At 62.1% G+C, this 171,971-nt stretch carries 169 protein-coding genes, 2 tRNA genes, 1 rRNA gene, 3 pseudogenes and 1 riboswitch; of the genes and pseudogenes, 89 read left to right on the forward strand and 86 right to left on the reverse strand.

Annotated elements, in window-relative coordinates:
* Nucleotides 1-63, reverse strand: a 16S ribosomal RNA gene (locus BM160_RS08845); the annotation flags it as partial.
* A gap of 607 nt (nt 64-670) precedes the next feature.
* Here BM160_RS08845 and BM160_RS08850 point away from each other — a divergent pair.
* The 3 genes from BM160_RS08850 to BM160_RS08860 all read left to right on the forward strand — a co-directional run bounded on the left by BM160_RS08850 (nt 671) and on the right by BM160_RS08860 (nt 5,288).
* Nucleotides 671-2,599: an ATP-binding cassette domain-containing protein gene (locus tag BM160_RS08850; protein WP_092003709.1), complete on the forward strand. Its 1,929-nt coding sequence runs from the start codon at nt 671-673 to the stop codon at nt 2,597-2,599.
* Between the two features lie 117 nt (nt 2,600-2,716).
* On the forward strand, nt 2,717-4,393 hold the full coding sequence (locus BM160_RS08855) for a phospholipase D-like domain-containing protein (RefSeq protein ID WP_092003713.1): 1,677 nt from the start codon (nt 2,717-2,719) through the stop codon (nt 4,391-4,393).
* Nucleotides 4,394-4,499: 106 nt separating this feature from the next.
* Nucleotides 4,500-5,288: an alpha/beta hydrolase gene (locus BM160_RS08860; RefSeq protein ID WP_092003716.1), complete on the forward strand. Its 789-nt coding sequence runs from the start codon at nt 4,500-4,502 to the stop codon at nt 5,286-5,288.
* 104 nt (nt 5,289-5,392) lie between these two features.
* Here BM160_RS08860 and BM160_RS08865 read toward each other — a convergent pair whose 3' ends face one another.
* On the reverse strand, nt 5,393-6,808 hold the full coding sequence (locus BM160_RS08865; protein WP_092003719.1) for an aminotransferase-like domain-containing protein: 1,416 nt from the start codon (nt 6,806-6,808) through the stop codon (nt 5,393-5,395).
* Between the two features lie 132 nt (nt 6,809-6,940).
* Between BM160_RS08865 and BM160_RS08870 the strand changes: the two genes are divergently transcribed.
* The 15 genes from BM160_RS08870 to BM160_RS08935 all read left to right on the forward strand — a co-directional run bounded on the left by BM160_RS08870 (nt 6,941) and on the right by BM160_RS08935 (nt 17,456).
* On the forward strand, nt 6,941-7,552 hold the full coding sequence (locus tag BM160_RS08870) for a LysE family translocator (protein ID WP_092003722.1): 612 nt from the start codon (nt 6,941-6,943) through the stop codon (nt 7,550-7,552).
* Nucleotides 7,549-8,481 (forward strand): DMT family transporter, encoded by a 933-nt coding sequence (locus tag BM160_RS08875; protein ID WP_092003725.1) that lies wholly within the window; start codon nt 7,549-7,551, stop codon nt 8,479-8,481. Before BM160_RS08870 ends, BM160_RS08875 begins: the two co-directional genes overlap by 4 nt.
* Nucleotides 8,478-8,627, forward strand: coding sequence for a hypothetical protein (locus BM160_RS22565; RefSeq protein WP_177218959.1), 150 nt, complete (start codon nt 8,478-8,480; stop codon nt 8,625-8,627). The genes BM160_RS08875 and BM160_RS22565 overlap by 4 nt, the downstream gene beginning before the upstream one ends.
* Before the next feature lie 11 nt (nt 8,628-8,638).
* Nucleotides 8,639-9,832 carry an aminotransferase-like domain-containing protein gene (locus BM160_RS08880; RefSeq protein ID WP_092003728.1) on the forward strand — a complete coding sequence of 398 codons (1,194 nt, stop codon included), beginning with the start codon at nt 8,639-8,641 and terminating at the stop codon, nt 9,830-9,832.
* A gap of 26 nt (nt 9,833-9,858) precedes the next feature.
* A complete protein-coding gene (locus BM160_RS08885; protein WP_092003731.1) occupies nt 9,859-10,497 on the forward strand; it encodes a LysE family translocator in 639 nt (212 codons plus the stop codon).
* A gap of 61 nt (nt 10,498-10,558) precedes the next feature.
* The gene (locus BM160_RS08890) at nt 10,559-11,488 is read left to right on the forward strand and encodes a PhzF family phenazine biosynthesis protein (RefSeq protein WP_177218960.1); all 930 of its coding nucleotides are present in this window, start codon (nt 10,559-10,561) and stop codon (nt 11,486-11,488) included.
* 3 nt (nt 11,489-11,491) lie between these two features.
* Entirely contained in the window at nt 11,492-12,208 is a 717-nt protein-coding gene (locus tag BM160_RS08895; RefSeq protein WP_255368777.1) for a VOC family protein, read from the forward strand.
* Nucleotides 12,209-12,841, forward strand: coding sequence for a LysE family translocator (locus BM160_RS08900; RefSeq protein ID WP_092003737.1), 633 nt, complete (start codon nt 12,209-12,211; stop codon nt 12,839-12,841).
* A complete protein-coding gene (locus BM160_RS08905) occupies nt 12,838-13,815 on the forward strand; it encodes a threonine dehydratase (protein ID WP_092003740.1) in 978 nt (325 codons plus the stop codon). The genes BM160_RS08900 and BM160_RS08905 overlap by 4 nt, the downstream gene beginning before the upstream one ends.
* Nucleotides 13,816-14,132: 317 nt before the next feature.
* Complete coding sequence (locus tag BM160_RS08910; protein WP_255368779.1) at nt 14,133-14,840, forward strand: hypothetical protein; 708 nt, start codon at nt 14,133-14,135, stop codon at nt 14,838-14,840.
* Entirely contained in the window at nt 14,837-15,364 is a 528-nt protein-coding gene (locus BM160_RS08915; protein ID WP_092003743.1) for a GTP-binding protein, read from the forward strand. The genes BM160_RS08910 and BM160_RS08915 overlap by 4 nt, the downstream gene beginning before the upstream one ends.
* A 14-nt stretch (nt 15,365-15,378) precedes the next feature.
* Entirely contained in the window at nt 15,379-15,762 is a 384-nt protein-coding gene (locus tag BM160_RS08920) for a roadblock/LC7 domain-containing protein (protein WP_092003746.1), read from the forward strand.
* 2 nt (nt 15,763-15,764) lie between these two features.
* The gene (locus BM160_RS08925) at nt 15,765-16,151 is read left to right on the forward strand and encodes a hypothetical protein (protein WP_092003748.1); all 387 of its coding nucleotides are present in this window, start codon (nt 15,765-15,767) and stop codon (nt 16,149-16,151) included.
* 88 nt (nt 16,152-16,239) lie between these two features.
* The gene (locus tag BM160_RS08930; protein ID WP_092003751.1) at nt 16,240-16,599 is read left to right on the forward strand and encodes a hypothetical protein; all 360 of its coding nucleotides are present in this window, start codon (nt 16,240-16,242) and stop codon (nt 16,597-16,599) included.
* 182 nt (nt 16,600-16,781) lie between these two features.
* On the forward strand, nt 16,782-17,456 hold the full coding sequence (locus BM160_RS08935; protein WP_092003753.1) for a histidine phosphatase family protein: 675 nt from the start codon (nt 16,782-16,784) through the stop codon (nt 17,454-17,456).
* A 30-nt stretch (nt 17,457-17,486) separates the two neighbouring features.
* On the opposite strand, the gene BM160_RS08940 is transcribed toward BM160_RS08935, so the two are convergent.
* Nucleotides 17,487-17,897 carry a DoxX family protein gene (locus BM160_RS08940; protein WP_092003756.1) on the reverse strand — a complete coding sequence of 137 codons (411 nt, stop codon included), beginning with the start codon at nt 17,895-17,897 and terminating at the stop codon, nt 17,487-17,489.
* An 81-nt stretch (nt 17,898-17,978) separates the two neighbouring features.
* Complete coding sequence (locus BM160_RS08945; RefSeq protein ID WP_218156599.1) at nt 17,979-18,821, reverse strand: pirin family protein; 843 nt, start codon at nt 18,819-18,821, stop codon at nt 17,979-17,981.
* Nucleotides 18,822-19,011: 190 nt separating this feature from the next.
* Here BM160_RS08945 and BM160_RS08950 point away from each other — a divergent pair, with 190 nt between their 5' ends.
* From BM160_RS08950 to BM160_RS09055, 22 genes are all read left to right on the forward strand, one after another.
* Nucleotides 19,012-20,160, forward strand: coding sequence for a hypothetical protein (locus tag BM160_RS08950; RefSeq protein ID WP_092003761.1), 1,149 nt, complete (start codon nt 19,012-19,014; stop codon nt 20,158-20,160).
* A 67-nt stretch (nt 20,161-20,227) separates the two neighbouring features.
* Nucleotides 20,228-21,175 carry a LysR substrate-binding domain-containing protein gene (locus BM160_RS08955; protein WP_092003764.1) on the forward strand — a complete coding sequence of 316 codons (948 nt, stop codon included), beginning with the start codon at nt 20,228-20,230 and terminating at the stop codon, nt 21,173-21,175.
* Nucleotides 21,176-21,318: 143 nt separating this feature from the next.
* Complete coding sequence (locus BM160_RS08960) at nt 21,319-22,806, forward strand: 2-hydroxymuconic semialdehyde dehydrogenase (RefSeq protein WP_369821762.1); 1,488 nt, start codon at nt 21,319-21,321, stop codon at nt 22,804-22,806.
* The gene (locus BM160_RS08965) at nt 22,803-23,213 is read left to right on the forward strand and encodes a RidA family protein (protein WP_092003767.1); all 411 of its coding nucleotides are present in this window, start codon (nt 22,803-22,805) and stop codon (nt 23,211-23,213) included. The genes BM160_RS08960 and BM160_RS08965 overlap by 4 nt, the downstream gene beginning before the upstream one ends.
* 3 nt (nt 23,214-23,216) lie before the next feature.
* Complete coding sequence (locus BM160_RS08970) at nt 23,217-24,029, forward strand: 2-keto-4-pentenoate hydratase (RefSeq protein ID WP_092003770.1); 813 nt, start codon at nt 23,217-23,219, stop codon at nt 24,027-24,029.
* 43 nt (nt 24,030-24,072) lie between these two features.
* Nucleotides 24,073-25,032, forward strand: coding sequence for an acetaldehyde dehydrogenase (acetylating) (locus BM160_RS08975; RefSeq protein WP_092003773.1), 960 nt, complete (start codon nt 24,073-24,075; stop codon nt 25,030-25,032).
* 11 nt (nt 25,033-25,043) lie between these two features.
* The gene (dmpG, locus tag BM160_RS08980) at nt 25,044-26,090 is read left to right on the forward strand and encodes a 4-hydroxy-2-oxovalerate aldolase (protein ID WP_092003776.1); all 1,047 of its coding nucleotides are present in this window, start codon (nt 25,044-25,046) and stop codon (nt 26,088-26,090) included.
* Nucleotides 26,087-26,848 carry a 2-keto-4-pentenoate hydratase gene (locus BM160_RS08985; protein ID WP_092003779.1) on the forward strand — a complete coding sequence of 254 codons (762 nt, stop codon included), beginning with the start codon at nt 26,087-26,089 and terminating at the stop codon, nt 26,846-26,848. Before dmpG ends, BM160_RS08985 begins: the two co-directional genes overlap by 4 nt.
* Nucleotides 26,845-27,810, forward strand: coding sequence for an MBL fold metallo-hydrolase (locus BM160_RS08990; protein ID WP_092003782.1), 966 nt, complete (start codon nt 26,845-26,847; stop codon nt 27,808-27,810). The genes BM160_RS08985 and BM160_RS08990 overlap by 4 nt, the downstream gene beginning before the upstream one ends.
* A 175-nt stretch (nt 27,811-27,985) precedes the next feature.
* Nucleotides 27,986-29,296 (forward strand): sulfatase family protein, encoded by a 1,311-nt coding sequence (locus BM160_RS08995; protein WP_092003785.1) that lies wholly within the window; start codon nt 27,986-27,988, stop codon nt 29,294-29,296.
* A gap of 43 nt (nt 29,297-29,339) precedes the next feature.
* Entirely contained in the window at nt 29,340-30,581 is a 1,242-nt protein-coding gene (gene kynU / locus BM160_RS09000) for a kynureninase (RefSeq protein WP_092003788.1), read from the forward strand.
* Between the two features lie 53 nt (nt 30,582-30,634).
* Complete coding sequence (locus tag BM160_RS09005; protein WP_177218962.1) at nt 30,635-31,612, forward strand: Bug family tripartite tricarboxylate transporter substrate binding protein; 978 nt, start codon at nt 30,635-30,637, stop codon at nt 31,610-31,612.
* A gap of 27 nt (nt 31,613-31,639) precedes the next feature.
* On the forward strand, nt 31,640-32,083 hold the full coding sequence (locus tag BM160_RS09010; RefSeq protein WP_092003794.1) for a RidA family protein: 444 nt from the start codon (nt 31,640-31,642) through the stop codon (nt 32,081-32,083).
* Nucleotides 32,080-33,318, forward strand: coding sequence for an alanine racemase (gene alr / locus BM160_RS09015; RefSeq protein ID WP_092003797.1), 1,239 nt, complete (start codon nt 32,080-32,082; stop codon nt 33,316-33,318). Before BM160_RS09010 ends, alr begins: the two co-directional genes overlap by 4 nt.
* 15 nt (nt 33,319-33,333) lie before the next feature.
* Nucleotides 33,334-33,909 (forward strand): 3-hydroxyanthranilate 3,4-dioxygenase, encoded by a 576-nt coding sequence (locus BM160_RS09020; protein WP_092003800.1) that lies wholly within the window; start codon nt 33,334-33,336, stop codon nt 33,907-33,909.
* A 65-nt stretch (nt 33,910-33,974) separates the two neighbouring features.
* On the forward strand, nt 33,975-34,982 hold the full coding sequence (locus BM160_RS09025) for an amidohydrolase family protein (RefSeq protein WP_092003803.1): 1,008 nt from the start codon (nt 33,975-33,977) through the stop codon (nt 34,980-34,982).
* 266 nt (nt 34,983-35,248) lie between these two features.
* Nucleotides 35,249-36,412 carry an ABC transporter substrate-binding protein gene (locus BM160_RS09030; RefSeq protein WP_092003806.1) on the forward strand — a complete coding sequence of 388 codons (1,164 nt, stop codon included), beginning with the start codon at nt 35,249-35,251 and terminating at the stop codon, nt 36,410-36,412.
* Nucleotides 36,413-36,423: 11 nt separating this feature from the next.
* Nucleotides 36,424-37,314, forward strand: a complete 891-nt coding sequence (locus tag BM160_RS09035; RefSeq protein WP_092003809.1) for an alpha/beta hydrolase — start codon at nt 36,424-36,426, stop codon at nt 37,312-37,314.
* A complete protein-coding gene (locus tag BM160_RS09040; protein ID WP_092003810.1) occupies nt 37,311-38,231 on the forward strand; it encodes a branched-chain amino acid ABC transporter permease in 921 nt (306 codons plus the stop codon). The genes BM160_RS09035 and BM160_RS09040 overlap by 4 nt, the downstream gene beginning before the upstream one ends.
* Nucleotides 38,232-38,261: 30 nt before the next feature.
* On the forward strand, nt 38,262-39,215 hold the full coding sequence (locus BM160_RS09045) for a branched-chain amino acid ABC transporter permease (RefSeq protein ID WP_092003813.1): 954 nt from the start codon (nt 38,262-38,264) through the stop codon (nt 39,213-39,215).
* Nucleotides 39,215-39,970 carry an ABC transporter ATP-binding protein gene (locus BM160_RS09050; RefSeq protein ID WP_177218963.1) on the forward strand — a complete coding sequence of 252 codons (756 nt, stop codon included), beginning with the start codon at nt 39,215-39,217 and terminating at the stop codon, nt 39,968-39,970. Before BM160_RS09045 ends, BM160_RS09050 begins: the two co-directional genes overlap by 1 nt.
* Nucleotides 39,967-40,680, forward strand: a complete 714-nt coding sequence (locus tag BM160_RS09055; RefSeq protein WP_092003821.1) for an ABC transporter ATP-binding protein — start codon at nt 39,967-39,969, stop codon at nt 40,678-40,680. Before BM160_RS09050 ends, BM160_RS09055 begins: the two co-directional genes overlap by 4 nt.
* 162 nt (nt 40,681-40,842) lie before the next feature.
* Here BM160_RS09055 and BM160_RS09060 read toward each other — a convergent pair whose 3' ends face one another.
* The 32 genes from BM160_RS09060 to BM160_RS09215 all read right to left on the reverse strand — a co-directional run bounded on the left by BM160_RS09060 (nt 40,843) and on the right by BM160_RS09215 (nt 67,397).
* Nucleotides 40,843-41,580 (reverse strand): RNA polymerase sigma factor FliA, encoded by a 738-nt coding sequence (locus tag BM160_RS09060; RefSeq protein WP_092003824.1) that lies wholly within the window; start codon nt 41,578-41,580, stop codon nt 40,843-40,845.
* Between the two features lie 57 nt (nt 41,581-41,637).
* Complete coding sequence (locus BM160_RS09065) at nt 41,638-42,336, reverse strand: P-loop NTPase family protein (RefSeq protein ID WP_092003827.1); 699 nt, start codon at nt 42,334-42,336, stop codon at nt 41,638-41,640.
* 10 nt (nt 42,337-42,346) lie between these two features.
* The gene (gene flhF / locus BM160_RS09070; RefSeq protein WP_177218964.1) at nt 42,347-44,695 is read right to left on the reverse strand and encodes a flagellar biosynthesis protein FlhF; all 2,349 of its coding nucleotides are present in this window, start codon (nt 44,693-44,695) and stop codon (nt 42,347-42,349) included.
* A 20-nt stretch (nt 44,696-44,715) separates the two neighbouring features.
* Complete coding sequence (gene flhA / locus BM160_RS09075) at nt 44,716-46,806, reverse strand: flagellar biosynthesis protein FlhA (protein WP_092003833.1); 2,091 nt, start codon at nt 46,804-46,806, stop codon at nt 44,716-44,718.
* Nucleotides 46,803-47,945 (reverse strand): flagellar biosynthesis protein FlhB, encoded by a 1,143-nt coding sequence (gene flhB, locus BM160_RS09080; protein WP_092004159.1) that lies wholly within the window; start codon nt 47,943-47,945, stop codon nt 46,803-46,805. The genes flhA and flhB overlap by 4 nt, the downstream gene beginning before the upstream one ends.
* A 130-nt stretch (nt 47,946-48,075) precedes the next feature.
* A complete protein-coding gene (gene cheZ, locus BM160_RS09085) occupies nt 48,076-48,717 on the reverse strand; it encodes a protein phosphatase CheZ (RefSeq protein ID WP_092003836.1) in 642 nt (213 codons plus the stop codon).
* A gap of 1 nt (nt 48,718) precedes the next feature.
* Nucleotides 48,719-49,117, reverse strand: coding sequence for a chemotaxis response regulator CheY (gene cheY / locus BM160_RS09090; protein ID WP_092004162.1), 399 nt, complete (start codon nt 49,115-49,117; stop codon nt 48,719-48,721).
* Nucleotides 49,118-49,163: 46 nt separating this feature from the next.
* Nucleotides 49,164-50,249: a protein-glutamate methylesterase/protein-glutamine glutaminase gene (locus tag BM160_RS09095; RefSeq protein WP_092003838.1), complete on the reverse strand. Its 1,086-nt coding sequence runs from the start codon at nt 50,247-50,249 to the stop codon at nt 49,164-49,166.
* On the reverse strand, nt 50,246-50,905 hold the full coding sequence (gene cheD, locus BM160_RS09100) for a chemoreceptor glutamine deamidase CheD (RefSeq protein WP_092003841.1): 660 nt from the start codon (nt 50,903-50,905) through the stop codon (nt 50,246-50,248). The genes BM160_RS09095 and cheD overlap by 4 nt, the downstream gene beginning before the upstream one ends.
* Entirely contained in the window at nt 50,902-51,771 is an 870-nt protein-coding gene (locus tag BM160_RS09105) for a CheR family methyltransferase (RefSeq protein ID WP_092003844.1), read from the reverse strand. Before BM160_RS09105 ends, cheD begins: the two co-directional genes overlap by 4 nt.
* Before the next feature lie 336 nt (nt 51,772-52,107).
* Nucleotides 52,108-53,307, reverse strand: coding sequence for an EAL and HDOD domain-containing protein (locus tag BM160_RS09110; protein ID WP_092003847.1), 1,200 nt, complete (start codon nt 53,305-53,307; stop codon nt 52,108-52,110).
* Between the two features lie 410 nt (nt 53,308-53,717).
* Nucleotides 53,718-55,277: a methyl-accepting chemotaxis protein gene (locus BM160_RS09115; protein WP_092003850.1), complete on the reverse strand. Its 1,560-nt coding sequence runs from the start codon at nt 55,275-55,277 to the stop codon at nt 53,718-53,720.
* 325 nt (nt 55,278-55,602) lie between these two features.
* On the reverse strand, nt 55,603-56,343 hold the full coding sequence (locus tag BM160_RS09120; RefSeq protein ID WP_092003853.1) for a ParB N-terminal domain-containing protein: 741 nt from the start codon (nt 56,341-56,343) through the stop codon (nt 55,603-55,605).
* Between the two features lie 278 nt (nt 56,344-56,621).
* Nucleotides 56,622-56,698: transfer RNA gene (locus BM160_RS09125), tRNA-Met, on the reverse strand.
* Nucleotides 56,699-56,719: 21 nt separating this feature from the next.
* Complete coding sequence (gene rplQ / locus BM160_RS09130; RefSeq protein ID WP_092003856.1) at nt 56,720-57,115, reverse strand: 50S ribosomal protein L17; 396 nt, start codon at nt 57,113-57,115, stop codon at nt 56,720-56,722.
* 78 nt (nt 57,116-57,193) lie between these two features.
* Nucleotides 57,194-58,180 (reverse strand): DNA-directed RNA polymerase subunit alpha, encoded by a 987-nt coding sequence (gene rpoA, locus BM160_RS09135; protein WP_092003859.1) that lies wholly within the window; start codon nt 58,178-58,180, stop codon nt 57,194-57,196.
* Nucleotides 58,181-58,276: 96 nt separating this feature from the next.
* The gene (gene rpsD, locus BM160_RS09140) at nt 58,277-58,900 is read right to left on the reverse strand and encodes a 30S ribosomal protein S4 (RefSeq protein ID WP_092003862.1); all 624 of its coding nucleotides are present in this window, start codon (nt 58,898-58,900) and stop codon (nt 58,277-58,279) included.
* Between the two features lie 129 nt (nt 58,901-59,029).
* The gene (gene rpsK / locus BM160_RS09145) at nt 59,030-59,434 is read right to left on the reverse strand and encodes a 30S ribosomal protein S11 (protein WP_092003865.1); all 405 of its coding nucleotides are present in this window, start codon (nt 59,432-59,434) and stop codon (nt 59,030-59,032) included.
* Between the two features lie 13 nt (nt 59,435-59,447).
* Nucleotides 59,448-59,813 carry a 30S ribosomal protein S13 gene (gene rpsM, locus BM160_RS09150; protein WP_092003868.1) on the reverse strand — a complete coding sequence of 122 codons (366 nt, stop codon included), beginning with the start codon at nt 59,811-59,813 and terminating at the stop codon, nt 59,448-59,450.
* A gap of 25 nt (nt 59,814-59,838) precedes the next feature.
* Entirely contained in the window at nt 59,839-59,952 is a 114-nt protein-coding gene (gene rpmJ, locus BM160_RS09155; protein ID WP_011481465.1) for a 50S ribosomal protein L36, read from the reverse strand.
* 85 nt (nt 59,953-60,037) lie between these two features.
* Nucleotides 60,038-61,345, reverse strand: coding sequence for a preprotein translocase subunit SecY (gene secY / locus BM160_RS09160; RefSeq protein ID WP_092003871.1), 1,308 nt, complete (start codon nt 61,343-61,345; stop codon nt 60,038-60,040).
* A 19-nt stretch (nt 61,346-61,364) separates the two neighbouring features.
* Nucleotides 61,365-61,796, reverse strand: a complete 432-nt coding sequence (gene rplO / locus BM160_RS09165) for a 50S ribosomal protein L15 (protein WP_092003874.1) — start codon at nt 61,794-61,796, stop codon at nt 61,365-61,367.
* A gap of 13 nt (nt 61,797-61,809) precedes the next feature.
* The gene (gene rpmD, locus BM160_RS09170; protein ID WP_092003877.1) at nt 61,810-61,992 is read right to left on the reverse strand and encodes a 50S ribosomal protein L30; all 183 of its coding nucleotides are present in this window, start codon (nt 61,990-61,992) and stop codon (nt 61,810-61,812) included.
* A gap of 13 nt (nt 61,993-62,005) precedes the next feature.
* Nucleotides 62,006-62,524: a 30S ribosomal protein S5 gene (gene rpsE / locus BM160_RS09175; RefSeq protein ID WP_011799766.1), complete on the reverse strand. Its 519-nt coding sequence runs from the start codon at nt 62,522-62,524 to the stop codon at nt 62,006-62,008.
* A 17-nt stretch (nt 62,525-62,541) separates the two neighbouring features.
* Entirely contained in the window at nt 62,542-62,907 is a 366-nt protein-coding gene (gene rplR, locus BM160_RS09180; protein ID WP_092003880.1) for a 50S ribosomal protein L18, read from the reverse strand.
* An 11-nt stretch (nt 62,908-62,918) separates the two neighbouring features.
* Nucleotides 62,919-63,452, reverse strand: coding sequence for a 50S ribosomal protein L6 (gene rplF, locus BM160_RS09185; protein WP_092003883.1), 534 nt, complete (start codon nt 63,450-63,452; stop codon nt 62,919-62,921).
* A gap of 24 nt (nt 63,453-63,476) precedes the next feature.
* Nucleotides 63,477-63,872 carry a 30S ribosomal protein S8 gene (gene rpsH, locus BM160_RS09190; RefSeq protein WP_092003886.1) on the reverse strand — a complete coding sequence of 132 codons (396 nt, stop codon included), beginning with the start codon at nt 63,870-63,872 and terminating at the stop codon, nt 63,477-63,479.
* 18 nt (nt 63,873-63,890) lie between these two features.
* Nucleotides 63,891-64,196, reverse strand: a complete 306-nt coding sequence (gene rpsN, locus BM160_RS09195) for a 30S ribosomal protein S14 (RefSeq protein ID WP_092003889.1) — start codon at nt 64,194-64,196, stop codon at nt 63,891-63,893.
* A gap of 8 nt (nt 64,197-64,204) precedes the next feature.
* Nucleotides 64,205-64,744: a 50S ribosomal protein L5 gene (gene rplE / locus BM160_RS09200; RefSeq protein ID WP_092003892.1), complete on the reverse strand. Its 540-nt coding sequence runs from the start codon at nt 64,742-64,744 to the stop codon at nt 64,205-64,207.
* A gap of 2 nt (nt 64,745-64,746) precedes the next feature.
* Nucleotides 64,747-65,067, reverse strand: coding sequence for a 50S ribosomal protein L24 (gene rplX, locus BM160_RS09205; protein WP_092003895.1), 321 nt, complete (start codon nt 65,065-65,067; stop codon nt 64,747-64,749).
* 11 nt (nt 65,068-65,078) lie between these two features.
* Nucleotides 65,079-65,447 carry a 50S ribosomal protein L14 gene (gene rplN, locus BM160_RS09210; RefSeq protein WP_007869247.1) on the reverse strand — a complete coding sequence of 123 codons (369 nt, stop codon included), beginning with the start codon at nt 65,445-65,447 and terminating at the stop codon, nt 65,079-65,081.
* A 363-nt stretch (nt 65,448-65,810) separates the two neighbouring features.
* On the reverse strand, nt 65,811-67,397 hold the full coding sequence (locus tag BM160_RS09215) for a glycerol-3-phosphate dehydrogenase/oxidase (RefSeq protein ID WP_092003898.1): 1,587 nt from the start codon (nt 67,395-67,397) through the stop codon (nt 65,811-65,813).
* A 134-nt stretch (nt 67,398-67,531) separates the two neighbouring features.
* On the opposite strand from BM160_RS09215, the gene BM160_RS09220 reads away from it, so the two are divergent.
* The 4 genes from BM160_RS09220 to BM160_RS22570 all read left to right on the forward strand — a co-directional run bounded on the left by BM160_RS09220 (nt 67,532) and on the right by BM160_RS22570 (nt 71,245).
* Nucleotides 67,532-68,293 carry a DeoR/GlpR family DNA-binding transcription regulator gene (locus BM160_RS09220; RefSeq protein WP_092003901.1) on the forward strand — a complete coding sequence of 254 codons (762 nt, stop codon included), beginning with the start codon at nt 67,532-67,534 and terminating at the stop codon, nt 68,291-68,293.
* Nucleotides 68,294-68,327: 34 nt separating this feature from the next.
* Nucleotides 68,328-69,830, forward strand: coding sequence for a glycerol kinase GlpK (glpK, locus tag BM160_RS09225; RefSeq protein ID WP_092003905.1), 1,503 nt, complete (start codon nt 68,328-68,330; stop codon nt 69,828-69,830).
* A gap of 89 nt (nt 69,831-69,919) precedes the next feature.
* A complete protein-coding gene (gene proC, locus BM160_RS09230; RefSeq protein WP_092003908.1) occupies nt 69,920-70,756 on the forward strand; it encodes a pyrroline-5-carboxylate reductase in 837 nt (278 codons plus the stop codon).
* 255 nt (nt 70,757-71,011) lie between these two features.
* Complete coding sequence (locus BM160_RS22570) at nt 71,012-71,245, forward strand: hypothetical protein (RefSeq protein WP_092003911.1); 234 nt, start codon at nt 71,012-71,014, stop codon at nt 71,243-71,245.
* Nucleotides 71,246-71,371: 126 nt separating this feature from the next.
* Here BM160_RS22570 and ubiA read toward each other — a convergent pair whose 3' ends face one another.
* The 3 genes from ubiA to BM160_RS09250 form a co-directional block, all read right to left on the reverse strand.
* A complete protein-coding gene (gene ubiA / locus BM160_RS09240; protein ID WP_092003914.1) occupies nt 71,372-72,241 on the reverse strand; it encodes a 4-hydroxybenzoate octaprenyltransferase in 870 nt (289 codons plus the stop codon).
* Between the two features lie 38 nt (nt 72,242-72,279).
* The gene (locus BM160_RS09245) at nt 72,280-72,792 is read right to left on the reverse strand and encodes a Dps family protein (RefSeq protein WP_092003917.1); all 513 of its coding nucleotides are present in this window, start codon (nt 72,790-72,792) and stop codon (nt 72,280-72,282) included.
* A gap of 73 nt (nt 72,793-72,865) precedes the next feature.
* Entirely contained in the window at nt 72,866-73,843 is a 978-nt protein-coding gene (locus BM160_RS09250) for a hydrogen peroxide-inducible genes activator (RefSeq protein ID WP_092003921.1), read from the reverse strand.
* Between the two features lie 247 nt (nt 73,844-74,090).
* Between BM160_RS09250 and BM160_RS09255 the strand changes: the two genes are divergently transcribed.
* Entirely contained in the window at nt 74,091-75,221 is a 1,131-nt protein-coding gene (locus BM160_RS09255; protein ID WP_092003924.1) for a hypothetical protein, read from the forward strand.
* 57 nt (nt 75,222-75,278) lie between these two features.
* On the opposite strand, the gene recG is transcribed toward BM160_RS09255, so the two are convergent.
* Entirely contained in the window at nt 75,279-77,441 is a 2,163-nt protein-coding gene (gene recG, locus BM160_RS09260; protein ID WP_092003928.1) for an ATP-dependent DNA helicase RecG, read from the reverse strand.
* 17 nt (nt 77,442-77,458) lie between these two features.
* On the opposite strand from recG, the gene queA reads away from it, so the two are divergent.
* From queA to BM160_RS09305, 9 genes are all read left to right on the forward strand, one after another.
* Nucleotides 77,459-78,529 carry a tRNA preQ1(34) S-adenosylmethionine ribosyltransferase-isomerase QueA gene (queA, locus tag BM160_RS09265; protein ID WP_092003931.1) on the forward strand — a complete coding sequence of 357 codons (1,071 nt, stop codon included), beginning with the start codon at nt 77,459-77,461 and terminating at the stop codon, nt 78,527-78,529.
* Between the two features lie 22 nt (nt 78,530-78,551).
* Nucleotides 78,552-79,715, forward strand: a complete 1,164-nt coding sequence (gene tgt / locus BM160_RS09270; protein WP_092003934.1) for a tRNA guanosine(34) transglycosylase Tgt — start codon at nt 78,552-78,554, stop codon at nt 79,713-79,715.
* A 3-nt stretch (nt 79,716-79,718) separates the two neighbouring features.
* A complete protein-coding gene (locus BM160_RS09275; RefSeq protein WP_092003937.1) occupies nt 79,719-80,969 on the forward strand; it encodes a glycosyltransferase family 9 protein in 1,251 nt (416 codons plus the stop codon).
* 13 nt (nt 80,970-80,982) lie between these two features.
* Nucleotides 80,983-81,519 (forward strand): GtrA family protein, encoded by a 537-nt coding sequence (locus tag BM160_RS09280; RefSeq protein ID WP_092004165.1) that lies wholly within the window; start codon nt 80,983-80,985, stop codon nt 81,517-81,519.
* Complete coding sequence (locus BM160_RS09285) at nt 81,506-83,272, forward strand: ArnT family glycosyltransferase (protein WP_092003940.1); 1,767 nt, start codon at nt 81,506-81,508, stop codon at nt 83,270-83,272. The genes BM160_RS09280 and BM160_RS09285 overlap by 14 nt, the downstream gene beginning before the upstream one ends.
* Before the next feature lie 47 nt (nt 83,273-83,319).
* Entirely contained in the window at nt 83,320-84,321 is a 1,002-nt protein-coding gene (locus BM160_RS09290) for an aldo/keto reductase (RefSeq protein ID WP_092003943.1), read from the forward strand.
* Between the two features lie 254 nt (nt 84,322-84,575).
* Nucleotides 84,576-86,018, forward strand: coding sequence for an efflux transporter outer membrane subunit (locus BM160_RS09295; RefSeq protein ID WP_092003946.1), 1,443 nt, complete (start codon nt 84,576-84,578; stop codon nt 86,016-86,018).
* Nucleotides 86,019-86,040: 22 nt separating this feature from the next.
* Nucleotides 86,041-87,195: an efflux RND transporter periplasmic adaptor subunit gene (locus tag BM160_RS09300; RefSeq protein ID WP_092003949.1), complete on the forward strand. Its 1,155-nt coding sequence runs from the start codon at nt 86,041-86,043 to the stop codon at nt 87,193-87,195.
* Nucleotides 87,192-90,332, forward strand: coding sequence for an efflux RND transporter permease subunit (locus BM160_RS09305; protein ID WP_092003952.1), 3,141 nt, complete (start codon nt 87,192-87,194; stop codon nt 90,330-90,332). The genes BM160_RS09300 and BM160_RS09305 overlap by 4 nt, the downstream gene beginning before the upstream one ends.
* 45 nt (nt 90,333-90,377) lie before the next feature.
* Here BM160_RS09305 and BM160_RS09310 read toward each other — a convergent pair whose 3' ends face one another.
* Both BM160_RS09310 and BM160_RS09315 read right to left on the reverse strand, forming a co-directional pair.
* Nucleotides 90,378-91,448 (reverse strand): zinc ribbon domain-containing protein, encoded by a 1,071-nt coding sequence (locus tag BM160_RS09310; protein WP_092003955.1) that lies wholly within the window; start codon nt 91,446-91,448, stop codon nt 90,378-90,380.
* A gap of 50 nt (nt 91,449-91,498) precedes the next feature.
* Nucleotides 91,499-93,469 (reverse strand): MFS transporter, encoded by a 1,971-nt coding sequence (locus BM160_RS09315; protein ID WP_092003958.1) that lies wholly within the window; start codon nt 93,467-93,469, stop codon nt 91,499-91,501.
* Between the two features lie 240 nt (nt 93,470-93,709).
* Here BM160_RS09315 and BM160_RS09320 point away from each other — a divergent pair, with 240 nt between their 5' ends.
* Together BM160_RS09320 and BM160_RS09325 are read left to right on the forward strand one after the other, a co-directional pair.
* The gene (locus tag BM160_RS09320) at nt 93,710-94,441 is read left to right on the forward strand and encodes a helix-turn-helix domain-containing protein (RefSeq protein ID WP_092003961.1); all 732 of its coding nucleotides are present in this window, start codon (nt 93,710-93,712) and stop codon (nt 94,439-94,441) included.
* A gap of 148 nt (nt 94,442-94,589) precedes the next feature.
* Nucleotides 94,590-94,696, forward strand: a riboswitch (glycine riboswitch).
* Between the two features lie 103 nt (nt 94,697-94,799).
* A complete protein-coding gene (locus tag BM160_RS09325; protein WP_092003963.1) occupies nt 94,800-96,140 on the forward strand; it encodes a D-amino acid dehydrogenase in 1,341 nt (446 codons plus the stop codon).
* Here BM160_RS09325 and BM160_RS09330 read toward each other — a convergent pair.
* Complete coding sequence (locus BM160_RS09330; RefSeq protein ID WP_092003966.1) at nt 96,101-97,393, reverse strand: FIST signal transduction protein; 1,293 nt, start codon at nt 97,391-97,393, stop codon at nt 96,101-96,103. The genes BM160_RS09325 and BM160_RS09330 overlap by 40 nt on opposite strands.
* Nucleotides 97,394-97,608: 215 nt before the next feature.
* Nucleotides 97,609-98,433: a PhaM family polyhydroxyalkanoate granule multifunctional regulatory protein gene (locus tag BM160_RS09335; RefSeq protein ID WP_092003969.1), complete on the reverse strand. Its 825-nt coding sequence runs from the start codon at nt 98,431-98,433 to the stop codon at nt 97,609-97,611.
* Nucleotides 98,434-98,603: 170 nt separating this feature from the next.
* Here BM160_RS09335 and BM160_RS09340 point away from each other — a divergent pair, with 170 nt between their 5' ends.
* Entirely contained in the window at nt 98,604-99,017 is a 414-nt protein-coding gene (locus BM160_RS09340; RefSeq protein ID WP_092003973.1) for a VOC family protein, read from the forward strand.
* Between the two features lie 17 nt (nt 99,018-99,034).
* Nucleotides 99,035-99,634, forward strand: coding sequence for a MarC family protein (locus tag BM160_RS09345; protein WP_092003975.1), 600 nt, complete (start codon nt 99,035-99,037; stop codon nt 99,632-99,634).
* Nucleotides 99,635-99,659: 25 nt separating this feature from the next.
* Here BM160_RS09345 and BM160_RS09350 read toward each other — a convergent pair whose 3' ends face one another.
* Nucleotides 99,660-100,646, reverse strand: a complete 987-nt coding sequence (locus tag BM160_RS09350) for a fumarylacetoacetate hydrolase family protein (protein ID WP_092003978.1) — start codon at nt 100,644-100,646, stop codon at nt 99,660-99,662.
* Nucleotides 100,647-100,810: 164 nt separating this feature from the next.
* Between BM160_RS09350 and BM160_RS09355 the strand changes: the two genes are divergently transcribed.
* Both BM160_RS09355 and BM160_RS09360 read left to right on the forward strand, forming a co-directional pair.
* Nucleotides 100,811-101,914, forward strand: coding sequence for a DUF3108 domain-containing protein (locus BM160_RS09355; RefSeq protein WP_092003981.1), 1,104 nt, complete (start codon nt 100,811-100,813; stop codon nt 101,912-101,914).
* Between the two features lie 92 nt (nt 101,915-102,006).
* Nucleotides 102,007-102,288, forward strand: a complete 282-nt coding sequence (locus tag BM160_RS09360; RefSeq protein WP_092004168.1) for a BTH_I0359 family protein — start codon at nt 102,007-102,009, stop codon at nt 102,286-102,288.
* A gap of 18 nt (nt 102,289-102,306) precedes the next feature.
* Here the strand turns inward: BM160_RS09360 and BM160_RS09365 are convergent, their stop codons facing one another.
* Nucleotides 102,307-103,431: an AbrB family transcriptional regulator gene (locus BM160_RS09365; RefSeq protein ID WP_092004170.1), complete on the reverse strand. Its 1,125-nt coding sequence runs from the start codon at nt 103,429-103,431 to the stop codon at nt 102,307-102,309.
* 86 nt (nt 103,432-103,517) lie between these two features.
* Between BM160_RS09365 and BM160_RS09370 the strand changes: the two genes are divergently transcribed.
* Nucleotides 103,518-104,378 carry a ChaN family lipoprotein gene (locus BM160_RS09370; protein WP_369821763.1) on the forward strand — a complete coding sequence of 287 codons (861 nt, stop codon included), beginning with the start codon at nt 103,518-103,520 and terminating at the stop codon, nt 104,376-104,378.
* Between the two features lie 12 nt (nt 104,379-104,390).
* On the opposite strand, the gene BM160_RS09375 is transcribed toward BM160_RS09370, so the two are convergent.
* On the reverse strand, nt 104,391-105,731 hold the full coding sequence (locus BM160_RS09375) for an omega-aminotransferase AptA (RefSeq protein WP_092003986.1): 1,341 nt from the start codon (nt 105,729-105,731) through the stop codon (nt 104,391-104,393).
* 105 nt (nt 105,732-105,836) lie between these two features.
* On the opposite strand from BM160_RS09375, the gene purU reads away from it, so the two are divergent.
* The 3 genes from purU to BM160_RS09390 all read left to right on the forward strand — a co-directional run bounded on the left by purU (nt 105,837) and on the right by BM160_RS09390 (nt 109,350).
* Nucleotides 105,837-106,685 (forward strand): formyltetrahydrofolate deformylase, encoded by an 849-nt coding sequence (gene purU, locus BM160_RS09380; RefSeq protein ID WP_092003988.1) that lies wholly within the window; start codon nt 105,837-105,839, stop codon nt 106,683-106,685.
* Between the two features lie 124 nt (nt 106,686-106,809).
* The gene (locus tag BM160_RS09385; RefSeq protein WP_092003990.1) at nt 106,810-107,694 is read left to right on the forward strand and encodes a LysR substrate-binding domain-containing protein; all 885 of its coding nucleotides are present in this window, start codon (nt 106,810-106,812) and stop codon (nt 107,692-107,694) included.
* A 153-nt stretch (nt 107,695-107,847) separates the two neighbouring features.
* A complete protein-coding gene (locus BM160_RS09390) occupies nt 107,848-109,350 on the forward strand; it encodes an FAD-linked oxidase C-terminal domain-containing protein (RefSeq protein WP_092003992.1) in 1,503 nt (500 codons plus the stop codon).
* Nucleotides 109,351-109,410: 60 nt separating this feature from the next.
* On the opposite strand, the gene BM160_RS09395 is transcribed toward BM160_RS09390, so the two are convergent.
* Complete coding sequence (locus tag BM160_RS09395; RefSeq protein WP_092003995.1) at nt 109,411-109,950, reverse strand: bactofilin family protein; 540 nt, start codon at nt 109,948-109,950, stop codon at nt 109,411-109,413.
* Nucleotides 109,951-110,226: 276 nt separating this feature from the next.
* Here BM160_RS09395 and fusA point away from each other — a divergent pair, with 276 nt between their 5' ends.
* Nucleotides 110,227-112,332, forward strand: coding sequence for an elongation factor G (gene fusA, locus BM160_RS09400; RefSeq protein WP_092003997.1), 2,106 nt, complete (start codon nt 110,227-110,229; stop codon nt 112,330-112,332).
* A gap of 162 nt (nt 112,333-112,494) precedes the next feature.
* Nucleotides 112,495-117,249, forward strand: a complete 4,755-nt coding sequence (locus tag BM160_RS09405) for an NAD-glutamate dehydrogenase (RefSeq protein ID WP_092004000.1) — start codon at nt 112,495-112,497, stop codon at nt 117,247-117,249.
* A gap of 103 nt (nt 117,250-117,352) precedes the next feature.
* Here the strand turns inward: BM160_RS09405 and BM160_RS09410 are convergent, their stop codons facing one another.
* The 3 genes and pseudogenes from BM160_RS09410 to BM160_RS09420 all read right to left on the reverse strand — a co-directional run.
* Nucleotides 117,353-117,838 (reverse strand): adenosine-specific kinase, encoded by a 486-nt coding sequence (locus BM160_RS09410; protein WP_092004002.1) that lies wholly within the window; start codon nt 117,836-117,838, stop codon nt 117,353-117,355.
* Between the two features lie 35 nt (nt 117,839-117,873).
* Nucleotides 117,874-118,299, reverse strand: coding sequence for an ABC transporter permease subunit (locus tag BM160_RS22925; protein WP_255368783.1), 426 nt, complete (start codon nt 118,297-118,299; stop codon nt 117,874-117,876).
* Between the two features lie 198 nt (nt 118,300-118,497).
* Nucleotides 118,498-119,217: pseudogene (locus BM160_RS09420) on the reverse strand (aldehyde dehydrogenase family protein); the annotation flags it as partial.
* On the opposite strand from BM160_RS09420, the pseudogene BM160_RS09425 reads away from it, so the two are divergent.
* Nucleotides 119,201-119,572, forward strand: a pseudogene (locus BM160_RS09425) (Lrp/AsnC ligand binding domain-containing protein); the annotation flags it as partial. The pseudogenes BM160_RS09420 and BM160_RS09425 sit on opposite strands and share 17 nt — an antisense overlap.
* Before the next feature lie 21 nt (nt 119,573-119,593).
* Here BM160_RS09425 and BM160_RS09430 read toward each other — a convergent pair.
* Nucleotides 119,594-120,289: a YggS family pyridoxal phosphate-dependent enzyme gene (locus tag BM160_RS09430; protein ID WP_092004005.1), complete on the reverse strand. Its 696-nt coding sequence runs from the start codon at nt 120,287-120,289 to the stop codon at nt 119,594-119,596.
* Between the two features lie 64 nt (nt 120,290-120,353).
* On the opposite strand from BM160_RS09430, the gene BM160_RS09435 reads away from it, so the two are divergent.
* The 4 genes and pseudogenes from BM160_RS09435 to BM160_RS09450 all read left to right on the forward strand — a co-directional run.
* Nucleotides 120,354-121,397, forward strand: coding sequence for a type IV pilus twitching motility protein PilT (locus BM160_RS09435; protein WP_092004009.1), 1,044 nt, complete (start codon nt 120,354-120,356; stop codon nt 121,395-121,397).
* Between the two features lie 27 nt (nt 121,398-121,424).
* The gene (locus tag BM160_RS09440; protein ID WP_092004012.1) at nt 121,425-122,048 is read left to right on the forward strand and encodes a Crp/Fnr family transcriptional regulator; all 624 of its coding nucleotides are present in this window, start codon (nt 121,425-121,427) and stop codon (nt 122,046-122,048) included.
* Between the two features lie 32 nt (nt 122,049-122,080).
* On the forward strand, nt 122,081-123,217 hold the full coding sequence (locus tag BM160_RS09445; RefSeq protein ID WP_092004014.1) for a PilT/PilU family type 4a pilus ATPase: 1,137 nt from the start codon (nt 122,081-122,083) through the stop codon (nt 123,215-123,217).
* A 20-nt stretch (nt 123,218-123,237) separates the two neighbouring features.
* Nucleotides 123,238-124,182, forward strand: a pseudogene (locus tag BM160_RS09450) (NAD(P)-dependent oxidoreductase); the annotation flags it as partial.
* A gap of 48 nt (nt 124,183-124,230) precedes the next feature.
* Here the strand turns inward: BM160_RS09450 and BM160_RS09455 are convergent.
* The 3 genes from BM160_RS09455 to BM160_RS09465 all read right to left on the reverse strand — a co-directional run bounded on the left by BM160_RS09455 (nt 124,231) and on the right by BM160_RS09465 (nt 126,093).
* Complete coding sequence (locus tag BM160_RS09455) at nt 124,231-124,893, reverse strand: BON domain-containing protein (RefSeq protein ID WP_092004020.1); 663 nt, start codon at nt 124,891-124,893, stop codon at nt 124,231-124,233.
* On the reverse strand, nt 124,890-125,489 hold the full coding sequence (locus tag BM160_RS09460) for a phosphoheptose isomerase (RefSeq protein WP_092004173.1): 600 nt from the start codon (nt 125,487-125,489) through the stop codon (nt 124,890-124,892). Before BM160_RS09460 ends, BM160_RS09455 begins: the two co-directional genes overlap by 4 nt.
* A 121-nt stretch (nt 125,490-125,610) precedes the next feature.
* The gene (locus BM160_RS09465; protein ID WP_092004023.1) at nt 125,611-126,093 is read right to left on the reverse strand and encodes a YraN family protein; all 483 of its coding nucleotides are present in this window, start codon (nt 126,091-126,093) and stop codon (nt 125,611-125,613) included.
* Nucleotides 126,094-126,143: 50 nt separating this feature from the next.
* On the opposite strand from BM160_RS09465, the gene rsmI reads away from it, so the two are divergent.
* Both rsmI and BM160_RS09475 read left to right on the forward strand, forming a co-directional pair.
* Nucleotides 126,144-127,004 carry a 16S rRNA (cytidine(1402)-2'-O)-methyltransferase gene (rsmI, locus tag BM160_RS09470; RefSeq protein ID WP_177218971.1) on the forward strand — a complete coding sequence of 287 codons (861 nt, stop codon included), beginning with the start codon at nt 126,144-126,146 and terminating at the stop codon, nt 127,002-127,004.
* On the forward strand, nt 127,001-128,227 hold the full coding sequence (locus BM160_RS09475) for a multidrug effflux MFS transporter (protein WP_092004028.1): 1,227 nt from the start codon (nt 127,001-127,003) through the stop codon (nt 128,225-128,227). Before rsmI ends, BM160_RS09475 begins: the two co-directional genes overlap by 4 nt.
* 13 nt (nt 128,228-128,240) lie before the next feature.
* Here BM160_RS09475 and BM160_RS09480 read toward each other — a convergent pair whose 3' ends face one another.
* The 10 genes from BM160_RS09480 to BM160_RS09525 all read right to left on the reverse strand — a co-directional run bounded on the left by BM160_RS09480 (nt 128,241) and on the right by BM160_RS09525 (nt 139,474).
* Nucleotides 128,241-128,729 (reverse strand): hypothetical protein, encoded by a 489-nt coding sequence (locus tag BM160_RS09480; protein WP_092004031.1) that lies wholly within the window; start codon nt 128,727-128,729, stop codon nt 128,241-128,243.
* Between the two features lie 385 nt (nt 128,730-129,114).
* Nucleotides 129,115-130,248, reverse strand: coding sequence for a M20 family metallopeptidase (locus tag BM160_RS09485; protein ID WP_092004034.1), 1,134 nt, complete (start codon nt 130,246-130,248; stop codon nt 129,115-129,117).
* Between the two features lie 47 nt (nt 130,249-130,295).
* On the reverse strand, nt 130,296-131,183 hold the full coding sequence (locus tag BM160_RS09490; RefSeq protein ID WP_092004037.1) for an alpha/beta hydrolase family protein: 888 nt from the start codon (nt 131,181-131,183) through the stop codon (nt 130,296-130,298).
* Nucleotides 131,184-131,240: 57 nt separating this feature from the next.
* Nucleotides 131,241-132,284: an ABC transporter ATP-binding protein gene (locus BM160_RS09495; protein ID WP_255368784.1), complete on the reverse strand. Its 1,044-nt coding sequence runs from the start codon at nt 132,282-132,284 to the stop codon at nt 131,241-131,243.
* On the reverse strand, nt 132,281-133,264 hold the full coding sequence (locus BM160_RS09500; protein WP_092004042.1) for an ABC transporter ATP-binding protein: 984 nt from the start codon (nt 133,262-133,264) through the stop codon (nt 132,281-132,283). The genes BM160_RS09495 and BM160_RS09500 overlap by 4 nt, the downstream gene beginning before the upstream one ends.
* Nucleotides 133,261-134,181, reverse strand: a complete 921-nt coding sequence (locus BM160_RS09505) for an ABC transporter permease (RefSeq protein WP_092004045.1) — start codon at nt 134,179-134,181, stop codon at nt 133,261-133,263. Before BM160_RS09505 ends, BM160_RS09500 begins: the two co-directional genes overlap by 4 nt.
* Nucleotides 134,182-134,187: 6 nt before the next feature.
* Complete coding sequence (locus BM160_RS09510) at nt 134,188-135,165, reverse strand: ABC transporter permease (protein ID WP_092004048.1); 978 nt, start codon at nt 135,163-135,165, stop codon at nt 134,188-134,190.
* 18 nt (nt 135,166-135,183) lie between these two features.
* Nucleotides 135,184-136,842 (reverse strand): ABC transporter substrate-binding protein, encoded by a 1,659-nt coding sequence (locus BM160_RS09515; RefSeq protein ID WP_177218965.1) that lies wholly within the window; start codon nt 136,840-136,842, stop codon nt 135,184-135,186.
* Nucleotides 136,843-137,024: 182 nt separating this feature from the next.
* Entirely contained in the window at nt 137,025-139,223 is a 2,199-nt protein-coding gene (dinG, locus tag BM160_RS09520; protein WP_177218966.1) for an ATP-dependent DNA helicase DinG, read from the reverse strand.
* Nucleotides 139,224-139,398: 175 nt separating this feature from the next.
* Nucleotides 139,399-139,474, reverse strand: a tRNA-Arg gene (locus BM160_RS09525).
* A gap of 217 nt (nt 139,475-139,691) precedes the next feature.
* Between BM160_RS09525 and BM160_RS09530 the strand changes: the two genes are divergently transcribed.
* Nucleotides 139,692-140,558 (forward strand): c-type cytochrome, encoded by an 867-nt coding sequence (locus BM160_RS09530; protein WP_092004056.1) that lies wholly within the window; start codon nt 139,692-139,694, stop codon nt 140,556-140,558.
* Nucleotides 140,559-140,662: 104 nt separating this feature from the next.
* Here the strand turns inward: BM160_RS09530 and BM160_RS09535 are convergent, their stop codons facing one another.
* From BM160_RS09535 to BM160_RS09545, 3 genes are read right to left on the reverse strand one after another with little or no spacing between them, the layout of a single operon-like run.
* Nucleotides 140,663-141,220: a DUF2946 family protein gene (locus tag BM160_RS09535; protein WP_092004059.1), complete on the reverse strand. Its 558-nt coding sequence runs from the start codon at nt 141,218-141,220 to the stop codon at nt 140,663-140,665.
* Between the two features lie 4 nt (nt 141,221-141,224).
* On the reverse strand, nt 141,225-142,346 hold the full coding sequence (locus tag BM160_RS09540; RefSeq protein ID WP_092004061.1) for a YheT family hydrolase: 1,122 nt from the start codon (nt 142,344-142,346) through the stop codon (nt 141,225-141,227).
* Between the two features lie 15 nt (nt 142,347-142,361).
* Nucleotides 142,362-142,808: a YybH family protein gene (locus BM160_RS09545; RefSeq protein ID WP_092004064.1), complete on the reverse strand. Its 447-nt coding sequence runs from the start codon at nt 142,806-142,808 to the stop codon at nt 142,362-142,364.
* Nucleotides 142,809-142,939: 131 nt separating this feature from the next.
* On the opposite strand from BM160_RS09545, the gene BM160_RS09550 reads away from it, so the two are divergent.
* The 3 genes from BM160_RS09550 to BM160_RS09560 all read left to right on the forward strand — a co-directional run bounded on the left by BM160_RS09550 (nt 142,940) and on the right by BM160_RS09560 (nt 144,987).
* The gene (locus BM160_RS09550) at nt 142,940-143,539 is read left to right on the forward strand and encodes a LemA family protein (RefSeq protein WP_092004066.1); all 600 of its coding nucleotides are present in this window, start codon (nt 142,940-142,942) and stop codon (nt 143,537-143,539) included.
* A gap of 72 nt (nt 143,540-143,611) precedes the next feature.
* Nucleotides 143,612-144,454, forward strand: a complete 843-nt coding sequence (locus BM160_RS09555; RefSeq protein ID WP_143093210.1) for a TPM domain-containing protein — start codon at nt 143,612-143,614, stop codon at nt 144,452-144,454.
* Nucleotides 144,455-144,456: 2 nt separating this feature from the next.
* Nucleotides 144,457-144,987: a TPM domain-containing protein gene (locus BM160_RS09560; protein WP_092004072.1), complete on the forward strand. Its 531-nt coding sequence runs from the start codon at nt 144,457-144,459 to the stop codon at nt 144,985-144,987.
* Between the two features lie 209 nt (nt 144,988-145,196).
* Here the strand turns inward: BM160_RS09560 and BM160_RS09565 are convergent, their stop codons facing one another.
* The 9 genes from BM160_RS09565 to BM160_RS09605 form a co-directional block, all read right to left on the reverse strand.
* Nucleotides 145,197-145,613, reverse strand: coding sequence for a F0F1 ATP synthase subunit epsilon (locus BM160_RS09565; protein WP_092004075.1), 417 nt, complete (start codon nt 145,611-145,613; stop codon nt 145,197-145,199).
* Between the two features lie 12 nt (nt 145,614-145,625).
* On the reverse strand, nt 145,626-147,029 hold the full coding sequence (atpD, locus tag BM160_RS09570; protein ID WP_092004078.1) for a F0F1 ATP synthase subunit beta: 1,404 nt from the start codon (nt 147,027-147,029) through the stop codon (nt 145,626-145,628).
* A 49-nt stretch (nt 147,030-147,078) separates the two neighbouring features.
* Nucleotides 147,079-147,945, reverse strand: a complete 867-nt coding sequence (gene atpG, locus BM160_RS09575; RefSeq protein ID WP_092004081.1) for a F0F1 ATP synthase subunit gamma — start codon at nt 147,943-147,945, stop codon at nt 147,079-147,081.
* Nucleotides 147,946-148,000: 55 nt separating this feature from the next.
* The gene (gene atpA / locus BM160_RS09580) at nt 148,001-149,554 is read right to left on the reverse strand and encodes a F0F1 ATP synthase subunit alpha (RefSeq protein WP_092004084.1); all 1,554 of its coding nucleotides are present in this window, start codon (nt 149,552-149,554) and stop codon (nt 148,001-148,003) included.
* Nucleotides 149,555-149,615: 61 nt separating this feature from the next.
* Nucleotides 149,616-150,146, reverse strand: coding sequence for a F0F1 ATP synthase subunit delta (locus BM160_RS09585; RefSeq protein ID WP_092004087.1), 531 nt, complete (start codon nt 150,144-150,146; stop codon nt 149,616-149,618).
* Between the two features lie 17 nt (nt 150,147-150,163).
* Nucleotides 150,164-150,634: a F0F1 ATP synthase subunit B gene (locus tag BM160_RS09590; protein ID WP_092004090.1), complete on the reverse strand. Its 471-nt coding sequence runs from the start codon at nt 150,632-150,634 to the stop codon at nt 150,164-150,166.
* Between the two features lie 40 nt (nt 150,635-150,674).
* Nucleotides 150,675-150,923, reverse strand: a complete 249-nt coding sequence (gene atpE / locus BM160_RS09595) for a F0F1 ATP synthase subunit C (RefSeq protein ID WP_092004093.1) — start codon at nt 150,921-150,923, stop codon at nt 150,675-150,677.
* Nucleotides 150,924-150,979: 56 nt separating this feature from the next.
* Entirely contained in the window at nt 150,980-151,867 is an 888-nt protein-coding gene (gene atpB / locus BM160_RS09600; RefSeq protein ID WP_092004095.1) for a F0F1 ATP synthase subunit A, read from the reverse strand.
* 22 nt (nt 151,868-151,889) lie between these two features.
* Nucleotides 151,890-152,366 carry an ATP synthase subunit I gene (locus tag BM160_RS09605; protein WP_092004176.1) on the reverse strand — a complete coding sequence of 159 codons (477 nt, stop codon included), beginning with the start codon at nt 152,364-152,366 and terminating at the stop codon, nt 151,890-151,892.
* Between the two features lie 304 nt (nt 152,367-152,670).
* On the opposite strand from BM160_RS09605, the gene BM160_RS09610 reads away from it, so the two are divergent.
* From BM160_RS09610 to BM160_RS09635, 6 genes are all read left to right on the forward strand, one after another.
* Complete coding sequence (locus BM160_RS09610; RefSeq protein WP_092004097.1) at nt 152,671-153,117, forward strand: DUF4149 domain-containing protein; 447 nt, start codon at nt 152,671-152,673, stop codon at nt 153,115-153,117.
* A 55-nt stretch (nt 153,118-153,172) separates the two neighbouring features.
* Nucleotides 153,173-154,075 (forward strand): D-amino acid aminotransferase, encoded by a 903-nt coding sequence (locus BM160_RS09615; RefSeq protein WP_092004100.1) that lies wholly within the window; start codon nt 153,173-153,175, stop codon nt 154,073-154,075.
* Entirely contained in the window at nt 154,072-154,383 is a 312-nt protein-coding gene (locus BM160_RS09620) for a YbeD family protein (protein ID WP_092004103.1), read from the forward strand. Before BM160_RS09615 ends, BM160_RS09620 begins: the two co-directional genes overlap by 4 nt.
* 97 nt (nt 154,384-154,480) lie before the next feature.
* Nucleotides 154,481-155,149, forward strand: coding sequence for a lipoyl(octanoyl) transferase LipB (lipB, locus tag BM160_RS09625; protein ID WP_092004105.1), 669 nt, complete (start codon nt 154,481-154,483; stop codon nt 155,147-155,149).
* 23 nt (nt 155,150-155,172) lie between these two features.
* A complete protein-coding gene (gene lipA / locus BM160_RS09630; RefSeq protein WP_255368786.1) occupies nt 155,173-156,198 on the forward strand; it encodes a lipoyl synthase in 1,026 nt (341 codons plus the stop codon).
* A 62-nt stretch (nt 156,199-156,260) separates the two neighbouring features.
* Nucleotides 156,261-159,722: a DEAD/DEAH box helicase gene (locus BM160_RS09635; protein ID WP_092004111.1), complete on the forward strand. Its 3,462-nt coding sequence runs from the start codon at nt 156,261-156,263 to the stop codon at nt 159,720-159,722.
* Nucleotides 159,723-159,890: 168 nt separating this feature from the next.
* Here BM160_RS09635 and BM160_RS09640 read toward each other — a convergent pair whose 3' ends face one another.
* Genes BM160_RS09640 through BM160_RS09650 form a run of 3 tightly spaced genes read right to left on the reverse strand, consistent with a single transcriptional unit; the run spans nt 159,891 to nt 162,648 of the window.
* Nucleotides 159,891-160,769 carry an ABC transporter permease gene (locus BM160_RS09640; RefSeq protein WP_092004113.1) on the reverse strand — a complete coding sequence of 293 codons (879 nt, stop codon included), beginning with the start codon at nt 160,767-160,769 and terminating at the stop codon, nt 159,891-159,893.
* Between the two features lie 15 nt (nt 160,770-160,784).
* A complete protein-coding gene (locus BM160_RS09645) occupies nt 160,785-161,609 on the reverse strand; it encodes an ABC transporter ATP-binding protein (RefSeq protein WP_092004116.1) in 825 nt (274 codons plus the stop codon).
* Nucleotides 161,610-161,646: 37 nt separating this feature from the next.
* The gene (locus tag BM160_RS09650) at nt 161,647-162,648 is read right to left on the reverse strand and encodes an ABC transporter substrate-binding protein (RefSeq protein WP_092004119.1); all 1,002 of its coding nucleotides are present in this window, start codon (nt 162,646-162,648) and stop codon (nt 161,647-161,649) included.
* A gap of 227 nt (nt 162,649-162,875) precedes the next feature.
* On the opposite strand from BM160_RS09650, the gene BM160_RS09655 reads away from it, so the two are divergent.
* Nucleotides 162,876-163,541 carry a response regulator gene (locus tag BM160_RS09655; protein ID WP_092004121.1) on the forward strand — a complete coding sequence of 222 codons (666 nt, stop codon included), beginning with the start codon at nt 162,876-162,878 and terminating at the stop codon, nt 163,539-163,541.
* On the forward strand, nt 163,528-164,931 hold the full coding sequence (locus BM160_RS09660; protein ID WP_177218968.1) for a sensor histidine kinase: 1,404 nt from the start codon (nt 163,528-163,530) through the stop codon (nt 164,929-164,931). The genes BM160_RS09655 and BM160_RS09660 overlap by 14 nt, the downstream gene beginning before the upstream one ends.
* A gap of 32 nt (nt 164,932-164,963) precedes the next feature.
* Here the strand turns inward: BM160_RS09660 and BM160_RS22575 are convergent, their stop codons facing one another.
* From BM160_RS22575 to BM160_RS09680, 5 genes are all read right to left on the reverse strand, one after another.
* Nucleotides 164,964-165,122 carry a hypothetical protein gene (locus tag BM160_RS22575; RefSeq protein WP_177218969.1) on the reverse strand — a complete coding sequence of 53 codons (159 nt, stop codon included), beginning with the start codon at nt 165,120-165,122 and terminating at the stop codon, nt 164,964-164,966.
* The gene (gene ptsP / locus BM160_RS09665) at nt 165,119-166,882 is read right to left on the reverse strand and encodes a phosphoenolpyruvate--protein phosphotransferase (protein ID WP_092004179.1); all 1,764 of its coding nucleotides are present in this window, start codon (nt 166,880-166,882) and stop codon (nt 165,119-165,121) included. The genes BM160_RS22575 and ptsP overlap by 4 nt, the downstream gene beginning before the upstream one ends.
* A gap of 185 nt (nt 166,883-167,067) precedes the next feature.
* Nucleotides 167,068-167,337, reverse strand: coding sequence for an HPr family phosphocarrier protein (locus BM160_RS09670; protein ID WP_092004128.1), 270 nt, complete (start codon nt 167,335-167,337; stop codon nt 167,068-167,070).
* Nucleotides 167,306-167,749 (reverse strand): PTS sugar transporter subunit IIA, encoded by a 444-nt coding sequence (locus BM160_RS09675; protein ID WP_092004131.1) that lies wholly within the window; start codon nt 167,747-167,749, stop codon nt 167,306-167,308. The genes BM160_RS09670 and BM160_RS09675 overlap by 32 nt, the downstream gene beginning before the upstream one ends.
* A gap of 157 nt (nt 167,750-167,906) precedes the next feature.
* Nucleotides 167,907-168,443: a hypothetical protein gene (locus BM160_RS09680; protein ID WP_092004135.1), complete on the reverse strand. Its 537-nt coding sequence runs from the start codon at nt 168,441-168,443 to the stop codon at nt 167,907-167,909.
* Nucleotides 168,444-168,642: 199 nt separating this feature from the next.
* On the opposite strand from BM160_RS09680, the gene cynS reads away from it, so the two are divergent.
* Nucleotides 168,643-169,086, forward strand: coding sequence for a cyanase (gene cynS, locus BM160_RS09685; RefSeq protein WP_092004138.1), 444 nt, complete (start codon nt 168,643-168,645; stop codon nt 169,084-169,086).
* A 456-nt stretch (nt 169,087-169,542) separates the two neighbouring features.
* Here the strand turns inward: cynS and BM160_RS09690 are convergent, their stop codons facing one another.
* Entirely contained in the window at nt 169,543-170,049 is a 507-nt protein-coding gene (locus BM160_RS09690; protein WP_369821764.1) for a nuclear transport factor 2 family protein, read from the reverse strand.
* A gap of 283 nt (nt 170,050-170,332) precedes the next feature.
* Between BM160_RS09690 and BM160_RS09695 the strand changes: the two genes are divergently transcribed.
* The 3 genes from BM160_RS09695 to BM160_RS09705 form a co-directional block, all read left to right on the forward strand.
* Nucleotides 170,333-171,070, forward strand: coding sequence for an alpha/beta fold hydrolase (locus tag BM160_RS09695; RefSeq protein ID WP_092004144.1), 738 nt, complete (start codon nt 170,333-170,335; stop codon nt 171,068-171,070).
* Nucleotides 171,067-171,564 (forward strand): thioredoxin domain-containing protein, encoded by a 498-nt coding sequence (locus tag BM160_RS09700; protein ID WP_092004147.1) that lies wholly within the window; start codon nt 171,067-171,069, stop codon nt 171,562-171,564. The genes BM160_RS09695 and BM160_RS09700 overlap by 4 nt, the downstream gene beginning before the upstream one ends.
* 119 nt (nt 171,565-171,683) lie before the next feature.
* Nucleotides 171,684-171,971, forward strand: a 288-nt coding sequence (locus tag BM160_RS09705) for a transposase (RefSeq protein WP_369821765.1), incomplete at its 3' end; no start/stop codon positions are given.

The raw sequence follows: 171,971 nt of genomic DNA on the forward strand, positions 1-171,971 counted from the left end.
GACTTGCATGTGTAAGGCATGCCGCCAGCGTTCAATCTGAGCCAGGATCAAACTCTATAGTTTAATCACTGCAATAATTTTCAACTCCCCGCATCGCTGCGAGAAGAAAACTCATAAAAACGGAATTGATGAGAAATCTTGACGATTTCACATTTTCTATCTCTATGAGCGTTTAAGGTCAGAAGACCTGGCTGATCAGCTTTCGCTGACTTCGCCTGGCAATCGCCTTCAAACGCCCATACTTATCGGCTGTAAATTTTTAATGATCTTGACTTGCCACTTCGCAGCAGTTGCCGCTTCGTTTCAGTCAGTAGCTGTAATCAGCTGAGCCTCAAATTATATACCGGATTTTTAAGCCGAGTCAAATAATTTTTGACTTTTTCTCTACCGGGAGAAGCTTGCCGCCAGCTTCTTGCTGGCAACTGCGTCATCAGCAGAGCCACGAATCATAGCACCGTTTCGAGGCAAGAAAAAGACGTCCTGAAAACAAAATCGTCTTTCCACGACAGCTACTAGCTGGCACGGCAAGTAGCCTTAACCACGCCGCTGCAAAGACCACCCCATGACCCCGGCTAGGCTTGCGCTTACCGCGCCCGGCAAGACTTCCGGGCTCGCCGAATCCCCCAACAAAACCCCCTGCCATGCCGACAGCCGGATAATCCCTCTATATATGGCACTCATTACCCTTCTGGACGCCCAACTCGCTTTTGGGCACGTCGCACTGCTGGACCACGCAGATTTTTCGCTAGAAACCAACCAGCGCATCGGCCTGATCGGTCGCAACGGCACGGGCAAGTCGTCCCTGCTGAAAATCCTCGCCGGCCTGGAAAAGCCCGACGACGGCACTTTGCAGCTGCAGCAGAACCTGCGCATCGCCTATGTGCCGCAAGAGCCCAGCCTGGATCCGCATGCTACGGTCTTCATTGCTGCCAGTGCCGGACTGGCGCGTACCAAGCACGTGGTGGAGCAATACCTGGCGGCCGACGAACACACCGACCTGGACGCCCTGCAATCCGAAATCGAAGCCCTGGACGGCTGGACCTGGGAGCAGCGCGTCGAAGAAACCCTGCACCGCCTGCACCTGGACAAGGACGCCATCGTCGGCTCGCTCTCGGGCGGCACCAAAAAACGCGTGGCACTGGCGCAGGCGCTGGTTGCCAAGCCCGATGTCTTGCTGCTTGACGAGCCGACCAACCACCTGGATCTCGATTCCATCGCCTGGCTGGAAGAGCTGCTGGTCAATTTCAACGGCAGCATCATCACCATCACCCACGACCGGGCCTTTCTGGACAACGTCGCCACCGTCATCGTCGAGCTGGACCGTGGCAAGCTGAGCAGCTATCCCGGCAACTTTGCCCAGTACCTGCTGCAAAAAGAAGAGCAGATGGCACAAGAAGCCGTCATCAACGCCAAGGCCGACAAGCTGCTGGCACAGGAAGAGATCTGGATTCGCAAGGGCGTGGAAGCGCGGCGCACCCGCAGCGTGGCGCGCATAGGCCGGCTCGAAGCCTTGCGCGAAGGCCGCGCGGCGCGGCGCGATGCCGTGGGCCGAGTCAATCTGGACGTCTCCAGCGGTGACAAGAGCGGCAAGATCGTGGCCGAACTCACCGACGTCTCCAAGAGCTTTGGCCATCCGGGCGCCGAGAAGATCATCGTCAACAAATTCAGCGCCACCTTGCTGCGCGGCGACAAGGTCGGCCTGCTGGGCCCCAATGGCGCCGGCAAGAGCACGCTGCTCAAGCTCATCCTGGGTGAAATCCAGCCCGACGTCACCCAGCCACCCGGCAAGGTGCGCCAGGGCGCCAACCTGCAGGTGGCTTACTTTGACCAGATGCGTGACGCACTGGATCTGGACGCCACCCTGGAAGACTTCATCAGCCCGGGCAGTGAGTGGGTCGAGATCAACGGCCAGAAAAAACACGTCAAGAGCTATCTGTCCGACTTCCTGTTCTCCCCGGCGCGTGCCAACTCGCCGGTGCGCACCCTCTCCGGCGGCGAACGCAACCGCCTGCTGCTGGCACGCCTGTTTGCGCGGCCGGCCAATGTGCTGGTGCTGGACGAGCCGACCAACGACCTGGATATCGACACGCTGGAATTGCTGGAAGACCTGCTGCAAAACTACGAAGGCACGGTCTTCCTGGTCAGCCATGACAGGCGCTTCCTCGACAACGTGGTGACCAGCACCATTGCCTACGAAGGCACGCCGGAGAACCCCGGTTTCTGGCGCGAATACGAAGGCGGCGTCAGCGACTGGATCATCCAGTCCAAACGCGCGGCGCAAATCACCGGCAGCGGCAAAGCACCCGCCGCCGCCTCCAGCCCCAAAACCTCAAACAAAAACAGCCCTGAGCCCAGCAAGGACGGGCGTGAACAGCTATCAAAAAAGAAGCTAAGCTACAAAGAGCAGCGCGAGCTCGACGGCTTGCCGGCGCTGATCCAGCAACTCGAATCGCAGCAAAAGGCGATTGAGCAGGAGCTCTATGACGGCACGCTGTACACCAGCAACGCCAAGCGCGCAGCCGAACTCAATGCGCGCAACAGCAAGATAGAGGAAGAGCTGATGGAAGCCCTGCAGCGCTGGGAAACCCTGTCCTCCTGAAGACTCGCCCAGGCGCCCACTGGCCACGGTAGCGCTGGGCGCCTACACAAAGAGTTGGCACAAGCAGCGGTTGGCTGGCAGCCAAAACCACGGGCTTAGGCTAAAGTGGTTTGCATCATGCCAAGCCCACCCACGCTGCGCGCCACCCCTCTTGTTGCCCCCACGGCTTCTCGGCCCCCAGGCGCCTGGCGCTGGCCCTGTCTGCTGCTCAGCGCCTGGCTCGCCGGCTGCGCCTCCTTGCCCAGCGAGGTCGCCCGGCCGGTGTCCTCTGCACTGGCCAATCCGGCGCAAACCCGGCTGGGCCAGCTGGTCGCAGCCAGAGCCGCAACGGCCGGCACCCGCAACGACTCCGGCTTTGCCCTGGTGGGCAGTGGCGAGCTGGCCTTTACCAGCCGCATGACCTTGATCAAGGCCGCGCAGAAAACACTGGATCTGCAGTACTACGCGATCTTTGCCGACGACACCACCGAGCGCCTGTTCGACGCGCTGCGCGAAGCCGCCGGACGCGGGGTACGCATACGCATACTGCTGGACGACTTCAACACCTCGGGCAAAAACGCCCAGGTGCTGAAGCTGGCCTTTGAACCCAACTTTGAAGTGCGCCTGTTCAACCCGCTGCCGGGCGGGCGAGGCTCCATGATGCTGCGGATTCTGAGCAACCTCAAGGATGCGGCACGCCTGCAGCGGCGCATGCACAACAAGATTTTTGTGGCCGACAACGCGGTCGCCATGACCGGCGGGCGCAACCTGGGCGAAACCTATTTCGGCCAGGGCACCGGCACCAACTTCATAGACATCGATGTGCTGGCCAGCGGCCGCATCGCCCGCGAGCTCTCCAGCAGCTTTGACCAGTATTGGAACAATCCGCTGGCCTATCCGGTGCAGTCGCTGATGACGGCTCAAGAAATCGAAGCCCTCAAACCCCTGGCAAACCCGGCCCAGGCGGGTTCGCCCACGCCGGCAAACGGCATCAATCCCACGACCACGGCCCGCACCAGCACCTCGCCCAGCGGCATCACCAGCACCCTGCCGGCCCTGCCCGACACCACCGACCTGCGCCTGCTGACCTGGACCTGGGCACCGGCAGCGCTGCTGGTGGACAAGCCATCGAAGATTGCCGCCGACGCGGACAGCGTGGACGACACACAGGACACCGCGGTGGATGGCCTGCTGCAGCTCATGACGCAGGCGAAAACCGAGGTCCTCATCGTCTCGCCCTACTTCGTTCCCGGCGCGCGCATGATGCGCCAGTTTGCCGAGTTGCGGCAACGCGGCGTGCGCGTGCGCGTGCTGACCAATTCGCTGGCCTCCAACGACGCCCCCGCCGCGCATGTCGGTTACGCACGCTACCGTGAGGCACTGCTGGCCATGGGCATAGAACTGTACGAAATGCGCGCCGAACAGCAAGGCTCCATCAGCAACTTCGGCCTGGCCGCCGGCTCGACGGGCGGCTCAAGCGGCGGTTCGCGCGCCAGCCTGCACGCCAAGGTGGTGGTGGTGGACCAGCGCCTGTTGGTGGTCGGCTCCATGAACCTGGACTTGCGCTCCCAGCTGCAAAACAGCGAAGTGGCCATCGTCATACGCAAGCGCGCCCTGGCCGCCGAAGCCACACGCATGATAGAGCCGGCATTGAGCAACGGCGCCTGGCATGTGGAACTGGCCGACGGCCAATTGCTGTGGCGCGCACCGCAGGGCTCGGGCCTGCAGGATTCCAGCATTGAACCGGACGCCAGCCTGGGCCTCAAGCTGATGCTCAAGCTGATCGCGCCGTTTGCGCCGGATGAGATGCTTTGAGCGGGCAAGGCGATCGCTGCTGAATTTGATGATCTTTTAAGCCTCTAGCCCAATGAATACATGCGCAAATAGCTACCAAATAGATAGCAAATAAGGAGTTGATCAGATGCAAAAACTGACCGCCTGGATCGCGTTGCTTGTGCTGGCCTGCTGCGGCGCCGCCCAGGCGCAAACCCAAGTCAAGGTAGAGGATCTCCCGACACGGCCAGGCGTGAGCCAGCGCCTGCTGGTGCTGAGCCCGCCCAACCCCCAGGCGACCGCCATTCTCTTTGCCGGGGGCAATGGACTGCTGCAGATCGCCGCCGACGGTACGCTTGGCCAGGGCAAGGGCAACTTCCTGGTGCGTTCGCGCCAGTTGTTTGCTGACCGGGGGATGCGGGTGATCGTGGTCGATGCGCCGTCTGACCGCCAGGCCCCGCCCGCTCTGTCGGGCTTTCGGCAGACGCCCGAACACCTGGCGGACATCCGGGCCGTGATGGCCTGGGCGCGCACTCAAGGCCAGCAGCCGGTCTGGCTGGTCGGCACCAGCCGGGGCACGCAGTCCGCCGCCTACGTGGCGACCGAACTGGTTGGCGCTCAAGGCCCGGACGGGCTGGTGCTCACCTCCACCATACTCAGCGACCCACGCGGCCGGCCAGTGCCCGCCATGCCGCTGGGCCAGCTCAAGATTCCGGTATTGGTGGTGCATCATGAGCAGGACGGCTGCAAGCTGTGCCCCTTTAGCGAGCTGTCCGGCCTGATGGACAAGCTGAGCGCCGCCTCCCGCAAACAGCTGATCAGCTTCAGCGGCGGCCAGAACCGCGGCGACCCCTGCGAAGCTTTTGCTTACCACGGCTTCAACGGTCTGGAAGCCGAGGCGGTGACCAAGATGGTGGACTGGATGCTGGCGAAATAGCCGTTTTCCGGGCCCGCCAAGCCACGCGATTCGCTACGAAATCAATAGCTTATTTCGCTCGTCTTTATTGGACTAAGTGCCAAAACCTTGCCTCAAGGGCCAAGCTACTTCATGCCATCGCGCAAGCGCGCAAACACCTTCCAGAATGCGGCCTCCTGCGTGGTGGCGAAGTTGATGCGCATCAGCGTGCTGGGCGTGCGCACCGCGTGAAACAGCGCGCCGGGGGCGAGCAGATAGCCTTCGTCCAGCATGCGCTGCGCCAGCGCATCGGTGTCCACGCCGGTGTCCACCCAGCCAAACAGCCCGGCCGGCTCGGCCGCGAAACGGCAGCCGTGCGCCAGCGCCAGCTTGACGCTGCGGGCGCGCGCCGCATCCAGCCGGCCGCGTATGCGTTCGGCATGGCGGCGCAGCTGGCCCTGGTCTATGCACCAGGCCAGGGCTTTTTCCAGCAGCGCCGGCGTGGTCAGGGTGGCCAGCAGTTTGGTATCGAGCAGGCGCTCCACCAGATCGGGCGGCGCGGCCAGATAGCCGATGCGCCAGCCCGGCGCCAGAATTTTGGCGAAACCGCTGACATATATGGTGCGCTGCAGGCCGTCGAGCACACACAGCCGCGTCGCATGCTCGGGCGCCAGGTGACTGTAGGTGTCGTCCTCGGCAATATGAAAGTTGTACTGGTTGGCCAGCTGCAGCAGGCGGTGGGCGCTGCCCGGCGTGAGGCTGTAGCCGGTCGGGTTGTGAAACACGCTGACGCTGACAAACAGTTTGGGCTGATGCAGAGCGCAATATTGCGCCATCACCGCCAGATCGGGGCCATCGGCGCGGCGCGGCACCGGCAGTATGCGCATGCCCATGGCATCCAACCGGGCAAACTCCACGGCCCAGCCGGGTTCTTCCACCATCACACAGTCGCCAGCGCGCAGCAGGGTGCGGCTGATGATGTCCAGCGCATGGGTGGCGCCCACGGTGGTGATGATTTGCTCGGGCTCGGCGTGCAGATTGAGCGTGCCCAGTTTTTGCGACAGCGTGCGACGCAGGCCGCTGTCGCCCATGGGCTCACCGTATTGCAGTGAAAGGCTGCGCAGCGCACTGGCGCTGGTGACCTTGCGTACCGCCGCCGGCATGAAGCTGGTGTCCAGCCAGTCTGGCGGAAAGACACCGGTGCCGGGCTGAGGCTTGTCGCTGAGGTGGTGAAACATGCCGCGAATCAGGGCGGTGGCATCGGCCGGCCCATTTACTATATTTTTAGTAGCTGGTAGCGCTTTACCGGTGCGGGCTAACGGCATATTTGGTGATGAATCCCGGACAAAAAAGCCGCGATTCTTGCGCGCCACCACCAAGCCCTGGGCCTGCAGCTGGTCATAGGCCGACACCACCGTGGAGACGCTCACGCCCTGCTGCTCGGCACACAGCCGCACCGAGGGCAGGCGTGCGCCCGGACCCAGCAAGCGGCTGCGTATGCGCTCGGCAAAGCGTGCGCTAAGCTGTTCGGTGAGGGATTGCGAGGCGGCTTTCATCAACATGGCGTGGCCTTGGAACAGGTTCTTGAGCACTGGATGGCATGGGTGTGCTGACAAAGCAAACCATACAGTTTGAAGATTTGTAGCTCAAAGTGTACTGGTAGTGTGTTGCCTTCAACTATAAAGTGATGAGCCATGAACTGGCAAGAATTTACTGCGCTACTGATACTGGCCACGGCGATGAGCTTCACGCCTGGGCCCAACACCACGCTGTCAACGGCGCTGGCGGCCAACCACGGCTTCAGGCGCGCCCTGCCTTTTGTCTGCGCCGTGCCGGTAGGCTGGGGCGTGCTGCTGGGGGTGTGCAGCCTGGGCCTGGGCGCGCTGGTGCTGGCCGTGCCGCTGCTGAGTTGGGCCGTCAAGATTGTTGGCGTGAGCTACCTCTTGTGGCTGGCCGCAAAAATGGCACGCTCGCGCCAGCTCGGCCAGGCCGATGCCTCGCGCCTGAATGTCGGTTTCTGGCAGGGCGCGGCGCTGCAGTTTGTCAACATCAAGGCCTGGATGCTGGCGCTGGCCATCGTCAGCGGCTGGATCGCCGGACGCGACAATCCCGGCCTGCGCTTTGCCGTGGTGCTGCCGGTCATGCTGGCCTATGCCTTGGCCAGCAACCTCACCTACGCACTGGTCGGCTCGCTGCTGCGCGACTGGCTGGCCGGACCTGAAGGCAGCGGCCGCCGCCTGCTGGGCTTCAACCGCGTGATGGCCGGTGTGCTGGTCGTCACCGCGATCTGGATGCTCTTTATATGAACACCTCTCAACACAGCGCGCAAATCAGCAAGGGCCTGTGGCTGGGCCTGCTGGCCATCGTGATTTTTTCGCTCACGCTGCCCATGACGCGCCTGGCCGTCGGCAGCGCCGATGCGCCGCAAATGTCCGGCATCTTCATCGCCATGGGCCGGGCCGTGGTGGCGGCCATGCTGTCGGCCGTGTTCTTGCTGGTCACGCGCGCGCCGCTGCCGCAGCGCCAGGACTGGTGGCCGCTGGCCGTCACGGCGGGCGGCGTGGTATTTGGCTTTCCGCTGCTGACCTCCATCGCCATGCGTTATGTGGAGGCCGTGCATGCCAGCGTGATTGTCGGTGTGCTGCCGCTGGCCACCGCCGCCGTGGGTGCGCTGCTGCACCGCCAGCGTCCCTCGGCCGGCTTCTGGGGCTGCGCCATTTTGGGCAGCTCGCTGGTGGTGGCGTTTGCCATGCTGCGCTCGGGCAACGGCGCGGGCGGCCTGTCGATTCATGCCGCCGATCTGCTGCTGATTGCGGCCTGCCTGTGCGCGGCCGTCGGTTACGGCTACGGCGCCCGGCTGTCGCAGCGCATGCAGGCCGAACATGTGATTTGCTGGGCGCTGCTGATCTCCTTGCCGCTGTCGCTGCCGCTGACGTTTTTCAGCTGGCCGACGGCGCCGCTGCAGGCCAGCGCCTGGTGGGGCTTTGGCTATGTGGCGGTGTTTTCCATGTGGCTGGGCTTTTTTGCCTGGTACCGCGGCCTGGCGCTGGGCGGCACGGTGCGGGTCAGCCAGGTGCAGCTGGTCCAGCCTTTCCTGTCCATGCTGTTTGCCGTGCCGCTGCTAGGCGAACGCCTGGACGCCGTGACCGTGGGCTTTGGCCTGGCCGTGATTACCACGGTGTTTATCGGCAAAAAGATGCCCGTCAATGCGGCAGCGCCAAGAGTAGCGACATGAGCATGGCCAAACGCATCTTGGGCGCTGGCCTAGCGGCTAAATTTCGGCAATCGCCTGCGCAGCCTGCCCCGCAATACCTGAAAATCCTCAATACCGTCACCGCGCCGGCGCTGGTGGCGTTTTTCTATCCCTTATTCGTCCATTGAACGGAAAAAACATGTCCAACATCGCCCCCACCCCCTGGAAACTGGCGGCCCGCGCCGAAAAGATGAATCCCTCGGTGCTGCGCGAAATCCTCAAGGTCACCGAGCGCCCCGGCATCATCAGCCTGGCCGGCGGCCTGCCCTCGCCCAAGACCTTCCCCATCCAGGCCTTCGCCGACGCCTGCGCCGAAGTGCTGCACAAGGACGGCGCGGCTGCGCTGCAGTACGCCGCCAGCGAAGGCTACGGCCCGCTGCGCCAGGCCGTAGCCGACATGCTGCCGTGGAACGTCGACCCGGCGCAGGTGCTGATCACCACCGGTTCGCAGCAAGGCCTGGACCTGATCGCCAAGGTGTTAATCGATCCGGGCAGCCGCGTGCTGGTGGAGACGCCGACCTACCTCGGCGCGCTGCAAGCCTTCTCGCCTATGGAACCGACGCCGGTGAGCGTGGCCAGCGATGACGAGGGCGTGATCGTCGAAGACCTGGTCGCCAAGGCCAAGGACTCCCGCTTCATCTACCTGCTGCCCAACTTCCAGAACCCGACCGGCCGCACCATGAGCGAGGCGCGCCGCGCCGCCGTCTCCAGCGCCGCCGCAAAGGCCGGTCTGCCCATCGTCGAGGACAACCCTTATGGCGATCTGTGGTTCGACGAAGCGCCGCCGCTGCCGCTGAGCGCACGCAACCCCGAGGGCTGTATTTATCTGGGTTCCTTTTCCAAGATATTGGCACCGGGACTGCGGCTGGGCTTTCTGGTCGCCCCGAAAGCGATCTATCCCAAGCTCTTGCAGGCCAAGCAGGCGGTGGACCTGCACACGCCCATCTTCACGCAGCGCATGGTGTCGGCCGTCATGAAGGACAACTTCCTGGAGCGCCATGTGCCCACCATACGCGCGCTCTACAAGCGCCAGCGCGATGCCATGGTGGCGGCACTGAAGCGCGAGATGCAGGGCCTGGACGTGCAATTCAATGCACCGGCCGGCGGCATGTTTTTGTGGGTGCGCCTGCCCGAGGGCATAGACACCGTGGCGCTGCTGCCCCAGGCGGTCGAGCGCAATGTGGCCTTTGTGCCGGGCGCGCCCTTTTATGCCGGTCAGGGCGATCCGCGCACTCTGCGCCTGTCTTTTGTGACGGCCAGCGTCGAGGAAATCGACACGGCGATCGCGGCCCTGGCCATGACCGTGCGCGAAGCACTTGCCAACCCGGGCTAAAGCCTTTGTGACAAAACCGGCCCGCCATGATCACTGCCACCACGCTGTCACTCTTTCTGTTCGCGGTACTGGCGCTGTTTCTTTCGCCCGGGCCGAATATGGCCTTCGTGCTCTCGCATGGCCTGGCGCACGGGGTGCGCGGCGGCTTTGCCGCCGCCGTGGGCATTTCGGCGGCGGACCTGGTGCACACGCTATTGGCAGCAGGCGGCGTGACGGCGCTGGTCGCCGCCTGGCCGCCGTCCTTCGATGTGTTGCGCTATGCCGGCGCGCTCTATCTGCTGTGGCTGGCCTGGCAAGCCATGCGCCCGGCCATTCCGCGCAAGGGCCGGCCAGCGCAGCCGCTGAGCTTCGTACGCATAGCCCGCATGGCTTTGCTCAACAACCTGGTCAATCCCAAGGCCTTGCTCTTTTTCATGGTGTTTTTGCCGCAATTCGTCGATCAGGCGCGCGGCCATGTGACCTTGCAACTGCTGCTGCTGGGCCTCACGCTGTCGGCGGCCGCACTGGTCTTTAACACCTTGCTCGGCGCCTGCAGCGGCCAGCTCGGCCGCAGCCTGCAGGCGCGCCCCGGTGCCGCCAAATGCCAGCGCGCACTGCTGGCCCTGGTCATGCTGGGCCTGGCGCTGCGCCTGCTGTTGCTCGAGCGCCCTAGCCCCAAAATTTAAAACCCGTCTTCAGCTTCTAGCCCCCTAGTGCAGCAAGACAAACAACCATGAAATGCAAACGATGAAGCAACGCCTGTTCAAGCAAATTGACGTATTCACGGCAACCCCCTATCTGGGCAATCCTTTGGCCGTGGTGCTGGACGGCAGCGGGCTGGATGACGCGGCCATGCAGCGCTTTGCCGGCTGGACGAATTTGTCGGAAACCACTTTCTTGCTGCCGCCCACAGACCCGACGGCCGACTACCGCGTGCGCATCTTCACGCCGGGCGGCGAACTGCCCTTTGCCGGCCACCCCACGCTGGGCAGCTGCCACAGCTGGTTGCAAGCCGGCGGCCAGCCACGCAACAAAGACTTCATCATTCAGGAGTGCAAGGTCGGCCTAGTGAAAATTCGCCGCGAGCCGCTGGACACCGAAGGGCAGCGCCTGGCGTTTGCCGCCCCGCCGCTCAAGCGCTCTGCCCCCAGCCCCATGCTGCTGGCCCAGGTCGCGGCGGCGCTGGGCCTGAAAGCGCCGCAAATCCTGGCCGCGCAGTTGCTGGACAACGGCCCGCTCTGGCTAGGACTGCTGCTGGACAGCCCGGAAACCGTGCTGCAGCTCAACCCCAACCACCAGGCGCTGGACAAGCTGGAGGCCAAAGTCGGTGTCGCTGCGATTTATCCGCGCCAGGAAGCGCCCCCGCTGATTGCCCGCGCCAACCGCGAGGCGCGCGCCTTTGGGCCGGCCACAGCGGCGGCAGGCGTCGCACCGGATCTGGAAGTGCGAGCCTTTGCCGCCACCATAGGCATCAACGAAGACCCCGTGACCGGCAGCCTCAATGCCAGTCTGGCCCAGTGGCTGATAGACGAAGGCTACCTCCCCGAGCGCTATGAGGCCTCGCAAGGCGTCTGCCTGGGACGGGCGGGCCAGGTGCAGCTGACACGCGATGCCGCTGGCCAGGTCTGGGTGGGCGGCGAGTCCGTTACCTGCATCGACGGCCAGGTCATGCTTTAAGCCATGGAAAACACCGGCACCGCAGCCCCGCCCCTGGCCTCGCAGGTCGACCACCTGGTGGTGCTGGCCGGCAGCCTGGCCGAAGGCGTGCAGTGGTGTGAGGCCACGCTGGGCATCACACCCGGGCCGGGCGGCGAGCATGCGCTCATGGGCACGCACAACCGCCTCTTTGGCGTCAGTTCTGCCGCCTTCCCGCAGGCATACCTTGAAATAATTGCTATCCATTCAGGAGCACCTTGCGCCCGTCCGGCGGGCGCAAAACGCTGGTTTGATATGGATGACCAGGCCATCCAGCTGCACTTGAGCCGCAGCGGCCCACAGCTGGCGCATTTTGTCGCCAGCACCAGCCGGGCCGAGGCCGGGGCGCGCGCCCTAGCCCGCCTGGGGCTGGACCGGGGCGAGTTGCTGGCGGCCTCGCGCATGACGCCGCAAGGCTTGCTGAACTGGAAGATCACCGTGCGCGAGGACGGCCAGCGGCTGTTTTTCGGGGCGCTGCCAACGCTGATCCAGTGGGGCGAGATTTATCCCGCACAAGCCATGGCCGACTCAGGCGTCACTCTGCAATCGCTGCAGGCCCGGCATCCACGGCCCGATGCGCTGCGCGCCGCCTATCAGGCCATTGGGCTGACGGGCGTCGATGTGGCGCCCGGCCCACCCAATCTGATGGCCACGCTGCAGACGCCGCGCGGCCTGGTCACGCTGGAATCAAAGGGGATTTAAATGTTAGCTCTGCAAGAAATGGCCTGGTTTGCACTCGCCGCGCTGGTGCTGGTGCTCACGCCCGGGCCCAACATGATTTACTGCATCTCGCGCACGTTGTGCCAGGGCCGCAGCGCCGGACTCATTTCGCTGGTTGGCGTGTTGCTGGGCTTTGTGGTGCACCTGCTGGCCGCCTCGTTCGGACTGACGGCGCTGCTGCTGGCCGTGCCGCTGGCCTTCGACACCATCAAGCTCGCCGGAGCGGCCTACCTGCTCTGGCTGGCTTGGCAGGCCGTCAAGCCGGGCGGACTGGCCCCCTTTGCCGCGCAGGCCTTGCCCCACGACCCGCCGCGCAAGCTGTTTCTTATGGGCTTCATGACCAATTTGCTGAACCCCAAAGTAGCGATGTTTTACCTGTCGTTTTTCCCGCAGTTTCTGCACCCGGAGCGCGGCCAGTTGCTGCTGCAAAGCCTGCAGCTGGGCGCGGTGCAGATCACGGTGAGCGGCGTTGTCAATACGCTGCTGATTCTGGGCGCCGGCAGCATCACGGCCTTTTTGTCGCGCAGCGCAGGCTGGCTGCGCGCGCAGCGCTATGTGATGGGCAGTGTGATGGGCGCACTGGCCGTGCGCATCGCCATGGAGGAGAAAACATGATGTTCAGCCGGGCACAAGTTCAAGCCGCGCAGCGCACAGTCTATGCCGCCATGCCGCCCACGCCGCAATACGCCTGGCCACTGCTGCGCGAACGGCTGGGCATGCAGGTCTGGGTCAAACACGAAAACCACACGCCCACGGGCGCGTTCAAGGTGCGTGGCGGCCTGACCTATTTTTCCGACCTGGCGCAAGAGCAGCCTGCCGTGCGCGGGGTCATCAGCGCCACCCGCGGCAACCACGGCCAGTCGGTCGGGCTGGCGGCGCGCAAGCACGGCCTGGCCGCCACCATCGTCGTGCCGCGCGGCAATTCGGTGGAGAAAAATGCCGCCATGCGCGCCCTGGGCGCAACCCTGATCGAGCACGGCGATGACTTTCAGGCGGCTCGCGAGCATGCGGCCGGGCTGGCGCAACAAAGCGGCCTGCACATGGTGCCGTCCTTGCACACCGGTCTGATCAAGGGCGTGATGACTTACTGGGTGGAATTCTTCGAAAGCTTTGCCCCCGGCCAAGCACCCGAGGTGGTGTTTGTGCCGATCGGCCAGGGCTCGGGCTTTTGCGCCGCCGCTGCCGCCCGGGCCTACACCGGCGCACGCTGCAAGCTGGTGGGCGTGGTGTCTAGCCATGCCACGACCTACCTGGATTCGTTCCGCTCGGGCGCAGTGGTCGCCGCACCGGTCACGACCCGGCTGGCCGATGGCATGGCCTGCCGCCTTGCCGACGAGGAAGCGCTGGCGGTGGTGCTGCGCGAGGCCGACGATGTGGTGGCCGTCAGCGATGCCGAAGTCGCCCAGGCCATGCGCGTGCTGTTTGCCGACACCCACAACGTGGCCGAAGGCGCGGGCGCTGCGGCGCTGACCGCCGCCATGCAGCAGCGCAGCCGCTGGCAGGGCAAGGTGGTGGGCATTGCACTCACCGGCGGCAATGTGGACAGCGCCCTGTTCGCGCAAGTGCTGGCCGACCAGGCGCCGGCTTAAGCGCCGGCGCGCGCGCTGCAACAGCGCACCCACCCCAAGCCTGGGTCGGGTGCAGTCATTTCCTTAGCCTCTTGTCTGCCTAACAGCAACACATCTAGCCAGGCCAAAAAAATACCTTCAAAAGCACAAAACTGCGCGCTATAGTGGTTGTGTCACTTGTTTTTACAAGTGTTGCCAATTTGCATTGGTCAATGCCTAACCAGCACGAGGAGCACTGTCATGTGGACCTTACCGCTTCGAACGCAACCCTCGGGCCACTGCGTCTGGATTGAGCCATTGACTTCAGGGTCCAGGGCGTCTTCACCGGGCGGCTTTTAATGCCTGGCACGGTCGCCGCGGACGGCCGCATGATGCTGAGCTACAGCATTGAGCAGCTGTCAGCCCGCGACGCCTTGCTAATGAAATCCCTGGTGCGGCTGCTGGACCACCGCACCCATCAGCAGTGGTCCTGCCAGTCTGGGCCGGCCGACCTCAAGGTCGTCGGCGACGACCCGGCCCAGCAAACAGCCCCGGCCACGAATCACGGCGAAGGCATCCCGGTATTGAGGCTGGATCACACGCAGCAGCCACATGAACATTTTTTGAAGATGCCGCTGCACGCCAATGAGCTTGAGCTCATGCTGAACAAGCTAGGCAAGCTGATTCTTCAGGCTGGCGCCCCGTCGCCAGCGCCGTCAAGCACCTCCCATAGCAACGATGCCGAGTACCGCCTGCTGCGATGGCCACCGGCCGCCTTGCTGGCGACACCGGCGCGCATCAAGCTGGCCACCCTCATGACCGGCCAGCCCTTGTCGCTAAGCGCGCTGCAGCATCGCTCGTCGCAAGCGCGGCAGGACTGCGCCGATTTTTTCCAAGCCTTGCTGCGCGCCGGTCTTTTGCAGGCCGTTGCCCAAGCCAGCCTGAACCGGCCACTGGCTTCCCCACCATCTAATAGTCAAAACCATGCGGAACGCCCGCGCCCGGCCCTGGGCCTGCTGGCACGCATTCGCAGCCGGCTTGGACTGCAATCCCCAGGGCCAACATGAGCGAGCACAAGATTCTTTTCACCGGCACCATGGGAGCCGGCAAAACCACGGCGATCGCAGCCATTAGCGAAGTCAAGCCTGTGAGTACCGATGTTCACAACACGGACACGTCGGTCAACAAGGCCATGACGACCGTGGGCCTGGATTACGGCGAACTGACACTGGACAACGGCGAAAAATTACGCCTGTATGGCACACCCGGGCAGCAACGCTTTGACTTCATGTGGAAAATCCTGTCACGTGGCGCGCTGGGCCTGGTCATTCTGATAGACAACAGCCGCCCCGACCCCCTGGCCGATCTGGACCTCTATCTGGACGGCTTTTCCGAGCTGATCGCACAAGCGGCCTGCGTGGTCAGCGTCGGCAAAACCGAATCCCACCCACTCCCCGACCTGGATGCCTTCGCCCAACGCATGGAGGCCAAAGGAGTGCTCTGCCCCGTGCTTGCCGCGGACGTCAGGGACAAGGCGCAGGTGCTTCAGTTACTGGACCTGTTGCTGGTTCAGCTCGAATTCGCCAGTTGAAACCGAGACCGTTCATGCACATCGAAAACCACATCAAAATCGCAGCCGAAGCCGTCATAGAAAAACTGATGGCAGACGTCAAGGGCATCAAGGCGGTCGTTATTTCAACCGAAGATGGCTTTGAAGTGGCCGCCCGCGTTGAAAACACCGCCCAGGTGGCGCGCCTGTCGGCCATGGCCAGCTCACTGGCGGCGCTCAGCGCGGTTGCCGGAGAAGAAAGCCAGCTCGGCAACTGCGACAACGTCACCATAGGCGCGGCCAACGGCCACCTCATCATGTTGCAGGCCCGCCATCACAAAGTAGGCCTGATCGTGAGCGTCATCACCGGCAAGGACGTGATCATCGGCCAGGCCTTGTACTTCGCCAAGCTGGCGGCCAAAACACTGCAGCAAGCCTGACGATGACCACCGTCGAAGCCTTCATTTATCAATTGGCCGCGTTCCCGGGCGTCGAAGGTTGCGCCTTGGTGGATGCGGACACCGGAATGGCCTGGCACCACGCCGGCAGCATGCCGGACATGGAACAAATCGGCGAAGCCTCGATTGAGTTTTGGCGGGTGCACAAGCGCCTGTCGTCGCACTTCAGGGATTTCGGCAACTTCAACTCCTCGGCCCACTCTTTTGCCAACCGCGTCATTGCCCTGTTTCCCTGCAGCCGGGAACCGGCTCTGGTCCTGGTCTGCGTCGCCACCAAAGGCAACATCGACTGGGTCCGCTGGGGTGAAAAACTCGCCGGACTCAAGCACGCCCTGGCCCTGCCCCGTGATCAACACCTTGCCGGTGGATAAATGAGCTTCTTACCAGCCGCCACCCACGTTCCCGCCCGGGGGCTGCTGCTTTCTTACCATGGGCGGTACTTCAAATAGAAGGTTTCTGATGGCTAATATCAAGCAATCGATGGAAGAATTGATGACCTGCGACGGTGCCACATGCGCAGCGCTGGTTGATTCAAGCAGCGGCATGATTCTGGGTCAAATCGGCTCGGGGATGGACCTTGAAGTGGCGGCGGCGGGCAATACTGAAGTGGTCCGGGCCAAGCTCAAGACCATGCGTGAACTGGGTCTGAACGATGTGATTGAAGACATTCTGATCACCCTGGGCAAGCAATATCACATCATCCGTCCCATGGCTCGCAAGGAAGGATTGTTTGTTTACCTGGTATTGGACAAAAACAAATCCAATCTCGCACTGGCTCGCCGCAAGGTGGTCGATGTCGAGAAAGAAATGGTGGTTTGATGGCCGGGTGAGCGTCAGTTCACTTGCCAAATAGAAGTCCCTGACCTTCTTTTTAGGGCGGCTCAGCGTGGAGTTTCCAGCGGAAACTTCACACTGCTGAAAAGCCAGCATCTCGCTCCCATCAGCCCCAGCAGTCCGGAAGGTGACTGCGCAACTGCAGCGGCTTGCCCATAATTAGGCGCATGGGAACCCTTTTTCTCGTTCGCCACGGCCAGGCCTCCTTTGGTGCCGACAACTACGACATGCTGAGCGCCATGGGGCAGCGGCAGAGCCTGCGTCTAGGGGAATACTTCAAAGACAGGGGCCTGAAATTCGATGGCGCTCTGACCGGCACCCTGAAGCGGCAAGTCCAGACCCTTGACGGCATTCGCGAAGGCATGGGCCAGGACATGAGCCTACAGGCCCTGGCATGGCCGGGGCTGAATGAGTACGACAGCGCAGCCCTGATAAGCGCCATTCACCCCTATCCGCTGGAAAAGCCCGACAACCCGGAACGCTACCGCCAGCACTTTCGCTTGCTGAAAGATGCTCTGGCGCAGTGGATGGCCGGCGTGATCAGCCCCAGGGGCATGCCCAGCTACGTCGACTTTGTAGCGGGGGTCACCAGCGCGCTGGATCACATTCGCACCCACTGCGACGGCCGTGTGCTGCTGGTGTCCAGCGGCGGGCCCATCGCCACCGCCGTCGGCCATGTGCTGGGCACCAGCCCGGAAACAACCATAGAACTCAACTTGCGCATACGCAACAGCTCGGTCACCGAGTTTGCCTTCACGCCCAAACGCCACATGCTGCTCACTTACAACACGCTGCCGCACCTGGATGCGCCCGAGCACGCCAGCTGGGTGACTTACGCCTGAGGCGCACCCAAGCTGCGCCATTGGTCTGTCCTAAGGCCAGAGTGCGTACTTTCCCGGCCCGGTGATAGCGAGCAGCAGCAAGCCGCCCATGATGCTGAGATTTTTGAGAAAGTTGATCTTGTTCGCCTCACGCTCCGCGCCCGACAGCGTCCAGAAACGGTGGCCCAGCAGCGCCGTCGCAAAGGTGAAGACGACATACAGCAAGGCCAGCGGACGAGTCAGCACGCCAAGGACCAGGGCGATACCGGCGAAAAACTCCACGGCAATCGCCACCGCCGTCGACAAGCTGGGCAGCGGAGCACCGGTGGACGCCATGTAGGCCGCAGTGGCTGAAAAGTTCGTCAGCTTTTTCCAGCCGGTCGCCAAAAACAGCGCCATCAGCAGCAGACGCGCCAACAGGATCAATACATCGCTCTGTCCGCGTATCAGGTCGTTCAGCATGTCGCCTCCCTGGTTTCATTTTTCTCGTCACAAGCATCGCCCAGCCTCCTTGGTCGAGCTAGGCGCGTGCGGGCTGCCACCTTAAAACGGCACCCCTTCGAGCCGCCCCATGGCGCCGCTGGCGAAATCCCGCTTGGCTTGCGCGAGGCGTTCGGGGGTGTCCATGACAAAGGGCCCGGCAAACAAAATGGCGCCTTCGACCGGGGTACCGCCCAGCAAGGCGACGTCAGCCCCTTGATCCGGCGCGGCCCTCAAGCTGATTTGCGAACCCGATGTCAGCACCGCCAACGCGCCGGGGCCAAGCGCCGCGCCGTTCTCGCCGGCAAGGCTGCCGTCAAGCACATACAGGCCGAGCTCGGGCGCCGCATCGACCGGCAGCGTGACGCTCGCGCCGGGGTCCAGGCGGATGTGGGCGAAGACGGTGGGGCTGGTGGTTTTCATCGGTCCCACGACGCCTTCCAGGCTGCCCGCGATGACCCGAATCCGCGCGCCGGCATGCTCAATCTCGGGGATGTCGGCGGCGCGAAACGAGGCATAGGCCGGTTCGTCCAGCTTGTGTTCCGGCGGCAAGCTGGTCCAGAGTTGCAGGCCATGGCGACCGCCGCTGGGTTGCTCCGCGTGAAGCATGCCGCGTCCGGCGCGTATCCATTGCGCATCGCCTGGCCCCAGCTGGTCCTTGAAACCCAGGCTGTCGCGGTGCGCCACCCCGCCCTCCAGCAGGTAGCTGATGACTTCGATGCCGGCATGCGGGTGCGGGGAGTCGCCTATGCCGCGCCGGCTACGGTGCCGGTAATGGTCAATGAAGACAAAAGGGCCTAGCGATGCGCGCCCGTTCAGGGGCAAGGCTCGCCACAGCAGCATATCGCCATCGTCGATGACCCGCTGCGCGGGAAAAATGGTTTCAATGGTGCGTTGCATAAGCATGCATCCTCCATTCATGGATGTTGTTCCGGCAACCCGGCGAAGCGGCTTTAGGCTCAGCCATCGTAGGTCCTGGCCATGTCCTTGTCAAAGCGCATAGCAATTGCCGGGGCAGGCCTAAGCCGGACCAGCCCGGCTTGGGTGTTTTCCCGGCTTGTCGAAGCCGCTGCGAGCCCAGATACTTTGCAGCACCATGACCGCCGCCCTCACCTCATACGCCCCTTCTCGCGGCATTCTTCTCCACTGCAAAACCGCCGACGCCCTGGCCGCGGCCAACCGCAGTTTCAGCGCGCAACTGCAACGGCTCGGCCTGCAAAGCCATGTGGAAAGCACGGCAACAAGCGCAACGCAGGCGAAATTCGAACAAGGCTTTAAGCTGCGCGCCGAGCTGGCCGAGCAATGGGCGCCCGGCCTGGACACGACCGGCCTGACGCAAAGGCTGGGACTGGACACTTCGCTGCGCGCCGACGACCTGGAACGCGAAATCCTGCTGGCCATGTTGCTCAGCCCAGTCGGCTTTGAATTCCCCAGCCATGTCGAGCTGGCCTCTGCCGTACGCATACGCCGCAACATGGTGGTGGCCGCACGCAAGACGGCTCTGGCCTTTCACACCACAGAGGCCGAGCGCCCCGAAGACTGCTGGGTCTATGCCGAGGGCCGGGGCTTCACTGTGCGGCCCGGCCATGCGCTGATTCCCGCGCTGCAAAAAGCCACTCAACCCGAGGCCTCGGGCAAGCTGTATTCCTTTTCCTGCTATCGCGCCACCGAGTATGTGATTTTGCTGGCCATTGCACAGGAGCTTGAGCACAGCAACCCAAGCTTGCTGCAAAACCTGCAGCAGCAGTGGGAGAGCCGCGCCATCATGTCGGGCCAGTTCCACGACGTGTTTCTGCGCGAATACGGCTCCATGGAAGCACCGCTGCCACCCAAGTATTACGTGCCGGGCGACCGACTCTGGTTTCGCAACCCCGACGCCCACTCGTCCGATGTCACCGGCTACGAAGGGTCCTGGGTCTTTTATCTGGGCGGCGGCCTGTTTACCAATTTCTGGAAACGCGACCAGCCCTATACGCTGGCCAGCAAGTGCCTTGAGCTGTTTCACTGGCGCCATGCGACTTACACCGATGACACGGGTGAATTGCAGATCAACGAAAGCATCGTCGAGGAGCGCGTCAAGGCGTCCATGGCCGACCCGGTTCAGGCCGCGGAAATTCTGGCGCTGATGCTGCGCCTGCGCGAGCCCAAAGGGGTTTATCTATCGGGCGGCTGCATAGACACCTCGCGCGAGTACCCGCGCGGGGTCTGCCCGGGCACCACCGACCTGGTGCTGCCGCTCGGCTGATGCGTGAAGACGCTGTTTCCACGAGCGGCCTGCGCCCCGCCGTGAAGCGCTGAATATAGTTCAGCCCATGGAACATTCAAAACTATCGCTGGCCAGACGGCTCAAGTTGCAGCAACTCGCCATCTTTGAACAGGTGGTGAACACCGGCTCCATACTCGCCGCCTCGCGTGAGCTGCACATGACGCAGCCGGCGGTCAGCAAGTCCATCCATGAGCTGGAGGGGCATTTCGATCAGGCGCTGTTCACGCGCAGCAAACGCGGGGTGCGACTCACAGAGTTTGGCGAACTACTGCAGCGCCACGCCCGTTCGCTGCTGGCAGAGTTGCGCTTTCTTGCCGACAACGCGAACGCCTGGAATACCGGCGTCTCCGGCCAGGTCGTGGTCGGCACCCTGATTTCGGCCTCGGCCAGTCTGCTGCCCAAGGCCGTGGTGCGCTTGCGCGAAACCGCGCCCAACGTGGTGGTGACGGTGCGCGTCGGCTCCAACGACGTCTTGTTTCCCGAGCTGGTACGCGGCGAGGTGGATGTGGTGGTGGGACTGCTGCCAGGCGAAAGCCCAAACCGGGCGCTCACCCATGTTCCGCTCTATGACGAGACGCTGTGCGCCGTGGTGGCGCGCCACCACCCACTGGCCCTGGACACCTCCATTGACGTGCAACAGCTGCAGGACATGGTGTGGATCATTCCCACGCCAGAATCGGCGGCCATGCGTTCGGCGCAGTTGTTTTTTGCGGCCGCCCACATGGTCGTGCCCAAGCGCATCGTCGAGTCGGTTTCCATCCTGACCAATCTGGGGCTGCTGCTGGAGTCATCGACGATCGCCCTGATGCCTTATGCGGTGGCCGAGCAATTCGTGCGATCCGGCTTATTGAGCATATTGCCGCTAGGCGTGGCCAGCCCTTTTGGCAAGGTCGGCTACAGCCTGTTTGCAGACCGGCCGCCTACGGCTGCCACACAACGCCTTCTAGCTGCGCTGCAGGAAGTTGGTGCAGCCGTGGGCTCAGCGGCTTCCTGAGCCCGCAAGACTTTTGGCTCATGTATTCCTTCAAGCTATACATGGCCGCGATTCTTTCATTATCCAAACGCCCCATTCCCACCTAAAGTCGCTCACCAGAACACCCCGCATTCGCACAGTCACCGGGTTTTCAGGAGACCGACTTGAAGCACAGAATTCCACTGCCGCCCTCGCTCGCACAGATTCGCAATTACGTTGCGGGCGAGTTCGTCACGACAGCCAGGCAGTTCCCCAACATCAGCCCCATCAACGGCGTCCTGCTGGCCGAGGTGCATGAGGCCGACGCAGCCCTGGTAGACCGTGCCGTACAGGCGGCACGGGCGGCATTGAATGGCCCGTGGGGCAAGATGGCGCCGGCCGAGCGCGCCGCCGTGCTGCAAAAAGTGGCCGACGGCATCGAGCGCCGCTTCGAGGATTTTGTTGCCGCCGAAGTGGCCGACACCGGCCGGCCGGTGGCCCAGGCGCGCAGCCTGGATGTCTACCGGGGCGTGGCCAATTTCCGCACCTTTGCCGATCTGGTCAAGCTGGCCGGCGGCGAGACTTTCGACATGCGCACGGCCGACGGCCAGGACATCATGAATTACACGGTGCGCAAGCCACACGGCGTGGTCGGCATCATCTCGCCATGGAACCTGCCGCTGCTGCTGCTGACCTGGAAGGTGGCGCCTGCGCTGGCCTGCGGCAACACCGTGGTGGTCAAACCTTCGGAAGAAACGCCATCATCGGCCACCTTGCTGGCCGAAGTCATGCACGAAGCCGGTGTGCCACACGGCGTTTTCAATCTGCTGCACGGCTTCGGGCCCAATTCGGCCGGTGAATTTCTGACGCGCCACCCGGGCATAGACGCCATCACCTTCACCGGAGAGTCGCGCACCGGCGCCACCATCATGAAGGCGGCGGCCGAAGGCGTGCGGGAAGTGTCTTTCGAGCTGGGCGGCAAAAACGCCGCTGTGGTCTTTGCCGATGCCGATTTCGATGCTGCCGTGGCCGGCGTGGCACGCTCTTCATTCACCAATTCGGGCCAGGTCTGCCTGTGCTCGGAACGGGTGTATGTGGAGCGCTCCATCTTTGACCGTTTCGTCGCCGCACTTAAAGAGAAAACCGAAACGCTCAAGATCGGCTACCCCGACGAGGTTGGTGTGGACATGGGCTCGCTGATCTCGCACGGCCACCGCGACAAGGTGCTGTCCTACTTCAAGCTGGCGGTCGAAGAAGGCGCGACCGTTGTCACCGGCGGCGGCGTGCCGCAGTTTGGTGACGAGCGCGACAACGGCGCTTTTGTGCAGCCCACCATCTGGACCGGCCTACCCGACAGCGCACGCTGCGTGCGCGAAGAAGTGTTTGGCCCGGTCTGCCACATTGCGCCCTTTGACACCGAGGAAGAAGTCATTGGCCGGGTCAACGACAGCCCATATGGCCTGGCGGCCTGCGTCTGGACCACCAATCTGAAACGGGCCCACAACGTCTCACGTCAGTTCCACGTCGGCATCACCTGGGTCAACACCTGGTTTTTGCGCGACCTGCGCACGCCTTTCGGCGGCGCCAAGCTGTCGGGTCTGGGACGCGAAGGCGGTCGGCACTCGCTCGATTTCTATTCCGAAATCAGCAATATCTGCATTCGCCTGTCATGAAAAAACTGCTGCACTCGGCGGCCATACCGGCGCCGAAATTTCGCTACACGCCTTGCGTGCAGAGCGGTCCGCACTTCAGCATCTCGGGCATGGTCGGACTGGACCCGGCCACGGGGCAGCTGGTGGCAGGTGGCCCCGCCGCAGAGACCCAGCGCATTTTCGACAACCTGAAGCTGGCTTTGCCCGACTATGGTCTGAGCCTGCAAAACATGACCCTGGCGCGCATTTACACCACCGATTTCGCCGCCTTCGGACAGATCAATGCCGCCTGGGATGCCATGTTCGCGGACATAGCCCCACCGGCACGTACCTCGCTCGGCGTACAGGCCTTGCCGCTGGGCGCCACGGTCGAAATCGAATTCGCCTTTTACCAACCTCAGCCAGCGCTGGCCGCTGATACGGAATAAGACATGACACTTTCCATTGAACACATTGCCGAGGTGCTGTGGCAGGCAGAACACAGCGCTACACCCTGCGCACCGCTGCGCGAACAGCTCGCGCAGGCTGCGGCCTCAAGCAGCAGCGCCGATGTGGTGGCCGCCGCCTATGCGGTGCAGCGCATCAACATCCAGCGCAAGCTCAAGGCCGGTGATCGTCTGGTGGGCCGCAAGATAGGCCTGACCTCGCTGGCGGTGCAAAAGCAGCTGGGCGTGGACTCGCCCGACTTTGGCATGCTGCTGACCAGCATGGCCGTCGGACATGGCGAAGAGATTGCACCGGCCCGCCTGCTGCAGCCCAAGGTCGAGGCCGAGATCGCCCTGGTGCTGGGGCGTGATTTGACGTTCGAACAACACACCGTGGCCGACATCATCAGCGCCACGGCCTACGCGCTGCCCGCCATCGAGGTGGTTGGCAGCCGTATTGCCAACTGGGACATCCGCCTGGCCGACACCGTTGCCGACAATGCATCATCAGGCCTCTTTGTGCTGGGCTCACGTCCGGTCAGTCTGTCGAAATTTGACTTGATAGGCTGCGGCATGGTGATGGAGCGGCGCGGCGACCAGGTGTCGCTGGGCATAGGCTCGGCCTGCCTGGGCAACCCGCTCAATGCCGCCGTCTGGCTGGCCAACATGATGGCCCGCATCGGTTCGCCGCTACGGGCTGGCGACGTACTGATGACCGGCGCGCTAGGCCCCATGGTGGCGGTGCAGCCCGGTGACGTATTCACCGCGCAGATCGAAGGCCTGGGCTCGGTGAGTGCCGTTTTTTCCAAGACCGCCTGAAGCCATACCTGTCGCCACTGAACGATTTTTTTCGGAAACTTTCATGACCTCACAAGACAAAAAAATTGCGGTTGCCATCATAGGCTCCGGCAACATTGGCACCGACCTGATGATCAAGGTGTTGCGCAATGCCCGTCGTTTGCGCATGGCGGCCATGGTTGGCATAGACCCAAGCTCCGAGGGGCTGGCGCGCGCTGCCCGCATGGGCGTTGCAACTACGTCCGAAGGCGTTGAAGGCCTGATGAAAATGGACGGCTTTGGCGATATCGGCATCGTTTTTGACGCCACCAGCGCCGGCGCCCACGCCCACCACAACAGCATGCTTCAGCCGCATGGCATCAAGGTGGTTGACCTGACGCCAGCGGCGATAGGCCCTTATGTGATCCCCGTCGTGAATCTGCAAGCGCATCTGGATGCGCCCAACATCAACATGGTCACCTGCGGTGGTCAGGCCACCATTCCCATGGTCTATGCCGTCTCCCGGATTGCCAAGGTGCATTACGCAGAAATCGTGGCGTCCATTGCCAGCAAGTCGGCCGGCCCCGGCACGCGCGCCAACATCGACGAGTTCACCGAAACGACCTCGCGCGCCATCGCAGAAGTGGGCGGCGCCCAGCGCGGCAAGGCCATCATCGTGCTCAACCCGGCCGAACCGCCACTGATGATGCGGGACACCGTGTACTGCCTGGCCGATGTGGATGCTGACCAGAAAGCGATTGCCGACTCGGTCAAGCGCATGGTTCAAGACGTGGCCGCCTATGTACCTGGCTACCGCCTCAAGCAAGAGGTGCAGTTCGAACGCTTTGACGCACAGCACCCGCTCAACGTGCCTGGCCTGGGCCGCATGCCTGGCCTGAAGGTCTCCATCTTCCTGGAGGTCGAAGGTGCGGCGCACTACCTGCCGTCTTATGCCGGCAACCTCGACATCATGACCAGCGCCGCCCTGGCTGCGGCGGAGCAACAAGCCGCCCGCCTACTGGCGGCCGACACGGCAACCGTGTAAAGAGGTTCGAGATGTTCAACAAGACCAAGAAAATTTACGTTTCAGATGTGACTCTGCGCGACGGCATGCACGCCATCCGCCATCAGTACTCCATCGAACAAGCAGTGGCGATTGCCCGTGCGCTGGATGAAGCCAAGGTGGACAGCATAGAAGTGGCGCACGGCGACGGCCTGCAGGGCTCCAGCTTCAACTACGGCTTTGGTGCCCACACCGATTTGGAGTGGATAGCAGCCGTTGCCGGGGTGCTCAAGCACGCCCAGGTGGCCACCTTGCTGCTGCCCGGCATTGGCACCATCCATGACCTGCAGGCGGCCTATGACGCCGGCGCACGCGTTGTGCGCGTGGCCACCCACTGCACCGAAGCCGACATCTCACGCCAGCACATCGAATACGCGCGCAAGCTGGGCATGAACGCCACCGGCTTTTTGATGATGAGCCACATGAACACGCCGCAAGGTCTGGCCCAACAGGCCAAGCTGATGGAGAGCTACGGCGCGCAATGCGTCTACGTCGTGGACTCCGGCGGCGCGATGAATATGTACGACATTGCCGACCGCTTCAAGGCCTTCAAGGAGGTACTCAAGCCCGAGACCGAAACCGGCATGCACGCCCATCACAACCTGAGCCTGGGCGTGGCCAACAGCCTGGTGGCGCTGGAGCATGGCTGCGACCGCATCGACGCCAGCCTGACCGGCATGGGAGCGGGCGCAGGCAATGCCCCGCTGGAGGTGTTCATCGCCGCCGTTGATCGCATGGGACTGAACCATGGCTGCGATGTAAAAAAGCTGATCGATGCCGCCGAAGACATCGTGCGCCCGATTCAGGAGCGGCCCGTGCGGGTAGACCGCGAAACGCTGGCGCTGGGCTACGCCGGCGTGTACTCCAGCTTTTTGCGCCACAGCGAAGCAGCCTCGGAGAAATACGGCATTCCCGCTTTTGACATCCTGATAGAACTCGGCCGTCGCCGCATGGTGGGCGGACAGGAAGACATGATTGTGGATGTGGCGCTCGACATGCTCAAGGCCCGCGCCAACGTCAGCACCGGAGCCAGCGCATGAGCAACATGATTGAACAAGCCGCAGCCCGGCTCGACCAGGCCGCGCACCAGGCGCAAGCCGTCGAACAATTCGCGCCCGGCAGCTTCGACCTGGCCGACGCCTACCGTATTCAGCGCGCCTCCATCCAGCACCGGGCTGCTCGCGGCGACAAGGTGCGCGGCATCAAGCTGGGCTTCACCAGCCGCGCCAAGATGGTGCAAATGGGCGTGCACGACCTGATCTGGGGCTGGCTCACCGACAGCATGCTGGAAGAAGAAGGCAGCACGGTGAATCTGGCGCGCTACATCCACCCACGCGTGGAGCCCGAGGTCTGCTTTCTGACCCGTCGCGACATCAGCGGCCCGATCAGCGCGCTGGAAGCGGCCGATTACATCGAAGCCGTCGCTCCGGCGCTGGAAATCATCGACTCACGCTATCAAGACTTCAAGTTCACGCTGGAAGACGTGGTGGCCGACAACTGCTCTTCCGCCGGTCTGGTGGTCGGGCCCTGGTCGCGCCAGTTTGACAAGCTGGGCAATGCGGGCGTGAATGTGGCATTTGACGGACGCAGTGTGTTGTCAGGCTCCACCGCCGCTATTTTGGGCCACCCCTTGCGCAGCCTGGTTCAGGCCTCGCGCCTGCTGGCCGCCTGCGAACGCAGCCTGCCTGCCGGCTCGCTCATCATGGCGGGTGCGGCCACTGCGGCCGAAGCCTTGCGCCCCGACCTGCACGTGCGCTGTGACATCAGCGGCCTGGGCCGGGTGGAGTTCTTCACATGAAAAAGCGCTTGATGAGGCTGGGCTGTACGCTGCTGATGCTGCCTGCGGCAATGGCCTGGGCAGGCGACTTCAAAGTGACCTTGCTCGGAACGGGCGTGCCCAACCCACGGCCCGACCGCTTCAGCCAAAGCACGCTGGTCGAGGCTGGCTCGCAAAAGATGGTGTTCGACATGGGTCGCGGCGTCAGCATCCGCCTGTGGCAGGCCGGCATTCCGATGGGCAGCATCAACGCCCACTTCCTGACGCACTTTCACTCCGACCACACCATCGGCGTGCCCGACCTGTGGCTGACCGGCTGGTTGCAGCCCCCTTACGGCCGACGCACCAGTCCATTTCTGATTTATGGCCCGAAGGGCACCAAGGCGTTGATGGACGGACTGCAGTCTGCCTATGCCGACGACATCAAGATTCGCCTGGTTGACGAGCGCAATCCGCCCGCCGGCATTGCGGTCGATGCCAAGGAGTTCGAAGCCCCGGCGGTGGTCTACGAACGCGACGGCGTCAAGGTCAGCTCCTTTGTCGTTGATCAGGGCGACGACATCAAACCGTCGGTCGGCTACAAGGTCGAGTACCGTGGCCGCAGTGTGGTCATGTCGGACGACACGCGTCTGTCCAGCGAAGTGGTGCGACAGGCAACCGGCGCTGATCTGCTGATCCACGAGGTTGCGGTCATAGCCCCCGACCTGCTGAAGCGCTCGCCCTCGTTCCAGCGCATCTTTGGCCACCACACCTCGCCCGAAGAGGCGGGCACCGTATTTGCGCGGGCCAAGCCCAAGCTGGCGGTATACAGCCACATCGCGCGCTACGGCGACGCGGCCACACCGGCGCCGCCCGAAGACGCCATCGTGCAGCAGACACGCAAGACCTACGACGGGCCACTGCTGCTCGGTGAGGATTTGATGCAATTCGACATTGGCGAGACGGTCACGATGAGCCGAATTCCAGCCAGCCGCAACCCATGAGAAACACCCAACCGGAGCACGACATGACGACACAAGTCCAGTCAGATCGGAAGCGGTGCCGACCTCGCTCGGTTGCGTGGATTTCCAAGCGACGGGTGCGAGCAGCCGACCGGCAAATCATGTCCACACGACGACAGCGCGCAATTGCCCCCTCAATCAACTTCAAGGCGAAACAATGAAGCGCGCTACCGACAGACCTAATTTCGTCTTTATCATGGCCGACGATCTGGGCCATGCCGACCTCAGCTGCTACGGCGGCCGTGCCCCGGTGTCGCCCCACCTGGACCGCATGGCGGCCGAAGGCGTGCGTTTCAGCGATGCCTACGCCAACTCGCCCGTTTGCTCGCCGACGCGTTTTGCGCTGATGACAGGCCGCTACCAGTACCGGCTGCGCGGCGCGGCCGAGGAGCCGCTGACCAGCAAGTACCGTGGCAGCGCAGAAATCGGCCTCGCGCCAGAGCACCCCACGCTGCCGTCGCTGCTGCGCGACGTCGGCTACCACACGGCCTTGGTCGGCAAGTGGCACCTCGGCTTTGCTCCCCACTTTGGACCGCTCAAGAGCGGCTACCAGGATTTCTTCGGAGTGATGGGCGGGGGGCTGGACTATTTCACCCACAAAGACACCAACGGCATCCACGACCTGTACGACGGCGAGGTGGAAACACACGAGGTCGGTTACCTGACCGACCTGATCTCCGAGCGCGCGGTGCGCTGCATCGAAGCCTGCGCTCAGCGGCAACAGCCGTTTTTTCTCAGCGTGCACTACACGGCGCCGCACTGGCCGTGGGAAACGCGGGACGACGAGGCCGAAGCCCACCGCATCGGCAACCAGCTGGCTCACACGGACGGCGGCTCGGTGAAGACCTACCAGTCGATGATCCACCACATGGACGAAGGCATCGGGCGCATCCTCGCTACGCTGCGCGCGCAAGGGCTGGACGAGAACACCGTCGTTGTCTTCACCAGCGACAACGGTGCCGAGCGCTTCTCCGATACCTGGCCGCTGATCGGCAAGAAGATGGACCTGCTAGAAGGCGGCATCCGCGTGCCGCTGATCGCACGCTGGCCAGGGCGCATCGCTGCCGGGCACGTCAGCCGCCAGGTCTGCATCACGATGGATTGGGTCGCAACCTTCCTCGAATGGGCCGGTGTCGCGCCGCATCCGGAGTACCCGCTCGACGGGGAGTCGCTGTGCGCGCATTTAGAGGCGCTCGACCCGCCGACGCTGCGTACCCTCTACTGGCGTATGAAGTACCGCAACCAGAAGGCGCTGCGCGAAGGGGACTGGAAGTACCTCAGTATCGAAGGCAATGACTACCTGTTCAACCTCGCGCAGGACGAGCGTGAACGCGCCAACCACGCACTGCGCGACCCCCAGCGGCTAGCCCGCATGCGTGCGGCCTATGCGAGCTGGTGCGAGACGATGCCTGGCATTCCGCAAGACGCGATCAGCGTGCTGGCCTACGCTACCAAAGACCTGCCCTGAATCAGGGCTAGCGAATCCATTTAAAGATATTAGGAGACAAACGATGAATGCACACACAAAGACCATCACACGACAGGATGTCGCCAAACTCGACGCCGCGGATCCGCTCGCGCACTGCCGCGATCTCTTTCAACTTCCGGAGGGCGTGATCTACCTGGACGGCAATTCGCTCGGTGCACTGCCCAAGTCGGTGCCACCGCGCATGTCGCGGGCGATCGAGCAGGAGTGGGGCGTGGGCCTGATCCGTTCATGGAACGACGCCGACTGGTATCCGGCGCCGCAGCGCGTGGGCGGGCGCATTGCGCCGCTGATCGGTGCCGCGGTCGACGAAGTCATCGCCGCCGACTCGACCTCGGTCAACCTGTTCAAGGTTCTGGTGGCGGCGCTACGCATGCGTCCTGGCCGCACGCGGATCGTCGGCGAGATCGGCAACTTCCCGACCGATGTCTATGTCGCCAGCGGCGTCGCCGAATTGATGAATGCCGACTTCGTCGCGCTCGAGCCCGACGCGGTGCTCGACGCGATTGATGAGCGGGTGGCCATCGTCTCTCTGACGCATGTCAACTACAAGACCGGGCGCGTCTACGACATGGCCGAGATCACGCGCCGGGCGCACGCTGTTGGCGCGCTGGTGGTCTGGGACCTGTGCCACACCGCTGGCGCCATGCCCTGCGACCTGAACGGCGCCCAGGCCGACTTCGCGGTCGGTTGCGGCTACAAGTACCTCAATGGCGGGCCGGGCGCACCGGCGTTTGTTTATGTCGCCAAACGCCACCATGCGGCGCTGCACCAGCCGCTGACCGGTTGGCATGGCCATGCGCGGCCGTTCGAGTTCGTCCATGGCTACGAGCCCGCTCCGGGTATGGATCGCATGCTGGTGGGCACAGCGTCCCAGCTGGGGCTGATTTCGCTGGAGGCGGCGCTCGAAGCCTTCGACGGCGTCGATATGGCGGTGCTGCGCAGCAAGAGCGAGGTCATGACCGACTTGTTCATCCGCCTGGCGGATCAGGAACTCACCGGCTTCGGCCTGGCCACGCCACGGGACGCCGCAACGCGCGGCAGCCAGGTGTCGCTCACGCATCCCGAGGGCTACGCGATCATGCAGGCGCTCATTGCGCGCGGCGTGATCGGCGATTTCCGTGCGCCGAATATCCTGCGCTTCGGCTTCGCGGTGCTGTACCTGAGTTTCGACGACGTCTGGAATGCGATCGCCACGCTGAAGGACATCATGGACACCAAGGTGTGGATGGAGCCCGAATTCCAGCAGCGCAAGGCGGTGACATGAGGCGCCCGAACGCTGCAAGCCCTTCAGTCGCCCATCAACCCAGGAATGAAAACATGCTCTTCAATGCAACCAGACGGATCTTCGTGGTGGCCTGTGCAGCCGTGTCGGTGCTCGGCACCGCATCGGCGCAAACCAGCGACCGCATCAGCGGCCCGGTCAAGCTGCTGGTGGGATTTCCGGCCGGCGGCGCCGGCGACCTCATCGCCCGCGTCGTCGCCGACAAGTTGTCGGCCTCGCTCGGCGTCACGGTGATCGTCGAGAACAAGCCGGGCGCCGGAGGCCGCATTGCCGCCGAAGTGCTGAAGAACGCACCGGCCGACGGCAACACGGTGCTGATCACGCCGTCGGCGCCGATCGTCATCGCGCCGCTGACCTTCCGCAAGCTTAACTACAACCCCGAAGCGGACTTCGTACCCGTTGCGCAGTTGGTGAAGTTTCCTCTCGTGATCGCCACCGCTGGAAGCAGCCCGTACAAGACCTTGAACGAATTCGTCACGCTGATCAAAGCGGATCCGACGCAGGCTACGTTCGGCACCTCGGCCGCCGGCAGTCAATTGCACTTCCTCGGTGTGATGTTCGGACAGGCGATCAAGGTTGAGATGACGCATGTGCCGTACCAAGGGGGCTCGCCGCTGGTGAACGACCTGATAGGCGGCCAGATCCCTCTCGCGATCGATCAGTTTCCGCTGGAGCTCTACAAGGCCGGCAGGATCCGCATGCTCGCAACCTCGGGCGCGACGCGTTCGCCGCTCATGCCCGAGGTGCCGACCTTCAAGGAACAAGGCTTCCCCGGCGTCGAAGGTGAAGCCTGGTTCGGCGCCTACATGCATGCCAAGACCCCGGCGACTATCGTGCAACGCATCAGCGAGGCCTTGGTGAACACGGTTCGGCAGCCCGACGTGAAGCAAAAGCTCGCACAGGCCGGTCTCGAAACGACGGGACTGAAGGCGCCGGAATTCGCAGCGCTGGTGGCGTCGGATCGTAAGCGGTGGAAGCCGGTGATCGAAGCATCGGGCTTTCGCGGCGACTGAACCTTGCAGTTTAGGAAGATAAGAATCATGACATCACTACCAGTGACCGAAGCCATGGTCGTGGCTGGCAAAGCCAAGCCACGCGGGCGCTTCCCGCATGTCAAACGCGCGGGCGATTTTTTGTACATCTCAGGCACCAGCTCGCGCCGGCCCGACAACTCATTTGCTGGCGTGTCCGTGGATGAGATGGGCGTGACAGCGCTCGACATCCGGGTGCAGACGCGCGCTGTGATCGAGAACATCGGCGACATCCTGAAAAGCGTCGGCGCCGACCTTGGCGACCTGGTCGAGACCCAGGTCTTCCTCGTCAACATGAACGACTTCGGCGGCTACAACGCTGTGTGGGCAGAGTTCTTCGACTACGACGGCCCGACCCGCACCACGGTGGCAGTGCACCAGCTGCCGCACCCGCATCTGCTGATTGAAATCAAGGCGGTGGCCTACAAGCCAATGCCAGCAAGGAATCCATGAAATCGAGCCGCCGAAACTTTACTTTGTCCGTTCTTGCGCTCGCCGTGGGTTCGCAGGCCGGCGCCGCCCCGCGCTTGGCGTCCGAGTTGGTGCGCACGCCCGGCCTCGATGTCACGCGAAACTCGAACGCATGGCTGGAGATCGATGCCTCCGCGTTCGAGCAGAACCTGCAGAAGGTGAGGGATCGCCTGAACGAACGCACCCGCATCTGCGTCGTCATGAAGGCCGACGCGTACGGCCACGGCATTTCGCTACTGATGCCCTCTGTCATACGGATGAAGATTCCCTGCGTGGGCGTGACGAGCAACGAGGAAGCGCGGCTGGTTCGCCAAAGCGGCTTCAAGGGTCAGTTGGTGCGGCTACGCGCAGCACCGTTGGGCGAAATGGTCAACGGCATGCGCTACGGCGTCGAGGAACTGCTCGGCAACCTGGACGTTGCGCGCCAACTCGCCGAGCAGGCGCGCAGGCGCCACCTGACGGTGGCCTTTCACCTGGCGCTCAACTCCGGCGAGATGGCACGCAACGGACTCGAGGTTGATGACGAGAAGGTCAAGCAGCAGACGCTCGAGATCCTCGCGATGCCGGGGCTACGTCCGGTCGGCATCATGACCCATTTCGCGATGGGCGAGGCCGATCAGGTGCGCGCCGGTATCGCGGAGTTCGATCGCGATGCCCACTGGCTGATCGAGCAGGCCGGTCTCGATCGCAAACGCATCACGCTGCATGCTGCCAATTCCTTCCTGACCTTGGACATCCCGGAGGCGCACTTCGACATGGTTCGGCCGGGGCGCATCCTCTATGGCTTCTCGACCAAGGGCGACTTCAAGAAGGCCATGCGCTTCATGACCCGCGTGGCTAGCGTCAACGAGTATCCGAGCGGCAGTGGCGTGAGCTACAGCCACACGTTCGTGCTCAAGCGCGACTCGCGGCTGGCCAACATCCCCGCGGGCTATTCCGACGGTTATCGTCGCGCATTCGGCAACAAAGGCTACGTGCTGATCAACGGGCATCGCGCGCCTATCGTCGGCTCGATCACCATGAACACCTTCATGGTCGATGTGACCGATTTCCCGGACGTCAAAGCCAATGACGAAGTCGTGCTCTTCGGCCGGCAGGGCGACCAGGAGATTACGCAGCTCGAGTTGCAGACGGTCATCAAAGACATCATGGTTGATATGTCCGTCCCATGGGGCGCGACCAATCCAAAAGTACTGGCGTCGCGCGCCGCGCGCTAATTACAGGAGACAAAAATGGGACTGAATTTCAAATACGGACGCCCCCTCAACTTCCAGCGCTGGCTGGATGACAACGCTCATCTGCTCAAGCCGCCGGTGGGCAACCAGCAGATCTGGAAAGACGGCGACTTCATGGTCACCGTGGTGGGCGGCCCCAACCAACGCAGCGACTTTCATGACGATCCGATCGAAGAGTTCTTCTACCAGTTCAAGGGCAATGCCTTTTTACTCATCTGGGACCGCGGTCAATACGACCGCGTCGACCTGAAAGAGGGCGACATGTTCCTGATGGCGCCGCACACCTTGCACTCGCCGCAACGCCCCGAAGAAGGCAGCCTGTGCCTGGTCATAGAACGCCAGCGCCCGCAGGGAGAACTCGATGCCTTCCAGTGGAGTTGCGCGAAGTGCGGCACCGTGGTGCAGCGTTATGAAAAGCAACTGGAGAGCATAGTCACCGACCTGCCCCCGGTCTATGAACGCTTTTACGCCACCAGCGAAAGCGAACGCAGCTGCCCCCAGTGCGGCCAGGTGCACTCTGGCCGTGATTTCCGAACCTGGCATGAGCAGCTCCACGCAGCCCATGGGCTCTAAAGAAGCCGGCATATCCCTGCAAGGCCTGCGGCTGCAGTTCTGAAAGTTAAGTGTTCCTCTTTGCCATGACAAATCCTCAAAAAATCGACATCCATTCGCACCACTTTCCGAAGCTGAGCCGTGCCGAGGCAGCCACGCTGAATGCGCAAACCGGCCCCTGGCTGCGCATAGCCAGTGACGGTGAACATGGCCACATCATGGCCGGCGACAAACCCTTTCGGCCGGTAAGTCGTGTGCTGTGGGATGCCCAAGCCCGCCTTGAGGACATGGATGCGCAGGGCGTGGACATCCAGATCAGCTGCGCTACCCCCATCATGTTCGGCTACAGCGCAGCTCCTGCGATCGCCGCGGACTGGGCGCAGCGCATGAACGACCATGCGCTTCAGTTCGCCAGCGCCAAACCGTCGCGTCTCAAGGTGTTGGCCCAAGTGCCCCTTCAAGACTTAGAGCTGGCCTGCGCCGAAGCCAGTCGCGCCAAGGCCAGCGGCCATGTGGGCGTGCAAATCGGCAACCACCTGGGCGATCGCGACATGGACGATCACCAGATGGTGGACTTCCTGATTCATTGCGCCCACAACGACATTCCTGTGCTGGCCCACCCCTGGGACATGATGGGTGGCGAGCGCATGAAAAAGTGGATGCTGCCCTGGCTGGTCGCCATGCCCGCAGAAACCCAGCTCGGCATTCTTTCCTTGATTCTTTCTGGTGCCTTCGAGCGCATTCCAGAAACATTGAAACTGTGTTTTGCCCACGGTGGAGGCTCTTTTGCCTTTCTGCTGGGACGGGTGGACAACGCCTGGAAGCACCGCGATATCGTGCGCGAAGACTGCCCTCGCCTGCCATCGTCCTATGTGGATCGCTTCAGCGTGGACAGTGCAGTGTTCGAGCCTCGTGCGCTGCATTTGTTGACCGAAGTGATGGGCGCACAACGCGTGATGCTGGGCTCGGACTACCCCTTCCCGCTGGGCGAGCCACAGATTGGCCAACTTGTCTCTGAAGCCGCGTTTCTGTCTGACGAACAGCGCCAAGACATTCTGGCAAACAACGCACGCCACTTCTTTGGCCTGGACTGACCGACGATCGGTCAGTGTCTATTTCCATAACGCGGCAAGACTAGGGGAGACACTGAGGAAAAATAAATAATTTACTTATAAACTATTTATTAATAAAGTTAATTGAGAACGCCATCCGCAAACCAGGCCCGACTCTTGCTTGATGGTGCCATGCGTTTTACGTGTCCTCGTGGGCAATGCCGAAACCAGCTTCCATCGGGAGCCAGGGCCTGCAGTTGAAGCACAGATTGAGTCCCGTTTTGAAAATTAACACAAGGAGAGACAGCATGAAATTTCGCATCCATCCCACCCTGATCGCTTCGGCCATCTTGCTGGCCAGCACCTGCGCAACGGCGCAAGTCAAGATTGGCTTCATCGGCACTTTGTCAGGGCCAGGCGCTGCGCTGGGTCAGGATCAATATGACGCTTTCATGCTGGCCATTGAACAAAAAGGCGGCAAACTTGGCGGCGTTCCCGTCACCGTGATCAAGGAAGACGACCAGCTCAAGCCAGACGTTGGTGTGCAAGTGGCACAAAAGCTGGTGGAAAAAGAGAAGGTTGATGTGATCACCGGCGTCACCTTCTCCAACGTGATGATGGCGATTCACAAACCCATCACCAGCGCAGGCGTGCTGCTGCTCGGTTCGAACGCCGGCCCGACGCCGCTGGCTGGCGCCGGTTGCTCACCCAACTTTTTCTCCAGCTCCTGGGACAACGACGAGTTGCACGAAGCCGGTGGCCAGTTGATGATGGACCTGGGCCACAAGCGCGCCTACGTCATGGCCCCCAACTACCAGGCCGGCCGCGATGCCGTCAACGGTTTCAAACGCGACTACAAAAATGCCGTCATCGGCGAGGTCTACACCCAGGTAAACCAGCCCGACTACTCGGTTGAAATCGCACAACTCCAGGCCGCCAACCCGGATGCCGTGTATGTGTTTTTTCCAGGTGGCATGGGCGTGAACTTCGTCAAGCAGTACCGCCAGGCCGGTTTGCTCGGGAAAATCCCGCTGGTCTCAGTCTCTACCATTGACGGCTCCACCCTGCCCGCGCTGAAAGAACTCGCCGTAGGCGCGATCACCTCGGCACCTTACTCGCCTGACCTGGACAACCCGCAGAACAAACAGTTTGTGGCCGCGTTTCAAAGCAAGTACAAGCGCTCACCCTCCATGTACGCGGCGCAGTCTTATGACGCGGCCAACTTGCTCGACTCGGCCATGACAAAAACCAAGGGCAATGTGAGCGACAAGGAAGCCTTGCGCACAGCGCTCAAGGCAGCCGATTTCAAATCGGTGCGCGGCGCCTTCAAATTTGGCACCAATCAGTTCCCTATCTCCAACTTCTACCGCGTTGACGTGGTGAAAGATGCCAATGGCGCGGCCTTTGCCACCAAGAGCCCCATCCATATCAAGCACCGCAATGACTTGGCCAGTCAATGCCAGATGAAATAAGTTGGTGATTTATGCCGCTGTACCGTGACTTCGAACAGGCTGAACTGGATGTGCAATACAACGCACGCGGTACGGTGGCTGACATCATGCCGATTCTTCGCGAGTATGCCGAACAAAGCGCGGCGGCAAGGGCCGCGCTGCCCTGCGTACTCGACGTTTCCTTCGGCGACCACCCCGACGAAACGCTGGATATTTTCCCGGCGGCCCAGCCAGACGCGCCGGTGTTTTTCTTCATCCATGGCGGCTATTGGCGGCTTCTTTCCAAGAGCGATTCCAGCTTCATGGCACCGGCCATGACGGCGGCCGGCGCCACGGTGGTGAGCATCAACTACTCGCTGGCGCCTGCCGTCACGCTGGACCGCATCGTGGACCAGACGCGCCGCGCACTGGCCTGGGTCTATCGACATATTGCCCGGCACCATGGCGATGCGCGCCGCATCCATGTCTGCGGCAGCTCGGCCGGCGGCCATCTGGTCGGCATGCTGCTGGCCGGTGGCTGGCACGCAGCCTACGGCGTGCCGGAAGATGTCGTGCAAAGCGCAGCCCCCTTGAGCGGCCTGTTTGAATTGGAGCCGCTGGTGCATACGCACATCAACGAATGGATGCACCTGTCGCCAGCCGACGCACTGCGCAACAGCCCGATGGCGCATTTGCCAGGCCTAGGCTGCCCCTTGCTGGTGTCCTATGGCGAAACTGAAACGGCCGAGTTCAAACGCCAGTCCGATGACTACCTGCAGGCCTGGCGTCAGCGCGGCTTTGCCGGGGACTACCTGGCCATGCCGGGCACCAACCACTACGACATCATCTTGCAACTAAACAACCCGGCCAGTGTGCTTACTCGGGCGATTTTTCGCCTGATGGGCCTGCACGAAAAAGACAACGGCCATCTGGAGACCGCATGAGTTTGGACTTGATCATTCTGCAATCCCTGAACGGCGTGCAGTTTGGAATTTTGCTGTTCCTGATGGCGGCCGGCCTGACGCTGGTCTTTGGCATCATGAACTTCATCAACCTGGCGCATGGCTCACTCTACATGTTCGGCGCCTACTTTGCCGCTGTCATTTACGGCCATACCGGTTCGTTCTGGCTGGCCATCGCGGCGGGCTTTGTCGGGCCCTTTGTGCTGGGGGCTGTCGCCGACGCGCTGGGCTTGTCCATACTGCACCGGCGCGACCATCTGGACCAGGTGCTGGCCACCTTCGGCATCGTGCTGTTTTGCAACGAACTGGTACGCGTGCTGTGGGGCAACGCCCCCCTGTTCATGGATGCGCCGCCACTGCTGGCCGACTCGATTCAACTGCTGGGGCTTAACTACCCAGCTTACCGCTTTGCCATCATAGGCGTCGGTCTGCTGGTGGGCCTGGGGCTCTACCTGCTGATTGAACGCACGCGCATCGGCATGCTGATCCGGGCTGGCGCCAGCAACCGCGGCATGGTGTCGGCGCTGGGCGTCAATATTGGCTGGCTCAACCGCTTTGTGTTTGCGCTGGGTGCGGGTCTGGCCGGACTGGCAGGCGCCATGGTCGGCCCCATCCTGTCGATACAGCCGGGCATGGGCGAACCCATCCTGATTCTCACGCTGGTGGTGATCGTTATCGGCGGCATAGGCTCTATACGCGGAGCCTTTCTGGGTGCCTTGGTCGTGGGCGTGGTTGACACGCTGGGCCGGGCCCTGATGCCAACCTTGCTGAACAAACTGTTTGAGCCCAGCATCGCCAACACAGCCGGACCGGCGCTGGCCTCGATCGGGGTTTACCTGCTGATGATCGTGGTGCTGGCCTTCAAACCCAACGGCCTGTTCCCTGTGCGCAATCGCTAACGGCGCATCAAGCATCTTCAGAATCAATTCATGAAAAAAATTCGACCCTTGCTGGCCATCCTGGTGATGGCGGCATTCTTGCTGGTCCCTGTCTATGCATGGATCACCAAAGACGTCTATGCCCTGACGCTGTTCGGGCGCATTTTGGTGTTTTCTCTGGCGGCGCTAGGCCTGAACCTGGCGCTGGGCTTTGGCGGCATGGTCAGCCTGGGCCACGCCATGTATATCGGGCTGGGGGCTTATTCGGTCGGCATACTGTCGGCTCTAGGCTTTCATGCAGGCTGGCTGCATCTGCTGGTGGCGCTGGGCGTGACCGCCGTGGTGGCGCTGCCGCTGGGCTGGGTCGCCTTGCGCACCCAGGGCATAGCCTTCATCATGATCACGCTCGCCATTGCCCAGCTTTTTTACTTTGTCTTTGTCGGTCTCAAGGGCTTTGGCGGCGACGATGGCTTGCGGCTGGAGCGCGCCAGTGATTTCGGCTTCCTGACCGGCAACACCTACGCGCTCTACTTGTCCCTGGCCGCTTGCGTCATCGCCACGGCTTTCCTCATCTCGCGTCTGGTGGCTTCGCGCTTTGGCCTGGTATTGCGCGCCAGCCAGGCCAGCGAACGCCGCGTCAATGCCGTGGGCACGTCCAGCCTGCCCTACCGGCTGCTGGTTTACGTTATTTCCGCCGAGCTGTGCGCCTTGGCGGGCTACTTTCTGGTCAACCTGACGGGCTTCGTCTCGCCCGCCTACATGGCCTGGATGGTGTCTGGTGAATTGATCGTGATGGTGCTGCTGGGCGGCCTGGGCACGGTGTTCGGGCCCATCGTCGGCGTTTCGGCTTTGCTGCTGGTGGAGGAATTCCTCAAGCTCTACACCGAGCACTGGCCGCTGATTCTTGGCCCGGCCATCGTGTTGATGGTGGTCTTCCTCAAGCGCGGTCTGTGGGGCTTGTTGTCTGACAAGGGCGAGTCCGTCCCTGCATCGGGAGGTCATTGATGAGTGCGTTGCTATCGGTTAGGGGCCTGGTCAAGCGTTATGGCGGCTTGCTCGTCACCGACCATGTGGACCTGGATATCCATCTGGGCGAGATTCACGCGGTGATTGGCCCCAACGGCGCCGGAAAAACCACGCTGGTGAACCAGATCGTGGGCGAAGTCCCCTGCGATCAAGGCAAGATCACGCTGGGCAGCCAGGACATCACCCGCTGGGCCGTGGCACGGCGCGCACGCGCCGGCATTGGCCGCTCCTACCAGATCAACTCCATCATTGCGAGCTTTACCGTGCTGGAAAACGTGTTGCTGGCGGTACAGGCGGCCCAGGGACACAACCTGCATTTCTGGCAGCCCGTCACTAGCAACAAGGCGCTGGTCGCCAAGGCCGATGAGGTGATGAGCCTGCTGGGCCTGCACACACAGCGCGATCGTCTGGCCGGCGTGCTGGCTTATGGGCAGCAGCGACAGATCGAGTTGGCCATGGCGCTGGCGATGCAGCCCAAGCTGCTGCTGCTGGACGAGCCCATGGCCGGCCTGGGGCCCAGCGAGTCCGAGCAGATGACGCAAATCCTGCTGGACCTGCGCTCGCGCTACGGCATTTTGCTGATAGAGCATGACATGCAAGCCGTCTTTGCCCTGGCCCAACGCGTCAGCGTGCTGGTGGCAGGCAAGGTGGCGTTTTGCGGCAGCCCGCAGGCGGTACGCGAAAGCGCTCTGGTGCGCGAAGCCTACCTGGGCGAGGAGGAGATTCCGGCATGAGCGACCAATTACTAACCCTCAGCGGCCTGGACAACGGCTACGGCGCCAGCCAGGTGCTGTTTGGCATGGCCTTGCAGGTGCAGCGCGGCCAGTGCGTCAGCTTGCTGGGCCGCAACGGCATGGGCAAGTCGACCACCATCAAGAGCATCATGGGCTTGCTGCCGTCGTGGAAAGGCGAAGTGCTCTGGAAGGGCCAGCCGATTCATGGCCAGCCGCCGCACCGCATTGCCAAGGCCGGCATAGGTCTGACGCCAGAGGGCCGGCAGATTTTCCCAAATCTGAGCGTGCGCGAAAACCTCATTGCCACGGCGATTCCCCGCCCGGAAAAAAGCAGCCCCTGGACGCTGCAAAGCGTCTACAAGTTGTTCCCCCGGCTGCAGGAACGCGCCAGCAACTTCGGCAACCAGCTCTCTGGCGGCGAGCAGCAAATGCTGGCGATTGGCCGCGCCCTGATGACCAATCCCGAGTTGCTGATTCTGGACGAAGCCACCGAAGGCCTGTCACCGCTGGTGCGCCAGGAAATCTGGAGCGCGCTGGCGCTGCTGCGCACGCAGGGCATGGCGATTTTGGTGATTGACAAGAACATCCGCCCCATCCTGGCGCTGTCCGACTACCACTACATCATTGAAAAAGGTCAGGTCGCCTGGTCTGGCACTTCAGGCCAACTGGAAAGCGACCCGGCGCTGCGCACGCGCTACCTGAGCGCCTAGACCGATAGGCTCAAGGCCCTGGACGCGGGCGGGCCGCCGGCCGCAGCTTACTATGAAATTAGTAGCTGCCTGCGCCCACCCCTATTGCGCAAAACTCACTTTTCATCAAATTTTCAGCTTTCAAGCTGCTGCGCCTGGGCGCTTTCACCACCGGCCTTGCAACTAGAGCGGCTCGGCAAGCAGCCCGCGCAGGCGACTGATGACCTGGCTATGCAACTGGCAGACGCGCGACTGGCTGACCTCCATCACGGCGCCGATTTCGCGCAGATTGAGTTCCTCTTCGTAGTACAGGCTGAGCAGCAGGCGTTCACGCTCGGGCACCGCCTCAATCGCCGCAATCAGCCGCTGGCGCAAACCGCTTTCCAGCAAGCGGGCCAGCGGGTCGCCGACCTGATCGCGCAGCTCGCCCTGGCATTGCTGGTCGATAAAGCTGTTTTCCTGGTCGTTGCGTTCAAAGTCTTCGTAATAAACCAGCTGGCAGCCGTGGATCTCCTGCAGCAGCTGTTGATAGGCCGGCAGTGGCAGCGCCAACTCTTGCGCAATCTCGCCTTCCGTGGGGGCGCGCCCGAGTTTTTGCTCCTGGGCATGAACCGCCGTGGCCACGCTACGCGAAGATCGGCGCAAACCACGCGAGACCCAATCGTTGGCACGCAGCTCATCGAGCATGGCGCCGCGAATGCGCTGGCTGGCGTAGGTTTCAAACTTGGCGCCCTGATCATCCTGATACCGACTGGCCGCATCCAGCAAACCCAGCATGCCGGCCTGGATCAGGTCATCCACATCAACGCTGGCCGGCAGTTTGGCAATCAGTTGCAAGGCCAGGCGCCGCACCAATGGCGCGTACTGGGCCAGCAAATCGGATGAGCCTGACTTGTCGATTTTTCCCTGGGAGGTATACATGAAGGATGACTCCTGCTTTCTTAACGAGAGGGGGATTCAGTCTTTGGCCGCCACATATCAGTGCATCTCGCACACCGCACGGGCGTCTCCTGAGGCCTTCGCCCCGGCAGACGTAGCCGGCGTTCGCCGGCCCGCCGGGAGGTAGGGCCACTGCAGCAAATCGGCAGCGATACGCCGAAAATCCCTGGCGGCGGGACTGCTCTGAAAGGCTTCGACGACGGTCAAATCAAGCCGCTGCGCCTGCAGCAGCAGCGGGTCGGCTCTGACCCAGCCGGCGGGCTCCAGCGCCACGGCCAGGTAGCGGCTGCCGGTGCGCGCCAGATTCTCCAAAATGCGTTTGGCCTCAGCCTCGTCGGCCACCTGGTTGACCAGCACGCGCACGCGCTGCAAGGCGTGGGCGTAATGCAGCCTTTTGATGCAGGCATAGGCCTGGGTGATGGATGCGGCATGCGGCTGCAACACCACCATGACGTTGTCCGCCTGCGCGGCAAATGGCGACAGCGCGCCATCCTGGTCAAGCCTGGCATCGACCAGCACCAGCCGTCCATCGCGCTGGAGGGCGCCTGGCTGCGGCCCGTCGTGCTCATTGAGCAGCAGCACATCCTGGCCTTGTTGCACCAGGGCGGCCGCCAGATTCTGCGCGACGCTCGCGGCGCCCGCGGCCGGCTCGTGGCCAAGCACCACCACCAGCCGCCCCAGGCTGCTGGCCATCAAACGTCGCAGGCCATCGGCCTGATCGGTCACCACTTTGCTCACGGCGATGCCCTCAACCCTGCACCGCAGCCATGTCGGACTGCGGCGACACGGTAGAGCCATCGCTCTCCAAGGCATCCAGCAGCACGAAGAGTTTGCCCAGGCCCTCAAACAGCGCAGCCCCCGGCACCGCGCGGCCGGAACGAAGCGATCGACCGGCCAGCTGCGCCAAGACATTGCGCGCCGTTTCAGCCCAATCCCCTGGCGCGTTTTGCAAGCGCAGCACCGTGGTGCAAGCCTGCGCGGCAATCAGCACGCGATTGCGCAGGGCAAGCGGACTGGCTGCGCCGCTGTCCCCCAGCTGCAGCAACCCTTGACTGATCAGCTTGAAGCAAGCCTCGGCCGCACGCTGCCAAGCCGGCCACTGCGCGATCTGCTGCGCGCTGGCCTGAATGTCAGCACTGGCCAGCACATAGCTGTGCGCCAGAAGCTTGCCGCTTTGCGCGTCAACAATACGCCTGACCACGCAGCGCAGCATGGAGGCATGGGCTGCCTCTTGAGAACCCTCATGCTTAGGGTCGGGACGCAAGCTCACCCACGCTTCGGCCACCGACAGCAAGGCCGATTTTTTTCTAAACATGACAGGCCGCGGGGCAGAGAATGACAGCCCTTCGGCCAGTTTCCCCAGCGTTTCCGGGCTGGCGCTTGCCATACTCATAACCCGAAGGTTGGCTGGCGCACAAGCCACCCACTGAAGGCCGCTGGAGCGCCACTCATGGATCTGCCGGAATGCCGGGATAGCGGCGAACAGATGAACCACCGGTTTTTCCAAGGCCTGCGCTTGCCCCAGGTCGAGCACGCCCTTGCCCGGCAGCGCGGCAAAGGGCAAGCCGGTGTTATCCGACAGCAGCATGCTGACCGGCACGCGAGCGCCGCCCTTCTTGCCCGATGACGGGCTGACTTCGCCACCGCTCATCAAGATGTAGTCGCTGCAATTGACACGGCTTTGGGCGCCGGCCTGTGCCAGCAGGGTTTGCGCCAGCGCTTGCTCCCCAAGCTGCGCATCGGCGAGCTGGCGCCACAGCACGCGTGTCTCCTCAAAGCCGATCTGGCCCTCGGCCAGCGCCGTCGCATTGGCGGTCAACTCCTGGACATCGTGAGCCAGCGTTCGTATCAGTTGCTGACACTGCGAACGCAGGCGTTCACTGACGGCTTGCGCCGCCGCCACTTGCGCCTCATTGCGAAGTGCCGCTGGCCGCTCGTCAAGATCGGCCTCGCCAGGCACAAACAGGGCGCTTTGACTTTTGGCCTGAAACACACTGTCGATCAGCATGTCGCGGTCGCCCAGCATCAGGTGCTCGGGAACCTTCTGGCCGCTGGAAATATAGTGAATGGGCAGCTGATGGCGGATCACGGTGTCAATCAGCGCCCCCGGATGCGTGGCCTCGTCGACCTTGGTAAAGATGCACCCCGTCAGGTCGCCGCTGCCGGCCTGCCCGCCATGGCGATAGGCCTGCACCACTTCATTGAGCGTGTCGCCATGGCTGGAGGCATTGAGCAGCAGCAAGCGCTTGACCGGACGAGTGGCGCCGCACAGCATGGAAATCTGCTCGGAAACGGCCCGGTCGCGCTGGCTCATGCCTACCGTGTCAATCAGCACCATGTGCTTGTCTTTCAGGTCTGACAGCACCAGTTCGAGATCGACGGCGTCTTTGACGGCATGCACGACCACGCCCAGAATCTGGCCGTAAATACGCAGCTGCTCGTAAGCACCAATCCGGTAGCTGTCGGTGGTGACCAGGGCCAGCTTGTCGGCGCCAAAACGCATCACGCAGCGCGCCGCCAGCTTGGCCGTGGTGGTGGTCTTGCCCACCCCTGTTGGCCCCATCAAAGCGTAGACGCCGCCCTCATCCATCAGGCTGTCTTCATCCTCCAGCATGGGCATCTGGCGCGCCATGGCGGATTTGACATAGTGCATGCCACTGGCATAGTTTTGGCCCGTGGGCAGATTGGCCAACAGGTCTTTGGCCAGGCGTGCGCTGAAGCCAGCACCCAGCAAGGTGCGCAGCAACTGACCGCGCAGCGGGTCGCGCCTTTGCGCCTCGTTCCAGGCGATGCCGGCCAGCTGCTCTTCAATCATGCCGCGCATCGAATGGATTTCCCGCAACACGCTGTCGCCATCGCCAGGCGCTGGCGCCGCGGTTTTGCTGTTTGCCGGGGCGGCCACGGCAAGCGTGCGGGGAACAATGACTGACGTCGCCGTGGCGCTGATGGCGGCAATGGTTTCCTCCAGCGTTGCCACGATTTCTATGCCTTCTGCCGTCACCCGGTTGGATAAGACGATGGCATCGGGGCCCAGCTTCTCGCGCACCAGGCGCAGTGCCTGGCGACTGGAGGGCGCGACAATTTTGCAAGTTTCCATACTCAATTCCGTTCTGGCATTCACACTCTTGCTCCAATCGTGGCGGTGACCTTGATGGTTCTGGTGTCGGGTATTTCAGCGTGAGAAAGCACCTTGAGCTGCGGCAGGCTGCGGCGCAGAAAGCGGGCCAACAGGACGCGCAGCGGATGCTGCACCACCAGGACCGGGAGCAAGCCCAACTTCTCCTGCCGTGTGATCGCCGCCTGGGTTTCCCTCAGCAGGTTGTCGGCCAGCCCTGGCTCCAGACCCTGGCTGTTGCTCAGCGCCTGCAGCAGCACGCGGTCCAGCGAACTGTCGAGCCCCATCACCTTCAGCTCTTCATTGCCCGGGAAAATTTGCTGGACAATGGCGCGCGCCAGTGCCAGGCGGATCAAGGAACTCAACTCCGTGGTGTCGCTCACCGTCGGCGCATTCTCGGCCAGCACATCAAGAATGGTGCGCATGTCTCGAATCGGCACGCTCTCATCCAGCAGGTTTTGCAGCACCCTCTGCAGCGTCGTGAGCGACAAGGCTTTGGGCACCAGGTCCTGCACCAGCATGGGCGACTCTTTGCCGATGCGATCGAGCAACTGCTGCACTTCCTGGCGTCCCAGCAACTCGGCCGCATGGGCATGAATCAGGTGATTGAGGTGTGTGGCCACCACGGTGCTGGCGTCAACCACCGTGTAGCCGTAGATCTGCGCCTGGTCGCGCAAGCTGCCGTCGATCCAGATGGCCGGCAAGCCGAAGGCTGGATCCTTGGTCGGCGTACCCGGCAGCGTCGCACTGACCTGACCCGGATTGATGGCCATCCATTGACCGGGAAAGGCCTCGCCATGACCGATCTCCACCCCTTTGAGTTTGACGACATAGGCGTTCGGCTTGATCTCGAGGTTGTCCCGGATATGGACCACGGGCACCAGAAAGCCGATGTCCTGGGCGAACTTTTTCCGAATGCTTTTGATGCGCCCCAGGAGCTCGCCGTTCTGCGCCCCATCCACCAGCGAGATCAGGCGATAGCCGACCTCAAGTCCCAGCGGATCCACCAGCGCCACATCGTCCCAGGTAGCCTCCTGCAGTTCCGCCGCAGCGGGCGGGGGCGGTGGTGGTGCAAGCGCGGCGCCGGCAGCGCTGGCGCCACCTTTCATCACACGCCGTCCGAGCCAGATCAGGCCGCCCGCAATGATCAGGAAAGCCAGATTCGGCATGCCCGGAATCAGGCCCATCAGGCCGATAACGCCTGCGGTCAGAAACAGCACCTGTGGATTGGCAAACAGCTGACCGGTGAGCTGTCCGCCCACATCCTCGTCGGTGGTGACGCGCGACACGATCACACCCGCCGCCGTGGAGATCACCAGGGCAGGAATTTGAGCCACCAGACCATCGCCAATGGCCAGCAGAGTGTAGGTCGTACCTGCCTCCGAAAATGACAGCCCGTGCTGGGCCATGCCGACGATCAAACCGCCAATGATGTTGATCACCAAAATCAGCAGGCCGGCCACCGCATCGCCGCGCACAAACTTGCTGGCGCCGTCCATGGAGCCGTAGAAGTCAGCCTCTTGCGCCACTTCGGCACGACGTTTGCGTGCCACGTCTTCACCAATCAAGCCGGCATTCAGATCGGCATCGATCGCCATCTGCTTGCCTGGCATGGCGTCCAGCGTGAAGCGCGCACCAACTTCGGCAATCCGGCCGGCGCCCTTGGTAATCACCATGAAGTTGATCACCACCAAAATGATGAACACCATGACGCCGACGGCGAAGTTGCCGCCCACCAGAAAGTGGCCGAAAGCCTCAATCACTTTACCGGCTGCATCCGGGCCGGTGTGGCCTTCCATCAGCACCACGCGGGTCGAAGCGACGTTGAGCGATAGCCGCAGCAGCGTGGTGAACAGCAGCACGGCGGGGAAGGCGGCAAAATCCAACGCCTTCATGGTGTACATGCTGACCAGCAGCACCATGATGGACAAGGCGATATTGAAGGTGAACAGCAGGTCCAGCAAAAATGGCGGCAGCGGCAACACCATCATGCTGAGAATCAGAATGATCAGAATCGGACCGACCAGCCCCTTGCCGTGGTTGCCCGCGAACATCTGCTTGGGCAGTTGCAACAATTTATTCACCACGCTCATGCGGCATTTCCTAAGGGGTCTAGTGATTCAGGGACCGGCAAGTCCGTGGGCGCGCGGGGCGCCACGCCGCCCTCGCTGTGTTGGCGATTGAGCTGATAAGCCCAGGCCAGCACTTCGGCCACGGCGGCATACAAGGCGACAGGAATCTCCTGGCCCAATTGGGTGTGGCGGTACAGCGCCCGGGTCAGCGGTGGCGCTTCAAGAATAGGCACCTTGTTCTCTTCGGCCATGGCACGAATGCGCAAGGCCACCAAATCGGTGCCTTTGGCGACCACTCGCGGCGCACGCATGTCCTTGTCGTGGTATTTGAGCGCCACGGCAAAGTGGGTGGGGTTGGTGACGATGATGTCCGCCTTGGGAACCTCGGCCATCATCCGGCGCTTGGCCATCTGCTGTTGCTGGCGACGAATCTGGGCCTTGACCTGCGGGTCGCCGTCGCTTTCCTTTTGCTCCTGCCGCAAGTCCTCACGCGACATGCGCAGCTTGCGAATATGGTTCCAGAGCTGATAGGGCACGTCAATAGCCACGACCAGCAGCAAGGCCCCCGTGATCAATGCGCAGCTGGTGGCCACCAGCTTCAAGGTATGTGGCAGCGCAGCGCGCACCGGCTCGCTCAGCAAGGCCATGATGGCGGCCAGATTGTCCGAGATCACCCACCAGGCCACCCCACCGATCAGCAAAGACTTGACGATGGTCTTGACCAGCTCGGCCAGTGATTCAGCGGAGAACATGCGCCCAATGCCGGCCACCGGATTCAGTTTTGAAAAATTTGGCGCCAGGGATTTGCTTGAGAACAGCCAGCCGCCGAGCGCCATGGGCGCCACCAGCGCGGCCACCAGCATCATGGCCAGCATAGGCATCAGTGCCTGCAGCGCATGCAGCACGGCGGTTCCCGCCTGCACCATCATGTGCGAGGGGTCAAAGGCGGAAGCGCGCTCGAACTGCAAGCCATTGCGCAGGGCGCTGCCGAAATGGTTGGCCATCATCTCGCCCATCAGCCACAGGGCGCTAATGCCGGTGGTCAGCATGACAAAAGTGACCAGCTCGCGGGAGCGCGCGACCTGGCCTTCCTCACGCGCCTTTTCCAGCCGCCTGGGTGAGGCCGGTTCGGTTTTTTCGAGATCACTTTCTTCCGCCATCAATGCTCCGGAGCATCAGACGAAAAAAAACGCCCGACTTCAAAGATTATTGAAGCAGGCGCCTTGAATTGATCGGGCAAACAAACCGGCGATAGACCTGCTTCTTGCGCAATCAGGAGCGCGTTTCAGCTTAAAAACCAAGGCTGGCCAGCAAGTCGTCGACCTGCCCCTGATCACCAACGGCCTCAGGATTGCCCGCCTTGATCTGCGGGCCGTTGAGCAGGCCGTGGCCGCTCTCCTGGCGTTTTTCAAGAGGCGCGTTGTCGATGAGAAGCTGCAGCAGCTGCGTCTCCATGTCCTTGATCACGTCCATCATTTTCTTGATGACCTGGCCGGTCAAATCCTGGAAATCCTGCGCCATCATGATTTCCATCAGCTGGGAATTGGTCGCGCTGACCTGCTGCGGAACCTCCGCCAGATAGCTGCGGGTGTCCAGCACCAGTTCACGTGCGTCATCGAGCTCCAGTGGGCTGGCAAACCAGACATCCCAACGTTGCGTCAGGCCATTGGCCTGCTTGGACAAGCGCTCTTGAATGGGCTGGGCGACGTCAATCGCATTGAGCGCTCTTTCGGCTGCCCGCTCGGTCATTTGAGCCACATAGCTCAGCCGGTCACGCGCATCCGGAATGGCTTCAGCGGCCCTGGCAATACTCTTGTCCAGACCCAGCTCACGCATGCCCTCGCGCATCTGGCGGGTCAGTTGTCCTATGCGATGAACCAACTGCTCCGCAGAGTCCCCGGGAGACGGACTGGAAAGTGCTTCCTGCGTCATATCAAGCACCTTCTTTTCCGATTTTTTCGAAAATTTTTGTGATTTTCTCTTCCAGGGTGACCGCCGTGAATGGCTTGACGACGTAGCCATTTGCACCGGCCTGAGCCGCCGCAATGATGTTTTCCTTTTTAGCCTCTGCCGTCACCATCAAGACCGGCAGTTTGGACATCGAAGGGTCGGCACGAATCGCCTGCAGCATGGCCAGACCATCCATATTCGGCATATTCCAGTCGGACACCACAAAGCCGTAGTTACCGCCCTTGAGCTTTTCCAGCCCGGCAGCGCCGTCTTCAGCCTCATCGACATTGACGAACTCGAGCTCCTTGAGCAGATTGCGAACAATCCGACGCATGGTCGGGAAATCGTCCACGACCAGAATTTTGATATTTTTATCTACCACGTTCACTCCAAAATTTGACTAACAACTCAAACCATCCACCCTGGCCCTACACCCGGTTGGCACGCTCGCCAAACGACCTCAGATGCGCCATCACACGCTGACTCATTTCTTGTAACGGCGCCACCTCGCTAGCACCCCCTATGGCAATCGCTTCACGCGGCATGCCAAACACCACGCAACTGGCCTCATCCTGGGCCAGCGTATGCGCTCCCGCCTGGCGCATGCGCAGCAGGCCATCGGCACCATCACGCCCCATACCGGTGAGGATCACGCCAATGGCATTTTTTCCGGCATGTCTGGCGGCGGAATCAAACAACACATCAATCGAGGGACGGTGCCGGTTGACCGGCGGCTCCTGATCCACTTGCGCCACGTAATTGGCGCCGCTGCGCGTCAGCGACAGGTGAAAGCCGCCCGGCGCAATATAGGCATGGCCCGGCAATATCCGCTCACCATGCACTGCCTCCGAAACGGCAATACGGCACAGGCCGTTGAGACGCTGCGCAAAAGAATGGGTAAAGCCTGCCGGCATGTGCTGGGCAATCAAGATGCCCGGACTGTCCGGCGGCAGCGGTTGCAACAGCTCTCTGATCGCTTCAGTGCCGCCGGTGGAGGCGCCTATGATGATGAGCTTTTCGGTACTCAGCAAAGGGCTGCGCAGCAGCGGGGCTTCGGCCATTGCGGCGGGCGCCACTCCCGTCGTGACACGCTTGGCGGGCAGCAACCTGGCCGCAGCAGCAATCCGTATCTTTCCGGCAATCAGATCGGTATATGACAGCAGGCCATCACGTATGCCAAGGCGCGGCTTGGTCACAAAGTCAATGGCACCAAGCTCCAGAGCCCGCAGCGCAGCTTCCGATCCCCGCTCGGTCAGCGAAGAGACCATCACCACCGGCATGGGACGCAAGCGCATGAGTTTTTCCAGAAACTCCAAGCCGTCCATGCGTGGCATCTCGACGTCCAGCGTCATCACGTCAGGGTTGTGCTGCTTGACCAGATCGCGTGCCACCAACGGATCCGAAGCGGTCGCCACCACCACCATGTCGGGCTGACTGTTGATGATCTCGCTCATCAGACTGCGTATCAACGCCGAGTCATCAACACACAGCACCTTGATTTTTTTTACCGTCATACGCTCAACGCCCTCTTTTTATTACCGTTGCGAAGTACGCCCGTATCGAACAGCTCCACCCTGTTACGGCCGCGTTGGTTCAACAGAACCTGCGCCAACTCCTGCTCTTCGTGCTGCACCAGCAAGGCGTCGCCCTGTTGACGCAGCTTGCGCACCGTCACCAGGCCAGTGCCAGGAAAATAGTTGATGCGACGCGGAAATTTGCCGCGCAGATCTTGCGCCGCAACGCGGACCTGCTCCATCTCCAGATAGCGCAGCACAAAATCGGCGTTTCGCTCACCGATATTGAGCATCGTCATGTTGGCCAGAACAGCGCCGCCACCAAAGACCTTGGCTTCGAGTCGTTCGCGCCTGGCGCCGCCTTTGAACAATTCATTGAGCAGCACCTCCATGGCGTACGCACCGTAACGCATGGCCGCCGCGGCATCCCGGGAGGTCGGGTCCGCATCGTCAGGCAGCATGAAATGATTCATGCCGCCAATACCGGCAGTGCGATCACGCACGCAAGCCGACACGCATGAACCCAACACGGTGGTCAACACCATATCTTCCGAAGTGACGTAATACTCTCCGGGCAACAGTTTCACCGCCGATACGCCAAACTCGCGGTCAAAGTAATGACGCGAGGCAACCTGCTCCATATCGACCGAAATCATGTCACCACCTTGGAGCGGCCAGCGGTCAACTCATAAACCGTCTGCCCACGCAGCCTAAAGGTCTGGTTGGCAAAAGCGAAATTTTCAGAATGCCCGGCAAATAGCAAGCCGTGCGGCTTCATCAGCGGAGCAAAGCGCTGCAAGATTTTTCCTTGCGTAGGCTTGTCGAAATAAATCATCACATTTCGACAGAAGATGGCGTCAAAGGTGTCGCTCAATGCCCACTTTGGATCCAGCAGATTGAGTCGCTCGAACTTCACCATCGCGGCGACTTCCGGACGTATCCTTACCTTGCCGGCATGCGCGCCTGAGCCTTTCAGGAAAAATCGCCTCAGCCGTTCGGGCGACAACTTGCTCACCTGTTCTGCCGTAAACACGCCTGCCACGCCCTTGGCCAGCACTTGAGTATCAATATCCGTAGCGATCACGGTGGCTGAGCCGGCCCGTCCCCCCAAGGCCTCAATCAAGGTCATGGCAATCGAGTAGGGCTCCTCCCCGGTAGATGCCGCAGAACACCACACGGTGATCGGCTGAGGACATGTTTTGACATGCGCCGCCAGTACCGGGAAGTGATGCTCCTCACGGAAAAAAGCCGTCAAATTGGTGGTCAGTGCGTTGGTAAACGACTGCCACTCGTCGCTGTGAGGGTCGGACTCCAGCAGTCTCAGGTAGGCGGAAAACTCCTTGAGCCTGAGCTCTCGCAGGCGCCGCGACAGACGGCTATACACCATCTGCCGCTTTTGCACACCCAATGCGATGCCTGCACGCTGATGAATGAATGAGCGTATTTTGGAGAAGTCATCGTCGGTGAGCAGAAAATCAGGTCCCACCGGGGAGGTCATAGCGATGGGGGAGTTTGTGTTCATACGCTTCTATGTCTCGCTTGTGCAAAGTGAGCGTTGAGACAGCTTTTTTGGATTTTCATCGCATGCACTGGCGGGGCGCCTGGAGAGGCCGAGCCAGCCCAGGCACATCGCGAAAACTTCATTGCTACAGGTTAAGGGGTTAGGTCACCACGAGGTGCGTGCATCAAGGCATGCACACGCCTCAATGTACCCAGCTATGGCGTGGTGTCATGCACCGAAAAACCATCCAAAGAGCCTTCACTTTCCCTCATCAGCATCCAGGCCATCCCGGGTATGCCGCTACACCTTGAAAGGAATCGCTGGACTTGTCCTCATGCCGCAGCGAAAACCTGGCCCTTAGATCTTGAGGTTCTGTGCCCACGCAAGGGCCGATAGGTGCATCTGGTTCACGCTCGCGGCAGTCATGAACAAGGCATCGGCAAAATCCGACGCACAGCCATGCTCTCGCTCGCACGCCTCGGCCAGAGCCAGGAATGGCCCATACATGCCATCCCGTGTCAGCAAGGCTTGCGCAATTGCTTCGGGCAACAGTATCTGTTTCAGCACGCTCTGAATCGGCACGCCCAGCAACTGATCCAAGAGAGAGAACATGCCCACGACAAACAGGTTTTCCGACTCCCCCTTGGAAAGAAAATTCTGACCAAGCAGCTCGGTGAAGCGTCCACGAACAATCGCCGCCTGCAGCAATGCGGGCGAGAATCCCTCCGCATTGGTGGTTGCCAGCAATAGCGAGAGCCAGCGAAACAATGGGGTGTAACCCAGCATCGCTACCGCATGTCGTAGTGACTGGATCTCAACCTCTATGCCGAAGCTCGCGGAATTGATGTAGCGAAACAACCTATATGAAAGCGTTGCATCACGCTTGAGCACTTTCTCCAGATGACGGACATCAGCATTTTCCTGAACCATTTGCATCAGCTGCAAAATCAACACCGTCTGCGGAGTCAATTCCCCCGATGACCTCAGTGCACGCGGCGTAAAACAGAGGTTCCCAAAAAAACCACTCAAGCCAAGGGCGGCACAAGCATCCCACTCCCGCCAATCCGAAATCTGGTTCATCACCAAAGATATAGGGGGCTGAACATGCGTGGTGAGGTTGCTTATGGCTGCCAGATTCGGATGCCCGACGCTGACCTCGACATGCGTCAAGAGAGGAAGCAGCGCCTCGTTGGAGGTCAGAAAGGAGAACTCCACATCGCACAGTACCAAGCCAAAGCCCAGCGAGTGCAACAGCATGGCCGAAGCCACATTGCCGGCATTTAAACAATCCTCCTGCCGCAACATCAACACCGTGTGCTGAGGCGACATGTTTTGCAACATTTCTGCGGACACGGCTGCCAATCCTGCATTCAGAAATAGGCATCCCGATTTGCAGTTGCTGAAATGCTCAGCAACAAGCGCCAGGAGTTGCGGCAAATCCGTTGAACTGGAGCTGTCGCGGCTATTTTCTTTTTTTTGCCACGCAAGCTTGTAGCCAATGACTTGCTGCATTGGATCAAGCAGCGGCACCCGCACCAGAAATTTATTTTCGAACATCAAGCTTCAAAGTTAGATTGTGAGCATCAGATAGTCCGTGTTGATCACCGCTTGCGCTTCGCGCGGTTCCGCAGACGAATCATCATGGGCACGCCTGGGCATGGTTGAGTGGCACAAAGATAGCCGGCCTTTACCCCGTGTGCAAGCCATCAAACGCACGGTCAGCCTGCGCCTTACCCTGCGCAGCTTCAATCCAACAAACATCACGTCAACATCAAGCTTTTCAGGGGGAACTGTAAAGAAAGGCGGCGAGACTCATTCCCCAAACAAAGCAGAAATCAGCCCGCTATATTCGGGATTGACTTCGCACCCTTTCTGCAGTCAGGGCGAGCCATGCCGGAGGGCGCCTGGCATGCGCGGACACCCGACGCTCAAAACACAAGGCCAATCGGGCCCAAGCCCGCAATGCCTCAGGGCATGCGAAACACCTGGACCGAGCGCGCAACAGTTCGCGACCTGTCGGTCAGGGTGGCGGCCGATTCGGCGGACTGCTCTACCAAAGCCGCATTTTGCTGGGTCGCATTGTCCAGCTGTGTGATGGCTTCATTGACCTGAGAAATTCCGGCCGACTGCTCATGGGTGGCATTGCTGATCTGATGCACCAATCCACTAACGCGCTGTACGGCAGACATCACATCCCTGATCGTGCTGGCAGCGCTTTCCATTTGCGCGGAACCGGCCGACACCTGAGCCACCGAGGCGCTGATAAGTTCGCGAATTTCCTTGGCCGCATGACCGCTGCGCTGTGCCAGCGCACGCACCTCGGCAGCCACTACGGCAAAGCCGCGCCCCTGCTCACCGGCGCGAGCAGCCTCCACGGCGGCATTGAGCGCGAGAATATTAGTTTGAAAGGCGATGCTTTCGATGACGGCAATGATCTCGCTGACCTTATGCGAAGACTGCCTGATTGCCCCCATGGCCACCCCAACCTCCTGCACCGCTTCGCCGCCACGCGTAGCCACGCGTGTACTACTCTCGCTCTCCCGTGAAACTTGAGTCGCGGTGTCGGCTGTCTGACGCACCGTGCTGGACAGCTGCTCCATGGATGCGGCCGTCTCTTCCAGACTGCTGGCCTGCGATTCGGTGCGAGCGGAAAGATCCTGACTACCCTGTGCAATCTCGGTAGCCGTTTGAGTGAAACCACTGATTTCACTGCGTACATCACCCACCACGGCGCGCAGATTGATTTGTATCTGCAACAACCGGCGCATCAGCGAATTCATGGGCTCGGCGTAATCAAGCGACACGACAGTTGCAAGGTTGCAGCCTGCCAGATCACGCGCAAACTGGTTGGCTTCCAAGAAGGCAACCGAGAAGCGCTGATGAAACCACAATACAACGGCTGCGCTGCCAGCCAGCAGCAAGGCGAGCTGGGTCAGCAGACTGGCCGGGCCCACCATGCCCAGTGCCGGAGGCAAGGCTGCCAGCGCAATGGTTGCCAGCAACGCCAGCGCCAATCGAGGTGTTAGCGGCATCGCCTTCAACTTGTAAATCCAGGCCCCAAGACCTAGCGGGCGCACTTGCCCGGCCTTCAGCTCAAAACTTTGGCGCCCAGCCTTCTGCTCCTCATCCAGGCGGCGATACAGCGCCTCGGCTTGTTCAATTTGCGTGCGGCTTGGCTTGATGCGAACCGAAAGATAGCCCCGCGGCTTGCCCGCCTCCATGATGGGGGTGACATTAGCCTCGACCCAGTAATAGTCGCCATTTTTCCGGCGATTTTTGACCAGACCGGTCCAGGGTGTACCACGGCCTATCGTCTGCCACATGTCCCGGAATGCTTCGGCCGGCATACCCGGGTGGCGGATCAGATTGTGCGGCTGCCCCACCAACTCTTGGTAGCTGAAACCGCTGGCCTCAACAAAAGCGTGATTGCAGTGGGTAATGACACCCTTGGTATTGGTAGTGGAAACCAGCAGATCGCTGACGGGAAACTCGTACTCCCGCTGGGTAACGGGCTGATTGATTCGCATGATGATCTCGTTGTCGATAGGCGCATAGCCGGGGCGCCCTGAGCCATCGCACGAATGACTCGGAACTGGGCCAAGAATGCACCATATTAAGTTGAGATCAACGAAATCAATTTCCCGAAGTCGACGCTTTTCCCAAGCCAGAAACGGTGAAAAGATTTCAGAAAATATGGTATCAATCTCGCATTGAAACCATGACGAAAATCTGGGCAGCGCGCACGCTCGTGAGGGCTCACCTTATCGATCAATCAACAAATGCGATGCTAGCAAGCCGTCTTGATGCAGGTATTCAGAAAGCCTGACCCAGGAATCGAACAGCCCAGAAAGATCAAGCGCCCAATGCAGTCAACTTCGCCTTGAGTGCGGCATTCTCCGCACTGAGCTGCGTGATGGTTTGCCTGAGCCTGGCCACCATCCCATCGGGTGATTCTGGTTCAGTTCTTTCAACCGCTTTGGCTTCACGCACCTGCCGAGCAGCCTGCTGCAATTCCTTTCTGCCGCCAGCCACAGCGGCGACCTGCGCCTCAACTGGCAAAGACGCGACAGTGGCCGCCGCATTGATTGAAATCGTGCCAGACTTTACCGCCGCCACGAGTTCAGGCGCTGCCGACTGCTGAATTTTTTCGATCTGGCTGATGGTATTGCTGCTGATTCGCGCTTGCTTGGCGATGGAGCCGCGGGAGACCTTGGACTCGGGCTCTACCACCTCTGGCGCCGACGTAGTCTCACTGACTTGCAGCTTTGCGCGCGAAGCCAGAATATCTTTTTTGCGCAAGGCCAGCACACCGCGCTGAAAATCAGACACGCTACGCCGCCCCAGGTGCTGCTCAATCATCCACAAATGCACGTCGTCCATGGAGCTGAACTGGCTACTCTGTACAACATTGAACGGAATGCCGTGCCTGCTGCAAATCTCATAACGGTTATGCCCGTCGACCAAAACTTCACCCCACAACACCAAGGCATCGCGACATCCCTCGGCCAAGAGACTTCGCTCAAGAGCAGCGCGCTCTTCGGGAGTCAGCGGATCAATGTAAGCAAGAAGTTCTTCGTTGACCGTAATATTCATGGATATGCAGACAATAGACAGAGAGGCACGAGGGATGCCTTCGGAAAGACGTTTTAAATCATTGATTTAAAACAATTTTTGATCAAAATGGCGTGAGTCGAAGGCGACTCGAGCGGTCTGGATATCGAAATCCATCCTCGACACTCAGAACTCACGACCGATTGATTGTTTTATTTTCAAGAGCGGAAAACAGACCTTGAATTGGCGAGTTCACCCCTGAAAGCAAAACGCCCACGTGAAGTGGGCGTTTTTTCTACCAACCTAGAAGGTTGGATTATTGGTTGCGCGGGCAAGATTTGAACTTACGACCTTTGGGTTATGAGCCCAACGAGCTACCAGGCTGCTCCACCGCGCGATATGTATTTATTATACTCTATTATTCAGCCACATTGGCCGAAGTTTCTTCAGAAACTTCAGGGCGATCAACCAACTCAACCAATGCCATAGGTGCATTGTCGCCAACGCGGAAACCCATTTTCAAAATACGGGTGTAGCCACCAGGACGAGCCTGGTAACGAGGACCCAATTCAGCAAACAGCTTAACCACCATGTCGCGATCGCGCAAACGGTCAAATGCCAGGCGTTTATTGGCCAAAGTAGGCGTTTTGCTGAGCGTGATCATCGGCTCAACCACACGGCGCAATTCCTTGGCCTTGGGCAGCGTGGTCTTGATGGCTTCATGCTTAAGCAATGAATTCATCATGTTGCGCAGCATGGCAAGGCGGTGCTCGCTAGTGCGGTTAAGTTTACGTAGTCCGTGTCCGTGTCGCATGGTAATTTCCTTTTTAATATTCGGGCAGCCGTATCAGGTACTGCCCGTGCGCCATCCATAAGATGGTCAATTTACAAATTAACGCTTGTCGAGGCCTGCAGGAGGCCAGCTTTCAAGACGCATTCCAAGTGTCAGCCCGCGTGAAGCCAAGACTTCCTTGATCTCATTAAGAGATTTCCGGCCCAAATTAGGCGTCTTCAGCAGTTCATTTTCGGTACGTTGGATCAGATCACCAATGTAATAAATGTTTTCTGCTTTCAGGCAGTTGGCCGAGCGCACGGTGAGCTCCAACTCATCGACCGGGCGCAGCAAAATCGGGTCAAACTGCTGGGAAACGGCATGCGGTTTATCGATGATGGCACCGACACCGCCTTCAAGCTGTGCAAACACAACAAGCTGTTCAACCAGAATTTTAGCCGATGCGCGGACAGCATCTTCAGCTGACACCGCACCATTGGTTTCGATCTCGAGTACCAGCTTGTCCAGGTCCGTACGTTGCTCAACACGGGCGCTTTCAACGATGTAGCTAACGCGCTTGACCGGCGAGAAAGACGCATCCAGAACAATGCGGCCAATCGACTTTGGCGACTCATCGCCATAGCGACGCAGGTTGCCAGGTACATAGCCGCGGCCATTCTCCACCTTGATCTGCATGTCGATCTTGCCGCCGTGCGACAGATTCATGATGACGTGATCAGGGTTGATGATTTCTACGTCATGCGGCGTCTGGATATCGGCAGCGGTCACAGGACCTTCACCATCCTTGCGCAAGCTCAAGGTGACTTCGTCGCGGTTATGCAACTTGAAGACCACGCCCTTGAGGTTCAACAAGATATTGACGACATCCTCTTGAACGCCATCAATGGAAGAATATTCGTGCAGAACGCCAGCGATGGTCACTTCGGTTGCAGCGTGACCCACCATCGATGACAGCAGTACACGGCGCAGCGCGTTACCCAGCGTATGGCCATAGCCACGCTCAAAAGGTTCCAGAGTCACCTTGGCACGATTGGCGCCAAGCTGCTCAACATTGATAGTTTTTGGTTTTAACAAATTAGTCTGCATGCAGTCTTCCTCTCAATACCCTCGGCTCGTTACACCGATAAGGCTGGCGAAGCACACCCTGGCGATACGTTGACCGTATCGCAGGAACGGGAAAAATTAACGTGAATACAACTCGACGATCAACGATTCGTTGATGTCAGCGGCAAATTCGTCACGATCAGGCACCTTCTTGAAGACGCCTTCGCCCTTATCAGAATTCACGTCCACCCAGGCAGGCAAGCCCACTTGTTTGGCCAGCTCGAGAGCTTCGGTAATACGGGTCTGCTTTTTCGACTTTTCGCGCACGGCAATGACGTCACCGGCCTTAACCATGTAAGACGGAATGTTGACCGACTGGCCATTCACCGTCATGGCTTTATGCGACACCAACTGGCGAGCTTCTGCACGCGTGGAGCCAAAGCCCATACGGTAAACCACATTGTCCAGGCGGGACTCCAGCACGGACAGTAAATTGGCGCCGGTGTTGCCTTTGCGACGGTCAGCTTCTTCGAAATAGCGGCGGAACTGCTTTTCGAGAACGCCATACATGCGCTTGACCTTCTGCTTTTCACGCAGCTGCAGACCGTAGTCGGACGTGCGGGTACCGGAGGTACGGCCGTGCTGACCAGGCTTGGAGTCAAATTTGGCTTTGTCGCTGATCGAGCGGCGAGCGCTTTTCAGGAAAAGATCGGTGCCTTCACGGCGGGAAAGTTTGGCCTTGGGGCCGAGGTAACGTGCCACTTGAATATCCTTGTGTCATCTGCTGCATTTACTGCAGGAGCCGCAGGTAGTAACCTGATGGCGGTGGGCTTGATAAAAATGCTGACGCCTGGCCGCCTGCAAAGCAAACGACCAGGCGCAACAATACAATTAAATGCGACGGCGTTTTTGAGGACGGCAGCCATTGTGCGGGACTGGGGTCACGTCGGCGATCGAATTGATTCGAATGCCCAACGCACCTAGTGCTCGTACAGATGACTCACGGCCTGGGCCGGGTCCCTTGATTTCTACATCAAGGTTTTTGATACCCTGCTCAATGGCAGCGCGACCGGCCACTTCCGAAGCAACCTGGGCGGCAAAAGGTGTCGACTTACGCGAACCTTTGAAACCCTGACCACCCGAAGACGCCCACGACAAGGCATTGCCTTGACGATCCGTAATCGTGATGATGGTGTTGTTGAAAGATGCGTGGACGTGGGCAATGCCATCGGCCACGTTCTTACGAACCTTTTTGCGAACGCGTTGTGCGGCGCTATTGTTTGCTGATTTTGCCATGACGACCTCTCAATTATTTCTTCAACGACGCAGCGGCTTTACGCGGACCCTTACGGGTACGAGCATTGGTCCGGGTGCGTTGACCACGCATGGGCAAGCCACGACGATGACGGAAACCGCGATAGCAGCCGATGTCCATCAAGCGCTTGATGTTCATCGTGGTTTCACGACGCAAATCGCCTTCAATGGTGAACAGAGCGATTTGATCACGGATTTTCTCCAGATCACCGTCAGTCAGATCTTTGATTTTCTTTGCGTAGTCAATCTCACAAGCTTCGCAGATTTTGCGAGCGCGAGTGCGACCAATGCCAAAGATTGCAGTCAAACCGATTTCGGCGTGCTTCTGCGGCGGAATATTGATACCAGCGATACGAGCCATGTGCGTCCTCTAAATCTCTTAAAAATCAGCCTTGGCGCTGTTTGTGACGTGGATCGGTACAGATCACGCGTACAACGCCCTTGCGACGGATGATTTTGCAGTTGCGGCAAATTTTCTTAACCGAAGCTGAAACTCTCATTTTATTCTCCTAAACTTTCAATCTGTGCTTACCCGGAACGGAACACACCATGTGCTCGCCTTAAATCGTCAGGTCAATCAAAACATCACGTCTTGAAGTTGGCCTTTTTCAGCAACGATTCATACTGCTGCGACATCATGTAATTCTGAACCTGGGCCATGAAGTCCATAGTGACCACAACAATAATCATCAACGACGTTCCACCGAAGTAAAACGGCACGTTGTATTTCAAAATCAAAAACTCAGGCAGCAAACACACGAAGGTGATGTAGACCGCTCCAGCCAGCGTCAAGCGAACCAGAATCTTGTCAATGTAACGAGCTGTCTGATCACCAGGACGAATTCCTGGGATGAAAGCTCCACTCTTTTTCAGGTTGTCGGCTGTTTCCCGGCTGTTAAACACCAACGCGGTGTAGAAGAAGCAGAAAAACACGATCGCGCTGGCATAGAGCATCACGTAGATGGGCTGACCGGGCGTCAAGGTGCTGGCGATATCCTTCAACCAGCGCATGCTTTCACCCGAGCTGAACCATCCAACCACCGTAGCAGGCAACAAAATAATGGACGAGGCGAAGATGGGAGGAATCACGCCTGCCATATTCAGCTTCAGCGGCAAGTGCGAAGACTGACCACCATATACCTTGTTACCCACCTGTCGACGGGCGTAATTCACAAGAATCTTGCGCTGACCGCGTTCAACAAACACCACAAAATAGGTCACCAACACAACAACGGCAACGATCACGATCGCAATGAGAATGCTCATGGCGCCAGTACGTACCAGCTCCAGCAAACCACCCAAAGCGCTTGGCAAGCCTGCAGCGATGCCTGCAAAAATCAGGATCGAAATGCCATTGCCCAAACCACGCTCGGTAATCTGCTCACCCAGCCACATCAAAAACATTGTTCCAGCCGTCAAACTGAACACAGCCGTCATTCTGAACCCGAAGCCGGGTACCAAAACCAGACCTGGCGAGCTCTCCAGCGCAACAGCAATACCCATGGATTGGAACAAGGCAAGTGCCAGTGTTCCATAGCGTGTGTACTGTGTAATCTTGCGCCGACCGCTTTCACCCTCTTTTTTCATCTGCTCGAATGTGGGAACCACATAGGTGAGCAGCTGCATGATGATGGAGGCCGAGATGTAAGGCATGATGCCCAAGGCAAACACCGTAAATCTCGACAATGCGCCACCTGAGAACATATTGAACAAGTTCAATATGCCGCCCTGCTGACCCTTGAACAGCTCCTTGAGCTGTCCTGGATCAATACCGGGAACAGGAATGTGCGCACCAACGCGGTAGACAACCAGCGCCAGTAGCAAGAACACAAGCCTGTTGCGCAAGTCACCGTACTTGCCGGTTTTTGCAATTTGAGCCGAGTTGGTTGCCACTGATTGGTCCCGTCAAGTATTAAGCAATGGAGCCGCCAGCGGCTTCAATAATGACCTTGGCAGCTGCCGTAGCAGAAATGCCATTCAGTTTGACTGCCTTGGTCAGCGTTCCGGTGTTGATGACCTTGACGTTTTTGGCGATCTGACCGACCAGGCCAGAAGTCTTCAACGTCAACAAATCAACTTCAGCCAGACCGAGCTGCTCCAAAGCCGTCAGAGTTACCTCGGCATTGAATTTCAGCAGATGCGACTTGAAGCCACGCTTTGGCAAGCGGCGCTGCATAGGCATCTGACCGCCTTCGAAGCCTACCTTGTGGTAGCCACCCGAACGCGATTTTTGACCCTTGTGGCCACGACCGGCCGTTTTACCCAAGCCAGAGCCGATGCCACGGCCAACACGCCGCTTGGCATGTTTGGCGCCCTGGCCTGGCTTGATAGTGTTCAATTCCATTTGAATCTCCCGCTCAGATAATCTTGACCAGATAACTGATCTTGTTGATCATGCCGCGCACTGCGGGCGTGTCCTGCAATTCGCTGACGCTATTGACGCCACGCAGGCCCAAACCACGCACAGTAGCGCGGTGTGATTCCTGGGTGCCAATCGGGCTGCGAACCAGTTGGACTTTTACTTTGGTTTCTTTGGTCATTTCACTGTCCGCCTTAGCCGAAGATTTCTTCGACTGATTTGCCGCGCTTGGCCGCGATATCGGAGGCCGTGGTGGAGTTTTTCAGTGCATCCATGGTGGCACGCACCATGTTGTAAGGGTTGCTCGAACCATGGCTCTTAGCCACGATATCGGTAATGCCCATCACTTCGAAAACTGCACGCATCGGACCGCCAGCAATGATGCCGGTACCCTTGGGAGCTGGCGCCATCATGACGTTGGCTGCACCGTGGTGACCGAATACATTGTGGTGAAGCGTGCCGTTCTTCAATGACACTTTGGTCATGTTGCGACGCGCTTCTTCCATTGCCTTTTGCACAGCTGCAGGCACTTCTTTCGACTTGCCCTTGCCCATGCCAACGCGACCATCACCGTCACCAACCACCGTGAGTGCGGCGAAACCGAGAATACGGCCGCCTTTCACCACTTTGGTCACGCGGTTGATCGCGATCATCTTTTCCTTCAGACCATCGTCTGGAGCGTCGTTTTGCGATTTAGCTTGAAACTTAGCCATACTTAATTCCAGTCTGCTTAGAACTGCAAACCAGCTTCGCGAGCCGCATCAGCCAGCGCTTTAACGCGGCCATGGTACGCAAAACCGGCGCGATCAAACGCCACTTTTTCTACACCTGCTGCTTTTGCCTTTTCAGCAATACGCTTGCCAATGGCTTGCGCAGCAGCAACATTTCCACCCTTGCCAGCGCCGCCGATTTCCTTGCGCACTTCCACTTCAGCAGTGGATGCAGCAGCCAGAACTTTGGAGCCGTCGCCAGAAATAACACTGGCGTAAATATGCAGATTGGTGCGATTCACGGACAAACGCGCCACGCCTTGATTGGCAATGCGGATGCGGGTCTGGCGTGAACGACGAAGGCGCTGCTCTTTTTTGGTCAACATGTTGCAGCTCCTTATTTCTTCTTGGTTTCTTTGATCGTGATCTTCTCATCCGCATAACGGATGCCCTTGCCCTTGTAAGGCTCGGGAGGACGAACAGCACGAACTTCAGCAGCGATCTGGCCAACGCGCTGGCGGTCAGAACCCTTGATCACCACTTCAGTGGGCGTGGGGGTTGCGACGGTAATGCCTGCGGGCATGTCCATGATCACGGGGTGCGAATAACCGACCGTGAGGTTCAGCTTGGCGCCTTGCGCCTGAGCCTTGTAACCCACACCGATCAGGCTGAGCTTCTTTTCGAAGCCCTTGGTAACACCCGTCACCATGTTGTTCACGAGCTGACGCATGGTGCCGCTCATGGCATTGGCTTCACGCGAGTCGTTGGCAGGTGCAAAGGTCAGCTTGCCGTCATCGTTCTTGATGGTGACAAGTGCGTTCTGCGCCTGTGCCAAGGTGCCCAGAGCACCCTTGACATTAATTTGGTCGTCTTTAATGGCCACATCCACACCCTGAGGTATGGCGACCGGCATTTTTGCTACACGAGACATTTCAGTTACTCCTCAATGCCGCCGTTAGGCCACGTAGCACAGCACTTCACCACCGGTACCGGTAGCGCGCGCCTTGCGATCAGTCATGACACCCTGGGGCGTCGTAACAATTGCCACACCAAGGCCATTCATGACCTGGGGAATGGCACCATGACCTTTGTAAACACGCAGGCCCGGGCGGCTGACGCGCTCAATGCGCTCAATCACGGGGCGACCTGCGTAGTACTTCAGGGCGATTTCCAGTTGGGGCTTGCCATCGTTAGCCTTGACGGAGAAGCCATCGATATAGCCCTCATCCTTCAAAACCTGTGCAATAGCAACTTTGACTTTCGAAGACGGCACCTGCACAACGGCTTTTTCAACCATTTGCGCATTGCGGATGCGAGTCAACATGTCGGCGATAGGATCACTCATACTCATTTGCGGTTCTCCTATTGCTTACCAGCTTGCCTTGGTGATACCAGGGATATCACCAGCAAAAGCCAACTCACGAATCTTGGCGCGAGCCAAGCCGAATTGACGGAACGTGCCACGCGGACGACCCGTGATCGCGCAGCGGTTGCGCTGACGTGTCGGGTTTGCGTTGCGGGGCAACTTTTGCAACTCAAGGCGAGCCAGAGCGCGCTCATCATCGGTGCGTTTGAAATCGTTGGCGGTTGCCTTGAGTTCAGCGTATTTCTTGGCGAACTTGGCGGCGAGCTTGTCGCGCTTCAGTTCACGTTGCAGTAATGCTTGTTTTGCCATATCCCGCCTCAGTTCTTGAACGGAAAACGGAAGGCGGTGAGGAGCGCTTTGCACTCTTCATCGGTCTTTGCCGTTGTAGTAATGCTGATATTGAGACCACGCAAGGCATCAACCTTGTCGTACTCAATTTCAGGGAAAATAATTTGTTCTTTAACGCCGATGTTGTAGTTGCCACGGCCGTCAAAGGCGCGACCAGAAATACCACGGAAGTCACGAACGCGGGGCAAAGCCACGGTCACGAAACGATCGAGGAATTCATACATCTGGACGCCGCGCAGGGTCACCATGCAACCGATTGGCAAGTCTTCGCGGATTTTGAAACCAGCGATAGCTTTCTTGGCCTTGGTCACAACAGGCTTCTGGCCAGCAATCTTGGCCATGTCGCCAACGGCGTTGTCCATGACCTTCTTGTCTGCAACCGCCTCGCTCACACCCATATTGAGCGTGATCTTGGTGATGCGTGGCACCTGCATAGGCGTCGTGTAGCCGAATTTTTCAATCAGGGCAGGTGCGATTTTTTCGCGGTATTGATCTTGCAAGCGTGCCATTTTTATGCAGCCTTAATTTCTTCGCCGCTGGACTTGAAGACGCGCACTTTTTTGCCGTCAGCCAACAACTTGATCCCAACGCGATCCGCCTTGCCCGAAGCAGCATTGAAAATTGCTACGTTGGACTGGTGAATCGGCATGCTCTTTTCAACGATGCCACCGGTGGTGCCCTTGAGCGGATTTGGCTTGGTGTGTTTCTTCACCAGGTTGATTCCGTCAACCAGCACATGGCTGTCATCGACGCGCAACGAGATCGTTCCGCGCTTACCCTTGTCGCGACCCGTGATCACGATGATCTCGTCGCCTTTGCGAATCTTGTTCATTGCCTCTGCCCTTACAGAACTTCAGGAGCCAAAGACACGATCTTCATGAACTTTTCAGTGCGCAGCTCGCGCGTCACTGGTCCGAAGATGCGGGTGCCGATTGGCTCCAGCTTGGCGTTAAGCAGCACTGCTGCGTTGCCGTCGAATTTGACGAGCGAGCCATCGCCACGGCGGATGCCCTTGGCGGTGCGAACGACCACAGCACTGTAAACCTCGCCTTTTTTGACGCGGCCACGTGGAGCGGCTTCTTTGATGCTCACCTTGATGACATCACCAACGCTGGCGTACCGGCGCTTGGATCCGCCCAGCACCTTGATGCACATCACGGATTTAGCACCCGTGTTGTCAGCAACATCGAGTTTGGATTGCGTTTGAATCATTTAAATTTAGTCCCAACTTGCACCAGCCATAGGCAGCCCGCTTATCGCAAACCACCAGCCAATCAGTCTTGGGCCCGTCGTCCACACCGCAAACCACTTGCAATGCTTCCAATTGGGCTATTAAGTCAGAATTCTCCGCCTTTTAGAGCGAAGCCCACAATTATGTCGGAATCAAATACCACTGTCAACAGGCCTTCGTGCAAATAAGCCCAGAAGAATTCGAAACAATCTGCAAACAGATTCACACTGCAACAAGGCCGTAGCGGCACGGTGGATCAAACACCAGCACGAAATACGGCTCTAGCCCAATAAGGACGGCCGCTGTTAGCTATCAAAATGAGTATTGCGGCTTGACTTTCAAGCTCAGGCCGGCCAGGCAAGGTATTGCTCGCACAAGGCCAAAAATGCCTCCAGTTGCGGATCCACGCCAGTTTCCTGCTGCAACAGCACAGCCACCTCGGTCGCCATGGAGCGGGCCAGCGCCGCATCCAGGAACAACAGACGGGAGCGGCGCGCCAGCACGTCCTCGACACAACGCGCGTACTCGTAGCGGGCGGCGAAGCGCACCATGGCCTCGCTCAAGCCGCCGCCCAGCATGCGCTCCGCGCCCGGCAGGCCCTGCACCGCCGCCGCCTCGCTGCCATATAGATGCAGCCCGGGCGTATCGCTGATCTTGTGGGTCGATTCCTGGGCTCCCACCAACTTCAGCTGCGAGGTCACGGCCCCGCCGCGTGTCGGCAGCAGGTCGGCGGCAAAGCATTTGTCCAGCACGTCTTCGGCCATGGCTCTATAAGTGGTCCATTTGCCACCCGTCACCGTGACCAGGCCACTTTGGCTCACCAGCACGGTGTGTTCGCGCGACAGCGCCTGGGTGTTGCCGGCATCGTCCTCGGGCGGCTTGACCAGTGGCCGCAGCCCGACCCAGATGCTTTTGATATCGGCCCGGCCGGGCGCACGACTCAGGTAACGGGCCGACTCACGCAGAATGAAATCGACCTCCTCCTTGAAGGGCAGCGGCTCCCGGGCCAGGTCGTGGCGCGGCGTGTCGGTGGTGCCGAGAATGATCTTGCCCAGCCAGGGCACGGCAAACAACACCCGGCCATCCGCCGTCTTGGGGATCAGCATGGCATGGTCGGTCGGCAAAAACTCGCGGTCCACCACGATATGCACGCCCTGGCTGGGCGCCACCATGGGCTTGGCCGTGCGTCCTATGGCCTGGCCGTCCTGCAGGCGCAATTGATCCACCCAGACGCCGGTCGCATTCACCACGCAACGCGCCCTCAGCTCAAACTGCCTGCCCGTTTCCTGGTCTCGCGCATGAAAACCCACCAGCTTGCCGTCTTCGTGGATCAGGCCGGTCGCCGCACAGTAATTCACCAGCAGCGCGCCCTGACGTGCTGCGCTGCGGGCCAGCGCCAGCGCCAGCCTCGCATCGTCAAACTGGCCATCCCAGTACTTGACGCCGCCCTTGAGGCCTTGCGATTGAACGGTGGGCAAGCAGCCCTGGGTTTCCTGCCGGTTCAAAAATTCCGTGCTCCCCAGCCCGGCCTGACCGGCCAGGGCGTCATACATCTTGAGCCCCACGCCATAAAAAGGCGCTTCCCAGAACTTGTAGGAAGGCATCACAAAGGGCAGCGGCTGCGCCAGGTGCGGCGCATTGGCCAGCAGCGTGCTGCGCTCGCGCAAGGCCTCGCGCACCAGGGAGATATTGCCCTGGGCCAGATAGCGCACGCCGCCATGCACCAGCTTGGTGGCGCGCGACGAAGTGCCCTTGGCAAAGTCATGCGATTCGACCAGCACCACGGAAAAGCCGCGTGCGGCGGCGTCCAGCGCCACCCCCAAGCCGGTAGCGCCGCCGCCAATGACGGCAAGATCGTATTGCCGCTGCGCGGCAAGCCGCTCCATCAGGGCTTGACGTTGCGTCGCTGCGGGCAAGGATTCTGTGCTCATAGGGGTTTCTGGATAGCCAAAAGTTTCGTATTCGTTCTATTTTCTTCGTTTATGATCGTTTTGTCTAATTTTGACGACCAACAGATTCCTTTTGTTTCGGTGTAGAGTTCATCACCCTTTTTCATCTCATCCCCGTGAGCTCCAATCCCAGGCAACTCAAGCTTCTTGACCTCGTGCGCGGCCAGGGCTCGGCCTCGGTCGAACAGCTCGCCGAGCAGCTGGCGGTCACCCTGCAAACCGTGCGGCGCGACGTGCAGCGCCTGGCCGACGCCGGCTTGCTGACGCGTTTTCATGGTGGCGTGCGGGTGCCCAGCTCGACGGTGGAAAACCTGGCGCATCAGCAGCGCGAAAGCCTCAATGCCGAGGGCAAGGCACGCATTGCCCGGGCCGTGGCCCAGCGCGTGCCCAACAACTGCTCCCTCATCCTCAATATAGGCACCACCACCGAGGCCGTGGCCAAGGCCTTGCTGCAGCACCAGGGCTTGCGCGTCATCACCAACAACCTGAACGTGGCAGCCATCCTGTGCGGCAACACCGACTGCGAAGTCATCGTTGCCGGCGGCGTGGTGCGCGCGCGCGACCGCGGCATTGTGGGCGAGGCGGCGGTGGATTTCATGCGCCAGTTCCGGGTCGACATTGCGGTCATAGGCATTTCCGGCATAGAAGCCGACGGCACGCTGCGCGACTTTGACTACCGCGAGGTCAAGGTGGCGCAGACCATCATCGAGCACGCCAGAGAAGTCTGGCTGGCCGCCGACAGCAGCAAATTCAACCGTCCGGCCATGGTCGAGTTGGCCCGCTTGTCGCAGATAGACCGGCTGTTCACCGACCAGGCGCCGCCCCAGCCCTTTCCCGGCTTGCTGGAAGAAGCCAACGTCAGTTGCGAGATAGCCTGATCCGCCCGCGCCCCAACCTCATCCCCCACACCCCATGACCTATCTGCTCGCCCTCGACCAAGGCACCTCCAGCTCCCGCAGCATTGTGTTTGACCAACTGGGCCGCATCGTGGCCTCGGCCCAGCAGGAGCTGCCCCAGATCTACCCCAAGCCGGGCTGGGTCGAGCACGATCCCATGGAAATCTGGCGCGGCCAGCTGGCCACCGCCCGACAAGCACTGGAAAAAGCCGGCCAGCAAGGCATCAAGCCCCAAGACATACGCGCACTGGGCATCACCAACCAGCGCGAAACCACGGTGGTCTGGAACCGCAAAACCGGCCTGCCGATTCACCACGCCATCGTCTGGCAGGACAGGCGCGCCGAAGCCCACTGCGCACAACTGCGCGAGCAGGGCAAGGAAGCGCTGATCCAGTCCAAGACCGGGCTGCTGATTGATGCCTATTTTTCCGGCACCAAGCTCAAATGGCTGCTAGACCATGTACCAGGCGCGCGCGCCCAGGCCGAGCGCGGTGAACTGGCCTTTGGCACCATAGACAGCTGGCTGATGTGGCAGCTCACGGGTGGCGCCGTCCACGCGACCGACGTCAGCAATGCCTCGCGCACCCTGCTCTTCAATGTGCACAGCAACCAGTGGGACAGCGAGCTGATGGAGCTGCTGGACATCCCGGCCGCGCTGATGCCAAAAGTCTTGCCCTCCAGCGCGCACTATGGCGAAGTTCGCCCCGAGTGGCTGGGCCATGCCATCGCCATAGGCGGCGTTGCCGGCGACCAGCAAAGCGCCCTCTTCGGCCAGGCCTGTTTCAAGGCCGGCATGGCGAAAAACACCTATGGCACCGGCTGCTTCACGCTAATGCACACCGGCAGCCAGTTCCAGACCTCGCGCAACGGCCTGCTCACCACCAGCGCGGCACAGACCACGGCGCAGACCGAATTTGCCATTGAAGGCAGCGTGTTTGTCGGCGGCGCCGTGGTGCAGTGGTTGCGCGACGGCCTGCACGCCATCAAAAGCAGCACCGAGGTACAGGCCCTGGCGCAAAGCGTGCCCGATTCGGGCGGCGTGATGATGGTGCCGGCCTTTACCGGCCTGGGCGCGCCCTACTGGAACGCCGACGCCCGCGGCACCATCACCGGACTGACGCGCGGCACCACCGTGGCCCATATTGCGCGCGCCGCCCTGGAAAGCATTGCCTACCAAAGCGCGGCCCTGCTGCAGGCCATGAGCCGCGATGCGGTAGGCGCCGGCGCGGCGCCGGTGGCCGAGCTGCGCGTCGACGGCGGTGCCTGCGTCAACGACTTGCTGATGCAGTTCCAGGCCGACCTGCTGGGCATTCCGGTGCTGCGCCCGGCCGTCACAGAAACCACCGCCCTGGGTGCGGCCTACCTGGCGGGCCTGTCCTGCGGCGTCTACCGCAACACCGACGAGCTGTCGGTCCTGTGGCGCGCCGAGCGCACCTTTTTGCCAACCCTCAGCAGCGAGCGCGCCGCCGCCCTGATGGCGCAATGGGAGCATGCCGTGCGGCAGACCGTGGCGGTTTAGCGACCAACGACTACCCACCCGCGCTTGGACGACAATCCGCCATCGGGTGGCTGCGTTTCAAGCCGCCATTTTTAGCGAGCACCCAAGCCATGAGCATGCAAACCTCCAGCAGCAACCAACATATCGCCTTCATAGGCGGCGGCAACATGGCCAGCGCCATCATTGGCGGCCTGCGCCAGCGCGGTTTGGCCGCCAGCCAGATCCAGGTGGTAGAGCCTTTTACCGAGCAGGCCGCCAGGCTGAGGCAGCAATTTGAAGTGACGGTCAGCGCCAGCCCCGAGGCTTCGCTGGCGCGTGCGACGCTGGTGGTCTGGGCCGTCAAGCCCCAGACTTTTAAAGAGGCGGCAGCGCAAGTCAGCCCCCACACCGCCACCGCCCTGCACCTCAGCGTGGCCGCCGGCATACGCTCGGACAGCATTGCCGCCTGGCTGGGCAGCGAGCGCGTGGTGCGCGCCATGCCCAACACGCCGGCGCTGATCGGCAAGGGCATGAGCGCCCTCTTCGCCCGCCCGGCCGCCAGCGCCGCCGACCGACTGGCGGTAGAACAGGTGATACAGACCACCGGCGAATTTTTGTGGCTGGAGCAAGAGGAGCAACTGGACGCCGTGACCGCACTGTCGGGTTCGGGTCCGGCCTATGTGTTTTATTTCATCGAGGCCATGATCCAGGCCGGCAGCGACATGGGCTTGAGCCGCGCCCAGGCGCAGCAGTTGGCCGTCGCCACCTTTGTCGGCGCGTCGGCGCTGGCGCAAGACTCCGACGAGCCGCCCGAAACCCTGCGCGCCCGCGTCACCTCCAAGGGCGGCACCACTTACGCCGCGCTCAGCGCCATGGAGCAAGACGGCGTCAAAGAGCAATTCATGCGCGCCATGCAGGCGGCCCGGCAACGCGCCCGCGAGCTGGGTGATGAATTTGGTTCAAACTGAAAGGTTTGGGCATCAAAACCGGCTCCAGCGCTTATGCAACGGCCGCTAGCTGCTACACATTAAATAGCAAACCAGCGGCTTGCGGCGGCCCCACCGAACCCACGCCAGATAAATTGCAAGATGTCGGCCAGATCCGTCAACCGGCCGCAGCACCGGGGCGTTAACTCTTCACGAACATGCCGCTGGTCACCAAGTCTCCCGGCCCACGGCCCGGCAGCATGTGCGTAAGTACTGTCCTAACCTTCGGAGCTCACTATGAAGAAAATTCTGTCCATCCTCGCCAGTGCCGCCGTACTCGCCATGCCTTTGGCCCTGATCTCCGCACCGGCCGCCGCCCAGACCAGCGCTCCAGCCGCAGCACCTGCTGCCGCTCCCGCCGCTGCACCGGCTGCCGCTGAAAAAGCCGCACCAGTCAAGGCCAAAGCCAAGACCAAGCACAAAGCCAAACACAAGGCCAAGGCCAAACCAGCCGCCAAGAAAGCCGTCTGAGACGAGCCAGGACACGGCGCTGAGGGCCAGCCCCTCGGCCCGGCTTGAAAAAACCCGCCAAGTGCGGGTTTTTTATGGCCGCCTGTCTAAGCAGGCCGGCAGCGCTCGACTCAGCCGTGCCGACCTTCAGCGCCCCCAGTAAGACAGAGCCACGCCGGCAAACAGCGTGAAGCCCAGCCAGTGATTGAGGCGAAAAGCCTTGAAGCAATCATCGCGCTGGCGTTTGCGTATCAGCCAGCCATGGCCCAGCGCCTGCAACAAGGCTAGGCCGATTGCTACCAAATAAATAGCTGATTGCACAATACCCACAAGGGCCAGAGCCCATATAGACAGAAAAATCAGATAAAACAGCATGATGGCGGCGACATCGAAGCGCCCCAGCGTGATGGCCGAGGTCTTCATGCCGATTTTCAAGTCGTCGTCGCGATCGACCATGGCGTATTCGGTGTCGTAGGCAATCACCCAGAACAGATTACCCAGCAGCAGGACCCAGGCCAGCAGCGGCACGCGCGACTGCACGGCGGCAAAGGCCATGGGAATGCCAAAGCTGAAGGCCACGCCCAGCACCGCCTGCGGCATGGACACATAGCGCTTGGCATAGGGGTAGACCAGCGTCACCGCCAGCGCGGCGAAGGACCAGGCGATGGTGACGGCATTGGTGGTGAGTACCAGGCCAAAGGCCAGCAAGGCCAGCACCGCGCCCACCAGCAGCGCCTCCTGACTGGAAAGCGCGCCACTGGTCACCGGCCGCTGCGCCGTGCGCTTCACATGCCTATCGAAATCGCGGTCAGCCACATCGTTGAGGCAACAGCCGGCGCTGCGCATCAAAAACGTTCCCAGCGTGAACACCGTCAACAAATGCCAGCCCGGAAAGCCGTGCGCCGCCACCCAGAGGGCGGACCAGGTCGGCCAGAGCAGCAGTAGCCAGCCAGCCGGCCGGTTCCAACGTATCAATTGCAGGTAAAGGGAAAGTTTGCTGGGGCGGCTGGCTGTCATCTTGAAAATCAGGGACCTGGGGTAAAAAGTAAGAGGGCTTATTCCTCGAGCAGGGAGCGCAGCATCCAGGCGGTCTGCTCATGCACCGTCAGGCGCTGGGTCAGCAGATCGGCCGTGGGCTCGTCACTGGCCTTGTCGGCGATGGGGAACAGTTCGCGGGCGGTGCGCGCCACGGCCTCGTGGCCCTGTACCAGGATGCGCACCATTTCCAGCGCCTTGGGCGGCGTGCCCGGCGCGTCCGGCAGCGAGGTCAGCTTGCCGAACTGCGCGTAAGAGCCGGGTGCGGGATGGCCCAGCGAGCGTATGCGTTCTGCCACCGGGTCTACCGCGGCCCACAGCTCGGTGTACTGCGTCATGAACATCTGGTGCAGGGTGTTGAACATGGGCCCCGTCACATTCCAGTGAAAGTTGTGCGTCGTCAGGTACAGCGTATAGGTGTCGGCCAACAGCCGGCTCAGACCTTTGGCAATCGCTGCACGGTCTTTTTCACTGATGCCGATGTTGATGGCAGGAGAGGCTTGGAGCGCTTTTTTGGCAGAAGTTTTGGCCATGGGTTTTCCTTTTAAAAACAAGGGGACGGGAAACATCGGTTGACAAAGTCGCCGGGCCAAGCGCTCGACTGGCTCAGGACAGACGCGTGACGCCGGGCAGCTCGCAAGCATAAATAGCATTGCGCAGCGCGGCAATCGCCTCGTAGCGCGTGAAGCTGCGGCGCCAGGCCAGCACCACGCGCCGGCTCGGCACATGGCCCTTGAAGGGCAGGTATTTGATGAAAGAAGCGGCTTCCGGCGCCACACTGCCCTGGCCGCCTTTTTTCACGCTGGCCTGCTCGGCCAGGGCTTCCTTGGGCACGCCCAGGCGCGGCACCAGGGTGATGCCCATGCCGGCCGCCACCATGTGCTTGATGGTCTCCAGCGACGAGCCCTCAAAACTCTTACGAATGCCGTCGGCACTGCTGGAGAAACGCGCGAACTCGGGGCACACCTCCAATACATGGTCACGAAAGCAATGGCCGGTGCCCAGCAGCAGCATGGTTTCCTTTTTCAGCGTTTCGGCCGTGACGCTGCGGCTGGCCGCCAGCGGGTGGCCGCTAGGCACGGCGGCCATGAAGGGCTCGTCGTAAAGCGGCGCTATCGCCAGATTGGTATCGGGAAAGGGCTCGGCCAGGATGGCGCAATCGATCTCGCCGGTGCGCAGCTCTTCCAACAGCTTGACGGTGAAGTTTTCCTGCAGCATCAGCGGCATTTGCGGCGTGTGCGCAATGGTCTGGCGCACCAGGTCGGGCAGCAGGTAGGGGCCTATGGTGTAGATCACGCCCAGGCGCAAGGCACCGGCCAGCGGGTCTTTGCCGCGCTTGGCGATTTCGCGGATATTGTCGGCCTGCTCCAGCACGCTTTGCGCCTGGCGCACGATTTCCTCGCCCAGCGGCGTCACCGTGATTTCATTGGCATTGCGCTCGAACAGCTTGACCTGCAGTTCTTCTTCGAGCTTCTTGATGGCGACGCTGAGCGTGGGCTGCGACACATGGCAGGCTTCCGCACCCTTGCCAAAATGCTTTTCGCGAGCCACGGCCACGATGTATTTGAGTTCGGTCAGCGTCATGGGGTGATTGTGCAGCTTTTCAAGGGGCAACTGAAGGCAACAACGCCCGGACTTTCTACAACTCACCCTTTCCATCCAGCATGCGCGAAGACTGCTGATAAGCCAGCCGAGACGCTGCGGCGCAGCATTTGAAGGGTCGACAATGTAGAGTGGGGGTTTTGAAGACCCCCCTCATTCATTCATTCATCCCTGAAGCATCTCGGCATGCTGCCATGCCCTCCCAAAGCAGCCCATTTCCGAATTCAAAATGAATCTACCTGTCGACGATTACTTGCATAGGTATCTGGGCAAGCTTGCTTGGCTGGGCAGGGGGCTAACAGCACTGTTTTTATCGGGCTGCGTCATGACAGCATTTCTGTCTCACTGGAGCCTACTTGATGGCGCTCCGCGCAACAGCCTGCAGCTCTACCTGGATAACCAGGCGCACAGACCGTTTGCCTACCGCATGCTTGCGCCGGCCTTGCTTCGCACCGCAGATACTGCGCTACCGGCATCCATACAAGGCTTTTTAGCCGATCAGATCGCACCAGAGTTTCGCAGAAACTATGTCGAACCCTTGATGGCGCAATACGAAGTGATGCTACCGGGCATAACCGCGCGGGCTGATCTGGACTGGGAGCATGCAAGCTACCGGCGCAGCTATGTACTGATGGTGATGCTCATGTTCGGTTCATTTGCCGGCGCCATGCTGCTGCTCAGACGAGCCGCGCGCACGCTGGGAGCGAACGCCGCTTGCGCTGATGCGGTCATGCTGCTGTATGCAGTGATTGTGCCGACGATGTTTTTGAACGGAGGCTACTTTTACGACTTCATCGAGCAACTTTGTGCTGCTGCGCTCATTGCTTGCGTACTTGAAGCGCGTTGGGTCCTTGCATTGGCAACGCTGCTACTCATGCAAGCCAACAAAGAAACCGCCTTTTTGATGGTTTTTTTTCTTGCGCCCCATCTCTGGCACACCATGCGATGGCGAATGCTGCCAAGAGTTTTATTGGCGCTGTCGTGTTGCCTAATTATGTTGTGGTGGTCGCGATGGGCTTACGCCCATCTCCCCGGACAACCCACTGAATGGCACCTCAAGGAAAATCTCTTGTTCTGGTCACGCGCATCGTCGTGGAGCTTGACCGAGGACTTTCATTCTTTAGGCATTGCGCTGCCGCGCATGACGTACCTCTTTTTTGCCTCAGCGGTGTTGGCATGGAGCTGGAAGAAAGGAGCCACGCCCATGGTGCTAGGCGCCAGTTTGGCATTTCTTGTCCTTGCCGCGCTGCTGATGACCATGGGCTATCAGGATGAATTTCGCAATCTTTCGCTCGCTACGCCGCTCTTGGTACTGCTTGTGGGCGAACAGCTAGCCAGAGCAAGGCCCCAAGTTGCTTGAGCCCATATCTTGCCAAGCAGCGCAAAAGATATGGATAAATTCAATGCCGCCCGCAACTCAAGCCTTCAGGTATTCAGCCTTCCCCCCCAGCCACCGCAATATATGCCGCTGCGCCAACCCGGCATACTGATCCAGCATCACCGGCGCCACCTCGCGCGCCCAGGCCAGCAGTTCGGCATCGGTCGTCAAATCAGCAAAACGCAGCAAGGCCGCACCCGACTGCCGCGCCCCCAAAAACTCGCCCGGCCCGCGTATCTCCAGATCACGCCGAGCTATTTCAAAACCGTCATTGGTCTCGGCCATGGCCTTGAGCCGGGCTCGCGCCGTCTGGCCCAGGCGCGGCGCGTCGCCGGTGGAATACAGCAGCACGCAGGCCGAAGCCGCCGCGCCGCGACCAACCCGGCCGCGCAGCTGGTGCAGCTGGGAGAGGCCGAAGCGCTCGGCATGCTCTATCACCATCAGCGAAGCATTGGGCACATCCACGCCGACCTCGATCACGGTAGTGCTAACCAGCACCCCCATCAGGCCTTCGGTGAACAAGGCCATGACGGCTTTTTTCTCGGCTGGGGGCATGCGCGAATGCAACAGGCCGACCAGCACGCCGGGCAGCGCCGCGCTCAGGTCGGCGTGGGTCTGGGTGGCGTTGACCAGGTCTATCGATTCGCTTTCTTCAATCAGCGGGCAGACCCAGTAAATCTGCCGGCCCTCGGCGATCTGCCCCTGGATGCGGCCTATCACTTCGTCGCGCCGCGCGTCGTTCACCACCTTGGTGACTATGGGCGTGCGCCCCGGCGGCAACTCGTCCAGGGTGGAGACATCAAGGTCGGCGTAATAACTCATGGCCAGGGTGCGCGGAATCGGCGTGGCGGTCATCATCAAGAGATGCGGCTCCTGGCCGTCGTCTGTCATCTTGCTGCGCAGCGCCAGGCGCTGGGCCACGCCAAAACGGTGCTGCTCGTCGATGATGGCCAGCGCCAGATTCTTGAAGACCACCTTGTCCTGGATCACCGCATGCGTGCCTATCACCAGGCCGGCCTCGCCGCTGGCGATCAGCGCCAGCATCTCGCGCCGCTCCTTGGTTTTCTGGCCGCCGGTCAGCCAGGCGGTCTTGATGCCCAAGGGCTCCAGCCAGCCTATCAGCTTGCGGAAATGCTGCTCGGCCAGGATTTCGGTGGGCGCCATCAGCGCGCACTGCCAGCCGGCGTCCATGCAGCGCGCCGCCGCCAACGCCGCCACCACGGTCTTGCCGGCGCCCACATCGCCCTGCAGCAGGCGGTGCATGGGCAGGTTTTTTTTCAGGTCGGCTTCAATTTCCACGCCCACCCGCTGCTGGGCCGCCGTCAGGCTAAAGGGCAGGCGCTCCAGCAATTGGGCTTGCAGGCTGGGCTGACCGCCTGCGCGCGACTGGCCATTGAGGGCCGGCGCGCGCATGGCGGCGCGTATGCGCCTGGCCTGCAACTGGGACAGTTGCTGCGCCAGCAACTCCTCGGCCTTGAGCCGCTGCCAGGCCGGATGGCTGCGGTCCTCCAGCGCGGCCAGCGCCACATCTGGCCTGGGGTGATGCAAAAACTGTAGCGCCTCTCGCAGACTGGATAAGGGCTGCAGCCTCATTTGGCTTAAAAATGGCGCTGGAATGGTTTCGCTGAGGTCGGCCCGGGCCAGACCGCCCAGCACCGCCTTGCGCAAATAGGCCTGGGGCAGGCCGGCCACCGTGGAATAGACCGGCGTCAGCGCGCCCGGCAGTTCGCCGCCGGCCAGCTTGAAGCTGGGATGCACCATCTCGCGCCCGACAAAACCGCCGCGAATCTCGCCGCGCACCCGCACCTGGGCGCCCACGCTCAGCGTTTTCTGGTGTGAAGGGTAGAAGTTGAGGAAGCGCAGCACGCAGCTGTCGGTGCCGTCGTCCACCGTGACGCGCAGCTGGCGGCGCGGCCGCAGGCTGATCTCGCTGTGCGTCACCTGGCCTTCAAACTGCACCAGCTCGCCGTCGCGCACATCAATCAGCCGCTGGATGCGGGTCTCGTCCTCGTAACGCAGGGGCAAGTGCAGGGCCAGGTCGATGTCGCGGCGCAGCCCCAGTTTCTCCAGCGCCTTTTGCGCCGGCGATTTGGCCGGGCTTTTAGCCGGAGCTTTGGCCGGACCGGCCATGGGCGCGGCCCTGCCCTCAGCCATGGACTCGGGCATGGCAGCATGACTGGCAAAAGCACCGGGTGGCGACATGGGACAATTGTGCCTTCATGAAGACGACTTTCAGCCTCAGTGACTTTGATTTCACACTCCCCGAAGAATTAATCGCCCAGCACCCGGCGGCCCAGCGCAGCGCCTCGCGCCTGCTCGATGGCCGGGCGGCTGCGGCCGCTGATCGCCGCTTTGCCGATTTGCCCGACCTGCTGCAGCCGGGCGACCTGCTGGTGTTCAACGACACCAAGGTCGTCAAGGCCAGGCTGTTCGGTCAGAAATCCAGCGGCGGCAAGCTCGAACTGCTGATTGAGCGCGTGCTGTCACCCAGCACCGATGCCGGCCATGAAGTCGCCGCTCATATGAAAGTGAGCAAGAAGCCCTTGCCTGGCGCGGTGCTGCAGATGGACGGCGGCTTTACCGCCACGCTGCTGGGGCGCTGGCCCGAGGCCCACGGGCCGCTCTACCGCTTTCGGCTCAGCAGCGACCCCTACGCGCTGATGGCGCAGCACGGCCATGTGCCGCTGCCGCCCTACATCACACACAGCGATTCGGCGGATGACGAGCAGCGTTATCAGACGGTGTTTGCCAAGCACCCCGGCGCGGTAGCGGCGCCCACGGCCGCGCTGCACTTTGACGAGGCCATGCTGGCGCAGCTGGAGGCCCGTGGCGTGAGGCGCGCCAGCGTCACCCTGCATGTGGGTGCCGGCACCTTCCAGCCGGTCAAGACCGAAGTCATCGCCGAGCACACCATGCACTTCGAGCGCTTTGAAGTGCCTGCCACCACGCATGAGGCGATTGCCGCCTGCAAGGCGCGCGGCGGCCGCGTCGTGGCCGTGGGCACGACCACGGTGCGGGCGCTGGAGTCGGCCGCCCACTTCGGCCCAGCCTGCAAGGACACCAACATCTTCATCACGCCTGGCTTTGAGTTTCAGGTGGTGGACCTGCTGCTGACCAATTTTCACCTGCCCAAGAGCACGCTGATGATGCTGATCAGCGCCTTCTCGGGTTATGCCCACATCATGGCGCTGTACCAACACGCGATTGCCCAGCGCTACCGCTTCTTCAGCTACGGCGACGCCATGCTGCTGGCCCGCCAGACGCCCCAACCCCCAACCGCGCAGCTTTAAACACACCTGCGACAATCACAAAATGCTAGCTTTTGAAGTCCTGAAAACCGATCCGGCCACACCTGAGAGCGCAGGCGCCTACCTCGGCTCCTACGCCCGTCGCGGCCAGCTGACGCTGAACCACGGCGTGGTGCAAACCCCCATCTTCATGCCGGTGGGCACCTATGGCACCGTCAAGGGCGTGATGCCGCAGTCGCTGCACGACATGGGCGCGCAAATCATCCTGGGCAACACCTTTCACCTCTGGATGCGGCCCGGCCTGGATGTGATGAAACAGTTCGGTGGCCTGCACAAGTTTGAAAGCTGGCACAAGCCCATACTCACAGACAGCGGCGGCTTTCAGGTCTGGTCGCTGGGCGAGATGCGCAAGATTTCCGAGGAAGGCGTGAAGTTCGCATCGCCGGTCAACGGCGACAAGCTGTTCCTGACGCCTGAAATCTCCATGCAGATTCAGACCATTCTGAACAGCGACATCGTCATGCAGTTTGACGAGTGCACGCCTTACGACACCAAGGGCCACATCACCACCGAGGCCGAGGCGCGCAGCTCCATGGAGCTGAGCCGGCGCTGGGCCAAGCGCTGCGAGGACGAGTTTGCCCGGCTGGAAAACCCCAACGCGCTGTTCGGCATCGTGCAGGGCGGCATGTTCGAGAACCTGCGCCAGGAGTCGCTGGATGCGCTGGTCGAGATGGACTTTCCCGGCTATGCCGTGGGCGGCGTCAGCGTCGGCGAACCCAAGGAAGAGATGCAGCGCATCATGGCGCACACACCGCACCGCCTGCCGGAAAACAAGCCGCGCTATCTGATGGGCGTGGGCACGCCGGAAGACCTGATCGAAGGCGTGGCCTCGGGCGTGGACATGTTCGACTGCGTCATGCCGACCCGCAATGCGCGCAACGGCCACATGTTCACCCGCTTTGGCGACCTGAAGATACGCAATGCGCGCTACAAGACCGAAGAAGCACCGGTCGACAGCAGCTGCAGCTGCTACACCTGCCGCAACTTCAGCCGCGCCTATATGCACCACCTGGATCGCTGCGGCGAAATGCTGGGCCCCATGCTGAGCAGCATCCACAACCTGCATTACTACCTCAACCTGATGCAGGAAGTGCGCGACGCGCTGGACGCCGGCCGCTTTGGCGAATTCGTCACGCAGTTCAAGGCCGACCGGCAGCGCGGGGTTTAAACCATGAACCTCCAGCTGCAACGATGGATTGACCGCTGGGTTGGCGTGCCGCTGTGCGCGGCGGTGTCGGGCGTGGACAAGATTATTCGCAGCTTCAAGCCCCTGTCGCGCACGGCAGACCAGGCGCCGCGCGCCATCGTGGTGATACTGCTGTCCGAAATGGGCAGCCTGGTGCTGGCGCACGACATGTTCACGCGCCTGAAAACCCGCTACCCGAATGCCGAGCTGCACGCCCTGCTGTTTCGCAAAAACCGGGAAATCCTGGATCTGATGCAGGTGATCGCTCCGGCCAACGTCCACACCGTGGACGACAAATCGCTGGGCGGCCTGCTCTCCAGCCTATGGCAGGCCATAGGCGAGCTGCGCCGCGCCAAGGTGGACGTGGCGATTGACTGCGAGCTGTTCTCGCGCATCAGCAGCCTGCTGTCCTATGCCAGTGGCGCGGCGGTGCGCGTGGGCTTTCACCGCCATACCCAGGAAGGCTTGTACCGCGGCTCGCACATCAACCGGCCTGTTCCCTACAACCCCTATCACCACATCAGCGCGCAGTTTTTGACGCTGGCGCGGGCGATTGACTCGACCGCCGTACCCAAATCCAAATTGCCGGCCAATCTTGCCGCGGTCGGTGCCGGCAAACCGCCGCCGCATGTGCGGCTGGGCGCCGCCCTGGTTCCCGGCATTCAAGGCCGGCTGGCCCAGGACTTTCCGGCGATTGCCGGCAAGCCGCTGGTGCTGGTCTATCCGGGTGGCGGCATCTTGCCGATTCGCGCCTGGCCGCTGGCCTCTTACACCGCGCTGTGCGAAGGCCTGGTGGCCGATGGCTGCGCCGTGGCCGTGATTGGCCTGAAGGACGACCAGGCGCTGGCCCAGGAACTGGTGGCCAACGTCAACCGCGCCTTTCCGGCAAGCGCCGGCAGCGCGGTGATAGATCTGACCGGCTACACGCGCTCCATCTCCGAGCTGCTGGCGCTGTTTCATGTGGCGCGCCTGCTGGTCACCAACGACGGCGGCCCGGGCCAGTTCGCGGCACTGACGCCGATCTGGACGCTGATGCTGTTTGGCCCGGAAACCCCAAGCCTGTACGCACCGCTCACGCCTAAGTGCCATTCCTTTTACAGCCAGTGGCCCTGCTCGCCCTGCCTGACCGCTTACAACCACCGCTCGTCCTATTGCGACGGCGACAACCAATGCCTCAAGGTCATAGCCCCAGCCGCCGTGCTGGCCAAGGCACGCGAATGCCTGGCCGCGCCCTGACCGGCCTCTTTTGATGTCACGCTTACGAACCTTTGCCGAGGCGGTCATCAGCCGCCTGCCAGCGCGGCTGCAGCCCATGGCGCGCTGGCGCTTCATCAAGTTTGGCGCGGTCGGCGCCAGCGGCACGGTGATCAATATCGCCGTGCTCTACCTGTCGCAGGAGTTCTTGCTGCGCGGCATCGCCGACTTTCACACCCGGCTGAATTACTCGATTGCGCTGGCCATCACGCTGGCGACCATCAGCAACTTTTACTGGAACCAGCGCCTGACCTGGCGCGACCGCAAGCACCCGCATTCGGCCCTGTTCCTGTTCGCCAAATACGTGATGGCGGCGGCCTTGTCGATCGCCATCCAGTCCTTGCTGACCAAGTGGCTGGCCCAGTACCTGCATTACATCGTGGCCAACCTGGTGGCGATTGTGCTGGCCAGCGTAGCCAACTTCCTGGCCAATGACCGCCTGACCTTCCGTCGCCACCGCGCCAAAACACCGGCCACCGACGCGGCGAACGAAAACGCCACAACGCCCTCCAAGCTTCATGACAAGCCCTGAAAAACCAAGCGCCCGTCTGCCCGCCCACCTGCTCTGGATAGGCCTGGCCGTCCTGGTCGCCCTGGGCTATCTGTTTGGCCTGGGCGGCGACCACATTCCGCGCAACGGCGACGAGCTGGTCTACGCCAACATTGCCCGCATGACGGCCGAAACCGGCCACTGGCTGCCGCTGGTCAGTGCCTGGGATTTCATGCGCAACACCAAGCCGCCCTTGCTGTTCTGGCAGGCCATCGTGGCCGGCGGCTGGGGCGAGCACTGGACACTGCTGCGCCTGCGCCTGCCCAGCATGGCCTACACCTGGGGCATCACGCTGATGGTGGGCCTGCTGACCTGGAAAACCGTTCGCGGCGAAGCACCAGCGACGGAGCAGCAAAACCGCCGCGCCATGAGCCTGGGCGCGATCGCCGCCCTGGTCTATCTGTCGTTTTTCACCACCTACCGCTACGGCCGCCCTTTCCTGACCAGCGCGTCCGAGACCTTCTGGCTGTTTGGCGTGTTTTTTGCGCTGGCCTGGTCACCGGCCAAGCTGATGGCCTCACGCTGGAAGTTTCCGCTGATCGCCGGCCTGGCGCTGGGCATTGGCTGCCTCTACAAGTCCTTTGCCATGGTGGTGCCGGTGGGCTTTGGCCTGGCGCTGTGCTATCAGATGGTGGGGGCCAAGCAGGCGCCGTGGAAGGTCTGGCGGCCCGGCGTCATGCCAGATGCGCTCAAGGTGCTGGCCATCTGCCTGCTCGGGCTGGCGGTGTTCGGCCTGTGGTTTGCGGTCGACCCGCAGCCGGGCGAAGTCTGGCGCGAGTTTGTCGTCGGCGAGAACGCCGGCAAGATGAACTCCTCCAAAGGCTACTTCAGGTCCGCCCTGAGCGGCAGCGGCGGCGTGCTGACCATACTGACCGGCTATTTTTCCAATGCGCTGTTTCTGCTGCCGCTGTCCATAGGCGCCATGGTGGCGGCCTGGCGCGCCTGGCGCCAGCGCCGCGGCACGGCGCAAAGCATCAGCGACGCCGAAAAAATCATGTGGCTGTGGCTGCTGGCGCTGGCACTGGTGTTCATGCTGCCGACGCAGCGCTCGACCCGCTACCTGATCCCGGCCATGCCGGCGCTGGCGGTGGTGATGGCGCTGTACTGGGAGCGCATTGGCCGCATCTGGTTCAGCCTGACGCTGCTGGTCTGCATGATAGGCCTGCTGGCCATGGGACTCATAGGCTATGGCGCCGTGCGCGCGACGCAAAACAGCTGGGTTTACTCGCCGCTGTTCTGGCTCTTGCTGGCCGCCTCGGCCCTGGTCTGCGCCATCGCCATGTTCAAACAGAGCTGGACCCGCCCCGTCACCGCGCTGGCCGGCTTTGCCGTGATCTTTGCGCTGGCCTGGGTGACCGAGCCCTTCAACGGCGAGATGGGGCGCTTCCGTGCCGATACCAATGCCCTACTCAAAGGGCAGACGGTGCAGGTGCCTAGCAACTTCAACGGCCATTTCGAGCGCTACGAATTCATCATTCCCGGCGCCAAAATCGTGCCCTACTTTGCCGCGCAGCCGGTGGACTACCAGGATGTGGATGCGCTCTTCAAAACCAGCCGCTACGCCCTGGTGCAGCGCCGCATCGGCCAGCCGCCCTGTACGCAGTGCCGCATCCTGGATGAGCGCTGGGACCTGCGCTCGCGCCAGGACGAAGCCGACGGCACCATGGCCGCCTTCAAGACTCCCGAGACCTACTGGTACGCCAAGGAATACCTGGTCGAACGCCTGACGCCCTGAAGGCGGTTGGCGCAGGCCCCTCTTCTCTTTTCAACAAGGAATAGACGATGCAATACCGCCGCCTGGGAAAAAGCAATCTGAAGGTATCGGCCCTGTGCCTGGGCACCATGATGTTCGGCCGACAGACGCCTATTGAAGAGGCGGCACGCATTGTGGCCTCGGCGCGTGCGCACGGCATCAACTTCATTGACACCGCCGACGTCTACAACCAGGGCCAGTCGGAAAAAGACCTGGGCCAGCTGCTCAAGGGCCAGCGCCAGCACTGGGTGCTGGCCAGCAAGCTGGGCAATCCGGTCAGCGAAGCGGTCAACCAGAGCCACTACTCGCGCCGCTGGCTGATCCAGCAAACCGAGGCCATTTTGGCACGGCTGCAAACCGACTACCTGGACATTCTTTACCTGCACCGCGACTACCACGAGGAAAACCTGGAAGAAGCGGTGCGGGCCCTGGGCGACCTGATCAGCGCCGGCAAGATCCGCAGCTTTGGCCTGTCCAATTTCCGCGGCTGGCGCATCGCCGAAGTGGTGCGCCTGTGCAAGGAATTGGGTGTGCAGCCGCCTAGCGTCTGCCAGCCCTATTACAACTTGCTGAACCGGGGCCCGGAGGTGGAAATCCTGCCGGCCTGCGGCCATTACGGCCTGGGCGTGGTGCCCTACAGCCCGCTGGCGCGCGGTGTGCTGACCGGCAAATACCCGCCCGGCCAGCCGCCGGCCGAGGGCACGCGTGCCGGCAGCGGCGACAAGCGCATTCTGGAGACCGAATTCCGCGAGGAGTCGCTGCTGATTGCGCAAAAGATCAAGGCCCGCTGCGAAGCCAGGGGCCAGATCCCCGGTCAGTTTGCCGCCGCCTGGGTCTTGGCCAATCCACTGATCAGCGCGGTCATTGTCGGGCCGCGCACGCTGGCCCACCTGGAAGACGTCTATGGCGCGCTGGACCTGACGCTGACGGCGGAAGACGAAGCCTTCGTCAATGCGCTGGTGGTGCCGGGACATGCCTCCAGCCCGGGCTACAACGACCCGGGCTATCCGTTTTTTGGCCGGCCGGTCTGAGCGTGCATCCTGGCCGGCAGCGGCCAGGCCATCCATTGCTATAAATTAAATAGCTATCTGCGCCCGTAGTACCTGGGCCAACGCCCGATTTTGCTTAAATTTCCGGCTCTACTCCCGGGGCCTGGCCTGGCCTGCGGAACTTGCCCCGCTTACCGCCCTCCAATGAATGGGCACAGGCCGTGCCGGGCCAGCGTCTGACGCTGCGCTTTACCTAGACATTCCAGCTCTCACGTCCCTTGACCGGAGACTTGCACATGGATGCACCGTGCGTAGCTTCAGCGCGACTAGCCGCGACTGTGCTCGCCGCTGCCTTGCTCGTTGCTTGTGCGGCCGGCCCCGACTATGTCCGCCCTACGGTCGAGGCGCCGCAAGCCTACAAGGAAGACGGGCCGTGGCGGCCGGCGCAGCCCCAGCGCATCGACAGCCAGCAGCCCTGGTGGTCGCTTTACGCAGACAGCACACTAGACGGCCTGATCGCGCAGGCCACCCAGGCCAACCAGAATATTGCCCAGGCCGAAGCCCAGGTTCGTCAGGCCCATGCCATTGCCGACGCGGCCAGGGCGGGCTTTTTTCCAACGGTTGGCGCCACGGCCAACGCAGTTCGCGCGCGCACCGACACGAACGCAAACCATTTGGGCAATACCGTCAGCGTGGGGCTGCAGGCCGGCTGGGAGCCTGATCTGTGGGGCGGCGTGCGGCGCGCGGTCGAGGCCGGCAAGGCCGGCAGCCAGGCCAGCGCCGACGATCTGGCGGCGGCGCGCCTGAGCGTGCAGGCCACGCTGGCGCAGGACTACTTCCAGCTGCGCACCACGGATCGCCAGATCGCGCTCTACGAGCGCACGGTGGCCGCCTACCGCAAGGCGCTGGCGCTGACGCAGGCGCAGTACAACGCCGGCGTCACGCTGCGCTCCGACGTGGCGCTGGCCCAGACGCAGCTGGAAGCCGCCGACGCGCAGCGCATAGACCTGCAGGTGCAGCGCAGCCAGCTGGAACACGCGCTGGCCGTGCTGCTCGGCAAGGCGCCGGCCGCCTTTGAGCTTTCCGCGCTTTCATCGCTTGAAGCGCCGCCGGCCACGCTGCCGCTGATCCCGGCCGGACTGCCGTCCGAGCTGCTGGAGCGCCGGCCCGACATCGCCGGCGCGGAGCGCCGCGCGGCGCAGGCCAATGCCAACATCGGCGTGGCCCGGTCGGCCTACTACCCGGCGCTGACGCTGGGCGCCAGCCTGGGCAGCAGTGCCGCCAGCCTGGCCACGCTGTTCACGGCCCCGGCCAGCGTCTGGTCGCTGGGCGCCACGCTGGCGGGCACGCTGCTCGATGGCGGCCTGCGCAAGGCGCACGACGCCCAGGCCGTGGCGGCCTACGACCTGGCCGTGGCCCAATACCGGCAAACCGTGCTGGCCGGCTTCCAGGAGGTGGAAGACAACCTGGCCGCCCTGCGCGTGCTCGGCCAGGAGTCCGCCGTGCAGGAGCGGGCGGTTCAGGCCGCCCAGTTGTCCGAACGTCTGGCGCTGAGCCAGTACCGCGCCGGCAGCGCCAGTTACCTCGCGGTGGTCAATGCGCAAACCCTGTTGCTGACCAACCAGCGCACGGCCGAGCAGTTGCGCGGCCGCCAGTTGGTCGCCAGTGTCGCGCTCATCGCGGCCACGGGTGGCGGCTGGAGCAGCGCCGACAGCGCAACGCTGGCGCGCACGCCTTGACCGCCGCCAAAAGAAGACCGCCATGAGCCCATCGCCTGCCCGTCGCCGCAACCTTCTGCTGGGCTTGATAGTCCTTCTTGCCGTGCTCGCCGGCCTCTGGTATGTCAACCGGCCGGCGCCGCTTGCCCGGGTTGCGGCGCCCGCCGTGCGGGTCACCACGGCGCCCGTTCTGGCGCAATCGGTGCCCATCTACCTGACGGGCATAGGCACGGTTGCCGCCGCGCAAAGCGTCACGGTCAAGGCGCGCATCGATGGCCAGCTGGACCAGATCGGTTTCAGCGAAGGCCAGGACGTCAAGGCCGGCCAGATGCTGGCGCGCATAGACCCGCGCACGCTGCAGGCGCAGCTGGCGCAAGCGCAGGCTCAGCGCGCCAAAGACCAGGCCCAGCTCTTGAACGCGCGCACCGACTTGCAGCGCTTTGTGCGCCTGATCGGCGAAGACGCGGCGACGCAGCAGCAGCTGGACACGCAAAAAGCGTTGGTCGCCCAGCTCCAAGCCAGTGTGCAGACCGACGACGCGCAGATCCGGTTTGCCCAGGTGCAACTGAGCTTCACCACCATACTGGCGCCCATCAGCGGGCGCGTGGGCGCGCGCCTGGTGGATCCGGGCAACATCGTGCATGCGGCCGACGCCAATGGCCTGGTGGTGATCAACCAGATAGATCCGATCGCCGTCGTCTTCACCTTGCCCGAGGACGCCTTTCAGGACATCAACCGGGCGCTCCAGGCCAGCCGCCAGCCCCTGGCCGTGCAAGCCTACCCCCGCGAAGGCCAGGACTTGCTGGGCACGGGCAGTCTGGTGCTGCTGAACAACCAGATCGACCCGGCCACCGGCACGGTGCAGCTCAAGGCCAGCTTTCCCAACCCGCAGCACCGCCTCTGGCCGGGCCAGTTTGTCAACGTGCGCCTGCTGCTGGGCACGCGCGAGCAGGCCCTGACCGTGCCCGCCGCCGCCGTGCAGCGCAGCCAGGACGGCACCTATGTCTATGTGGTCGATACCGATGGCAAAACGGTGCAAAACCAGGCCATCGCCGTGGCGCAGATCCAGGACGGCCTGGCCGTCGTCAAGCAAGGCCTGGGCGCCGGCCAGCGCGTCGTCGTGGCCGGGCAGTACAAGCTCAAACCGGGGGCCGCCGTTGCTGAAACCACGCCCCCGGGCGCAGGGGCAGGAAAATGAGTCTTTCCGCGGGCTTCATCAAACGCCCCATAGGCACCACGCTGCTGGCCCTGGCGCTGCTGCTGGTGGGCATGGCGACCTTTCCCCTGCTGCCCATCGCACCGCTGCCGCAGGTGGACTTTCCGACCATACAGGTTTCGGCCAACCTGCCCGGCGCCAGCCCCGAGACCATGGCCTCGAACGTGGCGCAGCCATTGGAGCGCCAGTTCGCGCTGATTGCCGGCCTGTCGCAGATGACCTCGATCAGCGGCACCGGTTCGTCACAGATCACCCTGCAATTCGAGCTGAACCGGCCCATAGATGCCGCCGCGCTCGACGTGCAGGCGGCCATCAACGCCTCCAGCGGCCAGTTGCCGGCCAACCTGCCGAGTCCGCCGACCTTTCGCAAGGTGAACCCGGCGGACTCGCCCATCATGCTGCTGGCAGTGCAGTCCAGCACGCTGCCGCTGATCCAGGTCAACGACTATGCCGACAACATCCTGGCGCAGCAGATCTCGCAGATCTCGGGCGTGGGCCTGGTCAACATCGGCGGCGCGCAAAAGCCCGCCGTGCGGATACAGATAGACCCCGGCAAGCTGGCCGCCATGGGCCTGAGCCTGGAAGACATACGCGGCGTCATCGCCACCGTATCGGTGAACCAGCCCAAGGGCACGCTTGACGGTCCGGCGCAGAGCTTCACCGTCTACACCAACGACCAGCTGCTCAGCGCCGCGCCCTGGAACGATGTGGTGCTGGCCTACAAGAGCGGCGCGCCGGTGCGGGTGCGCGACATCGGCGTGGCGGTCGACGCTGCGGAAAACAACAAGGTGGCGGCCTGGGCCTACGCCGGCGCCGCGGCGCCCGACAGCGGCATACGCAACGGCCGCGCCCTGCTGCTGGTCATCTTCAAGCAGCCGGGCGCCAACGTGATAGAGACGGTCGACCAGATCAAGGCCGCGCTGCCGCGCCTGCAGGCGGCCCTGCCGCCCACGGTCGAGGTCCACACCCTGGTCGACCGCACGCAGACCATACGCGCCTCGGTGCATGACGTGGAGTTCACGCTGCTGCTGACCATCGCGCTGGTGGTGCTGGTGATCTTCATCTTCCTGCGCAACGTGGCGGCGACGCTGATCCCCAGCGTGACCGTGCCGCTGGCGCTGCTGGGCACCACGGCCATCATGTACCTGGTGGGCTTCAGCCTGGACAACCTGTCGTTGATGGCGCTGACGATCTCGGTCGGCTTTGTCGTGGACGACGCCATCGTGATGCTGGAGAACATCTATCGCCACATCGAAGCCGGCATGGCGCCCATGGAGGCGGCCTACCGGGGCGCCGGCGAGATCGGCTTCACCATTGTCTCTATCTCGGTCTCGCTGGTGGCGGTGTTCATTCCGCTGCTGCTGATGGGCGGCATCGTCGGCCGGCTGTTCCGCGAGTTCGCCATCACCGTCACCCTGGCCATCGCGGTCTCGGTGCTGATCTCGCTGACCCTCACGCCCATGCTGTGCTCGCGCTTCTTGAAGAACGAACATGGCCGCGCGCACGGCCGCCTGTACCAGCTCTTCGAGCGCGGCTTCGAGGCCTTGCTCAATGGCTACAAGCGCGGCCTGAACGTGGTGCTGCGCCACCAGTTCATCACCCTGTGCGTCTTTTTTGCCACGCTGGCGGCGACGGTGGCGCTGTTCGTCATCATCCCCAAGGGCTTTTTTCCGCAGCAGGACACGGGCTTCATCTTCGGCTCGGCGCAGGCCGGCCAAGACTCGTCCTTCGCCGCCATGAACCGGCGCATGCTGCAGTTCGCCGACGTGGTGCGCCAGGATCCCGATGTCACCGGCCTGTCCATGTTCGGCAACTCGTCCATCTTCAACACCGGCAACTTCTTCATCATGCTCAAACCCAAGGACGAAGGGCGCACCTTGAGCGCCGATCAGATCATTGCCCGGCTGCGTCCCAAGGTGGCGAACATCGAGGGCGCCTCGCTGCTGATGCAGGCCGGCCAGGACATCAACGTGGGCGGGCGCCTGTCGCGCACCCAATACCAGTACACCATCACCGACGCCAACCTGGACGAGCTCAACCTGTGGGCGCCCCGGCTGCTGGAGCGATTCGCGCAACTACCGGAGCTCACCGACGTGGCCTCGGACCTGCAAAATGCGGCCGCCACCGCCACCCTGACCATAGACCGCGACCGCGCATCGAGCTTCGGTTTCTCGCCCGGCGCCATCGACGCGACGATTTACGACGCCATAGGCCAGCGTCAGGTGGCCCAGTTCTTCACCCAGATCAACAGCTACCACGTGGTGCTGGAGGTGACGCCGGCGCTACAGGCCGACCCCTCGCTGTTTAGCAAGCTCTACATGACGTCGCCGCTGACCGGCCAACAGGTGCCGATGTCGGCCTTCGTCAAGCTCGACAGCAACAAGTCCGGCTACCTCTCGATCAGCCACCAGGGCCAATTCCCGGCCGTGACCCTGTCCTTCAACCTGGCGCCCGGCGTGGCGCTGGGCCAGGCGGTGGAGGCCATCGACAAGGCCCGCGGCGAGATGGGACTGCCGCAGGCGCTGACGGGCTCCTTCCAGGGCACGGCGCAGGCCTTCCAGGACTCGCTGCGCAGCCAGCCCTATCTGATTGCCGCCGCGCTGGTCGCCGTCTACATCGTGCTCGGCCTGCTCTACGAGAGCTTTATCCACCCGCTGACGATTCTGTCGACGCTGCCCTCGGCCGGCGTCGGTGCGCTCTTGATCCTGATGGCCGGGGGCTATGAGCTGACGGTGATCGCGCTGATAGGCATCATCTTGCTGATAGGCATCGTCAAGAAGAACGGCATCATGATGATCGACTTCGCGCTCACCGCCGAACGCGAGCAGGGCATGTCGCCGCGCGACGCGATCTACCAGGCCTGTCTGCTGCGCTTTCGCCCCATCATGATGACCACCATGTGCGCGCTGCTCAGCGGCCTGCCGCTGATGCTGGGCCACGGCGCCGGCTCGGAGCTGCGCCGGCCACTGGGCTTCGCCATGGTCGGCGGCCTGCTGCTGTCACAGGTGTTGACGCTGTTCACCACGCCGGTGGTCTACCTCTACCTGGACAGGGCCCACTACTGGTTCATGCGTCGGCGTGGCAAGAAGCTTGTGGCCAAGACGGCAAAAGCGCCATGAGGCATGAGTCGCCGGGCCATCACAGCCTCTCAACGCCTCACACACTCATGCTTGTGGCACGGCCAGCGCCCCTGGTTGGCCCGCTTCGGCCGTCGTGCCACAGGCATGGCAGAACTTGGCAAAGGCACTCTTGCGGGTGCTGCATTTGAAACAGTGGTCAAACAGGCCTATGCCGCAATGTGGGCAGAAATCGATCTCGGTGTTTTTCAGATCCACAGGCCGCTCGCAGCCCGGGCACACACTCTTGGACAAGCGCGCCAGCGCGGTGTCATAACTCAGCTCCTCGCGGCGCTGGGCATCGGGCAGCTGCTCGGCCAGTTTTTGTTTTTCCAGGTAGCGGTTGAGCGAGATGATGGCCTGCCGGCCCACCAGCACCGTGAGCACAATGCCGACGACATAGCGCACATAGCCGCCGTAGCTTGGCAGGTAGGGCACCAGTTCGACGAAGAAGGCAAACACCGCAAAGATGATGAAGCCCCAGACGAAAGGCCAGTAGGTCGTCTTGCGCTTTTTCGCAAACATCCAGCCGGCGAGCACCAATAGCGGCAGGGTCAGCGCCAAGCGGTACAGAAAGACGCGCAACTCGACGCGGCGGTATTCGGCATTGAGCAGCTTTTGTGCCGCCTCCTGCATCTCATTGAGTTTTCTTTGCTCGCGCGCCACCGTCTGCCTGGCATCGAGCGCCGCCTGCTGCTGCGCCTCCACCGCCACACCGGCAGCGCGCTCCCGGTCTTTCAGGGCATCCAGCGCCCTGGTGCGCGCCAGCAGCTCCGGGTCCTGCTCGGCCAGCTGCGTGGCGCGGCGCGTGGCCAGCCAGTTGTTAAAGGTTTCGCGCGCCGCCGCCGAGTCGGCTTGCGCGGCCCGGCGCTTGAGCTGAGCCTGCTCCAGTGCCGTCTGGGCGTCCTGCTCGGCGCGCTCGGCGGTTGTGATGGCCTTGCGCGAGGCGCTGCTGGCCGCGCCGTCCATATAGTCATCGAGTGAAAGCTGTTTCTCCACCTTGGGCAGGTCGCCCACAAGGGTGCCGCCCAGGCCAATCAGAAAGCCGGCAAACACAATGGCCACCAGCCACAGGCCGCGCTGCATCCATTTTTCGGTCAGTCGCAAGGTTTTGCTCATGGTGGACTCTCTTTAAGGTTGACTCAGGGTGGCAGGTTTATTTGGTGTTTTCAATCGACCATGAGCGCCGCCACCCTGGCGCGCAGTGCCTCGGGCTGCACCTCTGCCGCCGCCATGGGTGCCCCGGCTTTCAGGCCCACGCGGCTCCACATGCCGCGCCTGAAGGGCCGCACCATGGCGCCGCCCTTCTCGACCCGGCTGAAGAAGGAGCCCCACAAATTGGTCAGCGCCATGGGAATGACAGGCACATCCAGGCCATCACGCTCGGCGTTCTCCATGATTTTCATGATGCCGCCCCTGAACTCCTGCAGCGTGCCGTCTTTGGTGATGCCGCCCTCGGGAAAGATCGCCAGCAAATCGCCATCGCGCAGCACCTTGGCGGCCGCCTCAAAAGCCGCCTCGTAAGCCAGCGGGTCTTCAGCGCGCGGCGCAATAGGAATCGCCTTGGCCAGCCGGAATAGCCAGCCCAGCACCGGCATTTTGAAAATGCGGTGGTCCATCACAAAGTAGATGGGGCGCGGGCTGGCCGCCATCAGCAGCACCGGGTCGATAAAGCTGACATGGTTGCAGATCAGCACGGCCGCGCCCTGCGTCGGAATGTTGTCATCGCCCTTGACCCTGAAACGGTAAATGCAGCGTGACGCGATCAGCGCAATAAAGCGCAGCAGGTACTCGGGCACCAGCATGAAGATGTAAAACGCCACCACTGCATTGGCCAGGCCGACAAACAGGAAAATCTGCGGAATGCTGAACTCGGCCTTGAGCAGCGCGCCGGCCAGGATGGCGCTGACGATCATGAACAGCGCATTGAGAATGTTGTTGGCGGCAATGATGCGGGCGCGGTGCGTAGGCTGGCTGCGCAGCTGGATCAGCGCATACATGGGCACGCTGTAAAGGCCGGCAAACAGGCTGAGCAGGGCCAGATCCATCATCACGCGCCAGTGGTAATGCCGGGCCATGAAACTGGCGACACCCATGATGTCGGAGGGCGGCAGGCCGCGCGATGCGAAATAAAGGTCTATCGCAAAAACACTCATGCCTATGGCGCCCAGCGGCACCAGCCCGATCTCGACATGGCGTTTGCTGAGCACCTCGCACAGCAAAGAACCAGTGGCAATGCCGATGGAAAAAACCACCAGCAGCAAGGACGCCACCTGCTCATTGCCGTGCATCACCTCCTTGGCAAAGCTGGGGAACTGGCTCAGAAACACGGCACCGAAAAACCACATCCAGCTGATGCCCAACATGGAACGAAACACCACCACATTGCTGTTGGCAAGCTTGAGGTTGCGCCAGGTTTCGCTGACGGGGTTCCAGTTGATCTTGAGGTTCGGGTCGGTGCTAGGGGCCAGCGGAATGAACTGGGCAACCACCCTGCCGGCCAATGCCAGCAGCACGCAGCCCATGGCCACATAGTCGGGCCCGACCTGGGGTATGGCCACGATCAGGCCTCCCACGATATTGCCCAGCAAGATGGCCACGAAGGTGCCCATCTCGACCATGCCATTGCCGCCCGTCAGCTCGCGCTCGTTCAGGGCCTGCGGCAGGTAGGCAAACTTGACCGGGCCAAACAGCGTGGAATGCAAGCCCATCATGAAGGTGCAGCCCAGCAGCACAGGCACTTGCACATTGACGTTCTTGCTCATGAAACCGAAAGCGGCAATCAGCATGATCACCACCTCCAGGTTTTTGACAAAACGGATCACGCGGGTTTTCTCAAACTTGTCGGTGAGCTGGCCGCTGGTGGCGGAGAACAGCAAAAAAGGCAGGATGAACAGCGCGCCAATCACCAGGCCGGCCAGCGCGGGCGGCAGCCAGCTCACACTGAGCTGGTAGGTCACCATCACGGTGAAGCCGAACTTGAACAGGTTGTCGTTGGCGGCACCCGAAAACTGGGTCCAGAAAAAAGGCGCAAAGCGGCGCTGCTTCAACAAGGCAAACTGGTTCGGGTGCTCGTGCAAAGGCGGCGGCGCCAACGACGCAGCTGCGGGGCTGTCCTGACCGGCTAAATCAACACTCATGCATGACTCCTCTTTTCATTTTTTCCAGTAGATGGGTGGCAATGCCTTGTCCCAACTTTGACACCGCAGCGCCGGGAAACCCAGAGCGATTCTCTCCTGATTTCTCGGGTACCCCCTCGGGCACATGAAGTCTGAGCGGCCCGGCAAAAAACGCTACCGCTTATCAGTACAGGTCGACAGGACAAGCCCCAAAGTATCGACAATCAATACTTTCCAGTATTTTTTACTTAGGGAGTTTGCATGAGTAGCAGTGCCGACCTTGTGATCGCCCTGAAAAAGGAACTCAAGGCGGCGCAGATGACCTATGCCGATCTGGCGCGTGCGCTGGGCATGGCCGAGTCCAGCGTCAAGCGCATGCTGGCCAAGGGCGACATGCCGCTGTCGCGCGTCGATGCGATTTGCCGCGCACTGAAACTGGACTTTGCCGAGCTGGCCAGGCGCGTGGCCGACGCGCAGCCGCTGCTGGCGCAACTGAGCGAGCACCAGGAAAAAGCCGTGGTGGCCGACAAGAAGCTGCTGCTGGTCGCCATTTGCGTGCTGTCGCAATGGACGCTGGAGCAGATCACCGGCAGCTACCGCCTGAGCGAGGCCGAGTGCATCAAATACCTGGCGCAGCTGGACCGCATAGGCATCATCGAACTCAAGGCGCTGAACCGCTACCGGCTCAAGCTGGCCAAGACCTTTCGCTGGCGGGCCCATGGCGCGGTGATGGACTACTTTCGCGACAACGCCCTGCTGGACTATTTTTCCGGTGGCTTTGACGGCGGCGGGGAAGGCCTGCTGCTGGTGCACGGCGCCATCAGCCGCAGCCTGGCACCTTCGTTCATGGAGCGCATGCAGCGCGTGGCGCAAGACTTTGCCCAGCAGCACCAGACCGACCAAAAGCTGGCCGACAAGGACCGCGAAGGCTATACCCTGCTGCTAGCGATGCGAAGCTGGGAGTTTGAAGCCTTCGCCAACTTGCGGCGATGAAATCATCCTTAGAAAAGCTTTGACAAGACAGGCCTAGGCCGGTCAGAATCGCGGCTCATGCAGGAGAGTGGATGGCCAGGCAAAACGCCTGATATCCCACCGAAGGCGCAAACTTCCATACACGCTCAGGTCCCGTACTGCATGCCATGAAAAGCCGTCTGGAGAGCCATCACAGCACGTGATGCACCGAAGGAGCAAGCCCGCGGCAAGTGCCGCGGCGTGAATCTCTCAGGTACCAAGGACAGGGGAAGCGGCAACCAGCGGAACGCGTGAGCGTGTTTCCGGCTTCAGGTTGCTACTTTTTTAATAGCTGACTGCGCCCGTTCCGCTTGGACAATCTGTCTAAAAGGTTATCAAAATGCGCGTTATTGTTCTCGGCAGCGGCCTGCTCGGCGTCAGCTCGGCCTGGTATCTTTCACAGCTCGGCCACGAGGTCACCGTGATCGACCGGCAAACCTCGCCGGCAGCGGAAACCAGCCATGCCAACGGCGGGCAAATCTCGGTCAGCCACGCCGAACCCTGGGCCAACCCCAGCGCTCCGTTCAAGGTCCTCAAGTGGCTGGGCAAGGAAGATGCGCCGCTGCTGTTTCGCCTGCGGGCCGATACGCGCCAGTGGGCCTGGGGCCTGCAGTTCCTGCGCGAATGCACGCCCGCCCGCACCCGCCACAACATCCGTCAAATCGTGCAGCTGGGCACCTACAGCCGCGACATGCTGCAGCAGCTGCGCCAGGACACCGGCATCCAGTACGACCAGCGCACGCAAGGCATTTTGCACTTCTATACCTCGCAGCAAGAGTTCGAAGGCGCACTGGAGCCCTCACGCCAGATGCGCGAACTGGGCTGCGAGCGCCGTGTCATTTCGGCCGACGAGGCGGTGGCCATAGAGCCGGCGCTGGCCACCATTCGCGGCCAACTGGCAGGCGCCACCTACACCGCCGAGGACGAATCGGGGGACGCCCGCAAATTCACACTGGAACTGGCCAAGCTCTGCGAAGCGCGTGGCGTGCGCTTTCTGATGGGCCACCACATCACGCGCCTGGTCAAAACCGGCGACCAGATCAGCCAGATTGAGGCCACCGACCCGCAGGGCCGCTACCTGCAGCTGACGGCCGACAGCTACGTGCTGGCGGCGGGCAGCTTCAGCCCGGCACTGGCCGAGCCGCTGGGCCTGAAGCTGCCTATCTACCCGGCCAAGGGCTACTCGGTCACACTGCCGGTGATCGATTCTTCGCGCGCCTATGAGGTGTCACTGACCGACGACGAATTCAAACTGGTCTTTAGCCGCTACACCAGCCAGGGCGAAGACCGCTTGCGCATTGCCGGCACGGCCGAGCTCAACGGCTACGACCGCCAGCTCAACGAGGCCCGCTGCCAGGCCATTGTGCGGCGCGTGCAGAAACTCTTTCCCGGTGCGGCGGATGTGGACCGCGCGCAATTCTGGAGCGGCCTTCGCCCGGCCACCCCAAGCAATGTGCCGCTGATCGGCCAAAGCCGCATCAGCAACCTGTTTCTGAACACCGGCCACGGCACGCTGGGCTGGACGCATGCCTGCGGTTCGGGCAAGGCAGTGGCAGACATCGTGAGCGGCCGCGTGCCGGAACTGGACTTTGCCTTCCAGGGCGATCCGTCAAACCGGTCTGCGCAGGCGTTTGGCCGCCGTCAAGCGCGTGCAGTAAACACCGTCAAGACGCCGGTATAGCCATACAGCTGGTGGCCGGCAATTTCACCGCCGGCAAAAAACCCCACCAGCGGCACGTCGCCCAGGGCCCGCCGCACGATTTGCAGCTCGGCGCTGGGCGCACCGAAATGCGGCCCGCCCCGTCCTGAGCAGCTGACATAAATCGCGCCGGCAATGCGCCTGGCCAGATGCGGTGCCGACTCGGCTTCGGGCGCGTGCAGCGCACTGGCCAGTTCCAGCGAGAGTTCTTCCGGCTCCAGCTCCTCGCGAATTTCGGCGCAGACCCGGATCAGGTCGGCGCGTGCCGCCTCGGCGTTGCGTTCGCAAAACGCCAGCTTGCTGCCCACGCTGGGCAGCTCCGCAATGGCAATGCCCTTGCGCGCCGGATCCAGCCCGATCAGGTGGCGCACCACCACCTCGGCGCCAAACTGGCCGGCGTGCCTGATCTGCGCGTCCATCAGCCTGTCGGCCGATGGGCTCAGGCCGACCAGCGTCATGCGGACCTTGGCCAGCGCCTCGCGCGGCTGGTCCAGCGAAACCCCCAAGTCTTGCAGCAGCACATCCAGCGCGGGCTGGCCGTCCAGTCCGGTCACCACATTGGCTTCGCAGGCGGTGATCTCGTGATCGATCGAGACCGGGCGGCAGCCTTGCGTGACACGCGACATCAGCGCCATGCCGCCCGTTTCATCGCGGGCAAAGGCGACGCCGCTCAGGCCCCCGCTAAACACACCGCCGGCCGCCCCCTGGCCCTTGACATTGCCATGGCCGCTGAGCGCAAACTGCACCGTGCTGGAGCGGCTGGAGGCCAGGCCACCAAACACATAGCCGCTTTCGGTACGCTGGGCCATCTCGTCAATCAGCTCGGCCACATCGGGCGTCGCGGCATCGGCATGAATCAAGGCGGTATGCGCCGTGAACAGGCCACTGCGGGCCGGCGGCAGCGGCGACACGCCGGAGAACACCCGGTACTGGTCATGCGGCAATTCGCACAGCATCACGGCCAGCGCCGGCTCGTCAAAATACTCGACGTTGTTGGAGGCAATGCCCACGCCCACCGTGCCGCTCCAGTCGGTGATCTCAGGCAACTCGGCGCTCAGGTGATCGAGGATGTCTTGCGCATCGGCCGCGTAGTGGTCGGTGATGTAGAGCAGCGCCAGCGTGGGCGCGCTGGCGTAGTCCGGCAGGGCGAGGCAGGCGCGCAACTGCGCCAGCACCAGGGCGGCCGCCATCTGCCATTGCGGATGGGTGGCGTGGCCATAGGGAAAAAGTTTCATGGACTGCGATGAGGCATTGAGATCAAAAAATCCTGAAGTCCTGGCTAGCACTTCAGCACAGCGGGATCGAAACCCGATGAAAGCGATGGATTCGAGCCCAGGCCCAGGCGCCAACCGCAGGCATGGCGGTAGCCATGGCGAGGATTGGCAAGGACGGCATGGGTTCGAAGGCGCGCTTTCATGTTTCGATATTTCTGGGTTGGAGTACTAGGACTTCAGGGGCTGGTTTTTCGGGCCGCCTTGCGGGCGGGGCTTTTGGCTTTGGCGGCCGCCTTGGGCGCGGCCCGGGCAGTGGTTTTCCCCGCCGCCGAGCTCGGCCTGGCCTGGCTGCCGCGCAGCGCCGTATTCATGGCCGCACGGGCGCCACCGGCGGCCGTCTCCGCCATGCCCTTGGCCAGACCGGTGGCCATGTCGGTGGCGGTTTTCACGGCGTCCTTGGCCAGCCCGCTGGCCATGTTTTTAGTCGCGTTCATGGCCGTCTTCTTGGCGGCATCCTTCATCGCCTCCGTGGCAATGGTCTGGAACTGCTGGGTCAGCGCACCCCACCACTGCATCGGATCGACCATGTTGGTGGCTGCGGTCGCTGTCTTGTCGGCTTTGGGCTTGCTAGAAGGAGAAGGGGCTGGGTCGCTAGGGGTTTGCGGCTCGGAAAAAGTCTTGGCCTTATCGGCCGCGCGCTGCGCACCTTCGGCCACACTCTCGGCCACCTTGAACTTGAAGGCGTTGGCGACATCGCCCATGTTGAAGTTCATGCCCTTGAGGGTGGCCAGGGTCATCTTCTGCACCTCCAGGGCCTGGATGGTGGCCTTGAGCGCGCTGGCGTTCTGGTCGAGCCAGAACTGAACCGCCTTGAGCTCGTTGATGCGCTTGTCCAGTTCCTCCACATTGAGCGTGGGCGCCACCCAGTTCCCGAGGTTGGGCAGCTGCGGTATGTTTTGCGTCGCGCTGCCGGCCGCCTGCTTGGCCAGGTTTTGCAAAAAGTCAAAGCCGGGCACCAGCTTGCCAAAACCGGGGAAAGAAAAATGGTCTGCTTCACTCATGAAAAAGTCTCCTGGCGGGTTGTGCCCTATGGCAGCAGTTGTATGGGATTGCTAGGGTCACGAGAGGGCTATCGCCCCCGCATGCGCCTTCATTGTGCAACGGCGCAGGGGCACGTCAACCGATTTTTATCGTCAATCGCGGCGGCCAGCGGGCCTGCTAAGCTTGGCTGATGAAAAGCCTGTTTCACCTCGCCTTTAACGTTACAGACCTGGATCTGGCACGCCGCTTTTATGGCGATGTGCTGGGCTGCGCCGAGGGCCGCAGCACCGCCACCTGGGTCGACTTTGACTTCTTCAGCCACCAGATCTCCCTGCATCTGGGCACGCCCTTCAAGACCGAACGCACCGGCCATGTGGGCGACATTCTGGTGCCCATGCCGCATTTCGGACTGGTGCTGGCACTGCCCGACTGGCAGGCGCTGGCGCAGCGCCTGCAGGCAGCGCACACAGAATTTGTGCTGGCGCCGCAGGTGCGCTTTGAAGGCCAGCCCGGCGAGCAATGGACCATGTTTTTTTGCGACCCCTTCGGCAACCCGATAGAGATCAAGGGCTTTCGCTCACTGGACACGCTTTATGCGGCCTGAGCCGGCCGCTTGACGCCATGGCCTACACCTTTGCCTCCGCCACGGTGTTGCTGCTGCTGATCACGGATCCGCTGGGCAACATTCCTATCTTCGTCAATGCGCTCAAGGGCGTGGCCCCCGAGCGCCGCATGTGGGTCATTCTGCGCGAGGTGCTGATCGCCTTTTTGCTGCTGCTGGCCTTTATGTTTGTCGGCGACGGTTTTCTGCGCCTGATGAACCTGAGCGATCTGTCGCTGCAGATCGCCGGTGCGGTGGTCATGTTTCTTATCGCACTGCGCATGATTTTTCCGTCGAGTCAGCCCGATGGCACGCCGCCCCTGCAGGGCGAACCGCTGATCGTGCCGCTGGCGATTCCGGCGCTGGCCGGCCCCTCGGCCCTGGCCACGGTGATGCTGCTGGTATCGCAAGCGCCGGAGCGGCGCATGGAATGGGTGGCCGCGCTGAGCGTGACCATGGTGGTCTGCGCCGTGGTGCTGGTGCTGTCCGAGCGGATTCAGCGCATTGCCGGCGACCGTGTCATGATGGCCTTTGAACGCCTGATGGGACTGATCCTGGTGGCCATCTCGGTGGAAATGTTTTTGCGCGGCATACGGCTGTTCGTGACGCAGCTGCCCTGAAGCAAGGGCCGCCGCGCAAGGGCGGCTACTCCTCCGCTTCGACCACCTTTTGGTCGATGGCACCAAACACCGACTGGCCGTTCTTGCCCTTGACCTCTATGTGTATGGTGTCGCCAAAGGTCATGAAACGGGTTTTGGGCTTGCCGCTTTCAATGGTTTCAATCGCCCGCTTTTCGGCAATGCAGCTGTAGCCATGGCTCCAGTCCTTGTTGCTGACCGTGCCCGAGCCGACGATGCTGCCGGCGCGCACATTGCGGGTCTTGCAGATGTGGGCAATCAGCTGGCCGAAATGAAAAGTCATCTCTGGCCCGGCCTCGCACATGCCGACCTTGCGGCCGTTCCAGGTGCTTTGCACGGTCAGGTGCAGCCGGCCCTTGTCCCAGGCCTCGCCGACCTCGTCTAGCGTGACCGCCACCGGGCCGAAGGCCGTGGCCGGCTTGCTCTGGAAAAAGCCAAAGCCCTTGGCCAGCTCATCCGGGATCAGGTTGCGCAAGGACACATCGTTGACCAGCATCAACAGGCGTACGCCCTCCAGCGCCTGCGCCGGCGTGGCGCGCATGGGCACGTCGCCGGTGATGACGGCGATTTCCGCCTCGAAGTCGATGCCGAAATCCTCGCTGGCCGCCACGATCTCATCGCAGGGGCCGCAGAAGTCATCGCTGCCGCCCTGGTACATCAGCGGGTCGCCGTAAAAAGTCTTGGGCACCTCGGCATTGCGGGCCTTGCGCACCAGCTCCACATGGTTGAGGTAGGCCGAGCCATCGGCCCACTGGTAGGCGCGCGGCAGCGGCGCCATGCACTGGGCCGGCTCAAACGGGAAAGCATGGCGCGCCTTGCCCTGGTTTAGCGCGTCGTACAAATCCTGCAGCTGCGGCGCCATGAAATTCCAATCGTCCAGCACCTGCTGCAGCTTGCCGGCAATGCCGGTCGCATAGTGGGCAGTCGCCAGGTCGCGCGACACGACGACGAGCTGGCCGTCGCGTGAACCATCTTTGTAAGTGGCAAGTTTCATCAGTATCCCGAATAAGTGGCAAGGCGGACGGCCGAACAGCCGCGCTCCGAAAAGGTAAGCCCGATTGTGCCGCGAGGCGTGCTGCAGGTGAAAGCACCAAGCCCAGGCGTTACGATCAGGGCAGCCATTTACCGCCAGCCCCTTTGAAGGTTCCGCCCCAGCTCATGACAGCCGCTTCAGGCGCCCCCGCCCCACTGCTCAGCGAGCGGCCAGCCTTGCCCTGGCGCAAGCTGGCCGCCCTGGCCGTGCTGGTGTTGCTGGTCCACCTACTGCTGTTGCAGACCGCCAGCGAACACTGGGGGCCGGAAGCTAGCCCGGTGTCGCCGCGCGCCCCGGCCCTGCTGACGCGGCGCATTGAGCCGGTGGCAGTGCCACCAGTCGCAGCCCAGGCGCCAGTGGCCCCTGTCAAAAAACCAGTTTTCAAGAAAAAAGTGGCCATAGCGCAAGCACAGTCAGCGCCACCAGCTACTAATTCAATAGCAGAACCAGCACCCGAGCCGGCCGTCACCGACGCCGCCACGGGCACGGCTGAGGTGGACGGTGAGCCGCAGCCGCCCACGGCAATACCGACGCCCGCCATGGAAGAAAACCCCGCGCCGCCCGCGCCCCAGGAGAAGCCCGTCACGGCCATGGCCCTGCCCGGCAGCGCCCTGCTGGCCTACACGATGACGGGCAGCGCCAAGGGGCTGAACTACCACGCCAAGGCCGAGCTGGACTGGCAAAACCAGGGCGCCAGCTATGCGGCCCGCATGGGTGTCAGCGCGCTGTTTCTGGGTTCGCGCAGCATGGCGAGCAGTGGCCAGATAGGCGCCGACGGCCTGGCGCCGATGCGCTTTTCCGACAAATCAAGAAGCGAGGTGGCAGCGCATTTTGACGCCGACAAGGGCCAGATCAGCTTCAGCGCCAACACGCCCAATGTGCCCTGGGTCAAGGGTGTGCAAGACCGCGTCAGCGTGCTGCTGCAGCTGGGCGGCATGCTGGCGGGCAATCCGGCCGGTTTTCCGGTGGGGACAAACATCACCGTCTACACCGTGGGGCCGCGGGATGCCGACAGCTGGACCTTTCTGGTGGAAGGCGAAGAAAGTCTTAAGCTGCCCTATGGCGAACTGAACACGCTCAAGCTGGCGCGCCAGCCGCGGCGCGAGTTCGACCAGAAAGTCGAAGTCTGGTATGCGCCCGCCCTGGGCTACCTGCCGGTGCGCAGCAAGATCACCCAGGCCAACGGCGACTTCATAGACCAGCAGCTCAGCGACGTGAACAAACCCTGAGCCGGCCCAAACAAGGGCTAATTTCAGCGGGCGCGGCCCCTGGCTCTTGAACTTAACGCCATCGTTGTTATCTGATGGCAAAGGACTTCACCATGCACATGCTTTACGACTCGGAATCTTTTGCCGTGCTGCAGATTCATGCCAACGCACCCGAAGAATCTGCGCCCGCTCCAGCCATTCCCCAACTGGCCCGCCACGGCTTTGAAATTGTCGACAAACGCTCAGGTAAAGAGGTTTACCTAGACGGCTCATGGGCGGAAATGTTCCAGCTGCGCCTGAGCGCCTGGGAGAAAAACACCCCAACACAGGAAGAAATCGAAGACACGCTGGAAGGCTATAGCGGCCTGGCCACCACCCCCATCGGCCTGCACTAAGGCCTGCTCACCACCCCATCACTCTGCCGCCGGACTGCTCTGCAGGCCAAGGCGGCGCTGGTAAAGCCAGCGAAACAGGGGCTCGACCAGCAGCAGCACCGCCGCCAGCCGCGTCACATGAAATGCCGTCACCACCGGCACCCCTAGCTGCAGCACCTTTGCCGTGATCGACATCTCGGTGATACCGCCAGGCGAGGTGCCCAGCAACAGCGTGGCCCAATGCAGCTGGGTGAACTGCGCCAGCAGCCAGGCAAAGCCGGCGCACAAGCCAATCATGCCCACCGTGGCCAGGGCCACAGAGCCCAGCCAGCGCGGCGCCATGTGCACAAAGCCAGGGGTAAAGCGCACGCCCAGGCTGATGCCAATGAGCAGCTGAGCCACATTGCTCATGGCCTGCGGAATCGCCGACAAGGTCACGCCGCAAGCCGTCAGCAGCAGCGACACGGTTAACGCGCCTATGAACCACGGATTGGTGCGCTCCAGCTTGAGCATGACCCAGCAGCCTATGCCGGTCAGCACGGCCAGCAGGGCCAGCCCCGGCAGTTGCACCACGCGCGCGCCGGGCAGGCTGTCGTCCAGGCCATGCAGCCCCGCCCACTGAAAGCCAAAGGGAACGATCAAGGTCACCAGCAGCACCCGCAGGCTGTGCGCCGAAGCCACCAGGTCGGTCTGCGCGCCGTGGCGCTCGCCCATCATGGTCATTTCCGAAGCCGCGCCCACGGGCGCCGCAAAATAAGTGGTGACGCGCGACAGACCGGCAATATGCAGCGGCCCGGCGCCATGATGAATCCGGTAAAGCCAGGCCCCCAGCGCCAAGCCCAGTACCAGCGCCCAGACAATGTTCAAGGCAATGGCCCACCACAAGCCGGCCACCAGCGCCACCACCTGGGGTGTGAAATAAAGCCCCAGCGCGCAGCCTATTACCCACTGGCCAACATTGCGCAGCGGTGTCCAGCTGGCCGTGGGGCCGCCCAGCATGGACAGCACCGAGCTTGCCAGCAGCGGTCCTATCATCCAGGGCAAGGGCGTTTTCAGTCTGACACACAGGGCCGCTGCGGCCCAGGCGAGCAGCAAGGTCAGAACGACACGAACGGGCGAGGACTGTAAAAGGCGGGCGAGTTGGTTGGCAGGTCTAAAGGACATGGGCAGGGGCGCAAGGTGGTGCACAGGCAGTGGCCTGAAAAAATAGGCCGGGCCGAAAGCCTTAGTATCCACCGATGCCTCTTTGCTTGCCGACACGCTCTTTCACATTTCTTCTCTGCGCCGCCTCACTGCTGCTGGCGGGCGGCTGCGCCGGCCGTCCCGCAGCGCCTATTGCGCAACAACCCGGCGACAGCCAGCTCAGCCAGGCTGCCATCGCCGCCCGACTGCAGACCCTGCTGCCGGCCGATGCCCTGCTGCTGGGCGAACAGCACGATGCCGCCGAGCACCAGCACATTGAGCAGCAGGTGGTCGCCCATCTGGCCGCCCAGGGCTGGCTGGCCGCGGTAACGCTGGAGATGGCCGACACCGGGGTGAGCACGGCCGCGCTCCAAGCCGACGCCAGCCAAGAGCAGGTCCGCCAGGCGCTGAAATGGAATGACAAGGGCTGGCCCTGGGCCGCCTACGGCCCCGCCGTCATGAGCGCCGTGCGCGCCGGGGTGCCGGTAGTGGGCGCCAACTTGCCGCGCGCGCAAATGCCGGCCAGCATGACCGACAGCAAGCTGGACCAGCGCTTGCCGGGCCCGGCCCTGAAGGCGCAGCAGCAGGGGATTCGCATTGGCCATTGCCAGTTGTTGCCGGAAAGCCAGATCACGCCCATGGCACGCATACAGATTGCCAAGGACATCAGCATGGCCGCCGCCATCCAGCAGGCCGCCCGGCCTGGCAAGGTGGTGCTCTTGCTGGCCGGTAACGGCCATGTGGATCGCCAGTTGGGCGTGCCGCAACACCTGCCGGTAGACCTCAAGGCCAAGGCCGTCAGTCTGCGCGCCGGTGATGGCAGCGATGGAGGCAAGCAGGCCGACGCTTTTGACAGCGTCTGGCCCACGCCCGCACTGCCGCCTACCGACTACTGCGCGGGGCTGAAGCAGCAACTCGCGCCCAAATAGCCTGAGCTTGGCTCAGGCGTGTTTGCGAATCGCGTCGGCCAGCACATTGACGATGCGGTCAATGTGCTCCTTCTCCACGATATAGGGCGGGCAGATCACGATGTTTTCGCCCGCCGGCCGCACCATCACGCCGTGGTGGAAGCAGTCCATGAAGATGTCGTAGGCGCGCTTGCCCGGCGCACCGGCCACCGAGGCCAGCTCGACGGCACCGGCCAGGCCCAGCGCTCGAACTCCTATCACATTGGGCAGGCCCTTCAAGCCGCTGTGCATGGCATCGCCCAGCTGCTTGCCCATCTGGCCGGCGCGCTCAAACAGTTTTTCTTCCTTGAAGAGATTGAGCGTGGCAATGGCCGCCGCACAAGCCACCGGATGGCCAGAGTAGGTGTAGCCATGAAAAAACTCGATGGCGTAATCGGGACTGTTGGCGTTGGCATTCATCATGGCGTCGTAAATGCGCTCCGAGCAGATCACGCCGCCCAGCGGAATCACGCCATTGGTCACGCACTTGGCGAAATTAAGCATGTCCGGCACGACACCGTAGTAGTCGGCGCCAAAGCCAGTGCCCAGGCGGCCAAAGCCGGTGATCACCTCGTCAAAAATCAGCAAGATGCCGTGCTTGTCGCAGATCTCGCGCAGGCGCTTCAGATAGCCCTTGGGCGGTAAATACCAGCCGGCGCTGCCGGCCACCGGCTCAACAATGATGGCGGCCACGTTGCTGGGGTCATGCAGCGGCAGGATGCGGTTTTCCAGCTCCAGCAGCAAATCTTCGCTCCACTCGGGCTCCACGCCGTTGATGTAGGCATGTTTCACCGGGTCGTGGATGAAACGCATGTGGTCTACCCGCGGCAGCAGCGCCGCGCCATAGACCTTGCGGTTGGCCGGAATGCCGCCCACGCTCATGCCCCCAAAACCCACGCCGTGGTAACCCTTCTCGCGGCCAATGAAGACGTTGCGGTGGCCCTCGCCACGGGCGCGATGGTAGGCCAGCGCCACTTTCAGCGAGGTATCTGCCGCCTCTGAGCCGGAGTTGCAAAACAGCACCTTGTTCAGGTCGCCCGGCGCCATCGCGGCAATCATTTCGGCGGCCTTGAAGGCCTGGTCGTTGCTGGCCTGGAAGGCCGTCGAATAATCCAGCGTATCGAGCTGCTTCTTGATGGCTTCGTTGATGGGCTTGCGGTTGTGGCCGGCCGCCACGCACCAGAGGCTGGAAATGCCGTCAATCACCTGCCGACCGTCATGCGTCGTGAAATGCATGCCGTCGGCGGCCACAAATACGCGCGGATCCTTCTGGAAGCTGCGGTTGGGCGTGAAGGGCAGCCATTGGTGCTCCATATTGAAGGTCTGATAAGCCATACGGTCTCCTGTTTGTGCTAGGGTGATGCAGTCGAACAAAGCCAGAATCAGCATTCTGGCATCCCCGCCACGCGGGCCGGTGCCACCTGCGACAATTCACCCCCTATGAATCACGCTTATATCCTGACCCTGTCCTGCCCGGACCGCAGGGGCATTGTTCATGCCGTGTCCGGCTTTCTGTTCGACAACGGCGGCAATATCGAAGAAGCCGCGCAGTACAACGACCACGACACCGGCCTGTTTTTCATGCGCGTGCAGTTCGCCTGCAGCCAGCTCACGCACCAGGAACTGTCCAGCCAGCTGAAAAGCTTTGCCGAGCCCTTCCAGATGAACTGGCAGCTGCACGACAACGCCCAGCCCATGCGCACCGTCATCATGGTCAGCAAGGAAGGCCATTGCCTGAACGACCTGCTGTTTCGCTGCAAATCCGGCCTGCTGCCGCTGGACGTGCGCGCCATCATCTCCAACCACCGCGAGTTCTACCAGCTGGCCGCCAGCTACGACATCCCCTTTCATCACCTGCCTATGACCGCCGCGACCAAGTCCCAGGTCGAGGCCAGGCAGCTGGAGATCATTGACGCCGAAGGTGCCGAGCTGGTCGTTCTGGCACGCTATATGCAAATCCTGTCCAACGATTTGTGCAAAAAACTGGCCGGCCGCGCCATCAACATCCACCACTCGTTCTTGCCCAGCTTCAAGGGTGCCAAGCCCTATTACCAGGCCCATGACCGCGGCGTAAAGCTGATAGGCGCGACCGCCCACTATGTGACCGCCGACCTGGACGAAGGCCCCATCATCGAGCAGGACGTGGCGCGCGCCGACCACAGCAAGACCGTGGAAGCCCTGACCGCCATGGGCCGCGACACCGAAAGCCAGGTGCTGGCCAGAGCCGTGTTGTGGCACAGCGAACACCGCGTGCTTTTGAACGGCCACAAAACGGTGATATTTAAATGAGCCCCCACGGTCGCGTAGCTCCCTGCCCCCCTGGGGGGCCGCTGTGCCTGCGGGCCGGCAAAGCCGGACCCGCGGCCCCGGCTGGCAAAAAGGTGTTTTCCCTCGTCGCTCGCGGCGAATAAACATGGCTGCTGCTGCGCGGATTCCGCCGATCCAGTGCCTGCTGACCTTTGAAGCCCTGGCGCGCCTGCGCAGCGTCACGCAGGCGGCGGAAGAGTTGCATGTCACGCCCAGCGCGGTCAGCCACCGGGTCAAGCAGCTGGAGCAAATCATAGGCACCAAGCTGTTTGGCCGGGCCGATTTTTCATTGACCACCGAAGGCAGCGAGTACCTGGCCCATGTGCGCGAAGGCCTGGCCACGCTGCAGAAATTCCCCGGTGCCGCCGGCCAGAGCGGCACGCCGGGCAAGCGCAAACTGCGCCTGGCCGTCACGCCGACCTTTGCGCGCTCGATGCTGATTCCGCGGCTGCGCCAGTTCACCGACGCCTATCCCGAGATAGACCTGACCTTGCAGGTATCGATTCCGCTGCTGGACGTGGTGGCCGAGGACGCCGACCTGGTGATTCGTTTTGGCAGCGGGCGCTACGCCGACGTCGAGCATGTCTGCCTGATGAAAGACGAGGTCACGCCGCTGGCCTCGCCGGCTTTTGTGCGCGAACATGGGCCGTTTGACAGCGCCGAGGACCTGGCCGGAATCAGCCTGCTGCGCTCGCCGCTGGATCCCTGGCGCACCTGGTTTGCCGCGCACGAGCAGGACTGGCCCGAGCCGGTGGACGGCTCGCAATTCAACGACATCGGCCTGATGTGCGATGCGGCCGCCGCTGGCATGGGCGTGGCGCTGGTCCGCCTCAAGCTGGGCGCGCCCTGGCTGGAACACGGCTCGCTGGTGCGCCTGTACCAACGCCATGTGCCCAGCCCGCACGCCCACTACCTGTGCTGGCGCACCGGCATGATGGACCGCTGGGAATGCGCCGCCTTTGCCGACTGGCTGAAAAAATCGGTCGCCTGAAGCCTTCGCCCTGAGATCTTCAAGCCTTTTAGGCCTCCAGCCCTTATCTGACGAGCGCAAGCAGCTACATATTTAATAGCATCTCGTTTTTCACAAGCGGCCTTCATTTTCTTCACGCCGGCCGCCTGCGCTTTGCCTTAAAGTGTTCGCTCCATGAACGCAACTTTAGACACCCCACCAGCACAAAAGCTGGACCGCGCCGAGCGCCAGACCCGCGTCGTTGGCGCGCTGCAAGCCGTGCTGCCGGCGCACGCCCTGCTCTGGAACAGCGAAGACACCACGCCCTATGAGTGCGACGGCCTGACCGCCTACCGCCAGCGCCCGCTGGTGGTGGCCCTGCCCGAAACTTACGCCCAGGTGCAGGCGGTGCTCAGGACCTGCCATGCGCTGGACGTGCCGGTGGTGGCGCGCGGCGCCGGCACCGGCCTCAGTGGCGGCGCCATGCCGCACGCGCTGGGCGTCACGCTGTCATTGGCCAAGTTCAACAAGATATTGAAACTAGACGCGGCCAGCCGCACGGCCGTGGTGCAGGGCGGCGTGCGCAACCTGGCCATCAGCGAAGCCGCCGCGCCGCTGGGCCTTTATTACGCGCCCGACCCGTCCAGCCAGATTGCCTGCACCATAGGCGGCAACGTGGCCGAAAATTCCGGCGGCGTGCACTGCCTGAAATACGGGCTCACCGTGCACAACGTGCTCAAGGTGAAGGGCTTCACGATTGAAGGCGAGGAAGTGGAATTCGGCAGCGAGGCGCTGGACAGCGCCGGCTACGACTTGCTGAGCATCATCATAGGCAGCGAAGGCATGCTGGCCGTGACCACCGAGGTCACCGTCAAGCTGATCCCCAAGCCGCAACTGGCGCGCTGCATCATGGCCAGCTTTGACGACCTGCGCAAGGCCGGCGACGCGGTGGCGGCGGTGATCGCCGCCGGCATCATTCCGGCCGGACTGGAAATGATGGACAAGCCCATGACGGCGGCGGTGGAAGACTTTGTGCACGCCGGCTACGACCTCACGGCCGAGGCGATCTTGCTGTGCGAGAGCGACGGCACGCCGGAAGAAGTCGAAGAAGAAATCGGCCGCATGAGCGCCGTGCTGCAGCAGTATGGCGCCACCGCCATTGCCGTGAGCCAGAACGAGGCCGAGCGGCTGCGTTTTTGGAGCGGACGAAAAAATGCCTTTCCGGCATCGGGCCGCATCAGCCCCGACTACATGTGCATGGACTCCACCATTCCGCGCAAGCGCCTGGCCGACATCTTGCTGGCGATTGCCGAGATGGAAAAAAAATACCAGTTGCGCTGCGCCAATGTGTTTCACGCTGGCGACGGCAATCTGCATCCGCTGATTTTGTTTGACGCCAATGACGCCGACCAGTTGCGCCGCTGCGAGCTGTTTGGCGCCGACATCCTGGAAACCAGCGTCGCCATGGGCGGCACGGTGACCGGCGAACACGGCGTGGGCGTGGAAAAACTCAACTCCATGTGCGTGCAGTTTTCGGCCGCAGAAAACGAGCAGATGTTTGGCGTGAAGCGCGCCTTTGATGCCAAGGGTTTGCTCAATCCGGGCAAGGTGATTCCGACCTTGAACCGCTGCGCCGAGTACGGAAAAATGCTGGTGCGCGGCGGGCAAATCGCCCACCCCGACTTGCCGCGTTTTTAAAACACGCTGCGAGCGAAGCCAGCGCCAGCCGCTGGCAGCGCTGGCGCATTTCTCTCAGGTTTATCCGGCCACGGCCTGCAGGCCCGAAGTGCCCTGGCTGGCTGGCTTGGCACCGAACAGGATTTCCCCGGAAAGTTGGCCGCCTTCTTCGACCACCAGCTTGCCGTAGCGAATCGTGCCGGTGACTTTGCCGGTGGAGTAAATCACCAGCTTTTGGCGCACGGTGAGATCGCCGCTGAATTCGCCACGAATTTCGGCCACATCAATTTCGGCCGAACCCTTGAAAGCGCCCTGCTCTGAAATCTGCATGACACGCGAGTCCATGGTGGCTTCAACCAGGCCTTCCACCACCAAGGTGTCGCAATCGGTGATCTCGACGCCCTTGAGTTTGATATTGGGGCCCACGGTCAGCTTGCTGCCGCCTTCCTTGGGTGCGCTGACCACGTCACTTGCCGGCTTGGCCACGCTTTGCGGGCTGACAGCGTTGGACGCTGAGGACAGCGTACTGGACGTGTTTGCATTGCCATAGCCAGGTACTGTCCCAGGACGTACGCTGGTCGGTGTTTCGTTATCTCGCTTGCCAAAAAACGGGGTTGCCATGTAACTTCCTTAAAAAACGCGATGGTATGTCGGGAGAAAACAAAAAGATCCAGCGCGATGCAAGAGAGGTAACGAAATTAATTCTTACACTCCACCCCTTGCGGCGACATCTGTCAGCAGCCCCTTGCAATACAGACCACAGCAGCACGCCTCAAGCGCCATCACTGCGACCCTGGTTGCGGCTCACGCAACAAAACAAGGCAAGCAAAAGCTGACACTTTGACGCACACTAAGCGGGCTGACCAACGCCTCTGTGATGCCAAGAAGGAGATCGCCATGTCCCGCCACACGCCCATTGAGCGCTACCGCAATATCGGCATCAGTGCCCATATCGATGCCGGCAAGACCACCACCACCGAGCGCGTGCTGTTTTACACCGGGGTGAACTACAAGCTGGGCGAGGTTCACGAAGGCACGGCCACCATGGACTGGATGGAGCAGGAACAGGAACGCGGCATCACCATCACCTCGGCCGCCACCACCTGCTTTTGGAAAGGCATGGCCGGCAACTACCCCGAGCACCGCATCAACATCATCGATACGCCCGGCCACGTCGACTTCACCATCGAAGTGGAGCGCTCTATGCGCGTGCTCGACGGCGCGGTGATGGTTTACGACGCGGTCGGCGGCGTGCAGCCGCAGTCCGAAACCGTCTGGCGCCAGGCCAACAAATACAAGGTGCCGCGCATCGCCTTCGTCAACAAGATGGACCGCGTCGGCGCCGATTTTTTTCGCGTGCAGCGCCAGATTGCCGAGCGCCTCAAGGGCGTGGCCGTGCCGGTGCAGATTCCGGTCGGCGCCGAGGAGCATTTCCACGGCGTGGTTGACCTGGTGAAGATGAAGGCCATCGTCTGGGACGACACCAGCCAGGGCCTGCATTTCGAATACATGGAGGTGCCCGCCGAGCTGCTGCAAAGCGCCCAGGAATGGCGCGCCAAAATGGTCGAAGCGGCGGCCGAAGCCAACGACGAGCTGCTGAACAAATACCTGGCCGGCGAAGCGCTCAGCGAAGAGGAGATCAAGCGCGGCCTGCGCCAGCGCACCGTGGCCAACGAAATCGTGCCCATGTTGTGCGGCAGCGCCTTCAAGAACAAGGGCGTGCAGGCCATGCTGGACGCGGTGATCGACTATCTGCCTTCGCCCATGGATGTGCCGGCCATACTGGGCCACACCGAGGACGACCGCGAGGCCGAACGCCATCCGGCCGACGAGGAGCCCTTCGCGGCGCTGGCCTTCAAAATCATGACCGACCCCTATGTCGGGCAACTGGTTTTTTTCCGCGTCTACTCGGGCGTGGTCAAGGCCGGCGACACGGTCTACAGCCCCACCAAGGGCAGGCGCGAACGCCTGGGCCGCATCCTGCAGATGCACGCCAATGTGCGCAACGAGGTGCCCGAGGTGCGCGCCGGCGACATCGCGGCAGCGGTAGGCCTGAAGGATGTGACCACCGGCGACACGCTGTGCGACCCGGCCAAGATCATCATCCTGGAAAAAATGCGCTTTCCCGAGCCGGTGATCTCGCAAGCGGTCGAGCCCAAGACCCAGGCCGACCAGGAAAAAATGGCCGTGGCGCTCAATCGCCTGGCGCAGGAAGACCCCTCGTTTCACGTGCACACCGACGAAGAATCGGGCCAGACCATCATCTCCGGCATGGGCGAGCTGCACCTGGAAATCCTGGTCGACCGCATGAAGCGCGAATTCGGCGTGCAGGCCAATGTCGGCAAGCCGCAGGTGGCCTACCGCGAAACCATACGCCAGGCGGTGAACGACGTCGAAGGCAAGTTCATCAAGCAATCGGGCGGACGCGGCCAGTACGGCCACGCCGTGCTGAATCTGGAGCCGCAGGACGCCGGCAAGGGCTATGAGTTTGTCGACGCCATCAAGGGCGGCGTGATCCCGCGCGAATTCATTCCCGCCGTCAACAAAGGCATTGTTGAAAGCCTCAAGGCCGGCGTGCTGGCCGGCTATCCGGTGGTCGACATCAAGGCCACGCTGGTGTTCGGCTCCTACCACGACGTCGACTCCAATGAAAACGCCTTCCGCATGGCCGGCGCCCTGGCCTTCAAGGAGGGCCTGCGCCGCGCCAAACCGGTGCTGCTGGAGCCGCTGATGGCGGTCGAGGTGGAAACGCCCGAAGACTTCACCGGCCATGTGATGGGCGACCTGTCCTCGCGCCGCGGCATGGTGCAGGGCATGGAAGACATCGCCGGCGGCGGCGGCAAGCTGGTGCGCGCCGAGGTGCCGCTGTCCGAGATGTTCGGCTACTCCACCACCTTGCGCTCGCTCACACAAGGCCGCGCCACCTACACCATGGAGTTCAAGCGCTACGCCGAAACGCCGCCCGACGTGTCGGCCGCCATCACGCGCGGCAAGGCCCACTAGCGCGGAAGGTTGGAATGCACCAGATACGGTATCTTCCCGCGGCCGCGTGTTGACGGCCACCCGGCAACGGCGGCAGCGGCCCAAGCAGGCCTTTAAAAGCTACCCCTGCAGACCAGGGCAGGCCTAGAATCTTCCGTAACTACCAGAAGGACTGGAGACGCCATGAACACCACGCCGCTTGCCGAGTTGCTGAGCTATACCACCGAGCATGCCGGACCCAGTGCCAAACGGCTCTCCGAGTTTGTGTCGGCCTATTTTGAAAGCACCGACCCCGACGAAATTCTCGCGCGCGGACCGGCCACGCTGTTCGGCATTGCCAGCGCCCATTGGCGTTTGCTCGACACGCCCCGCGCGGCCCAGAGCGCCAAGATCCGGGTGTTCAACCCCACGCTGGCGGAAGATGGTTTTGTCAGCGACCACACCTCGGTCCAGATCGTGCACGACAACATGCCATTTCTGGTCGACTCGGTCACCATGGCCATCAATCGCAGCGGCCGCACGGCGCACTGGATCGTGCACCCCTTGCTGCACGTGGCCCGCAATGCGCAGGGTCGTCCCGACACGGTGGGCAGCGCGGCGGGGGCCAACGCCGGCGGAGGAAGCACCCCCATCGAATCGCTCATCATGGTGGAATGCGACCGCATTCTGGGTGCGGCAGAGCGTGACGCGCTGGCCCATGACCTGGACCGGGTACTGGGCGATGTCCGTGCCGCGGTGCAGGACTGGCAGGCCATGCTCGAACGCATCCAGGCCCTGAGGCTGGCGGTGGCGCGCTCGCCGCTGTCGCCCGCCAGCAAGCAGGAAGGCAGCGAGTTCCTGCGCTGGCTGGAGGACCGGCATTTCACCTTTCTGGGCGCGCGCGACTATGACATCCGGCGCGATGGCGACGCCGTCAGCCTGATCGCGCTCCCGGAGTCTGGTCTGGGCATTCTGCGCGGCGCTCCGCAGACGGCAGCGTCACGCCTGCCGCCCGACGCCGTAGCCCTGCTGGAGTCCGACGAGCTGGTGCTGGTCACCAAGGCCATGACGCGCGCCACCGTGCACCGCCCGGCCTGGCTAGACTACATCGCCGTCAAGCGCTTTGACGACGCCGGCAACGTCGTTGGGGAGGCCCGCTTTCTGGGGCTCTATACCTCGACCGCCTATGCCGCCGCGGTGGGGGATATTCCGCAGGTGCGGCGCCGCGCGGCGGACGTGATCGCCAATGCGGGCGTGGTGCCGGACAGTCACGCGGCCAAGTCCCTGCAGTCGATTCTGGACGCCTACCCGCGCGACGAGTTGTTCCAGATCGACACCGCCACGCTGGCCGAGCATGCCATAGGCATCCTGCGGCTGCAGGAGCGCCAGCGCACCCGCCTGTTCCTGCGTCGCGACCCGTTTGGCCGCTTCACCTCGACCCAGGTCTTCGTGCCCCGCGACCGCTATAACACCGAGTTGCGCGTGAAGATCGGCGCCGAGTTGATGGCAGCCCTGGATGGCCAGTCGCTCGAATTCACACCCATGCTGACCGACAGCCCGCTGGCGCGCATTCACTACCTGGTGCGCGCCCGCGAGCAGGCCCCCGTGAGCGTTGACCTGCGCGCGCTCGAAGCGCGGCTGGCCAGACTGGCCCAGCGCTGGGAAGACGAGTGCACCAGCGAGCTGCTGCGCGCGCACGGCGAGGGCCCTGGCCTGGCGCTGGCCCACCGTTTTGCCAACGCCTTTCCCACGGCCTACCGTGAGGATTTTTCGGCGGCCGTCGCCGCCGAAGACGCCGACATGCTGGCCGGCCTGAGCGCCGCCTCGCCGCTGGCCGTCAAGCTGTACCGTCCGCTCGATGCCGGCGAAAGCCTGTTGCGCCTGAAGATCTACAACACGTCCAAGGTTCCGCTGTCGGACTCGCTGCCGGTGCTCGAGCGCATGGGCGTCCGGGTGCTGGACGAGCACCCCTACCGGATCGGCAGCGATGCGCTGTGGATTCACGACCTGGGCCTGCAACTGCCGGCCAACACCGATCTGGCGACCGTCAAGCCACGGTTCGAGGCCCTGTTTGCGCAGGCCTGGCGCGGCGAGGTCGAAAGCGACGACCTGAACCGGCTGGTGCTGAGCACCGCGCTCGACGCACGCGCCATTGCCGTGCTGCGCGCCTACACCCGCTACTTCAAGCAGCTGGGTTTTGGCTTCAGCCAAAGCTATATCGAAGCCACGCTGAACAGCAACGCGGGCCTCACCGAGGAGCTCGTCAGGCTGTTCAAGGCCCGCTTCGACCCGGCCCTGACGGGCAACCGGGACGAGGCCCAGCAGCAGCTCACAAAGCAGATCGAAGCGCATCTTGGCGCCGTGGCCAGCCTGGACGAAGACCGCATCCTGCGCCAGTTTTTCCTCACCATTGCGGCCACCCTGCGCACCAGCTTCTGGCAACACAGCGCCGGCGGCGAAGGCAAGCCCTACCTGTCGTTCAAGCTCAATCCGCGCGAAGTCCCCGGCGTGCCCGAGCCCAAGCCGCTGTTTGAAATCTGGGTCTATTCGCCGCGCGTCGAGGGGGTGCATCTGCGCGGCGGCAAGGTCGCGCGCGGCGGCCTGCGCTGGTCGGACCGCCGCGAGGACTTCCGCACCGAAGTGCTGGGCCTGGTGAAAGCCCAGCAGGTCAAGAACACCGTCATCGTGCCGGTCGGCTCCAAGGGCGGCTTCGTGCTCAAAAATGCTCCGCCCGCCAGCGACCGCGAAGCCTATCTGGCCGAGGGTGTGGCCTGCTACAAGCTGTTCCTCTCGGGCCTGCTGGACCTGACCGACAACGTGGTCAAGGGCGCGGTGGTGCCGCCGGCCAACGTGGTCAGGCATGACCCGGACGACCCCTACCTGGTGGTGGCGGCCGACAAGGGAACCGCCACCTTCTCCGACATTGCCAACGGCGTGTCGGCCGATTACGGCTTCTGGCTGGGTGACGCCTTCGCCTCGGGCGGCTCGGTCGGCTACGACCACAAGAAGATGGGCATCACGGCGCGCGGCGCCTGGGAATCGGTCAAGCGCCACTTCCGCACCCTGTCGGTCAACACCCAGACCACGCCGTTCACGGTGGCGGGCATCGGTGACATGTCGGGTGACGTGTTCGGCAACGGCATGCTGCTGTCCGAGCACATCCGGCTGGTGGCTGCCTTTGATCACCGCCACATCTTCATCGACCCCGCGCCCGATACGGTGCGCTCCCTTGCCGAGCGCCAGCGCCTGTTCGCCCTGCCCCGGTCGAGCTGGGACGACTACGACAAGCACCTGATTTCCGCCGGCGGCGGGGTCTATCCGCGCTCGGCCAAGGCGATCAGCCTGAGCCCGGAGGCGCGCGCCGCGCTCGGCATCGAGGCCGCCGAGCTGAGCCCGGTCGAGCTGCTGCGGGCCATCTTGCTGGCGCCGGTAGACCTGCTCTACAACGGCGGCATCGGCACCTATGTGAAGGCCGCTTTCGAGAGCCACGCCCAGGTGGGCGACAAGGCCGGCGACGCGTACCGTGTCAACGGCGGCGAACTGCGCTGCAAGGTGCTGGCCGAGGGCGGCAACCTGGGCTGCACGCAGAACGGCCGCATTGAATACGCGCAAAAAGGCGGCCTGATCTACACCGACGCGATCGACAACTCGGCCGGCGTGGACTGCTCCGACCACGAGGTCAACATCAAGATACTGCTGGGCAGCGTGGTGGAGGCCGGAGATTTGACGCTCAAGCAGCGCAACGACCTGCTGGCCTCGATGACGGACGAGGTGGGCCTGCTGGTGCTGACCGACAACTACTACCAGACCCAGGCGCTCGACGTCGCCAGCCATCGCCCCTTGTACGTGCTGGACGGGCAGCAGCGCCTGATGCAATGGCTGGAGCGCACCGGCCGCCTGAACCGTGCCATCGAGTTTTTGCCGACGGATGACGAGATTGCCAGGCGCAGGGCACGTAAGACCGGGCTCACGGCGCCCGAAGGCGCCGTGGTGCTGGCCTACGCCAAGATGTCGGTGTTCGACGAGCTGGTGGCCAGCAACCTGCCGGACGATCCCTATTACAGCCGCGCGCTCAAGGCCTACTTCCCCAAGGTCCTGACGGAAAAATTTGGCGCGGCCATCGCCAGCCACCCGCTCAAGCGCGAGATCATCGCCACCTTCATCACCAACACGGTGCTCAACCGCACCGGGGCCACCTTCGTCAATTTCATCGCCTCAGAGGCGAGTGCGACCGCGGCCGACGTGATTCGCGCCTTCACGCTGGCGCGCGAAATCTTTGATCTCGAGACCCTGTGGGACCAGATTGACGCGCTGGACTACCGCGTGGAAGCCAGCCTGCAACTCGACCTGCTGACCCAATTGATCGCCATTGCCCAGCGAGCTTCGCGCTGGATGCTGCGCGTTCGCACCCAGAGCACCGATCTGCCCACCCTGATCACGCGCTACCAGCCTGCGGCGCGCGAGTTGCGAGCGCATCTGGCGGACTGGTTGCCGGCATCCGACCACGCCAGCTGGGAGCAGGCCACCCAAACACTCGTGCAGGCCGGCGTGGAGCCGGCGCTGGCGCAAAACCTGACGGCGCTGGAGTTCATCTTCCCGGCGCTAGACCTGGTCGATCTGGCGCAAAGCGCCAATACCGGGCTGGAGCAGGCGGCACGCGCCTATTTTGCCGTCGACAGCGAGCTGGGCCTGATGCTTTGGCGCGCGGAAATCAAGCGTCTGCCCACGGACACGCTGTGGCAAACCCAGGCCCGCGGCAGCGCGCGCGACGACGTCTATTCGATCGCCAGCCAGATCACCCAGGGCCTGTTGTCGCGCGGCGAAGCTCTGGCGGGCTGGCACGACCGCAATGCACAGGCCATTGAACGCCTGCGCAGGCTGCTGGCCAGCATCAGCACCCAAGGCTCGGACCTGGCGCCGGTATCGGTGGCGCTGCGCGAACTGCGTCATCTCGCCTGAGAACTGTTGATGCCAGCCCCATGAAACGCGAACCGATCAAATCCTTTGTTGCGACGCTCCAGGAGTCCGGGCGGTAGAAGCCTTGCAGGCAAAGACTGAGATGTCAGAGCTTGTAGCCGATCTGCCGCAGCAAATTCTTTCGCCAGTTGATTTCAACATCGTCCTCGACCCCTCGGGGAGAAAAGCCATCCACCACGCCCAGGATGCCGCGTCCCTGTTGCGTCTCGACGAGAACCACTTCGGTCGGATTGGCGGTCGCGCAGAAGATGCGGCAGACCTCCGGCACCATTTTGACGGCATTCAACACATTCAGTGGGTAGAAACCATCCCCAAGAAAAATGATGAAGCAATGGCCGGCGGCAAGGGCCTTGGCGTTGTTGCGGGCCAGCTCGAGCATGGCGGGATCGGTGCCCGACCATCGCACCAGGCATTTGCCGGAGGCTTCGCAAAAAGCCAGGCCGAACTTGATGCCCGGCACAGCGGCCACCAGCGCTTCGTGGAGGTCCTCAACGGACTTGATGAAGTGGGTCTGCCCCAGAATGAAGTTGATCGCTTCCGGCTTGTCGATTTTCACGGTAATGAGCTGCATATCGAACGTCTCCTTTTCCAATTCCGATGAGCCGATCATTTGACCGCGCCGACGCTGACCGTGTATCGCGACGAGCGGGTGATGAAGGTCAGCGCGTAGACGAATTCCTGCATCACCAGCGTGAGCGTGGAAATGACGACGGTCAGCATCCCCACCGAGGCAAGCGGCACCACGACTTGCAGGAAGGCGCCGAAGCGCCTCAGGCCGTCCATCATCGCCGCTTCCTCGATGTCGCGCGGCACGGCCTTGAAGAAGCCCATCATCAGCCAGGTGCGGAACGCAACGGTGAAGCTCGGGTACTTCAGCGTTCGATTCGCTGCATGTGCCCTGGGCAGAATGAAGGGGCCGAGGCCGGCTGCGCCGGTGGCCTGGATGATGCGGCGTCGGCGGGCATCGGCGCGGGCTGACGAACCGGACGCCATGTCCCGGTGCGAATGATTTAGCCTTGCCTCGTTCGCCATGGCTGCCTCCTCGTTCAAAAGAGAAGTAGGCACTCGTCCCACTGGCGCTGCTTGCCCATTCGGTATGGGAGTCGATGCCGGGATAAAAATTCCCTTGGATCATCGCCCTGCCCGTCAAATGAACCCGCAGCAGCCAGCGCCGCCACAGAGGCCTGAGCGGGGTCTGCGCGGCCTGGGGTTTCGCAGCTGGAGGCTGGCTCAGCCCGCCAGCAATGCCACGTTGCCACCCGCCGCCGTGGTGTTGACCGTCACCGTCTGCTCGGCGCAAAAGCGGTACAAATAGTGCGGGCCGCCAGCTTTCGGGCCGGTGCCGGAGAGGCCTTCGCCGCCGAAAGGCTGCACGCCCACCACCGCGCCAATCATGTTGCGATTCACATAGATGTTGCCGACATGGACTGCGGCTCCCAGCGCCTGGGCGCGCGAGTCTATGCGGGTCTGCAGGCCCAGCGTGAGGCCGTAGCCCAGGGCGTTGACCTGCTCAATCACCGCCTCTGGGGTCTTGAGCGCGCCGCTGCCCCAGCGCACGATTTGCAGCACCGGGCCGAAGATTTCGTCCTTGACTTCAGCCAGGCTGGCCACCTCGAAAGCCGCGGGCGCCAGCGTATTCGCTATTAAATCAATAGCTGGCTGCGCCCGGTTCTTCTGGGCTAGCTGCGGTTTTGATGCAGAACTCAGGCGCTGTAGGTGTTTTTGGATATTGTCAAAGGCCTCGCGGTCTATCACCGGGCCGACGTCGGTGGCCAGCTCGGCCGGATCGCCGACCACCAGCTCCTGCGCCGCGCCTTGAATCATTTCAATCACGCCATCGGCGATGCCCTCATGTACACACAAGAGGCGCAGCGCCGAGCAACGCTGGCCGGCCGAGCGGAAGGCGCTTTGCACCACGGCGTCGACCACCTGCTCGGGCAGCGCCGTGCTGGCTCGCGTGCAGCGGCTGACCAAGGGCGGCTACATCCTGGGCTACGAGGCGCGGTTGGACCCGCGCAAGCTGGGCGCCGGCATGATGGTGTTTGTCGAGGTGCTGCTGGACCGCACCACGCCCAATGTGTTTGAAGCCTTCAAGGCGGCGGTGCAGGTGCACGCCGAAATCATGGAATGCCACATGGTGGCCGGTGGCTTTGACTATCTGCTCAAGACCCGCATGGCCGACATGGCGACCTACCGCGCCTTTGCCGGCACGGTGCTGTGGCAGCTGCCCGGCGTGCGCGAAACCCGTACCTATGCGGTGATGGAGGAGGTGAAGAACACCACCCGGCTGGCGCTGGGGGTGTGAGGCTGGCGCGTGGAGGCCTTGCTACCTACCGCCAAAAATCGCCGTACCCACCCGCACCATGGTGCTGCCGGCGTGAATCGCCGCCTCCAGATCCGCCGTCATGCCTAGCGACAGGGTGTCCATGGGGACTGGCAGCACGCCGGCCGCATTGATCTGGTCAAAAATGGCTTTTGTCCTGGCGTGCAGGGCGCAAGCAGCTACAAAATCAGGAGCAGGCTCGGGAATGGCCATCAAGCCGCGCAGCGTCAGGCGCGGCAACTGGGCGACTTGCCGCGCCAGCTCAAGCGTCTCATCGGGCGCCAGGCCGGATTTGTTGGCACCGCCATCCACATTGACCTGCAGGCAGATCTGCAGCGGCGGCAGATGCGCCGGCCGCTGCTCGCTCAGGCGCTGGGCAATCTTCAATCTGTCCACCGAGTGCACCCAGTCAAAATGCTCGGCCACCAGGCGGGTTTTGTTGCTTTGCACCGGGCCTATGCAGTGCCATTCCAGGGAGCTGCGGTCCGCCTGCAAGGCCTGGATTTTTTCCACGCCTTCGGCAATGTAGTTTTCTCCGAAGGCGCGCTGGCCGTCACTCATGGCCTCAGCCACCGCCCCGGCATCAAAGGTCTTGGACACCGCCAGCAGACGTACGCTGGAGGGGTCGCGTCCGGCGGCGATGCAGGCGGTGGTAATCCGGTCACGGACAAGCTGGAGGTTGCTCACAATCGTGGTCATAATCAGAATGTAAACGCAGAATCAAATGTGATTAATTCGTAACAAATAGACAAGGATTCCCGGGATGGATATCACGCAGCTGCTGGCCTTTAGCGTCAAGAACAAGGCCTCCGACTTGCATTTGTCGGCCGGCTTGCCGCCCATGATCCGGGTCCACGGCGACGTGCGGCGCATCAATATCGATCCGCTGGACCACAAACAGGTGCATGCCATGGTGTACGACATCATGAACGACACCCAGCGCAAAAACTACGAAGAGTTTCTCGAGGTTGATTTCTCCTTCGAGATCGACGGTCTGGCGCGCTTTCGCGTCAACGCCTTCAACCACAATCGCGGCGCCGGCGCGGTGCTGCGAACCATTCCCTCCAAAATCCTGACGCTGGAGCAGCTCAACGCGCCCAAGATTTTCGGCGAGCTGGCGCTGAAACCGCGCGGCATGGTGCTGGTGACCGGCCCGACCGGCTCGGGCAAGTCCACCACGCTGGCGGCCATGGTCAACTACCTGAACGAAAACGAGTACGGCCACATCCTGACGGTGGAAGACCCGATCGAGTTTGTCCATGAATCGAAAAAATGCCTGATCAACCAGCGCGAGGTCGGCCCGCATACGCTGAGCTTTAGCGCGGCGCTGAAATCGGCCTTGCGGGAAGATCCCGATGCGATTTTGGTGGGCGAAATGCGCGACCTGGAAACCATACGCCTGGCCATGACCGCCGCCGAAACCGGCCACCTGGTGTTTGGCACGCTGCACACCTCTAGCGCCGCCAAAACGATTGACCGGATCATTGACGTGTTCCCGGCCGAAGAAAAGGAAATGATCCGCTCCATGCTGTCGGAATCGCTGCAAGCCGTGATCTCGCAAACCCTGTGCAAGACCAAGGACGGCCAGGGTCGGGTGGCGGCGCATGAAATCATGCTGGGCACTAGCGCCATCCGCAATCTGATCCGCGAAGCCAAGGTGGCGCAGATGTATTCGTCCATCCAGACCGGCAACAGCGTGGGCATGCAGACGCTGGACCAGAACCTGACCGAGCTGGTCAAGCGCAATGTGATCTCCGCTGCCGAAGCACGCGGCAAGGCCAAAATTCCTGACAACTTTCCGGGCTGAAGCGCCTGCAACTAGGAGAACAGCCCCATGAAAGGTTTACTCGGACTTCTCAAACAGTCCTCCCGGGCGCGCGGCGACAGCGACGGCAGCGATTCGCTGCTCTTTTCCACCGCTTTTGCCGAACAGGGTATAGACGCGTCAAAGCTGATCCCCTGGGAGGCCCGCGCCAACGAGGTCGGCGCCAAGCGCCTGTCAGCCTCACGCGGCTGCAAGCTGCTGCAGGCGCTGTGGGCCAAGGACAGATACATGGCGCAAATGGCCACGCACCGGCTGGAGCATTTCTTCGAATTTGCCACCGTGCCGGCGAACCGCGACATCATTCGCCAGGACGAATACGGCGACTTCATGATCGTGCTGCTGACCGGCACCATCGCGGTGGATAGGGAGCAGCCCTGGGGCGAACGCCTGCGCCTGACCGAAACGCGCCAGGGTGACATCCTGGGTGAAATGTCGCTGCTAGACAGCGGCATGCGCTTTTCAGTCTGCACCTCGCTGAATGAATGTGAGATTGCCGTGCTGAGTGCGCAGGCGCTCGACGAGATGATGGCTGCAGATCCAGCCTTGGCTGCCAGCATGATCGCCCTGCTGGCGCGCAAGCTCTCGCGTCGTCTCAGGGTGGTCAGCGCCCGCCTCAGCGAAAAGAAGAGCTAAGCAGCCAAGACTGAACATGCATAGGAGCCGTCATGGAACGCGACCAGGCCAGTAAATTCATCAACGACCTGCTCAAGCTGATGGTCAGCCGCAGCGGCAGTGACCTCTTCATCACCGGCGACTTTCCGCCGGCCATGAAGGTCGATGGCAAAGTCACCAAGGTGTCGTCTCAGCCCCTCAATGCCAGCCACACGCTGGCACTGGCGCGCGCCATCATGAACGACAAGCAGGCGGCCGAATTTGAACGCACCAAGGAATGCAATTTCGCCATCTCACCGCCCGGTGTGGGCCGTTTTCGCGTCAATGCCTTCATCCAGCAGGGCAAGGTTGGCATGGTGATGCGGGTGATCCCGGCCGTGCTGCCTACCATTGACGGGCTGGGCGTGCCACAGGTCCTGAAGGACGTGGTGATGAGCAAGCGGGGCTTGATCATTCTGGTCGGCGCCACCGGCTCGGGCAAATCCACCTCCATGGCGGCCATGGTGGACTGGCGCAACGAGCAATCGTTTGGCCATATCATCACGATCGAGGACCCGGTGGAGTTCGTCCATCCCCACAAGAACTGCGTGGTCACGCAGCGCGAAGTGGGGCTGGACACCGACAGCTGGGAAGCCGCACTCAAAAACACGCTGCGCCAGGCGCCCGATGTGATTTTGATGGGCGAGATCCGCGACCGCGAAACCATGGAACACGCCATCGCCTTCGCCGAAACCGGCCACCTGTGCCTGGCTACCCTGCACGCCAACAGCGCCAACCAGGCGCTGGACCGCGTGATCAACTTTTTCCCGGAAGAGCGGCGCACACAGTTGCTGATGGACTTGTCGCTCAACCTCAAGGCCATGATTTCGCAGCGCCTGGTGCCCAAGCAAGATGGCAAGGGCCGCTTCGCCGCGGTGGAGGTCATGCTCAATTCGCCGCTGATCTCTGACCTGATCTTCAAGGGCGATGTCTCCGAAATCAAGGAGATCATGAAGAAAAGCCGCAACCTGGGCATGCAGACCTTCGACCAGGCACTGTTTGACGCCTTCGAGAGCCACGCCATCTCCTATGAAGATGCGCTGCGCAACGCTGATTCGGTGAACGACCTGCGCCTGCAGATCAAGCTCAACTCGCAGCGCGCCAAGTCAACCGACCTGGCCGCCGGCACCGAGAACTTTGCCATCGTTTAAACCCGTCGCGGCGCGGGCCACGGCATACACAACACTCAGAGATTTCCACCATGAACAGCACTCATCCCAAAAGCTACGAAGCCAGCGCTGCGCTCAAAGTCGCCTTCCTCGGCCTGGGCGTGATGGGTTATCCCATGGCCGGCCATCTGGCGCTAGCCGGCCACCAGGTCACGGTGTACAACCGCAGTGCTGCCAAGGCCGCGGCCTGGTGCAGCGAGTTTGCCCGCACCAAGAGCCCGCACCAGGCGGCCACGCCCAAACTGGCTGCGGCAGATGCCGACATTGTGTTTTGCTGCGTCGGCAACGACGACGATCTGCGCTCCGTCACACTGGGTGCCGACGGGGCTTTTGCCGGCATGAAGCCAGGCGCCATCTTTGTCGACCACACCACGGCCTCTGCCACGGTAGCCAGGGAACTCTATGCCGCGGCCAAGCAAATCGGCCTGCAGTTCATCGATGCCCCGGTATCGGGCGGCCAGGCCGGAGCCCAGAACGGTGCGCTCACCGTGATGTGCGGCGGCGATGCGGCCGCCTTCGATGCCGTCAAGCCCGCCGGCATGGCATTTTCCAAGGCCTTCACCCTGATGGGCGAAGCCGGCGCCGGCCAGCTCACCAAAATGGTCAACCAGATCTGCATTGCCGGCCTGGTGCAGGGCTTGAGCGAAGCCGTGGCCTTTGGCCAGAAGGCCGGGCTCAATGTGAATCAGGTGCTGGAGGTGATAGGCAAGGGTGCGGCGCAAAGCTGGCAGCTGGATAACCGCGGCAAGACCATGGCGGCCGACCAGTTCGACTTCGGTTTCGCCGTCGACTGGATGCGCAAGGATCTAGGACTGGTGCTGGACGAAGCCAAGCGCAATGGCGCCCGTTTGCCCGTGACGGCCCTGGTGGACCAGTTTTACGCCGATGTGCAGGCCATGGGCGGCCAGCGCTGGGACACCTCCAGCCTGATCAAGCGCCTGAAGTAGTGAGTAGTGCTGTGAGGCGCCGCCGCAGTGCGCGGCGCTCACGGCGCATCAGCCTGCTGAAGGCTTGTTGGCCGCAGGTTGTGGCTTGGCCGGCGCGGGCAACATGCGGGCCAGTTCGTCCTCGCTGATGATCTCGAAAATGCGTACAACTTTTTGCACGCCAGGGGTGGCTCTAACCACTGCGGTGGCTCTATCCGCCTCGCGCTGGGTCACCCGCCCCAGCAGATAGGTCGTACCTCGCTCGGTGACAACCTTGAAGGCATTGGAAGACAGGTCACGGGCATCGACCAGCATGGCCTTGACGCGCCCGGTCACCAGCGTGTCGGAAGAACGCTGGGTCAGGCCGGCGTTGCCCATCACGGCCAGTTCGTTGACCACCGAGTTCACATTTTCAACCCGCATCACGATTTGCTCGACCAGTTGCTTGTCTTGCGCCGTCGGTACTTCACCGGTCAATAGCACCTGCCGGCTGTAGCTGGTCAGATTGACGTGGGCTCTATCGCCGACTTCGCTGCGAAGGCGACTGCTGGCCCGCAGCTCTATCCCCTCGTCTTCGAGCTGGGTGCCCGAGGTACGGCGGTCGGTGGCCACCAGTGACCCCCCGGCCACGGCTCCACCCACGACCAGCGGCACGCAGGCCGTGAGAGCGCCGCAGAGCAGCGTTGCCGCGCCTACCGATAAGACCAGCCTTTTCATCACAACACATTTCATACCGAAGACTCCTGATCGCCAAGTAACTGGGTGTCCACACCATCGCAAATGCAATGCAGGACAAGTAAATGCACTTCCTGGATGCGGGCGGTTCGCTCGTGCGGCACGCAAATATGCACGTCGGTTTCGCGCAAGGCCTGCACCACCGCGCCACCGCCCCGGCCGGTCAGCGCCACCACGGTCATCTCGCGCTCATGGGCCGCTTCAATGGCCGCCAGGACATTGGCCGAGTTGCCGCTGGTGCTGAGCGCCAGCAAGACATCGCCAGCGCCGCCCAGAGCCCGGACCTGTTTGGAAAAAATCACCGAGAAATCGTAGTCATTGGCAATCGCCGTGAGGATGGAGCTGTCCGTCGTCAGGGCAATCGCACCGAGCTCGGGCCGCTCGCGTTCATAGCGGCCGACGAATTCGGCGGCGAAATGCTGGGCATCAGCGGCCGAGCCGCCATTGCCGCAGGCCAGCACCTTGCCGCCACTGGTGACGCTGGCCAGAATGGCTTGCACTGCTGCGGCTATGGGTTTGGATAGAAGTTGCGCCGCCTGGTATTTGAGGTCGGCGCTGTCGATGAATTGCTGTTCGATACGTTGTTCAAGCATGGCGCCATGATAGCGGGTCACGATACCGAGCGCCCCCGGGAAGCGGCCTGTCCGGGCTCAATGCAAGGCATGCTTACAAATTTCACGCCCGCTTGCCGCAGCCAGGGCAATGGCGCCGCGTTCAGGACGCATCGAAGGCGGCCTGCAGCCATTCGATCTGGCCATCCCCGGCGTTGGCCGGCGCAGCGCCGGGCAGCAGGCCCTGCAGCAGCACCACATCGAAACGGCAGGGCGGCGGGCTGGCAAAACGCAGCAGATAATGCCGCGCGGCAAAAATGATGCGCTGCTGCTTGACGCGGCTGATGCTGGCCGCCGCGCCCCCATGCGAAGCGGCAGTGCGCTGGCGCACCTCGACAAACACCAGCGTGCCATCGGCTGCGCGCATCACTAGGTCAATCTCGCCGCCGCCGCGTCCCGGCGTCCGATAATTGGCCTCAAGCAACTTCAGGCCGGCCCGGAGCAGGTAGGCGAGCGCGACAGACTCCGCCGCATCACCGCGCGACTTGGTGGTAACCTGCTTTGGCAACGCCTGGGCGCCATCACTGGCGCCTTTTTCGACGCCATTCGACGGCGAATGGGCAAATTGTTTTCTGGAAAACCACATTGAACGCTTCTTTCGAATTGGCACTGGATGCGGCTCGCGCCGCGGCGGGCATGCAGCATTATCCGCAAGCCACGCTGTATGTCGTAGCCACCCCCATCGGCAACCTGGCCGACATCAGCCTGCGCGCCCTGCATGTGCTGCAACTGGTCGACGCCATCGCCTGTGAAGACAAACGCCACACCCAGCCCCTGCTGCGTCAATACGGCGTAGACAAGCCCTTGCTGGCGGTGCACCAGCACAACGAGGCCGAGGCCGCCGGACTGGTGGTGGAGCGGCTGCAGCGCGGCGAGCGCGTGGCCTATGTCAGCGATGCCGGCACGCCCGCCGTCAGCGACCCAGGCGCGCGCCTGGTCGCCGCGGTACGCGCTGCCGGCCTGGCGGTCATGCCCCTGCCCGGCGCCAGCAGCGTCACCACCGTACTGAGCGCCGCTGGCGTGACCCGCGCCGAAGGCAGCGAAGGCAGCGGCAGCAGCTTTGTGTTTGCCGGCTTCTTGCCCAGCAAAGCCGGCGAACGCGATCAGGCCATCGCACTGCTGCAGGCCGATGCGCGCGCCATCGTGATTCTGGAAGCCCCGCACCGCATCGAAGCCCTGGCGCGCGCGCTTGGCCTGCTGCAAGGCCGGCTGATCACCGTGGGGCGCGAGCTGACCAAGCAGTTCGAGGAAATCGCCACCATGCCGGCGCAAGATTTTGCCGCCTGGCTGGCTGCAGGGCCTCAACGCACACGCGGCGAATTTGCCCTGGTGCTCCACGCTTCGGCCCCTCACGAAGGCCCCGATGACAGCATGCGGGTGCTGCAGCTGCTGCTGGCAGAGCTGCCACTCAAGACCGCCGTCAAGCTGGCAGCCGACATCACCGGCGCTTCGCGCAACGAACTCTACGACACCGCCTTGAAACTCAAAAAAGAATGAATCCCAACGCAGACTCCCTCTGGCGCGGTCCACGCTGGACCCTCGCCGCCCTGCTGGCCGTGCTCGGCATGCTCGGGCCTTTTTCCATAGACACCTATCTGCCGGCCTTTGCCGGCATGAGCGAATCACTGGGCGCAACGCCGGTGGAAATGCAGCAAACGCTGTCGGCCTACCTGTTTGGTTTTGCCTTCATGAACCTGTTTCATGGCGCGCTGGCCGACAGCTTTGGCCGCAGGCCGGTGGTGTTGTGGGGCATTGCCATGTTCACGCTGGCATCGGCCGGCTGCGCCTTGTCACAAAGCGTCGGGCAGCTGGTGTTTTTCAGGGCCATGCAAGGCTTGTCCACCGGCGCGGGCATTGTGGTGTCGCGCGCCGTGATACGCGACATGTTTCCTCCGGCGCAGGCACAGCAGGTCATGAGCCAGGTCACCATCTACTTTGGCGTGGCACCGGCCATCGCACCCATCGTCGGCGGCTGGCTGTTTGTGCACCTGGGCTGGCACAGCATTTTCTGGTTTCTGACGGCGGTCGGTGTCGTGCTCTGGGTCACCAACTTCCGGTATTTGCCCGAAACCCTGCAGCGCGAGGCGCGCCAGCCCTTTGAAGTGCGGCACCTGATGCGCGGCTACTGGCAGCTCGGCTCCAGCCCCCGCTTCTTGCTGCTGGCGCTGGCCAGCGGCGTGCCCTTTAACGGCATGTTTTTATATATCTTGTCAGCCCCGGCGTTTCTGGGTCAGCACCTGGCCTTGCAGCCCATCCAGTTTTTCTGGTTTTTCGTGCTGACCATCTCGGGCATCATGTCGGGAGCCTGGCTGAGCGGCCGCATGGCCGGCAGAATCGCCCCCAAGCAGCAGATCCGCCACGGCTTTGTCATCATGCTGGTGACATCCGTGCTCAACCTGGTGGCCAACCTGCTGTTCGACGCCCATGTGTCCTGGGCCTTGTTTCCGATCGCCCTGTTTGCATTTGGCTGGGCCTTGATGGTGCCGGTGGTGACGCTGCTGGTGCTTGACCTCTACCCCGAGCGGCGCGGCATGGCCTCGTCCCTGCAAGCCTTTGTCGGTTCTGCCGCCAACGGCATCGTGGCCGGCGTGGTCGCGCCGCTGGTGATGCACTCCACCCCGGCACTGGCCGCCGCCTCACTGGGCATGATGTGTGTGGGCCTGCTGGCCTGGCTCTACCTGCACCGGCGCTGGCCGGAAATCGGTCGCGCGGTGGTGTGACAGCCAGGCACGCTCAGTTGTTGTCGTTCAATCTGATGGGAATTTCCATGCCCTGGCCGGTGCGCTGAACCACATTGCGCCCGTCCAGGTAGACCCAGAACAGCATGTCCTGGAGGTTGTGATCCAGCCAGCGATAGGTCATGACATCACCAGACCAGGAGCCGACACGGTCAACGCTGGCAGGCCGGCCGAACTCGCGCTCCACGTCTTCGCGCGTCCATTTGCCGGACTCGACTTTGGCGAACTCGCTGGCCTGCAAAGCCTGCCTGACGGTCAACACCTTGCCCGCCGCATCCAGATCGACCATCACGGCGCTCTGGCCGGCAGGCTGACCCGAATACTGCAACCGCGATCCCGTGCCCAGGGGCACCACCCGCGAGGGCTTGCCATAGTGGGCCAGGACTTCCTCGCGTGACATGCCGGGCTGCACCGCGGTCGTGGCGCAAGCCCCCAACAGCAGCACGGCAAGCGCCAGGCTTGAAAGCATTTTGATCATTTTCATGGTGACTCCTTGATATAGACCATTCGACAAGCGATCACAGGCAATGTTCCCCGGCGGCACTGGCTGCGCCAGCCCGCCCTGCACGGCCCCAGCGGGAACTAGCCGAAATCCGCGCTATGCAAGCAAATTATGGATCAAATCGGCCTCCAGCCCAGGTGGATCATGCGCCATCAGCTATTCATTTAATAGCAGTTCGAGCAACGTCAGCGCGGGCATGAGCGGCCTAACAAAACATCAGGGCGACCAGGGCGGCATCTTCACCGAGATTGAGCAAGGCGTAGCCGGCCATCCGGTAAGCCCAGAACACCATTGTGTCCATCCATGGCAGGAGATTCATGGGGCCATGACCAGCGAAGAATCAGTTCACGGTAACGGCAAGCAGCGCTTAGGCACCCAGGCTGGTCAGCAGCTTTTGCCAGAACACCAGCCGCTGGCTCAGGGTAGATACCAGAATGTATTCATTCAAGGTGTGCGCGCCGTCGCCATCCGCGCCCAGGCCATCGAGCGTAGGAATGCCCAGGGCCGCGGTGAAATTGGCATCGCTGCCGCCGCCCGTCATGGGCGCGTCTTCCAGCGTGAAGCCGGCTTGTGCGGCGCACACCTGGGCGCGACTCAGCAGTTCGGCGGCAGCGGCGGTCTTGACCATGGGCGGGCGGTTCAGCTCGACCTGGATCTCCAGCCGCACATCCGGGTCTTGCGGCGTCAGGGCTTGCATGCGCCCTATTACCTCGTCGGCCGCTGCCATGTCCGGCACACGGAAGTCCACCGCCGCCTCGCAGACAGAGGGTACGGTGTTGGTGACGGTACCGCCGGCAATAGTGCCCACGCTGACCGTGATCCCGCGCGCATAGTCCGTCATGGCTTCCAGCACCAGCACCTGCCTGGCCATTTCGCGAATCGCGCTACGGCCCTTCTCATGTTGCAGCCCGGCGTGCGCCGGCCGGCCGTGCGCCTTCAGGCGCATCATGCCTATGCCCTTGCGCGCGGTCACGCACCTGCCGCCATCGGCGCGCGCCGGTTCGCAGACCAGCACGTAGTGGGCCTGATGCGCAAACTGCTCTATCGCCTGGCGCGAACTATGGCTGCCGGTCTCTTCATCCGGCACCAGCAGAAAATCGACCGGCAGCGGCGTGGCGCCTGGCGCCGACAGCTGGCCCAGCGCCGTCAAGGCCAGGTAAATACCGGCCTTCATGTCATAGCTGCCCGGCCCATAAAGCCGGTCGCCCTCGATACGGCAGGGGTTTTGCAACAAGGTGCCGACCGGATGGACGGTGTCCAGGTGACCCAGGAGCAACAGCCCCTTGCGCTGGTCGCCGGCGGCGCGATTGCTGATGTGCAGCAAGGGGCCGGTGGTGTCGCCCAGCGAGCTGACCTTGGCCGTCAGTCCCAGCTCCTTGGCATGCTGCTCCACCATGGCGACCATGGCGGCAATGCCCTGCGGCGAGCTGGACGGGGATTCGCAGCGCAACCAGCTTTGTATGCCGGCGGCGAGTTGAGCGGTGCTGGGGTCTAGGGACATGGGGTTCCTTCAGAAGGTCAAGAGCGGCGTGCGCCAGCAAGAAGGCTTCAGGCCACCTGCTGGCCGGCCAGGCGCGCCATCGCATCCGCATCGGGCATACGGCCCTCAAACCACAGGCTGGCGCAGATCGCCGACATGGCGCTGCCGTCGTGGCCTATGCCGGGGCAAACCTGCAGCGTCCAGCCGAAGGGAACGCCGCGGCTGGCGGCCTCGCGCTTGCCGGCCTCGAAATAGTGCCGCGCCCGTGCGAAGCGTTGCGGGCCCTGACGCAGAGCGGCGGGCTCGGACGGCAGATGCGGATCATTCGTCTCCGTATCCTGGTCACCGGCGAGTAGGGTCAGCGGATAGGCCAGCAGCCGCAGCAAGTGCGCTTCGGACAGCGCCACGCCGCCCAGGCCCTCGGGATAGGGCTGCGCCAGGGTGGGCAGCGTGTACCAGCCCGGATTGCCGGCGGCCACACGGGCCCAGGGACTGTGCGGCTGGCTGCTCAGGAGACGGTGCACAAACTGCCCGCCGGCCGAATGGCCAAACAGATAGGCCTGCTCGCGGCTGGTGATGCCGGCGGCGCGCAGATCGGCAAACACACGCGCGCAAATCGCATAAGTCCAGCTGGCCGTCGGCCGCAACAGACCGGACTCGTCATGGATGCGGCCGTTGTTATAGCTTTCCACGCCGGGCCAGTCCTCGTTGCCAAAGGTCGGGGCGACGATGAGTACCTTGTGCTTGTCCGCGGCGTCGATCCAGAAATCCCGGTAGTCGTCGCCGTTACGCAGCACGCCGTGCTGCACCACCACCACCGGACGGTCCGGCGTGTAGCCCTCTGGCCTATAGGTTTGCAGTGTCAGCGGATGCTGGGGATTTTCGCTATCGTGATAGACGATGGCGTTGCGCCCGGTGCCGCTCAGGGCGTGAGAAATGCGATCAATATTTGACATGGCGGCGCAATCAACAAGACGAAAACAGGGGCGGCAAGAAAGGCCGGCAGGGCCGGCTCAAGCCTCGTTCAGATGGCAGGCCGACCAGTGCCCGGGCGCGATTTCCCGCTGCAGCGGCACCTCTTCGCGGCAACGCGACATGGCATGCGGGCAGCGCGGATGAAAGGTGCAACCCGGCGGTGGCGCCAGCGGCGAGGGAATCTCCCCTTTGATGGGAATGAATTTGTGGCCGCGCCGGCCGACCTCGGGAATTTCCGCCAGCAACGCCTGGGTGTAGGGGTGGTTGGCTCGGGAGAAAATCTCGGCGGCGCTGGCAATCTCCACCAGCCGGCCCAGGTACATGATGGCGACGCGATCGGAGATGTGGCGAACCACGCTCAAGTCATGGCTGATGAACAAATAGGTAAAGCCATGCTGCTCGCGCAGGTCCATGAACAGATTGATCACCTGCGCCTGTATCGAGACGTCAAGCGCCGCCACCGGCTCGTCGCAGACCAGCAGGGAGGGCTGCACCATCAGCGCGCGCGCGATGCCGATACGTTGGCGCTGGCCGCCCGAGATCTGATGCGGATAGCGATCACGGTACTCAGGGCTCAGACCGACGGCGGCCAGGGCGGCATCCACCCGCGCGCCAATTTCGGCCGACGGCACCAGCTGATGCACCGCCAGCGGCTCGGCCAGAATCTGGCGCAGGCGCTGGCGCGGATTGAGCGAGGCCTGCGGATCCTGGAAAATCATCTGCACGCCCAGGGTATAGGCCAGGCGATCGGCGCCGCTCAGACTGGCGACGGACTGTCCCTTGTAGCGAAAATCACCGGAAGACTGCCGGTGCAGACCGGCCACCACGCGGCCCAGGGTTGATTTTCCGCAACCCGACTCACCCACCAGGCCCAGCACCTCGCCGCGGGCAATCGACAGATTGACACCATTGACCGCATGCACAGCCCGGTTCTTGAGCGGACGACCGGCCAGCGCCAGCACCCTTTGGGCCAGGTCGGGGCGCTGCTTGAATGATTTGTAGACCTCGGTCAGTTCAACGACGGGCGTTGCGCCAGCGGCCTCGGAAGACGGCCCGTTCATGGGGGAGGATGCTTGATTCATGCGGGCCACACTGTGCGCTCGACCGGGGCGTGGCAGCGGAAGCTGCGCGTGCCCTCGGTGGTGATGGGGGGCAGCTGCTCGGCGCAACTGGCCACGGCATGGGTGCAACGCGGCTGGAAGGCGCAGCCCAGCGGCCGGCTCGACAGGCTGGGCGCCATGCCATTGATCTGCTGCAGGCGCTGGCCGGGCTTGGTCATGCGCGGCATGGACTGCAGCAGGCCCAGGGTATAGGGATGGCGCGGCGACTCCAGAATGTCAGCCACCGGCCCGGTCTCGACGATACGCCCGGCATACATCACGGCGACGCGGTCGGCCAGCTCGGCCACCACGCCCAAATCATGGGTGATCCAGATCAGGGCGGTGTTTTGCGTCTTGCAGATCTCCTGCATGCGATACAGGATCTGGCCCTGAATGGTCACGTCCAGCGCGGTGGTCGGCTCGTCGGCAATGATCAGGTCCGGATGGTTCAACATCGCAATGGCGATCGCCACACGCTGACGCATGCCGCCCGAGAACTCGTGCGGATAGCTCTGCAACCGGCTTTCGGGCGAGGCAATGCCGACCATGCCCAGCGCGTCACGGCAGCGCGCCAGCGCGCTCTCGCGCGAGACATTTTCATGGGTCAGTATCGCTTCCATCATCTGCTCGCCGATGCGCAGCACCGGGTTCAGCGTCATCAGCGGGTCCTGAAAAATCATGGCGATGCGGTTGCCGCGCAGGTGACGCATCTGCTCTTCGGTGAGGGTTCGCAAGTCGGTGCCGTCGAAGCGGACCTCGCCTGCAACGATCTCGCCGGGAGGATCGATCAGGCCCAGCAGCGAAAAGCCGGTGACGGATTTACCCGAGCCGGACTCGCCGACCAGGCCCAGGATTTCACCGCGGCGCAGCGTCAGATCGACGCCATCGACCGCCGGCCAGGCGCCCGCGGCGGTATGAAACGCAGTGCGCAAGCCGCGCACGTCCAGAAGCAAGTCGTTCATGCTTGTTGCGGGTCCAGGCTGACGCGCAGGCGGTCGCCCACGATATTGATGGTCAGGATCAGCAGCAGCAGCGCGATCCCGGGAAACATGCTGATCCAGTAGTCACCCGACAGCAGATACTGAAAGCCGTTGGCAATCAGCAGGCCCAGCGAGGGCTCGGTCACCGGCACACCGACGCCCAGAAAGGACAGCGTGGCCTCCAGCACGATGGCGCCGGCAATCTGTATGGTGGCGACCACCATCACCGGCCCCAGGCAATTGGGCAGCAGATGAACCAGCATGATGCGCCAGGCCGGATAACCCAGATTGGCGGCGGCTTCGACATATTCCTTGCGCCGCTCCTGCAAGGCCCGGCTGCGCATGATGCGCGCGTAATGCGCCCATTGCACGATCACCAGCGCCAGCACCACCTTGTCGACGCCGCGGCCCATCATGGCCAGCAACACCAGCGCCACCAAAATGGTCGGAAAGCCGAGAATGAAGTCCACCACGCGCATCAGCATGGCGTCGACAAAGCCGCCGGCATAGGCGGCCAGCAGCCCCACCAGACTGCCTATCAGGGTAGCCAGGGCAACCGCACTCAGGCCCACGATGAGACTGATGCGCAAGCCATACAAAATGGCGCTGAGCATGTCGCGGCCCTGGTCGTCGGTGCCCAGCCAGTAAAAGCCGCCATCCATCCTGGGGGACCAGGGCGGCAGGCGACCGTCGAGCAGATTCAGGTTGGCCAGGTCATAGGGATTTTGCGGCGCGAAATAAGGCGCGACCAGGATCAACACGATCAGGGCCAGCAACACCAGCGCCGAGCCCTTGGCGGTCGGGCGGGCGCGTATCTTTTTCATGATGGCGGCGCGCTGCGGGGTTTCCGCCAGCGCCGCCAGGGTGCGCGCGGGCACCGGGTCAGTCAGTTTCGTCATGGAGTTTTACGAGGCGGCGGACTGGATCTGGACACGCGGATCGAGCACCGCGTACAAGAGGTCAACCAGCAGATTGATGACGACGAAGATCAGCGTGGCGAACATGACGTAGGCGACGACGACCGGCCGGTCCAGGTGGTAAACGCTGTCGATCAGCAACTTGCCCATGCCAGGCCAGGCAAACACGGTCTCGGTAATGGTGGAGTAGGCGATCAGGGTGCCGAACTCCATGCCAATCACCGTGACCACGGGAATCAAAATATTGCGCAGGATGTGGCGCCGCACGATGCGTTGCGGGCTGATGCCCTTGGCGCGCGCGTACTTCACATAATCCTGGCTCTTGGCTTCGACCACGCCGGAAGCCGTCATGCGCAGCACCAGGGCGATATTGGCCAGCGCCAGATTGATCGCCGGCATGAGCATGTGAGCCCAGCCGTCGGCCGTCAGAAACGAGAGCGGGACACCGAGAACACTGACCGTATCGCCCCGGCCGGAGGCAGGCAACCAGCCGAGCCAGACCGCGAACAGCAGAATCAGCATCATGCCCTGCCAGAAATTAGGCAGCGAAAAGCCAAGAATGGAGGTGCCCATGATGCCGCGCCCCAGCGGCTCATCACGGTACAGGCCGGCCACCAGCCCCAGCGGAATGCCGATGAAGCAGGTCAAAGAGATCGCCAGCACCACCAGCTCCAGCGTGGCTGGAAGGCGCTGAAGAATCAGCTGAATCGCCGGAATGCCATGCACAAACGACACACCGAGGTCGCCGTGCAGGGCTCGCCACAGGAAGTTTGTGTACTGCTGCCAAAGCGGCAAGTCCAAGCCAAGCCGGGCAATCATGGCCTGGCGGTCGGCCATGCTGGTCTCGGGCGAGACCAGCATTTCGATCGGATCCCCTACGGCATAAACCGCACAGAACACCACGACCGATACGGCCAACAATACGAACAGGCTTTGGATCAGCCTGCGAAAAGCGAACAGTGTCACAAAAACTTCCTGACCGGCTTACTTGCCCTTAGGCTTGACCGACATGGCCAGGGTGTACTGATCGCGGCGGCCTTCATAGCTCAGGCCCTGGCGGAAAGCCCAGATGGTGCTTTCAAAATGCAGCGGAATCAGCGGCACATTTTCCAGCGCAATCTTAGTGGACTGCTCCAGCAGCTTTTGGCGCTTGGCCGTATCCACCGTGGAAATGGCTTCCTTGTAGACCTTGTCGAACTCGGCATTGGAAAAGCCGCCATAGTTGCTGGTGCCCAGGCTGTTGGGTGCGTCGAGCGTGGCCACCCACAACTGGAACAAGGCCGAAGCTTCACCGGTTTCAGACGGCCAGCCGCCCATGGGGAAGCTGAAGTCGCGCTTGGCACGCTTGGAGAAGTAAATCGACGCGGTCATCGCGTCCACGGTGGTCTTGATACCCACGCGTGACAGGTACTGCGCCACGGCCTGCGTCACCTGGCTGTCATTGATGTAGCGATCGTTGGGCGAAGCCAGCGTCAGCTCAAAGCCGTTCGGATAACCGGCTTCGGCCAGCAGCTTCTTCGCGCCCTCGGGGTCGTACTTGATTTCCGGTGCCTTGGGCAGCGCGCCAAACATGCCGTCAGGCATGTACTGGTAGGCGGGCGTCGCCATGCCGTCCATGATGCGAGCGGTGATGGTCTTGCGGTCAATGGCCATAGAAATCGCACGACGCACGCGCAAATCCTGCAGCGGATTGGCTGCCTCGGCCTTGCCGCCTGCGGCCACCTTCACAAAGGGGCTGGGGTTACGGCCAATATCCGGTTGGAAGAAAATCAGACGCGTGGACGGCGTTGCCACGTAGGCGTACTTTGGATTTTCCTTGATGCGCGGCAGGTCGCGCGCAGCAGGGTTCTCGATGACATCGAAATCGCCCGACAGCAGACCCGTCAGACGCGGGCCGGCATTGGGCACGGACACCAGCTTGACATCTTTCCAGTGCGGCTTGGTGCCCCAGTAACCCTCGTTGCGCGTCAATTCAATGCCGCTGCCCTTGACATAGGACTTGAGCAGGTAGGGGCCGGTGCCGACAGCGTTCTTCAAGTTATTGAAATCAGCCACGCCAGGCCAGGCGCCCGTCACACCACAACCCTTTTTGGGGTCGAAGTTCAGCTTGCCGTGCTCCACGATGCCGTTCCAGACGATGGGCAGGTTGCGCGCCAACTCGGCGGGCATCAGGGGGAAGGCGGCATGCGTCTTGAGGATGACCGTGAGCGCGTCCGGCGTCTGCACGTCGACGATCTGCTTGGTCAAATCCGTATAGGACGAGGAGACATTGGTCTCATTGTTCAGCGTGCGGCAGATCGTGAACAGCACGTCTTCGGAGGTGAAGGGCTTGCCATTGGAGAACTTGACGCCCGGACGAAGCTTGATCTCCCAGGTCAGGTCGTTGATGGTTTTCCAGGACGTGGCGAGCGCGGGGATCAGCTTCATGTTCGCGTCACGGGCCACCAGCGTGCCGTAGACATGCTCGGACAAGGCGTCGTTGGCCGTCGACTTGTGATAGTGCGGATCGGCGCTGGTCGGCTCGGACGACAACGCGATTTTCAGGGACTGGGCCAGCGCAGGGGCCATAGGCATGGCCAGAGAGACGACGCCTGCCGCAAGCATGGGCAAAGGCAAAGACCGCAACACAGTTCGCAATTTCATCGGGAAATTCCTAAATGGACGATAAGCATCAGCAAGGGGATTTGCCGACTGCCGTTATGAGGCGGCGATGATAGCAAGAATGAATGCTCCGTCAGTGCAGGCGACAAAAATCTTGGCCCCAAACCAACGGACAGGACTTCAAGGCCGCAACACGCCTTGCATCAGATGCGGACCAGAACGGACTACCTGACGACAGGGAACGGCGGCAAACCCGCCAAAATCGCCTGCCCGTAGCGCATGTTCACCAAACGAGTGTCGCACACGGTGATCACCGCCCGGTCCGTCACCGTTCGCACGCCGCGGCCGGCCCACTGGGCCAGCTTCATGCCCGCGCGCGGCACCGACAGTTCATTGAAAGGATCTCGCCCCTGGACGTTCAGCCATTCGGCCAGGGCCTCTTCCACCGGTGAATTCGGCGGCGTAAAGGGCAGCTTGTCGATCAGCACATGCTCGCAAAGCTGGCCCGGCAGGTCTATGCCCTCGCCGAAAGATTGCAGGCCAAAGATGATGCTGCGCTCGCCCGCCACAATGCGCCGGCTGTGCTCCTTGAGCAGCTCGGTGCGCGAGCGAACGCCCTGCACTTGCACCTGCTCAGCCAGGTCCTTGGGCAGGGCCGCGTGGCAGGCCTGCATCTGGCGCCGGGAGGTGAACAGCGCCAGCTGCCCATGCTGATGCTCGCGCAGCAGCCCGGGCAATTTTTCACACAGCTCGTCAGAAAAGCCCGGACTTTTGGGTGAATGCTGCATGGGGGCGATGCGCAGCTCGCCCTGAACGGCATAGTCGAAGGGCGAGGCCACGACCAGGGCACGACGTTCGGGGAAACGATTCATGCCGCTCAGGCGCTCAAAGAAATCAAAGCTGCCGCAGGCGGTGAGCGTGGCCGAGGTACAGACGGCGGCGCTGACGTTTTTCCAGAGATTTTTTGACAAGACCTGGGCCGCCGTCATGGGGCTGGCGCACAACCAGACATCGGGCGTGGTGCCGACCACGCCATCGGCCCATTCCAGCCACTTGGCCCATGGCACTTTGTCGTGAGTGGCCCAGGCGCCGAACAGCTTCTCCAGGGTATCAAGCCGCGAGAGATAAACCCCCAGCTCGACGCCGGCACGGCTTTGCTCCTCGCGCTCATTCGGGGACTGTGATTCGTCGGGCTCCGTCAAGGCTGCGGCAATGCTGGCAACCACCGCACGAATGGCGCCTATCAGGCTGGCCAGCTGTTCGCATTCGGGAATCAAGTCCTCGGGAATGCGGCCCTGGGCGAAGCGGTGCACGGCCTTGTCGGCGCTGACCAACTGGCCTTCGATCCAGTAGCGCTCCAGCAAGGCCAGCTTATCGGTGCAGCCGGTGATGAGCTGCGCAAAAGCCACTGGATCCGGCCGGGTGGACGCAGGTAAGACGCGGCCATGGCGCAGCGCCACGGTGCGCAGGCTGGTGAGCAGCTTGCTGCTGGTGCCCAGACGCGCGCGATAAGAAAACTGATCGGCGGCAATCTGCGGCAGATGGTGGGCCTCGTCGAACACAAACAAGGTGTTGCCAGGGTCTATCAGGGTGCTGTCGGTCTGCAGCGTCGCCAGCACCAGGGCATGGTTGGCCACCTGCAAGGTGGCGCTGGCGGCCTGGCGCCTGGCCTTGAAAAAAGCGCAGCTTCTGAAGTACTCACATTGCCCGCCGTTGCAGGCATGGGCATTGGCCTGCACCTGGCGCCAGTCCTCGGCGTCGGGCGGCTGCGCCAGGCTGTCGATGTCGCCATCCCAGCTGCCGTTATGCAGTTTTTTGGCGCTGTTCTTGAACCACAGCATGGCCTCGGCGCGATCCCGCGGTATGGCCTTGGCCTGCCGGCGGGCGTCGGCAAAGGCGTCCTGAAACTCGGCGTTCAGCAGGCTGTCTTGCACCTCATCGTTGATCACGCCTTCGAGGCGGCTTTCACAGACATAACGGGCCCGGCCCTTGAGAATGTCATAACGCAACTCAGGAATGATTTCGGCCAGGCGCGGCAGATCTTTGTGGAACAGCTGCTCCTGCAAGGCAACCGTAGCGGTCGAAACAATGACGGTTTTCTTCAGCAGCTCTGAGGCCACGATGGCGGCGAGGCAGTAGGCCACGGTTTTACCGGTGCCGGTGCCGGCTTCGAGTTGCGCCAGATTGTTGCCGTTGCGCTTCTCGTCATCCGGCGCCTTGGCGGACAAAAAGGTCAGCAGCGAGGCTTGCATCATCTCGTATTGCCCGGGGCGGGCGATAAAGCCCGGCCAGGAAGCGGCGACCTCGCCATACAAGAGCTCCAGGCGGATGCGGGCCGCCTCCAGCTGCTCGGGATCAAGACCCAACTCAGAAGCGTGCGCGGGCACGGGCTGAAGAACGGGTGACGTGGTGGACAAACTCATCCGGCTGATTATTGATGACGAGGCCATGAAGCGGCGCCGCCTCGCCAGATCGATTGACGCGCGCGCCGGCAAGATAATAAAAGTTCAGACCAGACCCAGGCACCAGAAGCGGCAACGCCAACCGGAGCGGTTGGCGTTTTAGCAAGGAAACATACAGGTTTCCGGGTGTCAGGCTTGGTGCGGCTGGCGGGGATCGAACCCACGACCCTTGGCTTCGGAGGCCAATACTCTATCCACTGAGCTACAGCCGCAACGCTGAAAACAACTTGCGCCAAAGCCCGGGAATGAACACGGACTTCAGGGCATTTGCTCCATGTGCATGATTCTTGCCACACAGAGCCTCTGATTCTATCAGCCAGACAGACCTGCGCCGGGATTTAGCAGACCCCCGGCTATAATGCGAGGCTGCTGAGCCGATGCTGTAGCACCCCGCGATAGCCCCCCGATTTCTAGTTTTTTGAGGACGCCATGAGCGCAAACGACCATACTACGGCCCACGAAGAAGCCCACACTGGCCCCATCAAAACTCCTCAGCAGTTGCTGGCGGCGGTTTTTTTCTCTTTCGTCGTTCCCATTTTTGCCATCATCGGGCTGGTTTACTACGTCACCTCCGCCAACAAGCCTGCTGCAGGCACTGGCGATGCGGAACGAGCCGTGGCTGAGCGTATCCAGAAAGTCGGCACGGTTGAAATTCGTGATACCAATCGTCCGCTCAAAAGCGGCGAAGAGGTCTACAAGGCCCAGTGCATCGCCTGCCATGGCTCCGGTGCGGCTGGCGCGCCCAAGTTTGGTGACGCTGGCGCCTGGGCCGCCCGCATCAGCACCGGTTTTGACTCGCTCTGGCATTCCGCGCTCAAGGGCAAGGGCGCCATGGGCGCACAAGGTGGTGGCGACTTCGAAGACCTCGAAATCGGCCGCGCCGTGGTTTACATGACGGCGTCTGCCGGTGGCAAATTTGCCGAGCCCGCAGCGCCTGCTGCGGCAGCTCCAGCCGCAGAGGCCGCTCCAGCTCCAGCTCCAGCTCCGGCTGCTGTCGCAGCGCCTGTCGCTGCTGCCGCACCAGCGGCTGCGCCTGCCACGGTGGCCGCAGCGAACTCGGGTGCTGGTGAAGCCCTCTACAAACAGACTTGCGTTGCCTGCCACGCCTCCGGCGTTGCCGGTGCCCCCAAGTTTGGCGACAAGGCCGCTTGGGCACCTTACATCAAAACCGGCGTCGAGACGATGACCGCCGTCGCCATCAAGGGCAAGGGCGCCATGCCTCCCAAAGGCGGCTCCAGCGCTTCCGATGCAGATGTCAAGGCAGCCGTTGAGTACATGGTGAACGCGGCCAAGTAAACCGCCACAGCGCCTTCGCAAAAAAGCCGGTCACTGACCGGCTTTTTTGCATCGTAAATTTAAATAAAAAAGGGCCGTAGCCCAATTCAGACGGTCGCAACCAGCTATTTTTTTTGTAGTAACTCAGGGCTGCGCACATAGCCGAAGCGAGCCGGCAAGACGCTGGCCGACTCCTCCTGCGGCACCCACAAGCCACGCTCCACGGCATCGGCTGCATGTGTCATGTCCTGGGTATGCACCAGGCCAAAACCCAGATTGGTTTCCAGGTACAGACGCCCCAGCTCATCCATGAGGCAGCGCTGCACCCGGGCCGGCTGGCCGGTGTGCGCGGCCACCGCAAAGGCCGGCGCCGCATCGACACGCCAGATCAGCGGCGTCGCCTCCAGCTCGACATAGACGCGCTGCGGCCCGTTCTGGAAAAACCACTGGCCCGTGGCGTCGCTCTCATAGTTGCGCTGAATGAAGTCGATCAGCTTCTCGTGCAAGAGTAGCGAGCCCTTGCCGGCCGCGCTGGCGCCAGGCGCCGCAGCAGCAAAGGGACCGGCCGCCTGGGCCTGGTCGTCGCGCATATACCAGTTGCCGCGCGCATCCAGCCCTAGCCAGCCATAGCAAGCGGGAACCTTGGGCCACTTCGCAATGGCCTGTAGAACAATCTCATCCATGCGGCTATTTTGCGCTGTTTAGGGTTGCACCTGGCCGCTGCGGCAGCTGCGCCGCCAGAAAGGCGATGACCGCCTCCGGCATGGCGCGCACATAGCCAGGAAAGGGCGCGGTCGGAAAGCCCACATGCCCGCCCTGCCCCGGCTGCCACAGGGTGACGTGGCGGCTGACATCGGCGGGGCGCGGCAGACTGGCGGCCGGCACAAAGGGATCGTTCAGCGCGTTCAGGGCCAGCGCCGGCACGGCCACCTTATGCAGATGCGGCTTGGCCGAGGCGCTCGCCCAGTAGTCATCCGCATCCCGGAAACCATGAACGGGCGCGGTGAAAACATTGTCAAACTCATGCAGATCGCGCGCCGCCAGCAGGCTTTTGCGGTCAAACAGGCCGGGATGCTGCTCCAGCTTTTGCAGCGCCTTGGGCACCATGGTCTTGAGAAACATGCGGGTATAGACCTGCCGATTAAAACCGCGGCCTATGGCCCAGCCGCTGGCAGCCAGATCCAGCGGCGAGCAGACCGATGCGACGCCCGCCACCACCTGCCCGGCCTGCGCGCCCATTTCCCCGGCCCAGCGCATCAGCGCATTGCCGCCCAAAGAAATGCCGACGGCCACCACCGGCCCGGCGTGCTGAGCAGAAAACCGCCGGAGTATCCAGTCGATCTCGGCAAAATCACCCGAATGGTAGGCACGCGGCGCCAGATTGACCTCACCCGAGCAGCCGCGAAAATGCGGCACGGCGCAGGCCCAGCCATGGGCGTAGGCGACATCGGCAAAGGCTTCGGCGTAATGACTGGCCGACGAACCCTCCAGGCCGTGAAACACCACGAGAAGGGGCTGCTGACGCACTGGCGGCAGTGCTGAGCCATCCCCGCATCCCCCAGCAGGGGCCGCGGAACCGGCTTCGCCGGGCCGCAGGCGCAGCGCCCCCTCGGGGGGCAGCGAAGCACACGCAGTGGCGAGCGTGGGGGCATCATTGAGCCAGTCAACATCCACAAAGTCGCTATCGGGCGTGGCCCAGCGTTCGCGCCTGAACACCGGGGGCGAACCCAGGTAGCGGCGAGAGCGCAAGGCCGCCCAGATGGTCTGCAAATTGCCGCCCGGCAGCCACCATGGCGCTACATATTTCATCGCTTCAGCCGTCCGTCAATGAAGGACATGCGGCGTATTGGTAATTTCCTGCAGCTCATGCGAGGTACCTGGACTGGCGTGATGAGCCATCATGCGCCAGCCTTGCGCTGTTTGGTAGTAGACGTTGGTGGCGATCACATAAGCATGGTGCAGACCATCCCCGGCCAGCACTTCAATGCGCTCCAGCACGCTGTGGACACTGGCGTTCAGGGTCTGCACCTTGCGCACCTTGACGGGCTCGGCCCGAATGCTGCCGTTGGCAAACATGGCGTCAAAAGAGCTGCGTATGGCGGCGGCGCCTACCAGCCGGGCGCCGCCGGGGTGTACGCACACGATGTCATCCTCATCGCCCCAACAGGCCATGAGCTTTTCAATATCACCGCTTTGCAGTGCTTCATAAAACGCCGCTTCAATCGCGTCGGCGTTGCCAGGGCTGGCAGGTGGGACTGTGGGTTTGCGCATGAAATTAATCGGGTTCAGTCGGCCAATGAGTGGGATGAGTCCTGCTTGGGATTGTGCCCGCCATCCGGCCCAGGCCTGGGGAGCAGGCCACTATGTTAGTGTTACAGCTTGCATTTTTTGAAAGCCTAGCCATGACACTGCGTTTTTTAAGTTTAGCCCTCGCCGCCTTGCTGAGCCTGCTGCTGACAGGCTGCGGTTACAACGATTTCCAGCGCCTGGATGAGCAGACCAAGTCGGCCTGGTCCGAAGTGCTGAACCAGTACCAGCGCCGCGCCGACCTGGTGCCCAATATTGTGGCCACGGTCAAGGGCGAAGCCGCCTTCGAGCAGGACACGCTGACCAAGGTGATAGAAGCACGCGCCAAGGCGACCTCGATTCAGGTGACACCAGAAACCCTGAACGACCCGGCCGCCTTCAGCAAATTCCAGGCCGCGCAAGGCGAGCTGGGCAGCGCCCTGAGCCGCCTCATGGTGGTGAGCGAACGCTATCCCGAACTCAAGGCCAACCAGGGCTTTCGTGATTTGCGGGTACAACTTGAAGGCACAGAAAACCGCATCACGGTGGCGCGCAACCGCTACATCGAGACGGTGCAAGCCTATAACGTGCTGACGCGCAGCTTTCCCAGCAACCTGACGGCCATGGTGTTCAGCTACGCCGTCAAGCCCAACTTCTCGGTGCAGAACGAGGCACAGATTGCGCTGCCGCCGCAGGTCAATTTCGACAAGAAATAGGAACGTAAAGTGCCCCTAGCCCTTTACCAGAAAGCGCAAAAAGCTATATTTTTCATAGCAATTTGTTTGACCATGGTGTTGGCCGCGCTGCCGGTCTCGGCACAGCAGGCGGTACCGGCCCTGAGCGCCCATGTGATGGACAGCACCGCCACCCTGAGTGCGGCGCAGCGCCAGGCCCTGGAGGCCAAGCTGACCGCCTTCGAGCAGGCCAAGGGTGCGCAAGTGGTGGTGCTGATGGTGGCGAGCACCCAGCCGGAAGACATCACCGCCTATGCCCAGCGCGTCGGTGACAGCTGGAAGATTGGCCGAAAAGACATAGGCGACGGCTTGCTGCTGCTGGTGGCCAAGGACGATCGCAAGGTGCGCATTGCCACCACCAAGGCGCTGGAAGGCGCGATTCCCGACCTGGCGGCGAGCCAGATCATAGACAACGCCATCACGCCGCGCTTCAAGCAGGGCGACTTCGCCGGCGGCCTGGACGCCGGCACCGATCAGATCATGGCGCTGATCAGCGGAGAAAAGCTGCCCGCGCCGGTCAAAGCCCAGGGCAGCAGCAACAGCGGCATGAACTGGAGCGATCTGGCGGTGTTTTTGTTCTTTGCCGTCCCCATAGGTGGGCGCCTGCTCTCCGGCGTGCTGGGACGCAAGCTGGGCTCGCTGGCCACCGGCGGCGCCGTCGGCGTGCTGGCCTGGCTGTTCACCAGCAGTCTGCTAATTGCCGGCATCGCCGCCCTGGTCGGCATGGTGTTCGCGCTGGTCAGCAGCCTGGGCGCGCTGAGCCGGGGCGGCGGTGGCTGGGGTGGATCGGGCGGCATGGGCGGCGGCGGTTGGGGGGGTGGCCGCAGCGGTGGCGGCGGCTTCAGCAGCGGCGGCGGTGGCAATTTCGGCGGCGGCGGCGCTTCGGGGAGCTGGTAGGCATGATGAACAAGTTCAAGGCGCTGATCAAACACCTGTGGCTCGATGCGTCCGACAGCCGGCGCGCCATTCCTCCCGAGCTGTTGCAACGCCTGACGGCGCGGGTGGCGGCCAGCGAGCAACGCCACAGCGGACAAATCCGCATCTGCGTCGAGGCTTCGCTGCCCGCCAGCTATGTCTGGCGGCTGGATAGGCACAACACCATGGCGGCGCTGATCCGGCAACGCGCGCTGACGCTGTTTGGCAAGCTGCGGGTCTGGGATACCGAGCACAACAACGGCGTGCTGATTTATGTGCTGCTGGCCGAACATGCCATAGAAATGGTGGCGGATCGCGGGCTGATGCGGCACGTCAGCCCTGCGCAATGGCAGGCCATGGTGGCCCGCATGGGCCATGCCTTCCGGGAGCAACGCCATGAGGACGGACTGACCCAGGCGCTGGAAGAAATCTCGGCGCTGCTGGTTCAGCATTTCCCTGCACTGGCCGATGCCGGAGCACACAACGAGTTGCCGGACGCGCCGCTGCTGCAATGAGTGGCGGGCTGATCACACACCACCATCAATAGAACGCGCTCTGCGCCCTAGCACCAAGCCAAGGGCCTGAGCGCTTTTTTTCACCTGCGACGGCCCATCTAACGGGCGCCAGTGACTGCCCTCGGCCAAGACAGTCGCCATAAAAAAAGCCCCTGACTTGCGGCAGGGGCTTGATAGGACTGGCGGACTGAAGTCCGCCCTTATTGTGATTATTTTTTCTGGCGATATTTGCGCAGCGCCGCAATTTGAGCAGCCATCACGGCCAACTCGGACTGGGCCATGGCGATATCGATATCGGTTTTGGCGTTCTTCAGGGCTTCCTCGGCTTGCGCCTTGGCCGCTGTGGCCTTGGACTCGTCCAGATCCTTGCCGCGAATCGCGGTATCGCTCAAAACCGTCACGCAATTGGGCTGCACTTCGAGCAGGCCACCGGCCACAAACACAAACTCCTCCGTGCCGTCCGCTTTTTCAATGCGCACGGCACCCGGCTTGATGCGGGTGATCAGCGGCGTGTGGCGCGGGTAAATCCCCAGCTCGCCCGCCTCTCCTGGCAAAGCCACAAACTTGGCTTCGCCGGAGAAGATGGACTCTTCTGCACTGACAACGTCGACGTGGATGGTAGTCATATCAACCGCCCGTTAAACTTTTTTCGCTTTTTCAAACGCTTCGTCAATGGTACCGACCATGTAGAAGGCCTGTTCTGGCAGGTGATCGCACTCGCCAGCAACAATCATCTTGAAGCCGCGAATGGTTTCAGCCAGGCTGACGTACTTGCCGGGCGAGCCGGTAAACACTTCTGCAACGTGGAAAGGCTGGCTCAGGAAACGCTGAATCTTACGGGCGCGAGCCACGGCCAGCTTGTCTTCAGGAGCCAGTTCGTCCATACCCAGAATCGCGATAATGTCGCGCAATTCCTTGTAGCGCTGCAGCGTACCCTGCACCGCACGGGCGGTCTCGTAATGGTCGGTGCCGACAACGGCTGGGTCCAGCTGACGGCTGGTCGAATCCAGTGGATCCACCGCAGGGTAGATACCCAGCGAAGCGATGTCACGCGACAACACCACGGTGGAATCCAAGTGAGCAAAAGTGGTAGCTGGCGAAGGATCGGTCAAGTCATCGGCAGGAACGTAAACGGCCTGGATGGAGGTGATGGAACCAACCTTGGTCGAGGTAATACGCTCTTGCAGACGGCCCATTTCTTCGGCCAGCGTAGGCTGGTAGCCCACAGCGGAAGGCATACGGCCCAGCAGCGCGGACACTTCGGTACCGGCCAGGGTGTAGCGGTAGATGTTGTCCACGAAGAACAGCACGTCACGGCCTTCGTCACGGAAAGACTCGGCGATGGTCAGGCCGGTCAGCGCGACGCGCAGACGGTTTCCTGGGGGCTCGTTCATCTGGCCGTAGACCATGGCCACTTTGGATTCTTCGAGCTTCTCGAGGTTCACGACGCCGGAATCGGCCATCTCGTGATAGAAGTCGTTACCTTCACGGGTACGCTCACCCACGCCGGCAAACACGGACAGACCCGAGTGTGCCTTGGCGATGTTGTTGATGAGTTCCATCATGTTCACGGTCTTGCCGACGCCGGCGCCACCGAACAGACCCACCTTGCCGCCCTTGGCGAACGGGCAAACCAGGTCAATCACCTTGATGCCGGTTTCCAGCAGTTCCTGGGAAGGGCTCAGTTCGTCGTAAGCCGGAGCTTTGCGGTGAATCGGAGCGGTCAAGGTCTGGTCAACCGGGCCACGCTCGTCGATAGGCGCGCCCAGCACGTCCATGATGCGGCCCAGGGTGGCCTTGCCCACGGGCACGGTGATGTTGGCGTTGGTGTTGTACACCACGTTGCCACGGCGCAAACCGTCGGACGAACCGAGGGCAATGGTACGCACGATGCCGTCGCCGAGCTGCTGCTGGACTTCCAGCGTCAGCGAAGAGCCTTCCATCTTGAGCGCGTCATAAATCTTTGGCATCTGGTCGCGCGCAAACTCCACGTCCACCACCGCGCCAATACACTGAACAATCTTGCCTTGAGCTTGAGTCATGACTGGATCCTTTTCCGTTTTCTTTAATCTTTAAATCGGGTCTGGCGGCTTAGACCGCTGCAGCACCGGCGACGATTTCCGAAAGTTCTTTCGTGATCGCCGCTTGACGCGTCTTGTTGTAAACCAGCTTGAGTTCGCCAATCACGCTGCCGGCGTTGTCCGTGGCGGCCTTCATGGCCACCATGCGGGCAGACTGCTCGGAAGCCATGTTTTCGGCCACGGCCTGAAACACCAGCGCCTCGACGTAGCGAATCAGCAGGTCGTCAATCACGGTCTGCGCGTCCGGCTCGTAGATGTAGTCCCAGCCATGCTGGTCCTTGTCGGCTTGCAAGTGCGCAGCCGTCAGCGGCAGCAACTGCTCCACCACCGATTCCTGCTTCATCGTATTGATGAACTTGGTGTAGCACAGGTGAACCGAGCTGATCTTGCCTTCGCTGTACGCATCGAGCAACACCTTGACGGGGCCAATCAGTTTTTCCAGATGGGCCTTGTCGCCCAACTGGGTTGCATGAGCCACCACCTTGACGCCGATACGATTCAGGAAACCCAAACCCTTGTTGCCAATGGCCACGGCCTGGGCCTCATGCCCCGCCGCCTGAAGGTCCTTGAGCTTGGCCGTCACCGCACGAAGCACGTTGGTATTCAAACCACCGCACAGACCTTTGTCAGTCGTCACCACGATAAATCCGGCGGCCTTGGCGTCGTTGGACTCCATGAACGCGTGGGTGTACTCGGGATTGGCCTGACTCAGGTTGGCCGTGATGTTGCGGATCTTGTCGCTATAAGGACGGGCAGCGCGCATCCGTTCCTGCGCCTTGCGCATTTTGGAGGCCGCCACCATCTCCATGGCTTTGGTGATCTTTCGGGTGTTCTCCACCGATTTGATCTTGCCGCGTATTTCCTTGCCTGCTGCCATATGGGTTCCTAAGGGGTTCTTGAGACTTGCCTAACTTTTATGAAGTCAGACAGGCTCAGGCAAACGACTTCTTGAACGCCGTCACAGCCGTGTGCAGTTCCGCCTCGGCGTCCTTGTCCATGGCCTTGTTGGCTTCAAGCTTGGCCATCAATGCGGCGTGCTTGTCCTTGAGCCAGGCGTGCAAGCCGTGCTCGAAAGCCAACACCTTCTTGACTTCGATGTCGTCCATGAAACCTTTGTTCACGGCAAACAGCGTGGCGCCCATATTGGAAATCGACAGCGGCGAGTACTGGGCCTGCTTGAGCAGCTCGGTCACGCGGGCACCGCGGTCCAGCTGCTTGCGGGTGGCTTCATCCAGGTCGGAAGCGAACTGCGCGAACGCAGCCAATTCACGGTACTGAGCCAAATCGGTACGGATACCGCCGGACAAATTCTTCACCAGCTTGGTCTGCGCTGCACCACCGACGCGGGACACCGAGATACCGGCGTTGATCGCGGGACGGATACCGGCGTTGAACAGGCTGGTTTCCAAGAAGATCTGGCCATCGGTGATCGAAATCACGTTGGTCGGCACGAAAGCGGACACGTCGCCGGCTTGCGTTTCGATGATGGGCAATGCCGTCAGCGAACCAGTCTTGCCCTTGACTTCACCCTTGGTGAAAGCTTCGACGTAGTCGGCGTTGACACGAGCTGCACGCTCCAACAGACGGCTGTGGAGATAGAACACGTCGCCGGGATAGGCTTCGCGGCCTGGTGGACGACGCAGCAGCAGCGATACCTGACGGTAAGCCACGGCCTGCTTGGACAGATCGTCATAAACAATCAGCGCGTCCTGGCCGCGATCGCGGAAATACTCGCCCATGGTGCAACCAGAGTAGGCGCTCACATATTGCATAGCAGCCGACTCGGAAGCCGAGGCCGCCACCACAATGGTGTAGTCCATGGCACCGGCTTGCTCCAGGGAACGCACGACGTTCTTGATGGAGGAAGCTTTTTGACCGATAGCCACATAGATGCAGCTAACGCCCTGACCCTTTTGCGCAATGATGGCGTCGATGGCCACAGCGGTCTTGCCGGTCTGGCGGTCACCAATGATCAGTTCGCGCTGGCCACGGCCGACGGGAACCATGGAGTCAATCGACTTGATACCGGTTTGCAGAGGCTGATCCACCGATTTACGGGCGATCACGCCAGGTGCGACCTTTTCGATCACGTCGGTCAGCTTGGCGTTGATAGGACCTTTGCCGTCAATCGGCTGACCCAGTGCGTTAACCACGCGGCCAAGCAGCTCGGGACCGACCGGCACTTCCAGAATACGGCCGGTGCACTTGACGGTGTCGCCTTCAGCGATGTGTTCGTACTCGCCCAACACCACGGAGCCGACCGAGTCACGCTCGAGGTTCAGCGCCAGGCCATAGGTAGGCGTGCCATCCGCCGTAGCGGGGAATTCCAGCATCTCGCCCTGCATCACATCGGACAAGCCGTGGATACGAACGATACCGTCGGCCACCGACACAACAGTACCTTGGTTACGGATGTCGGCACTGACTGCCAAGCCTTCGATACGGCTCTTGATCAGTTCAGAAATTTCTGCGGGATTGAGTTGCATGACTCTTTCCTTCTTTCTATGTTGTTGGCTAAAAACTTGGGCGGCACGCCTGGGCGACCGATCACGAAATCAGCGCCACTTTCATTTGCTCTAAACGGGCTTTGACCGAGGTATCCAGCACCTCGTCACCCACGACCGCGCGAATCCCACCAATCAAGGAGCTATCCAGCTCGACCTTGATGCTGAGCTTGCGCCCAAAACGCTGTGCCAGCGCGGCAGCAACATCGGCCAGCGCCTGGCCATCCAGCGGGAAAGCGCTGAAGACGACGGCTTCGGATGAGCCATCGGCAGCATTCTTGAGCGAACGAAACTGACGGGCAATCTCGGGCAGCACAGGCAGGCGACCGTTTTCGATCACCAGCATCAGGAAATTCTTGGCGGCATCCGGCAAGGCGCTGCGCACCACACCAGTTATCACGCCAAACACCTGAGCCACATCCGCCTTCGGATTATCGGCCAGCTGAAGCAGCTGAGGATTTTCTGCCACGACAGCCAGCTCATCGAGCCAGACCGCCGTTGCGGCGAGATCGGAGCCCTGCGCCTTGAACAGCGCATCCGCATAGGGGCGGGCAATGGTTGCAAGTTCAGCCATAGTGTTCTCTGCTTTGCTTAGAGCTCGGTTTTCAGACGGCTCAGCAAATCGGCATGAACGCCAGCATTGACTTCCTTGCGGAGAATCTGCTCGGCACCCTTGACAGCCAGCAGGGCGACCTGCTCGCGCAGTGCCTCACGGGCCTTGACCGTTTGTTGACCGGCTTCAGCCTGGGCCGCAGCAATGATCTTGTTGGCCTCTTCGGTCGCACGAGCCTTGGCATCTTCAACAATGCCTTGAGCCCGACGTTCCGCATCAGCCAGACGGACGGCGGTCTCGTTGCGCGACGTTGCCAGCTCGGCTTCCACACGCTTGTTGGCGGTGGCGAGCTCCGTTTTGGCCTTGTCGGCGGCGGCGAGGCCGTCAGCGATTTTCTGTGCCCGCTCGTCCAGCGCTTTTGTGATCGGGGGCCACACGAATTTCATCGTGAACCACACCAGGATCGCAAAAACGACAGCCTGCAGGAACAGGGTGGAGTTAATGTTCACGGCTTATTCCTTATCGAACGTGACAGGGTTTGCCGGGAAATTACTTCAGGACAAACGGATTTGCAAAAGCGAACAGCAGGGCAATAGCAACACCGATCAGGAAAGCAGCATCGATCAGACCGGCCAAAATGAACATCTTGGTTTGCAGGTCGTTCATCAGTTCAGGCTGGCGAGCCGAAGCTTCCAGGAACTTGCCACCCATCAGGGCGATACCGATAGAGGCGCCGATAGCACCGAGACCAACGATCAAACCACAAGCCAAAGCGACGAGGCCGAGAATGTTTTCCATGATTGCTCCTAAAGATGAGAGGAAAAGTAAAAAGAAAGGCTAACTACGAAAAAAGCTTAGTGTGAATCGTGGGCCTGTCCCACGTAAATCAACGTCAACATCATGAAGATGAAGGCTTGCAGGGTGATCACCAGAATGTGGAAGATACTCCACACGGTTCCGGCAACAACATGCCCGAATCCCAGCCAGAAACCACCCGTCAAGGGGTTGAACTGCCAGGCCCATGTGCCACCCATCAGGGCGATCAACATGAAAACCAGTTCACCGGCAAACATATTGCCGAACAGTCGCATACCATGAGACATGGTCTTGGCTGCGAATTCAATCAGTTGCATCAGGAAGTTGACCGGATACAAAAACCAGTGGTTACCAAAGGGCGCGGCGATCAGCTCATGCGCCCAGCCGCCAAGACCCTTGATCTTGATGTTATAGACCAGGCAGACCAGCAGCACGCTGCAGGACAGGCCCAGGGTGGTCGAGACGTCGGCCGTTGGCACCACGCGCATGTAATCCTTGAAGCCCATTGCCGGGCCAGCGCTGTGCCACAGATAAGGAATCGCATCGACAGGCAGCATGTCCATCGCATTCATCAGGAAAATCCAGACGAACACAGTCAGTGCCAGTGGCGACACCAGCTTGCGGCTGGTGGCGTTGCGAATCACGCCCTTGGCCTGGTTGTCGACCATTTCCGAGAGGATTTCGACGGCGGCCTGGAAGCGGCCTGGCACGCCAGAGGTCGCCTTGCGGGCAGCGCGCCACAAGAAGAAGCAAGCGATCACGCCCAACACGACCGAGTAAAAAACCGAATCGAGGTTGAACACACTGAAGTCAACAACGCTGTGTTGCTGGGCATTCTGAAAGGAAAAGTCCTTCTGCAAATGATGCAGGTGATGCTGGATGTAGTCTCCAGACGTCAGCGTAGTTCCAGCGTTTTCAGCAGCCATAGGTCACCAGTTCGTCAATTTTTCAAAATTTTTTGATCGACTCTTTGCGTCCCGGGCGCAGCCACACGGCCACCCAGTACACCTTCATCGTCACCACAAAGCCCGCCAGCAAAGCCAGCCAACTCAATTGCGCAATCAGCCTTGGCGCAGCGAACAACATCGCTACCGTCAAGGCAATCTTGACCAATTCCCACACAAAAAACCCCGCCAGCGCGGCACCCCCTTGAGTCGCCGCCTTCTGACGCGAAAGCCCCCGGGCAAACAGCGCCGCGGGAATCACCACCGCCAGCGCGCCGTAACCCGCCGACCAGCCCATCCGGGCCTGCCCGGTGAAAAGCCAGGCCGCCACGGCCACAAGAACCCCGACGATCGCCTGTCCTGCCACCACCCACCACAAAGACACTGGAGGATTCGAGGCTCGAATCTTTACAGCTTCTTCACGTGTCAGGGGCTTGAACCCTTCATCCGACGCCTCATCTACCCTGTCATCGCTAACCATTTGCGCTTGCGCGGAGCCCTGGACAACAGGGTTTTTTGCCGCTGCATTTGTCATTTTTGGCATCACGAATTACAAGAAGGTTACGGGCCGAATATCAGCAAAGCCTTTGATTATACGTAGAAACCCCTGCGCGCCAACAAAAACCCTGTGCACCACTTGAATTACAGGCCGTGGCGTGGCGACTCAAGGCGAGCGCTCGGGGCCTGGGCCACAATCACGCTTAGCGCGACCCGCACGCGCAGGCCATCCAGGCCGCCCGGTTGCGATGCAGCCGATACACTGACGCCTCGATGAAAGACTTGCCATGCCAGCCTTGATGAAATTCCTGCACCTATTTGCCGCCATGGCCTGGCTGGGAGGAGTCACCTTCATGCTGTTTGCGCTAAGACCTGTCGCCGCCGAGCAACTGGCGCCGCCGCAACGACTGGCGCTGATTGCGCAAGTCCTGCGGCGTTTCTTTGCCCTGGTCTGGATCGCCATAGCCGTCTTGCTGTTGACCGGTCTGGCGATGCTGCTGGGCGTTGGCATGAAGCATGCGCCCATGGGCTGGCACTTGATGCTCGGTATCGGCCTGCTGATGTTTGCGCTGTTTGGCCACCTTTATTTCGGTCCTTTTCGCCGTCTGAAGCTGGCCGTTAGCGCGTCCGACTGGCCCGAAGGCGGCCGTCGCGTCGCCCAGATTGCCGCGCTGGCCATGGCCAACCTGGTATTGGGCGCGCTGGCCATTGCCGCCGTCTTTTTTCTCGCCTGAAGCGGCCACACTTCTTAGGCTTCACTCTTTCTTGCAACTTGATTGACACCACACCATGACCACTTCTTCCGTCAACGCTCTGCCCGATACCCCTTGCTACCTCAATGGCGAATACACCGCCCTCAAAGACGCCAAGATCAGCGTGCTGGATCGGGGCTTCATCTTTGGCGACGGGATTTATGAAGTGGTTCCGGCTTACGCGGGCAAGCTGTTCCGCTTTGAGCAGCACATGGCACGCCTGGAGCGCAGCCTGACCGAATTGCGCATTCCCAACCCCCTGACGCTAGCCGAGTGGCGCCAGGTTTCTCTCAAATTGATAGCAGACTACGTAGAAAAAATGGGCGCTGCCGCCGCGAACGGCAACCAACTCATCTACATCCAGATCTCCCGCGGTGTCGCCATGCGCGACCACCCCATGCTGCCCGGCTTGAGCCCCACCGTCTTTGTCATGGTCAACACCATGAAGCTGCCCAGCGAGCAGCAGCGCGAGCAAGGCGTGACCTGTGTCACGGCCGACGACTTCCGCTGGGAAAAGGCCCACATCAAGAGCACCAGCCTGCTGGGCGCGGTGTTCTCGCGCCAGATCAGCGTGGACGCCGGCGCCCTGGAAACCATCATGTTCCGCGGCGACTACCTGAGCGAAGCCTCCTCCAGCAACGTCTGGGTCGTCAAGGACGGCAAGGTCTCGGGCCCGCCCAAGGACAAGCTGGTGCTCGAAGGCATTCGCTACGGCCTGATTGAAGAGATGTGCCGCGCCGCCGGCATAGACTTTGAGCTGCGCCGCATCAGCCGCGCCGAGGTGCTGGCAGCCGACGAACTGATGCTGTCATCGGCCACCAAGGAAGTGCTGCCCGTCACCCTGCTGGACGGCCAGCCCGTGGGCAATGGCAAGCCCGGCCCGGTCTACGCCAAGCTCTACGCCGCCTATCAGCAGGCCAAACAAGCCTTATCGTCATGAGTACCTCCAAAGACACTCCCCCCAGCACGCCCGCAGACGCAGGTGCGCGCAAAGACTCGCTGATCGAGTACCCCTCGCTGTTCCCCATCAAGGTCATGGGCAACAAGGTCGACGGCCTGGTGGCCGCCATCACGGCGGTGGCGCATCAGTTCGACCCGCAATTTGATGCCTCCACCATAGAGCTGCGCGAAAGCAAGGGCGGCAACTATCTGGGCGTGACCATCACCGTGACCGCCACCAGCCGCGAGCAGCTCGACGAGCTCTACCGCACGCTGTCCACCCATCCCATGGTCAAGGTGGTGCTGTAAAAATGCTGCCCCCACGCTCCGCCGCTGCGCGGGTCGCTGCCCCCCGAGGGGGCTGGCCTTGCTTGGGGCAGCCCGGCGCTGCGGCCGCAGCCTTTCCATGTTGATGCGCCAACTGGACCGGGTGGACTACCTGACCACCTACCAGGCCATGCAGGACTTTACCGCCACGCGCGATGAAGCCGCGCCCGATGCGCTATGGATTTGCGAGCACCCGGCGGTCTATACACAAGGGCTGGCGGGCAAAATCGACCACATCCTCAACCCTGGCGAGATCCCCGTGGTGCAAACCAACCGGGGCGGCCAGGTGACCTTTCACGGGCCTGGGCAAGTGGTGGCTTATCCACTGATTAATCTCAAGCGCGCCGGCTACTTCATCAAGGAGTATGTCTACCGCATCGAGGAGGCCGTCATCAGAACGCTGGCGCATTTCGGCGTGACCGGCCACCGGGTGGCGGGCGCGCCCGGCATTTACGTGCGCCTGGACGATCCGTTCTCACACGCCGCGCTGAGCGGCCCCATGCATCCCGCCGACCCGTTTCGCGGCCTGGGAAAAATCGCCGCACTGGGCATCAAGATGAGCCGGCATTGCACCTACCACGGCGTGGCGCTGAACGTGGCGATGGACCTGGAACCCTTCTCCCGCATCAACCCTTGCGGCTATGCCGGGCTGAAAACCACGGACCTTTCTACAATCGGGGTCTCGGCCAGTTGGCAAGATGCCGCGGATGTACTGGGCCAAAAGCTCATCATCCAGCTGTCGCCATAGCCTGACAAAACACCCAACACATCATGAGCAGCTCAGAAACCACTCCCGCCCTTCGTACCGTCAACCCCGTGGTTCATGAGGCGCAAAGCCAGCAAGACTACAACCCGCTGGCCAAGCAGAAGGCGGCGGCCAAGCTGTCGCGCATCCCGGTCAAGGTCGAGCGCGGCGAGGTGCTGAAGAAGCCCGACTGGATCCGCGTCAAGGCCGGCAGCCCGACCACCCGCTTTTACGAAATCAAGCAGATCCTGCGCGAGAACAAGCTCAACACGGTGTGCGAGGAAGCCAGCTGCCCCAACATCGGCGAGTGCTTTGGCAAAGGCACGGCCACCTTCATGATCATGGGCGACAAGTGCACGCGGCGCTGCCCGTTTTGCGACGTCGGCCACGGCCGGCCCGATCCGCTGGACGCCGACGAGCCGCTGAACCTGGCCAAGACGATTGCCGCGCTCAAGCTCAAGTACGTGGTGATCACCAGCGTGGACCGCGACGACCTGCGCGACGGCGGCAGCGGCCATTTCGTGGAATGCATCAAGAACATCCGCGAACTCTCGCCGGCCACGCAGATCGAGATCCTGGTGCCCGACTTCCGCGGCCGCGACGATCGCGCGCTGGAAATCCTCAAGGCCGCGCCGCCCGACGTGATGAACCACAACCTGGAAACCGCGCCCCGCCTGTACAAGGAAGCGCGCCCCGGCAGCGACTACCAGTTCTCGCTCAACCTGCTGAAAAAATTCAAGGCGCTGCACCCCGACGTGCCGACCAAGAGCGGCATCATGGTGGGCCTGGGCGAAACCGACGAAGAGATTTTGCAGGTCATGCGCGACATGCGCGCGCATGACATCGACATGCTGACCATAGGCCAGTACCTGGCGCCATCGACCAGCCACCTGCCGGTGCGCCGCTATGTGCACCCCGACACCTTCAAGATGTTTGAAGAAGAGGCCTACAAAATGGGCTTTAGCCATGCCGCCGTGGGCGCCATGGTGCGCTCCAGCTACCACGCCGACCAGCAGGCCGGCCATGTGCTGGCGGGTGTGGCTGGCGCCTGAGCCTTTTACTATTATTTTGATAGCTTCTTGCGCCCGACCTGCAAGGGCTTGAGGCCTATTTCATGCAAAATCAAGCGCCCCACACGGCGCCGTGGTTCAATGCCAGTTCGCTGTTCCCCCTGACCGATCCCGGTACCTGGGCGCGCGGCTTGCAGCTTTACCGCAGCCAAAAGGTGTTGCAGCTGGACATAGAGCCCAGCGGGGATCACTGGCAACTGCTGGGCGATGTGCAGGGCAGTCAGCGCACGCCCTACGAAGTGTCCATAGACATGGCCTTGCTGCCCGACGGCCAGGTCGACTTCTGGGACAGTCATTGCAGCTGCCCGGTCGGCCGCCAATGCAAGCACGGCCTTGCGCTGATGCTCAAGGCGGCTTACCAGGGCCTGCACCTGCTGGGCCACGAGGCTGCCACCACCAGCACGCGCAGTCCGCCCAGCCCCGAAAAGATAGAAGCCGCCAGGCAGGCGGCGCAAGAGCGCGTCGAAGAGCAATCCAGGCAGCAGGCCGACGCCCAGCTGCTGGGATGGCTGCGCGAGCTGGATCGTGCAGCCAACAACTCGGCCACGGACACCGCGCCCGAGCAGCCCGGCCAGCCCAAGCCCGAGCAATATGTCTATCTGCTGAGCATCCTGGGCAGCCAGGGCCAGACGCCGCAACTCAATCTGGAAGCCAGACTGGCCCGCCCCAGGCTCAGCGGCGGCTGGACCAAACCCAAGCCCATCAGAAGCCAGCCGCACCTGGGCCAGGCGCTGTTTGACGCCGCCAGCGACGCCGATCGCGAGGTGCTGCAACTGCTGCAGGCCATGCCGCAGCATGACCGCCATTACTCGGCCTACAGCGCCAGCCCCAGCGCCGCCCCCAGCGGCCAGGCCGGTCTGATCGCGCTGCAACAGGCGGCCAGCACCGGGCGTCTGTTCTTGGACGACGGCCACGGCTACCCCGGTCAGGCCATCAAGTGGGGCGCGCCGCAAAACCTGAACTGGCACTGGCAGGAAGTCGCTGGCCCGCAGGCCGGCCCGCCCGGCTGGGCCTTGCGCGCCCGGCTGGCCAGCGCCGATGCCAGGCTGTGCCTGAACAACCCACCGCTTTATCTGGACAGCGCGCAGGGCCGCTGCGGCCAGGTGCAGGCCGCTGGCATACCGCAGGCCCAGCTGGCGGTGCTGCTCAAGGCCCCGCCCCTCAAGGAAGCCGCCCTGCAAAAGCACCAGCTCGAGCTGATACGCCAGCTCGGCCCGCTGCCCCTGCCGCCCATGCTGCAAAGCCTGAGCCGGCTCGATAACGTCAGGCCCGCGGCCCACCTGCATTTGTCGCTGAGCTCGCCGCAAGAGGCCGGCCACCGCGGCCTGATTCAGGCGCAGCTGCGCTTTGACTACCAGGGCCATCGCGGCTGGTGGGCCGGCCAGGGCCTGTCGGTGCTGATTGAGGGCGCCGCAGGCCGTGTGCTGCTGCAGCGCGATGCCGAGGCCGAACTCGACGCCATCACCCGGTTGATGGACCTGGGCCTGGTGGCCAACGACGGCGGCGTGTTTGGCCTGTCGGGCGAGGGGCCGCAGCAAGACTGGCTGCATTGGGCCGACACCGACTTCTCCGTGCTGCGCGATGCCGGCTTCGTGCTCACGCTGGACCAGGGCCTGAGCGGCTGGATCAGCCGCGCCGAGACGCTGGATGTGCAGCTGCGTTCGTCAGGCGAGGACGAAGCCAGCTCGCCCTGGTTTGAGCTGTCGCTGGGCATGGAGATCAACGGCCAGCGCCACAACATCCTGCCCTGGCTGCCCAATCTGATTGGCGCCGCGGCCGCCGGCCCGCAGGACGACGCGAGCGGCCAGCCCACGCTGCCGCCTTTCATTTTTCTGCCCGCGCCCGGCGGCCAGGGTTTCATTCGCCTGCCGACCGAGGCGCTCAAGCCCTGGATGGCCGCGCTGCTGGAGCTGGTGGGCGAGCGCGGCCATGATTTTTCCGCCGACAGCCTCAAGCTCTCGCGGCTGGATGCGCTGCGCGCCAGCGCCGCCTTGGGTGAAGGCGCCGTCTGGGAAGGCGCGGCCGCACTGCGCGCCACGGTGCAGCCGCTGGTGGGCCAGCAGCCCATCCCCGAGGTTCCGGCGCCGGCGGGCTTGCAGGCCAGCTTGCGGCCCTACCAGCAGCAAGGCCTGAACTGGCTGCAGTTCCTGCGCCAGCACGGCCTGGGCGGCATCCTGGCCGACGACATGGGCCTGGGTAAAACCCTGCAGACGCTGGCCCATGTGCTGGCCGAAAAGGAAGCCGGCCGCCTGAGCCAGCCGGCGCTGATCATCGCGCCCGTCAGCCTGATGGGCAACTGGCGCCGCGAGGCCGAACGCTTCACGCCCGGCCTGCGCACCCTGGTGCTGCACGGCAAGGAACGCCACGACGCGGCCAGCGACATGGCCGGGCACGACCTGGTGATTGCGCCCTACTCGCTGCTGCAGCGCGACCGCGAGCGCTGGCTGGCCCAGCCCTGGCACCTGGTGGTGCTGGACGAGGCGCAAAACATCAAGAACACCAGCACCCATGCCGCGCAGGTGGTGGGCCAATTGCAGACCCGGCACCGCCTGTGCCTGTCGGGCACGCCCATGGAAAATCACCTGGGCGAGCTGTGGAGCTTGTTCCACTTTTTGATGCCGGGCTTTCTGGGCAGCCAGGCGCGCTTTCGGGAACTGTTTCGCACGCCGATTGAAAAGCAGGGCGACATCGAGCGGCTGGAGCAACTGCGCCGCCGCGTCACGCCCTTCATGCTCAGGCGCACCAAGCGCGAGGTGGCGACCGAGCTGCCCGACAAGATAGAGACCATCTCCAGCATAGAGCTGTCGGGCAAGCAGGCCGACCTCTATGAAACCATACGCCTGGCGACCGAAAAAGCCGTGCGCGACGCGCTCGCCAGCAAGGGTCTGGCCAAGTCGCAAATCCAGATCCTGGACGCCCTGCTCAAGCTGCGCCAGGTCTGCTGCGACCCGCGTCTGCTGGCGCTGGACTCGGCCAAAAAAATCAAGTCATCGGCCAAGCTGGAGCAGCTGATGGAGCTGCTGCCCGAAATGATCGCCGAGGGCCGACGCGTGCTGCTGTTCTCGTCCTTCACCAGCATGCTGTCGCTGATTGAATATGAGCTGAAAGCCAGAAAAATACCTTGGGTCAAGCTCACCGGCCAGTCGCAAAAGCGCGACGCCATCGTTGAGCGCTTCACCTCGGGCGAGGTGCCGCTCTTTCTCATCAGCCTGAAGGCCGGCGGCGTCGGCCTGAACCTGCCGCAGGCCGACACGGTGATTCACTACGACCCCTGGTGGAACCCGGCCACGGAAAACCAGGCCACCGACCGGGCCCACCGCATCGGGCAGAAAAACCAGGTCTTTGTCTACAAGCTGGTGGCGCAGGGCACCATAGAAGAACGCATCCTGGCGCTGCAAGAGCGCAAGGCGGCACTGGCCGACAGCATGTACAGCGGCGCCCAGGCGCGCAAGCAGCCGCTGTTTAGCGAAAGCGATGTGGCGGAACTGCTCAAGCCGCTGGGCTGAGGCCGGCGCGGCCAAACTTGGGCATCAAATTGGCCTCAAGCGCATGCTGAGAAAGCGCAAGAAGCTACTTATTTAATAGCAAAACAAGGCCTGAAACAGAACTACCGGGCAAGCCCGGCAGTTCTGTTTCTGTTTTGCAGCGCCGGATTCGGCGCCCTGTCAGACCGCTCAACTGGTCTCGCTCAAGGCGGCCGGTCGCCATTTGGCCAGGCGCTTTTCCACCAGCGACATCGAATACTCCGCCGCCAGCGCCACCACCATGATGATGACGATGGCCGCATACATGCCGGCCGCATCAAACGAGCCCTTGGCGATGTTGATGAGCAGACCGATGCCGTAGCGCGAGCCGACGAACTCGCCGACGATGGCGCCGACGATGGCAAAGCCGAAGCTCACCTGCAGCGAGGCAAAAATCCAGCTCATGGCCGAGGGCACGATCACCGACCAGGTCAGTTGCCAGGGCGTGGCGCCGAGGATCTGGGCATTGGCGATCAGGGAGCGATCGGCTTCACGCACGCCCTGGAAGGCGTTGGAAAACACCACAAAGAACACCATGACAAAGGACAGCGCCACCTTGGAGGCCAGGCCCAGGCCCAGAATCATGATGAAGATGGGTGCCAGCACCACGCGCGGGATGGAGTTGAAGACCTTGATGTAGATGGAAAACACATCGGCCGCCATGCGGTTGCGGCCCAGCGCCACACCGACGATCACGCCCATCACGGCGCCGCTGCCAAAGCCCAGCAAGGCCTCTTCCATGGTGACCCAGAGGTGGTACCAGAGGGAAACACCGTCGGTGCCGTCGACCATCCATTGACCCAGCCGCTCCAGAATGGCGATAGGGCTGGAGTAGAAGAACTCATCAATCAGCTTGGTCCGCGCTGAGACTTCCCAGCCGACCAGGAAAACGATCAGGATCAGGAAGCGCCAGAAAAGAACCATGCGCCGTCGTTTGATGGCCGCATCGGCGGCGGCGCGTTCAATCTCGGCATCGGAGGTGCCGGTGCGAAACACCGGCCCATTGATTGTTGTTGTGGAGTGGGTCATAGCTAGTCCTTGTGCTCAGGCGGCGACGGTTTCGGCCCGGGCGGCGCCCAGCTTCACTTCGTCACGCAGGTCGTTCCAGATGGTCTGGGAGAGGTCAATAAAGTGTTGTTCGTAACGGATGTCAGACACCACGCGCGGCCGCTGAATGTCGATGGGGTAGACCGACTTCACCGTGGCCGGACCGGCCGTCAGCACATAGACCTTGTCGGCCAGGCCTATGGCCTCTTCCAGGTCGTGCGTCACGAACAGCACCGAGGCCTTGGCCTCCGACCACAGTTCCAGCAAGGCGTCGTGCATGAGCACGCGGGTCTGCACATCCAGTGCCGAAAAGGGCTCGTCCATCAAGAGGATTTCCGGCTCGTTGATGAAGGTCTGCGCCAAGGAAACCCGCTTGCGCATGCCGCCCGAGAGCTGGTGCGGGTATTTGCTCTCATGACCTTTCAGGTTCACGCGCGCCAGCCATTTTTCGGCGCGGGCATAGGCTTCGTCCTTGGCCATGCCGCGAAACAAGGGGCCGGCCACCACGTTATCGATCACGCTGCGCCACGGAAACAAGGCATCGGTTTGAAACACAAAACCGATGCGCGGGTCTATGCCGCTCACGGGCTGGCCGAACAGCCGCACCTCGCCGGCCGAGGGTTTGGCCAGGCCGGTCACCAGGTTGAGCGTGGTGGACTTGCCGCAGCCGGTGGGGCCGACGATGGCGACAAACTCGCCGCGCTCTATGGTCATGTTGAAGTCGCGGATCGCCGTCATCGACTTGCCATCGGGCGTGACGAAGCGGCGGCTCACATTAATCAGTTCTACGGCCGGTGAGGCCGGGCTGGAGGTGTTGGGCATAAGGGTCTCTCTCTTCTCGCGGGTTTTGGGCTGCGGCTTACTTGGCCTTCTTCACAAACTCGGAGGTATAGGTCTTGGACAAATCCACGGTCTTGCCCTTCATGTTTTTCGAAAAGCCGGACAGCACGGCCAACACCGTTTCAGGCCCCCCGGCGGGCATCACGCCGTCGGGCGTGAACATGGCCTTGCCTTCATCGAGTGCCTTGATATAGCCCGCCTTGTCGCCCACGTAGAACTCGGGCGGCATCTTGTCGGCGATCTCGGCGCCGGTGTGGGTATTGATGTACTTCATGGTTTTCACAAAGGCGTTGGCCAGCTTTTGCGCCGTGTCCTTGTGGCTGTTGACCCAGGCGGTGTCCATGTAAAACGATGCGGCGGGGTAGGTGCCGCCCAGCGCCGCCTTGGTTTTTTCCACCGTTCGCATGTCCACCAGCACCTTGGCCTCACCGGTCTTGACCATGCGGGAAATGGTGGGCTCGGTGGTCATGCCGGCCTGGATCTTGTCCTGCTGCATGGCGGCGATAAAGGTCGTGCCGGCGCCAACCGGCAAGGTGGTGAAATCACCCATGGGCACTTTGGCGCGTTCGGCCAGCGCCAGCGTCAGGAAGTTGGTGGAAGAGCCCAGCCCCGTCACCCCGACCGTCTTGCCCTTCAGGTCGGCCATGGACTTGATCTCGGGATGCTTGGTCGACACCAGGATCACCTCTCCCGGGGCCTGGCTGAACTGGACAATGGACTGCACATACTTGCCCTTGGTCTGCAAGTCCACGCAGTGGTCATAAAAACCCACCACGCCATCGACGGCGCCGGCCAGCAGCTGAAGCTCCGCATCGACGCCGGCCGGCTGGTTGAGCAGCTCCACGTCCAGGCCTTCATCCTTGAAGTAGCCCAGGCGCTCTGTCAGCTTGGCAGGCAGATAGATTTGTTTTTCATAGCCGCCCACCATGATGGTGACTTTCTCGGCCGCCATAACCGCCGCCGAAGCGGTCAGAGAGGCGGCTATGGCAAAGGCGGACAACAGGAAGCGACGGTTCAGCATGGTCTATCTCCTAAAGGGTTTTATGGTCAAATTCAGCGATGGGGCCCGCTGCGCCAGCCACGCAGAGCGGCACCCCACCGATGCAGGCAGTGTCCGCAGATGAGCTTTCCTTCCGCTTTACTTTGGGAAACCCTAGGGAAAACACCTAACTCAACACTCTCCCTCCCAGGGGCTTGAAATGCAGCTGCCGCTATCACCCGGGTCGGAGAAAGCGAAAAGATTTTGATATGCGCCTGCTATTGATTGAGGACAGTGCCGAGTTGGCCAAATGGCTGGTCAAGGCCTTGCAAGGCGGTGGTTACGCCGTCGACATGGCGCACGATGGCAAGGATGCCGACCATTTGCTGTTCACCCAGCCTTACGATGCCGTCATCCTCGATCTGGGGCTGCCGTCCATGGACGGGCTGACGGTGCTCAAACGACTGAGGGCGCGCGGCAGCAGCGTCCCCGTCATGGTGCTCACCGCGCGGGGCGAGCTCAGCGACCGGGTGGCAGGACTTAATCTGGGCGCCGACGACTACCTGGCCAAACCCTTTGAACTCGCCGAACTTGAGGCCCGCCTGCATGCGCTGATACGGCGCACCCATGGCGTCAGCGCGCCCCTGATCACGCTAGGGCCCCTGGTCTACGAAAGCCTTGGCCGGGTCTTCACGCTGGGCGGCGTCACGCTGGCGCTTCGCCCCAAGGAACACGCCGTGCTTGAAGTCCTGCTGCTGCGCGGCGGCAAGGCCATCAGCAAGGAAAAGCTCTTTGAAAAGGTGTTCTCGGTCGACGCCACCACGGGCCAGGACGTGGTTGAAATCTACATCCACCGGCTGCGCAAGCAGCTGCACAATTCCGGCATCTCCATCGTGACCCTGCGCGGTCTTGGCTACCTCCTTGAAGCGAGCTAACAGTCTTCGCCTGCAGCTGCTCGGCTGGCTGCTGCTGCCGCTGGGCCTGCTGTTGCTGGTCAATGCCTTTTTCAGCCACCGCACCGCCGAGCTGACCGCCAACCGAGCCTATGACAGCCTGCTGATCGCTTCCGCCGACACCATTGCCGACCAGGTCAGCCTGAAGGGCGGCAAGCTGAGCGTGGATCTGCCCTATGTCGCGCTGCAGCTGCTTGAAACGGACTTGCAGGAGCGCGTTTTTTACCGCGTCGTCGCGCCCGATGGCAGCACCCTGACGGGCTACGACGACCTGCCTATGCCGCCGAAAAAACCCCGCGGCGTGGGGGCCGATGCCCAGGTCCACTACAGCACCCAGTACCGGGGAGAAACCATTTACCTGGTGGCCATCTACAAGCAGGTCTACGGGCTGGAAACCACCGACCCGGTCATCATTCTGGTGGCTGAAACCGGCGAGTCCCGGCAGGCCTTGTCGCGGGAAATCCTGATCGCCGATCTGGAGCGCCAGGCGGTGCTGATTCTGGCTTCGGCCCTGCTGGTCTGGTTCGGCCTGGGTTGGGGCCTGAAGCCGCTGATGGCCTTGCGCGACAACCTGCTCAAGCGCTCGCCGTGGGACCTTAGCCCGCTAGATCCAAGCCCGGTGCAAACAGAAATCCAGCCCCTGATAGCGGCGCTCAACCAGCACACCGCGCGGATTGAAAAACTGATAGAAGGCCGGCAGCGTTTCATTGCCGATGCTTCGCACCAGTTGCGCACGCCGCTGTCGGAACTGCGCACCCAGGTCGAGTACACGTTGCGCCAGAACCGTGCCGAGCTCTCGCACGAAACGCTGCGGACGCTACAAGGATGGATTGATGGACAGACCCGATTGATCGGCCAATTGCTGATGCTGGCACGCTCCGAACCGGAGGCCATGCAAGGCCAGCCCGGCGCCAAGGCCGACCTGGCCGAGCTGGCGCGGGAAGCCGCGCTTGAGTACATTGCAGCCGCCCGCAGAAAGACCATAGACCTGAGCTTTGATGGCCCGGAGCAAGGTGTCTTTATGACCGGCAACACCCTGTTGCTGCACGAGCTGGTGGCCAACTTGCTTGATAACGCCATTCGCTACACACCAGCCCATGGCGCCATCACCGTGCGCGCCATGCAGGACGGCACCAGCGCCGTGCTGGAGGTGGAGGACAACGGCCCGGGCATTGCGCCGGCCGAGCGGGAAAAAGTTTTCGAACGCTTTTATCGGGCAGGCCAGCGCGACACCCAAGGCTCGGGACTGGGCCTGTCCATCGTGCGCGACATCTGCGCATCGCATGGAGCGAGGATTGCGCTGCTGGATCCGCTTGAGGGCGACCAGGGCTTGCGCGTTCAAATCTGCTTCAAGCTGGTGCAAACCGAATGAGACCCGCATAAGGTCAAGGCGCTGCCCTGACGTCACGGGTTGAGCTGCTGTTCCACTTTTAAAACCCATAGCGGACCTGTCACGGTCACCTCAAGGAAAGTAAATCTGGTCCAGCCGCCAGCAAGCAGGACGAGCTCGATGGGGCGGGCCAATTCACAGCCGGTGTTGTCGGGGCTGGTCGGCGGCTTCACAGCAAGGCCGCCGGCTCCTCGCTTTGCAGCACTTTTTGCGCCCAGGGCGCAAGCTTGCCGGCGTCGGCACGCAGGACTTGCTGCTTGACCGAGAGGATTTGCGATGGGTGCATGGAGAAGCTGCGCAGCCCCAGCCCCAGCAGCAGGCGCGTCATGCCGGGGTCACCGGCCATCTCGCCGCACACGCTGACCTCCTTGCCCTGGCGATGGCATTCAACAATCGTGTCGGCCACCAGGCGCAGCACCGCCGGATGGCAGGGATCGTAGAGATGCGCCACCGACTCGTCGGCGCGGTCTATCGCCAAGGTGTACTGGATCAGGTCATTGGTGCCTATGGAGAGGAAGTCAAAGTACTTGAGAAAAACCTTGAGCGTGAGCGCCGCCGCCGGAATTTCAATCATGGCGCCCAGGCGCACCGGGCCGTAAGCCGTGCCGCTGTGCTCGAGCTGGGCGCGCGCCTGCTCTATCAAGGCCATGGTCTGGCGGATCTCGCTGGCATGGGCCAACATGGGCACCAGCAGATTGACCTGGCCGTGAGCGGCCACCCGCAAAATGGCACGCAGCTGCGTCAGGAACATGGGCGGATCGGCCAGGCTCCAGCGGATGGCGCGCAGCCCCAGCGCCGGATTCAGGTGACTGTCCTGCGCCTTCCCGGCGAGCCTGTCCAGCGGTTTGTCAGAGCCTATGTCCACGGTACGAATGGTGACCGGCAGGCCGTGCATGCCGTCAACGGCCTTGCGGTAGGCCAGATACTGTTCTTCTTCATCAGGCAGCTTGCCATTGCGGCCCATGAAGAGAAATTCGCTGCGAAACAGCCCCACCCCGACCGCGCCGACCTTGACCGCACCCAGCGTGTCTTCGGGCATTTCAATGTTCGCCAGCAACTCGACGCGCTGGCCGTCCATGGTCAGCGCCGGTGTGTGCTTGAGCCGGTTCAGGCGCTGGCGCTCGAGCTCGCCCTGGCGCTGCTTGAAGCCGTATTCGGCCAGGATGATGGGGGATGGGTCAACAATCAGCACGCCGGCATCGCCGTCAATGATGACCCAGTCGTCTTGCTGTATCAGCTGGCTGGCGCTGCGTGCGCCCACCACCGCCGGGATGTCCATGCTGCGCGCCACAATCGCCGTGTGCGAGGTCTTGCCGCCCACATCGGTGGTGAAGCCGGCAAACAGGCTTTGCTTGAACTGCAGCATGTCGGCCGGGGAAATATCGTGCGCCACCAGCACCAGCGGCACATCCATGGTGTCGTCCAGCAGCAAGTCCTGCTGCGACTGCTTGCGACGGGCACCGGCCTGGCCGGCGCGCTGCACCGGCGAGGCCGCGCCCTTCATGTGGCGCAGTATGCGTTCCACCACCTGCTCCAGATCGGCCTTGCGCTCGCGCAAATACTCGTCTTCCATCTCGTCGAACTGGCGCGCAATGATTTCGTACTGCGTGGTCAGCGCCCATTCGGCGTTGTAGTGGCGCTCGGTGATCCAGTGCTTCACGCCGCTGATCAGCTGCTCGTCCTGCAACAGCATCAGATGCACGTCCAGCAGGGCGGCAATCTCGTGCGGCGCATCTTTGGGCAAGTCTTGCTGCAAGCGGGTGATTTCTTCCATCACCGCATTGCGCGAGACCCTGACGCGCGCGATTTCCTCAATGACTTTGCTCGCATCGATGAAGTAATGCACCACATCCGCGCGACTCGAGGCCACCAGCACGGCGCGGCCTATCGCAATACCACGTGAGACGGCGAGGCCGTGGACGGAAAAAGTCATGGCATTTTTTCGCCCGGCGATCGGGCCAAAGTGCGGCACGCAGTGAAAGGGCTAGCTGCGTTCTTGCGCCGGGTTTGCTCTTCATTCAAGCAGGGGCCGCGGAACCGGCTTTGCCGGGCCGCAGGCGCAGCGGCCCCCTCGGGGGGCAGGAAGCTACGCGAAGCGAGCGACCGTGGGGGCATTATTCACTCCCCCTCGCCAAACTTGTCGCCAATCAACGCCAGCAAGGCATCCATCGCCGCCTGTTCATCGCCGCCGTGAGTTTCCAGTTCGACGGAGCTGCCCATGCCGGCCGCCAGCATCATCACGCCCATGATGCTTTTGGCATTGACGCGGCGCTCGCCCTTGGCTAACCAGACTTCACTGGCAAAGCTGCCGGCCAGTTTGGTGAGCTTGGCCGATGCGCGGGCATGCAGGCCCAGCTTATTGTTGATGGTCGTGCGGGTCTTGATCATGTGTTCTACGTACCTGATTTTGTGGTGCGGTGATAGCCACCTGCATCACGCCTTGTGTCGCCCCCACCAGTGCGCGCGCCACCAGCGCGTCCAGCGCCTCGTGCCGGTAAGACACCGTGCGCAGCAGCATGGGCAGATTAACGCCGGTCACCAGCTTGGTGTTCTCGCCATCGACCAGCTTTTGCGCCACATTGCAAGGCGTGGCGCCAAAGACATCCGTCAGCACCAGCGCCTGCGTGCAGCCCAGCTCGGCCAGCATGATGCGCGCCTGGGCCAGAGTTTCCTCGGGCGGCAGGTTGGCCTGCACATCCAGCGCGGCCACGCCGGCCACATGGTCGGGAAACACATGTAGCAGGCACTGGCGAAACGCCGAAGCCAGCGGCTCGTGGGCAATGATGAAAATGCCGTTCATTGGTTTTAATTATCTGCGTTCACACTCAAAAATAGCCGCAAGAGACCAGACAACAACACAAATACACCCCCAACCTTGCCTGAAAGCGGGTCACCGGCCCAAAACCCATGGCGACAAGAGCGTCAATCAGCAGGCCAACGGTAGCACTTCACAGCGCTCATTCAAGTTTCAGACTGGAGAAAAAAGTCTCGGCCACGTCGGACGGAATCTGGCCGGCATACAGCACGACCTGAAACACCTGCGAGCCCTGGGCAAAGTAGGCGGCCTGCCCGTTCACGGCGCTGCCATCGGCACGCTGGCCCAGCGCCACCACATGCACGGCAGGCGGCTGCAGCGCTGCACCAGGCACTTTGAGTGGCCGTAGCTGAGCGGCACCCGGTGCGGCCTTCATATTGGCCAGCGTCAGGCTTTGCCACTGGGCCAGCACCGAGGCGGCTTTGCTCGCATCGCCCAGATCCGCCACCGCCACGGCAAAGGTCGCTCCACCCGCGTCGCAACCCACCATGGACAGCATGGTCGGCTGCCCGCCCAAGGGCACCATTTTCTGCGCCTTGTCGGGCTTGCAGGGCAAAAGCAGGCTGAGGCGGGTGTTCTCGGGCCGCACCTCGCGCCAGTTAAAGGCCGGGCTGCAGGCGGCCAGCGCCAGCAGCGCGCTCAAGGCTGCGGCGTAAAAAGTCAGGGGCTGTCGTGGCATGGGGCGTTCTAAAGCTGGGCGCATCGTAGGAAAGCATTGCACTTTACAGGCATTCGTACGCCCGCTCCTCTCCACGTCCAAGCGCTTGTGCCCGGCTCCGCGCCCAGCCGGGCACGCGGCTTGCTTTTCAGGTCTGTTGCCGGCCGGCGCAGTTCGCGCCGGGCGAAACGACTTCACCCCTTTCATCACAGGAGCCCCCATGAACCGCAACGACATCACCGAAAAGATCATCAGCGTCAAAGTCAGCAAAGGCATCACCTGGGAGTCAGCCGCCAAAAAAGTCGGTCTCAGCAAGGAGTGGGTCACCGCCGGCTGCCTGGGTCAGATGACTTTTGACGACAAGCAGGCCAAGGTCATAGCCAAAATTTTCGGCCTGAACGCCGAAGAGCAAAAATGGCTGCAGGTCGTGCCCTACAAGGGCTCGCTGCCCACATCAGTGCCGACCGACCCGCTGATCTACCGCTGGTACGAAATCGTCAGCATCTACGGCACGACGATCAAGGAGCTGATCCACGAGGAGTTTGGCGACGGCATCATGAGCGCGATTGACTTCAGCATGGACATCGTGCGCCAGCCCGACCCCAAGGGTGACCGCGTCAACGTGGTGTTGTCGGGCAAGTTCCTGCCTTACAAGCAGTACTGACATTACTGCACGGCCATTGCGTCGTGTGATTGAACAACAGGGGTGATCCGCTCAATATATGAGATGGACTGCCCCGTTTCTTTGCGTCAAATGGCGCGCGAGTCGTCGTCATCGATTCAGACGGCCTTCGAGGATTGATGGCGAGGCCGACGATAGTGCCAGGCGGCGATGCACATGGAAGCCGTGACGAGGCCAAAACACAAGGCATGAGCCCATGACATGTTTCCCTGAACAGCGTCGCGCGCCCACACGACTGGATGAGCGGGGAAGAAGGCTAAGACCAACAGTTGCGGTATGTGTGCATGGGTCGGCTGCAACACAAGCGACAAGCAGGTAGCGAGAAAACTTGATGCGAGGTAGCAGAGCAGGAGTTTGAGTGCAGTTTTCACCAACGACCTAACGAATGAAGCTGATCCGCGAAACAGCGTCGACTTGAAGAATGGGGTGATCCTCGATCTAAGGTTTGGACGCAAGTGGCCCAAAGAACCCAACGATGCGATGCAGCTTGCCATCGGAGGACAACTCACAGAAGTCAATGCCATCCAGAAGCACCTTCCCATCCGCAAGCAGCATGCGCCAGGTGAAGCGAAGCTTCCCGTGATGCATATCGATCCCGCTGGTGAGTTCACAGTGGGCGCCCGGGAATTGTTGAAAGACCCCGCCAATGTGATCGACGAGCGCCTGTATGCCTGCGACGTGCGCAGTGGGGTCGGTGTAAGTGCCGTCCTCAGCCCACACGCGTTCGAGCAATTGCTGCCTGAGCGCGCGGTCAGGCTCGCTCCACGCACCCGTGTAAAGCCTGATCAGTTCGGGCAATTCCATGCTTGTTCTTCCTCTTTTGCAGTTGTGAAAAAAAGCTTCATTGCTCATGAACGAAGCCCAACTTTGCTGCATCCCACACAAACGCCGGATAACATGACGCCCGGCGAAAAAACTGGGTCTTAGGCTTCTGAAATTCTTCATGAGAACCAACAGATTACCTCAGCTCGCTGTAAATGCACACAGGTAGATTGAATGCGAAAAGACAGCCGATGGATGGGCTCACCACTTCGCTGGGAAGTGCCCAGTGCTCGGCATTTGACTCGTTTGCTCAGTGAGCCTTGCGCCAGCATCCACCTACCTCCGCCCATGATCTGAAGGCAAAATAGCGGCATGTGCACACTCGATGGCATGGTCGCTGCGCGCAAGCGTATGTTGAACTACTCCGGCACAGGGCTGTCTGACCTGAAACACAAGAGGTGATCCGATGAAACACAATTTTGTTCTGGTGCATGGTGCCTGGCACGGCGGCTGGTGCTGGCGGCGCGTGGCGCAGGCGCTGCAGCTGGATCACCACAAGGTTTACGCCGTCACGCTGACCGGCCTTGGCGAGCGCGCTCACCTGCTGTCGCCAGCCATCACGCTGGACACCCACATCGACGACGTGATCAGCACCATAGAGGTGGAAGAGCTGAACGAGGTGATTCTGGTCGTACATTCCTACGCCGGCATGATTGGCACGGCCGTGGCCGACCGCCTGGGCAAGCACCTGAAACACCTGGTTTATGTCGATGCCGTGCTGCCAAAACCCGGCGAAAGCTGGAGCAGCACCCAGTCAGCGGCGACGCAGCAGCAGCGCCTGTCGGCGGCCCAGGCCTCGACCCGTTTCAGTTTTCCGCCGCCCGACCCGGCGGTATACGGCCTGCATGAGGCGGACCACGCCTGGGTCAGGCGCCGCCAGACGCCGCACCCCGGCAACACCTACCAGGCGCCGCTGGACTTTGATGTGCAACGTGTCGCCGCCATCCCGCGCACCTTTGTGAGTTGCACCCAGCCCGCTCTGGCCACCATAGACCCCAGCCGCCTGCGCGCGAAAGACCCGAAATTCTGGAACGGCGCCTGGCTGCCAAAGGCCAGCTTTGTCGAACTCCCCACCGGCCACGACCCCATGATCAGCGAAGCCCATGCGCTGACACAAATCCTGCTGAACTGCACCAACGCATGAACCCCCTGCACAACCGACGTCAATTTTCCCGCGCCCTCGCCGGCGGCATGCTGCTGCCCGCACTGAGCTTGCCCGCCACCGTACAAGCCAAAGACACGGCCCTGCCGGTGCCTGCCTCGCTGCCCGCAGCAGCCTTGGCAGCCAGCCGCCAAGGCGAGCCGCTGGTGTTGCTGGTCACCCTGCCCGGCTGCCCTTATTGCGAACTGGTGAGGCGCAACTACCTTCTGCCGGCACGCCACAGCACCGGCCTGCCGGCCTGGCAACTCGACATCAGCAGCCGCAGCACGCCGCTGACGGGCTTTGACGGCAAGGCCAGCACGGCCGCCGCCCAAATCAAGGCCTTGAAGGCGAACTTCACGCCAACCGTGCTGTTTCTGGGCCCGCAAGGGCAGGAACTGGCCGAGCGCCTGGTGGGTGTGGCGGTGCCGGATTTTTATGGTGCCTACCTGGATGAGCGGCTGGCGCAGGCGCGCAAGGCGCTGCTGGCACTTTAAGCCGACTTAGGCATAAAAAAGCCTGATTAGCGACTTGCCTCAGACCTCCTTGGAACTCCGCGTCAAAGCTTTGCCTCCAACCAACAGGCCCAATGCACCGGGAGGCCAAGGAGAGCGATATGTCCATGAACGCCATCCAATTCCAGCGCGGCCTGTCGCTGGCGCAATTCCATGCACAGTACGGCAGCGAGGAGCAATGCGAGCGAGCCCTGGTGGCCGCCCGCTGGCCCCACGGCTGGCAGTGCGCGCACTGCGGTTGCAAGCGTTTTTTTCTCACGCGCAACGGCAAAGGTCGCCAGCTGTGGGAGTGTTTTATCTGCGGCTACCAGTGCTCCAGCATCGCGGGTACGGTGTTCGAGCACACCAAGCTGCCTTTGCGCACCTGGTTCCTGGCGCTGTACCTGCTG

Origin of the sequence: Polaromonas sp. OV174, assembly GCF_900112285.1 — a bacterium.
Taxonomy (GTDB): Bacteria; Pseudomonadota; Gammaproteobacteria; order Burkholderiales; family Burkholderiaceae_C; genus Polaromonas.

Coding starts and splice junctions, on each gene's coding strand:
- BM160_RS08850 (WP_092003709.1), top strand. CDS start 671: ATGGCACTCATTACCCTTCTGGACGCCCAACTCGCTTTTGGGCACGTC.
- BM160_RS08855 (WP_092003713.1), top strand. CDS start 2,717: ATGCCAAGCCCACCCACGCTGCGCGCCACCCCTCTTGTTGCCCCCACG.
- BM160_RS08860 (WP_092003716.1), top strand. CDS start 4,500: ATGCAAAAACTGACCGCCTGGATCGCGTTGCTTGTGCTGGCCTGCTGC.
- BM160_RS08865 (WP_092003719.1), bottom strand. CDS start 6,808: ATGTTGATGAAAGCCGCCTCGCAATCCCTCACCGAACAGCTTAGCGCA.
- BM160_RS08870 (WP_092003722.1), top strand. CDS start 6,941: ATGAACTGGCAAGAATTTACTGCGCTACTGATACTGGCCACGGCGATG.
- BM160_RS08875 (WP_092003725.1), top strand. CDS start 7,549: ATGAACACCTCTCAACACAGCGCGCAAATCAGCAAGGGCCTGTGGCTG.
- BM160_RS22565 (WP_177218959.1), top strand. CDS start 8,478: ATGAGCATGGCCAAACGCATCTTGGGCGCTGGCCTAGCGGCTAAATTT.
- BM160_RS08880 (WP_092003728.1), top strand. CDS start 8,639: ATGTCCAACATCGCCCCCACCCCCTGGAAACTGGCGGCCCGCGCCGAA.
- BM160_RS08885 (WP_092003731.1), top strand. CDS start 9,859: ATGATCACTGCCACCACGCTGTCACTCTTTCTGTTCGCGGTACTGGCG.
- BM160_RS08890 (WP_177218960.1), top strand. CDS start 10,559: ATGAAGCAACGCCTGTTCAAGCAAATTGACGTATTCACGGCAACCCCC.
- BM160_RS08895 (WP_255368777.1), top strand. CDS start 11,492: ATGGAAAACACCGGCACCGCAGCCCCGCCCCTGGCCTCGCAGGTCGAC.
- BM160_RS08900 (WP_092003737.1), top strand. CDS start 12,209: ATGTTAGCTCTGCAAGAAATGGCCTGGTTTGCACTCGCCGCGCTGGTG.
- BM160_RS08905 (WP_092003740.1), top strand. CDS start 12,838: ATGATGTTCAGCCGGGCACAAGTTCAAGCCGCGCAGCGCACAGTCTAT.
- BM160_RS08910 (WP_255368779.1), top strand. CDS start 14,133: ATGCCTGGCACGGTCGCCGCGGACGGCCGCATGATGCTGAGCTACAGC.
- BM160_RS08915 (WP_092003743.1), top strand. CDS start 14,837: ATGAGCGAGCACAAGATTCTTTTCACCGGCACCATGGGAGCCGGCAAA.
- BM160_RS08920 (WP_092003746.1), top strand. CDS start 15,379: ATGCACATCGAAAACCACATCAAAATCGCAGCCGAAGCCGTCATAGAA.
- BM160_RS08925 (WP_092003748.1), top strand. CDS start 15,765: ATGACCACCGTCGAAGCCTTCATTTATCAATTGGCCGCGTTCCCGGGC.
- BM160_RS08930 (WP_092003751.1), top strand. CDS start 16,240: ATGGCTAATATCAAGCAATCGATGGAAGAATTGATGACCTGCGACGGT.
- BM160_RS08935 (WP_092003753.1), top strand. CDS start 16,782: ATGGGAACCCTTTTTCTCGTTCGCCACGGCCAGGCCTCCTTTGGTGCC.
- BM160_RS08940 (WP_092003756.1), bottom strand. CDS start 17,897: ATGCTGAACGACCTGATACGCGGACAGAGCGATGTATTGATCCTGTTG.
- BM160_RS08945 (WP_218156599.1), bottom strand. CDS start 18,821: ATGCTTATGCAACGCACCATTGAAACCATTTTTCCCGCGCAGCGGGTC.
- BM160_RS08950 (WP_092003761.1), top strand. CDS start 19,012: ATGACCGCCGCCCTCACCTCATACGCCCCTTCTCGCGGCATTCTTCTC.
- BM160_RS08955 (WP_092003764.1), top strand. CDS start 20,228: ATGGAACATTCAAAACTATCGCTGGCCAGACGGCTCAAGTTGCAGCAA.
- BM160_RS08965 (WP_092003767.1), top strand. CDS start 22,803: ATGAAAAAACTGCTGCACTCGGCGGCCATACCGGCGCCGAAATTTCGC.
- BM160_RS08970 (WP_092003770.1), top strand. CDS start 23,217: ATGACACTTTCCATTGAACACATTGCCGAGGTGCTGTGGCAGGCAGAA.
- BM160_RS08975 (WP_092003773.1), top strand. CDS start 24,073: ATGACCTCACAAGACAAAAAAATTGCGGTTGCCATCATAGGCTCCGGC.
- dmpG (WP_092003776.1), top strand. CDS start 25,044: ATGTTCAACAAGACCAAGAAAATTTACGTTTCAGATGTGACTCTGCGC.
- BM160_RS08985 (WP_092003779.1), top strand. CDS start 26,087: ATGAGCAACATGATTGAACAAGCCGCAGCCCGGCTCGACCAGGCCGCG.
- BM160_RS08990 (WP_092003782.1), top strand. CDS start 26,845: ATGAAAAAGCGCTTGATGAGGCTGGGCTGTACGCTGCTGATGCTGCCT.
- BM160_RS08995 (WP_092003785.1), top strand. CDS start 27,986: ATGAAGCGCGCTACCGACAGACCTAATTTCGTCTTTATCATGGCCGAC.
- kynU (WP_092003788.1), top strand. CDS start 29,340: ATGAATGCACACACAAAGACCATCACACGACAGGATGTCGCCAAACTC.
- BM160_RS09005 (WP_177218962.1), top strand. CDS start 30,635: ATGCTCTTCAATGCAACCAGACGGATCTTCGTGGTGGCCTGTGCAGCC.
- BM160_RS09010 (WP_092003794.1), top strand. CDS start 31,640: ATGACATCACTACCAGTGACCGAAGCCATGGTCGTGGCTGGCAAAGCC.
- alr (WP_092003797.1), top strand. CDS start 32,080: ATGAAATCGAGCCGCCGAAACTTTACTTTGTCCGTTCTTGCGCTCGCC.
- BM160_RS09020 (WP_092003800.1), top strand. CDS start 33,334: ATGGGACTGAATTTCAAATACGGACGCCCCCTCAACTTCCAGCGCTGG.
- BM160_RS09025 (WP_092003803.1), top strand. CDS start 33,975: ATGACAAATCCTCAAAAAATCGACATCCATTCGCACCACTTTCCGAAG.
- BM160_RS09030 (WP_092003806.1), top strand. CDS start 35,249: ATGAAATTTCGCATCCATCCCACCCTGATCGCTTCGGCCATCTTGCTG.
- BM160_RS09035 (WP_092003809.1), top strand. CDS start 36,424: ATGCCGCTGTACCGTGACTTCGAACAGGCTGAACTGGATGTGCAATAC.
- BM160_RS09040 (WP_092003810.1), top strand. CDS start 37,311: ATGAGTTTGGACTTGATCATTCTGCAATCCCTGAACGGCGTGCAGTTT.
- BM160_RS09045 (WP_092003813.1), top strand. CDS start 38,262: ATGAAAAAAATTCGACCCTTGCTGGCCATCCTGGTGATGGCGGCATTC.
- BM160_RS09050 (WP_177218963.1), top strand. CDS start 39,215: ATGAGTGCGTTGCTATCGGTTAGGGGCCTGGTCAAGCGTTATGGCGGC.
- BM160_RS09055 (WP_092003821.1), top strand. CDS start 39,967: ATGAGCGACCAATTACTAACCCTCAGCGGCCTGGACAACGGCTACGGC.
- BM160_RS09060 (WP_092003824.1), bottom strand. CDS start 41,580: ATGTATACCTCCCAGGGAAAAATCGACAAGTCAGGCTCATCCGATTTG.
- flhF (WP_177218964.1), bottom strand. CDS start 44,695: ATGGAAACTTGCAAAATTGTCGCGCCCTCCAGTCGCCAGGCACTGCGC.
- flhA (WP_092003833.1), bottom strand. CDS start 46,806: ATGAGCGTGGTGAATAAATTGTTGCAACTGCCCAAGCAGATGTTCGCG.
- flhB (WP_092004159.1), bottom strand. CDS start 47,945: ATGGCGGAAGAAAGTGATCTCGAAAAAACCGAACCGGCCTCACCCAGG.
- cheZ (WP_092003836.1), bottom strand. CDS start 48,717: ATGACGCAGGAAGCACTTTCCAGTCCGTCTCCCGGGGACTCTGCGGAG.
- BM160_RS09095 (WP_092003838.1), bottom strand. CDS start 50,249: ATGACGGTAAAAAAAATCAAGGTGCTGTGTGTTGATGACTCGGCGTTG.
- cheD (WP_092003841.1), bottom strand. CDS start 50,905: ATGATTTCGGTCGATATGGAGCAGGTTGCCTCGCGTCATTACTTTGAC.
- BM160_RS09105 (WP_092003844.1), bottom strand. CDS start 51,771: ATGAACACAAACTCCCCCATCGCTATGACCTCCCCGGTGGGACCTGAT.
- BM160_RS09110 (WP_092003847.1), bottom strand. CDS start 53,307: ATGTTCGAAAATAAATTTCTGGTGCGGGTGCCGCTGCTTGATCCAATG.
- BM160_RS09115 (WP_092003850.1), bottom strand. CDS start 55,277: ATGCGAATCAATCAGCCCGTTACCCAGCGGGAGTACGAGTTTCCCGTC.
- BM160_RS09120 (WP_092003853.1), bottom strand. CDS start 56,343: ATGAATATTACGGTCAACGAAGAACTTCTTGCTTACATTGATCCGCTG.
- rplQ (WP_092003856.1), bottom strand. CDS start 57,115: ATGCGACACGGACACGGACTACGTAAACTTAACCGCACTAGCGAGCAC.
- rpoA (WP_092003859.1), bottom strand. CDS start 58,180: ATGCAGACTAATTTGTTAAAACCAAAAACTATCAATGTTGAGCAGCTT.
- rpsK (WP_092003865.1), bottom strand. CDS start 59,434: ATGGCAAAATCAGCAAACAATAGCGCCGCACAACGCGTTCGCAAAAAG.
- rpsM (WP_092003868.1), bottom strand. CDS start 59,813: ATGGCTCGTATCGCTGGTATCAATATTCCGCCGCAGAAGCACGCCGAA.
- rpmJ (WP_011481465.1), bottom strand. CDS start 59,952: ATGAGAGTTTCAGCTTCGGTTAAGAAAATTTGCCGCAACTGCAAAATC.
- rplO (WP_092003874.1), bottom strand. CDS start 61,796: ATGGAATTGAACACTATCAAGCCAGGCCAGGGCGCCAAACATGCCAAG.
- rpmD (WP_092003877.1), bottom strand. CDS start 61,992: ATGACCAAAGAAACCAAAGTAAAAGTCCAACTGGTTCGCAGCCCGATT.
- rpsE (WP_011799766.1), bottom strand. CDS start 62,524: ATGGCTAAGTTTCAAGCTAAATCGCAAAACGACGCTCCAGACGATGGT.
- rplR (WP_092003880.1), bottom strand. CDS start 62,907: ATGTTGACCAAAAAAGAGCAGCGCCTTCGTCGTTCACGCCAGACCCGC.
- rplF (WP_092003883.1), bottom strand. CDS start 63,452: ATGTCTCGTGTAGCAAAAATGCCGGTCGCCATACCTCAGGGTGTGGAT.
- rpsH (WP_092003886.1), bottom strand. CDS start 63,872: ATGAGTATGAGTGATCCTATCGCCGACATGTTGACTCGCATCCGCAAT.
- rpsN (WP_092003889.1), bottom strand. CDS start 64,196: ATGGCAAAACAAGCATTACTGCAACGTGAACTGAAGCGCGACAAGCTC.
- rplE (WP_092003892.1), bottom strand. CDS start 64,744: ATGGCACGCTTGCAAGATCAATACCGCGAAAAAATCGCACCTGCCCTG.
- rplX (WP_092003895.1), bottom strand. CDS start 65,067: ATGAACAAGATTCGCAAAGGCGACGAGATCATCGTGATCACGGGTCGC.
- rplN (WP_007869247.1), bottom strand. CDS start 65,447: ATGATTCAAACGCAATCCAAACTCGATGTTGCTGACAACACGGGTGCT.
- BM160_RS09215 (WP_092003898.1), bottom strand. CDS start 67,397: ATGAGCACAGAATCCTTGCCCGCAGCGACGCAACGTCAAGCCCTGATG.
- glpK (WP_092003905.1), top strand. CDS start 68,328: ATGACCTATCTGCTCGCCCTCGACCAAGGCACCTCCAGCTCCCGCAGC.
- proC (WP_092003908.1), top strand. CDS start 69,920: ATGAGCATGCAAACCTCCAGCAGCAACCAACATATCGCCTTCATAGGC.
- BM160_RS22570 (WP_092003911.1), top strand. CDS start 71,012: ATGAAGAAAATTCTGTCCATCCTCGCCAGTGCCGCCGTACTCGCCATG.
- ubiA (WP_092003914.1), bottom strand. CDS start 72,241: ATGACAGCCAGCCGCCCCAGCAAACTTTCCCTTTACCTGCAATTGATA.
- BM160_RS09245 (WP_092003917.1), bottom strand. CDS start 72,792: ATGGCCAAAACTTCTGCCAAAAAAGCGCTCCAAGCCTCTCCTGCCATC.
- BM160_RS09250 (WP_092003921.1), bottom strand. CDS start 73,843: ATGACGCTGACCGAACTCAAATACATCGTGGCCGTGGCTCGCGAAAAG.
- BM160_RS09255 (WP_092003924.1), top strand. CDS start 74,091: ATGAATCTACCTGTCGACGATTACTTGCATAGGTATCTGGGCAAGCTT.
- recG (WP_092003928.1), bottom strand. CDS start 77,441: ATGTCGCCACCCGGTGCTTTTGCCAGTCATGCTGCCATGCCCGAGTCC.
- queA (WP_092003931.1), top strand. CDS start 77,459: ATGAAGACGACTTTCAGCCTCAGTGACTTTGATTTCACACTCCCCGAA.
- tgt (WP_092003934.1), top strand. CDS start 78,552: ATGCTAGCTTTTGAAGTCCTGAAAACCGATCCGGCCACACCTGAGAGC.
- BM160_RS09275 (WP_092003937.1), top strand. CDS start 79,719: ATGAACCTCCAGCTGCAACGATGGATTGACCGCTGGGTTGGCGTGCCG.
- BM160_RS09280 (WP_092004165.1), top strand. CDS start 80,983: ATGTCACGCTTACGAACCTTTGCCGAGGCGGTCATCAGCCGCCTGCCA.
- BM160_RS09285 (WP_092003940.1), top strand. CDS start 81,506: ATGACAAGCCCTGAAAAACCAAGCGCCCGTCTGCCCGCCCACCTGCTC.
- BM160_RS09290 (WP_092003943.1), top strand. CDS start 83,320: ATGCAATACCGCCGCCTGGGAAAAAGCAATCTGAAGGTATCGGCCCTG.
- BM160_RS09295 (WP_092003946.1), top strand. CDS start 84,576: ATGGATGCACCGTGCGTAGCTTCAGCGCGACTAGCCGCGACTGTGCTC.
- BM160_RS09300 (WP_092003949.1), top strand. CDS start 86,041: ATGAGCCCATCGCCTGCCCGTCGCCGCAACCTTCTGCTGGGCTTGATA.
- BM160_RS09305 (WP_092003952.1), top strand. CDS start 87,192: ATGAGTCTTTCCGCGGGCTTCATCAAACGCCCCATAGGCACCACGCTG.
- BM160_RS09310 (WP_092003955.1), bottom strand. CDS start 91,448: ATGAGCAAAACCTTGCGACTGACCGAAAAATGGATGCAGCGCGGCCTG.
- BM160_RS09315 (WP_092003958.1), bottom strand. CDS start 93,469: ATGAGTGTTGATTTAGCCGGTCAGGACAGCCCCGCAGCTGCGTCGTTG.
- BM160_RS09320 (WP_092003961.1), top strand. CDS start 93,710: ATGAGTAGCAGTGCCGACCTTGTGATCGCCCTGAAAAAGGAACTCAAG.
- BM160_RS09325 (WP_092003963.1), top strand. CDS start 94,800: ATGCGCGTTATTGTTCTCGGCAGCGGCCTGCTCGGCGTCAGCTCGGCC.
- BM160_RS09330 (WP_092003966.1), bottom strand. CDS start 97,393: ATGAAACTTTTTCCCTATGGCCACGCCACCCATCCGCAATGGCAGATG.
- BM160_RS09335 (WP_092003969.1), bottom strand. CDS start 98,433: ATGAGTGAAGCAGACCATTTTTCTTTCCCCGGTTTTGGCAAGCTGGTG.
- BM160_RS09340 (WP_092003973.1), top strand. CDS start 98,604: ATGAAAAGCCTGTTTCACCTCGCCTTTAACGTTACAGACCTGGATCTG.
- BM160_RS09345 (WP_092003975.1), top strand. CDS start 99,035: ATGGCCTACACCTTTGCCTCCGCCACGGTGTTGCTGCTGCTGATCACG.
- BM160_RS09350 (WP_092003978.1), bottom strand. CDS start 100,646: ATGAAACTTGCCACTTACAAAGATGGTTCACGCGACGGCCAGCTCGTC.
- BM160_RS09355 (WP_092003981.1), top strand. CDS start 100,811: ATGACAGCCGCTTCAGGCGCCCCCGCCCCACTGCTCAGCGAGCGGCCA.
- BM160_RS09360 (WP_092004168.1), top strand. CDS start 102,007: ATGCACATGCTTTACGACTCGGAATCTTTTGCCGTGCTGCAGATTCAT.
- BM160_RS09365 (WP_092004170.1), bottom strand. CDS start 103,431: ATGTCCTTTAGACCTGCCAACCAACTCGCCCGCCTTTTACAGTCCTCG.
- BM160_RS09375 (WP_092003986.1), bottom strand. CDS start 105,731: ATGGCTTATCAGACCTTCAATATGGAGCACCAATGGCTGCCCTTCACG.
- purU (WP_092003988.1), top strand. CDS start 105,837: ATGAATCACGCTTATATCCTGACCCTGTCCTGCCCGGACCGCAGGGGC.
- BM160_RS09385 (WP_092003990.1), top strand. CDS start 106,810: ATGGCTGCTGCTGCGCGGATTCCGCCGATCCAGTGCCTGCTGACCTTT.
- BM160_RS09390 (WP_092003992.1), top strand. CDS start 107,848: ATGAACGCAACTTTAGACACCCCACCAGCACAAAAGCTGGACCGCGCC.
- BM160_RS09395 (WP_092003995.1), bottom strand. CDS start 109,950: ATGGCAACCCCGTTTTTTGGCAAGCGAGATAACGAAACACCGACCAGC.
- fusA (WP_092003997.1), top strand. CDS start 110,227: ATGTCCCGCCACACGCCCATTGAGCGCTACCGCAATATCGGCATCAGT.
- BM160_RS09405 (WP_092004000.1), top strand. CDS start 112,495: ATGAACACCACGCCGCTTGCCGAGTTGCTGAGCTATACCACCGAGCAT.
- BM160_RS09410 (WP_092004002.1), bottom strand. CDS start 117,838: ATGCAGCTCATTACCGTGAAAATCGACAAGCCGGAAGCGATCAACTTC.
- BM160_RS22925 (WP_255368783.1), bottom strand. CDS start 118,299: ATGGCGAACGAGGCAAGGCTAAATCATTCGCACCGGGACATGGCGTCC.
- BM160_RS09430 (WP_092004005.1), bottom strand. CDS start 120,289: ATGACCACGATTGTGAGCAACCTCCAGCTTGTCCGTGACCGGATTACC.
- BM160_RS09435 (WP_092004009.1), top strand. CDS start 120,354: ATGGATATCACGCAGCTGCTGGCCTTTAGCGTCAAGAACAAGGCCTCC.
- BM160_RS09440 (WP_092004012.1), top strand. CDS start 121,425: ATGAAAGGTTTACTCGGACTTCTCAAACAGTCCTCCCGGGCGCGCGGC.
- BM160_RS09445 (WP_092004014.1), top strand. CDS start 122,081: ATGGAACGCGACCAGGCCAGTAAATTCATCAACGACCTGCTCAAGCTG.
- BM160_RS09455 (WP_092004020.1), bottom strand. CDS start 124,893: ATGAAATGTGTTGTGATGAAAAGGCTGGTCTTATCGGTAGGCGCGGCA.
- BM160_RS09460 (WP_092004173.1), bottom strand. CDS start 125,489: ATGCTTGAACAACGTATCGAACAGCAATTCATCGACAGCGCCGACCTC.
- BM160_RS09465 (WP_092004023.1), bottom strand. CDS start 126,093: ATGTGGTTTTCCAGAAAACAATTTGCCCATTCGCCGTCGAATGGCGTC.
- rsmI (WP_177218971.1), top strand. CDS start 126,144: ATGCAGCATTATCCGCAAGCCACGCTGTATGTCGTAGCCACCCCCATC.
- BM160_RS09475 (WP_092004028.1), top strand. CDS start 127,001: ATGAATCCCAACGCAGACTCCCTCTGGCGCGGTCCACGCTGGACCCTC.
- BM160_RS09480 (WP_092004031.1), bottom strand. CDS start 128,729: ATGAAAATGATCAAAATGCTTTCAAGCCTGGCGCTTGCCGTGCTGCTG.
- BM160_RS09485 (WP_092004034.1), bottom strand. CDS start 130,248: ATGTCCCTAGACCCCAGCACCGCTCAACTCGCCGCCGGCATACAAAGC.
- BM160_RS09490 (WP_092004037.1), bottom strand. CDS start 131,183: ATGTCAAATATTGATCGCATTTCTCACGCCCTGAGCGGCACCGGGCGC.
- BM160_RS09495 (WP_255368784.1), bottom strand. CDS start 132,284: ATGAATCAAGCATCCTCCCCCATGAACGGGCCGTCTTCCGAGGCCGCT.
- BM160_RS09500 (WP_092004042.1), bottom strand. CDS start 133,264: ATGAACGACTTGCTTCTGGACGTGCGCGGCTTGCGCACTGCGTTTCAT.
- BM160_RS09505 (WP_092004045.1), bottom strand. CDS start 134,181: ATGACGAAACTGACTGACCCGGTGCCCGCGCGCACCCTGGCGGCGCTG.
- BM160_RS09515 (WP_177218965.1), bottom strand. CDS start 136,842: ATGAAATTGCGAACTGTGTTGCGGTCTTTGCCTTTGCCCATGCTTGCG.
- dinG (WP_177218966.1), bottom strand. CDS start 139,223: ATGAGTTTGTCCACCACGTCACCCGTTCTTCAGCCCGTGCCCGCGCAC.
- BM160_RS09530 (WP_092004056.1), top strand. CDS start 139,692: ATGAGCGCAAACGACCATACTACGGCCCACGAAGAAGCCCACACTGGC.
- BM160_RS09535 (WP_092004059.1), bottom strand. CDS start 141,220: ATGGATGAGATTGTTCTACAGGCCATTGCGAAGTGGCCCAAGGTTCCC.
- BM160_RS09540 (WP_092004061.1), bottom strand. CDS start 142,346: ATGAAATATGTAGCGCCATGGTGGCTGCCGGGCGGCAATTTGCAGACC.
- BM160_RS09545 (WP_092004064.1), bottom strand. CDS start 142,808: ATGCGCAAACCCACAGTCCCACCTGCCAGCCCTGGCAACGCCGACGCG.
- BM160_RS09550 (WP_092004066.1), top strand. CDS start 142,940: ATGACACTGCGTTTTTTAAGTTTAGCCCTCGCCGCCTTGCTGAGCCTG.
- BM160_RS09555 (WP_143093210.1), top strand. CDS start 143,612: ATGGTGTTGGCCGCGCTGCCGGTCTCGGCACAGCAGGCGGTACCGGCC.
- BM160_RS09560 (WP_092004072.1), top strand. CDS start 144,457: ATGATGAACAAGTTCAAGGCGCTGATCAAACACCTGTGGCTCGATGCG.
- BM160_RS09565 (WP_092004075.1), bottom strand. CDS start 145,613: ATGACTACCATCCACGTCGACGTTGTCAGTGCAGAAGAGTCCATCTTC.
- atpD (WP_092004078.1), bottom strand. CDS start 147,029: ATGACTCAAGCTCAAGGCAAGATTGTTCAGTGTATTGGCGCGGTGGTG.
- atpG (WP_092004081.1), bottom strand. CDS start 147,945: ATGGCAGCAGGCAAGGAAATACGCGGCAAGATCAAATCGGTGGAGAAC.
- atpA (WP_092004084.1), bottom strand. CDS start 149,554: ATGCAACTCAATCCCGCAGAAATTTCTGAACTGATCAAGAGCCGTATC.
- BM160_RS09585 (WP_092004087.1), bottom strand. CDS start 150,146: ATGGCTGAACTTGCAACCATTGCCCGCCCCTATGCGGATGCGCTGTTC.
- atpE (WP_092004093.1), bottom strand. CDS start 150,923: ATGGAAAACATTCTCGGCCTCGTCGCTTTGGCTTGTGGTTTGATCGTT.
- atpB (WP_092004095.1), bottom strand. CDS start 151,867: ATGGCTGCTGAAAACGCTGGAACTACGCTGACGTCTGGAGACTACATC.
- BM160_RS09605 (WP_092004176.1), bottom strand. CDS start 152,366: ATGGTTAGCGATGACAGGGTAGATGAGGCGTCGGATGAAGGGTTCAAG.
- BM160_RS09610 (WP_092004097.1), top strand. CDS start 152,671: ATGCCAGCCTTGATGAAATTCCTGCACCTATTTGCCGCCATGGCCTGG.
- BM160_RS09615 (WP_092004100.1), top strand. CDS start 153,173: ATGACCACTTCTTCCGTCAACGCTCTGCCCGATACCCCTTGCTACCTC.
- BM160_RS09620 (WP_092004103.1), top strand. CDS start 154,072: ATGAGTACCTCCAAAGACACTCCCCCCAGCACGCCCGCAGACGCAGGT.
- lipB (WP_092004105.1), top strand. CDS start 154,481: ATGTTGATGCGCCAACTGGACCGGGTGGACTACCTGACCACCTACCAG.
- lipA (WP_255368786.1), top strand. CDS start 155,173: ATGAGCAGCTCAGAAACCACTCCCGCCCTTCGTACCGTCAACCCCGTG.
- BM160_RS09635 (WP_092004111.1), top strand. CDS start 156,261: ATGCAAAATCAAGCGCCCCACACGGCGCCGTGGTTCAATGCCAGTTCG.
- BM160_RS09640 (WP_092004113.1), bottom strand. CDS start 160,769: ATGACCCACTCCACAACAACAATCAATGGGCCGGTGTTTCGCACCGGC.
- BM160_RS09645 (WP_092004116.1), bottom strand. CDS start 161,609: ATGCCCAACACCTCCAGCCCGGCCTCACCGGCCGTAGAACTGATTAAT.
- BM160_RS09650 (WP_092004119.1), bottom strand. CDS start 162,648: ATGCTGAACCGTCGCTTCCTGTTGTCCGCCTTTGCCATAGCCGCCTCT.
- BM160_RS09655 (WP_092004121.1), top strand. CDS start 162,876: ATGCGCCTGCTATTGATTGAGGACAGTGCCGAGTTGGCCAAATGGCTG.
- ptsP (WP_092004179.1), bottom strand. CDS start 166,882: ATGACTTTTTCCGTCCACGGCCTCGCCGTCTCACGTGGTATTGCGATA.
- BM160_RS09670 (WP_092004128.1), bottom strand. CDS start 167,337: ATGATCAAGACCCGCACGACCATCAACAATAAGCTGGGCCTGCATGCC.
- BM160_RS09675 (WP_092004131.1), bottom strand. CDS start 167,749: ATGAACGGCATTTTCATCATTGCCCACGAGCCGCTGGCTTCGGCGTTT.
- BM160_RS09680 (WP_092004135.1), bottom strand. CDS start 168,443: ATGCCACGACAGCCCCTGACTTTTTACGCCGCAGCCTTGAGCGCGCTG.
- cynS (WP_092004138.1), top strand. CDS start 168,643: ATGAACCGCAACGACATCACCGAAAAGATCATCAGCGTCAAAGTCAGC.
- BM160_RS09690 (WP_369821764.1), bottom strand. CDS start 170,049: ATGAAGAATTTCAGAAGCCTAAGACCCAGTTTTTTCGCCGGGCGTCAT.
- BM160_RS09695 (WP_092004144.1), top strand. CDS start 170,333: ATGAAACACAATTTTGTTCTGGTGCATGGTGCCTGGCACGGCGGCTGG.
- BM160_RS09700 (WP_092004147.1), top strand. CDS start 171,067: ATGAACCCCCTGCACAACCGACGTCAATTTTCCCGCGCCCTCGCCGGC.